Here is a 227,096-nt window from a genome sequence, read left to right as displayed (position 1 = left end):
AGCTCGGGGACCGCAGCTACCTGGTCCACGACGGCTCGGTGGCGCTGGCGATCGACCCGCAGCGCGACACGGACCGCATCGAGGCGGCCGCCCGTGACGCCGGGGTAGCCATCACGCACGTGGCCGAAACGCACATGCACAATGACTACATCACCGGCGGGCTGATCCTGGCCCGCGCCCACGGCGCCAGCTATCTCGTCAACGCCGCGGACGCCGTCGGGTTCGAGCGCACTCCCATCACGGACGGCCAAACGGTCCGCGTGGGCTCGCTTACGGTCAAGGCGGTCGCCACGCCGGGGCACACGCATACCCACCTGTCGTTCATCGTGGACGACGGCGGGAAGCAGGCCGTCTTCTCGGGCGGCAGCCTCCTGTATGGCTCGGTGGGCCGCACGGACCTTGTCGCCGAGGCGGACACCGTTGGCTTGACCCACGACCAGTACGCCTCGGTCCGTCGCCTCGCCGCAGAGGCCGGCCCTGACGCGGCGCTGTTCCCGACCCACGGATTCGGCTCGTTCTGCTCCTCCGGACCCGCCAGCGGTGCCCGGTCCTCCACCATCGGCGAGCAGCTTGCCGCCAACCACGCCCTGACGGACCCCGATGAGGACCACTTCGTCCGCCAGCTCATCGCCAACCTCACGGACCACCCCTCCTACTACGCGCACATGAGCCCGGCCAATGTCCGGGGCCCGGGCCCTGCCGAGCTGGCCGTTCCGGCATCGCTCGATGCCGCCGAACTCACCCGGCGCCTGGACGGCGGCGAGTGGGTGGTGGACCTGCGCCGGCGCGTGGCGTTCGCCAACAGCCACCTCAAGGGCAGCGTCAGTTTTGAGTATGGCTCCGGCTCCAGTTTCACCACCTATCTCGGCTGGGTGCTGCCATGGCGCGAACCGCTGACCCTGGTGGGCTCGCGGGAAGACGTTGAGAACGCCATCCGCGACCTCTCCCGGATCGGCATCGAATCCCCCGACGCCGCGCTCGGTTCCGAGCCGCACGCCCTCGCCCCGCAGGCCGGCCTCGCCTCCTACCCGCGCGTGGGCTGGGACGGCATGCTCGCCGGCCGGGCGCCTGAGGACACCGTCCTGGACGTGCGCCGGGCCGACGAATTCGCCGCCGCCCGCGTGGTGGGCGCGGTCAACGTGCCGCTGCACGAACTGTTGCTGCGCCTCGGCGACATTCCCGCCGGGAAACTCTGGGTGCACTGCGGCTCCGGGTACCGTGCCGGGGTCGCCGCCAGCCTCCTGCAACGGGCAGGCCGGGACGTGGTCCACATCGACGCCAGGTTTGCCCATGCCGCGTCCGCGGGGATCGCGCTGGACACCACCGCGGCTGAGCGCCGGCAGTGACGCCGGCAGTGACGCGGGCAGGGCGGAAGCGGGTGGGGGCGCAACACACGGCACCGGAGCGCATTCTCTGGCAGAGTATGGTCATGCTCACAGTTATTGGCGAGGGGCTGGTTGATGTTGTCCAGCGGTCCTCCGGCGTCCAGGCCCATGTCGGCGGCAGCCCCCTCAACGTGGCGGTGGGGCTGGCGCGGCTGGACCATCCGGTCCAGTTCATCGGCCGCTACGGCCGCGATGCGTATGGCGAGGCCCTGGCCGCGCACCTGAAGTCGAGCTCCGTGCTGCTCCCGCTGGGACCCGACGAGCTGCCCACCAGTGTGGCCGCCGCCCTGATCGACGACGCCGGCGCCGCCACGTACACGTTCGACCTCGCCTGGGAGCTTCCCGGCGTCGCGGCGCGACTGCCGTTCCTGCTCCAGGGAACCACGCTGCTGCACACCGGTTCGATCGCCACCATGCTGGCGCCGGGCGCCGCCGACGTGTTTGCCGCCGTCGAGCGCGCCCACCCGTCCGCCACCATCAGCTTCGACCCCAATTGCCGTCCCAGCATCATCCCGGACGTGGACTACGCCCGCGGGCAGGCCGAAAAGTTTGTGCGCCTCGCCGACGTTGTGAAGGCCTCCGACGAGGACCTCGAATGGCTCTACCCGGGCGTGGACCCGCTGGACTCGGCCCGCCGCTGGCAGGCGTTGGGCGGTTCCGAAGGGCCGGCAATGGTGGTGGTGACCCGCGGCAGCAAGGGCCCCTGGGGCATCAACGCCGCCGGTGAGGCGCAGTTCCCGGCCCCTGAGATCAACGTCGCGGACACAGTCGGCGCCGGGGATTCCTTCATGGCCGCGCTCCTGTCCGGCGTTGTGGATCTGGGCCTGGACGGGGCACAAAACCGCAAGGGCCTGCGCGAACTCTCCGCCGAAAGCCTCCGCGATGTCCTCGCCCATGCCTCCCGGGCAGCGGCGGTCACCGTGTCCCGCGCCGGCGCGAACCCGCCTACGCGCGCGGAACTGGCACGGATGGAAATGGGGGCCCAGCCCCTGCAGTGAGTGAAAGGCAGCCACGACACGGCACGATGTTCCGGTGTTCCCCGTCCGCAGTGAATCCTACGCGGAGGGCCAGACGCTCCCGGCCGCCCAGCGCAGCGGCAAAATGCGCGCCGGCGGCCGGGACGAATCCCCGCAGCTGAGCTGGAGCGGCGCCCCGGCCGGCACCAAGGGCTACGCGGTGACGATGTTCGACCCCGACGCCCCGGGGCGCGGCGGCTTCTGGCACTGGGCCGTGCTGGACGTCCCCGCCGACGTCACCTCGTTGCCGGCAGGAGCGGGCGCCGAGGGCGGCAGGCTCCTTCCCGCGGGCGCCATCCAGTTGAAGAACGACGCCGGATTCCATGGCTACCTGGGCGCCGCACCGCCTCCCGGACACGGGCCGCACCGGTACGTCATCACCGTCCACGCGCTCGACATCGCACCGTCCGGACTCAACGAGCACACCGCTCCGGGCAGCCTGGAGGCGAAGCTGTCGCAGCACACCCTGGGCCGGGGCACGCTGACCGGCATCTTCGAACGTCACTGAGCCCGCCGCCGCCCGCCGAGGCTGTCGCCCCTGTCGCCCCTGTCGCCGAGTTCGCCGGAACCTCCCCAGTTCGCCGTGATTGTCCGGCGAACCCGACGCGGTCCGGCGAACTCGGCGAATGCGGCCGCGAGGGCCTGCCGCCCCGGCGCACGTAGACTGGCACTATGCGGCTGGTAGCAAGTGACATTGACGGAACGATCCTCGGCCACGACGGCAAAATCAGCGACCGGACCGTCCGCGCGTTCCACGCCTGCCGCGACGCCGGGCTGGAACTGGTGTTCGTCACCGGACGGCCGCCGCGCTGGCTCCACCCCCTGCAGGACCAGTTGGGGCATACCGGAACGGTCATCTGCTCCAACGGCGCCGTCGTGTGGGACCTCGAGGCCGACCGCCTGCTCTCGGCGCGGACACTGGACCTCGACGCCATGTTCGAGGCCCGCCGCATCATCAAGCGGCTGCGTCCGTCCGCGCTGTTTGCCGCCGAAACCCTGACCGGCTTCCATCTGGAACCGGGCTTTATCGAAAACGGCTCGAGCGAACTGCTCGCGGAATTCACCCCGGCCCCGCTTCACACCACCCTCACGGAGGCGGACGCCGTGGCGAAGTTCCTGGCCATTGTCCGCGAAGGCACCGCCGACGAGTTCCTCGCCGAGGTGACGCCCGCCGTCGCCCATCTGGCCGCCGCGACGCACTCGGCGCCGAACATGGCCCTCCTCGAGCTGTCCCTGCCAGGCGTGAACAAGGCCGTGGCCCTGGCTGAATATGCGTCGTCCCTCGGCATCGGCGCCGCGGACGTGGTGGCATTCGGGGACATGCCCAACGACATCGAGATGCTTCGCTGGGCCGGGCACGGCTACGCGATGGCCAGCGGCCACCCGGAAGCGATCCGGGCCGCCGGCCGGCAGGCCCCGCACTTCGACGACGACGGCGTCGCCCAGATCCTCGAGTCAAAGCTCGCCGAACTCGGCGTCCGGCTGCCCTAAAACCCCGGTCCCGCACCCGCTCCCCACGCCCGCCCCGGCCCAGGTCCCCACGCCCGCCGCCGGCGCCGGCCTCACGTCCCCGCACCCGCACCCGGTTCCCGGCGGACACCGGATTCCCAGCTCGCGGTCAACTGGCGTTCACCTTGGCCTCCTAGGCTGGAAGCTCGCGACGAAACGTTTGACCGAGAATGGGGACATCATGGCCAGGCACCGCATCAACAACACGGACGAACAACCCCTACACCCGGTGGAACCGGACCGGCACTGGCGGCAGCTGCGCCAGGGCGACCGCGTCAGCGTCCGGCTCGCCCCGGGCCTTGAGACCGGCGGGCTTGTGGACGCCGTGACGGCGGACCACAGCGTCGTCTGGGTCGACCTCGACGGCGGCCGCGGCCGCACGCTGCTGCACTGCAGCGACGGCGTCGAAATCCGCCAGCAGGCTCCTGACAGCCCGTCCCACTGAGGCCCACTGAGGCCCGCTGACCCGGCCCCCGCTGACCCGCCCCCAAGCCCCGGTCGAATCCCGGTCCCGGCAGACCAAGGTACGCTTCAGGAGTGACTGACCTGCACCCCTACTTTGCCCCTCGCGGGGATCGCGACGGCGGCCCGGAGGGCGCCGCCACCCCGGCCCCGGGCGGTTCCCGGGCGCCGCTGGCGCTGGCCCACCGGGGCTTCTCACTGGACGGGCTGGAGAACTCGATGGCCGCGTTCCGCGCCGCCGTCGACCTCGGGTTCCGGCATCTGGAGACGGACGTGCACACCACGGCCGACGGCGTGTTGGTGCTCTTCCACGACAAGACCCTGGACCGGATCACGGAGGGTCGGGGCCAAATCGCTGACCTCCCGGCCTCAACCGTGGCCCGGGCCAGGATCGGCGGGACCGAACCGATCCCGCGGTTCGATGACTTGATCGCTGCCTTCCCGGACGTCCGGCTCAATATCGACGTCAAGGACTGGAACTCCGTGGGCACCCTGGCCTCGGCGATCGAACGCCACGGACTGCACGACCGCGTGCTGGTGGCCAGTTTCTCGGACCGGCGGCGCCGGGCAGTGCTGAAGCAGCTGAGCCGTCCCGCCGCGAGCTCGGCCGGCATCGTGTCCAACGCCGTGTTCGTCCTGCTGGGCCCCGTGCTGCCGACGCCGCTGATGTCCGCCGTGGTGCGCCGGGCACTGCGCGGAGTCCACGCCCTGCAGGTCCCCGTCCGCTACGGCGCCGTGCCGGTGGTGACGCCGGGCTTCATCCGGCGGGCACACCGGCACGGGCTGCAGGTCCACGTCTGGACAATCAACGAGCCCGCGGAAATGCACCGGCTGCTTGACCTTGGCGTCGACGGGATTGTCACGGACCGCGCGGACCTGCTCAAATCGGTCCTCCAGGAGCGCGGGACCTGGTCCTGAAGGGTCGCTCCGCTCAGGCGGAGAGTTCCATCATGAGTGGCGGCAATTCGTCGGTGAGCTCCCGGGCGAGATAGCCCAGGCCGCCCAGCCGGCTGGCAAGGCGGTCTCCGGCCGCAGCATGCAGATGCGTTCCCCAGCAGGCGGCCTGCGCGTTGCCCGTTCCCCTGGCGCGGAGGCCGGTGATGGCGCCGGAGAGGACATCCCCGCTGCCCGAGGTGCCCAGCCCGCTGTGCCCTGTGGTGATCTCCCAGAGGCCGGCCCCGGACGTGGCAGCCCTGCCGGTGCTGCGGGGTTCTGCGATGGCCCCCTGACACGTGACCACGGCCCCGTATTTGTCGGCAACCTCAGGGAGCTGGCGGTGCAGGTCCTCGACCTCCCGCCCGAGCAGGATGCCCGCCTCCGTGACGTTCGGGGTCAGGATCAGCCGGCCGGCCCACGGCGCCAGTTCGGCTTCGAGCTCCGGGACGCTGGCCAGGGCAAAAGCATCCAGGACAATGCACGGCGGGCTGCCCGGGGTGGCCTGAAGGAGTTCGCGCAGCAGCGCCGTGGTCTGGTCCTTGTCGTCCAGGCCCGGCCCCACCAGGACGGCGTCGGCGGTTTCCAGCTCGGCGGCCAGGGACCCGGCGGCGGAACCGACCACAGTCCCGGCCGTCGTTTCCGGCAAGCCAAGGACGCCGGCTTCGGGCAGGGCGATGGCGAGCGGCACCGCCACGGACTCCGCCACGGCCAGGGTCAGCCGGCCAGCGCCCGCGCGGAGGGCGGCGACGCCGGCGAGCAACGCCGCTCCGGGCGTCTTGCGCGCGCCGCCGATCACCAGCACGGAGCCGCGGTCATCCTTTCCGGAGCCGCCGTCGGGGAGCGGCCAGGCCCGCAGCAAAGCAGGGGTGACGGCCTCGGCCTGGGGGCGGCGTTTCGCTTGCCGGGAGTTAGCGGGGGTGGACATCGGCGTCTCCCGAGTGCTGGGTTACCGGGACACCTTCGCTCGTGAGGTGGTCGGCCATATTGAACCCCTCCAGCTGCCATTCCCCCCGGCCGCCGGGCCGGATGAAGCGGCTGACGGAGGCGTTGAGGATCGTGGACGCGGCCGCGATGTCCAGCAGCTGCTCCTCCGAGAGCCCCTCCAGGATGTAGCGGATGAGCAGGATCACGGCATCGTGGCAGACCAGCAGGACGCCCCCGCCCGGATGCCTGGTGTCGAGGTCGGCGAGCAGCGAGCGAAGCCGCAGCACGACGTCCGCCCAGGACTCGCCGCCCGGGGGCCGGTAGTAGAACTTGCCGAGCCACCGCCGCCGGCCGGCCTCCTCCGGGAGGCGGGCTTCCACCCCGGCCGAAGTGAGCATGTCCAGGATGCCGAGCTCACGGTCGCGCAACCGCTCATCGATCAGGATAGATGTTTGCCAGCCGCCGGTCTGGACGGCGAGTTCCGCGGTCTGGCGTGCGCGCAGGTAGGGCGAGGACCAGACTGGCGTGCGCCGGCCGTCCGGGTAGTCCGCGAGGAGTCTGCCCAGGGCCAGCGCCTGCTCCCGTCCCGTGTCCGACAATCCGACGTCCGCGTCCCGGGCCGGGACGTCAATGACATGCGCGCCGGCCTGCTGAGCCAGCGTGGCGGCAACGTTGCCCTGGCTTTCACCGTGCCGCACGAGCAGTAACTCGGTCACGCCCGGAACGCCGTGTCCGTAGTGGCTCACCGTTCCCCCTATCCGTTGCTTTCCAACGTCGTCCTCTGCCGGGCGGGCCCGGGCTGGAATATGTGTGGCAGAAAGGTTACTCCCGGTGGCGCGGATTTGTCCCCTGCACCGGCGATCGAGCAACACCGGGGCCGCCGGGCTGGCAGGATAGAGCCATGCGCATCCTCATCGCCCCGGACAAGTTCAAGGGTTCCCTCACCGCCGTCGAAGCCGCCGCGGCCATTGCCGAAGGCGCCCTCCGCGTCTACCCCGAGGCCGACGCCATCCAGTTTCCGGTGGCCGACGGCGGCGAAGGGACCCTCGAGGCGGCCGTCGCGGCCGGCTATGAGGAACGGCTCAACGCGGTCGTCGGCCCGATCCTGGCCCCGATCGGTGCCGCGTGGGCCATCCGGGCGGATGCTTTCGGCGGGGCCACCGCGGTGATTGAAACGGCGCAGGCCTCAGGGCTGGCGCACATGGAGCCCACACCGGCCAACGCGCTGCGCGCCCACAGCTATGGCTGCGGCCAGCTGATCGCCGCCGCGCTGGACGCCGGTGCCACGGAAATTGTGCTGGGCGTGGGCGGTTCGGCCATGAGCGACGGCGGCAGCGGGGCCCTCCGCGCCCTCGGGCTCAAGCCGTTGGACGCCGCCGGCAACGTGGTGCCCCTCGGCGGCGGGTCGCTTGCCGACGTCGCGTCCGTGGACATCAGCGGCCTGGACCCGCGGCTGGCCGGGGTGAAGTTCAGGATCGCCGTCGACGTCCAAAACCCGCTGTTCGGCAGTGACGGCGCGGCACACGTGTTCGGACCGCAAAAAGGCGCCGACGCCGATGCGGTGGAACTGCTCGACGCCGGCCTGCGCAACTGGGCTTCGGTCCTGCGCCAGAGTACCGGCCGGGACGTCAACGTGCCCGGCGCCGGGGCGGCCGGCGGGTTCCCGGCGTCGTTCCTGGCCTTCAGCACGGCCGCCCTGGAAGGCGGCTTCGAGCTGGTGGCCGGCCTCACCGGGCTGGACGCGAAACTCGCGGTGGCTGATTTGGTCATCACCGGAGAAGGCTCCATGGACAGCCAATCGCTGACAGGCAAGGCGCCGATCGCCCTCGCCGATGCCGCGCAGGCCCTTGGCATTCCGGTGGTAGTGGTGGCCGGACGGATCCTCGTCACCCCGGAGGACCTTGCCCGCCACGGCGTGGTGGCCGCGGCACAGCTGCTGGACGTCGCCGGCAGCCCCCAGGACGCAGTAGCAAACGCCGCAAAGTACCTTACCTGGGTCACCAGCCAGGTCCTCGAAGGCGCCTGACGCGCCTTCCTGACGCCCGTGCCGGCCGGCTTGCCGTCTAGGCGCCGGTCTCGTAGTGCGGTTCGGCCACGGGTTTGGACTCGGGGGAGCCCTTCTCGCGCAGGTATACCGAGGCGCCCACCAGGACCGCCACGGCGAGGAACTCGCTTTGCCAGTTCTGGAAGGACTCGAACCAGAATCGGCTCGTCGCCAGATAGCCCAGCACCGTCACGGTGGGCTGGCCGTGCGCCTGCTGGTCACTGTTGTAGTCCTCCGCGCCGCCAACCGCGTGCAGGGCGATCGACGCCAGGAACAGCAGGAGGAACATGAGCGAAAGCGAGTGTTCATAGAGCTTGAGGACCCAGCCGCCGCGCCGCACCGGCCACGGCGTGGACTCCTTGAGCTTTGCCTGCCGGGGATCCTCATCCTGCGGGGCGGTCCGGCCCACCGGCTTGGACTCGGAGGACCCCTTCTGGAACAGGAAGACGGTGAGGATGACGTACATGCCCATCTGCAGGAATTCCGACTCCCAGTTCTCGAAAGTCGCCTCCAGGAAGTTCCCGGTGCCAAGGTACTGCAGGACGGTCACGGCAGGTTCGCCGTGGGCAAGCTGCTCGTCGCTGTAGGTGCCTGCCCCGCTCAGGACCATGCCGACGAAAAACACGACGAACAGCCCGATGTTGGCCAGAAGCAGTCCATGTTCCTTGACCCACTTGCCCATGGTTCCCGTGCCTGCGGTGTGGCGCTCATGTGAAACGTTTGTCATAGCGACTCCTCTTTGCGGGCCCGTCGACGGATCCAGGCAGGGACAAGTACCAGCAGCAGCACCAGCACGGCGAGCAGCCCGACGCCGGCGATCACGCCCGCCGTCCGGCCTACGGTGACATCGAAGATCAGTGAGGTGGTGCCCACGCTCAGCAGCCCTACCCCGGTCAACGAAAACCTGACGATGATGTCCGCGCTGCTCACGAGGGCCTGCTTCAGCCCTTGCCGGAACAGCCGGCGGTGCACGCTCACGGGCAGCAGGATCGTGGCCGTGGTCAGGGCGGCCAGGACGACGTTGGCGAGATACAGGCGGGTCTGGTAGTCATCGAGCGTCTCGAAGCGCGACTGGAACGGCAGCGTCAGGAGAAAGCCGGCGAGAATCTGGACGCCGGTCTGGAGTACGCGCAGTTCCTGCAGCAGTTCGACCCAGTTGCGGTCCATCCGCTCGGCAAGGGACTCGTCCCTGCCGTCGTTCTTCGGCGCTACTGGGCCAGTCATCGGTACTCCTCCGCAAATCCTGAAACCAAGGGAACCCGACGCAGCACGCGGCCCCACCCTCAACCTAGGCTTGAGAGTTGCCAAAAACAAGTTGGTACTAAGCTTGCTGACGATATTGTGGTTAGGTAGAAACTGATTACTTCGCCGGGATGGATTCAGCGGGTCCCGGCCACACGGGACCGATGAACATCCCTGGAAACCGACACGTTGTTAGGCGGATTATGAGCGACTCAAGCGAACGGCAGGACCAGCCCAAGCAGCCCGACCAGCCGCGCGATCCGCGCGCCGGCTACCATTCCGGCCCGTTCCCGGAACAGGTCCAGAAGCAGCCCGGCCTCACCGCGCCCATGGAGCCCAAGCCGGACCACGGCGAGGAAAGCTACCGCGGCAGCGGTGCCCTGAGCGGCAAGGCTGCCCTGATCACGGGCGGCGACTCCGGAATCGGCAGGGCGGTGGCGATCGCCTTCGCCCGGGAGGGGGCCGACGTCGCCATCTCCTACCTGCCGGAGGAAGAAGACGACGCGCAGGACACCGCCGAGTGGATCCGAAAGGCCGGCCGCAAGGCCCTGCTGCTCCCCGGCGACGGCCGCAGCGAGGACTTCGCGGCGGACATCGTGAAGGCGACGCTGGCCGAATTCGGGCGCCTCGACGTCCTGGTGCTCAATGCGGCCTACCAGAAGAACCGCGAGAGCTTCGAATCACTGCCCACCGAAGAGTTTGATCGCGTTTTCAAAACCAATCTGTACTCCCTGCTCTGGACGGCCCGTGCCGCGGTCCCGCATCTGGAAGCGGGTGCGTCGATCATCACCACGGCGTCAATCCAGGCCTTCAACCCGTCCCCGGAACTCATTGACTACGCCATGACCAAGGCGGCCCAGGTGGCTTTCACCAAAGCCCTGGCTCAGGAGCTCGGACCCAAGGGGATCAGGGTCAACGCCGTGGCCCCGGGTCCCATCTGGACACCGCTGATTCCGGCCACCGAATGGCCCGACAAGCTCCTGTCCTTCGGCCAGGACACGCCCCTGCAGCGGGCGGGGCAGCCGGCGGAGCTCGCGGCCGCCTATGTCCTTCTCGCCTCCGACCACGGTTCCTACATTTCCGGAGCCGTGCTTCCGGTCACCGGAGGCAAGGGTCTCTGAACCCGCTCTGAACCCGCTCCGGACCCGTCCACTGCCAGCTAGTCGCATTTCCAGCACGAGTTTCCAGTACCAGGAGGAATGACATGACTGAAAACCAGCAGGATCCCAAGTCCGTCACCGAGGAAGCGGGCGGCTACGGCACGCCGACCGCCGAGCAGGAGATGGGCGGCGATGGGAAGAAATTTGCCCAGCCCCGCGAGGAGGAGGCCTTCGACGCCGCCGGGCTGAACCAGGACAGCCCCGACGGCGAGACGTATCCGGCCGGCGCGCCGGACCTGAGCCAGTTCGGTGCAGAAGACCAAGACAGTGCAGGAGAACCCGGAGCAGGACGCTTCGGAGGAGCGGAGGAACAAATGAGTTCAGAAAACGCCAGCGCAACCCCCGGCTTCGACCCGGACGCCTCGGAGAATTCCGAGGCGGCAGTGCCGTCGTCGGAAGCGGAGATGGACGGTGCCAACACGGAAGAGCCCGACGCCGGGCGGCCCTTCTCCTCTGAGTCCGGACAGGACGCGGCGGGGCTGCCGGACGGCTCCGGGACGGACCTGCCGGAGAACAAGTCGCCGAAGGACCGCGACGATGACAAGAACGCCTTCGACGCCGGCTAGTCCCAGGCCCGTCGCGCCCCGGCGCTGCCGGCCGTGACAGCGAAAAGGCCGGACTCCTGCCCGTGGGCGGAGTCCGGCCTTTCTCGTCGGCGGGGTTGCCCGCCCGCAGCGCGCTTCCGGGCGGCGTTCTTTAGCGGCGCTTCTTGGGGGAGCGCTTGACGGCTGCCTTGACCGCGGCCGTCGAAGCTGCGGCCGGCGCGGAATCTTCGGTTTCCGGTTCGGCCACCGTGCCGCGCACCTTCGCGATCGCCTTCATGCCGTGGTAGATCACCAGGGCCGCGGCCGAGCCGAGCGCAATCCCGGTGAACTTCAAGTCGCCGATGGTCCAGGTGTAGTCGGCAATCCCGACAATCAGGGCGACGGCGGCCGTGGTCAGGTTGATCGAGTTGGAGAAGTTCACCTTGTTCTGGACCCAGATTTTCACGCCCAGCACGCCGATCATGCCGTACAGCATCGTGGCCGCGCCGCCCAGGACGCCGGCGGGGACGGTGGCGATAAGCTCGCCAAACTTCGGCGAGAAGCTCAGGATCACAGCGAAGGCGCCGGCCACCCAGTACGCCGCCGTCGAATACACCTTGGTGGCGGCCATGACGCCGATGTTCTCGGCGTAGGTGGTCGTCCCGGACCCGCCGCCAAGACCGGCAAGTACGGTGGCGGCGCCGTCGGCCAGCAGCGCGCGGCCGGAGACGCCGTCGAGGTTCTGCCCCGTCATGGCGGACACGGATTTCACGTGGCCGATGTTCTCTGCCACCAGCACCAGTACGACCGGCACGAAGAGGCCCACGACGCCCAGGTGGAATTCGGGGGTCTGGAAATGCGGCAGGCCCACCCACCCAGCACTGTCCACCTTGGAGAAGTCCACCTCGCCCCGGATCATCGCAACAAGGTAGCCCACCAGGACACCCACCAGGATGCTCAGCCGGCCCAGCATGCCGCGGAACAGCACGCTGACCACGATGATGACGGCCAGGGTGATGAAGGCGGTGACGGGGGCCTGGTCGAAGTTGGCCTTCGCCGCGGGTGCCAGGTTCAGGCCGATCAGCGCCACGATCGCGCCGGTCACGATCGGCGGCATGACCCGGTTGATCCAGCCGGCGCCGAACTTCTGCACTACGGCGCCGACGACGGCGAGGGTCGCGCCTGCCAGGACCACGCCGCCGAGTGCCCCGGGGACGCCGAACTGCTGCTGGGAAGCCATGATCGGCGCGATGAACGCGAAGCTGGAACCGAGGTAGCTGGGCACCCGTCCCTGCGTGATGACCAGGAACAGGAGCGTGCCAATGCCGGAGAAGAACAGGGTGGTGGCTGGCGGCATGCCCGTGATGATCGGGACCAGGAAGGTGGCACCGAACATGGCCACAACATGCTGCATCCCGATCCCTACCGTCAGGGGCCAGGTGAGCCGCTCATCCGGCCTGACGACCTCACCGGGGCGGACGGACTTGCCGTTGCCGTGGAGCTTCCATTTGGTGCCGAGCATGCTCATGCCGGGAGCCTTTCAGAGAATGTGGGGCGGGCGGGAAGGAATCTTCCCGAGCAACTTTACCGCGCAGCATTTACCGGCCGTCCCGTCGGGCCGGCGTGCTGCGGGCCGGGCCGGTGTGCCCGAGGTCACAGGGCGCAGCGGGAAGCAGGCGCCGTCCGTTGAAGTTGCAACTATTGACAGCAGGAGACGCCGGCCGCCCAAGAGTGCGCCGGCCCAGCGAAAGGGATGCCCATGACACTCGCCCACGATGAAGCAGTAATCGAGGCAGCCGCCGTCGACGCCATCTTTGCCGAAGCCCGCACGGCGAACGCCTTCACCGGCGACGTTACCGACGAGCAGGCCCGCGCGATTTACGAACTGACGAAGTTCGGCCCCACGGCGTTCAACTCCCAGCCGCTGCGCGTTACGTACGTGCGCTCCGACGAAGCCCGCGCCACGCTTGTTGATGCGCTGGCCGCCGGAAACCGCGCCAAGACGGCATCAGCGCCGCTCGTCGCGGTCCTGAGCTACGACACCGCGTGGCAGGACCAGTGGGACGCGTTCCTTCCCGGCTACAACGCCCCCAAGGCCATGTATGAGGCCGCGCCGGATCTCGCCGCGGCCACGGGCAACAACAACGCCCACCTGCAGGCCGGCTACTTCATCCTCGCGGTCCGCACCCTGGGCCTCGCGGCAGGTCCCATGACCGGTGCCGACTTCGCCAAGATCGACGCTGCGTTCTTCCCCGACGGGAGCCAGAAGAGCTTCCTGGTGGTCAACATCGGCCAGCCCGGGGCAGACGCCTGGGGCGAAGCCAAGCCGAAATTCGCCTACGAGGACGTCGTCCGCACCGTCTAACAGCCTGCGGCGCCGTTCTCCGGCACTGTCCTTGCGCGGAGGTGCCTCCGGCACCATGGGGGACAGGCCGGAGGCACGCGGGATGCGATTCTGCGGTTCAGCGCAAGGCCCACATCCAAGGCCACTTCCCATTTTAGTCCGCGCCGTCGCCGCCGGCACTGTGAGTTTGCGGCGCCTGCCCGGCCCCGGAGGCGCCGCGGCGTGGCACACTTTTCCCATGCGGAACCTGATCGCGGTGGCCTTCGTGGAACCGGTAGCCGAAGGGCTCGAGTTTCCCCGGGATGACTGGCCGCTGCATCTCACCCTGGTCAAGTTCGACGTGGTCAAGGCCGGCGTCGTGAAGTCCGACGTCGTCGAACCCGGCCAGGAAACCGGCGCCGAACCCGCGTCGGGCACGCCGCCGGCCGCGGGAGATCCGCTCGCCGACCACATTGCCGCCCTCATGGCGGACCCGGTGGCCGCTGCCCTGGGTTGCCGGCTCAGCGTGGGCGGCGAAGCCGGGTTCGGGCGCGCAGGGTCAATCCCGGTCAACCTGATTGAACCCAGCGACGAGCTGCAGGTCCTCCACAACGAGCTGGTCCGGATCGTGGATCAGCTGCCCGGCCGGATCTCCACGCCTGCCTACACCCTGGAGGGGTACCGGCCGCACGTCTCGCACCACGGCGACAAACGGCTCCGGCAGGGCGACACGTTCGCGCTTGACCGAATAGCGCTCGTGGACATGGCGCCCGACGGCGGGCACGCCACGCGCCGGATCCTGAAGTTGTGGACCGCCGGCCAGGCGTAGGCGAGGCGCCAGAAACGGCGTCTTGGGAGGGCCCGGCGTCATATCCGCGACGCCGGCGCTGGATTCCTGCGGACCGGGTGCCATACTGGGGTCAACTTCGGCAGCTATTCGAGGGTTATTCGAAGACGAAGTGAGTATTTCGGGCAAATCACAGCGGACCGGGGGGACCACTAAATGATGCTTGACGCCGCGACACTGCGGGTTGCCTTGGCGCTTGTCGACCTCACACTGCTCATGCTTTTCTACTTCATTACGTTCCGGCGCACCCGGTCGCACTACAGCGGCTGGTGGTGCATGGCGCTCCTGCTGTTTCTCGTCGGCAACGCCGCGTACCTGCTGGACGGTACGGCGCAGCAGGGGTGGGCCATCCCTGCCGGCAACGTCCTGCTGGTCGCCGGTGCCGCCAGCATCTGGGCCGGCGGACGATCCCTCCGCGCCCCCTCCCTCCGGCCTTGGCAGCTCGCGGCCGGTCCTGCCGCCACCGCCGTCGCTTCCTTCCTCGACCACCCGGCCACCAACGTCTGGGCGGGAGGCCCGGTGTACCTGGGATTTATGGCCGTGCTGATCGGCCTGGCATCCCGGGAGCTGTTCCTGCTCGAGCGCGACTACTCGCGCGTCCACCGTCCACTCGCCGTGGGCGCCGGCATCCTGGCCGTGTTCTACCTTGGCCGCCTGGTCGCTTTCCTGGTGAACGGACCGGACGGTGCCGTCTTCACGTCGGTGTTCGGCTCCGTCCCCATGACCGTCTTCTCGACGATCACACTCGTGGTTGCTTCCTTCACCATGGCCGAGCTGAGCTACGAACAGCAGACCCAGGATCTCCGGGCACGGGCCACCGTGGACGGCCTCACGGGCCTGCTTAACCGTTCCGCGTTCCTGGACCTCGCCGAAAACGAACTGCGCCGTCTGCGCCGGACCGGCACCACGGCATCGATCATCCTCGCGGACCTGGACCACTTCAAGGCCATCAACGATCAGTTCGGCCACTCGGCCGGGGACTCCGCCCTGCAGGCCTTTGCCAGGGCCTGCTCCGGTACCGTCCGCTCCACCGACCTCGTGGGCCGTTACGGCGGCGAGGAATTCATCCTCCTGCTGCCTGGCGTCACGCCGGACCGGGCACGGGAAATCGCTGCCGACATCAGCGTCCGGCTCCATCAATCCGGCTCCGCAGTCATTCCCCGGCTGCCCACCGTGAGCTACGGCATCGCGTCCACCGGCGCCGGACCGGGCGGCCTCGACGCCGCAGTGATCTCGGCCGACGCGGCCCTCTACCAGGCAAAGACGCTTGGCAGGGACCGCGCCGAATTGGCCACCGGCGGCTGAACTACGAGATAACCCCGTCCACCAGCGCCTTCGCCTCGGCCTGGACCTGCTTGAGGTGCTCGGCACCCTTGAAGGACTCGGCGTAGATCTTGTAGACGTCTTCCGTGCCGGAGGGCCGGGCCGCGAACCAGGCGTTTTCGGTAACGACCTTGAGGCCGCCAATCGCGGCGCCGTTGCCCGGTGCTTCGGTCAGTTTGGCCGTGATCGTTTCGCCGGCCAGTTCGGTCGCGGTGACGTCCGACGGCGAGAGCTTGCCCAGCGCCGCCTTCTGCTCCCGGGTGGCGGCCGCGTCGATCCGGGCGTAGACGGGGTCGCCGAACTGGTCGGTGAGGCCCTTGTACAGCTGCGACGGTGATTTGCCCGTCACCGCCGTGATCTCCGAGGCCAGCAGAGCCAGCAGGATGCCATCCTTGTCGGTGGTCCAGACGCTCCCGTCCATCTTGTTAAAGGAGGCACCGGCGGATTCCTCGCCGCCGAAGGCGCCCTCTCCGGACAGCAGCCCGGGGACGAACCACTTGAAGCCCACGGGCACTTCAACAAGTTTGCGGCCCAGGCTCTCGGCCACGCGGTCGATGATGGATGAGGAAACCAGGGTCTTGCCGATCACGGACTGCGGGTTCCAGCCGGTCCGGTGCCGGTACAGATAATCGATGGCGACGGCGAGGTAGTGGTTCGGGTTCATCAGCCCGCCGTCCGGGGTGACGATCCCGTGGCGGTCGGCATCGGCGTCGTTGCCTGTGGCGACGTCGAACTTGGCGCCGTCGGACATGCGGTTGATCAGGGACGCCATCGCCGACGGCGAGGAGCAATCCATCCGGATCTTCTCGTCCCAGTCCAGCGTCATGAAAGCCCACTGCGGGTCGACGGTCGGGTTGACCACGGTGAGGTTCAGGTGGTGGCGCTCACCGATCTCGCCCCAGTAGTCCACCGACGCTCCGCCCATCGGGTCGGCGCCGATCCGGACGCCCGCCTCGCGGATCGCATTGAGATCCAGTACCGACGGGAGGTCGTCGACGTAGCTGCTCAGGAAATCGAACTTGCCGGTGGTCCCGGCGGCCAGGGCCTCGGCCACCGGAATCCGCTTGACGCCGCGCAGGCCGTTTTCCAGCAGCTCGTTGGCGCGGTTGGCGATCCAGCCGGTGGCGTCGGTGTCCGCGGGGCCGCCGTGCGGAGGGTTGTACTTGAATCCGCCGTCGCCCGGGGGGTTGTGGCTGGGGGTCACCACGATGCCGTCGGCCTGCGGCGCGCCAGGGGCGGCATTGCGGTTGTGCGTCAGGATGGCGTGGCTCAGGGCAGGGGTGGGCGTGTAGCCGTGGCGGGCGTCGATGAGGACGTGCACGCCGTTGGCTGCCAGCACCTCGAGGGCGGAGTTTTGTGCGGGCTCGCTCAGGCCATGGGTGTCCTTGGCCATGTAGAGGGGGCCGGTGATGCCCTGGCCTGCCCGGTATTCCACGATCGCCTGCGTGATGGCGAGGATGTGGGGTTCGTTGAAGGACGCCTTCAGGCTCGATCCCCGATGCCCGGAGGTGCCGAAGGCCACCCGCTGGCCCGGGTCCGAAAGGTCCGGCGAAACGTCGTAGTACGCATCCAAAAGCGCAGTGAGGTCAACAAGGTCTTGGGGTTGGGCAACTGTGCCCGCGCGGCTAGCCATGGCACCAGCATGCCAGACGAGGGCGGGGCGCAACACGGTTTCGCGCCAAACCCGCTCCTGTGACGAAAGAAAACCAGCCAATAGGCCCGGTCCCAAGCCAACCGTGCGGCGGTACGCTGGATCCAAAGACTTCTTGAGGGGACAAGCCATGACTGAACAGCCAAAACAAGGCAAAGACGAGACCCCGGAGGGCTACCAGCCGACCCTGCGCCTCCCGGACCAGCAACCCGACGTTCCGCCGGGGCAGGCACCACCCGCCGGCCCGGATCAGGGACCGTCGGCGACGCAGCAGTTCGCGCAACCCGAATCCCCGCAGCAGCCCTACCCGGGCCAGCAGCCTCACACAGGCCAGCAGCCTCACACAGGCCAGCAGCCTCACACTGGCCAGCAGCCCGACACGGGCGAGCAGCCTCACGTCGGACAGCAGCCCTACACCGGACAACAGCCCTACACCGGCCAGGCGGCACCTGACCGCGGCCAGTACTCAAGCCCGTACCCCCCGATCTACGGCCAGCCGGCCGCCCCGTATGGCCAGCCGTCGCCGTATGCCCAGCCGGGCAGCCCCAACGCCTACGGCCAGCCCGCGTACTACGGCGCGCCGCCGTCGCCCAAGAGTCTGAGCATCGCCAGCATGTGCTGCGGCATCGCGGCACTGGTGGGATTCGGATTCTTCCTGCTCCCACAGCTGGCCGCCGTGATTCTGGGGCACATGGCCCTGCGGCGCGAACCGGCCGGCCGGGGCATGGCGATCGCCGGCCTGGTGATGGGTTACGTGGGCATCGCCGTCACCATCCTGGTCCTGGTCATTTTTGGACTGGTCATCGGCACCGCGCGCAACAGCGGGTACGGAGCCTAGGTCTGCCCTGTGGCGCCGGAGCCGCGCCTGGTCAGGTTGTCAGCGCAGCCACCAGGGGCTTCGCGTTGGCCTCAAGCCAAGCGCGCCGGCGGTTGATCTGGCCGCCCACGCCCTCCTGCCACATCCGCGCCCAGCCGCCGCCCAGGGCGGCGGCGTTGTGCCGCATCCGCTCGTAGCTGAGCGCCGCGGCGTCGATCCCGGCGCCGGGCAGCCGGCGTCGTTCATCCTCGCTCCAGCCGTAGGCATCGGCGAAGATGCGCAGCCGGCGGAACGGATTCTGGTCTTCCCAGCCCGGCCACCTATCTGACGGGTCGCGGAGCGGCACCCAGTGCATGGCGGTGTTGAGCGAATCGTGAAGTGCCGTGGCGGGTCCGGCGAGGTCGAAATCCACCAGTCCCGCGGCCAGGCCGCCCCGGACCACCACATTCTGGGGTGTCACGTCCAGGTGGCAGATGAGTCCGGCGGCGTCGGCGGGGTTCGGCCGGACCGGCCGGGACGGAAACGCGTGGGCCCGCGGCACGAAGCCGGCGGACGCGGTGTGCAGGCGCCGCACCAGGCGGGCCACGGAGGCCAGCAGGTCCTCGGACTGCACCCACGATTCCGGCGGCGACCCGGCGCAGTCTCCCGGCACGAAGGTCAGGACGTCCCGGCCCTGCGGGTCGCGGCCGAGGAAGCGGGGGGAGCCCGCAAAACCGGCGTCGTCCAGCCAGTCGAGGTACTCGGCGACGGCGAGGGATTGCGGCTGGTGCGGGCGGCGGATAGTTCCGCCAACCCGCACCACGCCGTCGGTGACATCGCCTGCCGGCATGAGTTCGACGTCGGACGCCTCGCCGGGGGCGGGGGTGTAGACGCGCGAAGCAACCGGAACGCGATGTGCGGTGCTCATCGGGTCAGCGTACGCCGCCCATGAGCTTCTTGATCGCCGGCGAGGCGACCGCCAGGCCCACAGCCAGCAGCATTGCGGTTCCGCCGATGCCGATGAAGTAGGGCAGCTCGTCCTGCGGGTTGTACAGGCCGGACAGGATGCCGGCCAGGGTGGTGCCCAGGGACACCGAGAGGAAGAACAGTGCCACCATCTGGGTGTGGAAGGCCTTGGGCGCCAGCTTGGTGGTCACAGACAGGCCGATGGGGGAAAGGAACAGCTCTGCAAGCGTGAACAGAAGCAGGATTCCAACCAGAGCCAGCAGAGGGGTCTTGCCACCGCCGGCCAGCGGGATGAACGCCAGGAAAGCAAGGCCCATCACGAACAGGCCGATCGAGAACTTCAGGGCCGAACCGGGCTGCTTGCGGCCGAGCCGGGTCCAGAGGGCGGCCATGATGCCGGCGAAGATGATGATGAACACCGGGTTGATGGACTGGACCCAGGCGGCAGGCATTTCCCAGCCAAACAGGTTCCGGTCCAGCTTCTCCTCCGAGTACACGGCGATGAAGGTGAACTGCTGCTGGAACAGGGCCCAGAACGCCGCGGAGGCGATGTACAGCGGGATGAATGCCGCGACCCGTCCGCGCTCGGTGGGGGTGACCTTCTTGCTGCTGAAGATCAGCGCGAAGTACAGCACCGACGCGCCGATTGCGGCGTAGGCCATGGACATGGCCAGGTTTTCGGCGTTCACGGTGCCGGTCACGAGCAGCGCGGCGATGATCACGGCGATGCCGGCGAAGACGAGGCCGTAGCGGGTGCGCTGGGCGGCCGGGAGCGGGTTCGGTACCCGGTGTGCTTCTTCGGGCAGCTTCTTGCGGCCCAGCGAGTAGATGACAAGGCCAATGGCCATGCCGACGGCGGCGGCGCCGAAGCCCCAGTGGAAGCCCTGGCTTTCCTGCAGCCAGCCGGTGACCAGCGGGCCGATCAGCGCACCGGCGTTGATGCCCATGTAGAAAATGGAGAACCCGGCGTCGCGGCGTTCGTCCTTCTCCCCATACAGGCTGCCGACGAGGGCGGTGGCATTGGCCTTCAGGCCGCCGGAGCCGACGCCCACCAGCACCAGCCCGGCGATCAGGCCGGGTATGCCGGGCACGAGTGCCAGCCCGATGTGGCCGGCCATGATCAGGACGGCCGCGCCGAACAGCACCCGCTCGGACCCGAAGAGCCGGTCCGCGAGCCAGGCGCCGAGGATTGTGGAGAGGTAGACGCCGCCGCCGTAGGCGCCGACGAGGCCGGCCGCCAAAGCTTGTGGAATCTCAAGGCCACCCTGGGCGGCCGTGAAGTACATGTAGTAAAGGAGGATCCCCTGCATTCCGTAGAAGGAGAAGCGCTCCCACATCTCTACGGAGAAAAGGCTGGCCAGCATCTTTGGGTGGCCAAAAAACGAGGTGTCGCCCGGTGTCTTGGTGGGGGGGCGTAACGAGGGATCGCCCGGCGTTATAGCGGGGGGATTGGATAAATGAGTTGTGCTCATTTACTTAATGGTGACATTGTGACGCGCGATTGTCACATTCGAGCAGGCCCGAGGCAAGCAACCGCGGCCGTGTTTTGCCTCTCTTTCCGCCGGTTACGCGGGGCGTTCCGGGCTGGGCGGCTGTGTCCTAGACGGGCTCGCCGGCGGGCTCCTGGGCGGGCTCGCCGGCGTCGAACATAATGATCTGCCGGATGGCGAGGCCGTCCGCCAGCTGGTCCATGGCCCGGTTGATATCGGCCAGGGCGATGCGGTCCGAGATCAGCTCCTCGACGGGCAGTTTCCCGTCCCGCCACAACTGGGCGTATCTCGGGATGTCCCGCGACGGGACGGCGGAGCCCAGGTAGCTGCCCACGATCGTCCGGGCTTCGGCGGTGACGGTCAGCGGCGCCAGCTGGGCGCGGGCCTCGGGGGAGGGCAGTCCCGCCGTGACGGTGGTGCCGCCGGCGGAGGTGGCGGCGAACGCGGTCTCGAACGCGCGGGGATTTCCCGCGCACTCGATCACGAACCTGGCTTTGACCCCGGCGTCGAGGACCTGCTGCGGGGTGTATGTCTCGTGGGCGCCGAGGCGGCGGGCGTGATCGAGTTTCTGCTCCAGCGTGTCCACAGCGACAATCCGCGAGATTCCTTGCGAGACGGCGGTGATGAGCGCCGCCATGCCCACCCCTCCGAGGCCGACGATCATGATGCTGTCCTGCGGGCGGGGCCGGGCCGCGTTGAGCACCGCGCCGCCGCCGGTCAGCACGGCGCAGCCCAGCACTGCCGCAATGTCCGCGGGGATGTCGTCGTCCACCGGCACGGCGGAAGCGCGGTCCACGACGGCGTGGGTGGCGAAGCCTGAGACGCCCAGGTGGTGGTGGACGGGCTCGCCGTCGCGGCTCAGGAGCCGGGATCCGTGCAGCAGGGTCCCGTCGTTGTTGCTCTTGGACCCTGCCGTGCAGGGCAGCCGGCCGTCCTCGGCGCAGTTCGCGCAGTTCTCGCAGCGGGGCAGGAAGGACATGACCACGCGCTGACCGGGCTGCAGGTCCGTTACGCCGGAACCGACCGTCACGATGCGGCCCGCGGCCTCGTGGCCCAGCAGCATGGGAACGGGCCGGACCCGGTTGCCGTCGACGACGCTCAGGTCCGAATGGCAAATCCCGGCGGCCTCCATCCGGACAAGGATCTCGGTGGGCCCGGGAGCCGCCAGTTCCAGCTCGGAGATGCTGATCGGCCTGGACTCCGCGAAGGGGCGGGGGCGGCCGATTTCCTCAAGTACTGCACCGGTGATCTTCATCGATCCTCTTTCGCGGCCTGGTCGGGTTTGAGTGAACGATAGCCGCCTGCCGCCGCCAGCGTCCATTTGGGGGCTGGAGAGGTCCGCCGGCGGCCGCGGGCTTGGGGTGGCTGGGGGCTTGGGTTGGCTGGTTTCCTGGGCCGCACCGGGGGACATGCCCATTCGTGGTGCCCGGGGGTGTGTGTTGGCTGAGTTCCTGGATGCCAGCTGGGGACATGCTCATTTTTGGTGCCCGGGGGTGTGTGGGCTGAGTTCCTGGGCCTCACCGGGGGACATGCCCATTCGTGGTGCCCGGGCGTGTGTGTGGGCTGAGTTTCTGGATGCCAGCTGGGGACATGCTCATTTTTGGTGCCCGGGCGTGGACAAGATGGCATTATGTCCACCCGCCTCGGCCACGGGCGGACATGTCCGTGATGAGTTCCGGACATGTCCATTGCGCGGCGTGAAGGGCGGGCGGTCCATTGCGCGGCGTGCGGAATGGGCATGTCCCGACTGGTGGAGGACGGACATGTCCGGTGCCCGATGTGAGTTCCGGACATGTCCCCTGCGCGGCGTCAGGAGTGGGCATGCCCACGGGTGAGTGCCGGGTCCACGGCTAGAAGCCCAATTCGGCGGCCACCTGCAGCAGGAGCCCCTCGGAGCCCATCGGCCCGATCACCTGGATGCCCATCGGCAGGCCGGAACCAGGGGCGCCGCCGGTCCAGTGCACCGGGATGCTGATGGCCGGCAGCCCGCAAACGTTGACCATGGATGACCATGGAGCGTACTCGCACTGTTTGCGGTAGTCGCCGTCGGCGTCGCCCGCCCATTCCGCGGCCGGCCAGTAGCCTCCGCCGTGGGTCGCGCCCGTGAACCAGCCCACCGGACGGGGTGTCTGCGCCAGGGCCGGCGTCACTATGAGGTCCCATTGGGCGTACTGGACAATCGTGTCCTGCTGGAACTGCCGGAGGAACCCGAGGGATTCGTTAAGTTTGGCTGCACTGCGCTGCTGTGCCCGCCGGCGGAAAGTCCTGGTGAGCGGTGTCAGGAGCGCCTCGCGCTGCGACGAGATGCGCGCGCTGCCAATGCCGGCCGTCCAGGCTGTGGTGAAAGCATCCGGGTAGCGGTTGTCGTAGCGAATCGCGGCTTCCATGGTCTCGTGCCCCGCCGCCTCCAGCCGTGAGATGCCGTCCGCGAGTGCGTCGAGCGCCTCACTGTCCGGGATGAAGGGAAACTTCGCTTGCCACGGGCTGTCGAGGCTTATGCCGATCCTCAGCGGTCGGGGCTCCCTGGCGGTCAGTTCGAGGTAGCCGGCGAGCGTCCGGCTGCCCATGCCCGGACCGCCCGCACCCTGATTGCCCGGGCCCGGCACCAGAGCATCCAGCAGCAGCGCGGCGTCGGCGGCGGAGCGGGCGAGCGGTCCGGCAACCACGAGCTGCGCGGGATCGCCCGAGCTTCCCCCGGCTGGCAGAAGCCCACGTCCGGGCTTCAACCCGACCAGTCCGCATGCCGCGGCCGGGATCCGCACGGAGCCCCCGCCGTCGGACCCTGGGGCGAACGGCAACAGCCCCGCGGCCACCGCGGCAGCGCTGCCGCCCGAGGAGCCGCCCGAACTGCGGCTGAGTGCATACGGATTGCGCGACGGCGGGGCGATCCGGTTCTCGCTGTAGGCGGTCAGGCCGAACTCCGGGACCTGTGTCTTGCCCAGCGAGAGGACCCCGGCGGCCTTGAGCGCGGCGGGAACTGCGCCGTCGGCCAAGGCCGGCTTGCGTTCCAGGGCCGCGCTTCCATGCGTGGTGACGACCCCTGCCACATCCGTCAGGTCCTTGAAGGCGACCGGCATTCCATGCAGCAGGGGCAAGGCGCCGCCGTTCCGGCTCCGGAGGGCGTAGCGCCGGTCAGCTGCCGTGGCGTCTTTCCGCGCCTGTTCCGCGGTGACCGTGATGAAGGCACCGAGGTGCGGATTCTCGGCTTCGATCCGGTCCAGGAAATGATCGGCGGCAACCCTGGCGGACAGCTCCCCGGAACGGAGCGCATCGCGGAGCTCGACGGCGGAGATTTCGTGGATTTCAGCCAAGGAGGCGGGGCTCCGGCCGTACGTGGGGCCGCGCGGGCCGGCTACCCGGGGGGCATGCCCATTCCTGGGACCGGAGGAAGGACACGTTGGCATCATGCCCAGCGCGCGCGGCCAGGGGAGGGCATGTCCCGTGGCAAGGGCCGCGGACCGGCCGCTCCGCGGGGTGTTCGGCAGCCATGAGGTCTCCTTTGCGGTCCCCAGAAGCGTAACGTGCCGCCAGCGGGGGTGCGGTGCCAGCGGCGGGGGATACGCTGGGATCGGAGCTTGAATTCTGCGGAAAGGGTCAACATGAGCGACTTCCAGAGCGTAAGCGTGTCTGGCATCCCCGATGGTGCCAAGATCGTGGACGTCCGCGAGGACTATGAGTGGGCTGCGGGCCACGCCGAGGGTGCCCTGCACATTCCCATGGACCAGTTGCCGGCCCGGATCGAGGAGTTGGACCCGGACGAGGACGTCTACGTCATCTGCCGCACCGGCGGCCGCTCCTTCCGGGCCACCCAGTGGCTGGTCGGAATGGGATATTCCGCCGTGAATGTGGCCGGCGGCATGGACCAGTGGGTTGAGACCGGCATGCCGCTGGTGTCCGACAACGGCCTCAAACCGGTTGTCCTGTAACTGAAGAAGGAAGAACTGATGCCCGCACCGACGCTCACCTACACATTCCTCGGACCCGAGGGCACCTTCACCGAAGCGGCCCTGATGCAGGTCCCGGACGCGGCGGAGGCCATCCGCATTCCGTCCTCGAATGTGAACACGGCGCTGGACAAGGTGCGGGACGGCTCCGCCGATGCGGCCATGGTACCGATCGAAAACTCGGTCGAGGGCGGGGTCACCGCCACCCTCGACGCCATCGCCACCGGCCAGGAACTCCGGATCCTCCGGGAGGCCCTGGTGCCCATCAGTTTCGTCCTGGTGGCCAGGCCCGGCGTGGCGCTCGGGGACATCCGGCGCGTCTCCACCCACGGCCACGCCTGGGCCCAGTGCAGGCTCTGGGTGGACGCCAATATTCCCAATGCGGAATATATTCCCGGTTCTTCCACCGCCGCTGCCGCCATGGGCTTGCTGGATGGCGACGGCGCCCACTACGACGCCGCGATCTGCGCCCCGATCGTGGCCACCGAGCAGCCGGACCTGAAGGTGCTGGCGGAAAACATCGGCGACAACCCCGGCGCCGTCACCCGGTTCGTGCTGGTGGGCCGCCCGGGCGAACTGCCGGCCCCCACCGGAGCCGACAAGACCACTGTCGTGGTGCCGCTGCCCGAGGACCGGCCGGGTGCGCTGATGGAGATCCTGGACCAGTTCGCCACCCGCGGCGTAAACCTGAGCCGGATCGAATCCCGGCCCACCGGGCAGTACCTGGGCCACTATTTCTTCAGCATTGACGCCGACGGCCATGTCGCCGACGCCCGGGTGGCCGACGCGCTCGCAGGTCTTCACCGGATCAGCCCGGCCACCCGCTTCCTCGGGTCCTACCAGCGCGCCGACGGCCACCGGACCAGCGTCGCGCCGCACACCTCCGACCAGGCATTCCGCGCCGCGCATGCGTGGGTGAAAGACATACTGGGCGGCGCATCCGCTGTGCCGGAATATACCCCGGGGGCTTCGCCCAGAGCGTAGGCAAATGCCATATGGCGCACTTCCACGCCCTCCCAACTGTGCGTATGCTTGCCTGATCCATATTGGGGAATTCCCCTACGGGAGGGAGCGGGTCATGTCAGGCACCAGCACAGAAAATGACGGCCAGGGAATGATTGTCAATCCCAAGCCCACAGCTGAAAATCAGGACTGGGACGGCGACGACGCCGACCGCGCGGACCGCCTGCGCTTCGAAGAGGAGCAGGCAATGATCCGTGAGCAGTCCGAAGCCCGGGCCGCCAAGGCTGCGGCCGAGGCGAAGAAGGCCGCAGAGGCCAAGAAGGCCGCCAGCGCCTAGTCCCTCGCTCCTGGCGCACTCCAGCCTGGCGCGCTCCAGCCGCCGTCGGCCTAGCGGCCTTTGGCGCCGTCCTTTACCCTCACCAGCAGGGATCCCGGGTCCACCTCGACGGTGACCATCGTGGCCTCGCCGGAAGGATCGCCGTCGACCTGGGTGGGCATAGGTTCCGGGCACCGGATGGTGATCTTGCCGCACCGGTAATACGTCATGACCGGCAGGTCCTTCTTGTGCTTCAGGACGATCTTTGTGTACATGGCCAGCCAGCCGATCGCACTGCGCGGGCTCATCACCACCACGTCCAGCATCCCGTCATCGATCATGGCCTGCGGGATGAAGTCGATTCCCCCGGGGATCAGGCCGCAGTTCGCGAACAGGACGCTGCGGATCTTCCGGGCCTGCTCAGGCTGGCCATCCAGCGCGATGGAGACCTTCTTGCGGCGCCCCAGAAGGTGCCTAGCCCCGGCTTCCGTGTACGCCAGCCAGCCCACCGCCCTCTTCAGGCCGTCAAGGGTGTCGCTGACTACTTCGGCGTCCATGCCGATGCCCGCAATCACCAGGAACGTGTGTTGCGCTGACTCCCCGGTGAGGGAATTTTCCAGGGTGAGCCGCGCCGTATCGATGAACCGCTGGTGCCCGAACAGGGCGGCCTGCACGTTGCCGGCGAGGTCGTTGACCTCCAGATGCACATTGCGGGCCAAGAGGTTTGCGGTGCCCAGCGGGATCACGCCCATGGCGGTGTGCGTCCCGGCGAGGACCTCCGCCACCACACGCACGGTACCGTCGCCGCCGCCGGCCAGGACGACGTCGGCCCCGTAGGCCACCGCAGCCCGCGCCTGCGAGAAGCCGGGATCCTCTGCGGTGGTTTCAAAGACGCGGGGCGCCGGCCAGCCGGCCGCCGCGCACGCTGCCTCAATCAGGCCCCGGGCCTCGGCAGACTTGGCTTTGATGGGGTTCAGGACCACGGCCACCTTCTGGCGGCCCGGGCCCGGGCTGTGGGTTTCCTCCCACACGGCACGGCGGGTGTGCTTGGCCTTCAGCCGGCGCACCCCCCACCAGCTGGAGACGGCAAAGACCAGGGCCCCAGCGATGACGAGGTAGAGCAGCCAGTCGCGCATTGTGATCCAACAGTATCCCGCCAGCGCATGCAGGCCGGCTTGCCGGGCAACCGTGACCGGATTGGATACTCTTGTCTGGTGATCGACGTAAAAGACCTCAGCGAAAATCCGGACAAGTTCCGTGCCAGCCAGCGCGCCCGAGGCGCCGACGAATCCGCGGTGGACGCGATCATCGCAGGGGACTCGGCCCGGCGGGCAGCCCTGATCCGGTTCGAGAACCTGCGGGCCGAGCAGAATGCGTACGGCAAGAAGGTCGCGCAGGCCAAGGGCGAGGAAAAGCAGACCCTCCTCGCCGAGGTCAAGGCTCTGGCGGCCTCCGTCAAGGCGGCATCGGCCGAGGCCGATCTCGTCCAGGCCGCCCAGGACGAACTCCTCCGGACCATCCCGAACCTGATCGAGGACGGCGTCCCGGCCGGCGGTGAGGACGACTACATTGTGGTCAAGACGGTGGGCACGCCGCGCGAATTCCCCGACTTCGAGCCGAAGGACCACCTCGAGATCGGTGAGCTGATCGGGGCCATCGATATGGAACGCGGGGCGAAGGTTTCCGGTTCACGCTTCTACTTCCTGCGCGGCGTCGGCGCCCGGCTGGAAATGGCGCTGCTCCAGATGGCCATGGAACAGGCGATCGACGCCGGGTTCGTCCCCATGATCACGCCCACCCTGGTCCGCCCGGAAACCATGCAGGGCACCGGCTTTGACGTCAAGCACGACGCCGAGATCTACCGTCTCGCCGAAGACGACCTGTACCTCGTGGGCACCTCGGAGGTGGCCCTGGCCGGCTACCACGCCGACGAGATCCTGGACCTTTCGGCCGGCCCCATCCGCTATGCGGGCCAGAGCTCGTGCTACCGGCGCGAGGCGGGCTCGCACGGCAAGGACACCCGCGGCATCATCCGGGTCCACCAGTTCAACAAGGTGGAGATGTTCATCTACACCACGGTTGAGGACGCTGCCGCCGAGCACGCCCGCCTGCTGGCATGGGAAGAGGAGATGCTGGCCAAGTGCGAGCTCCCGTACCGCGTCATTGACACCGCCGCCGGCGATCTGGGCAATTCCGCGGCTCGGAAGTTTGACTGTGAGGCCTGGGTCCCCACCCAGGGCGCATACCGGGAGCTGACCTCGACGTCGAACTGCACCACGTTCCAGGCGCGCCGGCTGAACATCCGGGAACGGGTTCTGAACGAGGACGGCGCGCCCAAGGGCACGCGGGCAGTCGCCACGCTCAACGGCACCCTGGCCACCACCCGCTGGATCGTCGCCATCCTGGAACACCACCAGAACCCCGACGGCTCCGTCAACGTCCCCGCCGCCCTGCAGAAGTACCTCGGCGGCATGACGGTCTTCCCCGTCCTCTAACCCCGGTCCCGACCCCAGCCAGGCCTCCGATGGCCGCCGGGTAAACGCCCACCACGGGAACATTCCGTGGGTGTTTACCGCAAGTTCACGCCTCGCTGTGGCGTGTGTCCTAGCGGCAGTCGGGGGTCTCTGCTCTACTTGTGAGATGACAACAATGGCTGAATCCTCAGTCGCCGGCAACGATGACCGGCGCACCACACACCAGAACACGACAGACCAGAACACGGCGGCCCCGGCCAGCGCGGCCCGGGTGGGAAACTCTCGGAACCGGGCCGGCGACAAGATGCTGATCGCCCTGGACGTCGATGGCACCCTCGTGGACCACGACGGGCACATGTCGGTTCCCGTCCGCGAGGCCGCCCAGGCCGTTGTGGCCGCAGGCCACCACGTCATGATCGCGACCGGCCGCTCGCTCAACGCCACATTGCCCGTCATCGAACACATCGGGATCGAGAACGGTTACGCCGTATGCTCCAACGGCGGTGTGATCCTGCGCGTCGACTCCGGCCTGCCGGAGGGCTACGAAATCCTCCACAAGGCAACGTTCGACCCCGGGCCGGTCCTTCGCGCGCTGCGCAAGCGGCTGCCCTCGGCCAAGTACGCGCTCGAGGACGGGGACGGCAACTTCCTGTCCACGGAACGCTTCCAGGACGCCAGCTTCGGCGTCGAAGCGGTCGGCGTCGACTTCCAGACCATGCTGGAGGCAACCGCCGTGCGCGTGGTGGTCTTCAGCTCGGAGAACACGCCCGAAGAATTCAACACCGCGATCCGCCACATCGGGCTCGCCGGCGTCACGTATTCGGTGGGCTGGACGGCGTGGCTGGACATCGCCGCTGCCGGTGTCACGAAGGCCAGCGCACTGGAACAGCTCCGCGACCGGCTCAGCATCGAAACGCACCGCACTGTCGCCGTCGGCGACGGCCGCAATGACATCGAGATGCTGACCTGGGCGCGCCGCGGCGTGGCCATGGGCCAGGCCCCCGTTGAGGTGATTGCCGCCGCTGACGAAGTGACGAAATCGGTCTACGACGACGGCGCCGCGCACGTGCTTCGCAGCCTCCTCTAAGGCCTCAAAGGCGCGGCAGGGTCGGGCGGTTCCGAGGAGGGGCCGGGACGGCTAGCGGACGTCGAGGATGAGGCTCAGGAGCCGCGCCGCAGCGGGCCGGGCCGCGTGCTCTTCATTCCACTGGGACCGGGCCACGGCCTTGCTCACGGCCTGGGTGGTGATCCCGAGTTCCTCTGCGACCGCCTTCTGTTGACCCCGCACCCCCGGGGTGAGCAGGTCCAGTACCCGCCATTCCGCGTGGCTGCGGTCGTGCACAATGTGGCCCAGGAGGCGCAGCACGGCTTCCGCCTCTGCGGCAAGATCGGCCAGTGGGCCCTCCACGGCCACCCGGACGCGGTCCTTGTGGTTCCGGAGACGATCCACCGCGCGCCGGGCATAGATCAGCCCGTGCCCGGAGGCGTCCTTGATCTGGTTCGGCAGCGGTTCATTGACCGGGCCCACGCCAATGCCCACGTACCAGCTGCCGCTGCGCAGGGCGATCATGGCCGCTTCCACCGTCTGATGCGGACAGTCCAGGATCCCTTGGACCTCATCCTCGACGGAACGGTCGAAATCAAGGCGCGCCGGAATGTGCCGCAGGTCCTTGAGGAGCTGCGGCACGCGGTCGCCGTCGCGCCGGCTGTCGGTTTGATTGATGGTCAGCGTGAACATTCTGGATGACACACTACCTGCTGGCACTTGCGGGGCAAGTTGTTGGCGGGCGTGGTGTGCCGGGGCCGTAACAGAGGCGGTTACCGGGAAGCGAGGCCGGAAAGCTGGCCGGAGGGCAGGTGGATCCAGCCTTCGGTCAGGGCCGCCGCGGTGTGCCCGGGCCCGGGCCGCAGCGTCGCGCCGACGGCGACGGCCCGCGCGGACAGGGAGGCGATGAGGGCATCGAACATGTCATCGGACGCCGCAAGATCGGCCCGGTACTCCGCCAGGTCCAGCCACGGCGCCTTCACGGCCAGATCCGCCAACGCTGAGGACAGCATTTCCGCCTCCGGCGCCCCGCGCCCCTTGTAGCCGCGGGCATGGATCCCCCAGAGCTTCAGCGACGCCGCCGGGTAGACCTCGGCAAGCCGGCCGCTGCCGTCCCTGGCCTGCGGCCCGTACTCCCTTGCGATCTTCGCCTGGATCACCGCGCAACGCATCGCCGGGTGGGCCAGCCGGTCCGCGGAGACGCTGAGCGGGATCAGGCCGGTGTTGCCGGTGACGAAACGGTCGGTGTCCCGGTAGGCGAGCAGCCGGCGGCCCTCGATCCCGTCATGGTCCAGCACCGGATGGGGTTCGAAGCTCAGGTGCCCGGCGATGAAGGGAAGAAACGCGTCCGGCCAGCCGAGGGGGGAATCGATCCCCGTCATGGCGCTGGTGCCGAAGAGGCGGAGGATCTCCTCGTCGCCCACGTTCAACGACAGATGCGCCAGGCGCGCCGCACCGTCATCCCATTCGATGACGGCCGCCGCCGTCTTCTTCGCGGCGGCAGCGAGGTCGACGCCGAGAGTCCGCATCACCGCGCCCCAGCCACTTGAATGACCGCCAATCGAAAAACGCCCAACAAAAACGCGGGGTCACCTACCGCCCTTTCCGGAACGCCGGATGGGCGGTACGTGACCCCGCGCTGGAGTGCAGGAACGGTCAGTGGCCGGCTGCCGGAACGTAACGCTTGATGGAGGCCGCCAGTTCGGCTTCGGCGGCGGCACGGTCGCCCCAGCCCTCGGCCTTGACCCACTTGCCCGGCTCCAGGTCCTTGTAACGGGTAAAGAAGTGCTCGATTTCCTTGATCAGGAACTCGCTGACGTCGCTGATCTCTTTGATGTGGTCGAACCGGGCATCGGTCGGGACGCACAGGACCTTGGCGTCGCCGCCGCCGTCGTCGGTCATGTTGAACACGCCGATCGGGCGGGACTCGACGATCACGCCGGGGTAGAGGTCGAAGTCCTGCAGGAGCACCAGCGCGTCCAGCGGATCCCCATCCTCACCCAGGGTGTTCTCGAAGAAACCGTAGTGGGTGGGGTACTGCATCGACGTGAACAGGACGCGGTCCAGGCGGACGCGGCCGGTCTCGTGGTCGACTTCGTACTTGACGCGCGATCCCTTGGGGATCTCGATGGTCACGTCATGCTTCATGGAATGCTCCTTGACGAATTCAGGGGGTTCGCGGCACGTGCATAAGGGCTGTCGGTGCCGCCGACTACTATTGAGGATATAGCGAGAGGCGCTGGTTTCAGGAACTAGTGGGGACATTTCAGGACTAAGGACCAGCAGCAGCATGAAACCGAGAACCAGCCGCGAGGGTACCCGGCCGGCGCCCGGCATGTGTCGCAGGATGCCCGCGCTGCTGCTCCAGACCCTCCTCGTGGTGGCCGTGGCAGTGCCCGCCGGCATCGCCATCGCCCCGGCATTCCTCGGCCATGACAGGTCCTCCGACGCCTCGCAGACAGCACCGCCCTGGCAGCAGATCCCCGCAACACTGAGCCCTCCCGGCAACAGTTCGGGGGCAGTCGGGCCCCTCAGCGCTTCCGCGCCGGTTCCGGCCGGGGCACCCCTCGCCGCGCAGCTGAACCAGACCCTTAAGCCCGACGGCGCCGGCACCTTCACCGGCATCGTCCAGGACGCCGCCACGGGGCAGGTCCTCTTCGACCGGGCTGCCGACGAGGCCCGCGTTCCGGCGTCGAACATGAAGCTCCTCACAGCCGGCGCGGCCCTGCGCGTCCTGGGCCCCGACCGCCGCTTCAGCACCCGGGTGCTGGCAGGGCCGACCCCCGGCTCAGTGGTCCTGACCGGCGGGGGCGATGTCCTTCTGGGCGCCGGGGAATCGGCCCCGGGCGCCGTTCTGGGCCGCGCCGGGCTGACCACGCTCGCGAAGGCCACTATAGATGCCCTCAAAGCCGGCGGCGTCACCGGCACGGTGAACGTCCTGCTGGATGACTCCCTCTTCAGCGGCCCCTCGCTCAGCCAGGCGTGGAGCCCAGAGGACGTCGCCGCCGGGGAGATGGCCCCGCTGTACCCGCTGGCGCTGAACTCCGCGAGGTTCGATCCCGCCAAGACCACCGGACCCCGCCCGCAGGACGCCGCCATGACCGCCGCCGAGGTGTTCGCCGCCCGGCTCACGGCGGCCGCGGCGGCCGGGGGGCTGTCCGTTGCCCCCGGCGTCGCCCGGGGCCGGACCGGTGACGCGCCGGAGGGCGGGCACGCCAAAGTCCTGGCCGAGGTCCAGTCCGCCACGGTGGGGCAGCAGGTGGACATGATGCTGCAGACCTCGGACAACTACCTCGCCGAGGTGATGGGACGGATGACCGCCCTCGGCGTCGGCCGGCCCGGCAGCAGCGACGACGCCATTGCCGCCGTGCTGCAGCAGGTCAAGGACATGGGCGTTCCCACTGACTCGCTCCGGGCCGCGGACGTCTCCGGCCTTGCCCTGGCCAACCGGGTCTCGGCCCGGCAGCTCACGGACGTGGTCCGGGCCATGACCTCGGGCACAGACCCCCGGCTGCGCGCCGCCCTGAGCGGGTTCCCGGTCGCCGGGCTCACCGGCACCCTGGGGGACCGCTACACGGATGCGGCCTCGGCCGCGGGCGCCGGGCTGGTCCGCGCCAAGACGGGCACACTGAACACGGTCATTGCGCTTAGCGGTTCCGTGGTCGACGCCGACGGCCGGCTCCTGGTCTTTTCCTTCGTCGGCAACGGGCTGACCCCCGGCGCCGCGAACAAGGCCGCACTGGACCGCTCCGCCGCCGTCCTCGCCGGCTGCGGCTGCCGCTGACGGCGCCGGCCGGCCGGGACCCCGCGCCGGTCTGGCCCTTCGCGCCGGTCTGGCCCTTCGCGCCGGTCTGGCCCTTCGGCCGGGGTTCATGGAGCCCCGGCCGGTTCGCCGGTCAGCGAAAATTAAGGCGCATTGTCGGGGCCCTGTGATCTGATGGACCCCATGGAGTCCTCTGCAAGCGAGACATCAAGCGAGACATCACCCAAGACGCCGAGTGCGGCATCGGTCCAGGTCCCGGATCTCATCAACTGGGAGCTCGCCGCATCCACGGCAGCCCGGCTGACGCCGGCAGGCCCCGTCCTGGGCAGCGCCGAGATCGGCGCCGCCGTCGAAAATCTGCGGCTCATGGCGGACATTTCCGTGCCGCACGTCCACCACATCACCGGACTGGACGCCGCCCGGGACCTGCGCGACTCCGAGGTCCTCGTCGTGGACCGGGCCTCATGGGCCAAAGCCAACACGCAGAGCTTCGCCGTCATGCTCAAGCCCGCCATGGGAAAGCTGCTGGAGGGCCGCGGTTCCCTCAGCCCCGGAGCTGCCGGAGTCAGCGCGGCCATCACCGGCAGCCAGCTCGGCGCCATCCTGGCCTTCCTTTCGAGCAAAGTCCTGGGCCAGTACGATCCCTTCTCCGCGCTGGCCGAAAACTCCACGGCCCCCGCTTCCGGACGGCTGCTGCTCGTAGCGCCGAACATCATCTCCGTGGAACGCGAACTGAAAGTCGAACCCGCGGACTTCCGGCTCTGGGTCTGCCTCCACGAACAGACCCACCGGGTGCAGTTCGCCGCCGCACCGTGGCTGCGGCACCACATGCTCCAGGAGATCGAAAACCTCAGCGGACTGTTGCTGGGCAATGTCGATTCCCTGATGGAACGGGCCTCGGCGGCCGCGAAATCGCTGAAGGACCGCGCCGCACCCGGCGCCGCGCCCGGACGCGGCGCCATCCTGGACCTGCTCCAGAACCCGGAGGAAAAGGCGGCCCTGTCCCGCCTGACTGCGCTCATGAGCCTTCTCGAGGGTCACGCCAATGTGGTCATGGACGCCGTGGACGCCAGCATCGTTCCCTCGGTGAAGACCATCCGGCAACGTTTCAACGACCGCGGCCAGGACCGCGGCATGATCGAGAAATTCATCCGCAACCTGCTCGGCCTCGACGCCAAGATGCGCCAGTACAGTGACGGCGCCAAGTTCGTCCGGGAAGTGGTGGCCGCCGCCGGCATGGCAGGCTTCAACAAAGTCTGGGAGTCCGCGGACCACCTCCCCAGCGAACCCGAGATCCACGACTCCAGGCTCTGGCTCGACCGGATGGGCCTCTAGCCGCCATGACTGCCCCCGACGGCGCCGGTTCGACCTCGATTTCCAGCGGACGACGCCGGCCCGGCCGCCTCGCGCCGGTGGTCGGCACGGCACGAAAAATGCTGCAGGACGCCCTCGCCGCGGCCGGCTACCCGGACCGCGTCCTGGTAGCCTGCAGCGGCGGACCGGACTCGCTGGCTCTCGCCGCCGTCGCCGCCTATTTCGGGCGCCGGGGCCACGTGGACGGCCATCCTGTCTCTGTCGGCGCCGTCGTCGTGGACCACCAGCTGCAGCCGGGCTCGGCCGGGGTCGCGGCCACCACGGCCCGCACCCTCGAGGAGCTCGGGCTCTCTCCCGTGACGATCCGGACTGTCGACGTCGCCTCCAGCGGCGCGGGCCCAGAGGCCGCCGCCCGGGACGCCCGCCATGCTGCCCTTGAGGCCGCCGCGGACGAGGCAGGTGCAACCGCGATCCTGCTCGGCCACACCCTCGATGACCAGGCCGAACAAGTGCTCCTGGGCCTGGCGCGCGGGTCGGGCACCCGGTCCCTCGCCGGGATGCGGCCGGCCCGCGGCCGGCTGCTGCGCCCGTTCCTGGGCCTGCGGCGCGCGGACACCCTGGAGATCTGCCGGGTGGAGGACCTCGAGCCCTGGCACGACCCGTCCAACACCGATCCCGTATACGCGCGTTCCCGGACCCGGGTTGAGGTGCTGCCCCTGCTGGAGGACAAGCTTGGCCCCGGCGTTGCCGAATCGCTCGCCCGCACGGCCGCGATCCTGCAGCTCGACGCCGATTACCTGGAGGACGTGGCGAACGACACTTTCGAGCGGCTGCGCCAGCAGACAGGGGAGGAGATCAGCCTTCCGGAGGCCGGGCTGAGGGACCTGGCCCCGGCCGTGAGGTTCCGGGTGATCGCCAAGGCCGCCGCCGCCGTCGGCGGTCAGCAGCCCAGCTACCAGCGCCTGCTCGCGGCGGAAGCGCTCCTGCGCCGGCAGGGATCGGCCGGCCCGGTGGAGCTTCCCGGCGCGGTCAGCGTCTACCGGCTCTCGCTCGCGCAGCTCCTTGCGGCGGAGCCGTCCGCCGCAAGTGTTCCCCGCGAAGCCGCCCGCTGTGGGAAGCTTGTATTCCGGCCTCAACAGCCGCCCCGAAATTAGTCGCACCCCGCATCTACACAGGAGCCATTGGTGGATTCAAACGACGTCCAGGCAGACCTCAAACACGTTCTCTACACCAAGGAACAGATCCAGCAACGGATCACCGAACTCGCGGCGCAGATCGACAAGGACTACGAGGGCCGCGACCTCCTGATCGTGGGCGTGCTCAAGGGCGCCGTCATGGTCATGGCGGATCTGGCCCGTGCGCTGCACACCCACGTCTCCATGGACTGGATGGCCGTGTCCTCGTACGGCTCGGGCACGCAGTCCTCAGGCGTCGTCCGCATCCTGAAGGACCTCGACACCGACCTCATGGGCAAAGACGTCCTGATCGTCGAGGACATCATCGATTCCGGCCTCACGCTGTCCTGGCTCAAGACGAACCTGGAATCCCGCGGCACGGCGTCGGTGGAAATCTGCACCGCCTTCCGCAAGCCGACGGCCGCCAAGGTTAAGATCGACGTCAAGTACGTCGGCTATGACATCCCCAACGAGTTCGTGGTGGGCTATGGCCTGGACTACGCCGAGAAGTACCGCAACCTGGACTTCGTCGGCACCCTGGCCCCGCACGTCTACGAGTAAATCGTTCACGCGATGGCAACCCCGCCCGGGCCCCGGGCGGCCGGAGGCCCGGCCCCGCTACGCCCACAGGGAACTTTTGCCCTTTGCCGTGCGTGAGGTAGTGCGACGGTGTATAGCTAGAAGCTGACGCAGCACCACACGCGCGCAGACCGGTCGCCGTGCAGCACTACCAGGAGGGACGGGGCCAGCCCCGAACAGATGAAAGCTAAGAGTTTCTTCAAGGGCCCCGGCATCTGGATTGTCGTCGTGGTGGCCATGCTGCTGCTGGCATTTGCCACGCTTGCGCCGGGCGGCGCCAGCCGGATCGACACCGACAAGGGCCTTGAGCTGCTGACAGCCGGCGGCAAGGTTGAACAGGCCAAGATTTTTGACGCCGAGAACCGGGTGGACCTGGTCCTGAAGGACAACCTTCAGGTCGACGGGCAGGACAAGGGCAAGAACGTCCAGTTCTACTTCGTCAACGCCCGCGCCCAGGACGTCGTCAAGGCCGTCACGGACTCCAAACCGTCCGGCGGCTTCACCGACCAGCCGATCGAAAACAACTGGTTCTCCGGGCTCTTCTCCCTGCTGGTGCCCGTGCTGTTGCTCGGCGTCCTGTTCTGGTTCCTGCTCTCCCGGATGCAGGGCGGCGGGTCCAAGGTGATGCAGTTCGGCAAGTCCAAGGCCAAGCTCGTCAACAAGGACATGCCCCAGGTGACCTTCAGCGATGTCGCCGGCGCCGATGAGGCCGTCGAGGAACTCGAGGAGATCAAGGAATTCCTGCAGGAACCGGCCAAGTTCCAGGCCGTTGGCGCCAAAATCCCCAAGGGCGTGCTGCTCTACGGCCCTCCGGGCACCGGCAAAACCCTCCTGGCCCGCGCGGTTGCCGGCGAGGCCGGCGTACCCTTCTTCTCCATCTCAGGCTCCGACTTCGTGGAAATGTTCGTCGGCGTGGGTGCCTCCCGTGTCCGCGACCTCTTCGAGCAGGCCAAGTCCAACGCGCCGGCGATCATCTTCGTCGATGAGATCGACGCCGTCGGCCGGCACCGCGGCGCCGGAATCGGCGGCGGCAACGACGAGCGCGAGCAGACCCTGAACCAGCTGCTGGTGGAAATGGACGGCTTCGACGTCAAGACCAATGTCATCCTGATTGCCGCCACGAACCGCCCCGACGTCCTGGACCCCGCCCTGCTGCGCCCGGGCCGCTTCGACCGGCAGATCGGGGTTGAGGCCCCCGATTTGATCGGCCGCGACCAGATCCTGCAGGTGCACGCCAAGGGCAAGCCGATGGCTGCCGGCGTCGACCTCAAGGCTGTTGCCAAGAAGACCCCCGGCTACACGGGCGCGGACCTGGCCAACGTCCTGAACGAGGCCGCCCTGCTGACGGCCCGGTCCAACGCCAACCTGATCGATGACCGCGCCCTGGACGAGGCGATCGACCGCGTCATGGCCGGCCCGCAGAAGCGCAGCCGGGTCATGAAGGAACACGAACGCAAAGTCACCGCGTACCACGAAGGCGGCCACGCCCTCGTCGCGGCTGCCCTGCGGAACTCCGCCCCGGTCACCAAGATCACCATCCTGCCCCGCGGCCGTGCCCTCGGCTACACCATGGTGGTACCGGAAAACGACAAGTACTCCATCACCCGCAACGAACTGCTCGATCAGATGGCCTACGCCATGGGCGGCCGCGTCGCCGAGGAACTCGTCTTCCATGATCCGTCCACGGGCGCGTCGAATGACATCGAGAAGGCCACCGGGATCGCCCGGAAGATGGTCACCGAGTTCGGCATGAGCGAACGGGTCGGGTCCGTGCGCCTCGGCCAGGGCGGCGGCGAGCCGTTCCTGGGCCGCGACGCCGGCCACGAGCGCAACTACTCGGACCAGATCGCCTACATCGTCGACGAGGAAGTGCGCCGCCTGATCGACGGTGCCCATGATGAGGCCTACGCCATCCTGACCGAAAACCGGGATGTCCTGGACGAGCTGGCGCTGGAACTGCTCGAACGCGAAACACTGAACCAGGCCGAAATCGCGCAAATTTTCACCAACATCCGCAAGCGCGACTTCCGCGACGTCTGGCTCTCCAAGGAGACCCGCACGCTCCAGACCGCCGGCCCCGTGGAGTCACGCCGTGAAAAGGCGGAGCGTGAAGCCCAGGAGGAAGCCACCCACGCCCGGCTCGAAGAGCCCTTGGATGCCCAGCCCCCGCATGCCCAGGGCGTCGGCGGGCAGGAGTCCTTCCAGGGCGGTGCAACAGATATCGGGACTGATGGTCATCCCGGCTAGGCTTCTTCTGTGACTTCTAACTTCGACGACGACGTTCCCGCCCCCGCCGCTGCTTCGGCGGGGGATGGAGGATCCCCGCATTCAAAGTCCAAAGTGGACCGCCCCAGGATCGAAGCGGCAGTACGGGAAATCCTGCTGGCGATCGGTGAGGACCCGGACCGCGGCGGCCTCCTTGACACCCCGAAGCGGGTGGCCAAGGCCTACGTGGAAATGTTCGCCGGCCTGCACCACGACCCCGCCGAGATCCTGGCAACCACCTTCGATCTTGAGCACGAGGAACTCGTGCTGGTCAAGGACATTCCGTTCTATTCCACCTGCGAGCACCACCTGGTGCCGTTCCACGGGGTGGCGCATGTGGGCTACATCCCGTCCCACGACGGCAAGGTCACGGGCCTGAGCAAGCTCGCGCGCGTGGTGGACATGTTCGCCAAGCGCCCGCAGGTCCAGGAACGCCTGACCACCCAGATCGTCGAGGCCCTCGTCACGCACCTCAATCCGCGTGGCGCGATCGTCGTCGTCGAATGTGAACACCTGTGCATGTCCATGCGGGGAATCCGCAAGCCCGGCGCCAAGACCGTCACCAGCGCAGTGCGCGGGCAACTCCATGACCCGGCCACCCGTGCCGAAGCCATGAGCCTCATACTCGGAAGGTAAGAACACAGACCATGGACTCCCTAGCTGCAGCCCCGGGCACCGGCCCCGCCACTTCGCCCCTGCCCATCCTGCGCAAACCGCGCCCGGCGGCGAAGTTCCAGGACCTGCCCACGGACCGGACACTGGTGATGGGAATCCTCAACGTCACCCCTGATTCCTTCAGCGACGGCGGAGCACACGCGACTGCGGACACGGCGATCGCGGCCGGGCTGCGGATGTTCTATGCCGGGGCGGACATCATCGACGTCGGCGGCGAGTCCACCCGCCCGGGTGCCACGGCAGTCGGCGCTGACGAGGAACAGCGCCGGGTCCTGCCGGTCATCGAGGCCCTGGTCAAGGCCGGCGCCCTGGTCAGCATCGACACCACCCACGCCGCGACGGCTGCCGCGGCCCTGAAGGCCGGCGCCGCGATCATCAACGACGTCTCGGGCCTGACCATGGAACCGGAAATGGCCGAACTCGCCGCCCGCACCAAGGTCCCCTACATCCTCACGCACCGCCGCGGCGACGCCAGCACCATGAACTCCCTGACGGACTACCGTGACGTCGCCGGGGAAGTCGTGACCGAGCTCGCCGGCGTCCGCGACAAGCTGTACGCCGCCGGGGTCGCGCCGGAACAGATCATTGTGGACCCGGGACTGGGCTTCGCCAAGAACGAGGGCCAGAACTGGGAGCTCCTGCAGCACCTGGATGTCCTGCAGGCCATGGGCCACAAGGTCCTCGTCGCCGGCTCACGCAAACGCTTCCTCGGCAGCCTCCTGACCGTGGCCGGCAAGGCCGCCCAGCCGGTTGAACGCGACGCCGCCACCGCCGCCATGACCGCCATCAGCGCCTTCCGCGGCGCCTGGGCTGTGCGCGTGCACGACGTCGGCGCGAGCCTGGACGCCGTCAAGGTCGCCGCCCGCATGGTTCCCCCGGCACCGGCCGGTTCCGCCCACGCCGGCACCAACTGATCCGGCCGGCACCATGGATCAGATCACGCTGAGCGGCGTCACCGCCGTCGGCCATCACGGTGTGTTCGATTTTGAGCGCCGCGACGGGCAGCCCTTCGTCGTCGACGCGGTGCTGCACCTGGACTTCAGCAAAGCGGCCGCTTCCGACGACGTCCTGGACACCGCGCATTACGGCGAGGTGGCCAACTGCATCCGGGACTGGATCACGGGTGAGCCGCTGAACCTGATCGAGGCCCTCGCGGTGCGGATTGCCGAGGACATCCTGCAGAAATTCGCCGTCGACGCCGTGGACATCACCGTGCACAAGCCCAAGGCCCCGATCGAAGTCGACTTTGGCGACGTCGCCGTCAGCGTGCACCGGAGACGGACGTGAGCCCGCTCTACACCCGTGCCGTGATCGCGCTCGGCAGCAACCTGGGGGAGCGCAGCGACACCCTGTCCGCCGCCGTCGCGGACCTCGTCGACCCGCCGGAGGTGCGCCTGCTGGCCATCTCGCCGATCGTCCAGACCAAGGCCGTGGGAGGCCCGCCGGACCAGCCTGACTTCCTGAACATGGTGATTGCCGTCGAGACGTCGCTGCCGCCGCGCGGTCTGCTCGAGCACTGCCACGACGTGGAGCAGAAGCATTTGCGCGTGCGCGAGGTCCGGTGGGGGCCGCGGACCCTGGACGTGGACATCATCACGTACGGGGATGTGGTCAGCTCCGATCCCGAGCTCACTCTGCCCCACCCCCGGGCCGCGGAACGGGCGTTCGTGCTCTACCCGTGGTCGCTGATCGATCCCGCGGCGGAGCTCAACGGCGAACGCGTGGGCGACCTCGCGGCGAAAGCCGCCGATTTCGCCGGCCTTGCCACCTTTGACGGCTTCCAGAACCCCGCCGCAGGGGATGTCACTGCCACGGAGATCACCGGCGTGCCCGGTGCGGCGGAGCGGCCGTGAAGCTGACCAGCCCCCTGCTCCTGCTGGCCATTTGTGTGGTCCTGGCCGTGGCCGGCTGGTTCGCCACCATGCTCTCCGGCCGCTACGGCCTGGCCACCCCGGTGCTGCCGCTGACGGGCCTGGTGACCATGGGCGTGATCGTGGCCCTCACGCTGGTGCTGGGCATCCGCGTGCTCCGGTGGCGCAACGGCAAGAAGAAGAAAATCCTCAACCCCATCCTGGCTGCCTGGACCCTGGTCCTCGCGCAGGCCTGCGCCTACACCGGGTCGGTCCTGCTGGGCTGGCACGCGGGAATCGTGGTGGAGCAACTGCGGCTGTGGAACCTGCGCAGCAACCAGGAGATCACCTGGCAGGCCCTGGCCATGGCTGGCGGCGGGCTGATCATGGTGATCGTCGGGCTCGTCGTCGAGCGGTTCTGCCGGATTCCCCCCGAGGACGGCGACGCCGAATCCCGGCCCGGTGTGCAGGGAAAGCGCAGCAAGCCCTCGGCGGAAGGCGAATATGCCTACCGAAGCGATTGATCCTCCGGGCATCGACTGGCTCCGGGTCTCCCCGAAGTACGTCACGGTGCGCCTCGCGGGATGGGCGCTGGGAACCCTGGTCGCGGTGGCTCTGCTGTCGCTTCCCCTAATCCTGGTGCTGACCGGCGGGTGGACCTGGCTGCCGGTCTGGCTGGCCGTCGCCCTGCCCGCGGTAGCGCTGCTGCTGGCCCTGTGGCGGCTCGCGCTGATTCCCCGGCAGGTGCGCTCGATCGGCTACGCCGAGCGTGATGATGACCTCCTGATCCGGCGCGGCATTTTCTTCCAGCGCACGCTCGTGGTTCCATACGGGCGGATGCAGTACGTCGACATCGCGGTGGGCCCGGTCGAACGCCAGCTGGGCCTGTGCACACTGAAACTGCACACCGCGGCCGCCGCGACCAGCGCCGAGATTCCCGGGCTGCCCGCGAGCGAAGGCGCCCGGCTCCGCGAACAACTGTCCGCCCGCGGCGAAGCCCGGCTGGCCGGGCTGTGACGGGAAGGCCGTGACGGGATGGCGCTGACACCGGAGGATGCCGGGCGCGCCGCCGACGGAACCGCCGTCGGCTCCGGTATCGAAGGAACTGCCGACGCCGGCTGGCTGCGCGTGCACCCCGCGTCGCCCTTTGTCCGCGGCTGGGTGGCGCTGGCTGCACTGCTGTTCTTTTTTGGACGCGACAGTTTCGAACGGTTCCTGCAGGGCGGCCCGCTCTTCGACGAGCGGCTGGCCGGACGGGCGCCCTGGCTGCTGCTCGGCGGCGGCGCCCTGATTCTGCTGACCGTTCTCGGCTACGTCCTGAGCTGGTACTTCACCCGCTACCAGGTGGCCGGCGGCTACGTGCGCGTCAACACCGGTTTCCTGTTCAAGCAGCAGCGGCAGGCCAGGCTGGACCGGGTGCAGGCGATCGACGTCGTGCAACCCCTGCTGGCACGGATCTTCGGACTGGCTGAATTGCGGTTCGAAGTCGCCGACGCCGGCCAGTCCGCGGTGCGCCTGGCGTACCTGCGCGCGGACGAGGCCCGGCAGCTCCGCGCGACAATCCTGGCCCGAGCCTCCGGTGCCGCGGGCGGGACGCCGGCGCGGGAGCCGGGAGACCCGGAGTCCGGAGAGCCGGCGGCCGCCGCCGTGGAAGCCCCCGAACAGGCCGTGCTCACCGTGCCGCCGCCGCGCCTGGTGGGCTCGCTGCTCCTGAGCGAACAAAGTGTCGTGATCCTGGCTGGCGGCATTGCCTCGGTGATGCTCTCCGCCGTCACGGAAAACCGGAACTTCACGGTCTTCCTGATCCCAGCCGCAATCGGGCTCATCGCCTCCTACTGGTCCTCGTTCAACAAGGGCTACAACTTCACCGCCGCCATTTCCCCGGACGGCATCCGGCTGCGCTACGGCCTGCTGGACACGCAGGCGCAGACCGTTCCGCCGGGCAGGATCCAGGCGCTGAAGGTCAGCCAGCCGCCGCTGTGGCGGATGTTCGGCTGGTACCGGATCCAGGTCAACGTGGCCGGCTACGGCCTGGCCGGCAGCGCCGGCGAAGGATCGGCCCGGACAACGCTGCTTCCGGTGGGATATCTTGGCGACGTCATGGACATCCTCTCCCTGGTGCTCCCGGATCCCGGGACCCAGGACCCGGTGGGGCTGTTCACCGCGGGGATCACCGGCCTCGCGGACCCTGCCGGGACCCCGGGCAGCGCAGCAGGGAAGGCCGCCGACGGCGGCTTCGTCACCAGCCCGCGCCGGGCCCGGTTCCTGGCGCCGCTGGGCTGGCGCCGCAACGGCTTCGCGGCAACGGAGACCGCCCTGCTCCTGAGGTCGGGCCGCTGGTGGCGGAACTTCGTGGTGGTGCCGCACCAGCGCACCCAGTCCATGGCGCTCCAGCAGGGCCCGCTCGCCCGGCGGTTCCGGGTGGCCGACCTGGTCCTGCACACCACGGCGGGTCCGGTGGCCCCGCGGCTCATCCAGGCCGGCCTCGACGAAGCCCGGGCCCTGTTCGATGCCCAGTCGGCCCGTGCCCGTGCCGCGCGCAAGCACCAGAAGAGCGAACACTGGCTGGAGCCGGCGGCCCAGCCGGCCGCACCACCCGCAGAAGACCACCAGGAAGGCCCGCATCATGGCTAAACCAGGACGCCTCGGCGTCGGAATCATTGGCGCGGGGAAGGTCGGAGCCGTCCTGGGGGCGGCGCTGCGCGGAGCCGAGCACGCCGTCATCGGGGCGTCGGCCGTTTCGGACGCCAGCAAAGAACGCGTCGAAACGCTCCTGCCCGGCGTCCCGATCCTGGACGTGCAGGACATCGTGGAGCGGGCCGAACTGGTCCTGCTCGCCGTCCCGGACGATGCCCTGGGCCCGCTGGTGAACGGATTGGCCAAGCTCGGCGCCTGGCAGCCAGGCCAGCTCGTGGCGCACACCTCCGGGCGTTTCGGCGTCGGGATCCTGCATCCGGTCCGCGCCGCCGGTGCCGTGCCGCTCGCGCTGCACCCGGCCATGACGTTCACGGGCATGAGCCTGGACCTCACCAGGCTCCTGGACTGCACCTTCGGCGTCACGGCCGACGCCGCGATGCTGCCGATCGCCCAGGCACTCGTCGTCGAAATGGGCGCCGAGCCCGTCGCGATCGCCGAGGCCGACCGCGTCCTCTACCACGCTGCCCTCGCGCACGGCTCCAACCACCTGGTCACGCTCGTGGCGCAGGCCTCGCAGCTGCTCCGCGACGTCGGCGTCGAGGCCCCGGACCGGATGCTGGGCCCGCTGCTGCGCGCCACCCTCGAGAACGCCCTCGCCTCCGGCGAAACGGCCCTGACCGGGCCCGTGGCCCGCGGCGACACCGGCACGGTGGCCGCGCACGCCGGCGCCCTCCGCGAGTACGACGGCGGCGCCGCCGGCGATATTCTTGAGGCGTACCTGGCCATGGCCCGGGCGACAGCCCGCCGGGCAGGAAGCCGCGGACTGCTGAAGCCGGAACAACTCGACGGCATCGAACAGGCGCTCGGCGGCCCCGGCCAGAACGGGACGCCCGCCCCGGAAGGACCCTGACATGGCAATCCAACTCGTCACCACTGCTGCCCAGCTCCGCGCCGCAAGCGCCCGGCTGCTGGCACAGAAAGGCGGCACGTCCCAGGGCCTCGTGCCCACCATGGGCGCCCTGCACGAGGGACATGCCCAGCTGGCCCGGACGGCCGTCGCCCAGAACGACGTCGTGGCGGCCACCATCTTCGTCAACCCGCTTCAGTTTGGCGAGGCCGCGGACCTCGAACGCTACCCCCGGACGCTCGACGCCGACCTCGCGCTGCTCGACGCCGAAGGGGTGGACCTGGCGTTCGCGCCGGGTGTTGAGGAGGTCTACCCCGGCGGGGCACCCCTCGTGCGGATCACGGCGGGACCCCTGGGCGAAAAATGGGAAGGCGCGTCCCGGCCAGGGCACTTCGACGGCGCGCTGACCGTCGTCGCGAAACTGCTCCACTACGGCATCCCTGGGGCCAGCGTGCCCGGTGGCGGCCAGCCCGCGTACCGCGCCTATTTCGGCCAGAAGGACGCGCAGCAGCTGGCCCTGGTCCAGCGCATGGTGGCTGACCTGAATTTTCCCGTGGAGATCGTGCCGGTGCCCATTGTGCGCTCGGCCGACGGCTTGGCGCTGTCCAGCCGCAACCGCTTCCTCTCCGAAGACCAGCGCGAGGCGGCCCTGGTGCTCTCCCGCGCACTGCGGCTCATCGAGGAGCGCGCCAACGCCCATGAGCCGCTGGACATCGAATCGGCGCAGGCCCTCGTCCGGTCCCAGCCGCTCGTGGAGCTGGACTATTTCGAGGTAGTGGATCCGCGCACCCTCGAGCCCCTCGCGGAGAACTGCCGGGACACCCCGTTCCGCGGCGAGGGGCTGGCGATTATCGCCGCCACGGTCGGCCCCGTCCGCCTCATCGACAACGTGCCCCTGAATTCCTAGCCCCCAGCCCCACCACAAAGCAACGCGGGGTCAGTTACGGCCCATGCCGCCGCCCGTCATGGGCCGTAACTGACCCCGCGTTGCTTTCGCGGTGACGGGAATGCCCCCGGGCCCTAGACTGTTGGAACCTGCAGCAGCGCCGACGCTCGCCGGACCCACACCAAACTCCCTGAGGGAATTCCCATGTCAACAGACGTCTCTTCCAACGCCTCTGGCGATCCCGCACCGGGCGGTGCCCCCGCCGTCGCCGGATCGGCCACCCCGGCCGCCCCGGCCGCATCCACCGCGCCCACCGCGCCGGCAAAGATGCCCCGGGAGTCCGTGGCCATCATCGCCACGCTGCTGGTGGCCACCTTCGTCGTGATCCTCAACGAGACCATCATGAACGTGGCCCTGCAACGGCTGATGGTGGACCTGAACATCGATGCGCCCACCGTGCAATGGCTGTCCACCGGTTTCATGCTCACCATGGCTGTCGTGATCCCCACCACCGGATTCATCCTGCAGCGGCTGACCACCCGTGCCGTGTTCATGCTGGCCATGGGACTGTTCTCCGGCGGCACCCTGCTGGCCGCCCTCGCGCCGGGCTTCGAAGTCCTGCTGCTGGCCCGCATCGTCCAGGCCGGCGGCACCGCCATCATGCTGCCGCTCCTGATGACCACCATCCTCACGCTCGTGCCGCTGGAGCGCCGCGGCGCCGTCATGGGCAACGTCAGCATCGCCATTTCCGTCGCGCCGGCACTGGGTCCGACAGTTTCCGGCCTGATCCTCCAGCATTATTCCTGGCGGTTCATGTTCGTCTTCGTACTGCCGATCGCCCTCGCCGCACTGGCCATCGGGGCCAGGTACCTGACCAACATCGGTGAGACCGAGAAAACCCGGCTCGATGCCCTCTCCGTGGTGCTCACGGTCCCCGCCTTCGGCGGCCTGGTGTACGGCCTGAGCCAGATCGGCGGCGGCCAGGCAGGCTCCCGCACCCCCGCCGTGGTGGCGCTGGCCGTTGGCGTGCTGGCCCTGGCAGCGTTCGTTCTGCGCCAGCTGAAGCTGCAGAAGACCGGCGGCCCCCTGCTGGACCTGCGCGCCTTCACCTTCCGGATGTTCACCGTATCGGTGCTGCTGCTGGTCGTGGCCATGATCGCGCTCTTCGGCGCGGTGATCCTGCTGCCGTTGTACCTGCAGGAGATCCGCGGCCTGACGTCCCTCGAGACCGGCCTGGTGCTGCTGCCCGGCGGCCTCGCCATGGGCCTGCTGGGGCCCTTCATCGGCCGCGTATTCGACAGGGTCGGGCCCCTGCCGCTGACAGTGACGGGCTCGATCATGATGGTGCTGTCCCTCTGGCAGTTCTCCATGCTGGACGCCACGTCGCCGCTGGGGTGGATCATCGCCCTGCACGTGGCACTGAGCCTGGGCCTGGCGCTGCTGTTCACCCCCGCCTTCACGACCGGGTTGAACCCACTGCCGCCGCACCTGTACTCCCACGGCTCGGCCATCATGAGCACGCTGCAGCAGGTGGCCGGCGCCGCCGGCACGGCGCTGCTGGTCTCGATCTACGCTTTCGTGGCCGTTGCCTCGGGCATGGTCGCCGGCATGCATGCGGCATTCCTGACGGCGGCCGTCATAGCCGTCGCCGCCGTCGTGCTGTCCACCATGATGCGCAAAACCGAAGGCGCGGCACACCCGGCCGCCCACTAGCTGCAATTAACAAACAACGCGGGGTCACTTAGCGCCGGTCTGAGCCTCCGGAATGGGCGCTAAGTGACCCCGCGTTGCTTGTAGGGCGTTGCGTGTTGCGGGTCAGCCTGCGTAAAACGCGCTGAGCTCGGCGATCAGCTTGTCCGGCGCCTTGTTGACACCGTCATGGCCCATGCCCGGCAGGATCGTATAGCTGGAGCCGGAGAGCACATCGTGGATCTGGGCGCAGGCCACGCCGAAATACGCCGGGCTCTTCTCGCCCACGATGATCAGCGTTTCCAGCGGCAGTTCCAGGAAGGGTTCGGCCGGCATGTCCGCGGCGATGATCGCCTTGATCTCGCGGACGCCGGTCTGCATGAGGTCGCGCAGCTGCTTGCCGATCGGGGTGCCCGCCGAAAGCTTGTTCGCCAGCGTCAGCATGGACAGCGGCATCCGGGACAGGGCGCTGCCGGTCTCCAGGCCCTTGAGCAGGACGGCGAGGGCGCGGTCGTCGTCGCCGGCTGCGGTCGCCCGCTCGTATTCGGGCGTCCAGTCCGCCGTGACGCTGTGGTTGACGGACACGGCGGGGTCGTACACGGCCAGCCGTTCCACCGGCAGGGTGCGGGCCGCGTGCAGGGCCACTGCCCCGCCGAAGCTGTGGCCGAAGACGTCCGTGCTGGCGGTGTGCTTCATGACGGCGTCGAGGTCGTGGATGTCCACATCGAGGGTGTAATCCTCAGGCTGCGGGGAGGACGAGCCGCGGCCGCGACGGTTGAAGGTGTGCACCGGCCGCCCCAGTGACGCGCTGAGTTTCTGCGCGAAACGGGTGTAGTCGGCGGCCGTCACCATCGAGGCGGGCACGACGACGATGCCCGAACCCGCCGAGGCGAGCTCGGCGCCCGTGCTCAAAAGCTCGATCGTTCCGCCGTTGGGGGTTCTGATGTTCTCGCGGGTCATGCTCCGAGCCTAGCCGAGGCCACGCCCCAGTGCAGTAAGCCGCGGTGCACTATGGTGCCAGTCAAGTAGGGCGCAGTCCACTATGACCGCAGTCCAGTATGACAGCAGTTCAGTTGTGGTCCCGTCGCAGCGGCGCTGCATGATCGCGCCGGCGCTAGTTGCCCAGCCGGCCGCCGGAGACCTCGAGGTAGCAGGCGCCGCAGAGCGACTCGTACCAGACGTCCTGGCCATCGATCGCAACCTGGTTCCCGTCGAACACCACGTGGTCCCCGATCCGGCGCGTGTTGAAGATGGCCTTCCGTCCGCAGCGGCAGATGGTCTTGAGCTCTTCGAGGGTGTGCGCGATCTCCAGCAGGCGCAGGGAACCGGGGAACGCGCGGGTCCGGAAGTCGGTGCGGATGCCGTAGGCGAGGACGGGGACGTTGTCCAGGACCGCGATGCGGAAGAGGTCGTCCACCTGCTCCGGTTCCAGGAACTGGGCCTCGTCCACCAGCAGGCAGGCCACCGGCGGGGTGTCCACGTGCTGCAGCAGGGCGTCGGGATCGTCGCCGTGGGCCTGGGCGGTGAACAGATCGCGGGCCGACGCGCCGGCGGGGATCAGGAAGTCCACCGAACGGGTCATGCCCAGGCGGGACACGACGTCGGAGTCGCCCTTGGTGTCCACGTCCGGCTTGGCCAGCAGGACCCGCTGGCCGCGTTCCTCATAGTTGAAGGCCGCCTGCAGAAGCCCCGTAGATTTGCCGGAGTTCATGGCGCCGTAGCGGAAGTAGAGCTTGGCCAAGGGGGTCCTTTCGAAAGGGTCGCCCCCGATTCTAGCGGTCGGTCGCGTCGCGGCCCTCAGCGGCCGGGCCCACTGCGCCGCCACCGGGCCGGCACGCCCGCGGCTGCAAGGCTGCCGGCCAGGCTGACGGGCGGCGGGGTCGCTGCCCCGGGCCCGCCGTGGAGGAACCGGGCCGTGCGGAGGGCCAGCCGGCTTCCCGGCCGGATGGGGCCTTCGTGGAGCTGCCCGGGGACCACGGCGAAGCTGACCGCGGGGACGGCGTCGGCAAGCTGGTGGCTCGTGTCGGCGAAGTAGCCGGGGCTCCAGCCGCCGCTGAGCATGAGGGTGGGGGTGGTGATGGCGGCAAAATCCTCGAGTTCGGCGTCGGCATCCAGTACCGCGCGCATCTCGGCGACGGCCGTGGGCAGCAGTTGCCGCATTTCGGCGCCGAGCCTGGTCCGGGCCGAGAGGATGCTGAGCATGCGCAGCGCGCCCAGGGGCAGCATGGACACCGGGCCGGCCGTCTCCAGGCCCTGCACCAAATGCGCCCAGGCGTGGTCGAGTTCGCCGGCAGCCACGGACCTTTCCAGTTCGGGCCGCCAGCGCTGGGTGAGGTTCCCGGAGAGGCTCACGGCGGCGTCGTAAGTCACCATCCTGCGGATCGGCAGGCGCCGGGCGGCCTCGAGGGCCACGAACCCGCCATAGCTGTGGGCCACGACGTCGCTGGCGCCGGTCTCGCGGAGCACGGTTGCCAGGTCGGCCACCTCGGTGGCGGCGGAATAGTCGGCCGGCTGGTGCGAGGAACCTGCGCGTCCGCGGCGGTTGTAGCAGTGCACCGGCTGGTCCAGCAGCCGGCAAAGTTTTCGGGCAAAGGACCGGTAGAGCGCATCGGTGATCAGGGTCCCGTGCACGACGACGACGCCGGATCCTTCGCCGCGGGACGCCACGGCGGCGTCGGACGCGGCTGTTCTGCCCGGTGCGTGCCCCGCCGGGCGGATGGTGTGCAGCTCAAGGTGTCCCTTGCCGTCGTCGGTCCTCACTGTCCATGTCTCCACAACTTCGAGTCTATTCCCGCACCCCGTCCGCCTGGCTGCCGCCCGGGCAGAACCGGGCCGGGACCTTCCCGGACGCAAATCGACGGTAAACTTGGGGATTGTGACTTCCCAAAACACCCCCACCCCGAACAACGCCGCCGAGCCGCATGATGCCAGCGAACAGACCCGCATCCGCATGGAGAAGCGCGCCAAGCTGATCGAACGCGGCGTCGAGGCATATCCGGTGGGTGTCGAACGCACGCACTCGCTCACGGAAATCCGGGAGAAATACGCCTACCTGCAGGCCGATGAAACAACTGGCGACGCCGTTGGCGTGACCGGCCGCATCGTCTTCATCCGCAACACGGGCAAACTCTGCTTCGCCACCCTCCAGGAGGGCGGCCTGGACGGGAAGGCCGTGCGGCTGCAGGTCATGCTGAGCCTGGCCAACATCGGTGAGGAGGCGCTCGCGGAGTGGAAGTCTCTCGTGGACCTCGGCGATCACGTCTTCATCAAGGGCGAGGTCATTTCCTCACGCCGCGGCGAACTCTCCGTCATGGCGGATTCCTGGACCATGGCCTCGAAGGCGCTGCGCCCGCTGCCCGTGCTGCACGCCGGGCTGAACGAAGAAACGCGTGTCCGCCAGCGCTACGTGGACCTCATTGTCCGAGACGAAGCCCGCGAGATGGTGTACACCCGCGCCGCGATCACCCGCTCCATCCGCGAAACCCTGCACCGCCAGGGCTACGTTGAGGTGGAAACCCCCATGCTGCAGCTGGTTCACGGCGGCGCCACGGCCCGTCCCTTCGAGACGCACATGAACGCCTTCGACCAGAAGATGACGCTGCGCATCGCTACCGAGCTCTACCTCAAGCGCACGGTGGTCGGCGGGATCGACCGCGTCTACGACATGGGCCGGGTCTTCCGCAACGAGGGCGTGGACTCCACGCACAGCCCCGAGTTCACCACCCTGGAGTCCTACGAGGCGTGGGCGGACCAGTTCGTCATGGCGGACCGGATCAAGGAGATCATCCTGGACGCCGCCGACGCCGCCGGTGTGGGCCGCGTGCTGCAGACCGAAGCCGGGGAGATCAACCTCGACGGCGAATGGACCTGGCTGGCGGTCTACCCGGGACTGTCCGACTTCGTGGGCCAGGAAGTAACCCCCGACACCCCGGTTGCCGAGCTGCTGGAGCTGGCTGCCAAGCACGAGGTCAAGGTCGACGCCGCCTGGGAAGCCGAGAAGCTCGTCGTCGAACTCTTCGGTGAACTGGTGGAGCCGACGTTGCTCAACCCCACGTTCGTCTACGACTATCCGCCGTCCGCGCAGCCGCTGGCCCGCCAGCACCGCGAAGACGGCCGCCTGATCGAGGCCTGGGACCTCATCATCGGCGGCATGGAGCGGGGCACGGCGTTCTCCGAACTGATCGACCCGGTCATCCAGCGCGAACGCCTCACCGAACAGTCCCGCCGTTCCGCAGCGGGTGACGTGGAGGCAATGCAGCTGGACGAAGACTTCCTCCGTGCGCTCGAGTATGGCGCGCCGCCCATGGGCGGGATCGGCCTCGGCATCGACCGGCTCGTGATGCTCTTCACCGGAGCCGGCATCCGCGAAACGATCCTCTTCCCCCTGTTGAAGCCCGAAGGACACTGAGCATGGACTATATCGCCGTATTGCTGCCCCCCATCGTGGTGGGCCTGCTTTTCTGGTTTGCCATGAAATCCATATTCAATGCCGACAAATCAGAGCGGCAGGCAGAAGCCCGCGCCCATGCCGAGGCCGAAACTAGGGCCAAAGGACCGGAATCCGGGACCCTGGGAAGCTAATTACCCGAAAGAAGTAATAGTTCCCTATTGCCGCCTTAGGTTTTCCTTTGGACAGAGTTTTGCGCTTTGACTCCCTGCTGTAACGCGGAGGATACTTATTCCAGATACATCCTGCTTTTCTAAACGCTCGATCTTTGGAAAGAGAGTCCTTTATGGCACAGAAAGTAAAAATCATCCTCGTTGATGATCTGGATGGGGGATCCGCGGACGAAACTGTCCGGTTTGGCCTTGACGGCGTCAGCTACGAAATTGACCTGTCGTCAAGCAATGCATCAGAACTGCGCTCCGCGGTGGACCGATTTGTGACGCACGCGCGCAAAACGTCAAGCGGACGCGCCACGCGCACGAAAATTTCCAGCGGACGGAATCAGGACTCTGCCCAGATCCGCCAGTGGGCACGGGACAACGGCTATGCGGTAAACAGCCGCGGACGCATCCAGGCTGAAATTCAGGAAGCCTACCAAAAGGCTAATTCCTAGCAGGGCCCGGCGTCAGGCCGCAGTGCCGGGCCCGGCATGTGGGCGCAGTATCAAGCCGCAATACACGTTTCATGCCGTCGTAATCGAGCGTCTGTCAAATGCCAATGCCCCCGTTATCTGACGGGGGCATTGCCATGCCGGCGTCGGTGCGCCCGTCCGGCAGATCGGCCCGCCCGTCCGGCGATGAACAGGCTCCGCCGCCCATGTTCCTCCCCTGCAGCATTTCCAGGCATATGTCCCGCACGAAGTGAACCATTTGCCGACGGTGGCCGCTATGGGGCCAGGCTTAGCGGCCATCTTCGTCAATTCGGGCACCTTTGCGCTGCCGACGGCGCCCGTCCGGCGGTGCGCCCGTCCACCCGGCCGGCCAGCTTAGCGGCCGGTTGCGCCGATCCGGAAGGGCCGAATGCGCCCTTCCGGAAGGGCCGGTTGCGCCCGTCCGGTGGGGTTCCGGGCGGTTCTTGCCCCTTGTCCGGGACCCAGTCCGGGCGCGGTTGCGCAACCCTCCGGTTTCCCCTGTGGCGAACAAGCCCCAAATCTGGAACCCGGCCACGTAGCATCAAAGTACGTCGTAGCTAGGAGTGTGGCGAAATGTTTGAGCGATTTACGGACCGTGCCCGTCGCGTAGTTGTGCTTGCCCAAGAAGAGGCACGCATGCTGAACCACAATTACATTGGTACCGAACACATCCTCTTGGGTCTGATCCATGAGGGTGAAGGTGTTGCCGCCAAAGCCCTTGAATCCTTGAGCATTTCGCTCGACGGTGTCCGCGAGCAGGTCCAGGAGATCATCGGCCAGGGCCAGCAGGCGCCCTCCGGCCACATCCCCTTTACCCCCCGCGCCAAGAAGGTCCTGGAGCTCTCGCTGCGCGAGGCGCTGCAGCTGGGGCATAACTACATTGGTACCGAGCACATCCTCCTCGGCCTTATCCGGGAGGGCGAAGGCGTTGCCGCCCAGGTGCTCGTCAAGCTCGGCGCAGACCTGAACCGGGTCCGCTCGCAGGTCATCCAGCTGCTCTCGGGTTACCAGGGCAAGGAAGCCACGGGCGCCGGTGTCGGCCCCGGGCAGGCTGAGGGGACCCCGGCCGGGTCCGTTGTCCTGGACCAGTTCGGCCGCAACCTGACCCAGGCGGCGCGCGAGAACAAACTGGACCCCGTGATCGGCCGCGAGCAGGAAATGGAACGCGTCATGCAGGTCCTTTCCCGCCGCACCAAGAACAACCCCGTGCTGATTGGTGAGCCCGGCGTCGGCAAGACCGCCGTCGTCGAGGGCCTGGCCCAGGCGATCGTCCGCGGGGACGTCCCGGAGACCATCAAGGACAAGCAGCTTTACACGCTGGACCTCGGGTCCCTCGTGGCCGGCTCCCGCTACCGCGGCGACTTCGAAGAGCGCCTGAAGAAGGTCCTCAAGGAGATCCGCACGCGCGGTGACATCATCCTGTTCATCGATGAGATCCACACCCTGGTGGGTGCCGGTGCCGCCGAAGGCGCCATCGATGCGGCCTCGATCCTGAAGCCCATGCTGGCCCGCGGCGAACTCCAGACCATCGGGGCCACCACGCTGGACGAATACCGCAAGCACATCGAGAAGGATGCCGCGCTGGAGCGCCGCTTCCAGCCGATCCAGGTCAAGGAACCCTCCGTCGCGCACGCGATCGAGATCCTCAAGGGCCTCCGCGACCGGTATGAGGCGCACCACCGGGTCACCATCACCGACGGCGCCCTCGCCTCGGCGGCGGCCCTTTCCGAACGCTACATCTCGGACCGCTTCCTGCCGGACAAGGCGATCGACCTGATCGACGAGGCAGGTGCGCGGTTGCGTATCCGCCGCATGACTGCTCCGCCGGAGCTCAAGATCATGGACGAGAAGATCGCCGCCATGAAGCTGGAGAAGGAATCCGCGATCGACGCGCAGGACTTCGAAGGCGCCGCGTCGCTGCGCGACAAGGAGCAGAAGCTCATTGCCGAGCGCGCCGAAAAGGAACGCCAGTGGAAGACCGGCGGCATGGACGACATCTCCGAAGTTGATGAAGACCTCATCGCTGAAGTGCTGGCGAACTCCACCGGCATCCCGGTCTTCAAGCTGACCGAGGAAGAGTCCTCGCGCCTGCTGAAGATGGAAGACGAGCTCCACAAGCGCGTGGTCGGCCAGAACGAGGCCATCAAGGCCCTGTCCCAGGCGATCCGGCGCACCCGTGCAGGCCTCAAGGACCCCAAGCGTCCGGGCGGCTCGTTCATCTTCGCCGGCCCCACCGGCGTCGGCAAGACCGAACTGGCCAAGGCCCTCGCCGAGTTCCTGTTCGGCGAGGAAGACGCCCTGATCACCCTGGACATGTCCGAGTACTCGGAGAAGCACACGGTGTCGCGGCTCTTCGGTGCCCCTCCGGGCTACGTGGGCTACGAGGAAGGCGGCCAGCTGACCGAGAAGGTCCGCCGTCGTCCGTTCTCCGTGGTCCTGTTCGATGAAGTGGAGAAGGCGCACGCCGATCTCTTCAACTCGCTCCTGCAGATCCTGGAAGACGGCCGCCTGACCGACTCCCAGGGCCGCGTGGTGGACTTCAAGAACACCGTGATCATCATGACCACGAACCTCGGCACCCGGGACATCTCCAAGAGCGTTGCCACCGGCTTCCAGTCCGGCACGGACACGCAGACCGGCTACAACCGGATGCGGGCCCGGGTCACGGAGGAGCTCAAGCAGCACTTCCGCCCCGAGTTCCTGAACCGCGTTGACGATGTTGTGGTCTTCCCGCAGCTGACCCAGGACGAGATCATCGAGATCGTGGACATGTTCGTCGCCCGCCTGGAGAAGCGCCTCAAGGACAAGGACATGGGCATCGAGCTCACGTCCGCGGCCAAGGTGCTCCTGGCGACCCGCGGCTACGACCCCGCCATGGGTGCCCGGCCGCTGCGCCGCACCATCCAGCGCGAGATCGAGGACCAGCTCTCCGAGAAGATCCTCTTCGGCGAACTGCACTCCGGCGACATCGTCGTGGTGGACGTCGAAGGCGAAGGCGACGACGCGAAGTTCACCTTCGCCGGCAATGCCAAGCCGCGCATCCCGGAGATCGCTCCGAGCGTCTAAGCACCATCAACAACGGCCCCGCTGCCCCGAAAGGGACGGCGGGGCCTTTGCGTTGCCCGCCGTCGTGAACCATTTGCCAGAGATGGCCGCTAGGGGACCTGGCTTAGCGGCCATCTTCGGCGGGCGGTGGGCGGTGTCCGTGCTGAAGCGCCAGGGCCCGTCCCGCATGATTCGGGAGCCCTATCTGAAAGCAACGTTTCACTCTTAGTGAACGTTTTGTGATCGATGCCACATTCGGTGTTGAATCGGTGCATGGCTGCTAAGGACTCAGAGACCCTGAGCGAACAACCCGAGACCCCCTTCCACGATCTGGACCACTACCTCGCGATCCCCAGAGTGAGCGGTTTGACGCTGAGCCCGGACGGCACCCGGCTGGTGACCACCGTGGCGACCCTCGGCGCGAAGGGCACCGAATACTGCACCGCGCTGTGGGAGGTGGATCCGGGCGGGGCCAAACAGGCCCGCCGGATCACGCGCAGCGCCAAAGGGGAGGCCGGTGCGGTGTTTGCCGCCAACGGCGACCTGTACTTCACCTCGGCCCGTCCCGATCCGGAGAGCCCCGAGGCCGACCCGGTGAACGCCCTCTGGATCCTGCCGTCCGACGGCGGCGAAGCCCGGGTGGCCTTGTCCCGGGCCGGCGGAATCGGCGGGGTCCACGCCGCCAAGGACGCCGACACCGTGGTGGTCGCGGCCTCGGTCCTGGCAGGCTCCACGGACGAGGACAATGACGAGGAACGCCGGAAAGCGCGCAAAGACAACAAGGTCGCGGCCATCCTGCACAGCGGCTACCCAGTCCGCTACTGGGACGCGGACCTGGGCCCGGCGCAGCCGCGGCTGTTCGCCGTCGAACCCGGAGACCCGTTGGAGGCCGGAAAGCCGGCCACCGTCGACGCCGCGCCGCCGCTGAAGCTGCGCAACCTGACGCCCGACGCCGGAACGCGGCTCAGGGACGCCGAATCGGTGCTCAGTCCGGACGGCACGACGATCTACAGCAGCTTCGCCAAGCCCCTCGCCAACGCCGATTCACGTTCCGTGCTGGTCGCCATCGACGTCGCCACCGGCACCCGCACGGTCCTGCTGGACACGGAAGGCCTGAGCTACTTCCCGGGCCCGGTCAGCCCGGACGGCCGGAGCCTGGTGGTGGTCAGCGAAAGCGACACCACGCCGCTGGCGGCGCCGCAGGTCAAGCTGCACCTCCTCCACGTCACTGGCCCGGCGGCAGGGGGCAGCGCCCTGACGCCGCTCGCCCATGACTGGGACCGCTGGGCCCGCCCCGCAGCATGGCTGCCGGACGGATCGGCCCTGCTGGTCACCGCCGACGAGGACGGCGCATCGCCGGTATTCCGGATCGGTGTGGCCGGAGACCCGGACGGGACGGCCCCGGTGCTACGCCTGACGGCCGACGCCGCGGCGTACACCGACGTCGTCGTCGCACCGGACGGACACAGCGCCTACGCCCTGCGCAGCTCCTACGAATTCCCCGCCGAACCTGTGCGGATCGACCTCGCCTCCGGTGACGTCGTCCGCCTGCCCGCGCCCGCGGAACGCCCGCACTTCAAGGGCACGCTGGAGCGCGTGGAGACGACGGCGGCCGACGGCGCCCGTGTGCCCGCGTACCTGGCCCTGCCCGAGGCCGCGTCCGCCGCGGCCCCGGCCCCGCTGCTGCTCTGGATCCATGGCGGCCCGCTGGGATCCTGGAACGCCTGGACGTGGCGCTGGAACCCGTGGCTGCTGGTGGCGCGCGGCTACGCGGTGCTGCTCCCGGACCCTGCCCTCTCCACCGGCTACGGTCAGGACCACATCCAGCGCGGCTGGGGGGAATGGGGCAAGGCTCCGTTCACCGACCTGATGGCCATCACCGACGCCGTCGTGCAGCGCTCCGACATCGACCAGACGCGCACGGCCGCCATGGGCGGCTCGTTCGGCGGGTACATGGCCAACTGGGTGGCCGGGCAGACGGACCGCTTCAAGGCAATCGTCACGCACGCCAGCCTCTGGGCCCTGGACCAGTTCGGCCCCACCACCGACGCCGCGCAGTACTGGCTCAAGGAGATGACGGCAGAGATGGCGCTGGAGAACTCCCCGCACCTGCACGTGGAGAACATCCGCACTCCCATGCTGGTCATCCATGGCGACAAGGACTACCGCGTGCCGATCGGCGAGGGACTCCGGCTCTGGTACGAGCTGCTCGCCAAGTCGCAGCTGGCGGCGGACGGAAACGGCGAAACGGACCACCGTTTCCTGTATTTCCCGGACGAGAACCACTGGATCCTGCAGCCGCAGCACGCCAAGGTCTGGTACGGCGTCGTGGAGCACTTCCTGGCCAGGAACCTGCTGGACAAGGACGTTCCCGTCCCCGACGAACTAGGTCTCTGACGGCCCGGGGCCCGTGCCGGCAGGGAGCCGGCCGCGCCCGGGGCACCCGTAAGATTGGGCTGTGACTGAGACCGTGACTGAGACCGCCACTGAGACGATCCGCATCCGCCCCGCCCGCACCGACGACGTTGGCGCCATCAAGACCCTCGTGGCGCCGCTGGCTGACCAGCGGATCCTCATGGCCAAGGAAACCGTGGCCTATTACGAAAGCCTGCAGGAGTTCCGGATCGCAGAATCCGAAGACGGCGAGGTGATCGGCTGCGGGGCGCTGCACGTCATGTGGGAGGACCTCGCCGAGGTCCGCACGCTCGCGGCCTCGGACGTCTGGCGCGGCAAGGGCGTGGGCCACGCGCTGGTGGAGCGCCTGCTGGAGGATGCCCGCGCGCTGGGAGTCTCCCGGGTCTTCTGCCTGACGTTCGAAGTGGAGTTCTTCAAGAAGCACGGCTTTGAAGTCATGGCTGACCAGACCGCCGTCGACCCCGTGGTGTATTCCGAGCTCCTGCGCTCGCACGACGAAGGCGTGGCCGAGTTCCTGGACCTGGCGCGGGTTAAACCGAACACGCTGGGCAACACCAGGATGATCAAGGAGCTGTAGCCCCGCCGGGTTGCGGCTGCTCCGCGGCCGGCGAGGGCGGTGCCGGCAGCCGAAGCGGCGCCCCGGTCGGCGAAGGCGGCGTCCCGGCCGGCGAAGACGGCGCCGGCGTCGGCGGCCGCCAGGAACTCGACGTCCACGCAGGGCTTCCCTTCAATAAATTTGATGGATAAACTGATGCCGGCCCAGGGGGTGGGCCGCCATACTTCCGGAGGCAAAAAATTGCACAAAGCCGTGATTTTTCCCGATCTCTCCGCAATCCACAGGTCAATCGCCAGCGCTCCGGCAGGGCCGCCGGACCAGCCGCTGGAAGCGCTGCCGCCCGAGCCCGCCAACCACTCCTCGCCCGGCGCCGGCGCCGGCGTGACGGGGCAGACCGCCGGGGCGGTATCTGCCGCGTCAGGACCGCCGGCCGCGTCCCGCGCCCGCAAGGGCCGGCTCGCCGCGCCGCCGTTCTCATGGCTGGGCGTGGACGCCTGGCCGCATTCTCCGGCGTGGGCCGACCAACAAGCCTGAAGCGCGTGGGTTCGGAACGCACGGCCACAACCCCGCCGCCCCGGGATTCGCAGCCCGCCAGGGAGCCCGGGCCGGGGGAACGGGGAGCCTACCGCCGGCCGTGCCCCGGTAGTAGGGTCTAAGCAAGCAGCCAGGACACCATCCAGGGAGCACCGCCATGAAGAAACTCATCAATGATCCCAAAGCCGTGGTCGACGAGTCAGTGGAAGGGTTCGGGCTTGCTCACGCCGACCTCGTGACCGTCTTCCCGGACCCGAAATACATCGTGCGCAAGGACGCTCCCGTCGCAGGGAAAGTCGGGCTCGTCTCCGGCGGCGGCAGCGGACACGAGCCGCTGCACGGCGGGTACGTGGGCCTGGGCATGCTCGACGCCGCCGTCCCGGGCGCCGTGTTCACCTCTCCCACTCCGGACCAGATCCTGCCGGCCACGCTGGCCGTAAGCTCCGGCGCCGGCGTCGTGCACATCGTGAAGAACTACACCGGAGACGTCCTGAACTTCGAAACCGCCGCCGAACTCGCGCAGGCCGAAGGCGTCGAGATCCGCACCGTGCTCGTCAACGACGACGTCGCCGTGGAGGATTCGCTGTACACGGCCGGGCGCCGGGGCGTTGGCGGCACCGTCCTGGTCGAGAAAATCGCCGGTGCGGCCGCGGAGCGCGGTGACAACCTGGACGCCGTCGCCGCGATCGGTGACCGCGTCAACCAGAACGTGCGCAGCATGGGCGTGGCGCTGTCCGCCTGCACCGTTCCGCATGCCGGGGTGCCCAGTTTTGAGCTCGAGGAAAACGAGATCGAGATCGGCATCGGCATCCACGGCGAACCGGGACGGCACCGCATCCCGATGGAAAACGCCGACGGCATCACCGACCGGCTCCTGGATCCGGTGGTCAGCGACCTCGGCCTTGCTTCCGGGGACCAGGTGCTCCTGTTCGTCAACGGCATGGGCGGCACCCCGCAAAGCGAGCTGTACATCGTCTACCGCAGGGCCGCGCAGAAACTGGCCGAGCAGGGCGTCACCGTGGCCCGCTCCCTGGTGGGCAACTTCATCACCTCCCTCGAAATGCAGGGCTGCTCCATCACTGTCCTGCGCCTCGATGACGAGATGACAACGCTCTGGGACGCTCCAGTGCACACTCCGGCCCTTCGCTGGGGCGTCTGACCGTGGGCTTGGACGTCGGCTGGGCGGTGCGGTGGCTGACGCTTTCGGCGCAGGCCATGGCGGAACACCGGGTGGAACTGATCGAGCTGGACCGGCCCATCGGGGACTCGGACCACGGCGAGAACATGGACCGCGGCTTCAGGGCCGTGATGGACAAACTTGCCGAGGCGCCGCCGGAAACCCCGGCCGCGGCGCTGAAACTGACGGCCATGACGCTGATGTCCAAGGTCGGCGGGGCGGCCGGCCCGCTTTACGGCACGGCGTTCCTGCGGGCCGCCACGGCCCTGGGTGAGAGCTCCGACGTCGACGCCGCCACCCTCGCCGCCGCGCTGCAGGCCGCCCGCGACGGGATCGTCGCCCGCGGCAAGGCCGAATCCGGCGACAAGACCATGGTGGACGCCTGGACTCCCGCGATCGAGGCGGCCGCCGCAGCGGCTGGCGACGGCGACGGGGACGTCAGAAAGGTGCTGCTTGCCGCGGCGGAAGCCGCCGAAGCCGGCGCCGTGTCCACGGATCCGATGCTCGCCCGCAAGGGCCGGGCCAGCTACCTGGGGGAGCGCAGCATCGGCCACCGCGACCCCGGAGCGGTCTCCAGCGCGCTGATTCTGCGCGCCGCGGCCGGAGCGGCCGAATGACAGTCCGGCTGGTGGTCGTCTCGCACAGCTCCAAGATCGCGGACGGCGCCGTCGAACTCGCCGCGCAGATGGCTCCCGACGTCCTGATCCTCCCCGCCGGCGGCACCGACGACGGCCGCATCGGCACGAGCCTGGACAAGGTCATGGCGGCCCTGGAGCAGGCTGCCGGTGACGGTGTGGTGGTGCTCGCCGACCTCGGCTCCGCGGTGATGACGGCCGAGTCCGCTGCGGAGTTTGCAGCCGATCCAGGCTCGGTGCTGATTGCTGACGCGCCCATCGTCGAAGGACTCGTCGCGGCCGCGGTGGCTGCCCAGGCAGGGGCCGAAGCGGCAGCGGTGAAGGACGCGGCCGAGGCCGTCTACCGGCCCCCCGCCCATCCCGCGGAGGCGGGGCATGTGCACCAGCAGCCGCCGGACGCCACCGGGGACTTTGTGCTCGTCAACCAGACCGGCATGCATGCCCGGCCGGCAGCGAAGATCGCCGGAGGCCTGTCCGCCATGGACGCCGAGGTGACCGTGAACGGCGCCGATGGCGCCTCCATGACCGAGCTCATGATGCTTGCCGCCGGCAAGGGAACCGTCCTGCACGTGGAGGCCAGCGGCCCGGACGCCGCCAAGGCGGTCGACTACCTTGAACGCCTGGTCGGCTCGGGGTTCGGAGAACCGTAAGCGCTAGGGTGCCTGGCGGAGGCCGGCCGCGTCGAGCACCACGCTGGCGGTGATGAAGGTTCCGCACTGCTCACCAAACGGGTCTGCCGCCCGGGGCGTGAACGCCGCGGTCCTGGCCGGCAGCGGGTTCCCGGCGGTGTCCGTGCCCGTGGCCGTCACCTCGATCCGGCTGGCGCTCAGCGTCTCCATCATCAGCATTCCGGTCAGGGTGCCGTCGGGCGAAGAAGTGGCCGAGCAGACGCCGTCGCCGCCGTAGGGGCCCGGCTCGCAGCCTTGGTCCACGGCCGTGCTCCCGGGAACCAGCTCGAGGTCCGCCTCCTTGCAGCGGCCGTCCTGGCACGCGGCCAGATGGATGGTCCGCACTGACGGGGCGTACTCCCGGTCCACCGTGAGCGACACAACGGGCGCCTGGGCGATCGCCGGGCAGGCGGCCTCCGGCCGGCACGCGACAGCCACGACTGCGGTGAGGACCAGCACGGCCGCGGCCGCCAGCTTGCGCATGCTCCAGCGTAGATCCTCAGCCCGGGAGCCGGAAGCCGCCCTGGTGCAGTTCGGCGAGGCCGTCGCCCAGCAGCCCTGCCAGCGCCCGTTCCAGCTGCTCGGGGGCCGCGTTGAGCCGGTGCAGGGCCGCGAGCGGAATGCCGATGCCCTGCGGTTCGAAGCCCAGGTCCGCGGGGGCCTGGTGGAACAGGACCGGCGCCACGGGCTCCTCGGCTGCCCGCAGGACGGCCATCACGGCGCCGCGTACCTGCCGGTCCGTGCCGTGCCAGGCCTGTCCCTTGGGCGTGTACGTCGGCGCCGGCTCCCCGGCCGCCAGCCAGGCGCAGGACTCCCGGACAGGGCACTGGCCGCACTTGGGGGTCCGCGCAGTGCAGACCAGGGCGCCGAGTTCCATGACGGCGGCGTTCCAGCGCACCGAGGCGCCGGGGCGGTCCGGAAGCAGCGATGCCGCCAGCCGCATTTCGGCGGCGGTCAGCGCCTGCGCCGGCAGGGCAGAGCCGGTGACCAGCCGCGCGTGGACCCGGCGGATGTTGGTGTCCACCACCGTTTCGCGGCATCCGTAGGCGAACGCGGCGACGGCCGCGGCCGTGTAGCTGCCCACGCCCGGCAGGTCCAGGAGCTCGGTGTAGGTGCCGGGGACGGCCCCGCCGTGGCTGTCCCTGATGGCGACGGCGGCAGCATGAAGGCGCAGGGCGCGCCGGGGATATCCCAGCCGGCCCCAGGACCGGACGGCCTCCCCGGCGGGTTCGCCGGCCAGATCTGCCGGTTCCGGCCAACGGCGCAGCCACTCCTCCCAGACCGGCAGGACCCGGACCACCGGCGTCTGTTGGAGCATCACTTCGCTGACCAGCACACCCCAGGGCGAGCAGTCCGCGGCCCGCCACGGCAGATCCCTGGCGTTGGACGCGAACCAGTCATCCAGGGCCGCATGGAGCGCTGGGAGATTGTCGGCACGGCCGGGCGCCCCGGCGGGCAGGGGGTCCCGCGGTGCCGCGGCGGATACGGGGGGCGTGGGGGCTAGAGTTTCGATCCATTCAGCGTAATAGATCGGGGTAACGGATCGGGACGGCGTCAGGTCCCGCGGCGTGGTCGGGCGCCATAGCCCGCGCGGTTCTCTAGGCTAGAAGAATGGTCAGGCAAGGCACTTCAGGTACGGGCGGTTCGCGGCCGAAAGGTTCGGCCCCGGGGCAATCCGGGCGCAAATCCGGACGGCCCCCGCTGCGCCGGGTCTACCGCCGCCGCCGGCTGTTTGCAGGGGTGGTCCTGCTGCTCGCCATCGCCGTGGCCTTCGGCGGCTTTGTGGCGGTCTCGAATGCCATGGGCGGAGGCCCGTCTGCCGGCGCCCAGCCGTCCGGGGCAGCACCGTCGCCGGCGGCCAGCCCGGCTGGCTCCGCGTCGGGGAGCCCGACGGCGTCCGGGGAGGCTTCGGCCTCACCCACGGCCACATCGGGGGAGGGCTGCGAGCAGAATCTGATCACCGTTACGGCCGCCACCGACAAACAGGCTTACGCCGCCGGTGAGAAGCCGCTGCTGAGCCTCACGGTGACCAACAACAACAAGGTCCCGTGCGAGGTCAACATCGGGACGTCGCAGATGGAGTACATGATCACCAGCGGCTCGGACCGGATCTTCTCCTCCAAGGACTGCCAGGCGGAGAGCGCGGACCTGATGAAGACCATTGCTCCGGGCAAGAGCGAGACGGCGAACTTCCCGTGGCAGCGCAACCGCACGGTGCAGGGCTGCGAGCCCGTCGAGGCCACGCCCGGTGCCGGCGGCGCCTACTACGTCTTCACCGCGCGGCTGGCGAACAAGAACAGCCCCAAGGCCGTGTTCCAGCTCAGCTGACCCGCATAACTCCTGTTACCCCGACGATTACCCCCCGGTGGGCTTGTGGAGGGGGTTAGAGGAAGCGGTCCAGCAGGCTGGCCTCGGCCATGCGGCTCAGGCCCTCCCTGACGGTCCTGGCACGCTGGTCACCGATCCCGTCGACGGTCATGAGGTCATCGATTGTTGCCGCCATCAGGAACTGCAGGCCGCCGAAGTGGTCGACGAGCCGGTCGGCGACGGCCTTCGGCACGGCCTTGAGCCCGGAGAGCAGGCGGTAGCCGCGCGGCTGCACGACGGCGTCGAGGTTGGCCTCGCCGCCGGCGAAGCCGACGATCCCGGCGATCTTGCCCAGGTCGATCAGCTCGGTCGGGCCCAGGCTGACGAGGGCCTTGACCGCTTTGTCGATGTCCTCCGCTGTTGCGGCCGGCCCGGAGTAGTCGCGGATGATGACGTCGCTGCCCGGGCCGCGGCCGACGGTGAGCTCGTCCAGCTGCAGCGAGAGCAGGCGGCCGTCCTCGCCCAGTTCCAGGACGTACTGGGAGATTTCCTCGGAGATCCTGCGCACCATTTCCTGGCGCTGCAGGGTGACCGCGACGTCACGGACCGTCACCATGGCCTCGATTTCCAGGGCCGAGAGCGAGCTGGTGACCTGGTCCAGGCGCGAGCGGTAGCGTTCCAGGGTTGCCAGGGCCTGGTTGGCGCGGGCCAGTACCTTTTCGGAGCCCTCCAGGACGTGGCGCAGCCCGTGCACGTACAGCGCGATGATCTGCATTGACTGGCTGACCGAAATGACCGGGACGCCCGTCTGGATGGCCACGCGTTCCGCGGTCCGGTGCCTGGTGCCCGATTCCTGCGTTTCGATGCTCGAATCCGGGACGAGCTGGACCGCCGCGCGCAGTATATTGCTGGCATCCTTGTCGCAGACGATGGCGCCGTCCATCTTCGCCAGTTCCCGAAGCCGGGTGGGGGAGAAGTCGATGCCGATCTCGAAGCCGCCCGAACAGATGGACTCGATGGTCCTGTCGATGCCCAGCACGATCAGCGCGCCGGTCCGGCCGCGGAGGATGCGTTCCAGGCCGTCGCGGAGGGCTGTGCCCGGTGCCACCCTGGCCAGGGTCGCCTTGAGCGCATCTTCAGGGCTCCGAGCCATAGATTTCCCTTCAAAGGTGCAGGAACGAGCCTGCAAGTGCGCCGGATTCCAGGGTCTCCCGGCAGGATCAAAGTACTCAGTTCCCCGCTCTCCCCATGATAGGGGTAAAGCAAGGCCACTTCCGCACAGGCAAGCCCTAAAGTGGTCCATTGCGGCGTGCCGCCGCGGGCCTCCTGAAGGGCTGCCCCGGGCGCCGTCCGTGACGGCATTTTGGCGCCGCAAGGCCGCAGCTTCGTGCCCGGGCATCGCGCAGCTTCATGCGCGGTCCGGCCGCAGCTTCGACCGTGGTCCGCGGCCTGCGATAAACTTGGATCCTTGGGTGTACCGCGGGCTCTCCGCGCCGTGACCCGTCCACTGCCGCAGCGAAAGTAGCATCGTGTCTCAAGAAGTCCTCAGCCCCGCCCGAGTCCAGGAGATTCACAAGCAGGCGGCCCGGCGCCGGACTTTCGCGGTCATTTCGCACCCCGACGCCGGCAAATCCACCCTGACGGAGGCCCTGGCGCTGCACGCAAAGGTGATCGGCACGGCCGGCGCCTCCAGCGGAAAGGCCAACCGCAAGGAGACGGTCTCGGACTGGATGCAGATGGAAAAGGACCGCGGCATCTCCATCAGCTCTGCCGCTCTGCAGTTCGCCTACCGGGACACCGTCATCAACCTCCTGGACACCCCGGGCCACGCCGACTTCTCCGAGGACACCTACCGCGTGCTCGCGGCCGTGGACTGTGCCGTCATGCTGGTCGACGCAGCGAAGGGCCTGGAAACCCAGACCATGAAGCTCTTCGAGGTCTGCAAGCAGCGCAACCTGCCCATCATCACAGTCATCAACAAGTGGGACCGGCCCGGCCTGGACGCCCTGGCGCTGATGGACGAGATCACCGAGCGCACCGGCCTGCAGCCGATGCCGCTGACCTGGGCCGTTGGCATCTCCGGCGACTTCCGCGGCGTCTGGGACCTGCGCAACGACCGCTTCGCGCAGTTCAAGCGCAACAACGCCGGCGCCAACATCGCCCTCACCGAATACTTCACCCCCGACGAGGCCGCCGCCAGCCAGGGCGACGATTGGTCCAACGCAGTGGACGAGGCCGGGCTGGTCATCGAATCCAACCTGGCGTTCGACGTCGCGGCCTTCCACGCCGGCAAGGCGACGCCGATCCTGTTCAGCTCGGCCGCGCTGAACTTCGGCGTCAAGGAAATCCTCGACGCCCTCGTCGACTTCGCCCCGCCCGCTGCCCCGCGGCCCGACGTCGACGGCGACCCCCGCCCCGTGGATGCCCCGTTCGCCGGGTTCGTCTTCAAGGTCCAGGCCGGCATGAACAAGGCCCACCGCGACCACGTTGCCTTCATCCGTGTCTGCTCCGGCATGTTCGAGCGCGGCATGGTGGTCACCCAGACCCGGACGGGGAAATCCTTCGCCACCAAGTACGCCCAGCAGGTTTTCGGCCGCGAACGCGAGGTGATCGACGAGGCCTTCCCGGGCGATGTGGTGGGCCTCGTGAACGCCTCCTCCCTCCGGGTGGGGGACAGCCTGTTCCTGGACCAGCCCGTGGAGTTCCCGGCGATCCCGCTGTTCGCCCCGGAGCACTTCCAGGTGGCGCGCTCCAAGGACCCGAGCCGGTTCAAGCAGTTCCGCCGCGGCATCGAACAACTCGAGCACGAGGGTGTCATCCAGGTGCTCCGCTCCGACATCCGCGGTGACCAGGCGCCCGTTCTTGCCGCCGTCGGCCCCATGCAGTTCGAAGTGGTCGAGGACCGCATGGCGCACGACTTCAGCGCCCCGATGCGGCTGGAGCGGCTCCCGTATTCCATGGCCCGGATCTCGACCGCCGACGCCATGCCGGCGCTGGCCAACGTCCCCGGCGCCGAAGTCCTGTTGCGCTCCGACGGGGAATACCTGGCCCTGTTCAACGACGTCTGGGCCCTGCGCCGGATCGAAAAGAACCACCCTGACCTCACCCTGGTGCCGATCGGGACCCACAACCCCGCAAAATAGCCCAAGGCGGCGGACCGAAAGGGTCCCGGGAAGTCTTCCGGAATCCGGTTTCCGCGTTATGATAAGTAAGCTTGCTTATGGTGCGGGTGCCGGGATTTGTCCCGGCTTTGGACTGATCCGCCCGCTTCCAGCGGCGGCCCCATTAGAGGGACCACGTAGACCTTTGACAACCATGGACCCCGGTTTCCTGCTCAGCGGGCGCTACCGGATCGAAGAACTCATTGGCAGGGGCAGCCAATCGAGCGTGTACCGTGCCACGGACGAGGTCCTGGGGCGTGAAGTGGCAGTCAAACTCTTCCGCGACGGGACAGTGGACGAAGAGCGGACCCGCAGGCAGGCCGATGAAGTGCGGATCCTGGCGGGGATGGCCCACCACGCCCTCGTGACACTGTTCGACGCCGGCACGGACCTCAGTGACCCGACCCGCCGGCTCAGTTATCTGGTGATGGAACTCGTCCGCGGCCCCGACCTGCGCCGCCGCTCGGCCGAGGGTCCGCTGTCGGCGGCCCACATGGCGCTGATCGGACACGATCTCGCCGACGGTCTTGCGCACATCCACCACCACGGCATCATCCACCGGGACGTCAAGCCGGCCAACATCCTGCTCGTGGACTACAGCGTCGAGGACCGGCGCGCCCGCGCCAAACTCAGCGACTTCGGCGTGGCCATCACCATCCGCGAAGGCCACCACGGCGACCCCGATGACAGCTCCGGCACCCCGGCCTACCTCAGCCCTGAACAGGCTGCCGGCGAACCGGCAGGCCCCGCCAGCGACGTCTATTCGCTGGGGCTGGTCCTGCTGGAAGGCCTGACAGGGAAAATGGCCTATCCGGGCGCGCCGGTGCAGTCCGCCCTGGCCCGGCTGCTCCACGACCCGGACGTCCCCGAAGACATCGCGCCCATGTGGGCGGCCCTGCTGACCTCCATGCTGGACAGGGATCCGGCCGCCCGCCCGCCGGCCCGGGAAGTGTCCCTGGCCCTGCGCCAGGAAGTCATCAGCGGCACAGGACGCCGCCGCCGGGACCCGGCCGCGCTGTTGACCGACGAAGAAGGGCGCATGCGTGCGGTCGAGCGGTACCGGATCCTGGACACTCCCGCGGACGGCGTCTTTGACCGGATCGCGGCGCTGGCCGCACGCATGTTCTCGGTGCCCGTGGCGATTGTCAGTGTTGTGGACCATGACCGCATCTGGTTCAAGTCCCACCACGGCACGGATGTCACGGAAATCGGCCGGGACCCCGGATTGTGCGCCTCCGCCGTCCTGCAGGGCGATGCCTGGATTGTCCGGGACGCCGTCAACGATCCCCGGACGCTGGCCAACCCCCTCGTGGCAGGCGAGTTCGGCCTGCAGTTCTATGCCGGGGTGCCGCTGCGCACTCCGGACGGCTACAACCTGGGCACCTTCTGCATCCTGGACCGTGAGCCCCGCGAGTTCAGCGATGAGGACACTGCCGCGCTGGAGGACCTGGCGGCGCTCGTGATGCACGACCTGGAGCTGCGGCTCCACAGCCGGCGGGCGCTCGCCGGGTAACCTGCGGTCCGCCCGACGGGCTTGGCCTACCGCCGGCCGGCGTGCAGGGCCAGTTCGAGTTCGAAGCGCGCCGTTGGGTCCTCGAGGGCGTCGCCAAAGAGCTCGCGCAGCTGCGCTGCCCGGTAGCCCACGGTCTGCGGGTGGATCCCGAGCTCGGCGGCCACGGGCGCCCGCTGGCCCCAGTGGCGCAACCAGGAGAGCAGGGTTTCGGCGAGCCGGTCGCGCTGTGCGGGCCGGAGCCCTTCCAGCGGCGCGAGCCGGCGGTTGGCGAGTTCGGTGATCGCCGAGGGTTCTGCACCGAGAATCACCTGCGCCAAGTGCTCGTCGGCCCAGATCGGGGGGTCATCCGGTCCCTCCCGCGGAGGCAGTGCTGCGGCGGCCAGCACGGCCAGCCGCAGCGAATCCGGAACCCTCTCCCAGCCCCCGGCCGGTCCCACGGAAGCGCCGCGCCCCTTCAGGGCACGGTCCAGGTCGTCCCGGGCGGAGCGCGACATCCGCGCCGGCACCAGGGCGACAACATCGGTCTCGCGCTCAATCACAAGGGTGCCCGGGCCCAGGCGCAGCCGCAGCCCGGCCGCGCGGTCCAGCGGCAGCGTCACCACCGCCATGCGCTGGGGCAGGGACCAGTCCGCCATCGCCGCCGTCTGGCGCAGCGCCGCCTCGTCGGCCTGGCCGAGCAGGAGCAGGTCCAGCAGTTCGGTGCGCCGCCGGTCCACTGCTCCGGCCCGTTCGGACTGCTCAAAGGCGTAGGCCTCGGCGCTGACCGCTGACAGCTCATCGATGTACGCGAGGATCGATTCGCCCAGATCCACCACGACGCCCTGGCCCAGATGATGTTCCACTGAGACTTTGGACATCTCCCGGAACGTCACGCGGGCGCCCATCCGGTAGGCGCTCAGGAGCGCGTCCATGCTCCGCCCCTGCCGGAACTCGCCGCTGCCCAGCCCGGCCACCAGGTCCCGGCTTTCCTCGGACAGCGCCGGCAGCCGGGTCCCGGGCAGTTGCAGGAAGCGGTCCAGTGCCGCGGCCACGCCCCTGCGCAGCCCCCTGCCAAAGCGCCCCTCGATCGGCCTGGCGTACGCCGGGACGAGCTGCGGGACGGCTTCGATGATGGCCTCCACAATGCCGGGCATCCGCGGCCGCAGCATGTCGCTGACCTCCCGCGGCAGGGCCAGCCAAGGAGGATCGTAGGCGGGGGTGGGGCCGGCAGGCTCCCGGGCAGGGGATGTGTTCATGAACAGTCCGATGAGTTGTTGCGGCGGGATAGTTTTCTTGAGTCGATCGTATGCCTTGGGTGAAGAAGTATGGCGCAATCTGACATAAGCTTGATGAATGATCCGGCTCCGTAAGCTGGCGCGCGCCGCATCTCTACTGACCACCCCACTAGCTCCAGAAGACATTCTGTCGCTGTTCAATCCTGTGTTTTCCGCCCGCCAATTGCGCGGCGTAGTCACCAGGGTGGTTCCAGAAACGGCCGATTCCGCCACCATTTTCTTCCGTCCCGGCCGCGGCTGGCAAGCACATCTTGCCGGCCAGTGGGCCCGTATTGGCGTCGAGCTCGACGGTGTCCGCCACTGGCGGTCCTACTCGCTCAGCGCCCCCGCCGGACAGGACCCGGCAATCACCGTGACCGACATGGGCGCCGTCTCCGGGGCCCTCGTGCGCGGCACCAAGCCCGGCGACGTCCTGTTCCTGGCGCCCCCGCAGGGCGATTTCGTCCTGCCCGAGCATCCGCGGCCGCTGCTCATGCTCACGGCCGGCAGCGGGATCACCCCGGTGATGTCGATGATCCGCACGCTCGTTCCGCACCGCCCGGATTCGGACGTCGTCCTGATCCACACAGCCCGCACCGCCGCGGACACCATCTTCCGTGAAGAACTCGCCGAGCTCGCCGACCAGTTCCCCAACCTGCGCGTCACGCACTGGTTCACCGGTGAGAGCGGACGGCTGGACTTCACCTCGGCCGCCGACCTGGACCGGCTCTGCCCGGACTGGCGCCAGCGCGCCGCCTACGCATGCGGTCCGGAAGGGTTCCTCAACGACGCCGAGGCGCTGTGGGAGGCCGAAGCGGAGGACGCCCAGCAGGCCGCGGCCAGCTCGGGCACCCTGACCATCGAACGCTTCAGCACCAGCCTCGCCGGCGGCGCCGGGCACGACGGCGGCCTGGTCACCTTCGAGGCCTCCGACCGTGAAGTCGAGGCCGATGGCGACACCCCGCTGCTCGATGTCGGCGAGGACGCCGGCATCCTCATGCCCAGCGGCTGCCGGATGGGTATCTGCCACAGCTGCCTCATCCCGCTGCGGGCCGGCCACGTCCGTGACCTGCGCACCAACGAAGTGCACGGCGAGCCCGGCCAACTAATCCAGACGTGCGTGTCGGCAGCCGCCGGCCCCGTTAACCTCGACCTCTGAGGAGTATCACCGCATGACGATTGTTTCCAACAAACCGGACCTTTCCGACGCCGACACCCCCGCCACCAGCGGTTCAGCCGACACAGCGAAGGTCGTCACGGTCGCGAAGACGCGGCCCGGCGCCCTCGCCGAGACCGGCAGCCCGCTGCTGCGTCCGCCCGCGGCCGCCCACCTCTCCGACGAGCAGGTGGCGGAGCTGGGGCGCGAACTCGACGCCATCAAGGATGACATCCTCGCCAAGCGCGGGTCCGCCGATGCCGCCTACATCCGCCGCATGATCAAGATCCAGCGAGGCCTCGAGCTCTCCGGCCGTGCCCTGCTCCTTGTCAGCAAGAAGAAGCCCGCCTGGTTCGCCGGCACCGCGCTGCTGAGCTTCGCCAAGATCCTGGAAAACATGGAACTTGGGCACAACATCCTGCACGGGCAGTGGGACTGGATGCGGGACCCGGACATCCACTCCACCACCTGGGAATGGGACTTCGTCACCCCCGCGCGCTCCTGGCAGCACACCCACAACGATCTCCACCACCGCTGGACAAATGTGGTCGGCAAGGACAACGACATCGGATACAACCTGCTGCGGATGGATCCGGACCAGAAATGGACGCCCTTCAACCTGGGCAACCCGCTGTACAACGCGCTGCTGGCACCGGTCTTCGAGTGGGGCATCGCGATCTACGACCTCGAACTGGTGGACTACAAAGAGGGCCGGAAGTCCAAGGAAGCCCTGACCAAGGACCTGAAGGCCCTCGGCCGCAAGGCACTGACGCAGTTCACCAAGGACTACGCCGCCACTCCCGCCGTCGCCATGCTGACCGGTTCCGGCAAGCAGGCCCTCTACGGCACGCTGACCGCCAACGCCGTCCGCAACGTGTGGGCGCACGCAGTGATCTTCTGCGGCCACTTCCCCGAAGGCACCGACACCTTCACCGAGGAAATGGTAGAGGGCGAGACCCGCGGTGACTGGTATGTGCGGCAGATGATCGGCTCGGCCAACATCTCCGGCTCCAAGTTCATGCACCTCATGACCGGCAACCTCTCGCACCAGATTGAGCACCACCTGTTCCCGGACCTGCCCTCGAACCGCTACGCGGAGGTGCAGCCGAAGGTGCAGGAGATCTGCAAGCGCTACGGACTGCCGTACACCACGGGTCCGCTGCTGAAGCAGGTCGGCTCCACGTGGGCGAAGATCTTCAAGCTGGCCCTGCCGCCCAAGAAGGCCTAGCAAATCCAGGCCGGCTCAGCCGGAGCGAAATCATGAGAGGGGTGTCTGCCATCGGGGCAGGCGCCCCTCTTCGTTGTGCCGGGGCGGGGTCAGGATTTGCCCGCCATGCCGAGGACGTGGGCCAGCCGCGGATTGCCGGGAAGCACCGAAAAGCCGAAGCGCTCGATGCCCTGCACGCTCAGGCCTGCCGCGGCGATCATGGCTGCGGTGTCACGGTTCGGGTGGCATCCGCCTGCCATCCGGCCCCACAGCGGTGTGAGCAGGTCTTCGGCGGCCCCCAACAGGCGGTGCGCTGAGCGGACATGTTCGTAGAACAGCAGCAGGCCGCCGGGGCGCAGGACCCGGACCACCTCCGCCAGGGCGAGGGGCGGGTCCGCCACGCTGCAAAGCACCAAACTGGAGACGACGACGTCGGCCGAGTCATCCGCCGCCGGCAGCGCTTCCGCCACGCCGTCCCTCACCGTGACGGGCACAGGCGCCTTGCCGGCGGCGGCGAGGGCCAGCGCACGGAGCGTGGGGTCCGGTTCGAGGGCCAGCACGCCGGACACCGTGGAAGGGTAGAACGGGAAGGTGGCCCCGTAGCCCGCCCCGATTTCGATGACGAAGCCGTGCGCCGGCGCGACGAGCCGGCGGCGGTGCTCTGCTGCGCCGCGGGCGTCCATCCGCGGACCCACCCGGGCATACGATCTCCCGAATGATGACTCACGGCGGGTGGTTTCCGGCATCGGGGCCTCCGCCAGCTCAGCTGACCGCGGCCGGGTTGAGCTTGAGCCTGCGCAGCAACTGGGCGTTCAGGGCAACCACAATGGTCGACGCCGACATCATCACGGCGCCCGCCGCGGGGGACAGGACAATTCCGGCGAAGGCGAGGACACCGGCAGCCAGCGGCACCGAGATGATGTTGTATCCGGTGGCCCACACGAGGTTTTGCCACATCTTCCGGTAGCTCGCCCTGGAAAGATCGAGCATTGACAGCACAGCCCGCGGATCGTTGCCGGCCAGGACCACGCCGGCAGATTCCACGGCCACGTCCGTGCCGCCGCCAATCGCGATCCCCACCTCCGCCCGTGCCAGCGCGGGGGAGTCGTTGACGCCGTCGCCCACCATGGCCACCTTCAGCCCGCGGCCCTGGAGCTCCGCCACTTTCTTGTCCTTGTCGGCGGGGAGCACCTCGGCGAACACTTCGTCGATGCCGAGCTCGGCGGCGACGGCGTGCGCCACCTGCCGGGCGTCGCCGGTGACCATGGCCACCTTGATGCCGCGTGCCTGCAGGGCCCGGACGGCCTGGCGGGACTCGGGCCGTACAGCGTCCTCGAGGCTGACAGCACCCAGGACCCTGCCGCCGTCCACGACATGGAGCACCGCTGCGCCGCGCTCCAGCCAGGTGCCGGTCGTGGCGGCCAACTCCGGCGGCTCCTGCAGACCCAGCTCCCGGAGCAGGGCCGGACCGCCCACCTGGACCGTGCGGCCATCGACCGTGGCGCGGACCCCGCGGCCGGTCAGCGACGTGAACCCGTCCGCCGTCGGAAGCTTCAGTCCCCGTTCCCGGGCGGCGGCAACGATTGAGCGGGCCAGGGGATGTTCGCTGTCGGCCTCCACGGCGGCCGCGAGTGCCAGCACCGTATCCTGCGCGGCGTCTTGGCCGGTCGTTCCCGCGTCTGCGGCGGCGACTTCCTTGAGTTCCGGTTCGCCCCTGGTCAGGGTTCCGGTCTTGTCGAACAGCACGACATCGACTGTCCGCATGCGCTCCAGCGCCATCCGGTTCTTGATCAGGACGCCCGCCCGGGCGGCGCGCTCGGTGGAAATGGCGATGACGAGCGGGATGGCAAGGCCGAGGGCGTGGGGGCAGGCGATTACCAGGACCGTCACGGTGCGGGTGACCGCGTCTCCTATGCTGCCCATCAGGGTCCAGAAGATGAACGTCAGGACGCCGGTGCCGGCCGCGAAGTAGAAGAGGAATGCCGCAGCCCGGTCGGCCAGGGCCTGGGCCCGGGAGGAGGACGCCTGCGCCTCGGCCACGAGGCGCCGGATCCCGGCGAGGGCCGTGTCCTCGCCGATGGCCGACACCCGGACCCGCACGGAGTTGTCAGTGGCGATGGTTCCGGCCACCACGGGATCCCCAGGGGCCCGCAGGACGGTTTTTGATTCGCCCGTGATCATGGATTCGTCGAATTCGGCCTGCCCGCCGCTGACGGTGCCGTCGGCCGGCATCCGGCCGCCGGGGCGGACCAGGATGGTGTCCCCGGCGCGGAGTTCGGCGAGGCTGACGGTCTCCGTGCCGGCTGCCGTGACGCGTTCCGCTTCGTCGGGCAGCAGCGCCGCCAGGGCATCCAGCGCACCCTGCGCCGAGCCGAGGGCGCGCATCTCGATCCAGTGGCCCAGCAGCATGATGGGGACCAGCAGCGCCAGCTCCCACCAGAAGTCGAGATCGAAACCGCCGATGCCGAGGCTGGTCACCCACGAGGCGATAAAGGCGACGCTGATGGCCATGGCAATCAGCAGCATCATCCCCGGTTTTCGCGTCTTCAGTTCATTGAGTCCGCCCTTGAGGAACGGACGGCCGCCGTAGAGGTAGATCGCCGTGCCGAACACCGGCGGGATCCACGCTGAGCCGGGGAAGGCGGGAGGAGCGTAGCCCAGGAGTTCCGCGAACATGGGGCTGAAGAAGACCACCGGCACGGCCAGGGCCAGTGACAGCCAGAACCTGTCCCTGAACATCGCGACGCTGTGCCCGGCATGCTGGCCGTGGCTGTGTACCGTGTGCTCATCCGCGGCGGAGCCCACGGCATGGTTGCCGTGCGGCGTCCCGCCCGGGCTGTGGTTCCCGAGGCCCTGGTCCGCGCCGGGGCTGCTGTGCCGGTGTTCCATGGTGTGTGCTCCTGACGGATGCTCAGTCATCTGCGGCTACGCCAAACATACCCCCGGGGGGTATCTTTGGCAAGAGGGCATTTCCAGCCTCAGCGGACCTCGATAACGCCCATCATCCCGAGGTCCCAGACCACCAGACCACCCGGCATTTGCGGCGTCAGCTGATCAGCAGTCCCAGGGCCTCGGCCAGGTGGCCGACCTCGCGGACCGAGAAGCCCGCCGGAACCGGTCCGTGCCCGTTGGGGCTGGCCGGTACCACGGCATGGGTGAAGCCGAGCCGGTGCGCCTCCTGGATGCGCTGGTTGATGCCGGGCACCGGGCGGACTTCGCCCGCCAGGCCCACCTCGCCGAAGGCTATGAGCCGCTGGGGGAGCGGCTTCCTGGCCTTGGCCGAGGCCACCGCCAGGGCCACGGCGAGGTCCGTGGCGGGTTCGCTGAGCTTGACCCCGCCGACCGTTGCCACGTATGAGTCGTCCTTGTTCAGCAGGCAGCCGGCGCGCTGCTGCAGGACGGCCAGCAGCATCGCGACGCGCGAGCTGTCGAGCCCGCTGGTGGCGCGGCGGGGCTGGGAGCTGGCGCTCTCGGCGAGCAGCGCCTGCACCTCGGCCAGCAGCGGCCGGCGGCCCTCCAGCGTGACCGTGATGCAGGTTCCCGAAACGGGCTCCTTGGTCCGGGAGACGAACAGCCCACTGGGATCGGCGAGGCCCTCGATGCCGTCCTCGTTTAAATCGAAGCAGCCGACGTCGTCGGTGGGTCCGTAGCGGTTCTTGACCGCGCGCAGCAGCCGCAGCCGCGAGTGCCTTTCGCCTTCGAACTGGCAAACGACGTCCACGAGGTGTTCCAGCAGCCGGGGCCCGGCGATGGAGCCGTCCTTGGTCACGTGCCCGACCAGCAGCGTGGTCATGTTGCGGCGCTTGGCCGCGGCGATCAGGGACGCCGCCACCTCGCGCACCTGGGACACGCCGCCGGCGCTGCCCTCGACGTCGGCGCTGCTGAGGGTCTGCACGGAGTCCACCACCAGCAGGCGCGGCTCCAGCTTCTCCACCTGCCCCAGGGCCTGCCCCAGGTCAGTTTCGGCGGACAGGTACAGGGATTCGGCGACGGCGTCGATCCGGTCCGCGCGGAGCTTGACCTGGGCCGCGGATTCCTCACCGGTGATGTAGAGGACGTCCTGCGCCGTGCGGGCGAATTTGGCCGCAACGTCCAGCAGCAGCGTCGACTTGCCCACCCCGGGCTCGCCCGCCAGCAGGATCACGGCGCCTGGCACCAGCCCGCCGCCGAGCACACGGTCGAGTTCATCCACGCCGGTGGGCAGGAAAGCGGCGGTAGTGGCGTCGACGTCGGCGATCCGGCGGGCCGGTTCCAGGACCGTCGTGGCCGCCGTCGTCCGGGCGACGGCGGTGCCGGTCTCCTCCACGCTGCCCCACGCCTGGCACTCGCCGCAGCGGCCCACCCACTTGGCCGCCGTCCAGCCGCATTCGGCGCATTTATAGCCGGGCACCTTCGGCCCCCGGGAAGTCTTCGTAGCCATTGGTCCACACTATCGGGGGCCAGCGACAACAAGCGCGCCGGCGGCGGGCCAGCGACAACAAGCGCGCCGTGCGCCAGCTGCAGCAGCTACAGCGGTGGCAGGATGTCCCGGGCTTCCTTGGAATCCAGCCCGGCGGCCTCGAGCAGGTCCACCATGAGCGGGCGGAACAACATGACCACCGTTTCGCCCTCCAGCCGCTGGACGTCCAGTATCCGCGGATGCAGCCGGACGGCGATCTCGCGCAGCTCCGAGCGTGCTGTCCGCAGGTGGGCGCGGCGGGCGCCGTCGTGGACTTCCGCCAGGCCGAGCGAGAGTTCGTCGACGGCGGCGGCCGTCTCCTGCAGGACCTCGGCGATGTTCTGGGTGGCCTCGTCCGAGAGCGCCGCATGGTTGATGGCGCTGGTCAGGCGGCGCGCAAAGACCCGGCTGTTGCGCAGCGCAAGATCGATGTAGTCCAGCGACTGCTCCATCTGGTCCAGCTCGTCCCGGTGCCGCCGGTAGGCTGGGGCCAGGGTTGCCACTTCGCCGGAGGCACGCAGCGACTGGCGCATGGCGTCGACGAGCGGCTGGCAGTTCCGGCCCCGGATGAGGGCATGCCAGGCCTGGGTGGAATCGCTGTAGCTCAGCGCCGAGGCGCATTCCCGCAGCACCTCGGCGAGCTCGTGCAGGAGCTTCTTGACGTCGCTGCGGGGTTCACGCCGCGGATCCTTGGGAACGAGCACGGTCATCAGCAGCGCGAACACTCCGCCCACCACGGCGTCGATGCTGCGGGTGAACGGGCCCCCGATCGGTGCGGGCAGGAGCACCACGAGGACCGACTGCAGGCCCAGTTGCGTCGTGAAAATCGTCCCGCTGTCCAGGAACCTGGCCAGCAGGATGGAGAAAAGGAGCACGACGGCGGCCTGCCAGATTCCGGAGCCCAGCCAGTGCAGCAGCAGGTCTCCGACCACGATTCCGAGCGTGCAGCCCAAGCCCACCTCGATGACGCGGCGCAGTCTGGGGTCGCGGGAAAAACCGAGCGCAATAAGGGATGACGTGGCCGCAAACAACGGCCCGCTGTGGCCCAGGACGTATTCTGCGAAAGCGTAAGCGCCCACGGCGCAAGTGGTCATCTGGATGGCCGGGCCCAGGGAGTTCCGGCTCCGGACAAAGCCGGTGCGGACCCGGCCGCGCAGGAATCGTGCGCTTGCGGAGAGTCCAGTCGCGGAGGCCATGCCCTCCAGTCTATTTGCTGCGCCGGGACGGCCGGCACGGCAGGACGCGGCACGGGCCGCGGGCCGCGGGCACTGTGTGGCTGATACGACTGTGACGCACAGAACACAATGGCGGCCCGGCATATGTAAGCCAATAGTCCCGCGTCGTTCACCGGCCGTTCACTTTGGTCCGCAATTCTCTTCACCTGGGCCACTTACGGTCGGTAAAGGTACAAACCCGTACGCATCCCTGCGGGCCTTCTCCAGGCCCGGCACTCACAGCCCTGGAAGGGGTACAACTCAGTGAAGGCTCTCCGCTTCGGCCGCAACGCGGCTATCGCTGTAATCGCCGTCGGCGCACTTGCGCTGACCGCCTGCGGTTCGGACAACGCAACCAACACGGCCCAGACCGCGGCGCCGTCCGCCTCGGGTCCCGCGGTCACCGGCACCCTGACCGGCATCGGTTCTTCCGCCCAGGGCGCAGCCATGGATGTCTGGAAGACCAACTTCGCTACCGCGAACCAGGGCGCAACTGTGCAGTACTCCCCGGACGGTTCCGGCGCCGGACGCAAGGCGATCCTCGACGGCTCGGCCCAGTTCGCCGGCTCCGATGCCTACCTCAAGGATGACGAACTCGCCAGCTCCAAGGAAAAGTGTGGTCCCGACGGAGCCATTGACATTCCGGTCTACATTTCCCCGATCGCCGTCGCCTTCAACGTCCCTGGCATCACGGACCTGAAGCTCGACGCCGCCACCGTCGCAAAGATCTTCCGCGGCGAGGTCGCCAACTGGAATGACCCCGCCATCGCGGCCATGAACCCGGGCGTCCAGCTGCCGGACCTCAAGGTCACACCGGTGAACCGCTCCGATGACTCGGGCACCACCACCAACTTCACCGACTACCTGTCCGCCGTAGCCCCCTCCGTGTGGACCGACAAGGCAGCCGGCGTCTGGCCCGCCAGCCTGAAGGGCGAGAACGCCAAGGGCACCTCCGGCGTCGTCAAGACTGTCACCGACACCCCCGGCGCCGTGACCTACGCCGACGACTCCGCTGTCAGCGGCAAGCTCGGCACCGCGCAGATCAAGGTCGGCGACTCCTTCACGAAGATCTCCGCCGAGGCAGCTTCCAAGGCAGTCGACCAGGGCAAGCCGGTCGAGGGCCGCAACGCCAACGACCTCGCCATCAAGCTGGACCGCACCACCACGGTCGCGGGTGCCTACCCGATCGTCCTGGTGTCCTACCACATCGTCTGCACCAGCTACGACACGCAGGCCACCGCTGACCTGGTCAAGGCCTTCGTCAAGTACGCCGCCTCCGACGCGGGCCAGCAGGCCGCCGCCGACGCCGCCAAGTCGGCGCCGCTGTCCAAGACCCTCCAGGACAAGGCCATGGCTGCCGTCGACTCCGTCAAGGCCAAGGCCTAGGGATACGCTGCGCCGCGAGGCGAAGTGGAAAAAGGCATAGTGGAAACACAGGCCTGATCGAGGTTCCCTGCATCATGGCGGCCGTCACCGGCGGCCGCCATGGAGCAGGGAACTGACGCGTTTGTTCCATACATCAAGATTTGCCGGGCACCGGCCGCGGAGGCCTCCGCACCCGGCGCCCGGATCCCATCCAAACCGAAGGACCGTGAAGTGACCACCACCTCCCTGACCAAGTCCCGGGGCGCAGGCCACGCCGGTGACAAAGTCTTTTCCGCAGCCACCTTGGCAGCAGGGTGTTTGATCCTCGTCGTGCTCTTCGGCGTGGCACTGTTTCTCGTGATCCAGGCGCTCCCCGCCCTCGTGGCTCCGGCGGACAAGATCCAGGGCGGCGAAGGATTCTTCACCTACATCTGGCCGCTCGTCATCGGCACCCTCATCGCCTCGGTGATCGCTCTCGTGATCGCGACGCCGATCGCGATCGGCGTCGCGCTGTTCATTTCGCACTTCGCGCCGCGTAAGCTCGCCTCCGGCCTGGGTTACGTGATTGACCTCCTCGCCGCCATCCCGTCCGTGGTCTACGGCGCCTGGGGCGTCGCGTTCCTGGCCAAGGAAATCTCGCCGTCGTACAACTGGCTGGCCGAGAACATGGGCTGGCTGCCGATCTTCCAGGGCCCCGCTTCCGCCACCGGCAAGACCATCCTGACGGCCGGTATCGTGCTCGCCGTCATGGTCCTGCCGATCATCACCTCCCTGACCCGCGAAATCTTCCTGCAGACCCCCAAGCTGCACGAAGAGGCCGCGCTGGCGCTCGGGGCCACCCGCTGGGAGATGATCCGGATGACCGTGCTGCCGTTCGGCCGGCCGGGAATCATCAGCGCCGTGATGCTGGGACTGGGCCGGGCCCTCGGCGAGACCATGGCCGTCGCGCTGGTGCTGTCCTCCGGAGCCCTGACCGCCAGCCTGATCCAGACCGGCAACCAGACCATCGCCGCCGAAATCGCCCTGAACTTCCCCGAGGCCAGTGGGCTCAAGGTCAGCACGCTGATCGCCGCGGGCCTGGTGCTGTTCGTCATTACCCTCGGAGTGAACATGATTGCCCGGGGAATCATCAGCCGGCACAAAGAATTCTCGGGAGCCAACTAAATGACCTCCACCCTGACTCCGGTACGCAAGCGCTCGGCGCTGACCAGGGGCCAACTGCCCAAGGCCGCGCCGTACATCGTCCTGGCCGTTGCCTTGATCCTCGGCGCCGCGATCCTCGCGCTGATCGGCTTCAATGCCTTCGGCTGGGGAATCGTCTCCGCCATCCTCTTCGCCGCCGGCCTGGTGGGCTGGAGCCTTATTGTGGAAGGCGCCCGCAAAGCCAAGGACAAGCTGGCCACCTGCCTGGTTGTGGGGGCCTTCCTGGTTGCCCTGCTGCCCCTGTTCTCGGTGATCTGGACCGTGCTGATCAATGGGCTCCCCGGGCTCCTGGATCCCGGTTTCCTCACCACCTCCATGAACGGTGTCACCGGCGCCTTTGACAACAAGACGGTCGAGGAAGGTGCCCCCCTGCTGGGCGGCATCTACCACGCGCTCATGGGCACCTTGCTGATCACGGTGCTCGCCACCCTCATCTCGGTCCCCGTGGGCCTGCTGACCGCGATCTACCTCGTGGAATACGGCGAGGACCGCGCACTGGCCCGGGCCATCACCTTCTTCGTGGACGTCATGACCGGCATCCCCTCGATTGTCGCCGGCCTGTTCGCCGCCGCCGCGTTCTTCGCGGTGGTCGGCCCGGGCACCAAGACCGGCGCCGTCGCCGCCGTCGCACTGTCGGTACTGATGATCCCGGTGGTGGTCCGCTCCAGCGAGGAAATGCTCAAGATCGTGCCCAACGAACTCCGCGAGGCCGCCTACGCCCTCGGCGTCCGCAAGTGGCGGACCATCCTCAAGGTGGTCCTCCCGACGGCGATCTCCGGCATCGCGTCCGGCATCACCCTGGCGATCGCCCGCGTGATCGGCGAAACCGCGCCGATTCTGGTCACCGCCGGATTCGCGACCACCATCAACACCAACGTGTTCAGCGGCTGGATGGCCTCGCTGCCGACCTTCATCTACACCCAGATCCTGAACCCCACCTCGCCGTCCAACCCGGATCCGTCCTCCCAACGGGCTTGGGGGGCGGCCCTGGTGCTCATCATCCTGGTGATGCTGCTCAACCTCGGCGCCCGCCTGATTGCCCGCATCTTCGCCCCCAAGACAGGCCGCTAGGCCATCCGCGCCCGCCGCCCCTACCTCCAGCAAGTGAAGGAACACCATGTCTAAGCGCATCGACGTCAAGGACCTGAACGTCTACTACAGCAAATTCCTGGCCGTCGAAGGCGTCAACATCAACATCGACGCCAAGTCCGTCACGGCCTTCATCGGCCCCTCGGGCTGCGGCAAGTCCACCTTCCTGCGCACCCTGAACCGCATGCACGAGGTCATTCCCGGTGCGAGGGTTGAGGGCGAAGTGCTGCTGGACGGGGACAACCTGTACGGCCCCGGCGTCGATCCGGTCACCGTCCGGTCCCAGATCGGCATGGTGTTCCAGCGCCCCAACCCGTTCCCCACCATGTCCATCCGGGACAACGTGCTGGCCGGCGTGAAGCTGAACAACACGAAGATCTCCAAGGGCGAGGCCGATGTCCTGGTGGAGCGGTCCCTGCAGGGGGCCAACCTCTGGAACGAGGTCAAGGACCGTCTGGCCAAGCCCGGCTCCGGGCTCTCCGGCGGCCAGCAGCAGCGCCTGTGCATTGCGCGCGCGATTGCCGTTGAACCCCAGGTGATCCTCATGGACGAGCCCTGCTCCGCCCTGGACCCGATCTCGACGCTGGCCATTGAGGACCTCATCAACGAGCTCAAGGACCAGTACACGGTGGTGATCGTGACGCACAACATGCAGCAGGCGGCCCGCGTGTCGGACAAGACGGCCTTCTTCAACATTGCCGGCACCGGCAAGCCGGGCAAGCTGATCGAGTTCGGCGACACCCCCACGATCTTCAGCAACCCGACCGAGAAGGCCACCGAGGACTACGTCTCCGGCCGCTTCGGATAACCAACCGAGTCCTACAGGCCGGCCACCGTCGATAGCGCCAACTGCAGGACGAACGCGGCGGCGGCGGTGACAACCGGGGTCGCTACCCAGAACACCAGGATGCGGATCACCAGCCGCCGGTCGGTGCCCGGGAAACTCTGGTTGGCGCCGGCGCCAAGGGTTGCCGCCGTCACCGTGTGCGTGGTGGAGACGGGCCAGTGCAGCCCGATCGCGCCCACCAGCAGCATCACCGCGCTGTACATCTGCGCGACGAATCCGCGCAGGGGATCGACCCGGGTCAGCCGGTAGCCGATGGTGTAGGAAATCCGCCACCCGCCCGCGAGGGTTCCCGCCGACAGCAAGACGGCCGTCAGCAGGGCCACCCACGCCGGCACTGAACCGCCGTCGGAGAGCCCGGCCGCCAGCAGCGCCAGGATCACCACCGCGCTGGTGCGTTGGCCGTCCTGCAGCCCGTGCCCGAAGGCGACGGCGCCCGCGGCAATGGCCTGGGCCCGCCGGGAGCGGGTGTTGACGACATTGGGCGGCGTGTACCTGGCCGCCCAGCCCGCGGGCCAGACCAGCAGGAACGACCCCGCATAGGCGATCACCGGTGAGATCAGCAGCGGGAGCACCACCTGGGACAGGAGCGAGGCGTCAACGCCCATGACGGGGTTTCCGCCGACGGCGACGCTGGCGACCCCCGCCCCGGCGAGCCCGCCGACCAAGGCATGGGTGGAGGACGAGGGGATGCCGCGCCACCACAAGTAGACGCCCCAGAGGATGGCGCTCAGCAGCGCGGCCAGCAGAATCGTCAGGCCGTTTGTGCCCGGCGGCAGCGACAGCCACGCCTGGCTGACGGCCAGCGCCAGGGCGGCGCTCAGCCCGGCGCCGATGAAGTTGAACAGGCTGGCCAGAATCACCGCCACTGTTGGGGTCAGCGCGCGCGTCCGCACGGCCAGCGCCACCGACGAGGACGCGTCCCTGAACCCGTTGAGGAATGCAAAGGCCCCGGCGCAGAGCAGCACCAGGGCAAGGAAGAAGAGCACCACGTCAGGATTCCTTGACGATGATGCTGCCCACCTGGGTGGCGATCCGGCGCATGTCCTTCGTGACTTCCACGAGCTGGTTCGCGACGTCGCGGTTGCGCGCGTACTGCATGGCCTTCATCTCGTGGAGCATGTCCGCGACCCAGACCCGGTGCGTGCGCTCGGCACGCTTGGCCAGGCGCAGGATCTCGATCCAGTAGTCCTCGAGGTCGTCCAGATTGTTCAGCCGCCGCATCGCATCGACCGTTAGTTCGGCCTGGCGGCTGATGATTTCCAGCTGGTCGGCGGCCCGCCTGGGCAGCCGTTCGAGCTTGTAAAGGGAGACGAGCTCGGCGGCGGCGTCGAGCTTCTCCATGGCCTCGTTGAGGAACCGGGACAGCGTGTACATGTCCTCGCGCGGCAGCGGGTTCACGAAGCTGGTGCGCATATGGGTCAGGAGGGCAAAGTGCAGCTCCGCGGATTTGGCCTCGTGGTTGTGCATGTCCTCCACCAGCCGGGCATGCTCGCTGGCCGGGGCGCCGAGGATCTCCGAGAGTGTTCCGGTCCCCAGCACGATCTGGCGCGCCATTTGGGAGAGCAGGTTCAGTCCGGCGGACTCCTGGGGGAACAGGCGCAGCTTCACGTGGTGTCACCGGTCTTCCGGGAGGAGGTTCGCGGGTGGAGCCGGCCGGCCGTGTGACTTGACGGTGACCAGTGCATACGCATCACTTTACCGTCCGCGGCGGGTCCGGCCCGGCCCGACGCGGCGTGTGACGGCGCAGGTGAAAACCGGGCGAACATCAGGGTCAGAAGGCATGAAAATGGTGCCGAACCGGATACGCCTCTCGGCGGTAGGCCGCTCTAGGCGGCTAAATGTTGAAGCCCGGGGGTTTCGCGGTTCGGCACCGCTTTTAGTTTTCTACGTAGGTTCATGCAAGTCAACATTGACAGCCTGCCCGAGCCGTGCGTGTCCTGGGTGCTGCGGGCCCGTCATCCGGGCGCCTGCCGCCCGGCCCGGCTGGCCCCTCAGTCCAGTTCGCCCAGCCGCCACGCGTTGGCGGCGTGCTCGAGGTCCTCGGCCGTCTTGACGAGCAGATGCGAGTTGCGGGTGAGTTTGCTGGCGTGGTTTTCGTTGCTGTGCTCGGCGTTGTCCGCAAGCGTTGCCTGGCCCAGGGCCACCACGCGGCAGAACGCTGCGGAGCGTTCCAGGGCGACGTCGAATTCGCCGTCGAACGCCCCGGAGAGGATGGCGTCCGCCATGGATTTCATCTCATCGGCGCCGGGCGGTTCGGCCGCGCCGGCGACCACATGCGAAACCTGGGCCGTGTCCTTGCCCGCCTTGAAGTAGACGGAGATCCGCTCGGGATCCTGGATGGTGGCGGCCCGCAGGGCGTACAGGCGCCACAGCGCGCCGGGGAGGGACCGGGCGGGGCTTTCGGCCCACATTTCGGCGATTGCTTCCAGGCCCTGCTCATCGGCGAGTTTGACGAGCCGTTTGGTGACTTTAGGATCGTCGCTGTCCCGGCCGCGGCGCACGAGAGCCTGCGCGGCCAGATGGGCCGCCTCCGAGACGCGGGCAGGATCGGCCCCTCCGGCGAAAGGCTCAAAGTCGATCGGTGCGAAGGGTTTCGGCTTGTGGTGCCGCGGGCCGGGGGCGCTTGATCCTGCTTGCTCGCTCATGCCCCCACGCTACTCCAGTGCCGCAAGGGAATCGAGGATCGGTGCGCGCTGCTGCCGTAGACGTCGGGGGCCGACGCCGCCGGTGCGGCCAACGTGAAAAAAGCCGGCCCGGGTCTGGGGTACAGTGTTAACGTCCAGAAATGGACTGGGCCGAAACGCGCTGCATCAGCGGATTTATCCGCTGGTTCGGGGCTGTCGGCTGGGGCCTTTAGCTCAGTTGGTAGAGCATCGGACTTTTAATCCGTGGGTCGTGGGTTCGATCCCCACAGGGCCCACTCTTTTAGCGAAGAGTGGAAAAACCCCGGTTTCCTGCAATTGCAGGGGATCGGGGTTTTTTTGTGTGCGTTTTCTGATTGTTTTGGAAGATGGGCTAGGCCCTTCGTGGGGACATTTTGGAGACATTGCCCTGGGTGGCCTCCAGACCGGCAGCCCTGGCGGACTCAAATGCGCGCGATACTTTCGTCCAGCCGTTCCGGCCATGAATGCCCGTAAGTGTTCAGTGTCGCCGTGGCATCTTTGTGTCCAAGCAGGGGCTAAACGACGTTGACGTCGGCGCCAGCAACTACGGCGGCGCTTGCCGCGGTGTGCCTGAGCTTGTGGGAAGTTAGCCCGGTTCCGCCCAGACCGACGTCGTGCGTGGCGAGGTTGAACACGCGGTTACGCCAGTTGTGCGCATTCAGAGCCTCCGGTAGCCGCGGCTGGAAAACGGACGCCTCGTGGAAATCCAGAACCGGCCGCGGGGTTGCGGTCAGCAGGGTGTGAATGTGGCCGAGGCTTAGGGTTTCAGCGGGCCGCGCATTGGGGCTGCCTCGACCCTGGCGGACGGCTGCCCCGGGCTCACTCCTGCCAAGGGCTGCTGACCCAGCGGTGCGGATAGTGGGCCCGGCCATCTGCCCCGGCACCTCGACCGATCAGCGCTGTCGATCGTGGCTTTTCGCGCTCAGTCTCTCGGGCCGATCTCGTCCTTCCGGTACCCCAGCGTCTTCAGGGTTTCTATCATCTTGTTGGCCATTTGCACGTCACCGTCTGCCACGCCCTCCCGGGCGTGGATCAGGGACATCCTGTATCCGTCGGGGAGGACGGCCGTGACGATCCACTCGTGCCTGGTCCAACGAAACGTGGAGAAGATCCCAGTTGCGTTATGAACGAGCAATTCCATCCGCTCGGCTAGTTCCATCCCCTGCCTGTCTATTGCAATCCGGGCCATCAGTTTCCCTTCGCGTCCCAGTGCCGTTTATCAGCCGTGAGCAGTCTTTATTGGGTTGTGCGCCTTAGCGTATATAGATTGTGGACGCCGGTATAGGCTCATTTGCACGGCTGGCTAGTTACCAGTTCCGCTAGGCTTGGCGAATGGACTCCCACGGCGCCTCCGGATACTGGTATGGCCCCGATGACAGCCTGGATCCTCCGGCGGCGATCCTGCAGGCCCTCCGCGACTATCGGATCTCGGAGGTGGCGACCAGGCGGTCCACCCGCGATTCGATGGGCATGGGTGAGACGGACCTGCTGGCTTTGCGCTACCTGCTGCGGGCTAAGGCGACAGGCGAACGGGTTGGCCCGAAGGATCTCAGCCGCGTCCTGGGCATCACCACCGCTTCCACAACGTCCCTGATCGACCGGCTGGTAGCAAGCGGGCATGTCCGGCGGGAGCCGCACCCGACGGACCGGCGCTCCCTTGTGATCGTGCCGACGGTGGCGACGGACTCCGAAGTCCGCGCCACGCTTGGACACATGCACCGGCGCATGATGGAGGTGGCAGAGTCCATGAGCGCGGAGGACGCCCGCGTGGTCATTACTTTCCTCCGCCGGATGAGCGCGGCCATCGGCGCCGAGCGGCATAACTAGCTCGTTTAACTAGTTATATGTATGCTTACTACTTGTTTTTTAGATCTCAACGAGAGTAGGCGCCGTGGCTGAATCCGCAACCCTGACCGGGGACCCTGCGACAGTGCTCCCGCCCGGCGCCCCGCTGCACTGCGGCGCACCCATGCAGTGGACCTCGCCTGAGCCGGCGATGCCCTCCTACTCGTTCGGGCCCGCGGACCCGTCCCTCGATCTTCCGGCCCTGTGGCGCTGTCCCTGTGGCTTCCAGCTCGACGGCGGTATCCAGCCGGGGGACGGACTCCACTTCGCCGACGGTTTCCAGGCGGAGAGCGTGTTCCAGCTGGAGGGCGGGTTTCAGTTGGGCGGGATCCAGCTGGATGGTGGCGAACAGGGAGTCGATCAGGGTGCTGCGGGCCTTGCCGCGGCCTGCTGACCCAGCGGCCTGCTTTTCACCAGCCTGTTCTTCACCGCAGCACCGCGTCAGCCGGGCGCCGGCTCCTCACCCCCGGTGCGCCAGCCGGGGCCGGGCCGGCACCAGCGCCGTGGGGGAGGCCACCTGCAGCCGGTCCGCAGGGATACCCGGCAACCCTGATGCCGCGTCCAGAGGAAACGTCACGATGTCGCCGGAGCGTTCGTGGGCGACGTGCAGCAAGCCGTCGCGGACCAGGTGGTGCCGGGGCCAGTCGCCGCCGCTGGGGACGTCGGCCACCGGACGCAGCGCCGCGCCCCCGGCCTCCACCGCCAGCACGCAGACCCGGTTCGAACCGCGGACGCCCACATAGGCGTACCTGCCGTCGGCCGCCAACGCGATCTCTGCCGCCGAATCATCCGGCTGCGCCCCGGCGGCGGCGGCGGGCCCGACGAATCCGAGCCGGAAGTCCCCGGAGTCCGGCGACAACCCGGCCACAGCCACCTCGATTGAATACTCGGTCACTACAAAGACATGGCCGCCCGGATGCTGGACCAGATGCCGGGGGCCGCTGCCCCGCGGCAGGACCACCTCGTGGTCCAGGGCCGGCCCCAGAGCCAGCCCCGGTCCGGACCCGACATTCCAGATCCGCAGCAGGTCGTGGCCGAGGTCGGTAGTCATCACCCTGCCGTCGGCCAGCATAAGTGCCGCATGAGCGCGGCTCGGCCGTTTTTCCCGTTCGCCGGGGCCGCCGCCGGGAGTCTCACCGTACGGGTCGCGCGATTCGACGCCGGCCGTCCGGTCAACGATGCCGCCGTCGGCGTCGAGCTCATAGAACAGCACCTGGCCGTCGCCCCAGCAGCAGACAACGAGGAAACGGCCGGAAGGCTCGACGGCGACATGGCAGGCCGCGTCACCGGCCGGCCACGCCGGGCCCGCGGGCTCCAGTCCAAACGCGCCGGCCCTGCGGTAGGCCCGGACGGTCCTGGCCTGCTCGGCCACGGCATAGACCACAGGGAGAGACGGGTGGACCGCCAGGAAGGACGGCGAGTCGGCCGCCGCCGCAACACCCAACCAGCGCAATGTGCCGTCGGCCGCCGCGGCAACCGCGCCGATCCCCGTGCCGCGGCCGCCGGAATCTGCCGTGTAGGAGCCGGTCCAGATGAGATCGTGGGCAGGGAGGGAGTCCATGCTGCCATCCTGCCAGCCGCCGCCGCCAAGGCATCCCAAGCAGGCGTCACAATCCGCCGCCGCAGTCCGCCGCCGCAAAACCCGGACGAGTCACAGCAGGCCCAATCACAGCTGGCCGCGGGCGGCTTCGGTAGCATGGGGCAATCGAGCAACTGCAGCAAAAGGAGGTGGGTCCCGTTCACGCAAGTCCAGAAGGGATGCCCGCCCAGCAGTGCCAGCCTCGGCCAGCTCACGGTGAGGGCGTCTGACACCCGACCGAAGGGCGCTCCCATGCCAGTAATCCGCCATCTTTCCCCGCACGAGATACTCACGGCCAGGCTCCGGGCAGCCGGCTGCGTGTTTGCCGAAGACGAGGCCCGTCTGCTGATCGACGCGGCCCCGACCCCGGAGGCGCTCGAACGGATGGCCGGCCGGAGGGTCGCCGGCCTTCCCCTTGAACACATTCTCGGTTGGGCGGAATTCTGCGGGCTCCGCATCGCGGTCGACACCGGAGTCTTCGTGCCCCGCCGCCGGACGGAATTCCTCGTCCGGCAGGCCGCTGCGCTGCTGGACGCAAGCCGCATGGCGCGGGGCGACGCCCCGGCACCGGTCGTGGTCGATCTGTGCTGCGGGTCCGGCGCTGTCGGTGCGGCGCTCGCGGCCCTCGCCGGCCCCGCCGAACTCCACTGCGCCGATATCGACCCCGCGGCTGTGTCCTGTGCACGCACCAACGTCCTGCCCCTGGGCGGGGAGGTCCACGAGGGTGATCTCTATGCTCCCCTCCCGGCGGGCCTCCGGGGCCGGGTCCGGCTGCTGGCCGTCAACGCCCCCTACGTTCCCTCGGCAGACATCGAAACCATGCCGCAGGAAGCGCGCGTCCACGAGCCGCGGGCCTGCCTCGACGGCGGCGCCGACGGGCTTCAGGTGCAGCGGCGGGTCGCCGCCGGCGCACGGCAGTGGCTGGCGCCCGGCGGCCACGTACTGATAGAGACCAGCCGCCGGCAGTCCGCGCAGACGGCCGGAATCCTCCGCGGGCACGGACTGGCGGCCCGGGTGCTGCGCTCGGAGGAACTGGGGGCCACCGTGGTGGCCGGCGAGCTGCCGCCCTCCGGCGGGCGGTAGCCGGCAGGGGCGGCGACGGTGGCCCCTCAAAGAACCCCTAGGGCAGTTTGTCCCCGTCCACGTTGGTGGCGGGGCCCGCCGGGGTGGCACCGCCCTCGTCCGACCAGTCCTGGCCCGTCTGGTCGGTGAGCGCAGGGTCGGAATGGACGTCGCGGGCCGCGGGTGCCGGCGTTCCGGGCGTGGCTGCTCCCGGTTTTCCTGGCGTGGCCGCAGACGTGCTTCCGTGGCCGGCATCGCGGTGGACAGCGGAGCTTATGACGGTACCAGCGCGGCGCGCGGCTTCGCCGAGATGCTCGGAGACCTCGGGGGCTTTGTCTTTGACCGTTTCTGCTGCCGCGGCCACCTTGTCCTGGACCGGCTTGCTGTTCCAGAGCTCTGCCGACCTGGCCTTGAGCTTGTCATAGGCTGCGCGGCCTGACCGCGATCCCAGGACGTACCCTGCTGCCAGTCCGGTGGCGAAAAGAAATTTGCCCTTCATGCTGTGCTCCTGCTCCCTGACGTAGGTGAAAAGTAGACGTTGTTGAACAGTTCGTGGACAGTGGGTGGCAGTGCCGGACCATGCGGCCGGCAGGCCGCCTTGCTGTCAAAATAGTGCAAAAAACCGGCCCCGGGAATAACCCAGGGCCGGTTTCCGGTCAGCTTCCGTGTTAGCGGGCTGAGCGCTTGCTGATCATGCCGTAAACGAGCAGGACGATGATCGCACCGCCGATGGCCAGCAGCCAAGTCGACAGCGAGAAGAACTCGTTGATGCCAACGCCGAACAGTGCGCTGCCAATGAATCCGCCGAGCAGGGCGCCGACGACGCCCAGGATCAGAGTGATGATGATGCCACCGCCCTGACGTCCCGGGAGGATAGCCTTAGCGATGGCGCCGGCGATGAGGCCCAGAATCAGAAATGCGAGAAAACCCATTTTTCGTTCCTTCTTCTTTCATAGAGGAGGCACCCGGATCGCCGGGTGCGCTACATCCTTCTGCCCTAATACTAATCATGCTTAGTATCAAAGAGCCACCCGACACCCGTGGGTTCGCCGGGCGGGGTGCCAAAACAGCCGACTGCGCCCTACCATGCGTAGTCTTCCGGAGCCGTCCTGTGGCCCGGGAAGATCTCGTCGAGGCGCTTGAGCGCATCGGTGTCGAGCTTCAATTTGTGCGCCCTGACGGAGGCTTCGAGCTGCTCGAGGGTACGCGGGCCGATGATCGGAGCGGTGACTGCCGGCTGGTGGAGCAGCCACGCGAGTGCCAGGTCCGCGGGTTCCTGACCCAGTTCGGCGGCGAATTCCTCGTATCGCCGGATCTGTTTCTGGTGCGACTTGAGCGCCTCGAGGGCCCGGCCCGCGATGCGACGGACGCCGTCGTTCTCCTTCTTCAGCACTCCGCCGAGCAGGCCGCCGTGCAACGGCGACCATGGCAGGATCCCCAGGCCATACTGCTGGGCGGCCGGGATGACCTCCAATTCCACGTCCCGGGTCAGCAGGTTGTAAATCGACTGCTCGCTGACCAGCCCGTTGTAGTTGCGGCGGCCGGCTGTTTCCTGGGCCCGGGCGATGTGCCAGCCGGCGAAGTTGCTGCTGCCGGAGTACAGGATCTTGCCTTGCTGGACGGCGACCTCGATAGCCTGCCAGATCTCATCCCAGGGCGTGTTCCGGTCCACGTGATGGAACTGGTACAGATCGATATAGTCCGTCTGCAGCCGCTTCAGGCTGGCATCGAGCGCCCGGCGGATGTGCAGTGCCGAGAGTTTGGACTCGTTGGGCCGGTCGGTCATGGTGCCGAACAACTTGGTGGCAAGCACCGTGCGCTCGCGGCGCTCGCCCCCCTGGGCGAACCAGCGGCCGAGTATTTCCTCCGTCCAGCCGCGGTGGCTGGACCCGCCATACACATTGGCCGTGTCGACGAAGTTGATGCCGGCGGCCTGCGCGGAGTCCAGGATGGCGAAGGCCTGCGTCTCCTCGGTCTGCGGGCCAAAGTTCATGGTGCCCAGGCAAAGGCGCGAGACTGTCAGGCCGGAGCGGCCCAGATGCGTATAGCGCATGAAGTTTTCCTCTCCGCCCTGGCCTCCTCTGCCCTGACGGGTTGCGGGTTTCTCCGGAGCGGGACGGTGCGTGCCGGCCCGCTCCGGAGTCTGGCGTCAACGCTCCAGGCGGAACCCCAGCTTGATGGTGACCTGCCAGTCGGCGACCTGCCCGTTTTCAAGGTGGCCGCGGATCTCCTTGACTTCGAACCAGTCAAGGTTCCGGAGGGTCTTGGCGGCCTCGGCGATGCCGTTCCGGACGGCCGCATCGACGCCCTCGTTCGAGGTTCCGACAATTTCAGAAATGCTGTAAGTGTGATTAGGCAACTTCGCTCCTCGTGATCGCCATCGATGCCCGGCTGTGGGCCGTTCCTGCAGACTAGCCGACCGAACCCGGCCGGACTAGGGGTTTGTGCCCGGAGTCCGGGACCCCGGGAGGCGGTCCGGGCAGCGGGCGTTTGGCCTGCCGGGGCGGGGTGTCTGCGCGCGGCCTGATCCGGCTCACCATCCAGGGCAGCATGTAGTGCGCCATCCATGCCAGGTCACCGGCCCGGGTCTCCCGCCAGTTGCCCGGCGGCATCGGCTTCGGTTCCAGCGGCCGCAGACGGTGTGGCACGCTGAGCGTGTCCAGGACCATGGCCGCAATGGTGTGGTGTCCCAGCGGCGAGAAGTGCAGGCGGTCCGGATCCCACATCCGCGGATCGCTCAGTTGCCGCAGGGCCCACAAATCGGCGATGACGACATCACGCCGGGCGGCGATGACACGGATGTTCTCGTTGAATACCGCGACCTTCCCCCGGATGTGTCCGAACACAGCGGTTTCGCCCCAGTCCGGCCCGGTGAACAGGACCACCGTGGCCCCGGTGGCAGAGAGGGCTGCCACGGCGTCGTCCAGGGCCGCGGCCATCCGGTCCGGATCGCCGCGATGAAACACGAGATCGTTCCCGCCGGCGGAGAGCGAGACGAGGTCAGGCTTCAGGTTCAGGGCCGGTCCGAGTTGCTGGTCGAGTATTTCGCGCAGGACCAGGCCGCTGATGGCAAGGTTTGCGTACCCGAACTCGCGGCGGCCCTCGCCGAGTTCCTCGGCGATGCGGTCCGCCCACCCCCGAATGCCCCCGGGGCTCAGCGGTTCTGGGTCGCCGACGCCTGCCGTGAACGAGTCGCCCAAAGCGACATACCGGCTCCAGGGCCGGGAACGCAGGTCACCGGCACGGCCGCGTGCGGAGCTCTGATCCCCTGGATGCCACGGCCCCGCGGCGGGGAGGTTGACGCCGGTACCGCCGGCGTCCGGCTCTAGGAACCTGGCGGCGTTCACATCACCAGCAATACGCCGATATTCCATGCCTCGCTAGGTACTTATGCCCCTAGCGGGGCGGCATGCGGCCGCGCGGCCACCCCCGGCCGTCCGCCACCCGGGAGGCGAAATACTCAGGGGGGTATAATGTGGAGCCTGACGCATCGAACCGGAGGAACCAATGGAACTCGATCCCACCGACATGAAGCCTGTTATTAACCGGCTTCGCCGCGCCCAGGGCCAGCTCGCGGCCGTCACCAGGATGATCGAGGAGGGCCGTGACTGCAAGAGCGTCGTGACCCAGCTGGCGGCCGTGTCGAGTGCCCTGGACAAGGCTGGATTCTCCATCATTGCGACGGGCCTGCAGCAGTGCATGCAGCAGGAAGACCCCAGCCTGGACCGCGCCGAACTCGAGAAGCTCTTCCTCTCGCTCGCCTGAGTTCATTATCCGGGCAAAGCGCGGGTCCGCGTCAGGCGGGGCCTCCGGCCAGCACGAAGGTCTTCAGATCGTCAAGGGTCTGCTGCATGTGGGCGTCCATGGCGTCGCGGGCGCGGTGCGGGTCGCGGGAGGCCAGGGCGTCAGCGATGTTCTGATGGTGCCCGATGGCGTGCTCCTGGATCTCCGGCACCTTGGAAGTTTCCGTCCGCCGTTTTTCCAGCACGCGGTGCAAGGGTTCGAATAACACGGCGACGAAGACGTTTTCCGAGGCCTGCAGGATGAGGTCGTGGAAAGCGAGGTCTTCCTCCACGAATGCCGCGAGATCATTCCTCTCGTGGGCCAGCCGCATCCTGTCGACGTGCGCGCGGAGGGCCTGGATGTCCGTGTCCGACATCCGCCCGGCAGCCAGTTCGCAGGCGCCCGTCTCCAGCATCCGCCGGAGCTCGATGAGCTGGATGGCGGCCGAGGCGTCGTTCGTGCCCTCCGAGGCTGCCCGCAGCACGGCGTCCAGGGAGCCCCAGCGGTTCACCGGGTTCACGAACGTGCCCCGGCCCCGTTCCACGCTGAGGATCCGCTGGGCTTCAAGGGTTTTCATGGCTTCGCGCACGGTCATGCGGCTGACTTCGTGCCGGGAGCTGAGCTCCAGTTCGCCGGGGACGCTCGCGCCGGGCGGGAACTCGCCGCCAATAATCCGGTCCAGCAGTTCGTCGGCCACAACGCCGACCAGCGATTTCCTAGCCAATTCTCCCCGTCCAGCGACTTGTTGCCTGATGGCGTGCTCCGTGATGGCCAAGTCTACTTGCGCGTCGTTGTGCCATATGCCACACTAGCATTCATATGCAAGATGTCTGACATCTTACATTTTGTTCCTGCTGCGGCTCGCGGAGAACCGCAGTTTTCCACTGAAAGATCCACACACAATGGAGTGCATAGTGCCCCTCGAAGCAGACGTGCTGGCCGCTTTCCCCGCGGAAGTACAGATCCCCGCCCGGCTGGTGGCAGACAGCGTGGCCGCCTCCTCCGAGGCATCCCCCCGTGTCCTGGTCGTACTCGACGACGACCCCACCGGCACCCAGTCCGTGGCGAACCTGCCGGTCCTCACCCGCTGGGAAGTGGCGGACTTTGCCTGGGCGTTCGCCTACGAAGTCGACGGCCAGCGCCAGCGCGCGGTCTACGTGCTCACCAACACCCGCAGCCTTGACCCTGCCGAGGCGGCTGCCCGCAACGAGGAGATCGTCCGCAACGCACTCGCGGCCGCAGCGTCCGCTGAACCCGCGCTTCGGCTCAGCTTTGTCAGCCGCAGCGACTCCACCCTCCGCGGACACTACCCGCTCGAACCGGACGTCATCGCAGCCACCGTCACCGCCGTCAACGGCGAGAAGACGGACGGCGTCGTGATTGTTCCCGCGTTCCCCGACGCCGGCCGCGTCACGGTCGGCGGCGTGCACTTCACCCGCGGCACAGGCCCGGACGCCGGGCAGCTCACCCCCGTGGCCGAGACCGAATTCGCCCGGGACGCCAGCTTCGGCTTCGCCAACTCGGAGATGGCCAAGTATGTCGAGGAGAAGTCGAACGGCCGGTTCCCCGCGGATTCGGTGATCGTGCTGGATCTGGACATCATCCGGGCGTCCGCCGATCCGATGATCTCCGCCAAGGCCATTGCCGATGCCATCGACGCCGCCACGGATTCGACTCCGATCGTGGCGGACATCGTCACCGAAAACGACCTGCGGGCGCTGGCCCTGGGCCTGGAAGAAGCGGAAAGCCGCGGCAAGAAGCTGCTCTACCGCGTGGGCCCGCCGTTTGTTCGGGCACGGATCGGCCAGGAAATCCGCACCGAACTCAGCGGCGAGGAAGCCTATGCGGGCAACATCCCCTCGGAAGCCGGTGGCCTGATCGTGGTCGGTTCGCACGTCGGTGTCACCACCCGCCAGCTCAACGCCCTCACCGAGCAGCACAGCGCGGCCCGGATCGTGGAGATCGACGTCGAGAAGCTCCTCGGCGACAACGCGGGGGAGTACCTGGACGAAACCGTGGACACGGTCGTCGCTGCCCTCCGCGGCGGCGACGTGATCGTGCACACGAGCCGGCTCCTGATCAAGACCTCCGACGCCGCCGAAAGCCTGCGGATCGCCCGCACCGTCTCTGCCGCCGTCGTTGCCGTGGTGAACCGCACGCTAAAGACCTTCCCGCCCCGCTTCGTGATCGCCAAGGGCGGCATCACGTCCTCGGACGTGGCCGCACACGGCCTGGAAATCCGGCACGCGATAGTCCGCGGGCCCATGCTGCCGGGCATCGTCAGCCTGTGGGAACCGGTGGACGGTCCCGCCAAGGGCATCCCGTACATCGTCTTCGCCGGCAACGTGGGCGACGACCAGTCCCTCGCCGATGTCACGCGCAAGCTCAGCAACACCTTCTAATCCCCGCCGGCTCCCAGCCTTCACAACCTCAGGCAGGGCCCCTCGCCGGTATGGGCCCAGCACCACACGTCATTCGATGGAGAACACCATGACCAGCAACTACACCATCACCGTCCTTGGCCTTGGCGCCATGGGCCTGCCCATGGCCACGCGCCTGGCAAGCGAGCTCACCGTCCACGGCTTCGACATCGCCGAACCGCGCCTGAAGCTGGCTGAAGAGGCCGGCATCCGCACCTTCGCCTCCGCACGGGAAGCCTCGAAAGGCGCCGACGCGCTGCTGCTGGCAGTGCGCAACGGTGAACAGCTAAACGATGTCCTGTTCGGCGAGAACGGCGTGGCCTCCGTGCTCAAGCCGGGCGCCGTCGTGATCCTGGGCAGCACCGTGGGCACCGAGGCCATCCCGGCCGCCGTCGACCGCCTGGCCGAATACGGCGTCGAACTGGTTGATGCCCCGCTGTCCGGCGGCCCCAAGCGTGCCGGCGAGGGCGACCTCCTGATCGTGGTGGGCGCCTCGCCCGAGGCCCAGGAAAAGGCCCGCCCGGCCCTTGAGCTGCTGGCCTCCACCCTGACCGTGGTCGGCGACAAGCCCGGCGACGGCCAGGCTCTCAAGACCGTCAACCAGCTGCTCTGCGGCATCCACATCGCCGCCGCCGCCGAGGCGATGGCCCTGGCCGACGCCCTCGGCCTGGACCAGGCCAAGACCCTCGCCGCCCTTGAAGCCGGCGCGGCGGGTTCCTTCATGCTTTCCAACCGCGGACCGCGCATCCTGGAGGCCTACACCGAGGACGGCGCCGAAGTCCTCAGCCGGCTGGACATCTTCGTCAAGGACATGGGGATCGTCGGCAAGGCCACCCGCGCCGCCGGCCTCGCCGCCCCGGTGGCCGCCGCCGCCGAGCAGCTCTACCTCCTTGGCCAGGCCCAGGGCCTCGCCGCCGCCGATGACTCCGCCGTCATCAAGGTCGTCGCGCCCACCAGGCGCACCGCCTAACCAGCCACCCCCATCCCCGACGACGGCGGTCCCCCCTCCGCCGTCGCCGGGTCCCCACCCCACTGTTCCCGGCGACTGACTCGCTGGGCGACCTTCCTGTCAAAGGAGACACCTCTTCATGACCCCCCTGCTCAATTCCCTGATGGTGCGCGCAGCCGACGCGCCCGTCATCAAGCCGGCCGTGGAGCTGGGAACTCCGCTGCTGCTGACAATCGCGGCGGCCGGCGTCGCCCTGCTGCTGGTGATGATCATCCGCTTCAAGATCCAGGCCTTCGTGGCCCTGCTGACCGTCAGCATCCTGGTGGCCGTGGCCGCGCAGATCCCGCTAAAGGACGTGTTCACTGTGGTGGCCGCCGGGGTGGGAGGCACCATGGGCAAGGTCGCCCTCCTGATTGCGCTCGGCGCGATCCTGGGGCGGATGATCGAGGTCTCCGGCGGCGTCCAGTCCCTCGCCGACCACTTCACCGCCAAGCTCGGGGCCACCCGGGTGGCCGTCGCCCTCACCGCAGTCGGCTTCCTGGTCGCGATTCCGGTGTTCTTCGAGGTCGGCATCATTGTCCTGGTGCCGGTCGTCTACGCCTTCGCTAAAATTGCCAACGTCCACCCGGTGAAGTTCGGCCTGCCCATGGCCGGCATCATGCTGGCCATCCACGTGGCCGTGCCCCCACACCCGGGGATTGTTGCCGGTGCCGGCGTGCTCGGCGCCGACATCGGACTGATCGCCCTGATCTCGCTGACGATCTGCGTGCCACTGGGCTTCCTGTCCTACTGGGTCGCGTCCATCATGAACCGCAAGACCTACGAACTGCTGCCGGCCGTCAAAACCCAGGTGGACGAGTTCGGCTCCGCCACCATGGTCCGCGTCGGCCACGAGGGCCCGGGCAGCAAAGCCATCGCCCCGCCCCGCCCGGGACTGATCATCTTCCTCATCGCCACCCCGATCGTGCTGATCCTCCTCGGCACCGTCGGCACCCTGGTGATCGACAAGAACGACTTCTGGTACGGCGTCGCGGCGTTCGTGGGCAACCCCGTCTTCGCCCTGCTCGTGGCCGTTGCGCTCTGCTTCTTCCTCCTGGCCGTCCGCCGGCAGTGGTCGCTGACAGAAACCGGCGAAATCTTCGAAGGCGCCCTGCCTCCGATCGCGTCCATCCTGATGGTTGTTGCGGCAGGCGGCGTGTTCGGCAGCGTCCTGCAGGTGAGCGGAATCGGCAAGGCTCTCTCCGAATCCCTCGACACGCTCGGCGTTCCGCTGCTGCTGCTTGGTTTCATCATCTCCCTCGCCCTCCGCGCAGCCCAGGGCTCGGCCACCGTCGCGATCGTCACCACGGCCGGCCTGCTCTCCTCCGCCGTCGCCGGCGGCGGCTACACGCCGGCGCAGACCGCCGTGATCGTGATCGCCATCGGATTCGGCGCCCTCGGCCTCTCCCACGTGACCGACGCCGGTTTCTGGGTGGTTGTGCGCTACTACGGACTGACCGTCGCCGACGGCCTCAGGACCTGGACCGTGCTCACCACCGTGCTGGGACTGGCAGGCTTCGCCCTGACATTCGTCGCCTGGATGCTGGTGGGGGGACTGAGCGCCTGATGCGTACCCAACTGGACACCCTGGTGACCGGCGCCCTGCAGCAAGGCTCTGCCGTTCCGGCGTTCACCTGTTACGACTTCACCACCGCGCTCGCCGTTGTGGGGGCGGCCGAGGAATCCGGCCGGGGCGCCATCCTGCTGGTCGCACCGAAGACCGCGGCAACGCCCAACGGGCTGCGGCTGATCGCCGCCCTTCGCGGACTTGCCGACGCAGCCTCCGTGCCGATTGCGGTGCAGCTGGATCATGCCACCGACCCGCAGGTGATCGCCGACGCCGTCAGTGCCGGGGCCGACTCGGTGCTGGTCGACGGGTCCTCGCTGCCGTACGAGGACAACATCGCCCTGGTCCGGAACGTCCGCGCGGCCTTGGCAGCGCAGGGCCGGGCCGACGTCGTCATTGAAGCAGAACTCGGCGGACTCGCCGGCGACGAGGACCGGGCCTTCGGGACCGACGCCGCGGATAACGCAGGCAGCACAGTGGCGGACGCCCCCGCCGGGCTCACCGACTCCGCCCAGGTGGAGGACTTCGTGGCCCGCACCGGGGCGCAGCTGCTCGCCGTGGCTGTGGGCAATGTCCATGGCAAGTACAAAGGGGAGCCCCGGCTGCGCTGGGACGTGCTGCAGGACATCGCCGTGCGGACCCGGATCCCGCTGGTCCTGCACGGCGCCTCCGGCATTCCGGCTGAGGAACTGGTCAAGGCCGCCGCGATGAACGTGGGCAAGGTCAACTTCAACACGGAGCTGCGCACCGGCGTCCTGGCGGTCCTTGAGGAACAGACCACAGCGCACCGGGCCGACGGCGAGAACCTCCAGGCACTGCTGGGCCTGTGGAATGCCTCGGCCAGGACCTTCGCAACCACCGCCCTGGCCACACTCTCGCGCTGACACTGTGACTGCCAGGGCAGTATGGCCCGCAGCCGGCGCGCATCCGGGCCATACTGCTCTGGCAGCCAGGGCGCCGCGGCCCGACAATGATGGCAACACAGCCTGTCTTCCCGAGGGGTGCCATGCTTGCGCAGCAGCGGCCAACCGGCGACCCGGCGCCGATGCCGGACCGAGACCCGGTGATCGACCTTGTCCGGTTCTTTTGCCTGGCATTGGTGGTGGTCGCGCACACCATGATGGTGAGTCCCGTCCTGCACCCGGACGGCACCGTGACCTCCGAGAACACCTTGGGCGATCAGCACTGGTTTGAACCAGTGGTGTGGGTCTTCCAGATCATGCCGCTGTTCTTTGTGGCCGGAGGCATCACCGGGCTGCAGTCCTGGCGCCGGCTCCGCGCCAGGGGCGGCAACGCCTTCGATTTCATGCAGGCCCGGCTGCTGCGCCTGATCCGGCCGGCCGCCGTCCTGCTGGCGGTCATGTTCGTTGGCCTGTCGGCGGCCCGCCTCGCAGGGGTTGACCCTCAGGTCATCGAGCTGCTCACCAGCGGAGCCGGCATGCCGCTGTGGTTCCTGGCCGCGTACCTCGCCGCGCAACTCAACCTTCCCTGGCTGGCGGCCCTCCACACCCGCGCGCCATGGCTGACCTTCGCCGGCCTCACCGCCCTGGTGGTGACGGTCGATTGCCTGCGGGGAGTGCTGCCGCTGCTGGCATACCTGAACATGCTGTTCCTGTGGTGCGCCGTGCAGCAGCTCGGATTCATCGTGGCGGATGGCCCGCGGCTGCTGCCGGGCCGGCCGGCGCACCTGGGCATCATGGTTGCCAGCAACATGCTGCTGGGGTTGATAGTCCTGCTGGGGCTGTATTCCGGGAACATGCTGGTGAACCTCAATCCGCCCAATGTGACGCTGCTGCTCCTGGGCATCTCGCAGGCCGCCGCCCTCCAGCTCTTCCGGCCGGTGCTGTCCCGGATCGCGTCCGTGGCCGGGGTGCGCCGGATGATGGGCGTGGCCGGCCGGCGGTCCATGACTGTTTATCTGTGGCATCTGCCCCTGCTGGCGGCGATGTCCGGTTTGCTGCTGCTGACGGATTTCCCGCAGCCCGCCGGAGGGAGTGCGGCCTGGTGGTGGGGGCGGCCCGTGGTGCTGTTGGGGGTCATCGCCCTGCTGCTGCCGGTGGTGGCATTGTTTGGCAGGCTGGAGGAGCGGCCGACGGCGTCCGGCCCGTCGCCGAGCCGGCCGGCGGCCGCCGTTCTGCTGGCCGCAGTCGCCGTTTTTGTTCCGGCAGTCAACGCCGCGCTCACCGGGCTCACGCCCGGGCTCCTCGGCGGGGGTGCCGCCTGCTTCGCGCTCGCCGTCGTGCTCCTGGGCCGGATTCCGGTTCGGCTCACGACGCCACCTGACGGGCAGGGCGGATCGGAACCGCCATTGCCACGCCCGCCATTAAGTGCCAATGTCGAACCATGACGGAGAACTCGGCAACCACGGAAGACACCTTCACCCCGGACGTCTCCACCACCCGGAACGACGAGCTGCACCGTTACGAACTCCGTGTCGGCGAGAAGCTGGCCGTCCAGGTGCGCTTCATCGACAGGCCGGGCCATATCGACTTTATCCACACGGATACCGCAGAGCAGTTCCAGGGCCAAGGGCTCGCCAAAGTGCTGGCGCACTTCGCCCTCGATGACGTGGTTGCCTCCGGCAAGCGGATCATCCCGAATTGCCCGTTCATGTACCGCTACCTGCGCAAACATGAGTCGTACCACCAGTATGTGGACTGGCCGGAGCGGGTCCCAGAGGGAGCCTGAGCGCCTGGCGCGGGAGCCGGAACGGAGTCATCGGCCTGCCCGCTTGTGGGCAGCGGACCAACCTCGTAAAGTTTGACCAGAGTTATGCAGTTGGCTCTTGGACAGGTGACTTTGGAGTACCCCATGAACCATAAACTGCGTGTGCTTGTCCGGGTGGACGTCGATCCCGCACAGGTCACCCTCGAAATTACCGGCTGCGTTACCCAGTCTGACTCAGCAACCCTCCTGCACATCGTGCGCCGCGCCTGCCGCCTCGAACCGGGCGCCGCCGTGGTCATCGATCTCCACGGCGCCTCCCACCTGGACCCTGAGGTGCTGCTGGATCTCCGGCGTCTCGCTGATGCCGGACACCTGCCCTCTCCCGATGCCGGGGGCTCCGCAGAGTCCGGACCGCTTCGTTTCACCCTCGACGAGCCGGCGGTGCTGCCAATCTGCCTCGTGCACGTCGGCGCCGACGCCGAAGTCCTCGCCGGACTCGACACCGACGACCGCCCGGCCCCCGTTGCCGTCGCCGGGAACGGAGACAGCGAAGCTGCCGGACTGCTCGACGTCGGGCCCGGCTCCGGATCCGACTCCGGGCTGGGGGAGGCCAACAGCCCGCTGGCCGCGGAAACCGGCGGCGCCAGCGACCTTGGCTCCATCGACGGGCTGGCGCTTTCGGAGTACTTCGAGGGAACGCTGGATCCTGTGGCCACGGTCCGGGCACTGTCCGACACGGCGTTGTGCCGGCTCGCGGACGCTCTCTACCGCCACCTCGACACCAGCAGCCCCTCTTTCGGGGCGCACACCTGGTACGAGCTTGCGGCCGAAGAGCTTCAAAACCGCCACCTGCTCGATGACGGTGACCCGGCAGGGGACGAACTGGCGCAGGACACGGCCCTGGCCTGAGCCGGGACGAGACTAGGCTGTCGCTATGAACCCTCAAACAGCCTCTACATCCGGCAGCACAGCCATGGTCACGGGCGCGACGGCGGGCCTTGGCGCCGAGTTCGCCCGCCAGCTCGCCGAGCAGGGCCACCGCGTGGTGCTCGTGGCCCGCGACGCCGGCCGCCTCGCGGCCACCGCTGCGGAGCTGGAGAACAGCTACGGGACCGCGACGGAGACGATCGCCGCGGACCTGACCGACGACGCAGGGATTGCCGCCGTCGTCGCGCGCCTGACCGACCCCGCGCGGCCGGTGGAGATCCTGGTCAACAACGCGGGAATCGGCCTGCTGCGGCCCTTCGAGGACAACGACATTGCCGAGGAGAAGAAACACCTGAAGCTCCATGTCGAAACCGCCATGGAGCTCAGCCACGCCGCCCTGCAAGGCATGCTCGGGCGCCAGTCCGGCAGGATCATCAACGTCGCCAGCGTGGCGGCCTTCCTGCCCCGCGGCACCTATTCCGCAGCGAAGGCCTGGCTGCTGAGTTTCTCGCGCTCGGCCAACATGGCCTATGCGGCGCGCGGGGTGAAGGTCACCGCCGTGTGCCCCGGCTTCACCCACACCGAGTTCCACGACCGGATGGGGATGGACAAGACGGCGACGCCGCGCTGGATGTGGCTCGAGGCCCGGCAAGTGGTCAGCGAGGGACTGGCGGACAACGCCAAGGGCAAGGCCGTCTCGATCCCCAGCAAGCGCTACAAAGTCCTGACCTCGGTTTCGCGGGTGCTGCCCTCAAAGCTCATCGCCGGGCCGGCGCGGCGCGCCAAGTAGCCACCGGGTACATCAGCGGGCGGCCAGGCGCCGTCGGCGGATCAGTACGACGACGGCGATCCCGACGGCGGCGCCCACGAGTGTTTCGACGGCCCGTTCGGTCACCAGCACGGCGGGATCGGCCGGCGCGGCAAGCTGTCCGACCAGCAGGATCACCGGGGTGAAGGAGACCATGGCAAGGCCGTAGTGCCGGGTCATGAACAGCTCGGTGCTGAACTGCAACACGATCACGAGGCAGACCAGGACGGCGGCCTCCTGCCCGGGGAAGGCCAGCAGCGGTGACCCCGGCCACGGGAACAGGACCGCCGCGACCACCACGAGACCGCCCAGTGTCCCGACGATCCGGTGGACGCCGCGGTACACGCTGCTGGGCAGGTCCGCACCGGCAAGCGGCACCGCCGCCGCGGCCATGGCCCAGTGCGGGTGGCCGCTGCCACTGAGGACCCCCAGGGTCCCGGCGCCGCCGACAGCGGTGACGTAGCGGGCGGCATGCAGCCACGCCGCCCGGCGCCCGGCCCCGCGCAGCACTGTGACGTCCCGCCGCCTCCCGCGCTGCCAGGTGCGGCCGACAAACCAGCCGCCAAAGCCGACCATGATGGAGAACGCGGCCGATCCCGCGGCGATGAGAACGCCCGTGTGCCAGGGGACGGCGGCGGGAACGGAGGCGCACGCGCCCAGGGCCAGGATCCCGAAGAAGGGACCGGCGGGTTTCAGGGCCGTCTTGTCCGTGAACAGCGAGCCCACGCCGGCGAACGCGGCCTCAATGATCACCAGGGCCCACGAATGAATGTGGTGGGCCGAGAGGAAGACGCCGACTCCTACGCCGGCAACTAAAAGGACAGCCGCCTGGCCTTGATGCCGGAGCCGGAGCTGGTGAGGCTCGGTGCGGCCGTACATGCCGGTCAGCGCGCCGAAAACGGCGTAGCCCGCCAGCCCGGGGCGACCGGCCGCCAGGAGCGCCAGGGACGGAACGGCCACGCTGATCGCCACCCGCCAAGCCGACACGTGGTCCTTGTTGGCCGGGGCCAGGCTGTGCAGCGAACGGATGTGGTGCAGCAGGGACATCACGATTGCCTCTCCGGTTCCTGTGGTTTCAGTGGTTTTCCCGGTTCCCGGTTCCCGGGGGCCCGGGGGTTCGCGGGGCCCGGGTGCTGATAGTGGTTCGGACACGCCTAAGGCCTGCCCGGATGCGTCCCCCAACGGGTAAGCATCCGGGCAGGCCTCAAAGGGCGGGGCTGTCAGCTACGTAGCCTGGACTGCTGCTGCCGGTCCGGGCGGACCGGCAGGCTTAGGCTGTGGCCGGGACTTTCTCGGCTTCCCCGCGCCCTGCGGTGGAATCGACGGCCGGTGCGACCATGGGCATGTCCATGTGCTCGAGGTCGATCAGCGGGTTCTCGTCCTGCGTCGCGACCAGTTCGCGGGCCTCAGCCTGGGTGTCCACGCTCGGCATGGAGCCGGGCAGCGGCATCTGGGCGGATTCCTTGAGGAAGTAGATCGCTACTGCGCCGATCGCCGAGGTGGCCATCAGGTAGTAGGCCGGCATCATGTCGTTGCCGGTTGCGCTGATCAGGGCGGCAACGATGAACGGCGTGGTGCCGCCGAAGATGGCCACAGAGAAGTTGTACGCGATGCCCATGGCGCCGTAGCGGCTGGCCGTCGGGAACTGGGCCGGCAGGGCCGACGCCAGGTTGGCCACGTAGAACGTCACGGGGAAGGCAATCAGGGAAAGGCCGGCCAGCGTGGACCAGATTTCACCGATGCCGATCAGCAGGAAGGCGGGGGTGGCGAGGACGACGGTGCTGATGGCGCCGATCCACAGCACGGGGCGGCGGCCGATCCGGTCAGAAAGCCTGCCGGTCAGCGGGATGCAGAGGCTCATGATGACCAGCACGGGGATGGTCAGCAGCGTGCCGTGCAGCTCGTCGTAGCCCTTGGACTCCGTCAGGTACGTCGGCATGTAGGAGGTCAGTGCGTAGCCGGCGGTGTTTGCTGCCGCGACCAGGATCATCGCGACGATGAGGGAGCGCCAGTACGCCTTCACGATGCCCACCGGGCCCTTGGAGGCTGTGGTGTCCGAGGCGGTTGCGTCCTTTGCGAGGTTCTCCTGGGCATCCAGGGTTGCCTGGAACTGCGGGGATTCCTCGATCTTGCTCCGGAAGTACACGGCGATCAGGCCGAGCGGGCCGGCAAGGAGGAACGGGATGCGCCAGCCCCACTGCTCCATGGTGTCCTGGCCGAGGGTCAGCTGCAGCACCGAAACGAGGGCCGCGCCAAGGGCGAAACCGAGGTAGCTGCCCATGTCCAGGAAGCTGGCGAAGAATCCGCGGCGCTTGTCAGGGGCGTACTCGCTCACAAAGGTCGTGGCGCCGGCGTATTCACCGCCGGTAGAGAAGCCCTGGATAACTTTGAACAGGACCAGCAGAACCGCAGCCCAGATGCCGATCTGTGCGTAGCCGGGCAGGAGCCCGACGGCGAAGGTGCTGGCGGCCATGATCATCAGGGTCGCGGCGAGGACCTTCTGGCGGCCGATCTTGTCGCCAAGCCAGCCGAACACGACTCCGCCGAGGGGGCGGGCGATGAAGGTGGCGGCGAAGGTTCCGAGCAGGAACAGGGTCTGGACGGACTTGTCCGCCTCCGGCAGGAATACCGGTCCCATGGTGGTGATCAGGTAGCCGAACACGCCGACGTCGTACCACTCCATGGTGTTACCCACGATGGTGCCGCCGAGTGCCTTCTTGAGCATCGGCTGGTCGACAACGTTGACGTCGGACTCGCGGAGTCGACGGCGACGTAGCTTCGGTTTCTTCACACCCTTGGGTGCGCCTTGGTTGGTTCTGCTGGCGTCGATGACGCCTGCTGAAGAGTCGGTCGTGCTTCGGTCTGTGGGCATTTGGGAAGCTCCTAGGGAGATCATTTGCTTGCGACTTGTAGCTGCCCCGCTCTGGGCAGGCCTTCAATTTTACGGGAATTCTCTGGAGTTTCCGAGTTGCGTGCCGTATGATCGCCCATTTCGGGTGCAAATTGGGGGCAATTCACTAATTTCTTTTGCCCGCTTTCGCCGCGCGGATACTGGGAACCGGCCATCCCCGCGGCGCCGCGCCCAAAATTTTCCGCGCCAGCCCTCGATTGCGGGGGTTTCCGACGGGATTCGGGCCGACGGAAAGTCCGACGGGGGGCGCTACAGACATCTCCCCGGGGCAGTCCTACGATTGATGGACACTTCATTTCACAGCGGTTAATTACAGCGGAAAGGAAGATCAATGGCGGATCATCAGTTCGGAGAAGAAATCGAGCCCGAGGTCGCGAGCCATCTGGCGCAGTCCATGGCTGAAGCCCCGGGACCCGAGGCCCTGCACCACGCTCCCCCCGGGCCCGGCCAGGGACAGCAATGGCCGGACGGCAGCGGCAAGCAGCGGCACCCCAAGGACCGCGACACGGCCCGCGGGCGGCAGGGCCAGCAGATGGCCGCCGGCGCCATGCACCGGCAAAGCCGTCCGCAGCTGCCCCACCACGACTAGCCCCATCACCGCTGGCCCCACACGACTAGGGGCCGGCGGCAGGGTCAGCCACGACGTCGGCTGGCGCCTTATCCAGGCGCCAGCCGCGCCACACCGGGTGCCGGAGCTTCCCGCTGCCGGTCCATTCCCCGAAGGTGACCTCGCCGACGAGTTTTGCGCTCACCCAGTTGGCGTCTGCCGCGTCAGCGTCCGGCACGTCCCGGAACGGGGAGGTCTTCCGTGGCAGGGCGTCGAGTTGTTGCCTGAGTTCCTTGAGTTCACGGGTGCTGAAGCCGCTGCCCACCCGGCCCACATAACGTAGTTTCGAGCCGTCCGGAATCCCCAGCAGCAGCGAGCCCACGGATTCCCGGCGCCCCCCTTTCCCGGGCCGCCAGCCGCCCACCACCACCTCCTGGGTCCGTTCAACCTTGAGCTTGAGCCAGGACCGGCTGCGCTGGCCGACGTAGCGCCCGTCCGTGCGCTTGGCCATGACCCCCTCGAGTCCGAGCTCGGCGGCGCTTTCCAGGATGTGCGCGACGTCGCCATCGATCACGCCGGAAAGCTCCACCGGGGCGGCGGAAGGGCGGAAAAACTGCTCCAGCCGGCGGCGCCGCTCACTCAGCGGCCGGCGCCGCAGGTCCTCGCCGGCGTCGAAGAGCAGATCGAACAGCATCAGCCGCACGGGCGTCGACTGCTGCGCCCGGGCGACGTCGGCGGCCCTGCTCAGTTTCATCCGGCCCTGCAGCAGCCCGAAGTCGGGCCGGCCGGAGCGGCCGACGGCGATGATCTCGGCGTCGGCGACGAAGCCCTGCTCCGGCCAGGAGGACCGGTCCGTCAGCTCGGGGTAACTCACTGACATGTCGATGCCATTGCGGCTGATGAGCCGGACTGTCGTTGCGTCGCCGATCACCAGGGCCCGCACCCCGTCCCACTTGAGCTCGATCTGCCAGTCCAGGTCCGGAAGGTCCGCCAGGGTCCCGGATGTGGCCAGCATCGGGCTGAATCCGGAGGCGTCGGGGGCACGTTCGGTGCCGGCGGCGGTTTCCGCTCCGCCCTCGCGGTGGCCGCGGCCGTCCGCTGAGCCGTCCTCCCCGCCGTCGTCCGCGGCCTCGTCAGTGTCTTTCTCGGTATGCTCCGCCGTGCCGGCCGGGTTGTCCGCTGTGCCGGCCGGGGGCCGCGGGCCGGGACGGCCTTGCGGGCCCGCAGGGTCCATCAGGTGGATCAGCCACTGGTCATCGGCCCGGCCGGTGTGGATCAGGGCGAACCTGCGCGGTCCGCCGAGGCCGCCGCCCTCCGCGCCGGTCAGGGTGGCGATGACCTCCTTGCCCGCGATCCATTTTTCGCATTCGTAGTGTCCGTGGTCCCAGATGCTGACCGTCCCGGCGCCGTACTGGCCCTTGGGAATGTCACCCTCGAAGTCGGCGTAGTCCAGCGGGTGGTCCTCGGTCTGGACCGCGAGGTGGTTCTTGGTTTTGCTGGTCGGGACGCCCTTGGGCAGCGCCCAGGACACCAGCACGCCGTCGCGTTCCAGCCGGAAGTCGTAGTGGAGCCGGCTGGCGTGGTGCTCCTGGATGACGAACTTCTCCCGCCGTGTCCCGCCGTCGTCCCCGGCGTGGTGACGGTCCGCGGTGAAGGGCTCGGGAGTGGCCGACCTGTCCCGTTTGGTGCGGTACTTTTCCAGCCGCGGATCGGTGTCGCCGCCGTCGCCGGCCGGCTCGGGAGAGATTTCGGCCCGCCCTCCGGGCAGGTGGACGTCCCGGTGGTCCACCCGGCGGTCCGGCGCGTGCGCCGCCGGGGCTCCGGCGCCGTGCCGGCCGCCGGAAACCGGGGCGAACGGATCCTTGCCGGCTGCGACGCGCTTCATCACCTCCTGGAAATCCAGCTGGTGCAGCGACGCGGAGCTGAGTTCCCGCCATGTCCGCGGGGCGGCCACCGTCGGCCGGAGCCGGCCGCGCAGCGAGTACGGCACGATCGTGGTCTTGGCGGCGTTGTTCTGGCTCCAGTCCACCAGCACCTTGCCCGTGCGCAGGGTCTTTTTCATGTCGCTGACGGCGAGATCCGGGTGGTCTGCCTCGAGCGAGCGGGCCAGTTCGCGGGCGAAGTCGGAAATCCGGTCCGAGCTCTGGGACCCGTCCAGGGCCGCGTAGAGGTGGATGCCCTTGCTGCCGCTCGTCACCGGTACGGGGTCCAGGCCGACGTCCTGCAGGATGGTGCGGGCCAGCCTGGCCACCTCCACGCACTCCGCCAGTCCCGCGCCCTCGCCCGGGTCCAGGTCCAGCACCAGCCGGTCGGGCGGCATGGCGTTGCCGTGGGAGTCAACCCGCCACTGCGGCACGTGGATCTCCAGGGCCGCGATCTGGGCCAGCCAGGTGAGGGTGGCGGGATCATTGACCAGGGGATATTGGATGGTCCGGTCCTTGTGCGTGATGGCGGCACGGGGCACCCAGCCGGGCGTTGAATGGTCCAGGTTCTTCTGGAAGAACATCTCTCCCGGGGCATCTGCGGTCCCGACGCCGTGGACCCAGCGCTTCCGCGTGGCCGGCCGGTTGCGGGCGGCGGGGATCAGCACCGGCGCGACGGTGGCGTAGTAGGCCAGGACGTCGGCCTTGGTGGTGCCCGTCTCCGGGTACATGATTTTTTCCAGGTTGGTGAGCACCAGTTCGCGCCCGTCCACGCGGACGCGTTCCTTACCGTTGGGCAAAACCCTTCACCTCCGCGCAACTGTGATGTTCACTTGATCCATGAGAGCCATCTGGAAAGGCGCAATAGCGTTCGGGCTGGTCAACGTGCCGGTCAAGGTCTACAGCGCCACCGAGGACCACGACATCAGCCTCCACCAGGTCCACAACGCCGACGGCGGCCGGATCCGCTACCAGCGCCGTTGCGAGGTCTGCAGCAAGATCGTCGACTACGAGGACATCGACAAGGCCTACGAGGACGACGGCCGCACGGTGGTCCTGACGCGCGACGAGCTCAAGTCCATTCCGGCGGAAAACAGCCACGAAATCGAAGTGGTCCAGTTCGTTCCGGTCGACCAGCTCGATCCGATGATGTTTGAAAAGAGCTACTACCTTGAACCCGACTCCAAGTCGCCCAAGGCCTATGTGCTGCTGCGGCGCGCCCTCGAGGACACGGACCGGGTGGCAATTGTGCAGTTCGCGCTCCGGGACAAGACCCGGCTTGGCGCGCTGAGGATTCGCGACGAGGTCCTGGTGCTGCAGTCGCTGCTGTGGGCCGACGAGGTCCGCGAGGCCAGCTTTCCCGCACTGGAGACCTCCATCCGGATCTCGGCGCAGGAACGCGAGATGTCCGCGGCCCTGGTTGACTCGATGGCCTCCGACTTTGAGCCGGACCAGTTCACGGACGATTACCAGGAGCAGTTGCGTCAGCTGATTGAGGCCAAGCTGGACAAGGGGGAGTCGCTGGACACGGAGGAGACCTTCGGCGCCCCCGCCGAGGCCGGCGAGGGCGAAGTTATCGACCTGATGGAAGCCCTCAAGCGCAGCATCGAGAAAAAGCGCGGCGGCGGGCCGGCGGAGACTCCTGCCGGGGGCTCCGGTTCTGCTGCGAAGGCCGCCCCGAGGACCTCCGCCAAGACGGCGGCAGCCAATGCCACAGGCACTAAATCCACGGCCACCAAGACGGCGGCAGCCAGGAACGGTTCCAAGGCTGCCGCGGCTTCCAAGACTGAAGCGGCGCCTAAAGTGACGGCGTCGAAGACGGCGCGAAAGCGTGCCTGAGCCCGGATGCCGGCTGGCGCCGTCGTGCACGTTAATCAGGAGTTCCGCAGGGCGGAGATGAGCTCGATCTTCTTCTTGGCCGAGTAGCCTTTGAGGCCGATCTCCTTGGCGCGTGCCTTCAGCTGCGGCACTGTCCAGTCCTCGTAGTCTCCGGCCTTGCCGCCCTTGCGGCCGACCGACGAACGGCCCCGCTTGGCGGCGGCGTTGGAGATCCTGGCGGCTTTTTGCTTGGAGGCGCCGTCCTCGAGCAACTTCTCATAGAGCTCGGGGTCCTTGATGCTGGGGCTCTCTGAGCCTTGTGGCTTGCCTTTCGTCGTTGGCATGGCTGCGCGATCATCTCCTTCGGCCGGGAACCACCTGAGCGGCGTCCCGCGGTCGGTGCCGCGGGGGATTCCAAACTATCCGCGCCGCGGGGCCGTGACAAGCATTTGCTAAGGCCCCTTATGAAACGCTTATAAAAGTTGCCCCGACGGTCCGCCGCCAGAGCAACGCGGGGTCACTTAGCGCCCAAGTACCCCACCGGAATGGGCCGTAAATGACCCCGCGTTGCTTCTGAACTAAGCGGCAGGGTAACGCGAAGGCCCGGCCGGCCCCTGATCGGGGGCGGCCGGGCCAACTGAAGCTGCCGGTGTTCCGGCGCGGGGCCGGAAGGTGAGGCTATTCGGCGTCGTGATCCGTCTCAAGGATCTGCACGAGGCGGTCAAGTGCGGCGTCGGCGCCCTCACCTTCGGCACGCAACACCACAACTTCGCCGTGCGATGCGCCGAGGCTCATCAGCGACAGGATGCTGGCGGCGTCCATCGCCTCGTCCTCGGGCTCGCCCAGCCGGGCAATCGTGATCTCGAGGTTGTCGAACTCGCCTGCAGCCTCGGCGAAGATGGCGGCCGGACGGGCGTGCAGCCCGACCCGGCTGGCAATGGTGGCGTTACGTTCGGTCATTTCTGCTCCTTGAAGTCAGCTTGGGTGTTTGTCAGCTGTGAGTATCTGCTTGGAAAATCGTCCCGGTTCAGGCGGCTACGGGAACCGTTTCCACCGTATCAACCGGCTTCTTGACTGCCCAGCGCTTGAGCCCGATCACGGCGAAGGCGCCGACAACGGTACCGGCCGCAATGGCGATGCAGAACCACAGGAACGAATCGATCGCGAAGAAGACGAAGATTCCGCCGTGCGGGGCCTTCGAGCCCACGCCGGCCGCCATCGAGATGGCACCGGTCACGGCGCCGCCGAGCATGCTGGCGGGGATGACGCGGAGCGGGTCCGCGGCGGCGAACGGGATGGCGCCTTCGGTGATGAAGGAGGCCCCCAGCAGCCAGGCAGCCTTGCCGTTTTCCTGTTCCGCAAGGCTGAAGAGCCTCTTGTTCAGCACGGTCGCGGCCAACGCCATGGCCAGCGGCGGGACCATGCCGGCGGCCATGACGGCCGCCATGATCTGCCACGGGGCCTGGTTGGTGATGGAGGCTGCGCCCAGGCCGGCGACTGCGAAGGAATAGGCAACCTTGTTGACGGGACCGCCGAGGTCGAAGCACATCATCAGGCCCAGGATGACGCCCAGGGCGATGGCGCTGGCACCGGTGAGGCCGGACAGGAACTCGTTGAGCCCGACAGTGACCCGGGCGATGTAAGCGCCCAGGAACACGAACAACAGGCCCGACGCCGCGAGCGACGCCACGAGCGGGATAACGACCACCGGCATCAGGCCGCGCAGCCAGCGGGCCACTTTAAGCTTGCCGATCGAATGGGCCACGTAGCCGGCGATCAGGCCGCCCACGATGCCGCCGAGGAACCCGGCACCCATGAAGACGGCAACGGCGCCGGAAACGAAGCCCGGGGCGATGCCGGGCCGGTCAGCAATGGCGTAGGCGATGTAGCCGGCCAGCGCGGGCACGAGGAAGCCCAGGGACAGGGCGCCGATCTTGAAGAGCACGGCCCCCAGGTAGGCGCCCAGCGGGCCCCAGGCCAGCTCCGGGTACACGGTAGGCAAGTTCGTGAGGCTGTTCTCCGCCAGGATCTTGTCCGCGAAGGCGGTGATGTTGTAGCCACCCAGCAGGAAGCCGAGGGCGATCAGCAGACCGCCGCCAGCCACGAACGGGATCATGTAGCTGACACCGGTCAGGAGGGCCTTCTTCAGCTTCGTGCCAATGTGCTCACTCTTTTCCTCGGCGGCCATCTCAGCCTGCTCCTCGGCGCCGAAGTGGGGCACGCGGTGGGCGTGCGGGTTGTCCGCTGCGGCGAGTGCCTCGGCGACCATCTTGTCCGGTTCGTCGATGCCGCGCTTGACCGGCGCGTTGATCACCGGCATGCCGGCGAAGCGCTCCTTGCCGCGCACGTCCACGTCCACTGCGAAGATCACGGCATCGGCGGCGGCGATCACGGCGGGGTCAAGTGCCTTGGCGCCGGAGGATCCCTGGGTTTCGACCTGCAGGTCCACGCCGACCTCTTTGGCCGCGGCGACGAGCGAGTCGGCGGCCATGTAGGTGTGGGCGATGCCGGTGGGGCACGCGGTGACGGCGACGAGGCGCTTAGGCCCCTTGGCCTTCGCCGCGCCGGCACCTTCACCGGTTGCGGCCGCCGCGGTTGAGGCGCCGGCCGCGGATGCGGCGCCGGTCGCTTCTGCAGCGGTGTGGGCGGCCGGCTTGTCCGCCAGGGCGGCGTCGACGAGGTCGACAATTTCCGCCTCGGAGGTCGCGGCGCGCAGGCTGGCCGTGAAGTCCTTCTTGATCAGCGACCGCGCCAGCTTCGAAAGCAGCTTCAAGTGGTCCTGGTCCGCGCCCTCGGGAGCGGCGATGAAGAAGATGATGTCCGCGGGCCCGTCCTTGGCGCCGAAGTCGACCGGCTGGGACAGCCGCGCCATCGCCAGCGTGGGTTCGGTGACCGCCGTCGAGCGGCAGTGCGGGATCGCGATGCCGCCCGGGACGCCCGTGGCGGTCTTGGATTCCCGGGCGAAGGCGTCGGCGAAAAGCCCTTCGGCCTCGGTGGCGCGTCCGGTGGCTGCAACCCTGCCTGCCAGATGCCGGATCACGTCCTCGGGCGAGCTGCCCAGATTCTGGTCGAGCTCGACCAGTTCGGTGGTAATGAGCTGTGTCACTGTCAATCCTTCCGGAGGGCCGTGATGGTTACGGCATCAGGGGTGGTTTGGTTGACTGCCGGGACAGTGGAGCCAGGCAGGGAAGCGGCGGCGGCACCATGGGCCACCGCCTGACGGAGGCAATCGACCGGGGCGGCGCCCTGGCTGGATGCGAGCAGGTATCCGGCCAGCGAGGAATCGCCGGCGCCGACAGTGCTGACCGCGGTGACCGGCGGGTGCGTGGCCAGCCACGCGCCGTCGGCCGTCACAAGAACGGCACCCTTGGAGCCGAGGGTGGCCAGTACGGCACCCACTCCGGAGCGCACGACGGCGGAGGCGGCGGCTGCTGCAGCCTCCGGGTCCGCTTCGAGCTCCTCGGCGGACTTGTTCGTGGCGAAACCGGCTGCGGCAGCCAGTTCCACCAGTTCCTCGGCGTTGGGTTTTAAGAGGTCCGGTTTTCCCGAGGTGTCGCCGGAGACCGCTGCGGCGAGGGGTTCGCCGGATGAATCGACGGCGACCCGTGGTGCGGCCTCGCCGTCGAACAGGGACCGCAGCCGCCGGGTGACGGTTGCGTAGAAGTCGGCCGGGACCCCGGGTGGGAGCGAGCCGGCCAGGACTACCCAGGCGGCACCGCGGGCGTGGTCCAGCAGCAGGCTGATCAGGGCCTCCTGCTGCTCCTCGCTGAGGGCCGGTCCGGGTTCATTGATCTTGGTGGTGACGCCGCCGGGCTCGGTGAGGGCCACGTTGCTGCGCAGCGGCTCGCCAATCGGCAGGGCCGCGAACGGAACGTCGGTCTCCCGCAGGCCGGTGAGGACGGGGTCGGCCTCGGCGCCGGGGAGAACGGCGACTGTCTTCAGCCCCGACGCGACGAGGGCGCGGGAGACGTTGACTCCCTTGCCGCCGGATTCCTGGCGGACGGAGATGGCCCGCTGAACTTCCCCGCGGAGGAGGGGGCCGGGCAGCGCCACGGTGCGGTCCAGGCTGGGGTTGGCGGTGAGGGTGACAATCACGCGACCACCACCTCCACTCCGGCTTCCGCAAGGGCGTCGGCGAGTTCCCGGCTGGGTTGCGAGTCTGTGATCACGGTGTCCAGATCTTTCAACGAGGCGAACTGGACCAGCGTTTCCGCGTCCAGCTTGGAGGAGTCAGCCAGCACCACAATGCGGCGCGCTGATTGGACGAAGGCAGCCTTGACGGCGGCTTCTTCAGGATCGGGTGTGCTCAGCCCGAAGGCTGCATGGATGCCGTTGGTGCCGATGAAGGCGATGTCCGGGCGGATCCGGCGGGCGGCTTCCACCGTGGACTGGCCGACGGCGGCCTGGGTCAGGCCGCGGACCTTGCCGCCGAGCAGGTGCAGGGCGATCCCGGGTCCGCCGGACAGCCGGGATGCGATGGGCAGGGAGTGGGTGATGACGACGAGTTCGGCGTCGGACCCGGACGCCGCAACGGTGCCCTGCGCGGCGGCTCCGGCGGCCCGGGCGGACAGGAGTTCGGCGAGGGCCTCCGTGGTGGAGCCGGCGTCGATCAGGATGCTGCCGGTGAGGCCCTGGGGAATGAGGGCCAGGGCGGCCTCGGCGATCCGGGTCTTTTCGGGCTGCCGCTGGACGGTCCGTTCCAGGATGCTTTCTTCCGTGGTGCTGAAGCGGTCCGGGGAGACCGCGCCGCCGTGCACCCGGCGGACGCTGCCGGAGGCTTCCAGGGCGGCGAGGTCCCGGCGGATGGTTTCGGTGGTGATGCTGAAGCGCTCGGCCAGGTCCGTGACGCTGGCCCGGCCGCTGGCGTAGATGAGCCCCACGATCAGCTGCTGGCGTTCTTCGGCGAACACTTACCCTCCATTGCGTACTGCGTCTGACTTGGTTCTTGTTCTTGCCGTGCGTTGAGCTGGAATTGCGCCCTGGCCGCTTCGGTGACTCCCGTCACATGAAGTGGAATTATTTGACTTTATCTTTGTTCTTGTTGGTTTGTCAATGAAAAACCACATGAACGCAGAAGGGTGGGCTTCGCCGCGGGACATGTCCAGTGGTCGGGCCGCGTTCCGCCGGGGGACATGTCCAGTGGTCGGACCAGGGAGTGGGCATTTGGGCAATGTGTCCATGGGCCGCCGCGGGGGCTGGGCATGTGCTGTGAATGGGGTGGTTGCGGGCCGGGCGCCTGGGGACATGTCCAGTGGTCGGGCCGGGGAGTGGGCATTTGGGGGATATGTCCATGGGCTGCCGCGGGGACTGGGCATGTGCTGCGGTTGGGGTGGTAGTGGGCCCGGATGGCGGAAGCCGGGCCCGACCTCGAGGTCCGGCCCGGCTTCCGGGTCGTTGGATTCCGCGCCGCTCAGTGGGTGCGGGGAAATCTCAGATGCCTGCGTCGCGGCTCTCATTGCGGGTGATGGTCTCGCCGGTGTTGGGGTCCACTACCGTGCGGCTTTCGCTGACCCGGCGCGTGCGGCCGCGTCCTGGGCCGGCGAGGACGAGAGAAGCGATGAGTCCAATCACGCCGACCGCCATCAGGATGTAGCCGATCATGGCCTGGTTCACATTGGGGATCAGCCCCGGGGTGACGGCCCAGGCGAGGATGGCGCCGATGGCGATGAGGAAGATTGCGGAACCGATTCTCATAACGTGCTCCTTGATGCCCGGGGGGCGGACTGATGATGGTAAGCATGCTGTCCAGCGTCACGCTACAACCCCGCTCCTACTGTTTCAATGAAGCGCCCTCCGCCCCGCGGGGAAAATTTCGGCGCCGGTTTCGGCCAGCCGCGCCTTTTCCGGACGGATGCGCCACTGATCCGGGGGGCGGAGGTCCGCTTCCGCCGCGGAAACCGCGGAGCGCGGCCTCGTGTGGGGCGGGACGCGTGGCGGTGCTGGATAGGCTGAGCCGATGGAGACGGTGATCTGGTCAAAACCCGAACACGAACGCGGCGGCACCCCGCTGCTGGTGATGCTGCACGGCTACGGTACGGACGAATTCCGCATGTCCAAGCTGTTCGCTTCCCTGCCGCCCGAGTTCAGCTGCGCCGCCCTGCGTGGACCCAAGGACATTGGAGACCACTACGGCTGGTTCCTGCTGGACTATTTCCTCACCCATGACTTTGCCGACGTCATCGCCTCCACGAACGCGGTCTTCGCCTGGATCGAGTCGGTCAAAGCCCGGCACAGCAGCGTCAGCCTGTTCGGATTTTCGCAGGGGATGGCGATGGCCAGCACGCTCCTGCGGCTCCGGCCGGAACAATTCCGCGCAGCTGTGGGGCTCTCGGGTTTTGTCCTGGACAACGAACTGCTGGCGATGAGTGAATCGTTCACCGCCCGGCCGCCGTTCTTTTGGGGCCGGGACAAGGGCGACGTCGTCATCAACGACGCCGCTACCGAGCACACCGAGGCTTGGCTGAACCGGAATACCCAGCTCACAGCCAGGACCTATCCGGGCATGGGCCACACGATCTCGAAGGCCGAACTCGTGGACGTCAGCGCGTTCCTGCGGCACTACGTCCTGCGCTGACCGGGCGCTGACCAAGGCGCTACGTCCTGTGCTGACCGTGCGCTGACGGGGCGCTGACCAAGACACCCGCCGGTCCCGCCAACCCACGGCCAAGCAGGCCTGCCAACCCGTTCCCGCTCCGCTGCCAAACTCAGAATCATCCACTTGCATGCCAAATATGTAAGCGCTTACAATCGACCTCGGCCATGAACACCGGGCCCACTACTTCGGGGGGAAGAAAGGGCTGAGCCCGTGCCGCAGGCCAATACCCCGCGCGTGAGAATCCAGCACGTCCCCGCGCTCCCCGGACTCTCCAGCTGCACCGTCTCCTCCGGACCTCGTGCTCGACGCCGGCTCCAGCATCGAAGGCGGCCGGCTGGCCATGGTGGAGCCTGTGGAAAACCCCGGGATGCCGTCCGCGGTCTTCGCCGGTTGCGACGAGACGGCCTGCGGTGCGCTCATGGCCATGCGGGAGCTCGGTTTGTCAGCGCCGGAAAACGTGTCCATCATAGGAATAGACGATCATCAGATGAGTTGGTTCCTGGGCCTGACCATAATTGCCCAGCCGCTGGCCGGCCAGGGCGCGTTCGCGGCCAACCTGCTGATTGAAAGACTTCATCGCTCAGGACTTGCCACGCCGCCTGCCAGTCCGCCTTCGAACCATCTGCTGGACACCAAATTGGTAGAGCGCACCAGCACGCGCCGACGCTGATCCGGACGGCGTCCGACGCCGGAACGGCCCCCAACAGAGCAGCCCTGAACTGCCTGCCTTAGACCATCGCTTTGACCAAACCGTCTTGCCTGCCCGTCGTCTGAAAGGACCTCGACTCATGACTGTAGTTCCCGACACCTCCGGCCTCGCCGGTGCGCTCTCCGGTGCAACCGCCATCCTTTTTGACCTCGACGGCGTCCTGACCCCCACCGCCGTGGTGCACGAGCACGCCTGGAAGCAGCTCTTTGACGGCTTCCTGGCCTCGGTCCCCGGTGCTGAGCCCTACCGTGAGAGCGACTATTTCGACCACATCGACGGCAAGCCGCGGTTTGACGGCGTCCGGGACTTCCTGGCCTCCCGCGGGATTGTGCTGCCCGAGGGCCCGCTGAACGACGAGCCCGCGCATGACACCGTCCACGGACTCGGCAACCGCAAGAACAAGGTCTTCAACGACATCGTCGAGGCCGGCGGAGTCCAGCCGTACGAGGGCTCCGTCCGGCTGGTTGAGGCCGCGCTGGCCCGCGGACTCAAGCTCGCCGTCGTCTCCTCTTCCCGCAACGCCCCTGCCGTGCTGAAGGCTGCCGGCCTGTCCGACTACTTCCCGGTGGTGGTCGACGGCGTCGTCGCCGTCGCCGAGGGGCTGCCCGGCAAGCCCAGCCCGGCCACCTACGAATACGCCGCGAGGCTTCTGGGCCTGCCAAGCCAGGAGTGCGTCGTGGTGGAGGACGCCGTCTCCGGCGTCCAGGCCGGCAGCGCGGGAGACTTCCGCTCGGTGATCGGCGTCGACCGCGGCGCCGGCCGGCAGACCCTGCTCGACGCCGGCGCCACGGTCGTGGTCAACGACCTCGCCGAACTGCTCTAGCCCGGCCCGCTCACCCCACCGCCCAGCCCACTGCCCACTCCCGCCGAAGGAACCCCCTAAACCATGGCTCTCATCACCTCGGACCGCGCCCGGTTCCCCAACGATCCCTGGCAGCTGGTCGAGACCGTTCACCTCCCCGGCAATGCCGGCACCCTGGAGACCCTGTTCAGCCTCGGCAACGGGCACCTGGGCATCCGCGGCGCGCACTGGGGTGCCGCGGACGCCGAACTTCCGGGCAGCTTCATCAACGGCTTCCACGAGACCTGGGACATCAAGCACGCGGAAAACGCGTACGGCTTCGCCCGCACCGGCCAGCGGATCCTCTACGTCCCGGACGCCAACAACTTCACCGTCATCATCGACGGCGAGCCGCTGAGCCTGGAGGAGTCCACCGTGCTGGACTACCGCCGCTCGGTGGATTTCGCCACGGGTATCTACGAGTGCCGGATCACCTGGCAGTGCCGTTCCGGTGCGACGGTGACCACCACCGAACGGCGCGCCGTCGGTTACGCAACCCGCGGGGCGCTGGGCATCAGCCTCGAAGTGGCGGCCGACCGGGATATCTCCGCGGACGTCACGTCCTCGGTCATCAACCGCCAGGACCAGCCGGTGGAGGACCACTCCGCCCATGATCCGCGCCGCGCCGGCCGCCACGCCGGCCGTGTGCTGCTGCCCCTGCGGCTCGACGGCGGGGACGGCTCCCTGCGCCTGTCCTGGGAAGCCTCGGAATCCAAGCAGCGGCTCGGGATGGCCGTGGATCACTGGACCTCGGCCGGCGTGCAGCCGTTCGACACCCAGGTGGACCAGGACGACAGCAGCGTGCGCTACGTGCTCGCCGTCAGCGCGGACGCACCGTTCGTGCTGGAGAAGAGCGTCAGCTACGCCGTGGGCCAGGCCGCCGAGGACCTCGCCGACAACGCCGAAGCCAGCCTAAAGCCGGTCAGCGAGATCTTCGCCGAGAGCGAGGACCACTACCGCGCCTACTGGAGCACAAGCGACATCGTCCTTGCGGGCCAGACCGAGCTCCAGCAGGGCGTGCGCTGGAACCTCTTCCAGCTCGCGCAGGCCACGGCCTGCGCCGATGTGGCCGGCATCCCGGCCAAGGGCGTGTCCGGCTCCGGCTACGACGGCCACTACTTCTGGGACCAGGAGGTGTACCTGCTGCCCTACCTGACCTACACGAACCCGGGCAACGCCCGCCAGGTCCTGGAATTCCGCCACGACCTCCTGCCCGAGGCGAAGATCCGCGCCAAGGAACTCAGCGTCGACGGCGCCCTCTTCCCCTGGCGCACCATCAACGGACTCGAGGCCAGCGCCTACTACGCGGCCGGCACCGCACAGTTCCACATCGCCGCCGCGATCGCCTTCGCGACCAACCGGTACATCTGGGCCAGCGGGGACACCGAGTTCCAGGCCACCCTGGGCTCCGATCTGCTGATCGAGACTGCACGGATGTGGGTCTCACTCGGCTTCTTCGGCAAGGACGGACTGTTCCACATCCACGGCGTCACGGGTCCCGACGAGTACACCGCCGTCGTCAACGACAACCTGTACACGAACGTCATGGCGCGCTTCAACCTGCGCGCCGCGGCGGCGCTGGACCACCCGGAGATCGACGACGCCGAACGCCAGCTCTGGGAGCAGGCAGCCAACCGCATGCAGCTGCCCTACGACGAGGACCTCCAGGTCCATTCCCAGGACAACGACTTCATGACCCTGGAACCGTGGGACTGGACCACGCCCCGGTCCAAGTACCCGCTCCTGCTGCACTTCCACCCGCTGGTGATCTACCGGCACCAGGTCCTTAAGCAGGCCGACACCGTGCTGGCCATGTTCCTTCAGTGGCAGGACTTCACCGCCGAGGAAAAGCGCCGCGCCTTCGATTTCTACGACCCGATCACCACGGGCGACTCCACGCTGTCCGCCTGCGTCCAGGGCATCATGGCGGCCGAGGTCGGCTATGGCAAGGCCGCGCTAGACCACTTCACCCACGCCCTGTTCATCGACCTCGACGACACCCACGGCAACACGATCGACGGCGTCCACATCGCCTCCACCGGCGGGGTGTGGAGCTCGCTGGTCAGCGGCTTCGCCGGGCTGCGGGACCAGGGCGCTGTGCCGTACTTCGATCCCCGGCTGCCTGCCGAATGGGACGGCCTCGAGTTCCACCTGAAGATCCAGGGCAGGCTACTGCACGTCGGGCTCGAGCAGGATTCGATCAGCCTGACCGTCCGCGACGGCGCGCCGCTGGAGGTCGACGTGCGCGGGGAACTGCTCACGGTCGACGGCGGCCCGGTCCGGGTCCCGCTGGCGCCCGTCACCGCCCCGGAACCGACCATCTTCCCCAGCGGCCTTCCGACGTCGTCGATCCCGGTGGTGCGCGCCGCAGTCTAAACCGCCGCCGAAACAACGCGGGGTCACTTAGCGCCCATGATTCCCCCGGACATGGGCGCTAGGTGACCCCGCGTTGGTCTGGGCCGGGCTGCCCTGGTCCGGAGGATTCGGCAGAGGCCGGGGCGTCGGCGGGTTCCTCACCGTCGGCGGGTTCCTCACCGCCGGCGAGGGGGTGGGCCAGTTCATCGGCCGGCATCCGCGCCACGACCATCGCGACGACGGCCATCGCCGGGCACACGGTCCCGGCGACGAGGAAGATCAGCCACACCGGCAGCACCTCGGCGGCCGGCCCGGCGAGTGCCATGGAGACCGGCATGAGGGCCAGGGATACAAAGAAGTCCAGGCTCGAGACGCGGCCCAGCAGATGCGGCGGCACCCGGCGCTGGAGCAAGGTTCCCCAGATCACCATGCCCACGCCGCCGGTGGCGCCGAAGATGAAGAGGGCGGCGGCCACGGCCCAGAAACTGTCCATGATTCCGACGGCGGCGATCGGCAGGCTTCCCGCTCCCCAGGACACCATCATCACGGTGAGGTAGCGGCGCGGGAGGGGAAAAGAAGCCGTGGCCAGCGAGGCTGCGGCACCGCCCAAGCCCATGATGGCGAGCAGGAAGCCGAACATGCGCGCGTCCCCGCCGAGCTGGTCCCGGACCACGAAGGGGATCAGGACCTCGATGGGGCCGATCAGGAACAGCACCGAAATGCAGGCCCAGAGCAGGGTCCACAGCAGCCAGGGCGTCCGGACGGTGTAGCTGACGCCCTCGCGGAGGTCGTGGCGCAGGGACGTCTTGGCCCGCGGCTGGCCAGATTCGGTAGCCCCACCGCTGACCGGGACTCCCGCCGCGGGCTGGCGGTGGAGGAGGTTCAGGATGCAGAAGGCCACCAGATGGCAGGCCGCCACTCCGGTGACGGCGTAGGCGGGGGACAAGGCCGCCACCAGGATGCCCGCGACGGCCGGTCCGGCGGCCTGCTGCAACAGCGGCCGCATCGTGCCTTCCAGGCCGTTGGCCGCCAGCAGGTCCTCAGGCGGCAGGATCCGCGGCAGGATGGCGGAGTAGGCGGGGAAGAAGAACGCAGCCCCGACGCCGAGCACGAAGGCCCCCAGCGCGAGATGCCACAGCTCGAGCAAGCCGGCCAGGGCCAGCCCGCTGACAGTGGCAACGACGGCGAGGTTGGCGCCCTCGACCGCGATGATCAGGAGCCGCTGGGGCACGCGGTCCGCGGCGATGCCGCCGGCCAGCAGAAACGTCACCAGCCCGACGCTGCCCGCCGCGGCCACGACCGAAAGCTCCAGCGGTCCGCCGCCCAGATGGATCACCTCGTAGACCATCGCGACGGCCCACATCCCGGAACCGAAGATGGAGACGGCCAGCGCCGTGATCAGCACGCGGTACTCCCGGTGCGCGAAGGGGCGGAGGGCTCGCAGGGCGGGCATGGGCCCAGTCTAGTAGCCAGCCGCGCGGCCGGGCTGGACCCCTCCGGGGCGCAGCGGCGACCCCGCCTGCCTACCCGTGTGTAGTGTTAAGTGCACTTAGTTTTATGGTTCCGACGAGAGGCGATCATGGCCAAGCGCAGCAACCCGGCAATGAAGATTGCCCAGGAAACAGCCCACAGCGCGATGTTCGACGCGGCAGGCCAGCCCCGGCCCGGCCTGCACAAGGTGCTCCTGCGGGCGGTTGAAGTCCAGCGGCCGCTGGTGCTGGCCAATATCCGCAGGCTTCAGCGCAGGCACCCGCAGGCCACCGCGGCGCAGCTCGCCGCCATCCTGGAGCGCGACTACCTGCTGGCCGTCACCGGCGGCGGTGCGCTGGTCGGCGGGGCTGCCGTGATTCCGGGCGTCGGAACTGCGGCCGCACTGGGTCTCTCGGCCGCCGCAGCAGTCGGGTTCCTCGAAGCCACCGCACTGTATTCCACGGCCCTTGCTGAACTGCACGGCATCCGGATGGTGGACCCGGACAGAGCCAGCACCCTGGTCATGGCGGTCATGCTGGGCGAGGAAGGCACCCAGCTACTGAGCTCGCTGAGCGGACAAGCGGCGGGCCGGGGCAAGGGGCCCACCCAGGCCTGGACCGCGGCCTTCACCCGCCGCGTCCCCCTCGCCGGCTTCGGTACAGTGCGGGCCAAGATCCAGACGATGTTCCTGCGCTCCCTACTCAAGACCCAGGGCACAGCCTGGCTGGGCCGTGCCCTGCCCTTCGGTATCGGCGCCGTCGTAGGCGGCGTGGGCAACCGGGTGATGGGCCATGCGGTCGTCGCGAACGCCAAGGAAGCATTCGGGCCCATCCCGGACACGATTCCGGGAGAACTGCAGGCCCTTGCGGAAACCACCGGGCCGGCCGCGCTCTACGAAACTTCCCTGGACGCGCAGCCGGGCGGCGGCACCCAGGGCGGCGGCACTCAGGGCAGCGGCGCCCCGAAGGCTTCAACGAAGGACGGCGGCACGTTTTGGATCTGAACACTGACCTGGGGGAGTCCTTCGGGACCTGGACCAAGGGCGCCGACGCCGCGATGTTTCCGCTGGTCACGAGCGCCAGCGTGGCCTGCGGGATGCACGCCGGGGACCCCGTGACCATGCTGGACACCTGCCGGGCGGCGTACGAGCTCGACGTCAACGTCGGTGCCCACATCGGCTACCCGGACCTGGCCGGCTTTGGCCTGCGCTCGCTGGACATGACCTTTGACGATCTCTTCGGCGCGGTCCTTTACCAGCTCGGGGCGCTCGACGGCGTCGCCCATGCCGTGGGCGCCTCGGTGGACTACGTCAAGCTGCACGGGGCGCTCTACGACCGCACCGTGCACGACGGCGAGCAGGCCTCCGCCGTGATCGCCGCCATCCAGGCCTACGATCCCGGACTGCCCGTCCTCGGCTTCCCCGGCTCAGCCCTGCTGGAAATCGCCAAGGAAGCCGGGCACCCCGTCTTCTCCGAGGCCTTCGCCGACCGCGCCTACTTCCCCGACGGCACCCTCGTGCCGCGCACCGAGGTGGGAGCAATGATGCTCGACGCCGGACAGGTTGCCGAGCGGGCGGTCAGGCTCGCCACGAAGGGCGAAATCGAGGCCGTCGACGGCACCGTGCTCCGGATCGAGCCGCAATCGCTGTGCCTCCACGGCGACACCGCCGGCTCCGTTGCCGCGGCGACAGCGATCCGTGCGGCGCTGGAGGCTGCCGGCGTCGAGCTGGAGAGCTTCGCCTGAACCGCGAGCCCCGACCCGCGGGGCCGGCCGGCTGGCCCTGAACTGCGGGGCCGGCCGGGCAGCTCCCGGGCCGCCCGGACCCGGGCCTGCCACAGTGTCCTAAGGCCCTGTTCCGGCCAGAGGGGGCACCCTAGCTTGAAGGAATGACTGCCGGAGACGCGGCGGGGCTGGACGGGCCCGCCTCGGATGCAATGTTGAAGCTGGGCCGATTCTTTACGAAATGGGACCAGACCGACGACGGCAGGGCGGTGTTCCGCGAGGGTGGCCGCAAGGGCGACATCTTTTACCGGGACCGCTGGAGCCACGACAAGGTGGTCCGGTCCACGCACGGGGTGAACTGCACCGGCTCCTGCTCCTGGAAGGTGTACGTCAAGGACGGCATCATCACCTGGGAATCCCAGCAGACCGACTACCCCTCCGTGGGCCCGGACAGCCCGGAATACGAGCCGCGGGGCTGCCCGCGCGGCGCGGCCTTCTCCTGGTACACCTATTCACCCACCCGGGTGCGTTTTCCGTATGCGCGGGGCGTCCTCGTCGAGATGTACCGCGAGGCCAAGGCCCGGCTGGGTGACCCGGTGCTGGCCTTTGCCGACGTCGTGGGCGACCCCGAGCGGCGCCGCCGCTACCAGCGCGCCCGCGGCAAGGGAGGCCTGGTGCGGGTCTCCTGGCAGGAGGCGATCGAAATCGCCGCCGCCGCGCACGTGAACACCATCAAGGCCTACGGCCCGGACCGCTGCGCCGGCTTCTCGCCCATCCCGGCGATGTCCATGGTCTCGCACGCCGTGGGGACCCGCTTCATCCAGCTGATCGGCGGGGTGATGACGTCCTTCTACGACTGGTACGCCGACCTCCCCGTGGCCAGCCCGCAGGTGTTCGGGGACCAGACCGACGTCCCGGAATCGGGGGACTGGTGGGACGCCCGGTATTTGATGATGTGGGGATCCAACGTCCCCGTCACCCGCACCCCGGACGCGCACTGGATGGCCGAGGTGCGGTACCGCGGCACCAAGGTGGTCACGGTCAGCCCGGACTATGCGGACAACACGAAGTTCGCCGACGAATGGCTCCCCGCACAGGCCGGAACCGACGCCGCGCTGGCCATGGCGATGGGGCACGTCATGCTCAAGGAATTCTTCGTCGACCGTGAGGTGCCGTTCTTCGCCGACTACGTCCGCCAGTACACCGACCTGCCGTTCCTGGTCCGTCTCGAACGGCGCGACGACGGCTCCCTCACCCCGGCCAAGTTCCTCACCGCCAAGGACCTTCCCGCCGAGTCGCTGACCGAGGACGCGGCGTTCCGCACCGTCCTGTTCGACAAGAAGACCGGGCTGCCGGCGGTCCCCAATGGCTCGATGGGCTTCCGCTACTCAGAGAGCGGCGAGGGCAAGTGGAACCTGGACCTCGAAGCGATCGAACCGGCGCTGTCCCTCCGGGAAGTCTCAACGGAAAGCGCCGAGATCCTGCTGCCGTGCTTCGAGGACGCCGGCGGGGACGGTAGTGTGCTCCGGCGCGGTGTTCCCGTCCTGGAGCTGGAAGGCCAGCTGGTCACCACCGTCTTCGACCTCATGCTGGCCCAGTACGGGGTCGGCCGCGACGGGCTCCCGGGGGAGTGGGCCGCCGGCTATGAGGACGCCGCGACGCCCTACACGCCGGCCTGGCAGGAGGAGATCACCTCCGTCCCGGCGCAGGCCTGCATCCGGGTGGCCCGCGAATTCGCACGCAACGCCGAACAGTCCAAGGGCCGGTCCATGATCATCATGGGCGCCGGGATCTGCCAGTGGTTCCACGGCGACACCACCTACCGGGCGGTGCTGGCCTTGGTGATGCTGACCGGCTGCATGGGCCGCAACGGCGGCGGCTGGGCGCACTACGTCGGCCAGGAAAAGACCCGGCCGGTCACCGGCTGGCTGTCGCTGGCCAACGCCCTTGACTGGTCCCGGCCGCCGCGGACCATGATCGGCACCGGCTACTGGTACATGCACACGGACCAGTGGCGGCAGGACGGCTACTCCGCGGATGCGCTGAAGTCCCCGCTCTCCACCGGGGCCCTGGACGGCATGCACACCGCGGATGCCCTCGCCCAGTCCGCCCGGCTCGGCTGGATGCCGTTTTACCCGCAGTTCGACCGGAACCCGCTGGACCTCGCGGACGAAGCCGGGGCGGCCGTCGCCGCCGGCACCGCTACGGACGCCGCCGGCTACATCGCCGATGCCCTGAAGAGCCGCACCCTGAACCCGGCGATCGAGGACGTGGACGCCCCGGAAAACTGGCCTCGGACCCTCGTGCTGTGGCGCTCCAACCTGTTCGGCTCCTCGGCCAAGGGCAACGAGTACTTCCTGCGGAACCTGCTGGGAACCCACAACAATGTCCTGGGCCAGGACCATGCCGAGGGGCTCAAGCCCAAGGATGTGAAATGGCATGAGCAGGCGCCCGAAGGAAAGCTCGACCTGCTGGTTTCCGCGGACTTCCGGATGACCTCCACCACCCTGCTGTCCGACGTCGTGTTCCCGGCCGCCACCTGGTACGAAAAACACGACCTGTCCTCCACCGACATGCATCCGTTCGTGCATGCCTTCACCCCCGCGATTGACCCGCCGTGGGAGACCAAGACGGACTTCGACACCTTCCACCTGCTGGCCCAGGAGTTCTCCCGGCAGGCCAAAACCCACCTCGGCGTCCGCCGGGACCTGGTGAGCGTGCCGCTGCAGCACGACACGCCCGGCCAGTTGGCCCAGCCCGGCGGGATTGTGCGGGACTGGCGGGACATGTCCGTCCCGGCGGTCCCGGGTCAGAACATGCCCATTTTTTCCGTCGTCGAGCGGGACTACACCGCCATCGCGGACAAGCTCGCCGCCGTCGGGCCGCTGGCGGACAAACTGGGCTTCACGGTCAAGAACGTCACGTACAAACTTGCCGGCCCGTTGGACCGGCTCAGCCGTTCCAACGGGGTGATGCTTGGCGGCGCCGCGGACGGCCGTCCCGCGATCGATACGGACGCGAAGATGGCCGAGGCCATCCTGGCGTTCTCCGGCACCACCAACGGGGCGCTGGCCGTGCAGGGCTTCAAGGACCTGGAAATCCGCACCGGGAGGAAACTGGCGGACCTGGCCGAGGGCTCCGAGGAAAAATACATCACTTTCGCCCAGACCCAGGCCGGCCCGGTTCCGGTGATCACCTCGCCGGAATGGTCCGGCTCCGAGACTGGCGGCCGGCGCTATGCACCCTTCACCATCAACGTCGAGCGGCTCAAGCCCTTCCACACCCTGACCGGCCGGATGCACTTCTTCCTGGACCACGACTGGATCCGGGACATCGGCGAGGCGCTGCCGATCTACCGGCCGCCGCTGGACATGCACCGGCTCTTCGGCGAACCCAGGCTCGGCCAGGACGGGTCCATGGAGGTGGTGGTCCGCTACCTGACGCCACATTCCAAATGGTCCATCCACTCCGAATACCAGGACAACCTGCTGATGCTCTCGCTCTCCCGCGGCGGGCCCACGGTCTGGATGAGCCCCGCCGACGCGGCGGCCATCGAGGTCAAGGACAACGACTGGGTGGAGTGCCTGAACATCAACGGCGTCCTGGTGGCCCGGGCGATCGTCAGCCACCGGATGCCGGCCGGTGTGGTCTACGTCCACCACGCGCAGGAACGCACCATCGACGTGCCGAAGTCCGAGGCCACCGGGAGGCGCGGAGGCATCCACAACTCCGTGACCCGGCTGCTGGTCAAGCCCTCGCACCTGATCGGCGGCTACGCCCAGCTCGCCTACGCGTTCAACTACCTTGGCCCCACCGGAAACCAGCGCGACATGGTGGCCACCGTCCGGCGTCGTTCCCAGGAGGTGCAGTACTGATGCGTGTCATGGCCCAAATGGGCATGGTCATGAACCTGGACAAATGCATCGGCTGCCACACCTGTTCCGTAACCTGCAAGCAGGCCTGGACCAACCGTGCCGGCACCGAATACGTCTGGTTCAACAACGTCGAAACCCGGCCCGGGCAGGGCTATCCGCGCCGCTACGAGGACCAGGAGAAGTGGCACGGAGGCTGGGCGCTGAACAAGCGCGGGAAGCTGGTGCTCAAGGCCGGCGGCCGGGTCAAGAAGCTCTTCGGGATCTTCGCCAGCCCGGTCCAGCCCGAGCTCAAGGACTACTACGAGCCCTGGACCTACGACTACAAGACCCTCGTTGACGCGCCGCTGGGCGACGACTTCCCGGTGGCCCGGCCCAAGTCCCTGATCACCGGGGAGGACACCAAGATCACCTGGTCCGCGAACTGGGACGATGACCTCGGCGGCTCCGCCGAGAACGGCCACCTGGACCCGATCGTGGAGAAGGTCCGGCGGGAATCCGAGGACAAGATCAAGTTCGCGTACGAACAAACCTTCATGTTCTACCTGCCGCGGATCTGCGAGCACTGCCTGAACCCGTCCTGCATGGCCTCCTGCCCCTCCGGCGCGATCTACAAGCGGGTGGAAGACGGGATTGTGCTGGTGGACCAGGACAAATGCCGCGGCTGGCGCCAGTGCGTCACCGGCTGCCCCTACAAGAAGATCTACTTCAACCACAAGACCGGCAAGGCCGAGAAGTGCACCTTCTGCTACCCGCGGGTGGAGGTGGGGCTCCCGACAGTCTGCTCCGAGACCTGCGTGGGCCGGTTGCGGTACCTGGGGCTGTTCCTGTACGACGCCGACGCCGTCACCGCGGCGGCCTCCGTCACGGACCCCCGGGAACTCTACGACGCCCAGATGGACGTGCTGCTGGACCCGAACGACCCCGCCGTCCAGGCCGAGGCCCGGGCCCAGGGCATCCCCGAAGACTGGATCGACGCCGCCGGGCGCTCGCCGGTCTACGCCCTCGCCAAGGTCTACAAGGTGGCGCTGCCGCTGCACCCGGAATACCGGACCATGCCGATGGTCTGGTACGTGCCGCCGCTCTCACCCGTGGTGGACCTGCTGCGCGACCAGGGCCACGACGGCGAGGACACCGGCAACCTTTTCGGCGCCATCGACGCGCTGCGCATCCCGGTGGAATACCTCGCTGAACTCTTCACCGCCGGCGACGCGGACCGGGTGACCGCGGTGCTGAAGAAGCTCGCCGCCATGCGCTCCTTCATGCGCGGCATCAGCCTCGGCGACGACCCGGACGACGCCATCCCGGAGGCCGTGGGGATGGACAGCCAGAGCATGTACGAGATGTACCGGCTGATGGCGATCGCGAAATACGAGGAGCGCTACGTTATCCCGAAGGCCCACGTGGAGCAGGCCCACGACCTCGAGGAAATGGGCTGCTCGCTCGACTTCGAGGGCGGCCCGGGCATGCAGGATACCGCCCACTTCGGCGAAGCCAGCGGCCGGCCCGTCCCCGTGGCGGTGGAAACCTTCAACGCCCTCCGGGACCGGCAGACCTCCGGCTCCGCGCCCGGGGAAACCACCCTGCGCGGCAGGGTGAACCTGCTGAACTGGGACGGCACCGGAGCGCCCTCCGGGCTTTTTCCGGAAAAGGCGTTACTTCCGGAAAAACCGCCTCCGGAGAAACCGCCGCCGCCGAAACCGGCGGGCCCCGCGGAATCCCCTCCGGCGGGGGAGCAGCCATGACCCGCCGCCAGCAGGTCCTCTACCTCGCCGCGGCCTGGTGCCTGTCCTACCCTGACGAGGAACTGACCGGCCGGGTCCCGCTGATGCGGGCCGCGCTGGCCGAGTTCCCCGGCGCCACGGCGGACTTCGTTGCGGTCCTGGACCACCTGGAGTCCACGCCGCCGATCCAGCTCCAGTCCCAATACGTGCGCGAGTTCGACCTCGGAAAGCGCCACGCCCTGCACCTGTCCTACTGGACTGACGGGGACACCCGGCGCCGCGGCGAAGTTCTGGGCAACTTCAAGAAGACCTACCGGCAAAGCGACACCCTGGTGGACACCCACGGCGAACTGCCCGACTACCTCCCGATGGTCCTCGAATACGCCGCGCTGGTGGACCTCGAGGCCGGCCGCGAGCTGCTGACGCGCTTCCGGGCGAGCCTGGAGATGCTCCGCTTCGGGCTGCTCAGGGACCAGCTGCCGCACGCCCGGATCCTGCAGGCCGTCTGCGCCACGCTGCCCGGGAAATCCCCGGCGGACGAGCAGGCCGTCATGCGGATGGCCGGCTACGGCCCGCCCACGGAGGCCGTGGGCCTGGACCCGTACGATCCGCGCCTGCTGCCCGTGAAGGGGGCCTGAGCATGCTGGCATTCGAAGCGGAACCCGGATCCGCCGTCGGACTCACCGCACTGGACATCGTGCTGTGGGGCGTGCTGCCGTACGTCATGGTGGTGGTTTTGGTCGGCGGACTTCTCTGGCGCTACAAGTACGACCAGTTCGGCTGGACCACGAGGTCTTCCCAGCTCTATGAGTCCAGGCTGTTGAGGATTGCGTCCCCGTTGTTTCACTTTGGCCTGCTCGCCGTGATCGCCGGTCACTTCTTCGGCCTGGTCATTCCGATGGCGTGGACCCAGGCGGCCGGGATGAGCCAGGAGTTCTACCATTTCAACGCCCTGCTGGTCGGCGGGATCGCCGGGGTCGGAACCCTGGGCGGGATCCTCCTGCTGATCTACCGCCGCCGGACCACCGGGCCGGTCTTCATGGCCACCACCGGCAATGACAAGACCATGTACGTGGTGCTCACCGCGGCCATCGTGTTCGGGCTGTGGACCACCTTGGCGAGTGTTTTCGAGGGCGAGCACGGGCACAATTACCGCGAGACCGTGGCCCCGTGGTTCCGCTCGCTGTTCATCTTCCAGCCCGACATCGCGGCGATGGCCGCGGCGCCGTTCTCCTTCCACCTGCACACCCTGGTAGGCATGGCGCTGTTCGTGATCTGGCCGTTCACGCGCCTGGTCCACGCCTTCACGGCCCCGTTCCACTACCTCTTCCGCCCCTACATCGTCTACCGCTCCCGGGACCGGGACGCCGCCGGCGCCCGGAGCTCCACGGCCGGCGCCCGGCGGGGCTGGTCCGCCGTCGGAACCCGGGACCGGGACACCAGGAACCGGTGACCCGGTGCCATCGCTGAAGCTGCTTTGCTGAACCGCTTTGCTGAACCGCTTTGCTGAACCGGGAAGGAGACCGCCGTGGCCGGAGCAGTGTCCCCGCCCGTCGCCGCCCCTGCGGGCCGGGCGCTCAATCTGACGCTCGCCACCTCGACCTCCGTGGTGTGCTTCTGGGCCTGGAACTCCATCGCCACGCTGAGCGCGTTCTACACCCAGCATCTGCACCTCAATCCGGCCACCACCGGTGTGCTCGTGGCCATGCCCGTCTTCGTCGGCTCGCTGGGGCGGATCGTCGTCGGCGCCTTGACGGACAAGTACGGCGGCCGCGCCATGTTCACTTTTGTCCTGCTGGCCTCCATCGTCCCGATCCTGCTGGTGGCCGTCGGCGGCAGCCTCGACTCCTTCGCCCTGGTGCTGGCTGCCGGCGTGCTGCTGGGGGTCGCCGGAACCGTCTTCGCCGTCGGGATCCCCTTTGTCAGCGCTTGGTACGAGCCCGCCCGGCGGGGTTTCGCCACCGGCGTCTTCGGCGCGGGCATGGGCGGAACGGCCCTGGCCGCTTTCCTGAACCCCCGGCTTGTCGCCGCCATCGGCTACGTTCCCACCCACCTGCTGATCGCCGCGATTCTGGCGGTCATGGCCGCCATCATCTGGTTCCGATTGAAGGAGGCGCCGGGCTGGACCCGCAGCAACGCGCCCGTGATGCCCAAGCTGATCGACGCCGCGAAGACCCCGGTCACGTGGAAGCTGTGCTTCCTCTACGCAGTCCTCTTCGGTGGCTTCGTTTCCTTCGCCACGTATCTGCCCACGTACCTCCGGGATGTGTACAGCTTCGATCCCAGCGCGGCCGGCGCCCGTACCGCGGGGTTTGCGCTCGCCGCCGTGCTGGCGCGGCCGGTGGGCGGCGTACTCGCCGACAAGATCGGTCCCAAGCCAGTGGTGATCGCTGCCCTCGCCGGCGTCGCCGTCCTTGCCTGGGTGGTGAACCTGCAACCCGACGGCGACGTCCCCGCCGGCCTGACGTTCGTCGCCATGGCGGCGGCGCTGGGCCTGGGCACGGGCGGGGTATTCGCCTGGGTGGGGGTCCTCGCGCCGGAGGGCAAGGTCGGCAGCATCAGCGGGGTGGTCAGCGCGGCCGGCGGCCTGGGCGGCTACTTCCCGCCGCTGATCATGGGCGCCACCTATGACGCCGCGGCGCACAGCTACGCGATCGGGCTGCTGCTGCTCGTCGTGACCGCGCTCGCGGCGCTGGCCTTCACCATCTTCGCCATGCACGGCCGGACCAAGGCCAAGGTCGCGGCCGCCTAGCCCGTACCGCGGAGCGGGGCCCAGCTAGCCGAACAGCAGGGTGGCCAGCGTAAAGATGGCCAGCCCGGCCAGTGCGCCCACCACCGTGCCGTTGATCCGGATGAACTGCAGGTCCCTGCCGACCTGCAGTTCGATCTTCTGCGACGTCTCTTCGGCATCCCAGCGGGCCACGGTGTCCGTGATGACCCCCGCGATGTCCGAGCGGTAGGTCTTCACGAGGTAGCCGGCCGCGTCGCCGATCCAGGCGTTCACCTTGCCGGCGAGCTCGGGATCGACCAGCAGCCGGGTGCCGAAGTCATGCACGGCCGCCTTGAACTTGACGGTCAGTTCGCTGTGCGGGTCATCGACGGCGGTGAGCAGGGCCGTCTTGATGGTCTCCCAGGTGCGGGAGGCGAGCTCGCGGACCTCCGGGTCGCCGAGCACTTGGGCCTTGATGCCCTCGGCGCGGGCGATCATGACAGGATCATGCTGCAGGTCCTGCGCGAGTTCCTTGAGGTACTTGTCGATCGAGAGGCGGACCTGGTGGTGCGGGTCGGACTGCACGGCGCGGGTGAACTTGAGGATCTCCACGTACACCTTGTCGCCCACCAGCCCGTCCACGAACGAGGGCACCCACGTCGGGGACCGGTCGGTGACCAGCCTGTTGACCGTCTCCTGGTTGTCCCGCACCCAGTCCACGGTGCGGTCCACCAGCAGGTCCACCAGCGCATGGTGGTGCCCGTCGTCGAAGATCCGCTCGGCGAGGCGGCCCACCGGCGGCCCCCACGGCGGGGTGAGCAGGTGCTTGCGGACCATGGACTCGATCACGGCCTGGACGTCGTCGTCGTTGAGGACCTTGAACGCGCCGCGGATGACGGCGGCACCCTCCTTGGCGACCCGGTCCGGGCCGCCGGGGCTGGACAGCCAGGCGCCGGCCTTGCGCGCAATGTCTGCGGACGCCAGCTTCTCCTGGACCACCTGTTCGGAGAGGAAATTGGTTTCCACGAATTCGCCCAGCGAGGCGCCGATCTGGTCCTTGCGGCGGGGGATGATCGCGGTGTGCGGGATCTTGATGCCCATGGGGTACTTGAACAGGGCCGTGACGGCGAACCAGTCCGCGAGGGCCCCGACCATGCCGCCCTCGGCCGCGGCGCGGACGTATTCGAGCCCCGGATACTGCTTCTGCAGGGCGAACGCGGCGATGAAGATCACCGCCATGACGGCCAGCAGCGAGAGGGCGAGGAGCTTCATCCGGCGCAGCGCCGCGGCCTTCTCGACGTCGCTGGAGGCAGCGGAACGCTGCCCGGGGGGACCGCCCGGCCGGGCGCCGCCCGGACGTCCCGCGGCGCCGGTCAGGGAAGTCGACTCAGTATTCACCTGCATGAGCCCAGCCTAGCCCGCCACGGAAACGGACGGTCCGCTAACGTGGCACCATGACCACTGATGAGCCTGCCGCCGCCCGGCCTTTGGTCTATGCCCACCGCGGCGCCAGCGGAACCTTCGCCGAGCACACCCGGGCCGCGTACCTGCAGGCCATCGCCGACGGCGCCGACGGCGTGGAATGCGATGTCCACCTGACCCGGGACCAGCACGTGGTGCTCCTGCACGACGCCACCCTGGACCGCACCTCGGACGGCACCGGCCAGGTGGCCGACCGGACGCTGCAAGAACTCCAGGAACTGGACTTCTCCTCCTGGAAGGGAGCCCGGATCCCGGAGGCCTACGGTGCCAAGTCCGGGCAGTTCCTGACCCTGCCGGACCTGCTCGACATCCTGCGCGCGGCCGGCCGCGGGATCGGGCTGGCGATCGAGTTCAAACACCCGAGCCCGTACCAGCTCAGACTCGAGGACCGGGCCCTGGAGGTCCTGAGGTCCCAGGGCTGGGATCCGCGGACGTCGATGCTGGAGAACATCACGGTTTCCTTTATGAGCTTTAGCCCCGACTCCGTAAAACACCTCCTGGAGTCCGTACCGGCCGCGGCTGTCTGCCAGCTCGTGGATGACGTCAATGTGGCGGACATCCGGGAGGAACTGGGCCTCGGTGCCCTGACCGGCGGGGCGCTGGCCAACGTGATGAAGGCCGCCCAGGCTGAGGGGGAACGGATCCTGGCGGCGGCCGGGGCGGGCATTGCCGGCCCCGGCATCGGGTACGTCCGCACGCACGCCCCGGCCGTTCAGCGCTGGCTCGCCTCGGGGCTGCGGTGCCGGGTGTGGACGGTCGACACCGAGGACGACGTCGAACGGTGCCGGAAACTCGGGATCCAGGAGATCACCACCAACTGGCCCGCCCAGGTCCTCTCCCAGCTCATGGCGGACAGCCGGCCCCCACGGTAGCCGTCTGGCTGCTCCACGGATCCTGGGCTGACATCTTCACATCCCCCGAGTCCCGGGCGGATTACGGCCCGCGTGGCCGCTGTGGTTGAGTTGTTGCATGCCATTTCGCCGGCCCGTCCCGGACCTCCAGACGCTGTCCGCGGCAGCGATGAGCGCGCTGCTGCTCACCAGTGCCGCCAAGCACTTCCGCGAGCCTGAATTTTTCCACCCGGTGGTACCTGACTTCCTGTGCCGGGACGACTCCGGCGAGCAGCCGAACGGGCCCCTGGCCGTCCTGTCCCGTGAGGAATGGGTGGCAGTGAGCGGGCTGCTGGAAGCCGCCGCCGCCGTCGGGCTCCTGGTCCCGGCCACCCGGAGGGCCGCCGCGGGCTGCGTCACGGCGATGTTCGCCGCCTTCCTCGCCGGCCACGTGGATGCCCTGCGCAAAGCCTACGGGCCGGAGGGCTCGCCGCGCCGGCGACGCGTGCACACCCTGCGGCTCCCGCTCCAGGCGCCCCTCATCGCATGGGCCTGGACTTTGACGCGGCGGAACCGGCGCCCGTGAAAATCCTGCAGTCACCGGCGGTGCGGATCGGTTTGTCGATCAGCATCGCCACCGGTCTCTACGGCGTCTCCTTCGGCGCGCTGTCCGTAACCTCGGGCCTGGATTTCTGGCAGACCATGGCACTGAGCCTGCTGCTGTTCAGCGGCGGCTCGCAGTTCGCCTTCATCGGTGTGGTGGCCGGAGGCGGGTCCGGCGTCGCAGCGATGGGCGCCGCGACGCTGCTGGGCATGCGCAACGGCATCTACGGCATGCAGATCAATGCCCTCCTGCAGCCGCGCGGGTGGCGGAAGTTTGCCGCGGCCCAGCTGACCATCGACGAGTCCACCGCCACCAGCACAGGGCAGACGGACCCCGACGAGCAGAAACGCGGCTTCTGGACCGCCGGAATCGGCGTCTTTGTCCTCTGGAACCTGTTCACCGCCCTCGGCGCACTGGCCGGCGGGGCGCTCGGGGATCCCAAACAGTGGGGACTGGACGGCGCCGCCGTGGCGGCCTTCCTGGGCCTGCTCTGGCCGCGGCTGAAAGGCAGGGAACCTGTGGCCATCGCGGTGGTCTGCGCGCTGGCCACCGTGCTGGCCGTGCCGTTCGTGCCCCCGGGAGTGCCGATCCTCGTCGCCGCCGTGGTCGCGGCAGGGATCGGCTGGTTCAGCCACGGCCGCAGCGATGAGGGCCTGGAACCGGACGTCGATCCGTACGCGGAGGACCACGTGCACCACCGCCACGACCCGGCCCGCGAATCCCGCGGTGACCGCCTCGGAGACGACGCATGACTCTTTGGATGTGGCTGCTGCTCTCCTGCCTGCTCGCCTACGCCTGGAAGCTGCTCGGTTACCTGGTGCCGGCCAGCCTGCTCCGCAACCCGCGGATGTCCAGGATTGCCGGGACCATGACAATCGGGCTGCTGGCGTCCCTGACGGTGGTCAATGCTGTCGCCTCCGGCCAGTCGCTCGTCCTGGACGCCCGGCTGGGCGCATTGGCGGCGGCGGGCATCGCCTTGTGGTTGCGTGCGCCGTTCCTGGTGGTGGTGATCGCCGGCGCGGCCGCGGCCGCCGGGCTCCGGCTGCTCGGCTGGGACTGACCCGCCAGTGGAACGCCTGACCGCGCTGGAGCGCGGATGGGCTGTGGGTGCCGCCGGAACGGTCTTTAGTCCCTACTTGGTGCCGGGATCCCATGGGAGCATTCGAACATGACTGAACACGACGGCGAGCTGCCGGCTGCCGGCCGGGAGGCTGCCGACGAGCAAGCCGCGGAGCAGCAGGCCGCGGAGCCGCGCAAGGATCAGCGCACCAAGCAGCACGAGCCGTATGTTTCCGGCGGGGCTGAGTCCACCCGGGAAATGCGCGAAATGTCCCGCCGCCGTCGGGAAGCCGAAGAGAAGCTTCAGCAACACCTTCTCGAAGCCAAGGAAAAGCCGGCCGAAGACTAGCGCCGGGCACCGGACTGTCGGGGCACCTGCAGGATCCGGCGCTTATGGGTGCTAGCCGAGAACGGCGTCGAACGCGGTGCCCGTCAGCGGGGCCTGCGGCGGCAACGCCCGGTCCGGCCGCTCCGTCCGGATGGCGTCCTCAACCAGCGCCACGGGCCGGCGCCACGCGTCGGAGCCCGGCTCCATGGTGTCCACGACGCCGATCAGCATGGCCAGCAGGCGGATCATGTCCGTCATGGAAATATCGCTGCGCAGGGTGCCCTGCCCCTGGCCCCGGCCCAGCAGCACGGCGATGGATTCAATCAGGCCACCCGTAATCCCGGTCAGCAGCCCGCGCCGGCCCGCGACAGCTCCCAGCAGGTTGGCCTCTTCGCTGGCGACATGCATCGTGGCATCGATGACCCGAAAGAGCCCTGCGGCGGCGTCAGGATCGGCCAGGGCCTCATCGATGGCCGGGTCCACCTGCAGCCGGAGCTGCTGGTTCAGGGCAGCGAGCACCAGCTCTTCCTTGTCGGCGAAATTCCGGAAAAGGGTGGCGGGACCCACTCCGGCGGTGACGGCAATGGTCTGCAGCGGCACCTCGGGGCCGTGCTCGCGGAAGCACTGGCGGGCCGCGGCGATGATTTTGTCCACGTTGCGCGCGGCATCTGCGCGGAGCGGCCTGCGGTCTACTGCCCGGTTCATTTGCCTAGGGTAGCAACGCGAAGGGTGCGCGAACCTGTTACCGGCGGGTAGTGACTTATATGACGGTGGCGGAGGTGCGCCCGGCCGCTGCCGGGCTGGAATCGCGTGAAAGACTGGTGCCGGACAGCCCGGAAGTTTTCGCCCCCGGTGTCCTGACTGAGTGAAGGGAACCACCACATGCTGGTCGCATTCTCCGTAGCACCCTCCGGTGACCCCGCCAACGGGCAAGCGCCCGGCGACGCGTCGGTCCACGACGCCGTCGCGGCCGCGGTGCGGATCGTCCGGGAGTCGGGCCTGCCCAACCGGACGAGTTCCATGTTCACCGAGATCGAGGGCGAGTGGGACCAGGTCATGGACGTCGTCAAGCGGGCCACGGACGCGGTGGGCGCCTACGGTTCGCGCGTCTCGCTGGTCCTCAAGGCGGACATCCGGCCGGGCTACAGCGGCGAGCTGACCGGCAAGGTGGAACGGCTGGAAAACGCCATCGACGGGCAGGGCGCCGGCGGGACCGGCCCGCAGATTCCAACCCGGCCGGGAAACTAGGTGGACTGAGTCGGGCCGCACGCCGAAATCCGGGCGGGAAAAGCGCGCCCGCGGGGGTACCGCCGGGCGCGGACGGCTGGAACACTGGGGGCATGATCGAGCATCAGTCCGCCCCCGGCTGGGTCGCCGTCGAGAACTTCCTCTCCGACGCGGTGGTCCGCCCGGACCGTTCACTGAAGCGCGCCGTGACCAGCGCACTTGAGGCAGGCATGCCGGCCATCGAAGTGGCCCCCAACGCCGGCAAACTCCTGAAACTGCTGGTCCAGCTCTCCGGTGCCCGCCGCGTCCTGGAGATCGGCACGCTGGCCGGCTTCAGCACCATCTGGATGGCCCAGGGACTGCCCGACGACGGCCGGCTGGTCACCTGCGAATACCTCCCCCTGCACGCCCGCGTCGCGCGGACCAACGTTGACGACGCCGGCCTGGGCCACAAGGTGGACATCCGGGTCGGCGCGGCGCTGGACACCCTGCCCGAGCTGGAAAGCGAGGCCGGGCCGCCCTTCGATTTCGTGTTCATCGATGCCGACAAGGAAAACAACCCGCACTACCTGGACTGGGCCATCCGGCTTAGCCGGCCCGGCACCACCATCGTGGTGGACAACGTCGTGTGGGAGGGTGCGGTGCTGGACGCGTCGATGGACCCGGTCAACGCCCCCGGAATCATCAGCACCCTCCAGATGATGGGCGATGACCCGCGGCTGGACGGCACCGTGATCCAGACCGTGGGTTCGAAAGGCTGGGACGGCTTCGCCCTCGCGATCGTCCGCTAGGCGCAAGAGACTGTCCGCCGGGGCGAACGCGCCGGTGGCAGCCGACCCCGTGAAGCCCCGGCCACCCCCAAGTGCTAAGTATGCTTAGATTACTTGTCGACGGCGCCAGTGATGGCGGCGCGGCCGCGGACGCGCAGGACTTCAGCCACGTGGCCGGGCCCAGCCCGCATCCGCCCAGCCCGAATCCGCCCAGCCCGAAGGAACACAGGCAGCCGAAATGAACGGGATCCCCATCTCCGACCACCCCCTACCCGTCCGGATCAGCTCCGCGGCCGCAGACCTGGAGACGATCAGCCCCCTGCTGTCCGAGGCGCAGGACGCCGTCCGCGATGTCCCGGGGCTGCTGGAGCTGGCCAAGGCGGCCGCGGCGGCGGCGCCCAAACCCGGGGACGGCCGGACCGCGTTCCTGTGGGAGATTCTGGCCTCCGTAACCGCCGTCGATGTCGCCGCCGGACGGGTGCTGGAACCCCACCTGGACGCCGTGGCGATCCTGGCCCAGGCCGGCGACGAGGCGGCACGGCACGGCCGGGACTGCCCGGACCCCGACGATGCCAACTTCGAGGGGGCCTGGGGTGTGTTCGCCGCCGAGGCGCCCGGCCTGCGGCTTGAAGCCAAGGAATCCGCAGACGGCTGGATCCTGCAGGGATCCAAGCCCTGGTGCTCGCTCGCCGCCCAACTGGACCATGCCGTGCTGACGGCCCATCTGGAGGCCGGAGGCCGGGCCGCCTTCGCCGTCGACCTCCACGCGAACGGCGTGGGCTTCGCGAATCCGGAGTGGACCAGCCTGGGACTGCGCGAGATTCCCAGCGGCACAGTCCACTTCGAGGCCGTTCCCGCCGTGCCCCTCGGCGGCGCCGGCTGGTATTACCAGCGCCCTGGTTTCGCGTGGGGCGGCATGGGCGTGGCCGCCTGCTGGCTCGGCGGCGCCGTCGCCGTGGCGCGCAGCTTCGCCGACTCCCTGCGGCACGCCGCCGACGGCGGACGGGAACCGGACCAGATTGCGCTGGCCCACCTCGGCGAGATTGACCGAACGCTTGCCGCCCTCACCGCCTACCTGGCCGGCACGGCCGCAAGGATCGACGCAGGCGAACTCTCGGACCGCGGTGCGTGGCAGGAAGCCCTGCGTGTGCGCGGCAGCGTGGCCGCCGCCGTCGAACGCGTCCAGACGCTCGTGAGCCAAAATCTCGGTCCGGCCCCCCTCGCCTTTGACGAGCGCTACGGAAAACGGATGGCCGATCTCGCCATGTACATCCGCCAGCACCACGCGATGCGCGACGACGCGCAGCTGGGCGCCCTGGCACTGGCCGAAAGCAACCCATGGTGACTTTCACACACAACGACGCCGGGACGTCCGAGGCCGCCTGGGCCGGCAGCCCCGCCGCCAGGCTGCCGGACCTGCCGCTGGATGACGCGGCGCTCGCCGGCCGGGCCTTCATTGTCCTGGCCGCGCACCCGGACGACGAATCGCTCGGGGCTGGCGGGCTGCTGGCCCGGCTGCACGCCGTCGGCGCCACGGTCCGCGTGCTGCTGTGCACGGCGGGGGAAGGATCCCACCCCGGCTCGCCAACGACGACGCCGGAACAGCTCGCCGCGGTCCGGCTGCAGGAGTTCGGCGACGCCCTGAAACGCCTTTCCGGAGCCGGGAACGGGGCCGGGAACGTGGCGTGGCAGTGCCTGGGCCTGCCCGACGGTCACCTCGCCGGGCACCGGGAAGAGATCCGGGCCGCCGTCCGGGACGCGGTCCGGGAGGCAACGGCCGTGTGCGGTCGCGCCGCCGACGAGGTGGTTCTCGTGGCGCCCTACCGCTCCGATGGACACACCGACCACGACGTCCTCGGATCCGTTGCCGCCGGGCTCAGCGCCGCGGCGGGCCACGCCCTCCTCGAATACCCCATCTGGTACTGGTTATGGGCGGCACCAGGCGCGCCGGACGCCGGCGGCGGCCCGGCCGGGGCGGCCGGCCTGACCGGACCCGGCGACCCGGACGGCGGGGCATGGCGCGGCTGGTTCCGGCTGCCGCTGCGCCCGGCAGAGCTTGAGGCCAAGGCCGCCGCGATGGCGGCACATGTGTCCCAGGTGCGCCCGCTCTCCGGGCTGCCGGGCGACGAGGTGCTCCTGCCTCCGGCCTTCCTGACACACTTTGAGCGGACCTGGGAGACGTTTGCCTGGCACCCCGCGGTCGTCCCGGCGGATGGCCCGGGCGATGGCGGGGCGGATGGCGGGTCCCGGCGGCCCTTCGCCGCGGGCGACGCGGAGCGCATGTTCGATGCCGTCCACGCCCGGGAGGAGGACCCCTGGCAGTACACCTCGAGCTGGTACGAGCAGCGCAAACGCACCCTCACGCTCGCCGCGCTGCCCGGCAGCAGCTACACGTCCGGGTTGGAGATCGGCTGCTCCATCGGGACCCTGAGCGTGGAACTCGCGCCGCGGTGCGGAAGCTTCCTCGCCGTCGATGCCAGCGGCACCGCCCTGGACCGTGCCGCCAGGCGGCTCTCGCACCTGCCCGCGGCGACGACGCGACACCTGACCGTCCCGAACGAGTGGCCGGACGGATCGTTCGACCTGATCGTGGTTTCAGAGGTGGGCTACTACCTCTCGCCGGGAGAGCTCGCCGGACTGTTCGACCGGATTCAAGGCTCGCTCATGCCTGGCGGGACCCTCGCGCTGTGCCACTGGCGGCACCCCATTTCCGGCTGGGAACTCGACGGCGACGCGGTCCATGCCGCGGCCCGGCGGCACCTGGGCTGGGCCGGCGGCGGGACCTACCAGGAGCGCGACTTTGTGCTCGAGGTGTTCCTTGCCCCGGACGCTGTACCGGGTGCCGCGCCGGGCCTGGGCGGCCCGGAACGGATGCGGTGACCCCGATGACGGCGCTGCCGTTGCCGCGCGGGCACCGCATCGACCGGGTCGCCGTCGTCATGCCCGCAAACAACGAAGAAGACCACCTGGAACTGGCGTTGGAGGCCGTTCAGCGGTCCGCGGACGCACTGCGCAGGGTCCGGTCCGACGTCGAGACCCGGGTGACGGTGGTGCTGGACAGCTGCACGGACGGTTCCGCCGCCGTCATGGCCGGCTTCGCAGCCTCGGACCCGCGTTTCAGCGCATTGGAGGTCAGCTACCGCAGCGCCGGCGCCAGCCGGGCCGCTGGCGTCCGGGCCTCCGGCATCGGCGTGACCCGGCGGCGGCCGCCCGGCCAGCGCTGGACGCCGCCGCCCTGGGCCGGCCGGACCTGGCTGGCCAACACCGACGCCGATTCCCGGGTGCCGGAGAACTGGCTGGTGCGCCAACTGGAGTTCGCCGAGGCCGGGGCCGACGCCGTGCTGGGTTCCGTGGAACCCGACCCCGCCGGGATGGACCCTGAGCTGCTCCGGCGCTGGCACGAACGCCACCCCTTCCGCGAGGACCACCCCCATATCTATGGCGCGAATTTCGGGGTCCGGGCTTCCGCCTATCTTGCCGCCGGAGGGTTCGCCCGGGTCACGTCCGAAGAAGACCGGACCCTGGTGCACAGCCTCCGCAGCCGCGCCTTTACGGTCACCGCGACGGACAGCATCAGGGTCATGACCTCCGGCCGGACCCATGCCCGGGCGCCCCACGGCTTTGGCACCTACCTGCGGAGCCTGGGCCACCTGCTGCCGCCTGCCAGCTGAAGATTCATTGACGCCGGGACCAGGCCGCTCCACACTGAAGAAGTGACGGACGATGCGAAAGAACCCAGCATTGATCAGGTTGTCGAGCGTCTGGCTGCCAGGTTTCCGCACGTACCGCGGAGGCACATCGCCGGGATCGTCGGCGAGGAATTCGATGCCCTGAACGCAGGCCGGATCCGGACCTACATACCCACACTGGTTGAGCGCGGCGCCCGCGTGCGGCTCAAGAGCGAGTTCGGGATCAGCGCCGCCGAAGACTAACGCACGTGACGCCGCCCCCTACCCCCGAGTTCGCCGGATCCGCGCCACACCGCCGGAAAGTTCCGGCGATCCCGCAGCTGTCCGGCGATTTCGACGGCGGCGGCCGGCGGTCTGCAGTGCCCGTGAGGGGCGGAGCGCGGGGGTGAATCCCGGGCCGGGGCAGGACTCGCTGTCAGCCGTCGCCGGACTCAGCGCCGACGAAGCTGCCCGGCGGTTGAAGCAATTCGGTGTCAACAAACTGCCCGAGCCCCGTCCGGTCCCCGGCTGGCGGAGGCTCTTGGCTGAGCTGACCCATTTCTTCGCGATCATGCTCTGGGTGGCGGCCCTCTTCGCGATCATTGCCGGCATGCCGGAACTGGGCATCGCCATCGTGGCGGTGATCCTGGTCAACGGGGTGTTCGCCTACATCCAGCAGGAGCGGGCCCAGCATGCCGCCGCCAAGCTCCGCGAACTGCTCCCGGCCATGGTGTCAGTCCGCCGGGACGGCCGCGTCATCAAGGTCCACTCCACCGAACTGGTGCCGGACGACGTCGTGGTGCTGGTGGCCGGCGACCGCGTTCCGGCGGACCTCCGGCTGGCCCTGGCCACCGGCTGCGAGGTGGACGAGTCCATGCTCACGGGCGAAAGCGAGGCAGTCGCCAAAACCCCCGGCGACACCGCCTTCGGCGGGACCTTCCTGGTCAACGGGCACGCCGAAGGCGTGGTCTCGGTGACGGGCGGCCAGACCCGGCTCGCGGAGATCGCATCCCTGACAGGTAAAGTCGAAGCCCCCACCAGCCCGCTGTCGCTGGAACTGCAAAGAATCGTCCGCATCACCGCCACCATGGCCCTGGGCATCGGCGCCCTGTTCTTCGTCCTCTCGCTCGTGATTGGCATTTCCTGGCGCGACGCCTTCCTGTTCGCCATCGGGGTGGCCGTCGCGCTGGTCCCCGAGGGCCTGCTGCCGACCGTCACGCTCTCCCTGGCCGTCGGCGCGCAGCGCATGTCCAGGCGCAACGCCCTCGTGCGCAACCTCCAAGCCGTGGAGACCCTCGGCTCCACGACCTTCATCTGCACCGACAAGACCGGAACCCTGACGCAGAACCGGATGAACGTCGTCGAGGTCTGGACCCCGGCCGGGCTGCTGACCATCAATGGCCAGGGCTACGGCCCCGAAGCCGAGATGACGGGCGGCGGCCTTCAAGAAGCCCGGCGGCTCAGTGTCGCTGCCCGCGCCGCCTCGGTGGGGCGCGCCGTCCTCCACGAAGACCGCTGGATAGCCGAGGGGGACCCGATGGAGGCGGCCATCGACGCGCTCGCCGTCCGCCTCGCCCTTCCGGGTGAGCAGCCGGAATGGCCGACGCCGTCGCACCGGTTCGCGTTCGACTCCCGCCGGCTGCGGGAGTCGGCAATCGTCGGCACCGCCCTCTTCGTGAAGGGGGCCCCGGAGTCCGTGATTCCGCTGTGTCTGGCCACCGGAGGCGGGGCTTCTGATCCCGGCCCGAACCGCGCAATGGACATGGTTGACGAGATGGCCGCCCGTGGCCTGCGGGTACTCGCCGTCGCCCAGCGCAGCCTGCCCGGGCCGCCCGGCGCCGCGTTCAAGCTGGAGGATGTCGAGGCCGGGCTGACGCTGCTGGGCCTGATGGGCCTGCACGATCCGCCCCGGACCGAGGTGAAAGTGGCACTCCAAGCGGCCCGCGACGCAGGAATCAAAGTGGCGATGGTGACAGGCGACCACGCCTTCACCGCCGCCGCCATCGCCCGGGAGACGGGGCTGCTCGGCCCCACGGAAACCGTGCTGCAGGGAGGGGACCTGCCCGGCGATGACGCCGTCCTGGCCGCACTGCTGGACTGCGACGGAGTGGTGGTCAGCCGGGTGACGCCGGAACAGAAGCTCCGCGTGGCCCGGCTCCTGCAGGGCCGCGGGCATGTCCTGGCCATGACCGGCGACGGCGTCAACGACGGCCCGGCGCTGCAGCAGGCCGACATCGGGGTCGCGATGGGACGCAGCGGCACCGACGTCGCCCGTGAGGCCGCCGACCTCGTGCTGCTGGACGACGACTTCGCCACGATCATGGCCGCGGTGGAGCAGGGCCGTGCCACCTACGCGAACATCCGGCGCTTCCTGACGTACCACCTGACGGACAACGTCGCCGAGCTCACGCCCTTCGTTATCTGGGCCTTGTCCGGCGGCCACTTTCCACTGGCGCTGGGCGTGCTGCAGATCCTCGCCCTGGACATCGGCACCGACCTGCTGCCCGCCCTGGCCCTGGGCAGCGAGGCGCCAAGCAAGGGGACGCTGAAGCGGCCGCCCGAGCGCCGGCACCTGATGGACCGCGCCCTCATGTTTCGGGTGTTTGGGCTGCTGGGACCGGTCGAGGCGCTGATGGAGATGACGGCGTATACGGTGGTTCTGCTCGGTGCGGGGTGGCGGCCCGGCGCCGAGCTGCCGGCTAGCGACGTGCTCCTGGCGGCGTCGGGCGCGGCCTTCACCACGGTTGTCCTGGCCCAGCTGGCGAACGCCTTCGCCTGCCGCAGTGCCACCGTCCCGCCCTGGCGGCTGGGCTGGTTTACCAACAGGCTGCTGCTGTGGGCCGTGCTGGCCGAGCTGGGGCTGCTGTGCGTGTTCCTGTTCCTCGGGCCGTTGGCGGCGCTGCTGGGCCACGCTCCGCCGACGCCGGGAGGCCTGGCGGTGGCGCTGGCCGCCGTCCCTGCCGTCCTGCTCGCCGACTGGCTGTACAAGACCTTCCGCCGCCGCCGGGCTGGTTCCGCCGGCGGCGCCGGGCCCGGCGCGGGAACAGGAGGCTTTCCCCCAGGCGGCACAGTAGCCGGCGGCGGCGCGCGGGTCCAAAGCCCCTGACCCCGGGACACCGGTCCCGCGCAGTATGGGTCCACCGACAATCCGCAGGAGTGCTGACATGGCTGAATCGCCCGTGATGTGGTTTGACGAGATCGGCATGGCCGACGTCCCGCGGGTCGGCGGGAAGAACGCCTCGCTCGGCGAGCTCATCCGGACCCTCCAACGCGAGGGGATACGGGTTCCTGACGGGTTCGCCACCACAGCCGCCGCGTACCGCTCGTTCGTCGCGGCCAACGGGATCGACGCCGCCATGCGATCGCGCATTGCCGCCTTCCGGGCCGGGGACGCCACGCTGCGCGCCACCGGCGAGGCCATCCGGGACCTGTTCCTGGCCAGCGAGTTCCCCGGCGACATCGCCGAAGCCATCCGCGCCCACTACCGGACGCTGGGGGACCGGGCCGGCATGGACCGGCTCGCCGTGGCGGTGCGCAGCAGCGCGACGGCGGAGGATCTCCCGGACGCGAGCTTCGCCGGGCAGCAGGAGACCTTCCTGAACATTGCGGGTGAGCGGGAACTGCTGGACGCCTGCCGCCGCTGTTACGCCTCACTCTTCACGGACCGGGCCATCAGCTACCGCGAGGTCAAGGGCTTCGACCACATGGACGTCGCCCTCTCGATCGGCGTCCAGCGGATGGTGCGCTCCGACGTCGGGGCATCCGGGGTGATGTTCTCCATCGATACCGACTCGGGCTTTCCCCGGGCCGCCGTCATCAGCGCGGCCTGGGGCCTCGGCGAAACAGTTGTCCAGGGCACCATCAATCCGGACAAGTACCTGGTCTTCAAGCCGCTCCTGACAGAGTCCTCGGCCGCGGAGGGCATCACCCCGATCATCGAGAAATCCCTCGGCTCCAAGGCCCGGAAGATGGTCTACAGCCGCGGCGGGAGCGCCCGCACCCGGATGGTGGACACCTCGGAGGCCGAGCGCCGGGCCTTCGTGCTGGGCGACGCCGAGATCCTCGCCCTCGCCCGCTGGGCCGTCACGGTCGAAAACCACTACGGCCGGCCCATGGACATGGAATGGGCCCGGGACGGCGAGACCGGGGAACTCTTCATGGTCCAGGCCCGGCCCGAGACGGTCCAGTCACGCCGGACCGGGCCGCAGTTCACCATCCACCACCTGCTGGAACAGGGGCCCGTGCTCGCCACCGGATCGGCCATCGGCGACTCGATTGCGCACGGCACGGCCTGCGTCATCCGGACCGCGGCGGACATCGCGGCGTTCCGCGACGGCGCCATCCTCGTGACCGAAATGACCGACCCGGACTGGGTGCCCATCATGAAACGGGCAGCCGGGATCGTCACGGACCACGGCGGCCCAACGAGCCACGCGGCGATCGTCAGCCGCGAGCTGGGTGTCCCCGCCGTCGTCGGAACCGGCAACGCCACGGCAGTCCTGGCCGAGGGCCGGTCCGTGACGATCTCCTGCGCCGAAGGTGATCTGGGCCGGGTCTACGACGGCACCCTGGCGTTCGAAACCGAAGATGTGGACCTCGGCGCGCTGCCTGCGACGCGCACGGCCGTCATGGTCAACATCGCCAGCCCGGCCGCGGCCTTCCAGTGGTGGCGGCTGCCGGCGGACGGCGTCGGGCTTGCCCGGATGGAATTCATCATCAGCAGCCTGATCCGCGTCCATCCCATGGCGCTTGTCCACCCGGAACGGGTCACGGATCCCGCCGAGGCGCACCAGATCCGGGAGCTGGCGCAGGGGTATGCGGACCCGGCCGAGTACTTCGTGGACGCCTTGTCGCTGGGGATCGCCAAGATCGCCGCGCCGTATTATCCGCGCCCCGTGATTGTCCGGCTCAGCGACTTCAAGACCAACGAATACGCCCACCTGCTCGGCGGTGGCGCCTTCGAGGAACCGGAAGAGAATCCCATGCTCGGGTTCCGCGGCGCCTCGCGCTACTACGACCCCCGTTACCGTGAGGGGTTCGCGCTCGAATGCGCCGCGCTCAAACGGGTCCGCGAGAAGCTCGGTTTCACCAACGTGATTGTCATGGTGCCGTTTTGCCGCACGCCGCAGGAGGCGGACAAAGTCCTGGCCGTGATGGCCGAGCACGGTTTGGTCCGCGGCAGCAACGGGCTGCAGGTCTACATGATGTGCGAAATCCCATCCAACGTGGTCCTGGCCGAGAAGTTCGCGACGCGGTTCGACGGGTTCTCGATCGGCTCCAACGACCTCACCCAGCTGGTCCTGGGCGTGGACCGTGACTCCGGCCAGCTCGCGGCGCTCTTCGATGAGCGGGACGAGGCCGTGATGGCGATGATCAGCGAGGCCATCCGCAAGGCCCACGCCGCCGGGATCAAGATCGGCATTTGCGGGCAGGGACCGAGCAACCACCCGGAGTTCGCCGCGTTCCTGGTGCGCGAAGGGATCGACTCGATCTCCCTGAACCCGGACAGCTACCTCAAGACCGTGCCGCGGATCGCGGAAGCGGAGACTGAGTCAGCCGTCGCGGCAGCGGAGACAGAGTCAGCCAGGAAATAGTCATCCCGGCAGCGGGGCCTGCCGCGCGCTTTCCCGGGACCGCACCGGGCTGGCGGCGCCGTGGCGGCCGGGGCCGAGTGAACGCAGGGCATTGAGGATCGTGGCGAGGTCCACCAGTTCCTGGGACAGGGCGCCGGCGATGGCCGGCACGTAGCCCGCGGCCGCGGCCAGCATGAGGGCCACGCTCAGGCCGATGCCGATCCAGATGCTCTGCAAGGCCACCTGCACGGTGCGTTGCCCGATCCGGACAGCGGTCCCCACCTTGGAGAGATCATCGAGGATGATCACGACGTCGGCCGACTCTCCGGCCGCCGTCGAGCCGCGGGCGCCCATGGCGATTCCGACGTCGGCGACCGCCAGGACGGGGGCATCGTTGACGCCGTCGCCGACCATCATGACCGGACGGTCCGGCAGCGACCTGATGGCCTCGACCTTGTCCCGCGGCAGGCATTCGGCGCGGACGTCGGTGAGCCCTGCCTCGTCCGCGATGTGCCGGGCCGTGGCGAGCGCGTCACCGGTCAGCATGACCGTTCGGCGTACGCCCAGGGCCTTGAGGTCGGCGAGGGTGCGGCGGGTCTCCTTGCGGATGGGATCGCTCATCACCAGGGCGCCCACGAATTTTCCGCCGGCACCGACGTAGATGGCGAGCTCGCCGCTGGCCAGCCCCGCCTCCACCACGCCGGACGCCCACTCTGCGACGAACGCGGGCTTGCCCACCACCACGTCCTGGCCGTCGAACCTGGCGCGGACCCCGTGGGTGGCGAATTCGGTGGCTTCGGTGGCGGCCGCGAAGGGCAGGGCCCGGTTCCGGGCGGCCTCCATCACCGAGGCGGCCAGGACATGTGAGGAATACTGTTCCGCGGACGCCGCCAACTGCAGGACCTCGTCCTCTGCGAGGGGCCCGGCGGTCCGGATACGCAGCAGGGACGGGCGGCCGTACGTGAGGGTTCCTGTCTTGTCGAAGGCGGCCGTCTTGATCCGGCTCAGCTGTTCCAGCACCCCGGCGTACTTGACGATGACACCGGAGTGCGCGGCGCGGCTCATGCCGCCGAGGAACGCCACCGGCGCGGCGATCAGCAGGGGGCACGGCGTGGCCACCACCAGGACCTCCGCGAAGCGTTCCGGGCTGCCGCTGATGATCCAGCCCACGGCGCCGAGCACGTACGCGAGGGCCGTGAACGGCACGGCATAGCGGTCAGCGAGCCGGACCATGGGCGCCTTGCTGTCCGCCGCCTCCTGCACGAGGGCGACGATCCGGCTGTACTGCGAATCCTCCATGCGCGCCGTGACCCGCATCCGGACCGCGGCCTCACCGTTCAGCGAACCGCTCATGAGCCCGTCCCCGGCGGACCGCTCCACCGGCAGGCTCTCCCCGGTGAGCGAGGACTCATCGAAAGAGCCGGACTCGGAGAGCAGGACGCCGTCCAGCGGGACCACCTCGCCGGGCCGGACCAGCAGGATATCCCCGATCTCGACGTCGGCGGCCGCCACGTCCTCGTGTTGGCTCTCCGTTGGGGTTCCGGCTGTGTGGGTACCGGCTGTGTGCGTTCCGGCTGTGTGGGTTCCGGCGGCGGCAGAGCCGTTGCGCTCCCGGTGGGCCGTCTGCGGGACGCGTTCGAGCAATGCGGTGAGTTCGCCCTTGGCCCTGCCGGCGGCGTAGTCCTCAAGGGCAGTGCCGCCCGCGAGCATGAGTACGACGATCATCGAGGCGACGTACTCGCCCACCAGCACGGTGCTGACGATTGCGGTGACGGCCAGGATGTCGATGCCGAACTGGCCGCCTGCGAGCCGGCGCGCCATCCCGACGGCGAGGTAGGCCGCCACAGCCAGGGCATAGACGCTCGCAGCAGCCCGGGCTATGCCTTCCTGCCCGGAGAACAGCAAGACCAGCACCGCCAGCAGGACGACGAGGGTCCCGGCCACGAGCGGATACCGGAGTACGAATTTCACGGATGTTCCGCCTTAGCTTCGTATCAGTTTTGGCGTCTCCCTGAATCCTACTGCGCGGCCGCGCCCGGCTTGCCGGGGACGGCCTCCCGGACCGTCCCCGGACCCCGGCATGAGAGGCTGGAAGAGCATCCGTCCCGATCAAGCGGGCCGGCGCGCAGGGACCCGATACATGCAATGGGCGCGGCGCAGCACAAGCGATGCCAGGAGGAATGACGTGCGAAGCAGTTCAGAGACCGTCGACACCCGGACCGCCCTGGTGGTGGGGGCAAGCGGAATTGCCGGATCCGCCCTGGTGGACAGGCTCGCCGAGGAGGGCTGGGACGTGGTGGGGCTCTCCCGCAGTCCCCTTCGCCGCCGTGACGTGCGCCATGTGAGCGCGGACCTGACATCCGTGGAGAACCTGCGCGAGGCCCTGGCAGGTGTTTCGCCCACCCATGTGTTCTACACCGCCTGGTCCAGGCGGAAGACCGAACAAGAGAACATCGACACAAACGCGGGCATGCTGCGGAACGTCCTCGCCAGCCTCAACGGCAAGCCTGTGAAGCACGTGGCCCTCATGACCGGGCTGAAGCACTATCTGGGCCCGTTTGAGGCGTATGCGGCCGGGGAAATGCCGGACACCCCCTTTCGGGAGAGCGAGCCGAGGCTGCCGACGCCGAACTTCTACTACGCCCAGGAAGACGAGTTGTGGGCTGCGGCCGCGAAGCAGGGCTTTGGCTGGTCCGTGCACCGGGCGCATACGGTGATCGGACATGCGGTCGGGAACGCCATGAACATGGGCCTCACCCTCGCCGTTCAGGCATCCATCTGTAAGGAACTGGGCCAACCGTTCATCTTCCCGGGCTCCGAGACGCAGTGGAACAGCCTCACGGACATGACCGACAGCGGACTGCTGGCGGACCACATGATCTGGGCGGCCACAGCGGACAACGTTGGCGACCAGGCCTACAACATCGTCAACGGCGATGTCTTCCGCTGGCGGCGCATGTGGCCTGCGCTGGCCGACTACTTCGGGGTCGAGCCGGTGGGTTACAGCAACGAACCGCGGCCGTTGGAGCAGCAAATGCGCGGCATGGAAGGCATGTGGTCGGCCATCGCCGCCCGCCATGGGCTGGCCGAACCCGACCTCGCGCAGGTCGCCTCCTGGTGGCACACGGACGGCGACCTGGGCCGGAACCTCGAGGTGGTCACGGACATGAGCAAGAGCCGGCTCGCCGGCTTCACCGGGTACCGCCGCACGGAAACCGCCTTCCTGCAGCTGTTCGACCGGTACCGTGCGGACGGCCTGATTCCGGCGGCCTCCTAGGCTGCGGCACGGGCGGGGCCTTTGAGCCCTAGCCTGCCGTAGTGCGTGGTGACAAGGTGAAACATGGGGTCCATGACCGCGGGCCGCCGCCGGCTGTTGGTGATCGCGGCCGTGGTGGTTGCGCTGCTTCTGGCCGCCGGTGCCGCGGTCGTGCTGATTCAGGGGGCGCCGACGGCGTCACCGCCCCCATCTGCGCCCTTCACCGCACCGGAATCCGGACCCGTCAGCGCAAGTGCCTCCGGGACCGCGCCCCCTGCCTCCCCGTCCCCTGAACCGACCTCGGCATCGCCGGCCCCGGACACCAGCGGGCCAGTTCCGGCCGAGCCGGTTCCCGTCCCCCCGCCGACCCGGGCACCGACGGCTCCCGCTCCCGTGCCCCCCGCGGCGCGGTTCCCCGCCGCGCTCGCCGGCCACGACGTCGAGACCATCCCGGGCGCCGGAACCGTAGTGGCCCTGACCTTCGACGCCGGCGCCAACGCTGCCGGACTGCCGAGCATCCTGCAGAGTCTCGCAGCCGCGGACGTGCGGGCCACGTTCTTCCTTACCGGCAGCTGGGCCGCCGCGAACCCCGGAAGCGTGGCGGCGATCGTCGCCGGCGGGCACCGGGTGGGCAACCATTCCATGACCCATCCGGCATTCACCGGGCTGCCCGACGCCGGCCTCAAGGACCAGGTCCGATCGGCCGAACAGGCCATCCGGGCGGCCGGGGCTGACCCGCGGCCGCTCTTCCGCTTTCCCTTCGGCGACCGCGACGCCAGGACCATCGCCACCGTCAACAACCTCGGCTACCTTCCGGTGCGCTGGAGCGTGGACACCCTGGGCTGGAAAGGCACCAGCGGCGGAGCGACGGCGCAGCTCGTCGCGGACCGCGTCCTGGCGGGCCTGCAGCCGGGGGAAATTGTCCTGATGCACATCGGCTCCAACCCCGACGACGGCACTACGCTTGACGCCGCTGCCCTGCCCCAGCTGATCAGCCGCATCCGCCAGGCCGGCTATGGCTTCACCACCCTCGACGCACTCCTGGGCTAAGGGCGGGCCCAACGCCACTGTCGCGGCGCACCGATCGCTGATAGGACAGGGCCATGACGGAGTCGCCCACAGTTGCCGCCGCGCTGGCTCCCGTCGATGCCGTGATCTTTGACCTCGACGGCGTCGTGACCGATACCGGCGAGCTCCGCGCGGCAGCCTGGAAACAACTCTTTGACGACGTCATGACGGACCCCCGGCTTCCCGCGGACGCGCGGCGCGCGCCCTTCACGGACGATGACTTCTCACGCTGGATCGAGGGCCGGACCTGGGAGGACGGCGTGGTCGCATTCCTGGCCTCGCGCGGGGTCCCCATTCCCCGCGGCTCGCCCGCGGACGGCCCGGACGAGTGGACGGCGTTCGGACTCGCGCAGCGCCAGAACGGAATTTTCGAAGCCATGCTCGCGGGCCGGCCCGTGCCCGTTTTCCCCGGCACCGTGGCGCTGCTCGAGCGGCTCCGGGCCGGGCGGATCCCCGTGGTCCTCGCCACCTCCAGCCGGAACGCCGCCGCGATCGTGGCCGCCGCGGGCCTTGGCGAGGTCTTTGACCACATCGTGGATGGCCAGACGGCCCTGGACCACGATGTCGCCGGAATGCCGGCGCCGGCTTTGGTCCTCGAAGCCGTGCGCCGGCTGGAGATCACCCCCGCCCGGGCCATGGTGATCGCCGACGCCGCAGCCGGCGTGGAAGCCGGGCGACGTGGGGGATTCGGGCTCGTGGTCGGCCTCGACCGGGCCGGGCGGCGGGCTGCGCTGGAAGCCGCGGGCGCCGACGTCGTGGTTGAAGACGTCAGCGAACTGGACATCGGGCTGGTCATTACGCACCCGTGGCTGCTGGTGTACGAGGGTTTCGATCCCGCCCACGAAGGGCACCGGGAGGCGCTGACCACGCTCGGCAACGGCTACCTCGCCACCCGCGGCGCCGCCCCGGAACACCGCGCGGGGGACGCCCACTATCCCGGCAGCTACCTTGCGGGCGTCTACAACAGCCTCGCGAGCGTCGTCCAGGGCGTAGAAACCGTGGATGAGCACATGGTTAACATCCCGGACTGGCTGCCGCTGGATGTCCGGGTGGGCGACGGTGCGTGGTGGTCCGGCGGCGGCCTGACGCTCCGCAGCGAGCGGCGCACCCTGGACCTCAAGCGGGCCCTGCTGAGCCGGGAAGCACTCGTGGCGGACGACGCCGGACGGCAGCTTCAGGTACTCCAGCGCCGGCTCGTGTCCATGGCCGAGCCCCACCTGGCCGCACTGGAAACCACGCTGACCGCCGTCGGGTGGAGCGGGTCCATCAGCATCCGCAGCGGTTGCGACACCGGCGTCACCAACTCCAACGTGCCCGAGGATGCCCAACTGGCCAACCGGCACCTGACAGCGGTGGCGGTGTCCTCGTCGGAGTCTTCGTCGGAGGACGGTTCGGACGCTGCTGAGCTGACGGTTCAGATGCAGACGTCCGGGAGCAGGATCGGGATCGCCCTGGCACTGCGGACCCGGATTTCCGGCGGCGGGGTTCCCGTCGGGGCCGGCGCAATTCCCGAGGTGGCAGGAGGGATGTACAGCCACCGCTTCGAGCTGCAGGTCACTGACGGCATCCCCGTCACGGTCACCAAGGCAGCGGCCGTCGCCACCTCCCGGGACCACGCCGTCGCCTCGCCACTCTCGGGGGCGCTCGCGGTGCTGTCGCGCGCACCCCAGGAGTTCGACGCGCTGCTGGCGGACCACGACGCGGCATGGCGCCTGCTGCTGGCACCGTTCATCATCGAATCCGATGCCACGTCCCAGGCCCAGCTGATCCTGAACCTTCACGTTTTCCATCTGCTGCAGACACTCACCACCCACACAGCCGAGCTCGATGCCGGGGTCCCGGCCCGGGGGCTCCACGGCGAAGGCTACCGGGGGCACATCTTCTGGGATGAACTCTTCGTCTTGCCGGTCCTGAACTCCCGGCTGCCCGCGGTGGCCCGCGAGCTGATTGACTACCGCTGGCGGCGGCTGGGAACCGCGCGGGACGCGGCCCGGAAGGCCGGGCTGCGCGGCGCGCTTTTTCCGTGGCAGAGCGGCAGCGACGGCACCGAGCAGACACCCAAGTTCCTGTTCAACAAGCTCTCCGGGCACTGGATGCCGGACTACTCACGCCTGCAGCGGCATGTCGGACTGGCGGTCGCCTACAACGCCTGGCAGTACTTCGAAGCAACTCAGGACCGGGGCTGGCTGACCCGGCACGGCGCCGAGATTGTGGTGGACGTCGCCAGGCTGTTCGTCTCCCTGGCGGAGCACGACGCCGCCCAGGACCGGTTCCACATTAAGGGCGTCATGGGCCCGGATGAGTACCACACCGGCCACCCGGGCAACCCCGGCGGCGGCCTGGACGATAACGCCTACACCAACATCATGGCGGCCTGGGTGTTTGACCAGGCGGTCTGGATCATGCATTCAGTGCAGGGTTTCGACATGGAGGAACTCCGGGCACGGCTGGGGATCACGGGCACGGAAATCGACGCCTGGGCGCACCTGAGCCGGCGCATGTTCGTTCCCTTCCACGACGGCGGCATCATCAGCCAGTTCGACGGTTACGGCGCCCTGCGGGAACTCGACTGGAATCACTACCGCCGCGCCTACCGCAACATCGAACGGCTGGACCTGATTCTCGAAGCCGAAGGGGACAGCACCAACCACTATCGGCTGGCCAAACAGGCGGACGTCCTGATGCTCCTGTATGTCCTGGGCGAAGACCAGCTCCTGGGGTTCCTGCGCCGGATGGGCTACGACGTCGAGCCGGCGCAGATCGCGGCCACCGTGGACTTTTACCTGGCCCGGACCGCGCACGGCTCCACCCTTAGCCGGGTCACCCATGCCTCGGTGCTGGCGCAGCACGATCCGGAGCGGGCGTGGGCGACATTCCGGGAAGCCTTGGACACGGATCTGGACGATACCCAGGGCGGCACCACGCGCGCGGGCATCCATTTGGGCGCCATGGCAGGCTCGATCGACGTGGTCCAGCGCAGCTTCGCCGGGCTACGGATCACCCGGGACGCCTTGGACTTCACCCCGCGGCTGCCGGCCGAGCTGTCCCGGGTGGAGTTCCAGGTCCGCTACCGTGACCAGTTGCTGTCCGTGCACCTCGGGCCGGACCGGCTGCGGGTGTCCGCCGCCCCGGGGGACGCGGCTCCGGTGCTGGTGCGGGTGGGCGTCGAGAAGGTGCTGCTCCGGGCGGGCCAGGAGCACGAGTTCCGCCGGGACGCCGGGACGCCCGGCTGACGCGCCGAAGCGTGTCCCCGGCGTTGTCGTGGTGACTTGCTTGCGATGGTTCCGGGCTATGTCGTGTCCATGTGCAGCACGGCCGCTCCGGTGATCCGGTCCTCCGCCAGGTCCCGCAGGGCCCGGTCCGCGGCCTCGAACGGGTAGGCCACAGTGGTCGGGCGGAGCGGGATCTCGGCGGCGATCCGGAAGAACTCCTCGCCGTCGGCCCTGGTGTTGGCTGTGACACTGCGCAGCTGGCGCTCTTCGAAGAGCTCGTCGGCGTAGTGCAGCGGCGGAATATCGCTCAGGTGGATGCCCGCGACGGCGAGCGTCCCGCCGCGGTCCAGGGCCCGGAGCGCAACCGGCACCAGCCCGCCCGCGGGGGCGAAGAGGATCGCGGCATCCAGGGGATCGGGCGGTTGTTCCTCGGCCCCGCCCGCGAACGTCGCGCCGAGGTCCAGGGCCAGCGCGCGAGCCTGCGCGGACCGGGTCATGACGTACACGCGGGCACCCCGGTAGAGGGCGATTTGGGCCGCCAGATGCGCGGAGCCGCCGAACCCATAGATGCCCAGCCGTCCGCCGATCGGCAATTCGGCCCGGGTCAGGGCCCGGTAGCCGATGATGCCTGCACACAGGAGCGGCGCAGCCTCCTCATCGCTGAACGTCTCCGGGATCCGGTAGGCGAAGTTCTCCGCCACGGTGATGAGCTCGGCGTACCCGCCGTCGCGGTCCCAGCCGGTAAACGTGGGGGACAGACAGAGGTTTTCCTGGCCGCGCAGGCAGAACCGGCAGGCGCCGCAGGTGCCGCCCAGCCAGGCCACGCCCACCCGTTCGCCGATGCCGAACCTGGCGGCCCCCGGTCCCTGCCCGATCACCTCACCCACTACCTCGTGGCCCGGGATGACCCCGGCGTGCCGCGGCGTGAGGTCGCCCTCGGCCAGGTGCAAGTCCGTGCGGCACACACCGCAGACCCGCACTTTCAGCAGGACTTCACCGCGTCCCGGCACAGGATCCGGGCGGTCGGTGGCCACGAGGGGGCCGCTGGACATGGGCCCCGGAAGTCCAACTTGCCATGCTCGCACCGCGGCCTCCTTCTTTGCAGCGTCTGCAGGTCCGAATCGGTTGCGCTCGCGGCGGCTAGCGGGTGACCAGCACGTTGCAGCGCGCCTTGTGCAGCACGGCGGAGACCGTGTTGCCGGCTCCGGCCGCAGGGTTGTGGGTCCCGAGCACCAGGACGTCGGCGTCGTCCGCGGCGTCGAGGAGCTCCCGGGCCCCATGGCCCTCACGCAGGGCGCCGGTAACCTCCAGCCCGGGCGCCATCCCGCGGGCCTCGTCGATGGCGCGGTCGAGCAGCCCCTGGCCGTGGAGCAGGGCATGGCGGCCGTGCTCTTCCCGTGCCCCGCCGCGCAATGGATCGACGTGGACGAGGTGCAGCGGGGCGCCGAGGACTTTGGCCAACCGGATGGCCTCGGCCACCGTGGCGGGGCTGCGGGGTGAGGCATCGACTCCCACCACGACGGGGTGGGCCCGCCGGCGCGGGCGCCGGATTATCATCACCGGGCAGGGTGCCGAGCCGGCCAGATCGATGCAGACCGAGCCGGCCACCTGGCCAAGGACGGCGCCGAGGCCCCGGCTGCCCACTACCAGCAGCCGTGCGTCCCGGGAGGCGTCGCGCAGCACGGGTGCCGGGAGCCCGGCCTCCATGACGCCGTCGACGGCGGGGCCCGGACGTTCCGGCTCCTGCCCGGTAATGGCGCGCTCGGCCCCCAGCGGTGCGCCGCCGGCCGCTTCGCGGGCGGCGCCGCGTGCCAGCTCGATGCCCTCGGCGAGGACGGCTTCCGCGGAATGCCGCAGCCCGCTGCCGGCCACGCCCTTGACAGGGCCCAGGTTCTTGGTGAAAACCGGCCACACCCAGGCATGGATCACCAGGAGGTCCAGCCCGGCCGCGGCCGCGTATTCGGCCGCCCAGCGAACGGCGAGTTGGGCGGCCCCGGACCCGCCGTAACCGACCGCCACGGTGCCGCCCTGCTGCCCTGTGGGTGCCGACATTATTCCTCCCGGCTCGTCGGACGCACCCCTTCGCCCGGCACTATGTGCAGCCCCAGTAGAACCCTGCGGCCCGGGAATGTGTAGGGGCTTTGGTCCCGCGGTCTGGCCGCGCCCGGGGCCGCCTCCGGGGCCGCCGGTGAACTAGGGTTGAAACATGCACAATGCGGGGGATAGCTGATGGCCAAGCGGGGCAAAGGGCGGGGCGCCCAAACCGCCGGCCCGGGAGTGGTGGAAGTGCCCAAGGGTTCCCGCCCGGCCGGTCCTTTGGCCGGGGTGTACTACATCGATACCGGGGACTGCGAGCTGATCCCGGACCAGGACAATTCCACCGGCTGGCTCCTGCGCATCAACGGCGTCATGAGCTCGCACATTGACCTCGCGGACCCGTTGTTCCTCGACTTCGAGTACATGCGCTGGATGGCAGCCCTGGTGGAGTCGCGCTGGCCGCGGGAGCCTGGGCCCAAGCTGCGCGCCCTGCACCTTGGCGGGGGAGCGTGCTCACTGGCGCGCTATTTCCACGCCGCCTACCCGGACGCCCGCCAGGTGGTGGTGGAGCTGGACGGCAAGCTGGCCGACTACGTCCGGGGCTGGTTCGACCTGCCCAAGGCGCCGTTGCTGCGCCTGCGCGTGGGAGAGGCCCGCGAGGTCACCGAGAGCCTGACCCCGCAGACCCGGGACCTGATCATCCGCGACGTCTTCGCCGGCTCGCTGACCCCGCGGCCGCTGACCACCCGGGAATTCATCGAGCACGCCAAGCGCGTCCTGGCCCCCGGCGGGATATATGTGGTCAACTCCGGCGACGCCCCGGACCTCAAGAATGCCCGCGAGGACGCCGCCACCATCGCCGACGCCTTTGCCTACACCGTGATCATCGCGGATCCGGCCATGCTGAAAGGCCGGCGCTACGGCAACATGGTCATGGCCGGCAGCGATGTCCCGTTCGACGACGACCCCGGCCTCGCGCGCCGCCTGCTCGGCGGTGCGGTGCCGGCCCACATCTGGAACGACGAAAAGGTGCGGGCGTTCGCGGCCGGCTCCGCCGTCCGGCATGACCCGAAGTCGCCCGTTCTCGCTGAGCCGGCCGCGGAACCGACCGTTCTCGCTCAGCCGCCCGCCGAGCCCCTGGCTGGGCCCCGCGCAGGGACGCCGACTGCTCCGTAGCAGCCCCTTTGCGGCACTATATTTGCGGCACTATAGAGGCGGCTACGGAGCAATCGATGGGGCTGCTCCCCGGCCCAGCAGGGCATCGCGGTGCGCCGCGGTCTGCTCCCGCAGCGCCTGCACGAGCGCGGCCACCGCCGGCCGGCGCATCGAATCGGGCCGGAGCACCATCCAGTAGGGCAGCAGCTCCGCGAATTCCTCCGGCAGAAGCCGGACCAGGTCCGGATGCAGGTCGGCCGCGAAACAAGGCAGGAACCCAATCCCGGCGCCGGCCCGGGTGGCCTCCACGTGGACGAAGACGTTGGTGGAGCTCAGCCCGTCCCGCATGGTGGGCACCAGCCGCCGCGGGGCGTCCAGATCGTCCACCTGCAGCATCGAATCGACGAAGTAGACCAGCGAGTGGGCCGTCAGTTCCTCCACGGTGGCCGGGGTGCCGTACTCGGCGAGGTAGCCGCGGGAGGCATACATTCCCAGCATGTACTGGCCGAGCCGCGCGGCCTCTGCCCGGTGCACCTGCGGCTCGCCGACCACCACCTCGATGTCCAGGCCGGACCGCTGCTGGAGCGCCCGGCGCGTCACGGTGATGATCTCGACGCTGAGGCCGGGATGGTCGCGGCGGAGCCGGGCCACGGCCGGGGCGGCGATGTAGGCGCTGAATCCATCCGTCGCGGTCATCCGTACGACGCCGGTGATGGGGTCCGGGGTGTGCCCGGGCTGCTCCAGGGTGCGCACGGCGCTCTCGACCTGCTCGGCCACCCGAACGGCCTCGGCACCGAGCTCGGTGAGCTCCCAGCCTCCCGAGGCGCGGGAGAGCACGCGGCCACCCAGCGCCTTCTCCAGCGCCGCGATCCGGCGGGAAACGGTGGTGTGGTTCAGTCCGAGCGTCTGTGCCGCCGTCGTGAATTTCGCCGAACGGGAGACCGCGAGCAGGACCAGCAGGTCATCAGGATTGGCGTTCATATCTGCAATTCTGCACATAGCGGGTGCTGGTTTGGCCATTGAATCGCCGTGGATGTGCGGCAATACTCAATGAAGCCATTTCAGTGCTGTGCGTCACAGCGCGTGTCACCGTGGACACTAAGGAGAATCAGATGAGCGTAAACGAACGCTCTGCAACAACCGCCGCAGCACCCGCATCCAAGGGTTCCGGGCTCAAGAAAATCGTCGCCGCATCGATGGTGGGAACCGTCGTCGAGTGGTACGAATTCTTCCTCTACGCCACCGCCGCCACCCTGGTGTTCGGCAAGTACTTCTTCCCCGCCACGGGCAACGAACTGGACGGCATCATCCAGGCGTTCCTGACCTACGCCGTCGGTTTCGTGGCCCGCCCCCTGGGCGGCATTGTCTTCGGCCAGATCGGCGACAAGCTCGGCCGCAAGCCCACCCTGCAGCTCACCATCATCATCATCGGTGTCTCCACCTTCCTGATGGGCTGCCTCCCGGGCTTCGCCACCCTCGGCTACCTGGCGCCGGCGCTGCTGGTCCTCCTGCGCTTCATCCAGGGCTTCGCCCTCGGCGGCGAATGGGGCGGCGCAGTCCTGCTCGTCGCCGAGCACAGCCCCAACAAGTCCCGTGGCTTCTGGTCAAGCTGGCCCCAGGCCGCCGTTCCCGTCGGCAACCTGCTGGCCACCCTGGTCCTGTTCATCATGTCCAACGTGCTCAGCTCCGCCGACTTCCTCAGCTGGGGCTGGCGGGTGGCGTTCTGGCTTTCCGCCGTGATCGTGTTCGTCGGTTACTACATCCGCACCCACGTCTCCGAATCGCCCATCTTCCTCGAGGCCAAAGCCCAGCTGGAAGAGGATCAGTCCGCCAGCTACGGCGTCCGCGAAGTCATCCGCAAATACCCCAAGGGCATCCTGCAGGCCATGGGGCTCCGGTTCGCGGAAAACATCATGTACTACCTCGTGGTCAGCTTCGCGATCGTCTACCTGAAGTCCGTGCACAAGTACGACACCTCCTCGCTGCTGCTGGCCCTGCTGATCGCCCACGTCGTCCACTTCCTGGTCATCCCGCAGGTCGGGCGCCTCGTGGACAGCTGGGGCCGGAAGCCGGTCTACCTCATCGGTGCCGTCACCGGTGCCACCTGGCCGTTCTTCGCCTTCCCGATGTTCGATACCCGCAACCCGGTGATCATCGTCCTGGCCGTCACGATCGGCCTGTGCCTGCACGCCTTCATGTATGCCGGCCAGCCGGCCCTCATGTCGGAGCTGTTCCCGACCCGGATGCGCTACGCCGGGGTCTCCCTTGGCTCGCAGGTCACCTCGATCTTCGCCGGTTCGCTGGCGCCGCTCCTGGCCACCCAGTGGCTCAAGGACACCGGCTCCTGGCTGCCCACCGCGATCTACCTGCTGGTCGCCTGCGCCATCACCACCGTCGCAGTGCTGAGCCTGAAGGAAACCAAGGGCATCGCGTTGGAGGACGTGGACCGGGCCGACGCCGAACGCGAAGGCCTGCCCGTAGCAGCCACCCGCTGAGCTGCTTGAGTTTTGGGCCGGCTCCAGCCACGCTGGAGCCGGCCGCCTCATCGAATTTTTGACACGGAAGGCTGAGTTATGGAAAACACGCTGAACGGACGCAAGGCCCTGGTCACCGGCGGCGCCGGCGGGATCGGCGCGGCGAGCGTCCGGGCCCTGGCGGCACGCGGGGCCAAAGTGGTGATCGCGGATAGGGACGAGGCCGCCGCCGCCGCGCTCGCCGACGAAATCGGCGGCACCGCGTGGGCCGTCAACCTGCTCGACGTCGAATCCCTCCAGACGCTCAGCCTGGACTGCGACATCCTGGTGAACAACGCCGGAATCCAGCGCATCAGCCCCATCGAGGAGTTCGATCCGGCCGACTTCCGCCGCATCATCACCCTCATGCTGGAGGCCCCGTTCCTGCTGATCCGGGCCGCGTTGCCGCACATGTACGCCAACAACTTCGGCCGCATCATCAACCTGTCCTCCGTGCACGGGCTCCGGGCCTCGCCGTTCAAGAGCGCCTACGTCTCGGCCAAGCACGGGCTCGAGGGCCTGAGCAAGGTGACGGCCCTCGAAGGTGGGGCGCACGGCGTCACCTCCAACTGCATCAACCCCGGCTACGTCCGCACGCCCCTGGTTGAATCGCAGATCGCGGACCAGGCCAAGGTGCACGGCATCCCGGAGTCCGAGGTGCTCGCCAAGATCATGCTGACCGAATCAGCGGTCAAGCGGCTCGTGGAGCCCGAGGAAGTGGCGTCCCTGGTGGCGTGGCTGGCATCCGACGACGCCGGCATGGTCACCGGCGCCAGCTACACGATGGACGGCGGCTGGTCCGCGCGGTAGCCCGTCGCCGCTCAAACCAACGCGGGGTCAGCTACGGCCCATTCAGAGGGCATTAATGGGCGTTAATTGACCCCGCGTTGTGCTGCTGGAGTTGAGCGGCTGGAGCAGCGTGCTAGTCCTTGGTGCCTGTCAGGGCCAGCGTGCCGCCCAGCCCGATCATCATCACGCCGCCGGTGGTGCTGAGAGCGGCGATCCGCCGGGGGGAGCGGGCAAACCAGTGCCGGGCCGTCCCGGCCGCGAGGGACCACGTGCTGTCCGAGACCAGGGCAATGAGCAGGAAGACCGCACCCAAGGTGGCGAGCTGCACGGGAATCGCTCCGGCCGAGTAGTCCACGAACTGGGGAAGCACGGCCACGAAGAACACAATCGACTTGGGGTTGGTCGCGCCGACGATGAAGCCCTCCCGGAGCACGCGGGCGGTCGAGGCCGGGTTCGAGGTCGACGCCGTCGCCGCTCCGCTGCCGCGGTGCCGGATCGCCTGGATCCCGAGGTAGACCAGATAGGCGGCGCCGGCGAATTTCACCACGCTGAACAGCAGCAGGGACTGCGCCAGCACCACGCCGACGCCCAGGGCCACGGCGGCGATCTGCACCACCTCTCCGGCCGCGTTTCCCAAAACGCTCAACAGGCCGCCCCTGCGTCCCAGGGCCAACGTCCGTCCGATCACGAACAGCACGCTGGGCCCCGGGATGGCGATGAGCACGAGGGCGGCAAGGGCAAAGGCCAAGAGGTTGGTGGCGGGGACCATGCCTGATCCTAACCCCGTGAGGGCCCGCCCGGGAGCGTCTTAATCCCTTGGGGGCGAGGCACCATCACCGCCCGGCGGGAACCTGCGGGAGCTGGGCGGTTTCGTCGACCAGTTCCGCCCGCGCCCGGCCGTGGCCGCGGACCCAGAGGCGGTAAGCGAGCACCAGGACGCCCAGCCAGGCGGCGCCCACGTACAGCGCCACCCGGGTGTCCTCGAAGGCACCCAGAATCACGATCACCAGGGCCATGAACGCGATCGTCAGTATGGAGGCGGCGGGCCACCACGGCGACGGGAACTCCGACGCCGGCAGGGACTTGCGGGCGATCTCGCGTTTCATGGCGACATGGGAGGCCAGGATCATGGCCCAGACCCAGACGGTCGCGAAGGTGGCGATCGAGGCGATCAGCAGGAAGACGTCTTCCGGGATCACGGCGTTCAGCACCACCCCCACCAGCAGGATGCCGGTCATCATTACCACGGTCATCCACGGCACCCCGTGACGGGAAACCTTGCCGAAGCTCGCCGGTGCGTGGCCCTGCCGGGCCAGGCCGAAGAGGATCCGGCCGGCGCCGAAGATGTCGCTGTTGACTGCCGAGAGCGCCGCCGTGATCACCACGGCGTTGAGGATGTGGGGTGCGGCGGGGATGCCCAGGCCGCTGAAGATCTGCACGAAGGGGCTGCCGTTGCTGCCAATTTCGTCCCACGGGAACAGGCTCATCAGCACGCCGAGGGTCAGCACATAGAACAACAGGACCCGCACGGGCACGGTGTTGACGGCCTTGGGGATGACCTTTTTCGGATCGGCGGCCTCACCGGCGGTGATGCCGAGGGTCTCCACGCCGCCAAACGCGAACATCACCACGGCGAAGGAGGCAAGGAGTCCTTCGAATCCGTTCGGGAACAGGCCTCCGTGGTCCACGAGGTTGCCGAGCCCTGGTGCCACGGTGGCGCCGCCGGCCTGGAAACCGAAGACGATGATCGCCGCCCCGCCCGCGATCATGGCGATGATGGCCGCCACCTTGATCAGGGAGAACCAGAATTCCAGCTCGCCGAACACCTTGACGCTGAGCAGGTTCAGGGCAGCCAGGAAGAAGATGATGGCCAGGATCCAGACCCAGCGCTCCACGCCGGGGAACCAGAATCCCATGTAGATGCTGAACGCCGTGACATCCGCGATGGCCACGATCGCCATCTCAAAGACGTAGGTCCAGCCCGTCACGAACCCGGCCAGCGGTCCCAGGTAGCGGCTCGCGTACTGGCCGAAGGACCCGGACACCGGATGCCGCACCGCCATCTCGCCGAGGGCGCGCATCACCATGAAGACCGCGGCGCCGCCGATCATGTAGGCCAACAAGACGGCGGGCCCGGCCTTCTGGATGGCGGAGGCGGAGCCGTAGAACAGCCCCGTGCCGATCGCCGAGCCCAGCGCCATGAAGCGGATGTGGCGGACGTTGAGTCCCCGGCTGAGTACGGAGTCGACGGCTGCGCCGACGGCGGTGGCAGCGCTGCCGGTGCCGGCCTCGGCAGGAGCCGCCTTCGTAGCGGTTTGGGCTTGTTGCATGCGAATACCTTCTCGTCATTGGGAGGGGGATCGCCATCCAGCAGACCATGTCCGGCCTTGCTGTGAGGAGTCTCACGGGAACTTCGTGTCTTTGATTTCAGACTGTGCGGCGCCCCCGCGCGCGGAGCCGGCCGCCGCCGCCGTCGAACCCCAACCGGCGGGGGAGCGGCGAAAGAGCTTGACAACATGTCAGGATTTCTTCACATTCAAGGTGTCGCCCGGCGCCTGCGGTTACGGAATGGCGAGCTGACCCAGAGGAGAAGCACCATGAAAGCGATCGTCCAGGATGTTTACGGTTCCGTTGAGGTGCTGGAACTGCGCGACGTCGACGCCCCCGTGCCCGGCGACGACGACGTGCTGATCCGGGTCCGGGCCGCCGGCGTCGACCAGGGCGTCTGGCACCTCATGACGGGCCTTCCGTACCTGACCCGCGTGGTCGGCTACGGGCTCAGGAAACCGAAGACCCGGATCCGGGGCCGGGCCGTGGCCGGCCGGGTGGAGGCTGTCGGCCGGAATATCGTCGGCTTCCGGACCGGGGATGAGGTGTACGGCACCTGCGAGGGATCCTTCGCCGAATACGCGTGTGCAAAAGAAGGCCGGCTCGCGCTGAAGCCGAAAAACCTCAGCTTCGAACAGGCCGCCGCCGTCCCGATCTCGGCCGTCACGGCCCTGCAGGCGCTCCGGAACGCCGGCAGGATCCAGGCCGGGCAGGAGGTCCTCGTCATCGGCGCGGCCGGCGGTGTCGGCGCGTACGCCGTACAGCTCGCCAAGGCGTTCGGGGCGCAGGTGACGGGGGTGTGCAGCACCGCGAAAACCGATCTGGTCCGCTCCATCGGCGCGGACCACGTCATCGACTACACACATGACGATTTCGCGGACGGATCCCGGCAATTCGACCTCATTGTGGACACCGCCGGCAACCGCCCGCTCACCGTCCTGCGGCGGGCGCTCAAGCCTAAGGGCACGCTCGCGATCGTCGGTGGGGAAGGCGGAGGGCGGCTGACGGGCGGATTTCAACGCTCACTCGGCGCCGGGCTGCTCTCCGTGTTTGTCGGCCAGCGGCTCAGAGGCGTCATGGCTGCAGAGCGGGCGGAGGACCTCCGGTTCCTGACCGGGCTCATCGAGGCGGGCGCGGTGACCCCGGTCATCGGCAAGAGCTACGCCCTGGCGGACGCGCCGGCGGCAATCCGGGACCTGCGTGATGGGCACCTCCGCGGGCAGGCCGTCGTCATCATTTGAGCCCGCTTGCCGGTTGGCCGGCGTCACGGTTTTGGGCGGAGCCGCCTAGGGCGTTCCGGTCCGGAAGCGGGTCACGTACTGCCGCTGCCAGGGAGTTTCCACTGTCCGGCGCCGGTACTGGCGGCGGACGTAGGACACTGCCTGGCCGGGCGGGACTCCGTCCAGGATCGCGATGCAGGCCAGTGCGGTGCCGGTCCTGCCGATCCCGCGCCAGCAGGCCACTTCAACCCGTTCGGTCTCGGCCCGGCGCCAGGCCTCCCGGAACGCCTCGAGGGCATCCGGCTGGTCGACCGGCAGCCGAAGGTCGGGCCAGGGCACCCATCGGGACTCCCACCCCACGGGCGGCGGCTGCTTGCCCAGCAGGTACACGCCGAACTCGGGAAACGGCCCGGCCGGAAGCGGATAGTGCAGGCCGCGCCCACGAATGAGCCGGCCGGACGGAAGAGCCATGATGCCGTCCGCGGAAGTTTCCCACGTGTGCTTCATGAACCCGATCGTAGTCTTTCCCGCCGCCGGTTGTCCGTGACACGGAACGGCTGGATGTCAGCGGTATCCGGAGGCGTCGGCGTCGAGTCCTGCTTCCTGGACCTCCACGAGGTACCTCCAGCAGTCCGGCTGCGAGCCGTCGGTGTCGGTGAAGCCGTACTCGCGGGCCAGCGCGCCGGACGAATACGAGCCGCCCGTGCGGCTGAGCACGTGGGGGTCCGCCGCCAGGGCCGCGACCGCACGCCCGACGAACAGCGGGCTTTCCGAGATCGCGGCAAAGTGCGGCTGCGTCCCGGCGGCCTCCCGCCAGTTTGCCTCGGTGACGCCAAAGTGTTCGAGCATCATCTCCGAACGCATCCAGCCGGGCGTCAGCGCCACCGCCGCGCAGCCGGAGGATCTCAGCTCCTCCGCCTGGCTGAACGCCAGGCGGAGCACCGCGGTCTTGACGAGGTCGTAAAAGACGGAGACCCGGTAGTGCTGTGCGTTGTACTCGCGGGTGCCGTCGGTCATCTCCACCACCAGGCCGCCGGGGCGGCGGGTGAGCAGCGGCAGCGCGAAGTGGCTTGTGATGAGGTGGGTGTCCAGACCGAGGTGGAGCATCTGCAGTCCGGCATTCAGATCGTGGGCCCAGAGCGGGGTGTTCCATTCGATGAAGTCCTCGCCGCCCCAGATGTCGTTGACAAGGATGTCCAGGCGGCCCTGCTCGGCGTCGATCCGCTGCACGAGGGCTTCCACCTCCGCAGCCTGGCGGTGATCGACCTCGATGGCGATTCCAGTGCCGCCAGCGGTGCTGACAAGCCCGGACGTCTCCTCGATCGTCTCGGGCCGGTTGTAGTCCGAACGGTGGCGGGAGGTCGTGCGGCCGGTGCAGTACACCACCGCTCCTGCCTCGCCGAGGGCGACGGCGGTGCCGCGGCCGGCGCCGCGCGTGGCCCCGGCAACCAGGGCGACCCTGCCCGACAGTGCTGCATCCACGTCTGTGCCTTCCCTCCGGAACCATCCCGCATGGGGCTCAGCCGGCGACGGGCTGATTCCAATGACCGGGCATACCACGGGGAAGCCGGCGCCCACATTCATCGGAACACCGGGGGTCTGGCCGGGCTAGGGGCGGAAGGCCCGCCGCAGGTATGTCGCCTTTGTCCGGCATTCCAGACAGCCGTTCCTGTGCGAGGCTGTCGGTTGACCGTCGCCGGGCGCATGCTTAAGTACGGGATACCGGACACCACCGACCCTGAAGAGGATCCATGCCACCCACCAGTACTGCCGTGAGCCCCGCCGCCGAGACTTTGTCGGCTGCGACCGACGCGACTCCGGCGCAGTCCGCCGCGACTTTGTCCGCAGCGCCTGACACACCCGCGCCCAAGGCCGTCCACCGGGCCGCCGGAACCAAGGCGGCGTCGAAGGTGCCGGCCGCCGAGAACACGCTGCGCATCCTCAAGCTGCTGGCCTCCCGGCGCGGGCCGATGGCGGCGTCGAACATTGCCACCGCGCTGGGACTGCCGCGCTCCAGCGTCTACCACCTGCTCGGGGTGATGGAGGCGAACGGCTTCGTGCTGCACCTGCACGAGGAGCAGCGCTACGGCCTGGGCATCAGCGCATTCGAACTTAGCTCGGCCTACTCCCGGCAGGAGCCGCTGTCCCGGTTGGGCCGGCCGATGCTCGCCTCGCTCGTGGACGTGATCGGCGAAAGCGCGCACCTGGCGGTGCTGCACGGCCGCGACGTGCTCTACATCGTGGAGGAGCGGGCCAAGAACCGGCCGTCCCTGGTGACCGACGTCGGCGTCCGACTGCCCAGCCATCTCACGGCCACCGGGCGGGCCATCCTCGCCGCGCTGCCGAAGTCGCAGGTGCGGGCGCTGTACCCGAACGCTGCCGCCTTCACGGCCCGGCACGAAACCGAATCGCCCATCATGAAGTACTCCGCGCTGTCTTCACATCTGGACCAGGTCCGCCAGCGCGGCTACGCCACCGAACACGGCGAGGTCACGCCCGGATTCGGTTCGATCGCCGCCGCCGTGACCGACCACGTGGGGTGGCCCACCGCCGCCGTCGCCGTGACGTTCCTGGAGGACAAGCTGCCCGCGGATCAGTGGCCGGTCCTGGCCGCCCGGGTCCAGAAGGTCGCCAACGAGCTCTCGGTCCGGATCCACGGCCGTCCCGCCTGACCGGTTGCCCCATCCCACCCCACCCCACCCCCGGTTGCGCTGTCACTTAGGGCTCCCATTCGCCCATTTTGGCAACCGGAAGTGATAGCGCAACGGGGGATGGGAAGGGTCTGGAATCCCGGACAGCACCCCTCCGGCAGGCCTGTTTCCGCGGCCGCGAAGGGGCTTTAGTTGATACAGAACCTCATTCCTCCGGATACACCAGGACACCAGTCCGAACAGACATCATCCGGCCACATATCCAGCGACAAAGGAGACCCTCATGGCACCCGCCGATTTCACCACCGGTGCCCGCCCGGTCAAAGCAGCCCGCGGCACCGAGCTCACCGCCAAGAGCTGGCAGACGGAAGCCCCGCTGCGCATGCTCATGAACAACCTCGATCCCGAGGTCGCCGAGCGCCCCGATGACCTGGTGGTCTACGGCGGCACCGGCCGCGCCGTCCGGTCCTGGGCCGCGTTCGACGCCATCACCCGCACCCTGGAAACCATGGAAAAGGACGAGACCCTGCTGGTCCAGTCCGGCAAGCCGGTTGGCGTCTTCCGCACCAACGAATGGGCACCGCGCGTGCTGCTGGCAAACTCCAACCTCGTCGGCGACTGGGCGAACTGGCCCGAGTTCCGCCGGCTCGAGGCCGAGGGCCTGATGATGTACGGCCAGATGACCGCCGGGTCCTGGATCTATATCGGCACCCAGGGCATCCTGCAGGGCACCTTCGAGACCTTCGCCGCGATCGCCCGTAAGCTAACCGGGGACGAGAACGGCACGCTCGCCGGCACCCTGACCCTCACCGGCGGCTGCGGCGGCATGGGCGGAGCCCAGCCGCTCGCCGTCACCCTGAACGACGGCGCCTGCCTGATTGTCGACGTCGACGAGACCCGCCTGCGCCGCCGGGCCGGGAAGCGCTACCTCGACGAGGTCGAAACTGATCTCGACGCCGCGATCGCCAAGGTCCTGAAAGCCAAGGAAGAACGCCGCGGCTGGTCCGTGGGCTACGTCGGCAACGCCGCGGAGGTCTTCCCCGAGATCCTGCGCCGCCACAACGCCGGCGAGCTCACCGTCGACATCGTCACGGACCAGACCTCCGCGCACGACCCCCTGAGCTACCTGCCCGAGGGCATCACGGTGGAGGAATGGCACAGCGAGGCTGCGGCAGATCCCGAGGGCTTCACCAAGAAGGCCCAGGCCTCGATGGCCAAGCACGTCCAGGCGATGGTCGAGTTCCAGGACGCCGGCGCCGAGGTCTTCGACTACGGCAACTCCATCCGCGACGAGGCCCGCAAGGGCGGCTACAACCGCGCCTTCGAATTCCCCGGCTTCGTCCCGGCCTACATCCGGCCGCTGTTCTGCGAGGGCCTCGGCCCGTTCCGCTGGGTGGCCCTCTCCGGCGACCCCGAGGACATCGCAGTCACGGACAAGGCCATCAAAGAGCTCTTCCCCGAGAACAAGCACCTGCACCGCTGGCTCGATGCCGCCGCCGAACGGGTCGAGTTCGAAGGCCTGCCGGCCCGCATCTGCTGGCTCGGCTATGGCGAACGCGCCAAGGCCGGCCTGCTGTTCAACCAGCTCGTCAAGGAGGGCAAGGTCAAGGCGCCCATCGTGATCGGCCGCGACCACCTCGACTCCGGCTCCGTCGCCTCCCCGTACCGCGAGACCGAGGCCATGGCCGACGGCTCCGACGCGATCGCCGACTGGCCGCTGCTCAACGCCCTTCTCAACACGGCCTCCGGCGCCACCTGGGTTTCCATCCACCACGGCGGCGGGGTCGGCATCGGCCGCTCCATCCACGCCGGCCAGGTCTCCGTCGCCGACGGCACCGACCTCGCCGCGGAAAAGCTCGCGCGCCTCCTGACCAACGATCCCGGCATGGGCGTCATCCGCCACGCCGACGCCGGCTACGACCGCGCCGTCGAAGTCGCCAAGGAACGCGGCGTCCGCATCCCGATGAACGAAACGAAGTAGGACTTCACCATGACTATCACCACGCATTCACCGCTCACCGTCACCCTCGGCTCCAGCGGTGTCACCCCCGAAGACGTCGTCGCCGTCGCCCGCCACGACGCCCACGTCACCATCGCCCAGGACGCCCTGGACGCCGTCGCCAAGGTCCGTGCCCACATCGACGACCTCGCCCACAGCGAGGTCCCGGCCTACGGGATCTCCACCGGCTTCGGGGCGCTGGCCAACCGGCACATCCCCAACGAGCTGCGCACCCAGCTGCAGAAATCCCTGATCCGCAGCCACGCCGCCGGCATGGGCCCGGCCGTGGAACGCGAAGTGGTCCGCGGCATCATGTTCCTGCGCGCCAAAACCCTGGCCTCCGGCCGCACCGGCGTCCGCCCGGTGGTGCTGCAGACCATGGTGGACGTGCTCAACGCCGGCATCACCCCGGTGGTCCGCGAATTCGGCTCCCTTGGCTGCTCGGGCGACCTCGCGCCGCTGTCCCACTGCGCCCTGGTCCTGATGGGCGAAGGCGAGGCGACTGGCCCCGACGGCACACTGTACGGGAGCAAGGATGCCCGCCCGGTCGCTGAGCTCCTCGCCGCGCACGGCATCGAACCCGTCACGCTGGCCGAAAAGGAGGGCCTGGCCCTCGTCAACGGCACCGAGGGCATGCTCGGCATGCTGCTGATGGCCATCGCGGACATCCGCCAGCTGCTTACGACGGCGGACATCACCGCCGCGCTCAGCGTCGAGGCGCTGCTCGGCACCGACCAGGTGTTCCTGCCGGAGCTGCACGCGGCGCTGCGCCCGCACCCGGGCCAGGCCGCCGCCGCGGACAACATGCTCCGTGTGCTGTCCAACTCCCCGATCGTGGCCTCGCACCGGATCAACGACACCAAGGTCCAGGACGCCTACTCGCTGCGCTGCGCACCCCAGGTGGCCGGCGCCGTCCGCGACACCGTGGACCATGCCGCCCTGGTCGCCTCCCGCGAACTGGCCGCCGCGATCGACAACCCGGTGGTCCTGCCCGACGGCCGGGTCAGCTCCAACGGCAACTTCCACGGCGCCCCGGTGGCCTACGTGCTGGACTTCCTGGCGATCGCCGTCGCGGACCTGAGCTCCATCGCCGAGCGCCGGACCGACCGGATGCTGGACCCGGCCCGCTCGCACGGGCTGCCCGCCTTCCTGGCCTCGGACCCCGGCGTCGACTCGGGCCTCATGATCGCCCAGTACACGCAGGCCGGCCTGGTCTCGGACAACAAGCGGCTGGCCGTCCCGGCGTCGGTGGACTCGATCCCGAGCTCGGCGATGCAGGAGGACCACGTCTCCATGGGCTGGCACGCGGCCCGCAAGCTCCGCCGCTCGGTGGAGAACCTGCGCCGGGTCCTGGCGATCGAACTGGTGACCTCGGCCCGGGCGCTGGACATCCGCACCCAGCTCTCCGGCGGCGAACTCACGCCGGGACCTGCGGGCGCGGCCGTGATCGCCGCGCTGCGCGACGTCGTCGACGGTCCGGGCACCGACAGGTTCCTGTCACCGGAGCTCGAAGCGGCGGATGTCCTCGTGGCCTCGGGCAAGGTCCGGGCGGCGGCCGAATCCGCCGTCGGAAATCTCGCCTGAGAAGAAACAAAATGCAGGGCAGCTGAACAATTCCCGGCGCCCCCGAAATCTTTGGCGACACGGACGGCGGGGGCCCGGGAACTGTAGTACAAATGGAGAGTCCACACCAACGAAGTTGTGGCAAAGAACACATACAAAGGGGTAGAAGTTCTATGAAAGCACGCGGCACGGTACTGTCCAGGCGCCTTGCATCCGCAGCTACGGTTTCCGACTGGAGCGGCCTTCGGGTCGGCGAACGCGTCGAAATTGTCAAGCACGCACAGGTCATTGCGGCCGGTGAGGTCGAAGAGGTCTCGGTAAGCGGGAATGTGCTCTGGCTGGTCCCCGCGGGGCCGTCCGAAACGCAGCTTTTCCTGCAGTCCGACGGCGTGCAGGTCCGCCGCAGCTAGGCTGAGCGTTTTCACCAGAAAGTCCCCGCCACGGCGGGGACTTTCTGCGTTTCGGGGCCCAGGGCCCAGATGTGGGCGCGGTGCTGTCAGTGCCCAGTGAACGGCGGCGGACCCAGCAGCACGATCCCGCCGTTTTTACGTGCCGACTCCTGGACTCTGCCAAAGTCAACCAGGCCCGGCGCGACGGATTCGCCGGCAGGGTCCCCGGCATCGTTGCCGGGGGAGAGGGGTATGCTCGCGTCCCAGTAAAAGGCCTCGCAGCATCCGGGGGTGTGCAGGCAAAGCATCCGGGCGGAGTCGGAGACCACCATGAAGGCGTGTGGAACGCCCCGCGGGGCCACGGCCAGTCCGCCGGGGCCGATCCGGTGCTCTCTCCCGTCCATATGCACGAGGATCTCGCCGTCCAGGATGTACATGGTTTCATCCGAATCGGGGTGGCTGTGCAGCGGTGTCATTTTCCCGCCGGACATCTGGTCCTCGAACAGCAGGAAGGCCCCGGCGGTCTCTTCCGCCCTGGCCTTCCAGGTGTGGACTCCGCCGCCGAAAAACCATCGGCGCTCGCCCTGGTCTTCCGCGCGGATGATGGCTGCCGGGTTGCTGGCCGTTTCCATGAGATCGCCCCTTCGCCGAGGACTACATGGGACGCGTGTCCCATGACAAGACTCGGGTACCATGAGATCCATGTCAACCCCCTATCAGGACGCCGGCCGGACGGGGCAGAAGCGCCGCACTTTTGAGGCCCTGTTGGCTGCAGCCCGCGAGGCCGTCGCGGACGGGGTCGCCCCCACCGTTGACGGCACCGCGGCAGCGGCCGGGATTGCCCGGAGCACGGCCTACCGCTACTTCCCGAGCCAGCGGGAATTGCTCGCCGCAGCCCACCCGGAAACGGCCCGGCAGTCCCTGCTGCCGGCGGATGCCCCCGAGGATCCAGCGGAGCGGCTCGACGCCGTCGTGCTGGAGTTCACACGGCTGATCCTCTCCACCGAGGCGCAGCAGCGGACCATGCTCAGGCTGTCCCTGGAACGTGACCGCGGAAAGTCGGACTTGCCGCTGCGGCAGGGGCGCGCGATCGCTTGGCTTGAGGAAGCACTCGCGCCGCTCCAGCGGAAGCTGTCCGGACCTGAAATCCGGGCGCTAGCGCTGGCCATCCGCAGTGCCATCGGGATTGAGGCCCTCGTCTGGCTGACGGACATCGGCGGTCTTACGCAGGAACAGGCTGTGGCGTCGATGCGTTGGTCCGCCCAGGCCCTGCTCGCACAGACCCTGACGTCCGGGCCGCCGCCTATCCCAGCAGCGTATTGACCAGCCGGGCCGCCACTTTGGCGGTGCGGCCGTCGATGTCGAACTCCGGGTTCAGCTCGGCGATATCCAGATGCAGGAGCTTCCCGCTCGCGGCCACCTGGCGGCACACGGCGCTGATCACCGGCAGCGGCACACCAAAGGCCGCGGGAGCGCTCACCCCGGGGGCCACGGAGGCCGGCAGCACGTCCAGGTCGATGGTCAGGTACACAGCGTCCACCTGTGCCAGGAAGGCTGCCACAAACGCGTACGCGGCGTCCGCCGAGCAGTCCTCGTCCAGCAGATAGTCCACGCCGAGCTCGTCTGCCGTCCGGAACAGCGTCCGGGTGTTGTTCGGCTCGGAAATCCCGACGACGGCGTAGCGCAGCTCCCGGCCGGCGGCTGCTTCGGCGCGGGCCATCTGGAGGAAGGGCGTGCCGGAGCTGGGCACCGGCTCATCGCGGAGGTCGAAGTGCGCATCGAGATTCAGCACGCCGACGCTCAGGCCCTCGCGCACGGCCGCCGACCCGGCCACGCCGAGATAGCTGGCAAAGGCGGTCTCGTGCCCGCCGCCGAGCACCACGGGAAGCCCGCCGGCGTCGAGCAGACTGGTGATCGCGAGCCCGGCGCGTGCCTGTCCTGCCTCTAGCGCGTCCCCGGCCACGGTGACGTCGCCGGCGTCGTGCACGGCCCGCGTCAGGTGGAACGCGAGCGGGCCGAGCGCGGCCCGGATGGCGGCGGGGGCGGCCGCGGCGCCGGTCCGGCCCTTGTTGCGCCGCACCCCGGCGTCGCTGCCGAAGCCGAGGATGACGGCGGGGCGCGCAGCAGGGACACCCGCAGGAACCGTGCCGGGAGCGTAGGGGGTCACCCCCTGCCACCAGCGCCGGTGCTCGTCGCCGTCGCCGTCGAACCTGCCGGTCCAGGGCTGGGGCGGGACATCAACGGGGAGCGCGGGAGAAACCATGCCCCTAGCTCACCGCAGCCCGGGCCGGAAAACCAGCCGGGCCGCCGTCGGACTGTCCGGAATCCCGGAAACTGAGCTTAACAACGGTTAAGCAGCGCCGGGTGGGCCACGCCCGGGTGGGCGTGGCCCACCCGGCGGCGTGACCGCGGGCGGGGCTGCGTTAGTGGATCCCCAGGACGGCCTCGATCGGGCCGATCGCGAAGAAGAGCAGGAACGCGGACGCCACGGCCCACATGAGCGGGTGCACCTCGCGGGCCCGGCCCTCGAACAGGCGGATCAGCACGAAGCTGATGAAGCCCGCGCCCAGGCCGTTGGCGATCGAGTACGTGAACGGCATGAGGGTGAAGGTCAGGAAGGCCGGGATCGCGATGCCCCAGTCCTGCCAGTCGATCTTGCCCACCTGGGAGACCATCATGAAGCCGACCACCACGAGGGCGGGGGCCACGGCCTCGAACGGCACGAGGTTGATCAGCGGGGTGAAGAACATCGCCACAAGGAACAGCAGGCCGGTCACGACCGAGGCCAGGCCGGTGCGTGCGCCTTCGCCGATGCCGGCACCGGACTCGACGTAGATCTGGTTCGAGGAGACGGAGGCGCCGCCGCCGATGATCGCGCCCAGGGCGTCCACCTGCAGCACGCGGTCGACGTCGGGGATGTTGCCGTCCTTGTCGATGGTGCCGGCCTCGGTGGCCAGGCCAACCATCGTGCCCATGGCATCGAAGAAGATGCTGAGCAGGATCACGAACGCCAGCAGGGTCGCCGCGACGAAGCCGAGGTGTTCAAAGGCGCCGAAGGGGTTGGCCTTGCCGATCAGGGACAGGTCCGGGGCCGCCCACTCGGAGAACTGCGGTGCCACGAGGGACCAGCCCTGCGGGTTGTGGTTCTTGCCGTCAAAGCTGGGCCCGATGTGCAGGATGGATTCCAGGATCACGGACAGGATGGTCGAGGCCACGATGCCGATCAGGATGGCGCCCTTGACCTTGCGGACCACCAGCGCGATGGTCAGGATCAGGCCGAAGACGAACACGAACGTCGGCCAGCCCAGGAGCTTGCCGTCGAAGCCCAGGCCGACCGGGACGGTGGTGCCGGCGACATCGGGGACGCGGCGCACGAAGCCCGCGTTGACGAGACCGATCAGGGCGATGAACAGGCCGATGCCCACCACGATCGCGGTCTTCAGCCCCTCGGGTACGGCCTTGAACACGGCCGTCCGGAAGCCGGTGAGGACCAGGATCAGCATGGTGATGCCCGAGAGCATCACCAGGCCCATCATGTCCGGCCAGGTCAGGCCGGGGTTCGTGGCCACTGTGACGGCGACGAACGCGTTGACGCCGAGCCCGGTGGCCAGGGCGAAGGGATGCTTGGCCCACGCGCCCATGAGGATGGTCAGGATGCCGGCCACGAACGCGGTGACGGCGGCGACGGCGGGGAAGCCCAGCGTGGCGCCCGAGGAGTCCGGCCCGGAGAGGATCAGCGGATTCAGCACCACGATGTAGCTCATGGCGAAGAACGTGGCGAACCCCCCGCGGATCTCGCGCGAGACGTTCGACCCCCGCTCGGATATCTTGAAATACCGGTCGAGTGCCGAGCCCTGCTTGAGCATTAGGTCTTGCATTAGTCCTCCGGGAGTGATGGGTGTTGCATATATCTTATTTGGCGCCCGAGGGCCAACCCTGCGTTTTCGCCTAGTCTGTAAGGAAGCCAACACTTAGGAGTAGCCTGCCCATGCGCCGGATCCGCCAGCTTCGCAGTGCCCTGCTGGGCGCCGTCGTCCTTGTTGCCGTCCTGCTGGGAGCAGTGAGCCCGGCGTCGGCGCACGATACCGCGGAGTCCACCAGCCCGGCTGCCGGAGCAACCGTCGCGGCACCGCCGGAGCAGGTCTCGGTCACGTTCAACCACAATCCGCTCGCCCTGGGGTCGCAGATTGTGGTCAATGATGCCACCGGCGCCAACTGGTCGGACGGTCCCGTGGAAATCGTGGACAACGTGGCTGCGCAGAAGCTGAAGTCCGGCGCCCCTAGGGGGCAGTACACCGTGCACTGGCGGGTGGCCAGTTCCGACGGCCACCCGATCGAGGGCAGCTTCACCTTCACAGCGACGGCGGCTGCGGCAGGCACGACGGCGGCTGCCGCGGTCCCCACGATGGGCACCGCCCAGCCGGGGACCACGCCCGCGCCCGCCCCTGCGCCGGCCGGGTCGCAGCAGTTTCCCTGGAGCGTCATGGTCTTCGTCGCCGTCGGGGTCGGCATCCTGGTGGCCCTGGGCCTGATGGCGAAACGCCGCCTCACACCGGACGAGAGCGGCGACACCGAAGGCTGAAACAAGCCAATGCAACTCCGGCAACGCGGCCAAAGCGCTGCTAGGCGGGGGCGGCCAGGGCAAAGCTGCCGGGCAGCAGCGCGGGGATCCCGTTCGGGTGGACCTTGGCCGAGATTGCCTGTCCCACCACTTTGGCCTGGCGCAGGACTTCCTTGGGCGTCGGGGTAATGAGCTCGCCCACCCCCACGAGGTACATACCCAGGGCATGCATCGCCGCCATGAGATTCTGCCCGGCTGCCATGCCAAGTTCCGAGAGCATCCGGCGCAGCTGGCTGTGGGCGCAGCGGGTCAGGACAAGGTGGTCGGCCAGCAGGACGCCGCCCGGGGTCTGGACGGCCCACTTCTCCGTGGGTGAGCCGTCCGTGCCGGCCTCCAGGAGGTCCAGCTGCAGGGCCCGGATGTTGTTCCGCACGTCGAGCTTGTGGCTTGCGGCGTAGTTGCGCAGGTGCCGCAGGATTTCGTTGCGCTCCCTCAGGCTGGCGGCGTCCGCCGCGTCGCAGCGTTGGAGCGAGGAGGTGTTGGCCGGATGGCCGGCACCCAGGAGGTCGAGCCCGTCCACAATGATGGACGCAACGCCCCGGCGCTGGAGCTCGCTGGCCACAGCCAGGCCGGAGAGCCCCGTCCCGATGACTACGGCGGTGGTCCGCTCAATCCCGCCGTACAAAGGCATGCTCGACACTGCAGGGTACCTCCTTGAAATGGTGCGAGTCGCGGGGGAAACCCCGGACGCCAACCCGTGCCTGGTTCCACAGCCCCAGCGGCTGCTTTCTGGAACACCAGTCTCGGTTCAGCAATGCCTCGAAGGATACCTAAGATTCCCGCCCGTGGATAGGGGAGGTAGGACATTGGCTGTGGTGCCGGATTCCGGCGGTTTCCGTGCTCCCGCTCCAGCGGAAACCGGCTCAAAAGCCTGAATTTCCGGGTCAGGAAACGGCGTGTTAATTCTGCGTAAATCCTTCCGCCGCGGGCGGGCGGGGGCGCCTTGCCGCCGTCTTGAATGTTCGCAATTAACCGAGAATAGTGAGGAAAATCAGGGGTTCCTGCACGCAGATTCCGGGTCGCCTCGCCGGTGGACGCCGGGCGGCAGTACTTCTGGCAGAATAGCCGCAACATCAGGCAAGAATCGCGAGGAGGCGGACCCTATGGGCCGTGAACAGGTGCATCCGGACCCGGCATGGGAGACCGGTGGCGAGCCGGCGCCGCCCCGCGGAATCGTCGTGGGAGTGGACGGCTCGGACCACAGCCACTGCGCCTTGGTGTGGGCGGCCCGTGAGGCGGAGCGCCGCCGCCGCCCGCTGCACATCGTGACCGCCTATTCCGTTCCGATCTTCGCCGCTTCCGGGCTCGACGGCGGCTACGCCACGGTGGACGACTCCGTGATCCGCGAGGGCGCCGAAGCCATCCTCAAGCACGCCATGGACAAGATCGCCTTCTACAACATCGACGTCGACGCGTCCGTCGAAAACGGGGACGCGTCCGGCGTGCTGCTGGAAATCAGCGAAACCGCGGAGCTTCTGGTCTTCGGCACCCGCGGCCGCGGTGGCTTCGTGGGCCGGCTGCTCGGCTCCGTCAGCAGCGCGCTGCCCGCCCACTCGAAGTGCCCCACCGTGACTGTGCCGCTGATCTGCGCGGACCGCCTGGGCGAAACCACAGACGACAAGCACGTCCTCGCCGAACGGGCCAAGTCGGGCAGCCAGCCGGTGGAGAACGTCGTGGTCGTCGGCGTCGACGGTTCCGAGCAGGCCCGCGTCGCCGTGCTGGAGGCCGCAGCGCAGGCCGAGCGGCTCTCCGCCCGGCTCCGCGTGGTGTGCGCGGTGCCGCAGTACACCGGCTCGTTGGCATGGGTGCCCACCCCGATGGACCGCGACGCACTGTTCGCCGACATCAAGGTCCAGCTCGACGCCGGCGTGGCGTGGCTGCGGAGCCACTTCCCCGCCCTGCAGGTGGAGACGCAGCTCGTGGACGGCTCGCCCGTCGACATCCTCGTCGACGCCAGCCGGCACGTGGAGCTCGTGGTGGTCGGCACCCGAGGGCGCGGCGGATTCACCGGAATGCTGCTGGGCTCCACGTCCGACGGCGTCCTCCACCACGCCAAGGGGCCGGTCATGGTGGTGCCGGACCGCGACGACCCGCGGCTGGCGGACAGAGCCAGCTTCGGCCCGATGCTCGGCGACTCCTAGAAGGCGACGGCCCGGCGTCGGAAGGACGGTTAACGGATGGAGCACCCCGGGACGCCGGACCCTGCCGAGGGCGGGCCGGTCCTGGCCCTAGAACGCCTTGGCCCGGACATGCTCGCCACCGTCGGCGGGAAGGCGGCGAACCTGGGCGAACTGGCACGCGCCGGCCTACCGGTGCCCGCCGGCTTCTGCCTGACCACCAGTGCGTATCTGGACGCCACGGCATCCCCGGCGCTGGCGGACGTGCACCGCGCCCTCGCCGCAACAGCCCCCGACGACCTGGCGGGGCTGGCTGCGCTTGCGGCGAAGGCCCGCGCGCTGGTGCTCGACGCCGATGTCCCCGCCGGCATCGACGCCGCCGTGCGCGCCGCCTACGCGGCGCTGGGCACCGACACGGCGGTCGCCGTGCGGTCCTCCGCGACCGCCGAAGACCTGCCGTTTGCCAGCTTCGCCGGCCAGCAGGACACTTTCCTGAACGTGGTGGGCGCGGATGCCGTGCTGGCTGCCGTCCGCCGGTGCTGGGCCTCGCTGTGGACAGACCGCGCGGTGACCTACCGCGCGGTGCAGGGGATTGAGCCCTCGGCGGTGTCCCTCGCCGTGGTGGTCCAGCGCATGGTGGACGCGGCCGTGGCCGGGGTGCTGTTCACAGCCAATCCCGTGACCGGCCGGCGGCACGAGGCCGTCATCGACGCCAGCCCGGGGCTGGGGGAGGCCGTGGTGTCCGGGGCGGTCAACCCTGACCACTTCGTGCTCGACGGCACCACGGGACGGATCCTCGAGCGACGAATTGGGGACAAGGGCATCATCATTCGTCCACTGCCCGGCGGCGGCACCGAGCGGGTGGCGCAACCTGACGCCGGGCTGGCGCCCAGCCTGGACGACGCCCAACTGGCGGCACTGGAGCTCCTGGGCCGCCGCGCGGAGGTGCACTTCGGCTCGCCGCAGGACCTCGAATGGGCCATCGGCCGGGACGGTGCCGTGTGGCTGACGCAGTCCAGGCCCATCACCACGCTCTATCCGATGCCGGACCGGCCTCCCTCCGGGCCGACGCCGCGCGTGTATTTGTGCTTCAGCCTGGCCCAGGGGCTGACCCGGCCCCTCACCCCGATGGGACTCGCCGGCATCCGGCTGATTGCGTCCTCGGTTGCGGGGGCCGCGCATTTCCCGGTGCCGGTGCCCCGTGACGGGCCCGCGCCGTACGCCGAGGCAGGCCAGCGCATTTTCTTCGATCTCACGCCGGTTCTCCGGAGCCAGACCGGGCGCGCCATTGTCCCCCGCGTGTTTGACGTCATGGAGGCGCGTTCGGCCACCGTGCTGCGCAACCTCTTCGCAGATCCCCGGTTCTCCGTGACCACAACAAGGCCGTGGCCGCTCCTGCGCCACGTCGCTCCGGTGGCGGCGCGGGCGAAGGTCCCGGAGACCTTAATCCGCGGCCTCATCCGGCCCGAGGCGGCACTGCGCCGGGCAGACCGTGTGGGCGAACAGCTCCGCGCGGCACTCGCGGTGCCCGCCGGCGCCACCGCCACGGAGCGTCTGGACCACGTCGAGCGGATCCTTGGCCAGCATGTCTTTGCCGTGGTTCCCGCGATCCTGCCGCTGCCCGCCCTGGGGTTCGCCTTGCTGGCCGTGGCCGGAAAACTCGCCGGGAAACCCGGGAACGGGGCGCTGCAGGAAGTCCTGCGGGGGCTGCCCAACAACGTGACCACCGAAATGGACCTGGACCTGTGGTCGCTGGCTACTGCCATCCGCAACGACCCGGCGTCGGCGGCGGTGTTCGGGGAAGCCGCATTGCCCGAGATAGCCCGGCGTTACCGGGCGGCGGACCTGCCCGGCGTCGTGCAATCCGGGCTGCGGGACTTCCTGGGCCGGTACGGCCACCGCGCCGTGGCGGAGATCGACGTCGGCATGCCCCGCTGGTCTGATGACCCGACCCACATCCTCGGGGTTCTGGCCAACTATCTGCGCATGGATGATCCTGCGCTCGCCCCGGACCGGCAGTTCGGCAAGGCGGCCCGCGAGGCGGAGGCGCAGGTGGCCCGGCTGGTGGCAGCGGCGGGGCAGCGCAGCCGCCTTCGCGGTGCACTCGCGCGGGCCGCGCTGCGGCGGACCCGGATGTTCGCCGGGCTGCGTGAGCTGCCCAAGTACCACCTCGTGGAAGCGCTCGGCGCCATCCGGCAGCAGCTCGCAGCCGTCGGGGCGGAACTCGCCGCGGCCGGGGCCATCGATGCGGCGGACGATATCTTCTTCCTCGACCTGGCTGACGCGCACCGGGGGCTCGGCGGCGTCGCGCTGCAGGGGCTCGTGGCCCGGCGCCGCGAGGCTTACGCGGCCGAACTGGGCCGCCGGCACATTCCCCGCGTGCTGCTCTCGGACGGCACCGAGCCCGAGGCGGTACAGACCACAGCCGGCGGAAGGGGGCCGGCGGGTTCTGACGGCGGCGCGGGGCGGCTCTCCGGCACGCCGGCTTCGGCCGGCACCATCACGGCCCGGGCCCGGGTGATCCTGGACCCCCAGGGCGCGCACCTGGAACCGGGCGAGATCCTCGTGGCGCCGTCCACCGATCCGGGCTGGACGCCGTTGTTCCTGACGGCAGGGGGCCTCGTGATGGAAATGGGCGGGCCCAACTCCCACGGCGCCGTCGTCGCCCGGGAATACGGGATCCCCGCAGTGGTGGGGGTCCCCGACGCGACGTCGAGGATCGCCACGGGCCACAGCATTACGGTCGACGGCGCCGCCGGCACCGTGACGCCGTCAACGTCGCCGGCACCCTGACGCCGTCACTCTGACGCCGGCCAATTCGTGCCGGGCCGCCCGCGGCGGCGGGCTCCGCACCATGGTGTCGGCCGGCTCGCTACAGTGGGGCCATGAGCGAAGTGCGCGGCTCCGAGGGCCGGGAGCCCGGGAGCGCCGGAGTTCCTGCGGCGGGCATACCGGCGCCTGACACCCGGCCGCCCGGCAGCCCCGCGCCCGGAGCCCCCGCGCCCGCGACTGATGCGCCCCCCGCGCCCGCGGACCCGGACGCGTGGCTGCCGGAGTGGTTCGTGGGGCGTCCGCTCACGGCCGGCTGGGCGTGGGCCGGGTTCTGGGCGGTGCTGATCGTGGCCGACGAGTTCCTGGATCTGGCCGGCTGGTCCTGGTACGTGCTCGTTGGCCTCGCCGCCCTGCCGACGCTGCTGGCAAGCATCGCCCTTCTGCACGCCACCCCGCGCCGCTACCTGAAGCCGCCCCGGGACTCCGTCCTGGGCCACTTCTTCGTCCGCTTCCTGGCCCTGATCGCCGCCTTCCTCGTGTGGGGCGTGTCCGTGGTCATGAGCGCCTCGATCTCAACCACCCTCCAGTCACTCGTCGGGGCGTCCGAACGCGAGGTGACCGCGGTGGGCTTCAACCTCCTGCTGGCCGCGACCCCGCTGGTGGTCTCAGTACTGTGGCTGGCCTTCATCATTCGCTGCGCCTGGTTCCTGCGGCGGCTCCGGGGCTGGAAACAAACGCCGGAACCGGGCGCCGTGCCCAAGAAGTTCCTGCGGGACAGGCCGCGGCTGAGGCGGGTGGTGGTGGGTCTGGCCCATCCCGGCCTGCTGCTCGTGGCGGGCCTGGGCACCTCCGTGCTCGCGTTCCTGCTGGGCGCCGTGGAACTGACCATTAATGTGCTGAAGTAGGATAACCGGGCCGCCGGGGCCAGGCGTACTGTTGACCTATGAGCTGCACTGAAGCGCGCATTCCCCAGGCGCGGATAGTTGGAACATCTCTTTCCGGAGCGCGGTCACGATGACGCGCACGTGGCTGCGCTGGCTGCCCGCTGCCGCCGTTCCTGCCGTTATTGCCGCCGGCGCGCTGGCCGGATCCCTGCCCGCCAGCGCCGGGGATCCCCTGCCGCCCAAGACGCCGGAGCAGGTGCTGCAGTTGATTGCCCAGCACCGCCAGCCCGCTCTCTCCGGAACCCTGGAACAGTCCTCTGCGCTCGGGCTTCCTGAGCTGCCCAAGACCGGTGCCGGCCCGGACGCGTCAGGGACGGCATGGCTCGAACTGCTGACGGGGCCGCACACCGCGCGGGTTTATCGCGACGGCCCGGACAACGCCCGCGTCCAGGTGATGGACCGGCTGGCCGAACGCAACGCCATCCGCCACGGCAACGACGTGTGGTTCTACAACTCCAAGGACAACACGGCCGCCCATGCCCAGCTCCCGGCCGACGACGCCGGTGACACAGGCCGTCACAGCGCCGGCACCGACGTCACCGCCACCCCCGACCAGCTCGCCGCGATGCTTCTGGCCAAGATCGAACCGGGCACCGACGTGGCGGTGGGCGCCGATGTCCAGGTAGCCGGCCGGCCCGCCTACAACCTGGTGCTGACACCAAAGTCCGATGCGACGCTGGTCGGGTCCATCGCAGTAGCCGTTGACGGCCAGACCGGGCTGCCGCTGGGCGTCGAGGTGAAGGCGCGCGGACAGTCGGATCCCGCCTTCCGCGTCGCCTACACCAGCCTGACCCTCGGGGCCCCCGACGCGTCGGTCTTCACGTTCACCCCGCCGCCGGGCGCCACGGTCGAGGAGATTCCGGTAAAGGAGCACAAACACGGAAACGACGCCGGGAACGCCACAGCGCCGGCGGCCAAGGACCGCGCCGGCAAGCCGGCCGTCACCGGCTCTGGCTGGGACTCGGTTGTTGAGTTCCCGGCGGGAACGGCCGGCCCCGCGTCGGACGCCACGGCCCTGCTCGAACAGGCCACCGTCCCGGTCCAGGGCGGCCGGCTCTTGTCCACCGCGCTGGTGAACGTGTTGGTGCTCGACGACGGCCGGGTCGTCGCCGGCTCCGTGCCACTGGAGCGGCTCCAGGCCGCTGCCGCACAGAAGTGATGTCCGGTGCGGTATCCGGTGGCCGACGGTTGCTCCCTGACCATCCGGTGACGGCCGCGTGAGCGCCGCCGGGCCGGCGGCCGAGCTGAGCATTGAGACCATGGGCCTGACCAAACGGTTCGGCCAGCAGATGGCTGTCGACGGCGTCGACCTGGCCGTGCCGAAAGGCGCGGTCTTTGGTTTCCTGGGCCCGAACGGTTCGGGGAAGACCACCACCATCAGGCTCCTGCTCGGCCTGGCCACGGCCACCGGAGGTTCCATGCGCGTGCTGGGCGAGGAGATGCCCGGCAAACTCAATGACGTGCTGCCCCGGGTCGGGGCGCTGGTGGAAGGACCGGCGTTCTACCCTTTCCTGTCCGGCGCCGCGAATCTGCGCCGCATGGACGCCGCGGACCCCTATGGTTCGGGCGCCACTCGGCGTGCCCGCGTCCAGTCAGCCCTGGAACGGGTGGGCTTGACGCACGCCGCGGACAAGCTGGTCCGGGCCTATTCGCTGGGGATGAAGCAGCGGCTGGGGATCGCCAACGCCCTGCTCGCCCCGCGGGAACTGCTGGTGCTGGACGAGCCCACCAACGGGCTGGATCCGCAGGGCACCCGTGAGGTGCGGAGCCTGGTGCGATCGCTCGCGGCCGACGGCGCCACGGTGTTCGTCTCCAGCCACCTGCTGGCCGAGGTCGAGCAGATCTGCACCCATGCGGCCATCATGAGCGCTGGCCGGCTTGTGGCGCAGGGAACCCTGACGGAACTGCGCGGGGCCGGCCAGGCAAGGATCCGCGTGTTGACCCCGGATCCGGGTACTGCGGCGCAGGTGCTGGCCGGCCTCGGCCTGACCGCGACCCTGGGCACCGACGGACGTACTCCCGGTGGCGCTGGTTCCGGTGCCGCCGGCTCCGGGACCGACGCGGCCCTGTTCGCGTCACTGCCTGGGGCTCCGGCTGCCAGGGAAGACGGAGGATCGTCCCGGTCCGTGGAGCGGGCGGCCGTGCAGCCGGAGGCCGTGGTGGCGGCCCTCGTGGCGGCGGGGGTCCGGGTCCGCGGCTTCGCGACCGAACAGGCCAGCCTTGAGGACCGGTTTGTGGCATTGACGGGGGAGGGGTTCGACGTTGTCCAGTAACAGCTCATCCGCGGGCGATCCGGCAGCCGGCCCGTCAGTTGCCCCGGCGCCGGGCCCCAGCGAAGCGGCCGCAGGCGCTGGCGGGGACGGCGGGGCGGGCGCTGCGCCGGTCCGGCACGGGTCCCTGACCGGTGACCTGCTGGCGTCCGAGCTCGGGGTGCTGTTCCGCCGCCGCAGGACGTGGGCCATGTTGTGCGCGCTGGCGGCCATCCCGATCCTGATCGCGGTGGCGGTGCGGGTCTCCTCGGCCGTGCCGGCAGGCCGCGGGCCGGCCTTCCTGGACCGGATCGCCCAGAACGGCCTGTTCGTGGGCGTCACGGCAATGGTGGTCTCCGTTCCGCTGTTCCTGCCCCTTACCGTCGGCGTCGTGGCCGGAGACACGATCGCCGGAGAGGCCGGACAGGGGACCCTGAGGTACCTGCTGGTGGCTCCCGCCGGGCGGATCCGCCTGCTGATCGTCAAATATGCCGGGGCGGCCGTGTTCGTGATCGTTGCCCCGCTCGTGGTGGCCCTGACCGGGGCCGGAATCGGCGCGGCGCTCTTCCCCGTGGGGCCGGTGACCCTGCTCTCCGGCGACACGATCGGCACCGGCGAGGCCCTGGTCCGGCTCCTGCTGATCGCCGCCTATCTGGCGGTTTCGCTGCTGGGGTTGTCGGCGATCGGGCTGTTCATCTCCACCCTGACCGATGTTCCGGTGGGGGCCATGGCGGCCACCGTGGTGCTCTCTGTCGTCGCGCAGGTCCTGGACGCGCTGCCGCAACTCGAGTGGCTGCATCCCTGGCTTTTCAGCCACTACTGGCTGGACTTTGGCGATCTGCTCCGGCAGCCGGTTTCCTGGGATTCCTTTGCCACCAATGCCCTGCTCCAGGGCGGTTACGTCGCCGTCTTCGGCGCGCTGGCCTACGGCAGGTTCATCACCAAGGACGTGCTCTCCTAGCCGCCAGTCTCAGTAACGGGCCGCGTAGCCGTACAGCTGCATCCCGGACATGGCGGCAACATCGGTCACGGTAATGCCGGCGTCGGGGTTCAGCGCCTGGACCACGCGGCCGCCGCCGAGGTAGATGGCCACGTGGTAGAAGCCCGGGGCCGAACCCCAGACGAACAGATCGCCCGGACGCGCCTGGGAGAGCGGGACATGGACGGGGGCCTGGGCGAACTGCTGGGAGGCCGTGCGGGGCAGGTACTTCCCTGCCGCGGCGAACGCATTCTGCACCAGGCCCGAGCAGTCAAACCCATAGCTCCCGGTTCCGCCGTACTGGTAGAAGAACGGCGATCCGGTCTTGCCGAGCGCCACCGAAATCGCGGTCTGGTTTGACCCGCCGGAAATCGGCGCCGGAACCGGAACGGGTACTGGCGCCGGGACCGGGGCAGGAATCGGTGCGGGGACCGGAGCAGGTACCGGCGCGGGATCCGGCGCGGACGCCGGAGCCGGAGCGGAGGCCGGTGCGGGTGCGGGCGCCGGTGCGGGTGCGGGCGCCGGAGCGGGCGCTGCAGCGGGGGCCGGCACGTCGGCGGGAGCGGGAGCGGCTGGCTGTCCTGCGGCTGAATCGTCCCGTCCAGGTGCTGCCGGTGCCGGCTGTGAACCCGTGCCAGGCTGCGGCGCGGGACCTGCCGCCGCGGTCAGTGCTGCGAGCCGAGCCTGCTGGCGCTGGCGGTCGAGGGCGTCCACCCGGGCCGATTCCAGCGCCGCGGTGGTGTTTCTCAGGCTTGCCAACTGGTCCACGAGCGCGCTGCGCTGCGCTTTGGCATCGGCCACGACCTGGCGCTGGGCGGCGTCGGCGCGGCCGGCGTCGGCCTTGCGGTCCGCAGCAGTCGCGGCGGCCTCGTCGGCGGCGCGGTTGGCGTCCGCTGCGGCTTCGGTCAGGGACTGCGCGGCCGTGGCCGCGTTTTCCGCGGACTCGAAGGCCCGCGCGCGTCCGGCCGTTACAGCCTCCAGCGTGGCGGCATCCTCCAGGGCCCGCCCGGAGCCGCTGACAAAGCTGCTGAGGGCCGGGTTCAGCCCGCCGTTGCGGTACAGGTCACCGGCCAGCTGGCCCAGCTGTTTGCGGGTTTTGGCCTGTTCTGCCCCGGCGGCGGCAGCCCTGGCGGCCGCCACAGCCGCCGCGTCACGGCGTGTGGCCAGCTCCACGAGGGCCTCGCCGTACGCGTTGTTTGCTTGCAGGGATGCGGCGAGGCTGGTTTCCTGGCCGGCCGACGCGTCGGCCAGAAGCCCGTCGATCCTGGTGACCTCTGCCGCCGTCGAGCTCGCACTGGACTTGGCGGCAGCGATCTCTTCCGGTGAGGGGATCTCCGGCGACGCCGGAACCCGGCCGGCAGTCTCCTGCGGCGGGCGCCCCTGCGCAGAAATCTGCGAAGAAATCAGCGGCGCGGCCTGGGCCGGGAGCGCGAGCGTTCCGAGGAGGACGACGGCGGTGCAGAGCACAGCCGTCTTGCGGCCGGATCGGATCCAACTCATGGGCAACCTCGCTGAAGTCTCAGGCTGGAGTGAGCGAGGTCGGATTTGGCGCGTGAAAGCCCTCTGCGGATCACCCAGCAGGCATGAGGCTACGTGCCGAAGGCTACTTTGGCAACACGAGTCACATGAATAACATAAACAACACGAGTGTCATTTGGCCACGTCCGTGACGGGTGTGTCCTGCCGACGGTCAGGCGTGCTGGTGGGCCTCGTGCTCTGAATGCGTGGTGGGCTCGAGCTGGAACGTGCAGTGTTCGGTGTCGAAATGGGAGCCAAGGCAGCTGGTGAGTTTGTCCAGAACCCGGTCGGCGCCTTTGGCGCCGAGCGCTGCGTCTTCCACCACCACGTGGGCGGAGAAGACGGGGACACCGGAGGTAATGGTCCAGATGTGGATGTCGTGGACGGATACCACGCCGTCCACCGCAAGGATGTGGTCGCGGATCATCTGAACGTCCACGCCCTTGGGCGTGGCCTCGAGGAGCACGTCGACGACGTCGCGCAGCAGGTGCCAGGCCCGGGGCAGGATCATGAGGGCGATAAGGATCGAGGCAATGTTGTCGGCCGCCTGGAACCCGGTGACCATGATGACCACCGCCGCCGCGATGACGGCAAAGGACCCCAGCAGATCCCCCAGGACTTCGAGGTAGGCGCCGCGGACGTTCAGGCTTTCCTTCTGGGCGCCGCGCAGGATCAGCAGGGAGACCAGGTTGGCGACGGCGCCGAGGACCGCCGCGGCGAGCATGACGTCGGTGTGGACCTCGGGGGTGGTGCCGAGCCTGCGGATGGCCTCGGTGAAGATGACCACCGAGATGACGATCAGGACCAGTGCGTTCGCCAGCGCCGCCAGAACTTCGGCGCGCTGGTAACCGTAAGTGCGCAGGTCGCTGGCGGGCCGGGTGGCGATCCATGCGGCCAGCAGGGCGATGAAGACGCCGGCGGCGTCCGAGAGCATGTGTCCGGCATCGGCGAGCAGGGCCAGGGATCCGGAGACCACCGCACCGATCGTCTGCACGAGCACCACGGCGAGCGTGATGGCCAGGACGGCGACCAGGCGCTTGCGGTGCTTGCCGGTGGCAGTGATGCCATGCGAGTGGCTGTGGTCGTGTCCCATGCCTACAAGGCTATCCCCAGCCGAGCTCGTGCAGGCGCTCGTCGCTGATGCCGAAGTGGTGGGCGATCTCGTGCACCACGGTGACGGTGACTTCCTCGATCACGTCCTCCCGGGAGGTGCAGATGTCCAGGATGGGTTGGCGGAAGATGGTGATCCGGTCCGGCAGCGAGCCGGCGTCCCACCAGGAGTCCCGCTCGGTCAGGGGCACCCCCTCGTAGAGCCCGAGCAGCACGGTGTCCGGATCCTCGCCGGGCTGCGGGGTGTAGTCGTCCTCGATGAAGATCGCGACATTGCTCATGGTCTTTGCCAGATCCGGCGGGATCCGGTCGAGGGCATCACTCACGGCGGCCTCGAAATCGGCCTCGGACATCGGGAAGGGGCTGTCACCACCTGCCCCGCCGTTCGGAACGATCGGCAGGCCGGGCGGGAGGGAGGAGGGCATAGGCAAACTCTAGCGGGACCGGCGCCGGGTCAGCCCCACGCCCACAAGGCAGATCGCGCCGCCCACCAGGCCCCAGATGGTCGGAATCTCGCCCAGGACCAGCCAGGAGATCAGGATTGTGGTGCCCGGGACCAGGTAGGTGGTGGCCGCGAGGCGTCCCGCATCAATCATCGAGAGCGCATAGGCCCAGGTGGTGAATGCGATCGCAGTGGGGAAGATGCCCAGGTAAACCAGGCCGAGGGTGGCCGGCAGGGGAGCGGACTGCAACTCGGTGACCAACTGGCCGCTGAAGGGCAGGCAGCACAGGGCGCCCACCATGATGCCGAACCAGGTGGCCTGGGCGGCCGGGAACTTGCGGAGCACCGGTTTTTGGACGATTACGCTCACGGCGGCCAGCGCGGCCGCAAGCAGGCAGAGCAGGACGCCGGCCACGTCCGCCGTCGACCGCTGGCCGGAACCAAGCGCAATCACGGCCACGCCGCCGAACGCGATGAGGCTGCCGATGATGAGCCAGCGCGGGAACCCTTCCTTCAGGATCACACCGGCCATGACGGCCACCAGGATGGGGTTGACGTTGATCAGCAGGGCGGCCGTGCCGGCGTCGAGCATGTGTTCGGCGGCGTTCAGGGCCAAGTTGTAGCCTCCGAACCACATGACGCCATAGGCGAGGATGGGCCACCACTCGCGGCCCCGGGGCAGGCCCCTGAGCTTGGGCACCACCAGCAGGCCCAGCACGACGGCGGCAACGGCCAGCCGGCCGAGCGTCAGGGAGCCAGGGGAGAAGCTCGGGCCCACGGCGCGGATGCCCACGAAGGCGGAGGCCCACAGGACCACGGTGACAACGACGGCGGCGATGCCGAGCCTGCTGATCGTGGCCGGCTGCCCGGGAGGGGGCGGCGCGGGTTGCGGGGCGGGTGCGGGGGCAGCGTGCGGAGACCCTTCGTGGGGGCCTGCGGACGGAGTGGGGCCGGATGCGGCGGTTGTTGCCATGCTGCCAATGTAGCCGTTCCTGCATCCTCCCGGCTGGCGGGAATCGGTCACGTCTAGTCGAGATCCTGCCAACATCCCGAATGGCCTCAGCGCAGGACGCGCGCTGCCGTCCGGACAGCGGCCGCGACGTCGTTCAGCGCTGCCGAGCCGCGCCGCCACTGCTGCCAGTAGAGGGCAACGTCCACGTGCGCTCGCGGGGCGAGGGCCTCGAGCCTGCCGGCCAGCAGGTCCTCGCCGATTTCGATTTCGGGCATCATGCCCCAGCCCATGCCCCAGCGGATGGCATCGCCAAACTCCTGGGCGGCCGGGACATAGTGGCGCGGCGGCTGCAGGGAGGCCCGGCTGACCCGGCGCAGCCAGCGGTCCTGCAGGTCGTCCTTGCGGTCGAAGACCACAACGGGAGCCGCGGCGAGGGTCGCGCCGGTCGCACCCGCCCCAAACCAGCGGCGGGCGAAGTCCGGAGCGCACACCGGCAAATAGCGCATGGTGCCCAGCTTGCTCGATGAGCAGCCGGGCACGGGCTGGGCTGTTTCCGTGATGGCGGCCGCGGCGGCTCCGGCGCGCAGCAGGTCCAACGAGTGCTCCTGGTCTTCTCGCAGGATCTCGAGCTGGACGTTGTCACTGGCCGCCGCGAGGCCGGCCAACGCCCAGGTGTGCAAGGAATCGCTGTTGATCACCAGCGTCAGGCGCGTCCCTCCGCGGGGGTGCTCCGGCTGCAGTTCCTCGGCCAGGTCCGCGGAGAGCATTTCCAGCTGCCGGGCGAAGCGCACCACGGCCTCGCCGGACTCTGTGAGTCCGGGCGGGCGCGCCCGGGTCAGGACGGGCCGGCCGACGGCGGTCTCGAGGGCCCGGACCCGCTGGCTGATCGCCGAGGGCGTCACGGACAGGTGCGCGGCCGCGGCGTCGAAGCTCCCGTGCGTCAGAATCGCGGCCAGCGTCCGGGCCTGTTCGGGGGTGATCTCCATCATTAGCCCATCTTACGTATCAGCAGAATCTTTAACTGGTTTCATCTTCGGCGGCCGCCTACCGTGGAGTGGTGATCCTTCCCCTGTTTTCCGGTCTCTCCGCCGGGCTGTCCCTCATCGTTGCCATCGGCGCGCAGAACGCTTTTGTCCTCCGGCAGGGCATCCAGCGCTCGCACGTCGTCATGGTGGTGGCAGTCTGCGCGGTCTCGGACCTCGTGCTGATCCTGCTGGGCGTTGCGGGCATCGGCATCCTCCTGGACCGGGCGCCCGCTGCCCTGGTCGTGATCCGGTGGGCCGGGGCGGCGTTCCTCCTTGCCTACGGGGCGCTCGCGGCCCGGCGTGCGGTCCGCGGGGAGCAGATGGAGAATCCCGGCAACAAGCCCGCCGCCGGCCGCGCCGCCGTCCTTGGCACCTGCCTGGCCTTCACCTGGCTGAACCCGCACGTCTACCTGGACACGGTGCTGCTGCTCGGGTCCCTCGCTGCCGCCCAGGGCGAAGCCGGGCGCTGGTGGTTCGCCGCCGGGGCCGGCCTGGGAAGCATTGCCTGGTTCACCGCCCTCGGCGCGGGGGCGCGGTTCCTGACATCCCTGTTCCGGCGCCGGACGGCCTGGCGCGTGCTCGACGCCGGCATCGCCGTCGTGATGGTCACCCTTGCCGTGCTGCTGCTGGCCTGACACGCGCCCGCCCGCCGCTCCGCTCCGCCGCGCGCCGCCCATCGCGCGCCCACGCAAAGTGTCGGGAAAGCTCAGGCTGATCCCCCGTCCCAGGGGCCGGTGGGCCCTTGTCCGTTCAACATGGCGGGGTCACGATTGCTGGTATGACAGCATCCCCAGCTTCGGCCAGCGAACGACGGTGTGCAGCCATCGGTACAGCCGTCTTCGCGGTCGCCCCCGCAACCGCCGCCGCCGTGGTGCCGTGGCTGCTGACCCGCTGGAAAGTGGAGTCCCCGGTCCCCGGCGGGGTGCCCGCGCAGATCGCGGGCGCCATGATGATCGGTGCGGGCGCTGCCGTCATCGCGAACTCCTTTGTGCATTTCGCCGTCGAGGGCATCGGGACCCCCGCGCCATTTGCCCCGCCCAGGCAACTGGTGGTTGGCGGCCTTTACCGGTACGTGCGGAATCCGATGTACGTGTCCATTGCCGCGGCCGTCGCGGGGCAGGGGCTCCTGCTGGGCCAGCCGAAGCTCTTCCTGGCTCTGGGCATCGGCGCCATCCCGGTGGTGGCTTTCGTCCGGCAGTACGAGGAGCCCACACTGGCCCGGAAGTTCGGTGCGGCGTACGAGGAGTACCGCAGCAATGTCCCGCGCTGGCTGCCCAGGCCCACGCCGTGGAGGCCCGAAGCGCCGGAGCCGTCCCGGCCCTAAGCATCGGCGGGCAGCAGGGCATTGGGCGGCTGGGATAGCCCTGGGCCTGGTAGCCCTGGGGCCTGGCCCAAGGCAGCTGTCCGGCCGCTATTTGCCGTTTCCGGCCCACTCCAGCAGCCGGTCCAGCGGCCAGGTGGTGACGATCCGCTCGGCGGGTACCCCGTTCGAGGCCGCGCGCTCGGCACCGTACTGCAGGAAATCCAGCTGGCCCGGCGCATGGGCGTCGCTGTCGATGCTGAACAGACAGCCGGAATCGAGGGCCAGCCGGATCAGCTCGTCCGGCGGATCCTGCCGTTCGGGGCGGGAATTGATCTCGACGGCCACATTATTGCCGGCGCACGCCGCGAACACGCGCGCGGAGTCGAACTCGGACTCCGGGCGGGTTCCCCTCGACCCCTGCAGCAGCCGGCCGGTGCAGTGGCCGAGGACGTTCGTGTGCGGATCATTGATGGCGCCCAGCATCCGCTCGGTCATGGTGCGCCGGTCGGAGCGGAGCTTCGAGTGGACGCTCGCCACCACGATGTCCAGCCGGTCCAGCATCTCCGGGGACTGGTCCAGGGTGCCGTCCTCCAGGATGTCCACCTCGATCCCGGCCAGGAGGCGGAAGTCCCCGCCGTCCGCGTTGATGTCCGCAACAATGTCCAGCTGTTCCCGAAGGCGTTCGGCGCTCAGGCCGTTGGCAATCTTGAGGTTGGGGGAGTGGTCCGTCAGGGCGAGGTAATCCCGGCCCAGCGTCCGGGCGGCGTCAGCCATCAGTCCGATCGGGGACCCGCCGTCGGACCAGTCGCTGTGGCTGTGCAGGTCCCCGCGGAGGGCCGAGCGCAGTTCGGCGCCGCCGGTCGCGAGGGGTTGCTGCCCGCGTTGGCGCAGATCCTCAAGATAGTCGGGCACGCCGCCGTCGACCGCCTGCCGGATGACCTCGAACGTTCTGTCGCCGATCCCCTTCATGCTCTTGAGCCTGCCGTTGCGTGCCCGCGCTGCGACCTCCTCCGGGTCCAGGGCGCCGATAATCCCGGCTGCCTTGCGGAACGCCTGGATCTTGAAGGTGGGGGCGAGCCCGCGTTCGAGCCAGAACGCAATCTCATTGAGGGCATCAACGGCATCCATCAGTCCATCTTGCACCCACTCTGCCCGGTCCCGCCCCCATCTTGGCCCGGCTTTGTATCGGCGGGAAGGGCCGATTTTGGATAATCCGGGGGTCTGCCCTTATAGTTTTATAGTCCAGTTCGGAGGAACCCGAAAGGACAAAAACGACAGGCTTCGGCCCTTAATTTTTGCCCTGATATGTTCCGACGGATGGCATCCTGGCCCCCATCGTCTAGCGGCCTAGGACACCGCCCTTTCACGGCGGCGGCACGGGTTCGAATCCCGTTGGGGGTACGCAAGGAACTGGTCAAACCGGGTGAAAAAGTCTGGTAGGCTAAAGGCCTTGAAAATCTGCGGTAGCGATATCGCAGGCAGCAAGAACAAGCAGTAAACAAGCAAGGCCCTGTAGCGCAGTTGGTTAGCGCGCCGCCCTGTCACGGCGGAGGTCGCGGGTTCAAGTCCCGTCAGGGTCGCTCTGATTGCCGGAAGAAATTCCGGCCTTCAAGGTGACATGTCACCTAGGCTCTGTAGCTCAGTTGGTAGAGCGTTCGACTGAAAATCGAAAGGTCACCGGATCGACGCCGGTCGGAGCCACCACTGGGAAGCATCAGTTCTTTGAGAACTGGTGCTTTTCTTCTTTAACACCCATCTGGTGCTCCGCTTTATCGACGGGGGAGGCGGGCGGCGGCCGACGGCGGCGACCGTTTGGGGGCCGTCCAGCCGGCCGGGCTAGACTCGCACGCTGGGGAAAGAACACCAAGGCCGCCGGCAGCCCGGTCCGGGCAGGCGGCGCAATCTCAACCGAAAAGTGATTCTGCAACGTGACTTCGAAGAATATTGCCCGTCCTCTCGCCGCAACCGCCCTCCTCGCAGCCCTGGCGCTTACCGGGTGTTCGGCCCCGCAAGCCGGCAGCGCGCCTTCGTCCGCCGCGGGCACGTCCGCCGGTGGCGAGTCCACCGCTTCCGCGTCCGCCACGCCGAGCCCCAGCGGGACCTCGGGACCGTTCGGCGGCTTCACCAGCGCCGCCGAGGCGTGCTCCAAGATCTCGGAGCAGGCAACCGGCGCCACGCTCCTTCCGCTGTCGGCAGCCCAAGGCAAGACGGCGGAACTGGAACAGTTCAAAACGGAGCTGGCCGCGACGGCCGAACGCGTCCCGGACAGCCTCAAGTCCGACTTCGCCAACCTCAAGGAGGTGGCCGTTGCCGGCGTCACCGACCAGACAGTCTTCTCCAGCGGAAAGCTCCAGGCCGCCATGGCGCCGGTCACGACCTGGATCGCCACCAACTGCAAGTAGGGGGTTCGGCCAGGCCAACGCCCGCGTCGGCCCCCGGCTGACATCCCGCGGCGGACAGACGGCTGGCCTTGTCCCCGATGCAGGCCGCCCGTTCCCGCCCCCACCTGCATGGACTGTGGGAACGGGCGCCGCAAGATTCCCCCACGCGCCCCAAGGCAGGGACTAGGGTTGTGTCAAAGAGAAGGGGGAGTGCGTTATGGAATACCAGAATTCTCAACCCGTCGCCGGTCCCGCGGCCGGTCAACACGTTGCCGGGCTCGCAGCCGGTCAGCCCGGTCCCGATGCCCTGGTCAGTCCTACAGACGGTCTGTCCGCGCCGGCCGGCACCGGCCGCACGGTCATAGCGGAAACTGCCGTCGCCAAGGTAGCGGGCATCGCCGCCCGATCGGTGCCCGGCGTCTATTCGTTGGGATCAGGACCCTCACGCGCCCTCGGGGCCATCCGCGACGCCGTCGGCAACGCTGATCACGCAGCAGGCGTCCGCGTGGAAGTCGGCGAAACGCAGGTCGCCGTGGACATCGATCTTGTTGCGGTGTACGGCACCCCCCTGCAGACCCTCGCGGACCAGGTCCGCGCCGTCGTCTACGCCGCCGTCGGGGAACTGGTGGGTCTCGAAGTGATCGAGGTCAATATCGAGATCAACGACGTTTATGTGCCCGGCCCGGCCAAACCGGCCGCGTCCGCCGAGGCCCGGCCAGTCAGGGAGGCAATCCAATGAGTCTGACGGTAGTGGGAATCGCCATGGGCGCCTTCGTGGCCTTCATGTCCTTCCAGTTCGGTGTCTGGGGCTTCCTCGGCTCCCTGTTCTTCATGGCCATTGGCGCCCTCCTGGGCCGGGCCGCAGAGGGGAAGCTGGACCTGCGCAGCGTGTTTGACGCCCTCACGGGCCGGCGTTCCTCCTCATGAGCATCACGGCAGAAGCGCCGATCCCCGGCGCCGCGGTGGCCGGGCACAACCGCATCAGCACCCAGGCCCTGACGAGCGTGGCCCGGGCGGCCGCGGGGGAGGCCCTCGGTGTCCCGGCGCACGACGTCCGCGCCGACTGGTCGGACGATGACGGGCTGCTCGCCCTGTCGCTTGTCATGCCCGTCGCGGTCCCGAATCTCACCGCTGTGGTCCGGGACCCCGGCCGCGTCGCCGGATTCGGCGGTTCCATCTGGGAGCGTGCCGTCGCCGCCAAGGCCGAGATTCTGCGCCGCGTGACGGAACTGACCGGAGCGCAGCTGAGCCGGGTGGACATCCGCATCAGCGGGGCCGCCGTGCGCGGGGGAGGCCGGGTACATTGAGCCAGGACACCCAGAACGCCGGGATCGACTCCGCCGGGCACGACGCCGATGCGGTGCAGGGGAGCGCGCCGTTGGGTTCCGGCGCCGCGGGCATGGGCCGGATAGTGAAACGGGAGACGCACACATCGCGCGCTGTTGTGTCCGTGATCGCGGCCGGCCTGGTCATGGTCGTGTTCGGCTATGCGCTGCTTGAGACCGGGGTCCGTGCGATCGGGCAGCCGCCGTGGCTCGTGGATCCGCAGACCGCGGCCGAGCGGGTAGTCGCGCTCCCGGCGGGAATCCCGCCGCTTCTGCTCGGTGTCACGGGCGCTGTGATCGCGATGGCCGGATTGTTCTTCTTCCTCAATGCCGTGCTGCCCGGCCGGCGGGCACGCCACCTGCTCCCGGACCGCCGGGCCGCCGTCGTGGTGGACGATGAGGTGATCGCCGCTGCCCTGGCGCGCCGGGCCCGGCTGGCCGCCAACGTGGCCCAGGAACAGGTGATGGTGGTCGTGTCGCGGAATCGGATCACGGTCAACGTCCGGCCGACCTCCGGTGTGCCGCTGCGCCCGGACGCCGTCCTGGATGCTGTGCGCCGGGAAGTGGAGGAAATGGGCCCCTGGCCGATGCCGGAAGTGCGGATCCAGGTATCCACAGCCGGGGTGGTGGGGGCATGAACAACACCCCCCGGGCGCTGAACCGCGTACTGATTGGCATCCTTGGCATCCTGCTCCTCGCCGTCGGCGTCCTCCTGATACTGCTTGCAAGCGTCCCGGCCGTGGGCGTGTGGTGGCATGAGTGGGCCGGCGGCGTCCTGAGCTTCTGGCTCGATTTGTTCGAACGGACGCAATTCCCCCGCCGCCAGGGGAGCTGGCTGTGGCTTGCCATCTGCGTGGCGCTGCTGGTGGTGATTGGCCTGATGATCGCCTGGATTGCCCAACAGGGTACGGGCCGGACCAGCCTGCTCGTGGCAGAGGAGGACCCGGGTGAGGTGCCCGGCAACGTCGGAATCAGCGGCGGCGTGGCGGAGCAGACTCTCCGCGCGGCGCTGGCGGACCGGCCCGACCTGGCCGGCGTCACGGTCGCCGCCTACAAGATCAGCGGTGAGCCGGCCCTCAAGATCCGGGTGGAACCGCGCCAGGGCGTCGCCCCGCACCGGCTCGCCGCCGAAGTTTCCGCCCTGGTAGAGGCGCTCGACGCGGTGATCGGCAAACGCACCCCGGTGCTGATCCACATCGGATCCGGCGCGCGGTCGCGGTTCGGCCGTTCCGAGCGGGTCCGCTGAGGTGGCCGGCCGGCGGGCCACGGAATCTCCTTTGCATAAAGGTTTCATGTAAACGCTTGCATTCCGGACTGCCTGTTGATTACTGTGATGGTCGGCACACCATCAGTACGGCCGTTTTTCACCGGTACTCAGCGAGGAGCACTCCAGTATGAAAACCCGCAATTTCCTACTTCCCGTCGCCACGGCAGGCATTTTGGCTATCACCCTTTCGGCGTGTGGCGGCGGAGGTGGCGGCACTACCAGCGGCAGCGACGCCGCCTCGCAGGGCCTGGACGGGCGCGGCCCCATTACTTACGTTCAGGGCAAGGACAACAGCAACGTGGTCCGCCCGCTGATCGACAAGTGGAACGCCGCCCACCCGAACGAAAAGGTCACCTTCAAGGAGCAGACCGACCAGGCCGACCAGCAGCACGACGACCTCGTCCAGCACTTCCAGGCCAAGGACCCCGGCTACGACGTCGCGAGCGTCGACGTCGTCTGGACCGCCGAATTCGCCGCCAAGGGCTGGCTGCAGCCGCTCAAGGACAAGATGGCGCTGGACACCTCGGCCATGCTGAAGCCGACCGTTGATGCCGCTTCCTACAAGGGCACGCTGTATGCGGCACCGGAATCATCCGACGGCGGCATCCTGTACTACCGCAAGGACCTGGTCCCCACGCCCCCGAAGACCTGGGACGAGATGATGAGCATGTGCTCCATCGCCAAGACCAACAACATCGGCTGCTACTCCGGCCAGTTCAAGAAGTATGAGGGGCTGACCGTCAACGCCTCCGAGGCAATCAACTCCGCCGGCGGAGCCGTGCTGGACGAGAACGGCAAGCCCAACCTGCTCACCGCGGAGGCAAAGGCCGGCATGGCCAACCTGACCAAGGCCTACGCAGACGGCTCGATCCCGAAGGAAGCCATCACGTTCCAGGAAGAGGAAAGCCGCCAGGCATTCCAGGACGGCAAGCTGCTGTTCCTGCGCAACTGGCCCTACGTCTACAACCTGGCCACCACCGAAGGCTCCTCCAAGGTCAAGGACGTCCTGGGCATGACCGCACTCCCCGGCAAGACCGGTCCGGGCGCCTCGTCCCTCGGCGGCCACAGCGCCGCGATCAGCGTCTACTCCAAGAACAAGGCCACCGCGGTGGACTTCCTGAAGTTCCTCACCACCGAAGAGACCCAGAAGTTCTTCGCCACGCAGGGTTCGCTCGCACCGGTGCTCGGCAAGCTCTACGACGACAAGGAGCTCGTCGCCAAGCTGCCGTACCTGCCGGTCCTGAAGACCTCGATCGAGAACGCCGTGCCGCGCCCGGTCACCCCGTTCTACCCGGCCGTCACCAAGGCCATCCAGGAAAACGCGTACTCGGCCATCAAGGGCGAGAAGACTGTAGACGCGGCCCTGTCCGACATGCAGAAGTCCATCGAGTCCGCTAGCGCGGGACAGTAGGTCCATCATGGCAACTGAAGTAGGCCCGACGTCGGTCAAGGCACCGGCGTCGGGCGGGGCACCGATCCACCACGCACCCAAGGGTGTTGGGGAGGACAACCGCATCGCGACGCAGGGGCGCTGGGCAGCTTGGCTGCTGGCGCCGACCATCCTCGCATTGTCGGTAGTGATCGTGTATCCGATCATCACCGCCATTGTGATGTCATTCCAGAAGGATGCCGGTCTGGACCCCGCTACGGGTCTCTTCGTTGAGGGTGGCCCGGCCGGCTTCTCGAACTACTACAACTGGATTTTCCAGCAATGCCCGGCACCGTCCGGCGGAACCGTTGACTGCCCGCCGGGAACCCTCGGCGCGCAGTTCTGGTCCGCCACCGGCACCACGTTCTTCTTCACCATCGTGACGGTGGCACTGGAGACCGTGCTCGGCTTCTGGATGGCCGTCATCATGGCACGGGCCTTCAAGGGCCGCAGCCTGGTCCGTGCAGCCGTCCTGGTGCCGTGGGCCATCCCCACCGCCGTGACGGCCAAGCTGTGGCTGTTCATCTTCGCCTTCGAAGGCATCGGCAACAAGCTCTTCAACACCACCGTCCTATGGACCGGCAGCGAATGGCCGGCCAGGTGGGCCGTGATCATCGCGGACGTCTGGAAGACCACGCCGTTCATGGCGCTGTTGATTCTTGCCGGCCTGCAGATGATTCCCGCGGAAGTGTACGAGGCGGCCAAGGTCGACGGCGCCTCAGCCTGGCAGCGGTTCCGGATGATCACCCTGCCGCTGGTGAAACCGGCGCTCATGGTGGCCATCCTGTTCCGCACCCTGGACGCGCTGCGCATGTTCGACCTCCCGTACATCCTGACCGGCGGAGCGAACAACACCACCACGCTCTCCATCCTGGTGATCAACCAGATCAGGCAGGGCTTCAACGCGGCGGCGGCTTTGTCCACCATCACGTTCATCATCATCTTTCTGGTGGCTTTCATCTTCGTGCGCTTCCTCGGAGCGAACGTGGTGGAGCAGCAGACCGGCGCAGGTAAGGGGAAGAAATGACCGCCGCGACGAGCGCCGCAACCGAGCTGCGCGCAGAGCAGGACCGGGGGCGGAAGGCCGCGCAGAACCGCGAGAAGTGGGCCCAGAGCCGGACCTACATCAGTGCGGTCGTGATCCTCTTCTGGTGCCTGGCTCCGGCCTACTGGATGGTGGTGACGGCGTTCCGCGACGTCGGCTACACCTACGACACCTCGATCCTGCCGACTCACATCACGCTGGACAACTTCAAGACGGCGTTCGACACGTCCTTCGGCAACCACTTTGGCCAGGCACTGCTGAACAGCTTGTTCATCGGCACCGTCGTCACCCTGGTGTCGCTGGTGATCGGCGTGTTTGCCGCCTACGCACTGGCCCGCTTGAACTTCAAGTTCAAGTACCTTGTGCTGGGCTTCATCCTGGGCGCTTCCATGTTCCCCGGCGTCGCCCTCATCACCCCGCTGTTCCAGCTCTTCACGAACATCGGCTGGATGGGCACCTACCAGGCCCTGATCATCCCGAACATCTCGTTCGTGCTGCCGCTGACGGTCTACACCATGACCTCCTTCTTCCGGGAGATGCCGTGGGAGCTCGAGGAATCGGCCCGGGTGGACGGCTGCACGCAGGGACAGGCCTTCCGGAAGGTCATCATGCCGCTGGCCGCACCGGCCATCTTCACAACCGCCATCCTGGCCTTCATCTCATCGTGGAATGAATTCCTGATCGCCAGCCAGCTTTCGTCCGACGCAACGCAGCCGGTCACCGTGGCCATTGCGAGCTTCGCCGGTGCGCAGCCGAACCAGATTCCGTACACCGCCATCATGGCTGCGGGCACTATTGTGACCATTCCCTTGGTCATCCTGGTGCTGGTGTTCCAGCGTAAGATTGTCGCGGGCCTCACGGCCGGCGCGGTTAAGTGACTGAGGCGTGATGACTGACGAGCAGAACCAGGGTCACGTGCCGGCGACGCGTCGAAAGGTGCGCTCCGGCGAGGACTTCGACATCATCATCGGGTTCCTCGGCTTTTGGGCCGTGGTGCTGCTGGTGGTCACTGTCTGGATGGAAGTGACCGCCCAGCCAGCCCTCTTCTGGGCCCTGGGTCTGCTCGCCATGTTGCTGGCCCTCTACGGGATGATCCGGCTGCGCCGGCGTTTGCCGCGCCGGACGGCCAGCCGGCACTCCTAGCAGGGGGACAGCAGCCGGGCAGGAGCCGGGCAGCAGCCGGGCAGGATTATTCAGCCGCCGGGGGGAGGCGGACGCAACACGTCTGCGGGCAGCCGCCAGGCTTCCACGGACCGTTAATTAGGGGGCACAGGTGGCACGGACGGAACGGGCGCAGCGCGGAGGCCACTCGGGCGTCAGCATTGAGGATGTCGCCGCCGCTGCGGGCGTGTCAACGGCCACCGTATCCCGTGCCGTCCGGGGACTGCCCCGTGTTTCCCCGGCAACCCGCGAGAAGATCCTCGGCATCGCCGAATCCTTGGGCTACGTCGCGTCGTCCTCGGCGTCCGGCCTGGCGACGGGCCGGACCAAAACCATCGGCGTCCTGGCCCCGTTCGTCAGCCGCTGGTTCTTCTCCAAGGCCATCGAGGGAGCCGACCGGGAACTCCACTCCCGGCAGTACAACCTTTCCCTCTTCAACCTCGGCGGCCACGGCAGCCACCGTGAGCGGCTCTTCAGCAAGACCATGGTCTACAAGCAGATCGACGCCCTGCTGGTCCTCTGCATGGCGCTCACCCACGAGGAAATCGAGCATCTCCAGAAAATCGACATCCCGCTGGTGGTGGTGGGAGGCCACGTCGAGGAGTGCCCCTACATCGGCATCGACGACTACGCCGCGGCCGCCACCGCAGTGCGCCACCTGATCGGGCTGGGCCACACGGACATCGCGCTCCTGCACGGCGACGACGAAACCGACCTCAACTTCGACGTCCCCAGGGTCCGGATCCAGGCTTTCCACGACATCATGGGCGAGTCGCGGCTGCCCGTCCGGGCCGAATGGGACCTCTGGGGGGACTTCACCGTCCGCAGCGGTCAGGAGGCATTCCGCCGCCTCTGGGCCACCGGCGGTGCCAAGCCCACAGCAATCTTCTGCGCCTCCGATGAGATGGCCATGGGCGTCATCTTCGAGGCCAACAAAGCCGGTGTGCGCGTCCCGGAGGACCTCTCGGTCATCGGCATCGACGACCACGACTTCGCCGAGGCCATGGGCCTGACCACAGTCGGGCAGCGCCCGGACCAGCAGGCCGAACTCGGCACCAAAATGCTGCTGGACGAGCTCGACGGCATTTCCGGCTCCGTGCAGTCCGCTGTGGCGCCGCACCGGCTGATTATCCGGACGACGACGGCGCCGCCGCTGCGCCAGTCCGCGCGGCTCAGCTAGCGGAGTTCGGGCCGCGCTAGGACGCGCGGGCCAGCTGGCGGATCGGCACCCAACGCGAGGCCAGCCGGCGGTAGGCCGCGGCGGCGCCGGTCATGTCCCCCTCCGCCAGGCACTCGATGCCGAGGCGTACGTCCAGCGGCGAATCATCCGGATAGACCTTGTCTGCCACCCCGCCGTAGTCGAGTTCCACCGCCGAGTCCGGGTGGAAGAGCTCAAGCCATTCCGTTAACTGGGTCAGGTCCTCAAGCATGTCGAGATCGGGCGCGGCGAGGGCCAGGTGCGCCACCGCATAGCTCACCCGCTCCAGCGCGTTGCTGATGCCGGCGCGGATGCGGACCGTCACAATGTGGCCGTCGGCTTCGACGACGTCGGTGGGATCCGATTCCTGGAAAAGGCAGAACCAGCTGAACGGAATGCCCCACGTGGACGCCCTGGTGTGGACCCGGCTCAGGCCATCGTGGGCGCGCACCTCATCAATGCGTTCCTGGTGTTTGTCCCGCTGTTCTTCCGGGATCAGCAGCTGGGCCAGGGGCCCGTGGATGCCTTCCATCAGGGCATTGGCGGCCAGTCCGGCGCGGAGGACCAGCTGGCTGGGGCAGTACAGCAACCGGTCGGGCTGCGGGGCGGCCGCAGTCCCGGACCCGGCGGCGTCGTGCGCTGCGCCGGACGGGGCCCGCCTGGCCGGAGCCGCGACAACGCGCACCAGATCGGTCCGGCCGGTGGGAAACGGATCCCCGTCGGGCCGGGTGATGCGGCCCAGGGACGCCAGGAGCTCGGCGTTCTCCACAGCCGCGCGGGACGCCTGGCCGGCGCCGGCGGCCTCCAGGGTCTTCCGTTGCTGTTCGGGGAACGCCTCGAGGGGCTCGTAGATCCGGAGCGCGGAAGAGAACGGCAGCCCGGACTGTCCGTGGTAGATGCTCCCCGTCATTGGATCACGACGCTTCCCTGGCCGGCAGCCATTAGTCCGCCAGTTCCGCAATCACCGGGGCGTGGTCCGAGGCGCCCTTGCCCTTGCGCTCCTCGCGGTCGATCATCGCACCGGTGACCCGTGCCGCCAGGGCCGGGGAGGCGAGGATGAAGTCGATCCGCATGCCCTCCTTTTTCGGGAAGCGGAGCTGCGTGTAATCCCAGTAGGTGTAGACGCCGGGCCCCGGGGTGTGCGGGCGGACGACATCCTGGAAGCCGGCCTCCTCGAAGGCATGGAAGGCGGCCCGCTCAGGTTCACTGACGTGGGTGAGGCCCCCGGAGCGGAAGTAGTCGATGTCCCAGACGTCATCATCCAGGGGGGCGATATTGAAGTCGCCCATCAGCGCAATCTGCGCCTCGGGGTCCTCCTTGACCCAGGTGCCGGCGTGGTTTTTCAGGATGTCCAGCCAGTTGAGCTTGTAGGGCATGTGCTCATCGTCGAGGGCGCGGCCGTTCGGGACATAGAGGCTCCAGACCCGGACGCCGCCGCACGTGGCGCCGATGGCGCGGGCCTCCTGCACGGCGTCCTTGCCGCTCTTGCCGAACACGGGCTGGTCCAGGAAGGTGCGTTCGACGTCGTCGAGTCCCACCCGGGAGGCGATCGCGACGCCGTTCCACTGGCTCAGGCCGAAGTGCGCCACCTCGTAGCCCATGTTCTCGAAGAGCTCCCAGGGGAAGTTCTCGTCCTTGCATTTGGTTTCCTGGATGGCCAGGACGTCGCAGTCCGTGCGCTGAAGCCAGGACTCCACACGGTCGGCGCGGGCACGGAGCGAGTTCACATTCCAGGTAGCAATCTTCACAGTCCCTAACTTACCGAACTTGGCCCCCGGACGAAGCCGCCGGCCGGCTCCGTCCTCTGGAAATTAGTAGGAAGTCCGAGTATATTCGGCTGCAGAGATGATCTAGGTCACATGCAAAGGAGCATTCGGTCATGGTTCGAGAACTATCCCATTACATTGACGGGCAGCGGGTTGAGGGAACCTCCGGCCGGTTCAGCGACGTCTATGATCCCTGCACCGGCGAGGTCCAGGCCCGGCTTCCTCTGGCCAGCACCGAGGAGGTGCGCAACGTCATCGCCAGCGCCGAAAAGGGGCAGGTGGAATGGGCCGCGATGAATCCGCAGCGCCGCGGCCGGATCCTGCTCAAGTTCGTGGACCTGGTCAACGAGCATATGGACGAACTCGCCACCCTGCTGTCCTCCGAGCACGGCAAGACCTTCCCGGACGCCAAGGGCGACATCCAGCGCGGCATCGAAGTGGTCGAGTTCGCCGCCGGCGCCCCGCACCTGCTCAAGGGCGAGTTCTCGGACAACGCCGGAACCGGCGTCGACGTGCACTCGATGCGCCAGCCCCTCGGCGTCGTAGCCGGCATCACGCCGTTCAACTTCCCGGCCATGATCCCGCTGTGGAAGTCCGGGCCGGCGCTCGCCGCCGGCAACGCCTTTATCCTCAAGCCCTCCGAACGGGATCCCTCCGTGCCGCTGCGGCTGGCCGAGCTCTTCACCGAAGCGGGCCTCCCCGACGGCGTCTTCAACGTCGTCAACGGGGACAAGGAAGCGGTGGACGCGCTGCTGGAGGATCCCCGGGTCCAGGCCATCGGGTTCGTCGGCTCCACGCCCATTGCCCAGTACATCTACGCCACCGCCGCGGCGAACGGCAAGCGCGCGCAGTGCTTCGGCGGCGCCAAGAACCACATGGTGATCATGCCCGACGCGGACCTGGACATGGCCGCGGACGCCCTGATCGGGGCAGGCTTCGGCTCCGCGGGCGAGCGCTGCATGGCGATTTCGGTGGCCGTTCCGGTGGGCCAGAAGACCGCGGACGTCCTCGTGGAGAAGCTGCAGGAGCGGATCGCCGGCCTCAAGGTCGGCCACAGCCTCGCCAAGGACTCCGATTTCGGCCCGGTGGTGGCGGCCTCCGCGAAGGACCGGATCGAAGGCTACATCGCCTCCGGCGTCGAAGAAGGCGCGAGCCTGGTGACCGATGGCCGCGGCCTGAAGGTGGAAGGCTACGACGGCGGCTTCTGGATCGGACCCACGCTGTTCGACAACGTCACGAAGGACATGAAGATCTACAAGGAGGAAATCTTCGGCCCGGTCCTCAGCGTGCTCCGCGCCGAAGACTACGACGAGGCCCTCCGGCTCTGCAGCGAACACGAGTTCGGCAACGGCGTGGCCATCTTCACCCGCGACGGCGACGCCGCCCGGGACTTCGCCAGCCGGGTCCAGGTGGGCATGGTGGGCATCAACGTCCCCATCCCCGTGCCGATTGCTTACTACACCTTTGGCGGCTGGAAGGCGTCCGGATTCGGCGACCTCAACCAGCACGGGGCCGACGCCTTCCGCTTCTACACGAAGACCAAGACGGTCACCAGCCGCTGGCCGTCCGGTATCCGCCAGGGCGCCAGCTTCATCATGCCGGAAGGCAGCTGATGGGGGCGGACGTTGCGCGGGTAGCGGACAGTGGAGCAGCGGCAGGCGAACCCTTGGCCGGGGAAGCAGGGGAAGTGACGTTTGAACGGCGCGGCCACCTCGGCGTCGTGACCCTCAACCGGCCCGCGGCCGTCAACGCCCTGACGGCCGGCATGGCCGCCGCGATGCTCGAACAGCTCACGCTCTGGGCCGACGACGACGCCGTGGCTGCGGTGCTGGTCCGCGGCGCCGGGGACCGGGGCCTCTGCGCCGGCGGTGACATCGTGGCCATCTACCGGGACATGCTCGACGGCGGGGACGCCACCGCAGACTTCTGGGCCGTCGAGTACCGGCTGAACCTGCTCATCTCCGAATACCCCAAGCCGTACGTCGCGTTCATGGACGGGCTGGTGTTGGGCGGCGGCGTGGGGATCTCGGCCCACGGCTCCGTACGGATCGTCACCGAACGCACCCGCACGGGCATGCCCGAAACGACGATCGGGTTTGTTCCCGACGTCGGCGGCACCCTGCTGCTCTCCGGCTCGCCGGGGGAGACCGGCACCCATGCGGCCCTGACCGGAGCCCACCTGAGCGGCGCGGACGCACTGTTCCTGGGCCTCGCCGACTGCTTCGTGCCCTCCGGCCGTTTGCCGGGCCTGGCGGCAGCGCTCGAAACCGAGGCGGCCGAGGCCGCTGTGGCCCGATTCGCCGAACCGGCACCGGCTTCAGTCCTGGCCGCACAGCAGGAATGGATCGACGCCTGCTACTCCAGCGACGACGCCGAGGAAATCCTGCGCCGGCTGCGGGCCTTCGGTGGAGAGGCGGGCGGGGAGGCCGCCGCAGCCGCTGACACCATCGAGGCCAAGTCGCCGACGGCGGTCAAGGTGGCGCTGGAATCCCTGCGCCGGGTCCGCGGCCTGAGCCTGGAGCAGGCGCTGGAGCAGGAGTACCGCGTCGGCCTGCGCTTCCTTGACGGCCCGGACTTCCGCGAAGGCATCCGCGCCCAGGTGGTGGACAAGGACCGCAATCCCCGCTGGAAGCCCGCCACCCTTGCCGAGGTCACCGGGACGGACGTCGCGGCCTACTTCGCCCCGCTGGGCGGGCGCGAACTGAAACTCTCTCCGAAAGAGAACAACGCGGAGAACAACAAGGAGAAGAACCATGTCTGACGCAGGAGCCCCGGATACCGGCACCATCGCCTTCCTCGGCCTGGGCCACATGGGCGGCCCCATGGCCGTCAACCTGGTCAAGGCCGGCTACCGGGTGACCGGCTTCGACGTCGTGCCGGCGGCCCTGGACGCCGCCCGGGAGCACGGCATTCCCACTGCCGGGACGGCTGTCGAGGCGGCGGCGGGCGCCGCCGTCGTGCTGACCATGCTGCCCAGCGGCAAGCACCTCCTTGACGCCTACCGCGGCACGGGCGGTACGCCCGGCCTGCTCGAAGCCGCCGCCCCGGGCACCATGTTCCTGGATTGCTCCACCATCAACGTGGACGAGGCCCGCGAGGCCGCAGAACTCGCGGTCGCGGCCGGCCACCGCGCCGTCGACGCCCCCGTGTCCGGAGGCGTGGTGGGCGCCGAGGCCGGCACGCTCACATTCATGGTCGGTGCCCTCCCGGAGGACTTCGTGGCCGTCAATCCGCTGCTGGAAGTCATGGGCAAGCGGGTGGTCCACTGCGGCGCGCACGGTGCCGGCCAGGCGGCCAAGATCTGCAACAACATGATCCTGGGCGTCTCGATGATCGCCGTCAGTGAGGCCTTTGTGCTGGGCGAGAAGCTCGGCCTGACCCACCAGGCGCTGTTCGACGTCGCTTCCGCCGCCTCGGGACAGTGCTGGGCGCTGACCACCAATTGCCCCGTGCCCGGTCCGGTCCCGACGAGCCCCGCCAACCGGGACTACCAGCCTGGCTTCGCCGGGGCGCTCATGGCCAAGGACCTCAACCTGGCCCTCAACGCGTTGCAGAGCACCGGCGTCGCGGCCCGGCTCGGGCCGCTCGCGGCCGAAATTTACGATACGTTTGCCGCGGAAGGCGGTGCCGGCCGGGACTTCTCGGGCATCATCACCGACATCCGGGAAAAGTCGGAAGCAGGCAAATCCGAGGCAGGCACGGCCGGGCACTAGTCCCGGACCGAGGCCAACGCGCAACATCAGAACCAGAACCAGACCAGCACCACCTAAGGGGACCACCCATGACGGAACAGTACGCAAACATCCTGGTGGAGCGCCGCGGCCGCGTGGGCCTCGTGACGCTCAACCGGCCCGAGGCCCTCAACGCCCTGAACAAGGCCACGATGGACGAGCTGGTGAAGGCAGTCGCCGCGATGGACGCGGACCCGGGGGTCGGTGCCGTGGTGGTGACCGGTTCGGCGAAGGCCTTTGCTGCCGGCGCGGACATCAAGGAAATGCAGTCCAAGGGCTACATGGACATGTACGCGGCGGACTGGTTCCGCGGCTGGGAGGACTTCACCCGGCTCCGCATCCCCGTCGTGGCAGCCGTGTCCGGCTTCGCGCTCGGCGGCGGCTGCGAGCTGGCGATGATGTGCGACTTCATCATCGCCGGGGACAACGCCAAGTTCGGCCAGCCGGAAATCAACCTTGGCGTGCTCCCCGGCATGGGCGGCTCGCAGCGCCTGACCCGCGCAGTGGGCAAGTCCAAGGCGATGGACATGATCCTGACCGGCCGCTTCATGGACGCCGAGGAGGCCGAACGCGCGGGCCTGGTGTCCCGGGTGGTCCCCGCCGCGGACGTCGTCGAGGAGGCACTGAAGGCCGCCGAGGTGATTGCGTCCAAATCCAAGCCGGTGGCGATGGTGGCCAAGGAAGCGGTGAACGCCGCGTTTGAGACCGGGCTTGCCCAGGGCGTGCTGTTTGAACGGCGCGTGTTCCACTCGCTGTTCGCCACCGAGGACCAGAAGGAAGGCATGGCCGCCTTCACCGAGAAGCGGCAGCCGGAGTTCAACCACCGCTAGGCGGCACCGGCCGGCCGTGGGAGCGGCGGGGCGGCCTCAGGTGAAGATGTCGGCCACGTACCTGCCGTGGGTGCGCTCCACCTCATCCATCCAGGCCTCGGCCTCCGCCTTGGAGGCGCCGGTCGCTTCCTGGTAAATGAGGGCGCACGTGTCCCGGACCGGCGGCGCCATGTGCTTGCCGTCGCCGCAGACATAGACCGTGGCGCCCTGCCGGACCAGTTCGACGACGTCGGCCCGGTCTGCCCAGAGCCTGTCCTGGACGTATTTCAGGCCGTCCTCGGGTGCGGTGGAAAAGACCGGCCGCAGATCGAGGTTGGCTTGGTCCGCCCATGACGCGAGTTCCGAGCGGTAGAGGAAGTCGGTGTCCGGGGCGCGGCAGCCGAAGAACAGCAGGGCAGGTGCCGGCGTCGTCTCCTCGGCCTCGGCCCGCAGCGCCCGGTCCTGGACGAACCCGCGGAAGGGGGCCAGTCCCGTCCCCGCGCAGACCATGATGAGCGGGACCGCCAGGGACGGCGGCGGGTGGAAGGCCGCGTTCGAGGGGCGGACAGTAACCGCGACCCTTGACCCGGGCCTGGCCTGGGCGAGGTAGGTGGACGAGGCCCCTTCGAAGACCCCGCGGCCGGACCACGCCGGAGCCTGGATGACGGCGAAGGTCAGGGTCACGTGGTCGGGGCTCCAGAGCGGGGACGAGGAGATGGAGTACCGCCGGGGGGTCAGCTGGGTCAGCAGTTGCAGGAACGAGGTGAACGACAGCTGGCATGACGGATACGCCTCCAGCAGGTCAAGGATGGAAACGCGCTTGTCGAGGATCTCGGCCGCGTACCGCCCGCGGTCCTGGGCCAGGGCCTCAAGTTCGGCGCGGTGGGCAGGATCGGCCGCGACATCCGCCAGGTCCTCGAGCTGGGTACGGGTGGCGGGGACTGCGAGTTCCACGTAGCTGCTCAGCAGTTCGCCCACGGCCACCGGCGCGCCCGTGGGCAGGAAGGTGTCCCCGCGCTCCATGGTCAGCTGGACGTGCGAATCGTAGTCGAGGTTGAAACGGGCCAGGGCCCGCTGCACGAGTTCGCTGGGATTCAGGGGCAGCACGGCCAGATAATCCCCGGTCCGGTAGCTCATCCCCTCGGGCAGGGCGATCTCGACATGCCGCTTGGACCGGGCGCCGGGATTAGCCAGATCGACCAGTTCCCGGTTCGCGACGACGGTGCCCAGCGCCAGCCCGTTCTGGCGCAGCATCGGGTCCCGGACGTTCCCGACGAACTGCAGTTCCAGCTCGGGCTGCGCTGTCGGCGGGCTGGTCCGCTGCCCCAGGGCGGCGTCCGCCGCGGGCCAGAATCCCGCGTACCACTCTTCGAAATCGCCGAAGAAGTCACCGCGGGCGTTGGCCTCGCCCCGGGCATAGATCCGCGTGGCACCGGCAGCCTCGAGCCGGGCGTCGATGGCCTTGGGCACCTCCTGGTACGTCCTCGCCCAGTCCTTGTTGCCGTTGCCGAAGACCGTGTACCGGACCCCGGCGAGGGCACCCGGCCGCAGGCCCTCGGTCCAGGCCACGAATTTTCGGGCGTTGTCCGGCGGCTGCCCCTCGTAGGAGGACGTCACGATCGCGACGAGCCCCTCCGTGGGCAGCCCGCCGGCCGCCTCGTCGAGCGGACCGATGGTGGGGCTGTAGCCGCGCCGTCCGGCGTCGTTGGCGAGGCGCTGGGCGAAGTCCTTGGACGTGCCTGCATTGGAACCGTAGAGCACCCGGATCGGGACGCCGTTGGGCGCGGCGGCCGCCGCTGCGGCTTCGGCCTGCCGTGCCTGTTCGACGTCGGCCCGGGGGCTAGCCGCGATGGTGACGTCCCGCCTGCGCACGTGGATGAACAGCCCTTCAGGCTTCATGGTCAGCGTGTGTTTGATCTGCAGCTCATAGCCCGGGTCCGCCGCCGTGACCTCGAAGCGCTGCAGGAGCTTGGCCAGAAAGAGCATGGCCTCCTGCAGGGCAAATCCCCGGCCGATGCAGGAGCGCTGTCCGTTGCCGAAGGGCTTCCAGGCATTGGCGGGGATTTCGGCGGCCCGTTCCGGGGAGAACCGCTCCGGGTCAAAGATGCCGGCGTCCTCGCCCCAGGCCGCCTTGTCCCGATGCAGTTGCGGGATCAGGACCATGATGGGCTGGCCCGCGGGGACTTCGTAGCGGCCGCCGAGCGTCGTGTCCTCGTAAGGAGTCACGTTGAACGCCGGAGCGGTGGGCCACAGCCGAAGCGTTTCCTTAAGGATCTGGTCCAGGTATCCCAGCCGGGGCAGGTGCTCGAACCTGGCGCTTTCGGTACCAAGGACCTCGTCCACTTGTGCGCGCGCCTTGGCCAGGACGCCCGGATGGCGCAGCAGTTCGTAGAGTGTAAAGGACAGCAAGCCGCTGGTAGTCTCGTGCCCGGCGATCAGGAAGGTGACCATCTGATAGCGGATGTTTTCATCGGATAGACGCTCACCGGTCACCGGGTCCGCCGCGCTGAGCATGGTGTCCAGGATGTCTTCGCTGCCGGGCGGGCTGGGGTTGCGCCGCCGGTCACTGATGATCTGTTCGGCGACCTCGAACATCAGGGCATGGTCTTCTTCGAGCTGGTGCCGCCTGCGCAGCATGATCTTGTTCTGCACCGGGAGCCTGCGCGCCCGGTCCCCGGATTCAACCAGGGCGCGGACCATGGCGCCGACGAACGGGTGCATCTCCTCCCGGTAGAGGCTGTTGAACCGGTAGCTGAACGAGCACAGGGCGATGGTGTCCAGCGTCAGGCGGGTGGTGCTGTCCGGAATGTCGATCCGCGCCGTGGGGCCCAGCCTCTCCCACTTGAGCAGCAGCTGCTCAACGATGTCGTCCATGCCGGCGAACATCCGCTTCAGCGCTGCAGGCCCGAACGCCGGCATCAGGATCCGGTGTGCCTTTTGCCAGTTGGGTTCCTGTGTATCTGCGGTGAACAGGCCGTCGCCGGCGAACTGCCTCACCTGCCGAAGGGCAACGCCCAGCACTTTGCCGAACCGGGACTCGTCGCACACCTCGTTGACGAGCTGCTGGGAAGAGATGGCGACGATACTGCGGTTGAAGAACTGGATGCGGACTATGGGGCCGTACCGCTCGGCCAGCTCGACTATTCCCAGGATTCCCTTGCTGGAGTCGATGTCCGGCAAATTGCCGACCACCGGCCTCGTGGGAGGCTGCGGTATGGGGACGCTGGGCGAAGTCATGGCCACTCCTAGGCGATCGCCAATGGACGCGCTGTGAGCACTGCTTACTGCCTGGCCGGACGGAACCGTCCTGCCGGAACCACGATACTCCGGTCCGATCCCGCACAAAATAGCTCCTGCCCGGCTTCGCGGGCCATCGTCCCTGACGGCCGAACGCCAAGAAGCGAAGGGTCGGAGACTGTTTTCTTCGTGCTGTCTGCCGGGACGCCCTTCTTGTCAGCGGGCGGGGTCAGCGGGCGGGGCGTTCCTTAGCCGGCGGCCGTCGCTGAGGTTCGCAGCCCGTGGACGAACTCAAGCTTGTCGATAACTGCGGCGGAAAGGACGAAGGGGTACAGATCATCTTTCCCCATGCTGCGGTTGACCTGGTTCAGGGCAAGGGAGAGCGGCAGCCATTCGGTTTCCACAACTTCCTGGAAAGAGGTCCCCCGGGGAGTGCCTGGGATGAGTCCGAATTCCCGGGCGGTGTCGAGGGTGTCGCAGATGTGGAGGTAATGGGCGAACGACTCCGCAAAGTCCTCGTAGGGGTGCATGGTTGCGTACTTTGAGATGAACCGTTCATTCCAGTCCGCCGGGGCGCCTTCGCTGTAGTGGCGGTCTATCTCTGCCTGGTAGTCCTTGGTGTCGTCGCCAAAGAGATTACGCGCCTCGCGCGTTCGTCCGTCATCGCTGAATACCAGCACCGTCTCAAAATAATGCCCCACTTCATGCCGGAAATGCCCGAGCATCGTCCGGTATGGTTCATCGAGTTGGGTACGCATTCGTTCCCGATAGGCATCGTCGCTTTCGGCCAGATTGATGGTGATCACACCGTCAGCATGACCGATCACCACATTTTCCTTGACACTGGACAACAGGTCGAAAGCAAGTCCCCCATCGGGGTCTTCTGTGCGCGTGATGATCGGCAGGCCCAGCCCATCGAGCTCAGCAATGAGATGACGCTTGGCCCGCTCAGCCGCAATGAACTGCGATAGGCCTTTGGCGTCGCTGTCGTTCGGGCGAGTCCGCGTGAGCTCACAGCTGAAGCACTGACTGCCGCCCTCCAGGGCAAGCCAAGTGCAACCGGAAAGCAAAAAATTAGCGCACCGGTGCCAAGTGGCTCCCGACTCATCGGTGTACTGTCCCTGACTGCCTGTTGCGACTATGGCGCGGGCGTTCCGCAGGTATGCCAAGTTAGTTCCGCAGTGCAGGCAGACCGAATTTTCAAAGTACACGCTCGAACCGCAGACACCGCAGGATTGTTTTTTCACTTCATGATCTTAGCCGCGGCCACCGGGCTTCACCCGGTGCCCGGCGCCCGGGTCTCAGACGCTGAAATCACCGGCGTTCCGGCGGAATGTGCCCAGGATCCGGATCAGCTGGTCCACGTCCTGGTCCGCGAAGCCGGACTGGCCAAAGACCTCGGAGTTCAGCACCGCCGTCGCCCGTTTGGCCAGGGTGCGGCCTTCCGGGGTGAGTTCGATCAGGGTGGTGCGGCCGTCCGTGGGGTGCGGCGAGCGGATCACCAGCCCGGCCTCCTGGAGCCGGTCCACGGCATTGGTGACTGAGGTGGGGTGGACCTGCAGCAGCGCGCTCGCCTTGTTCATGGGCAGCGCCCCGCTGCGGGCGAAGCTGAGCAACGCGAGCAGCTCGTACCGGGCAAAGGTGAGCCCGAACGGCTTGAGCACCGTCTCGATCCGGCCGAGCAGGATCTGCTGGGTCCGCATGATGGCGGTGATGGCGGCCATCGGGGCGGCGACGTCGGACCAGCCGTGGCGCTCCCAGTTCAGCCGGGCGTCGGCAATCGGATCTCGCGGCAGCGGTGTTCCCATGTTCAGCCCTGACCCTTGAGCCCGGGGAAATCGGAGTCGGAGTACTCGACGCCGAGGCCTTCCGGGACGGGCCCGCCGCCGTGGCGCACTTCCTCGCTGTGCCGCAGCTCCACGCGCCGGATCTTGCCGGAGATCGTCTTGGGGAGCTCGGCAAACTCCAGCCGGCGGATCCTTTTGAACGGTGCCAGGTGCTCCCGGCAGTACCGCAGGATGTCCTCGGCCAGCTCCGGGCCCGGCTGGTGTCCGGCCGCAAGAACCACAAAGGCCTTCGGCACCGACAGCTTGAGCGGGTCGGGAGAGGGGACGACGGCGGCCTCCGCCACCGCGGGGTGCTCAATCAGCACGCTCTCCAGTTCGAACGGGGACAGCCGGTAGTCGGAGGACTTGAAGACGTCGTCGCCGCGGCCCACATACGTGATGATGCCGCGCTCGTCCCGGCTCGCCATGTCCCCCGTGTGATAGTAACCGTCGCGGAAAGCCTCCGCCGTCTTGTCCGGGTCGCCGTAGTACGCCTTCATGAGCCCCACGGGGCGGGGGTCGAGGCGCAGGCAGAGCTCGCCGTCGTCAGCCTCCTCACCAGTAGCGGGGTCCACAAGCACGACGTCGTAGCCAGGCAGCGGCTTGCCCATGGCGCCGATCTTGATCGGCTGTCCCGGCGTGTTCGCGATCTGCACGGTGGATTCGGTCTGGCCGAAGCCGTCCCGGATGGTTTGCCCCCATGCGCGGTGGACCTGGTCGATCACCTCGGCGTTGAGCGGTTCGCCGGCGGATACCACCTTGGTGGGCGGGTTCTTGAGCAGGGTGAGATCGGCCTGGATCAGCATCCGCCAGACCGTGGGCGGGGCGCAGAAGCTGGTCACGGATTCGCGGTCCATCTGCTCCATGAGCGCCCTGGCGTCGAAGCGTTCGTAGTTGTAGATGAACACACACGCCTCGGCGATCCAGGGGGTGAATACATTGGACCAGGCGTGCTTGGCCCAGCCCGGCGAGGCCACGTTGAGGTGCACGTCGCCCGGTTCCATGCCGATCCAGAACATCGTGGACAGGTGTCCCACCGGGTAGGACGTGTGCGTGTGTTCGACGAGTTTGGCCTTGGACGTGGTGCCCGAGGTGAAGTACAGCAGGAGCGTCTCGTCGGCCAGGGTGGGGGCGTCGGGGGTGAAATCCGTACCGGCCGCGGCAGCATCCGCGCCGTAGTACTGCAGGGCATTGGCCTGGGCGGCGGCGGGGTCCCCGGCGCTGGCGCCGACTTCAATCAGCGTGTACTGGCCGGCGACGTCGGCGAACTTCGCGATGTTGGCACTGCCGACGGCGGCCCAGGCCGCACCGCCGCGTTCCACCCGGTCCTGGAGATCGGCCGGTCCCATCAGCGTGGTGGTGGGAATCATGACGGTCCCCAGCTTGATGCCGGCCAGCATGAGTTCCCAGAGCTCAACCTGGTTGCCGAGCATGATGATCATCCGGTCCCCGCGCCGCACACCTGCCCCGCGCAGCCAGTTGGCCACCTGGGACGAGCGCCGGGAGAGGTCAGCGAAGCTGCGCCGGGTCGCGGACCCGTCCTGTTCAACGATCACCAGCGCAGGCTTATCCGCCTTGGCCGGGTCCGCGGCGAGCTGGTCGAACCAGTCCAGTGCGAAGTTGAACTCCTCGAAGCGGGGCCACTGGAAATCGTTGCGGGCGCCGTCGTAGTCCCCGCGCAGGGCCAGCAGCCGGTCCCTTGCGGCCCGGAATTCCTCAGTCACGGTCATGGTGCACCTTTCGAAGTCCTCGGGCGCTGCCGTTCCGGGCGGTCGGTGGCACGGCGCCGTTGCCTGGGATCCACCGGCCCGGCACGGCGCCTGCCTAGTGATCCCCGTCACTGTGCAATATACTAGGACATCCAAGGGTTTGGAAGGGCGGCGCTGCTCTGCAGGCGTTGCATGACGAAGGGATACGTGCCCGTGCAGCCACAAGGACGTGCCAGCGGACCTGCCGCGAGAGCGGAAAACGGAGCCGAAAACAGAGCGGAAAGCGGAGCCGAATCAAATACAGCGGAAAACACAGCGGGATCAGACACGGCGGAATCCGCTACAGCCGTCGCCGCATCCGAAGCCGCGGCGGAGCCGCCGTTTCCCGACGCCGACCTCATGTACATCGTGGACCTGCTGCCGCCGGACGAACAGCTCCGCTACCAGGAGGTCCGGGAATTCCTGCAGTCCCGGATCCGGGCCGCATCAATCGATTACTGGAACCGCGAGGAGTTTCCCTTCGGGCTGCTCGCCGAACTCGGCAAATACGGTTTGGGCGGGCTGCAGACGGACGGCACGTCCAAGCTCTTCAAGGGGCTCATGTATGTCGAGGTGGCGCGCGCCGACGTGTCCCTCTCGGCGCTCGTCGGGATCCACAACGAGCTGATCGTCGGCATGATCGACGAGCTCGGCTCGGAGGAACAGAAGGCGCGCTGGCTCCCTGGCCTCACCGCGTTCACCCAGCTCGGGGCGTTCGCCCTGACGGAGCCGGACCACGGCTCGGACATCGCCGGCGGCCTGGAAACGACTGCGCGGCTGGACGGCGACGAGTGGGTCCTCAACGGCGCCAAGCGTTGGATCGGCGCGGGCACCATCGCGGACTTCGCCCTCGTGTGGGCCCGGGACGTCGCTGACCAGCACATCAAGGGCTTCATCGTGGAGACGGACCGTCCGGGCTACACCGCAACCAAGATCGCCAACAAGATCGGCCTGCGCATCATGCAGAACGCGGACATCGTCCTCGACGAGGTCCGGATCCCGGCGGCCAACCTGCTGCCCGGCGCCACCAGCTTCTCCAAGGCCAACGAGCTCCTGCGCGATTCGCGGGCCTGGGTGGGCTGGCAGGGTGCCGGCATCCAGCTGGCCGCGTTCGACGTCGCGCGCGCCTATTCGCTGAAGCGCCGCCAGTTCGGCAAGGAACTGGCCCGCTTTCAGCTCATCCAGCAACAGCTCGCCGAGATCCTGGGCAACGCGACCGCCTCCCTGGCCCTGATGGCCCAGCTGGCGCGCATCCAGGAAGAGGGCAAGCTCGAGATGGTCCAGGCCGCCATGGCCAAAGCGACCACCACGCGGCTGGCGCGTGCCTCGGTGGCGATGGGGCGGTCCCTCATGGGCGGCAACGGCATCAGCAGCGACTATGAGATGGGCAAGCTCTTCGGCGACGCCGAGATTCTCTATACCTATGAGGGCAGCTACGAAATCAATTCACTGATCGTGGCGCGGGCCGTGACGGGAAAGTCCGCTTTCGTCTAGGCTCCGAGTGTGTCAGCGCCGTCCCGCGCCTGGCGGCTCCGTGCCTGCCCGTTCTGTGCCGGGCTGTTCCGTGCCGGCCCGGCCGGGGCAGGCTGAACCGCCGGGCTGGCGTGGCCGTAGCGGGACGTGCGGTTGCGGCCGCCGTTCTTGGCCTCGTACAGGGCCCGGTCCGCGCAGTCCAGGAGCGAGCCGGCCGCGGCGTCGCTTTGCTCGCAGACTCCGGCGGAGATCGTCAGGAAACCAACCTCCCCGAACGGTTCGGACGCGATGGCCTTGCGGGCGCGTTCGGCGGCGCGCAGGGCCTCGGCACCGTCCGTCTCCGGGAGCAGCCACACGAACTCCTCGCCGCCGAATCGGGCCACGATCTCCTCGGCGCGGGCGACCGCCCGGAGCCTGGCCGCGACCTCCGCCAGGACCACGTCGCCCGTCAGGTGGCCGTGAGTGTCGTTGACCCTCTTGAAGTGGTCGATATCCAGGACGACGGCACTCAGGCTTGTCCCGCGGGTCCGGGACTGCGCAACATGCTCGGCGAGGTGCCGTTCCAAGGCCCGCCGGTTGGGCAAGCCACTGAGGGCATCGGTAGTGGCCTGCTGTTCGAGGTCGGTCCGGGCCTCCGTGTTGCCGATGGCGATCTCGACGAGCTCCGCGAACTGGGCCAGCCGCTCCATCATCGCCTCCGTGACCCCGGTGCGCGACTTCGACGTCAGGCTCACGGCGCCCCACAGGCTGCCGCGGACCCGGATCGGCGCCGCCGCCGCAGACTGGAAGCCGCCGGCGCGCATCTGCTCCGCTGCCTGTCCACCTTCCGCCCGGTAGCGAACCAGGGCCGGCTTGCCGGTCACGGCCACCCGGACAGTGGCCGACTCGTCCGTCGGGGCGAAGATCTGCCGCCGGCTCAGCGTCGGCGGCAGCGTCGGCGCCATGGCGACGATTTCCGCCGAGGATGCGCCCGTGAAACGGACGACGGCGGCGGAATCGACGTTGAACAGGTCGCGGACAATCGCGGCGACCCGCTCAGAGATGGCTGCGGGGGCCGCATTACGGGCAACTTCGGTGGCTATCTCGTGCAAAGCCTCCCAAACTTTTTGCTGCTGCAGGCGCTCGGTGATATCAACCGCCACCACCATGCCGGCCGCGGCCTCGTCGTCGGAGTAGACCGGCCCGGCGTTCAGCCGGTAGGTGCGGTGGCCGATCTGCCGGCTCCAGGACACATCGCGGCCGGCGAGGGCAGCGAGGTAGCGCGGCTCGAGCTCGCTGGCGAGATTGCCCTTGAGCACGTCCTGGATGCGCTGGCCTTCGAGCTCTTCCCTGCGGTAGCCGAAGGTCTCCAGCTCCTGGCCTTCGGCGATCAGGTAGCGCAGCTCGGCGTCGAAGAGGAGGACAAAGACGCCGGGGACGCTCCGCGCCAGGGCGCGGTACCGGTCCATGTCCCGTTGCCGGCGCCGGTCGGCCAGGACACGCTCGGTGATGTCCGTGACCAGGACGAAGAAGCCCTGCACCGCGCCGTCCTGGGTATCGGGGGTGTAGGTCACCTCGGTGAAGCGGGACTGGCCCGCGGCATCCACCAGGGTCCGGTCGAACTGCTGCCGCTTCCCGGCGAGCGCTCCCTCGATGTGCGGCAGGTTGGCCTCCAGGACGGTCTCGCCGAGCACGTCCCGGACATGCATGCCGTGAAGCTGCTGGGGTGCGAAACCAAACCACTCGCAGTAGGCGTCGTTGGCCAGGCGGTTGCGGAGTCCCGTGTCCCAATAGCCCACGAGTGCCGGGATTCCGTTCAGGACGGCCCGCAGCTGCGCCGGGATCTCAGGCAGTGGCGACGGACCGGCATCGTCCCTGTTGAGCGGGCTGCGATTAGTCATTGCCCCAGTATCCATTGCCGGGTTGCCTGGCGGGAAACGTCAGTGTCATCGACCGCCAGCGTGTCTGCGCGTCAGCGGGACTCAGGGCATGAACCTGTAGCCGATGCCGGCCTCGGTGAGCAGGTGGCGCGGGCTGGCGGTATCCGGCTCCAGCTTGCGCCGCAGCTGCGCCATGTAAACCCGGAGGTAGTTGGTCTCCTTGGCGTAGGCCGGACCCCAGACCCTGGAGAGCAGCTGCTGCTGGGTGATGAGCTTTTCCGGATTGCGGACCAAAACCTCCAGAATCTTCCATTCCGTGGGGGTCAGCCGGACGTCCTCGTGGTCCCTGGTCACCCGGTGCTTGGCAAGGTCCACGGTGAAGGCATCGGTCCTGACCACTGATTCGTGCTCCGGTTCGACGCTGCGGCGCAGCAGGGCGCGCAGCCGGGCCAGGAGCTCGTCCAGGCCGAACGGTTTGGTGATGTAGTCATCCGCGCCGGCGTCGAGCGCCTCAACTTTGTCCTCGGAGCCGTGCCGGGCGGACAGCACCAGAACCGGCACGCTGCTGAAGCCGCGCAGCTCCTTGAGGACGCTGGTCCCGTCAATGTCAGGCAGGCCGAGGTCCAGAATGATGAGTGAGAGCGGGTTCTGAGTGGCCGCCAGCAGTGCTGAGGTCCCGTCGACGGCGGTGGTGACGGCGTAGCCGTTGGCCTGGAGCGTGATCCGGAGGGCCCTGAGCAGATGCGGGTCGTCGTCGACGACGAGGACCGCCGTCATGCTGCGTCCGGTCCGGACGTGACGGGCAGCGCATGACCACGGCGCGCCACCAGCGAGCGGGGCTCGAACGGGGCCTGGGCCCGGTGCCCGTCATACGGGGTCCCCGTCGACAACGGCAGCCGGATAATCATCGTCAGCCCTCCTCCCGGTGTAGCTTCCGCGGTCAGGCTCCCACCCATGGCGTCCGTGAACCCTTTCGCTACCGCAAGCCCGAGCCCGATCCCAGTGGCCTGCGGGGCGTCGTCGAGCCGCTGGAATGGCCGGAACATTTCCAGGACACTCTCCGCAGGGATTCCCCGGCCGTGATCGATGATACGCAGCTCGCCGGCAGGACGCCCCCCGAGAGTCGCCGGGCTCAGCCCGCCGGCCGCCCCGACCAGGACGATGTCCGAGTCGGGGGCATATTTCACGGCGTTCTCGACGATGTTCGCAATCACCCGCTCCAGCATTCCAGGGTCGGCTTCAATCTCCGGCATGTTTGGAGGCAGGTCCACCCGCACCCTCCCCGCGGGGACGGCGCTCAGGGAACCCGGGATGACCTCATACCAGCGCACGGGTTTGAGCAGGGGATTGACGGCATCCGACGTGATCCGGGACATGTCCAGCAGATTGCCGACCAGCGCGTCCAACCTGTCCGAACACTCCTCTATCGTAGCCAGCAGCTCCTTCTCCTCTTCCTTGGTGAAATGGACGTCGTCGTGCCGAAGTCCGCCGACAGCCAGCTTGATCCCGGCCAGGGGCGTGCGCAGGTCGTGGGAAACGGCCCGGAGGATGGACGTGCGCATCGTGTTGCTCTCGGCCAGGCGCAGCATCTCCCGCCGGCTCGCCACCAGCTGCTGTCGTTCCAGCTGCGCTGCCAGATGAACCCCGAACGCCCCCAGAAGGCGCCGGTCGCTTGCGGGCAGAATCCGTCCGAACAGCACCAGGCGCGTGGAGGCGTCGATTTCTTCGACGTTGTCGCCGGCGGCATCGCTTCCGGTCCCGTCAGCGGACAGGGCAGGAATTTCACCTACGGCGGCCTGGAGACGCCACTGCCGGTCCGGGCTGGCTCCGCTGTCGCCGTCCGCGAGGCCGTAGCCCAGGCTGAAAACAGCAGCACCACGGACCTGGAAAACGCTCAGGGCTTGTTCCAGCAATGCCTGGACCGTGTCCTCCGAGCCGGCGGCACTGCGCGTCAGGTCACCGAGCGTCGTGGCTTCGGCGCGGGCCCGCGCGGCCTCCTTGGAGCGGCGGGCCGATAGGTCGACCACAAGGGCGACGGCGGCCGAGACGCCTACAAACACCAGCAGCGCCAGGAAATTCTGGGGATCGCTGATGGTGAGGTTGCCCAGCGGCGGGGTCGAAAAGTAGTTCACCAGGAGGCTGCTCCACAGTGCGGCCAGGATGGCCGGCCACAACCCGCCGATCAACGCCACCGCCACCGAGCCGGTGAGCTGGACCAGCATGGCCGCAGCCACATTCTGTTCCGGATTCAAGAGCGACAGCAGGAGTTGCAGGACCACCGGGAGCAGCACAGCAAGTCCGAACCCGGCGGCCACCCGGATGCGGCCAAGGTCCCGCTGCCGTGGCGGGCGGGTTCCCCGGCCGCCGAGCGGATGGGAGACCATGTGGACGTCGATGTCGCCGGAATCGCGGACCACCCGGGTGCCGACCCCGCCGCCGAGCAGATTTCCGACCAGGCCGGCGAGCTTTTTGTGCCGCGAGATGCCGACGACGATCTGGGTGGCGTTGACGCTGCGGGCGAAGTCCAAGAGCGCGGCAGCCGGATCCTCGCCGGTCACGATGTGGTAGCTGCCGCCCAGGTCCAGGATCAGGCGGCGCTGGGCTTCCAGCGCCTGGGGCGACTCCTCGGCGAGGCCATCGGCGGACCGGACGTGGACCGCCAGCAGGTCCCCACCGCTGACGCGGTTGAGGATCCTGGCCCCGCGGCGGATCAGGACTTCTCCTTCGGGGCTGCCGGTCAGCCCGACCACGATGCGTTCCCGGGCCGGCCAGCTTTCGTCGATGCCCTGTTCGGCCCGGTACTTGGCCAGGCCCTCGTCCACCCGGTCGGCGAGCCACAGCAAAGCCAGTTCACGCAATGCCGTGAGGTTGCCCAGGCGGAAATAGTTCGAGAGGGCGGCGTCGATCTTGTCGGCAGCGTAGATCTTGCCGTCGCCCAGGCGCTGGCGGAGCACCTCGGGGGAGATGTCCACGAGGTGGATCTGGTCCGCCTTCCGGACGACGGCGTCCGGCACCGTCTCCGCCTGGTGGACATCGGTGATGGCGCTGACAACGTCGCCCAGGGACGCCAGATGCTGGACGTTGACGGTGGAGAGCACGTTGATGCCGGCATCCAGAAGCGCATCGACGTCCTGCCAGCGCTTGGGATTGCGGCTGCCGGGGATGTTGGAGTGGGCGTATTCGTCCACGATCGCGGTCCCTGGCGCCCGGGCCAGGACAGCGTCGAGGTCCATCTCCTCGAACTCCGTGTCCCGGTAGGGCAGCTTCCGGGGTGGAATGACTTCGAGTCCCTCCAGCAGCGCCCCTGTCTCGCTGCGGCCGTGGTCCATGGCGAACGCGACGACGACGTCCTCGCCGCGCTTGCCGAGCCGGTGGGCCTCCTCGAGCATCTCGTAGGTCTTGCCCACACCCGGCGCGGCGCCCAGGAAGATCCGCAGCGTTCCACGTGCCATGCCGTCATTCTCTCACTTGGATTGTGCCGGCTGCGACGGCAGCGCGGCCGCCGCCACGGCGAGGTTGAGGGCAGTCACGTTGACCGACGGCTGGCCGAGAAACGCGACTAACCCACTGCTGGTGTGCTGCTCCATCAGGGAGGCAACGGCGTCGGTGCTGAGGCCGTTCGCTGCTGCCACCCGCGCAAGCTGCAGTTTGGCGTACTCGGGTGAAATGTCCGGGTCCAGTCCGGAACCGCTGGCCGTCACCGCGTCGGCCGGCACCGCTGCCGCATCCACGCCTTCAGCGGCGGCGACGGCGGCCCGGTTCGCGGCGACGGCCTCGAGCAGTTTCGGATCGTTGGGCCCGAAGTTGGTGGCCGAGGACGACGCCGGGTCCCACTTCACGGCCGAGGGCCGGGGGTGAAACCAGCGCGGGTCCTGGGCGCCGGCGTCGTTAGCGGATGACTGGGCGATCAAGGCAGACGCGACCGGGTCGCCGGCGGCGTCCTTGATGATGGAGCCGTTCGCCTGATATGGCGCGATGAGCTGTGCGATGCCGAAAACGGCCAGCGGGTAGGCGACGCCGAGGGCCAGTGTGGCAAAGAGCAGGAACCGCAGTGCGGTGCCGGCCTGGCGGAGGTAGCCGGTGAGTGCGTTCATGGGGGTGTTCCTAGCCGATTCCGGGGATGAGGGAAATCATGAGGTCGATGATTTTGATGCCGATGAAGGGTGCGATCAGGCCGCCGAGCCCGTAGATCAGCAGGTTCCGCGCCAGCGCCTGGTTGGCGGAGACGGCACGGTATTTGACCCCGCGCAGAGCCAGCGGCACCAGGGCGATGATGATTAGGGCGTTGAAGATCACTGCGGACAGGATGGCTGAGGCCGGGGTGGACAGGCCCATGATGTTCAGCAGTCCGAGCCCGGGGAAGGCTGCGGTGAAGAGGGCCGGGACGATCGCGAAGTACTTGGCGACGTCGTTGGCGACAGAGAAGGTGGTCAGGGCGCCGCGGGTGATGAGCAGCTGCTTGCCGATGCCGACGATGTTGATGAGTTTGGTGGGGTCGGAGTCGAGGTCGACCATGTTCGCGGCGTCCTTCGCGGCCGGGGTTCCGGAGTTCATGGCGACGCCGACGTCCGCCGCGGCCAGGGCCGGGGCGTCGTTGGTGCCGTCACCGGTCATGGCCACGAGCCGGCCTGCGGCCTGTTCCTTTTTGATGACCGCGAGCTTGTCCTCCGGGGTTGCTTCGGCCAGGAAATCGTCGACTCCGGCTTCGGCGGCGATGGCCTTGGCGGTGATGGGGTTGTCGCCGGTGATCATGACGGTCCGGATGCCCATTTGCCGCAGTTCGGCGAAGCGGGCGTGCATGCCGGGTTTGACGACGTCGGCCAGGTGGATGGTTCCCAGGATGTCCGCCCGGCCCTCCTTGTCCACCTGGGCGACCAGCAGGGGGGTGCCGCCCTGGGCCGAGATTTCCTGTACCCGGTGGTCGACCTCCGCCGGAGTGTGCCCGCCGAAGTCGGCAACGAACGCCGCCACCGTGGAGGCCGCGCCCTTTCGGATCTGCAGCCCGTCAAGGTCCAGCCCGCTCATTCGGGTGCTGGCGCTGAAGGGAACCACGGCAAAATTGCCGGAGGAGCGTTCAAGTGTGGCCAGATCGGACCCGGTCACGCCCTTGTCCGCGGCGAGGTCCACGATAGAGCGTCCCTCGGGGGTTTCATCGGCCAGACTGCAGACCCGTGCGGCCTCGATGAGTTGGGTCCTGTCCACTTGGTTGGCGGGGAAGAAATTGACGGCGCGGCGGTTGCCGTAGGTAATGGTTCCGGTCTTGTCCAACAACAGTGTGGTGATGTCCCCGGCGGTCTCCACGGCACGGCCGGAGGTCGCCAGCACATTGTGCTGGACCAGGCGGTCCATGCCGGCGATGCCGATCGCAGGGACCAGGGCCCCGATGGTGGTTGGGATCAGGCAGACCAGCAGGGCGACAAGCACGATCGGAGACGGCGTGGCGCCGGCCAGGGCGGCGAACGGTGCCAGAGACATCGTCACGGCCAGGAACACGATGGTCAGGGACACCAGCAGGACGTGCAGCGCGATTTCGTTGGGAGTCTTCTGCCGCACGGCGCCCTCCACCAGCTTGATCATCCGGTCGATGAACGTCTGTCCAGGCTCGGCCGTGATGCGGATGACAATCCGGTCCGAGAGGACCCTCGTGCCGCCGGTGACGGAGGACCGGTCACCGCCGGATTCGCGGATCACCGGGGCTGATTCGCCGGTGATGGTCGATTCGTCGACGCTCGCCAGGCCTTCGATGATTTCGCCGTCCGAGGGGATGACGTCCCCGGCCTCGCAGATCACCACATCATTGAGACGCAGCTCCGTGCCGGGCACGTCCCGGGTGGTGCCGTTGGGCTGGCGGAGCCGGGCCTGGACGCCTTTGCGGCTGGCGCGGAGGCTGTCGGCCTGGGCTTTGCCCCGGCCCTCGGCGATGGATTCGGACAGCGTGCCAAAGAGGACGGTGAGCCACAGCCAGGCTGTGACCGCGATGCCGAACACCGACGGCCGGTACAGGGAGATCGCCGTGCACAGGCCAGCCCCCACCAGCACGGTGAACATGACCGGGGAATGGATCATCTGCCGCGGGGAGAGTTTGCGGACCGCGAGCGGCAGGGCCGCGAGGACGGACGCGAACGTGAGTTTTGCCGGGGCCTTGGTGTGGTGCTTGTGTTCGCCGGGGGTGCCGAGGGGGTTGCCGTCGGCGTAGGTCTGGGCGTCGGTGTCCGTGGCTAATGCCGTGTGAGACCGGGTCATTTGAGGAGTCCTTCTGCGAGGGGTCCGAGGGCAAGGGCCGGGAAGTAGCTCAGGGCGGTCATGATCACTGTCACGCCGAGCAGCAGCGAGCCGAACAGTGGGCCGTGGGTGGGGACGGTGCCGGCGGAGGCGGGAACCTTGCCCTGACGGGCGAGGGAGCCGGCCAGAGCCAGCACCAAGACAATCGGGAGGAGCCGGCCCAGCAGCATGCCCAGGCCCATCATGACCGACATGAAGGGGCCGGAGGTGGTGATGCCACCAAACGCGGAGCCGTTGTTGTTGGCCCCGGACGTGAAGGCGTAGAGCACTTCGCTGAACTGGTGGGGACCGGTTGCTGGCGCGTTGGCCATGCTGTCCGGCAGCAGGACGGTGATTCCGGACAGGGCCAGCACCAGGGTCGGGGTGACCAGGATGTACATGGCGGCGAGCTTCATTTCCGTCGGGCCGATCTTCTTGCCTAGATACTCCGGGGTGCGCCCGACCATCAGCCCGGCGATGAAGACGGAAATGATCGACAGGATCAGCAGGCCGTAGAGCCCGGAACCGGTTCCGCCGGGAGCGACCTCGCCGAGCATCATGTTCACCATGGCTATTCCGCCGGCCAGCGGCGGCAGCGAATCGTGGGCGACGTTGACGGCGCCGGTGGAGGTCAGAGTGGTGGAGGTAGCGAAGATCGCGCTTGGCACGGGGCCGAAGCGCTGTTCAAACCCCTCGCCCAATCCGCCGGCGGCCGCTGTCGCCGTTCCCTGCCCGGCAGCCACGGCCCAACCCATCAGCGAAATCGAAGCCAGCCACAGGGTGCCCATCACGGCGACCACCGTATAGCCCTGCTTCTGGTCGCCCACCATCCGGCCGTAGGCGTAAGGCAACGCCGAGGGGATGAGCAGGATCAGGAACACCTCAAAAAGACTGATGAAGGCGTTGGGGTTTTCGAACGGGTGGGCCGAGTTGGCATTGAAGTAGCCGCCGCCGTTGGTTCCCAGGATCTTGATGGCTTCCTGGGAGGCGACGGGACCGCCGGGAATGGTCTGGCTGACCCCGGACGCCTGGTTGACGACGTCCGTAGGCCAGAAGTTCTGCACCACACCGCCGAGGACCATCACCACAGCCGCGACGAACGCGATCGGCAACAGGACCCGGAACGAGGTCCGGGCCAGGTCCACCCAGAAGTTGCCCAGCCGGTCGGTGCGGGTCCGGGCGATGCCTCGGATCAGGGCGATAACGACGACGATCCCGACGGCGGCAGAAAGGAAGTTCTGCACCGCAAGCAGGGCCATCTGCACAAAGATGCCTACCGTGGTCTCCGGTACATAGGTCTGCCAGTTCGTGTTGGTCACGAACGAAATGGCCGTGTTCATGGCCACCCAAGGATCCACGCCGGGCAGGGATCCGCTGCCCGGCAGGACGCCCTGCAGCCGCTGGAGGCCGAACACGGCCAGAATGGACACGGCCGAGAACGCCAGGACGCTGCGCAGGTAGACGGACCAAGTCTGCTCGGTGTCGGCGTCGACCCCGGCCAGCCGGTAGAAGAGGCGCTCGGGCCGGGATGACGTTTTGCCCTCGAAAACCCGGGCCAGGTAGATGCCCAGGGGCTTGTGCACGGCCGCCAGAACGATGAGGAGGGCCGCCACCTGGGCAGCAAAGGATGCAGCGTTGAACGTCATGATCCGCTCACCACTTTTCCGGGTGGATCAGGACGGCCAGCAGGTAGCCGAAGAGGCACAACCCGGCCAGCAACAGAACGAGCCACATGATCGCGTCGGCGCTCACTTGCCGCTCTCCGGCCGGTCATCGGCACTGCCGACCATTCCGGCCAGGACGTGGCCGATCCACATGACGAACCCCATGGACACCATGAGGATTCCGATAACAGCCAGGTCGGCCATTGCAGGTTCCTTTCATCCGCGCCCCGTTTGCGGGGCTACTGAAAGTCAATCCCTGCCAAGAGCGAAATAACCGGTTCCTGATGGTTTCTTAACGCCCGGACGGCCGATCTTGACGCAGTCTTAACGGGCGCGGAAAGCGCGCCGTCCCGCGGCCATTAGCCGACGTGGACCCAGGGCCGTTTGGTGACGTCCGGTTCGGCTTCGCGGAGCACTTCGCGCGTGACCGGGGCGATTTCACCTTCGCCGAAGGCCAGGAAGCGCAGCAGGTTGGTGACCGGGTTGCCTTCGGTCCAGCGGAAGTAGATGTGCGGCATCAGCCCGGTGACGTCGCGGATGTGCAGCAGCACGGAGGCGATCGTGTTCGGCACAACTGGCCCGTGGACCTCCAGGATCTGGTAACCGTGCCGGGTGACCCCGTTGACCTCGAGCGCGGTCTCGAAGTCCGAGGAGTCGTCCACGACGACTTCGAGGAACAGCGCCTGGTAGTCCACGGGGAGGTGGCTGACCTCGATCGCGGACGTGAGCTTGTCCAGGTACGCTTCAGGGCTCAGCCGCAACGGCTCGTGGGCGATGATGGCGATCGGACCTTCCAGGTTGGCGGACATGAACTCCAATGCCTTCCGGTCCATGTGGACATGGGTCGCGTGGAGTTCGAAGGAGCGCCGGATGCGGGAAAGCAGGGAGATCACAATGATGCCCCCGATGAAGAACGCGGCGATCCGGATGCCTTCGGGCCGTTCGATGATGTTGGCCACCGTGGTGTAGATGAACACGACGGCGATGACGCCAAACCCGATAGTGCGTTTGCGCTGTTTCCCGCGCCGGGCGGACAGTGCCACCGCCACCGCGGCGGAGGTCATCAGGACCAGGACGCCTGTGGCGTAAGCGCCGCCCTGGGCGTCGACGTCGGCGTCGAACAGCCAGGTGATCAGGAACCCCACCAGGGTGAACACCAGGACCAGCGGGCGCACGGCCCTTGCCCACCCGGGGGCCATGCCGTACCGGGGCAGGTAGCGCGGCACGAGGTTCAGCAGCCCGGCCATGGCGGAGGCGCCGGCGAACCACAGGATGGCGATGGTGCTCAGATCGTAGACGGTGCCGAATCCGTTTCCCAGGTATTCGTGCGCGAGGTAGGCCAGGGCGCGGCCGTTCGCCGGGCCGCCGGGTTCGAAGTCCTGCGCTGGGATCAGGACCACCGTGGTGAAGCTGGTCGTGATCAGGAAGGCACTCATGATGACGGCGGCAGTTGTCAGCAGCCGGCGGGCACCGTCGATTCGGCCTGCCGGTTTCTCTTCCGTGTCACCGGGGCGTCCCTGGATCTGCGGCATCACGGCCACGCCGGTCTCGAAGCCGGACAGGCCCAGGGCCAGCTTGGGGAAGACGAGCAGCGCGATGCCCACCACCATCAGCGGGCTCCCGTGCTGGGTGGTCAGGGCCAGCCACCAGTCGTCCACGGCAACTGGGTGGGTCAATGTTTCGAATATTGTCGTGACTACCACGACGACGTTCAGGC

General features: G+C 68.6%; 207 protein-coding genes and 4 tRNA genes (1 of these 211 running past the window's edge). 131 read left to right on the top strand and 80 right to left on the bottom strand.

Annotated elements, in window-relative coordinates; all coding sequences use genetic code 11:
• From AC1DKN_RS01055 to AC1DKN_RS01030, 6 genes are all read left to right on the top strand, one after another.
• Positions 1-1,346 carry the 3' portion of an MBL fold metallo-hydrolase gene (locus tag AC1DKN_RS01055; protein WP_476870225.1) on the top strand. It extends 28 nt beyond the left edge of the window, so only the last 1,346 of its 1,374 coding nucleotides appear in the window; its start codon lies off the left edge, out of view; its stop codon occupies positions 1,344-1,346.
• An 83-nt stretch (positions 1,347-1,429) separates the two neighbouring features.
• Positions 1,430-2,383 carry a carbohydrate kinase family protein gene (locus tag AC1DKN_RS01050; protein ID WP_476870224.1) on the top strand — a complete coding sequence of 318 codons (954 nt, stop codon included), beginning with the start codon at positions 1,430-1,432 and terminating at the stop codon, positions 2,381-2,383.
• 34 nt (positions 2,384-2,417) lie between these two features.
• On the top strand, positions 2,418-2,909 hold the full coding sequence (locus AC1DKN_RS01045) for a YbhB/YbcL family Raf kinase inhibitor-like protein (protein WP_476870223.1): 492 nt from the start codon (positions 2,418-2,420) through the stop codon (positions 2,907-2,909).
• Positions 2,910-3,073: 164 nt separating this feature from the next.
• Positions 3,074-3,892 carry an HAD family hydrolase gene (locus AC1DKN_RS01040; RefSeq protein ID WP_476849937.1) on the top strand — a complete coding sequence of 273 codons (819 nt, stop codon included), beginning with the start codon at positions 3,074-3,076 and terminating at the stop codon, positions 3,890-3,892.
• Between the two features lie 199 nt (positions 3,893-4,091).
• Positions 4,092-4,355, top strand: a complete 264-nt coding sequence (locus AC1DKN_RS01035; protein WP_476870222.1) for a hypothetical protein — start codon at positions 4,092-4,094, stop codon at positions 4,353-4,355.
• Between the two features lie 92 nt (positions 4,356-4,447).
• Positions 4,448-5,290, top strand: a complete 843-nt coding sequence (locus AC1DKN_RS01030) for a glycerophosphodiester phosphodiesterase family protein (RefSeq protein WP_476870221.1) — start codon at positions 4,448-4,450, stop codon at positions 5,288-5,290.
• Positions 5,291-5,303: 13 nt separating this feature from the next.
• Here the strand turns inward: AC1DKN_RS01030 and AC1DKN_RS01025 are convergent, their stop codons facing one another.
• Together AC1DKN_RS01025 and AC1DKN_RS01020 are read right to left on the bottom strand one after the other, a co-directional pair.
• Positions 5,304-6,233 carry an NAD(P)H-hydrate dehydratase gene (locus AC1DKN_RS01025; RefSeq protein WP_476849934.1) on the bottom strand — a complete coding sequence of 310 codons (930 nt, stop codon included), beginning with the start codon at positions 6,231-6,233 and terminating at the stop codon, positions 5,304-5,306.
• Positions 6,217-6,978, bottom strand: coding sequence for a histidine phosphatase family protein (locus AC1DKN_RS01020; RefSeq protein ID WP_476870220.1), 762 nt, complete (start codon positions 6,976-6,978; stop codon positions 6,217-6,219). Before AC1DKN_RS01020 ends, AC1DKN_RS01025 begins: the two co-directional genes overlap by 17 nt.
• 155 nt (positions 6,979-7,133) lie before the next feature.
• Between AC1DKN_RS01020 and AC1DKN_RS01015 the strand changes: the two genes are divergently transcribed.
• The gene (locus AC1DKN_RS01015; protein ID WP_476870219.1) at positions 7,134-8,258 is read left to right on the top strand and encodes a glycerate kinase; all 1,125 of its coding nucleotides are present in this window, start codon (positions 7,134-7,136) and stop codon (positions 8,256-8,258) included.
• A 37-nt stretch (positions 8,259-8,295) separates the two neighbouring features.
• Here the strand turns inward: AC1DKN_RS01015 and AC1DKN_RS01010 are convergent, their stop codons facing one another.
• Complete coding sequence (locus tag AC1DKN_RS01010; RefSeq protein WP_476870218.1) at positions 8,296-9,003, bottom strand: DUF6766 family protein; 708 nt, start codon at positions 9,001-9,003, stop codon at positions 8,296-8,298.
• Positions 9,000-9,500 carry a DUF6328 family protein gene (locus tag AC1DKN_RS01005; protein ID WP_223914724.1) on the bottom strand — a complete coding sequence of 167 codons (501 nt, stop codon included), beginning with the start codon at positions 9,498-9,500 and terminating at the stop codon, positions 9,000-9,002. Before AC1DKN_RS01005 ends, AC1DKN_RS01010 begins: the two co-directional genes overlap by 4 nt.
• A 221-nt stretch (positions 9,501-9,721) precedes the next feature.
• Between AC1DKN_RS01005 and AC1DKN_RS01000 the strand changes: the two genes are divergently transcribed.
• Both AC1DKN_RS01000 and AC1DKN_RS00995 read left to right on the top strand, forming a co-directional pair.
• Positions 9,722-10,639 (top strand): SDR family oxidoreductase, encoded by a 918-nt coding sequence (locus AC1DKN_RS01000; RefSeq protein ID WP_476870217.1) that lies wholly within the window; start codon positions 9,722-9,724, stop codon positions 10,637-10,639.
• A gap of 83 nt (positions 10,640-10,722) precedes the next feature.
• Positions 10,723-11,244, top strand: coding sequence for a hypothetical protein (locus tag AC1DKN_RS00995; protein WP_476870216.1), 522 nt, complete (start codon positions 10,723-10,725; stop codon positions 11,242-11,244).
• Between the two features lie 130 nt (positions 11,245-11,374).
• Here the strand turns inward: AC1DKN_RS00995 and AC1DKN_RS00990 are convergent, their stop codons facing one another.
• Positions 11,375-12,730, bottom strand: a complete 1,356-nt coding sequence (locus tag AC1DKN_RS00990; RefSeq protein WP_223914722.1) for a uracil-xanthine permease family protein — start codon at positions 12,728-12,730, stop codon at positions 11,375-11,377.
• A 231-nt stretch (positions 12,731-12,961) separates the two neighbouring features.
• Between AC1DKN_RS00990 and AC1DKN_RS00985 the strand changes: the two genes are divergently transcribed.
• The 3 genes from AC1DKN_RS00985 (at position 12,962) to AC1DKN_RS00975 (ending at position 15,677) form a co-directional block, all read left to right on the top strand.
• On the top strand, positions 12,962-13,567 hold the full coding sequence (locus AC1DKN_RS00985) for a malonic semialdehyde reductase (RefSeq protein WP_476870215.1): 606 nt from the start codon (positions 12,962-12,964) through the stop codon (positions 13,565-13,567).
• A gap of 217 nt (positions 13,568-13,784) precedes the next feature.
• Positions 13,785-14,354, top strand: a complete 570-nt coding sequence (locus AC1DKN_RS00980; protein WP_476870214.1) for a hypothetical protein — start codon at positions 13,785-13,787, stop codon at positions 14,352-14,354.
• Between the two features lie 174 nt (positions 14,355-14,528).
• Entirely contained in the window at positions 14,529-15,677 is a 1,149-nt protein-coding gene (locus AC1DKN_RS00975) for a GGDEF domain-containing protein (protein ID WP_476870213.1), read from the top strand.
• Position 15,678: 1 nt separating this feature from the next.
• On the opposite strand, the gene pgm is transcribed toward AC1DKN_RS00975, so the two are convergent.
• Positions 15,679-17,328 (bottom strand): phosphoglucomutase (alpha-D-glucose-1,6-bisphosphate-dependent), encoded by a 1,650-nt coding sequence (gene pgm / locus AC1DKN_RS00970; protein WP_243178293.1) that lies wholly within the window; start codon positions 17,326-17,328, stop codon positions 15,679-15,681.
• Between the two features lie 148 nt (positions 17,329-17,476).
• Between pgm and AC1DKN_RS00965 the strand changes: the two genes are divergently transcribed.
• Positions 17,477-18,184, top strand: coding sequence for a DUF4190 domain-containing protein (locus AC1DKN_RS00965; RefSeq protein WP_476870212.1), 708 nt, complete (start codon positions 17,477-17,479; stop codon positions 18,182-18,184).
• A 31-nt stretch (positions 18,185-18,215) separates the two neighbouring features.
• On the opposite strand, the gene AC1DKN_RS00960 is transcribed toward AC1DKN_RS00965, so the two are convergent.
• From AC1DKN_RS00960 to AC1DKN_RS00945, 4 genes are all read right to left on the bottom strand, one after another.
• Complete coding sequence (locus AC1DKN_RS00960; RefSeq protein ID WP_476870211.1) at positions 18,216-19,070, bottom strand: phosphotransferase; 855 nt, start codon at positions 19,068-19,070, stop codon at positions 18,216-18,218.
• A 4-nt stretch (positions 19,071-19,074) separates the two neighbouring features.
• Positions 19,075-20,580, bottom strand: coding sequence for a peptide MFS transporter (locus AC1DKN_RS00955; RefSeq protein ID WP_223914716.1), 1,506 nt, complete (start codon positions 20,578-20,580; stop codon positions 19,075-19,077).
• 127 nt (positions 20,581-20,707) lie between these two features.
• Positions 20,708-21,853: an alcohol dehydrogenase catalytic domain-containing protein gene (locus AC1DKN_RS00950; RefSeq protein ID WP_476870210.1), complete on the bottom strand. Its 1,146-nt coding sequence runs from the start codon at positions 21,851-21,853 to the stop codon at positions 20,708-20,710.
• A gap of 595 nt (positions 21,854-22,448) precedes the next feature.
• Positions 22,449-23,909, bottom strand: coding sequence for an amidase (locus AC1DKN_RS00945; RefSeq protein WP_476870209.1), 1,461 nt, complete (start codon positions 23,907-23,909; stop codon positions 22,449-22,451).
• A gap of 288 nt (positions 23,910-24,197) precedes the next feature.
• Here AC1DKN_RS00945 and AC1DKN_RS00940 point away from each other — a divergent pair, with 288 nt between their 5' ends.
• The 3 genes from AC1DKN_RS00940 (at position 24,198) to AC1DKN_RS00930 (ending at position 25,842) form a co-directional block, all read left to right on the top strand.
• On the top strand, positions 24,198-24,524 hold the full coding sequence (locus AC1DKN_RS00940) for a rhodanese-like domain-containing protein (RefSeq protein WP_223914713.1): 327 nt from the start codon (positions 24,198-24,200) through the stop codon (positions 24,522-24,524).
• Positions 24,525-24,542: 18 nt separating this feature from the next.
• Positions 24,543-25,526 carry a prephenate dehydratase gene (gene pheA / locus AC1DKN_RS00935; RefSeq protein ID WP_476870208.1) on the top strand — a complete coding sequence of 328 codons (984 nt, stop codon included), beginning with the start codon at positions 24,543-24,545 and terminating at the stop codon, positions 25,524-25,526.
• A 94-nt stretch (positions 25,527-25,620) separates the two neighbouring features.
• Positions 25,621-25,842 carry a hypothetical protein gene (locus AC1DKN_RS00930; RefSeq protein ID WP_018774949.1) on the top strand — a complete coding sequence of 74 codons (222 nt, stop codon included), beginning with the start codon at positions 25,621-25,623 and terminating at the stop codon, positions 25,840-25,842.
• A 50-nt stretch (positions 25,843-25,892) separates the two neighbouring features.
• Here the strand turns inward: AC1DKN_RS00930 and AC1DKN_RS00925 are convergent, their stop codons facing one another.
• Positions 25,893-26,957 (bottom strand): diacylglycerol/lipid kinase family protein, encoded by a 1,065-nt coding sequence (locus AC1DKN_RS00925; RefSeq protein ID WP_230008895.1) that lies wholly within the window; start codon positions 26,955-26,957, stop codon positions 25,893-25,895.
• Positions 26,958-27,035: 78 nt separating this feature from the next.
• On the opposite strand from AC1DKN_RS00925, the gene serS reads away from it, so the two are divergent.
• Positions 27,036-28,316, top strand: a complete 1,281-nt coding sequence (gene serS / locus AC1DKN_RS00920) for a serine--tRNA ligase (protein ID WP_230008894.1) — start codon at positions 27,036-27,038, stop codon at positions 28,314-28,316.
• 145 nt (positions 28,317-28,461) lie between these two features.
• Positions 28,462-29,382 carry an HAD family hydrolase gene (locus tag AC1DKN_RS00915; RefSeq protein WP_476870207.1) on the top strand — a complete coding sequence of 307 codons (921 nt, stop codon included), beginning with the start codon at positions 28,462-28,464 and terminating at the stop codon, positions 29,380-29,382.
• A gap of 51 nt (positions 29,383-29,433) precedes the next feature.
• Here the strand turns inward: AC1DKN_RS00915 and AC1DKN_RS00910 are convergent, their stop codons facing one another.
• The 3 genes from AC1DKN_RS00910 to AC1DKN_RS00900 all read right to left on the bottom strand — a co-directional run bounded on the left by AC1DKN_RS00910 (position 29,434) and on the right by AC1DKN_RS00900 (position 31,488).
• A complete protein-coding gene (locus tag AC1DKN_RS00910; protein ID WP_476870341.1) occupies positions 29,434-30,033 on the bottom strand; it encodes a hypothetical protein in 600 nt (199 codons plus the stop codon).
• A gap of 80 nt (positions 30,034-30,113) precedes the next feature.
• Positions 30,114-30,869 (bottom strand): DUF429 domain-containing protein, encoded by a 756-nt coding sequence (locus tag AC1DKN_RS00905; RefSeq protein WP_476870206.1) that lies wholly within the window; start codon positions 30,867-30,869, stop codon positions 30,114-30,116.
• 127 nt (positions 30,870-30,996) lie between these two features.
• Positions 30,997-31,488 (bottom strand): inorganic diphosphatase, encoded by a 492-nt coding sequence (locus AC1DKN_RS00900; RefSeq protein WP_018774943.1) that lies wholly within the window; start codon positions 31,486-31,488, stop codon positions 30,997-30,999.
• Between the two features lie 142 nt (positions 31,489-31,630).
• On the opposite strand from AC1DKN_RS00900, the gene dacB reads away from it, so the two are divergent.
• The 15 genes from dacB to AC1DKN_RS00825 all read left to right on the top strand — a co-directional run bounded on the left by dacB (position 31,631) and on the right by AC1DKN_RS00825 (position 47,104).
• Entirely contained in the window at positions 31,631-33,124 is a 1,494-nt protein-coding gene (dacB, locus tag AC1DKN_RS00895; protein ID WP_476870205.1) for a D-alanyl-D-alanine carboxypeptidase/D-alanyl-D-alanine endopeptidase, read from the top strand.
• Positions 33,125-33,277: 153 nt separating this feature from the next.
• Positions 33,278-34,438 carry a zinc-dependent metalloprotease gene (locus AC1DKN_RS00890; protein WP_476856110.1) on the top strand — a complete coding sequence of 387 codons (1,161 nt, stop codon included), beginning with the start codon at positions 33,278-33,280 and terminating at the stop codon, positions 34,436-34,438.
• Between the two features lie 98 nt (positions 34,439-34,536).
• The gene (gene tilS / locus AC1DKN_RS00885) at positions 34,537-35,571 is read left to right on the top strand and encodes a tRNA lysidine(34) synthetase TilS (RefSeq protein ID WP_476870340.1); all 1,035 of its coding nucleotides are present in this window, start codon (positions 34,537-34,539) and stop codon (positions 35,569-35,571) included.
• Between the two features lie 30 nt (positions 35,572-35,601).
• The gene (gene hpt / locus AC1DKN_RS00880) at positions 35,602-36,153 is read left to right on the top strand and encodes a hypoxanthine phosphoribosyltransferase (RefSeq protein WP_018774939.1); all 552 of its coding nucleotides are present in this window, start codon (positions 35,602-35,604) and stop codon (positions 36,151-36,153) included.
• 198 nt (positions 36,154-36,351) lie between these two features.
• Entirely contained in the window at positions 36,352-38,418 is a 2,067-nt protein-coding gene (gene ftsH / locus AC1DKN_RS00875; protein ID WP_223914706.1) for an ATP-dependent zinc metalloprotease FtsH, read from the top strand.
• A gap of 9 nt (positions 38,419-38,427) precedes the next feature.
• Positions 38,428-39,072, top strand: a complete 645-nt coding sequence (gene folE, locus AC1DKN_RS00870; RefSeq protein WP_223914705.1) for a GTP cyclohydrolase I FolE — start codon at positions 38,428-38,430, stop codon at positions 39,070-39,072.
• An 11-nt stretch (positions 39,073-39,083) separates the two neighbouring features.
• A complete protein-coding gene (gene folP, locus AC1DKN_RS00865; RefSeq protein WP_230007205.1) occupies positions 39,084-40,025 on the top strand; it encodes a dihydropteroate synthase in 942 nt (313 codons plus the stop codon).
• Between the two features lie 13 nt (positions 40,026-40,038).
• Positions 40,039-40,398: a dihydroneopterin aldolase gene (folB, locus tag AC1DKN_RS00860; RefSeq protein WP_476849912.1), complete on the top strand. Its 360-nt coding sequence runs from the start codon at positions 40,039-40,041 to the stop codon at positions 40,396-40,398.
• Complete coding sequence (gene folK / locus AC1DKN_RS00855) at positions 40,395-40,964, top strand: 2-amino-4-hydroxy-6-hydroxymethyldihydropteridine diphosphokinase (protein WP_476870204.1); 570 nt, start codon at positions 40,395-40,397, stop codon at positions 40,962-40,964. The genes folB and folK overlap by 4 nt, the downstream gene beginning before the upstream one ends.
• Positions 40,961-41,485: a DUF3180 domain-containing protein gene (locus AC1DKN_RS00850; RefSeq protein ID WP_223914701.1), complete on the top strand. Its 525-nt coding sequence runs from the start codon at positions 40,961-40,963 to the stop codon at positions 41,483-41,485. The genes folK and AC1DKN_RS00850 overlap by 4 nt, the downstream gene beginning before the upstream one ends.
• Entirely contained in the window at positions 41,466-41,978 is a 513-nt protein-coding gene (locus AC1DKN_RS00845; RefSeq protein ID WP_476870203.1) for a PH domain-containing protein, read from the top strand. The genes AC1DKN_RS00850 and AC1DKN_RS00845 overlap by 20 nt, the downstream gene beginning before the upstream one ends.
• Positions 41,979-41,996: 18 nt before the next feature.
• Positions 41,997-43,595 (top strand): PH domain-containing protein, encoded by a 1,599-nt coding sequence (locus tag AC1DKN_RS00840; protein WP_476870202.1) that lies wholly within the window; start codon positions 41,997-41,999, stop codon positions 43,593-43,595.
• The gene (locus tag AC1DKN_RS00835; protein ID WP_476856117.1) at positions 43,588-44,508 is read left to right on the top strand and encodes a Rossmann-like and DUF2520 domain-containing protein; all 921 of its coding nucleotides are present in this window, start codon (positions 43,588-43,590) and stop codon (positions 44,506-44,508) included. The genes AC1DKN_RS00840 and AC1DKN_RS00835 overlap by 8 nt, the downstream gene beginning before the upstream one ends.
• A 1-nt stretch (position 44,509) precedes the next feature.
• On the top strand, positions 44,510-45,412 hold the full coding sequence (gene panC, locus AC1DKN_RS00830) for a pantoate--beta-alanine ligase (protein WP_476870201.1): 903 nt from the start codon (positions 44,510-44,512) through the stop codon (positions 45,410-45,412).
• Positions 45,413-45,595: 183 nt separating this feature from the next.
• Entirely contained in the window at positions 45,596-47,104 is a 1,509-nt protein-coding gene (locus AC1DKN_RS00825) for an MDR family MFS transporter (protein ID WP_476870200.1), read from the top strand.
• Positions 47,105-47,206: 102 nt separating this feature from the next.
• On the opposite strand, the gene AC1DKN_RS00820 is transcribed toward AC1DKN_RS00825, so the two are convergent.
• The 3 genes from AC1DKN_RS00820 to AC1DKN_RS00810 form a co-directional block, all read right to left on the bottom strand.
• The gene (locus AC1DKN_RS00820; protein ID WP_028276921.1) at positions 47,207-48,040 is read right to left on the bottom strand and encodes an alpha/beta fold hydrolase; all 834 of its coding nucleotides are present in this window, start codon (positions 48,038-48,040) and stop codon (positions 47,207-47,209) included.
• A 154-nt stretch (positions 48,041-48,194) separates the two neighbouring features.
• Positions 48,195-48,821: a thymidine kinase gene (locus tag AC1DKN_RS00815; protein WP_028276920.1), complete on the bottom strand. Its 627-nt coding sequence runs from the start codon at positions 48,819-48,821 to the stop codon at positions 48,195-48,197.
• A 56-nt stretch (positions 48,822-48,877) separates the two neighbouring features.
• Positions 48,878-49,855, bottom strand: a complete 978-nt coding sequence (locus tag AC1DKN_RS00810; RefSeq protein ID WP_459383604.1) for an alpha/beta fold hydrolase — start codon at positions 49,853-49,855, stop codon at positions 48,878-48,880.
• A 100-nt stretch (positions 49,856-49,955) separates the two neighbouring features.
• Here AC1DKN_RS00810 and lysS point away from each other — a divergent pair, with 100 nt between their 5' ends.
• The 10 genes from lysS to dhaM all read left to right on the top strand — a co-directional run bounded on the left by lysS (position 49,956) and on the right by dhaM (position 61,170).
• Positions 49,956-51,488, top strand: a complete 1,533-nt coding sequence (lysS, locus tag AC1DKN_RS00805) for a lysine--tRNA ligase (RefSeq protein ID WP_223914694.1) — start codon at positions 49,956-49,958, stop codon at positions 51,486-51,488.
• A gap of 2 nt (positions 51,489-51,490) precedes the next feature.
• Positions 51,491-51,661 carry a hypothetical protein gene (locus AC1DKN_RS00800; RefSeq protein ID WP_223914693.1) on the top strand — a complete coding sequence of 57 codons (171 nt, stop codon included), beginning with the start codon at positions 51,491-51,493 and terminating at the stop codon, positions 51,659-51,661.
• 152 nt (positions 51,662-51,813) lie between these two features.
• Entirely contained in the window at positions 51,814-52,140 is a 327-nt protein-coding gene (locus AC1DKN_RS00795) for a histone-like nucleoid-structuring protein Lsr2 (protein ID WP_028276918.1), read from the top strand.
• A 591-nt stretch (positions 52,141-52,731) separates the two neighbouring features.
• The gene (locus AC1DKN_RS00790) at positions 52,732-55,224 is read left to right on the top strand and encodes an ATP-dependent Clp protease ATP-binding subunit (RefSeq protein ID WP_028276917.1); all 2,493 of its coding nucleotides are present in this window, start codon (positions 52,732-52,734) and stop codon (positions 55,222-55,224) included.
• A gap of 252 nt (positions 55,225-55,476) precedes the next feature.
• Positions 55,477-57,600 (top strand): S9 family peptidase, encoded by a 2,124-nt coding sequence (locus AC1DKN_RS00785; protein ID WP_476870199.1) that lies wholly within the window; start codon positions 55,477-55,479, stop codon positions 57,598-57,600.
• Between the two features lie 61 nt (positions 57,601-57,661).
• The gene (locus AC1DKN_RS00780) at positions 57,662-58,195 is read left to right on the top strand and encodes an amino-acid N-acetyltransferase (protein WP_230009315.1); all 534 of its coding nucleotides are present in this window, start codon (positions 57,662-57,664) and stop codon (positions 58,193-58,195) included.
• Positions 58,196-58,426: 231 nt separating this feature from the next.
• Positions 58,427-58,708, top strand: a complete 282-nt coding sequence (locus AC1DKN_RS00775; RefSeq protein WP_476849902.1) for a hypothetical protein — start codon at positions 58,427-58,429, stop codon at positions 58,706-58,708.
• Positions 58,709-58,865: 157 nt separating this feature from the next.
• Positions 58,866-59,867, top strand: coding sequence for a dihydroxyacetone kinase subunit DhaK (gene dhaK / locus AC1DKN_RS00770; RefSeq protein WP_476849901.1), 1,002 nt, complete (start codon positions 58,866-58,868; stop codon positions 59,865-59,867).
• 2 nt (positions 59,868-59,869) lie between these two features.
• Positions 59,870-60,502 carry a dihydroxyacetone kinase subunit DhaL gene (gene dhaL / locus AC1DKN_RS00765; protein ID WP_223914688.1) on the top strand — a complete coding sequence of 211 codons (633 nt, stop codon included), beginning with the start codon at positions 59,870-59,872 and terminating at the stop codon, positions 60,500-60,502.
• Complete coding sequence (gene dhaM, locus AC1DKN_RS00760) at positions 60,499-61,170, top strand: dihydroxyacetone kinase phosphoryl donor subunit DhaM (RefSeq protein WP_476849900.1); 672 nt, start codon at positions 60,499-60,501, stop codon at positions 61,168-61,170. Before dhaL ends, dhaM begins: the two co-directional genes overlap by 4 nt.
• A gap of 3 nt (positions 61,171-61,173) precedes the next feature.
• Here the strand turns inward: dhaM and AC1DKN_RS00755 are convergent, their stop codons facing one another.
• A complete protein-coding gene (locus AC1DKN_RS00755) occupies positions 61,174-61,671 on the bottom strand; it encodes a hypothetical protein (protein ID WP_476870198.1) in 498 nt (165 codons plus the stop codon).
• Positions 61,672-61,687: 16 nt separating this feature from the next.
• Positions 61,688-62,506: an HhH-GPD family protein gene (locus tag AC1DKN_RS00750; protein ID WP_476870339.1), complete on the bottom strand. Its 819-nt coding sequence runs from the start codon at positions 62,504-62,506 to the stop codon at positions 61,688-61,690.
• Positions 62,507-62,799: 293 nt separating this feature from the next.
• On the opposite strand from AC1DKN_RS00750, the gene AC1DKN_RS00745 reads away from it, so the two are divergent.
• A complete protein-coding gene (locus AC1DKN_RS00745; RefSeq protein WP_476870197.1) occupies positions 62,800-63,516 on the top strand; it encodes a hypothetical protein in 717 nt (238 codons plus the stop codon).
• Between the two features lie 55 nt (positions 63,517-63,571).
• On the opposite strand, the gene disA is transcribed toward AC1DKN_RS00745, so the two are convergent.
• Positions 63,572-64,648, bottom strand: coding sequence for a DNA integrity scanning diadenylate cyclase DisA (gene disA / locus AC1DKN_RS00740; RefSeq protein WP_018774911.1), 1,077 nt, complete (start codon positions 64,646-64,648; stop codon positions 63,572-63,574).
• A gap of 376 nt (positions 64,649-65,024) precedes the next feature.
• On the opposite strand from disA, the gene AC1DKN_RS00735 reads away from it, so the two are divergent.
• Both AC1DKN_RS00735 and AC1DKN_RS00730 read left to right on the top strand, forming a co-directional pair.
• Positions 65,025-66,638 carry a peptide chain release factor 3 gene (locus tag AC1DKN_RS00735; protein WP_028276909.1) on the top strand — a complete coding sequence of 538 codons (1,614 nt, stop codon included), beginning with the start codon at positions 65,025-65,027 and terminating at the stop codon, positions 66,636-66,638.
• 172 nt (positions 66,639-66,810) lie between these two features.
• Positions 66,811-68,169 (top strand): protein kinase domain-containing protein, encoded by a 1,359-nt coding sequence (locus AC1DKN_RS00730; protein WP_476859583.1) that lies wholly within the window; start codon positions 66,811-66,813, stop codon positions 68,167-68,169.
• 26 nt (positions 68,170-68,195) lie between these two features.
• Here the strand turns inward: AC1DKN_RS00730 and AC1DKN_RS00725 are convergent, their stop codons facing one another.
• Positions 68,196-69,404 (bottom strand): PucR family transcriptional regulator, encoded by a 1,209-nt coding sequence (locus AC1DKN_RS00725; RefSeq protein ID WP_476859499.1) that lies wholly within the window; start codon positions 69,402-69,404, stop codon positions 68,196-68,198.
• 97 nt (positions 69,405-69,501) lie between these two features.
• Here AC1DKN_RS00725 and AC1DKN_RS00720 point away from each other — a divergent pair, with 97 nt between their 5' ends.
• Together AC1DKN_RS00720 and AC1DKN_RS00715 are read left to right on the top strand one after the other, a co-directional pair.
• Positions 69,502-70,581: a ferredoxin reductase gene (locus tag AC1DKN_RS00720; protein ID WP_028276907.1), complete on the top strand. Its 1,080-nt coding sequence runs from the start codon at positions 69,502-69,504 to the stop codon at positions 70,579-70,581.
• Between the two features lie 13 nt (positions 70,582-70,594).
• The gene (locus AC1DKN_RS00715; RefSeq protein ID WP_243178328.1) at positions 70,595-71,806 is read left to right on the top strand and encodes a fatty acid desaturase family protein; all 1,212 of its coding nucleotides are present in this window, start codon (positions 70,595-70,597) and stop codon (positions 71,804-71,806) included.
• A gap of 89 nt (positions 71,807-71,895) precedes the next feature.
• On the opposite strand, the gene AC1DKN_RS00710 is transcribed toward AC1DKN_RS00715, so the two are convergent.
• The 4 genes from AC1DKN_RS00710 to AC1DKN_RS00695 all read right to left on the bottom strand — a co-directional run bounded on the left by AC1DKN_RS00710 (position 71,896) and on the right by AC1DKN_RS00695 (position 77,419).
• Positions 71,896-72,468 carry a class I SAM-dependent methyltransferase gene (locus AC1DKN_RS00710; protein WP_476870196.1) on the bottom strand — a complete coding sequence of 191 codons (573 nt, stop codon included), beginning with the start codon at positions 72,466-72,468 and terminating at the stop codon, positions 71,896-71,898.
• Positions 72,469-72,547: 79 nt separating this feature from the next.
• Positions 72,548-74,674, bottom strand: coding sequence for a copper-translocating P-type ATPase (locus tag AC1DKN_RS00705; RefSeq protein ID WP_476870195.1), 2,127 nt, complete (start codon positions 74,672-74,674; stop codon positions 72,548-72,550).
• Positions 74,675-74,831: 157 nt separating this feature from the next.
• Entirely contained in the window at positions 74,832-76,205 is a 1,374-nt protein-coding gene (radA, locus tag AC1DKN_RS00700) for a DNA repair protein RadA (RefSeq protein ID WP_476870194.1), read from the bottom strand.
• Positions 76,206-76,291: 86 nt separating this feature from the next.
• Complete coding sequence (locus AC1DKN_RS00695; protein WP_230007454.1) at positions 76,292-77,419, bottom strand: FUSC family protein; 1,128 nt, start codon at positions 77,417-77,419, stop codon at positions 76,292-76,294.
• A gap of 282 nt (positions 77,420-77,701) precedes the next feature.
• Here AC1DKN_RS00695 and pstS point away from each other — a divergent pair, with 282 nt between their 5' ends.
• The 4 genes from pstS (at position 77,702) to pstB (ending at position 81,902) form a co-directional block, all read left to right on the top strand.
• Positions 77,702-78,823, top strand: a complete 1,122-nt coding sequence (gene pstS / locus AC1DKN_RS00690; protein WP_476849890.1) for a phosphate ABC transporter substrate-binding protein PstS — start codon at positions 77,702-77,704, stop codon at positions 78,821-78,823.
• 210 nt (positions 78,824-79,033) lie between these two features.
• Positions 79,034-79,966 carry a phosphate ABC transporter permease subunit PstC gene (gene pstC / locus AC1DKN_RS00685; protein WP_223914675.1) on the top strand — a complete coding sequence of 311 codons (933 nt, stop codon included), beginning with the start codon at positions 79,034-79,036 and terminating at the stop codon, positions 79,964-79,966.
• Positions 79,967-81,076, top strand: a complete 1,110-nt coding sequence (gene pstA / locus AC1DKN_RS00680; protein WP_476849889.1) for a phosphate ABC transporter permease PstA — start codon at positions 79,967-79,969, stop codon at positions 81,074-81,076.
• 46 nt (positions 81,077-81,122) lie between these two features.
• Positions 81,123-81,902, top strand: coding sequence for a phosphate ABC transporter ATP-binding protein PstB (gene pstB / locus AC1DKN_RS00675; RefSeq protein WP_018774898.1), 780 nt, complete (start codon positions 81,123-81,125; stop codon positions 81,900-81,902).
• An 11-nt stretch (positions 81,903-81,913) separates the two neighbouring features.
• Here pstB and AC1DKN_RS00670 read toward each other — a convergent pair whose 3' ends face one another.
• From AC1DKN_RS00670 to AC1DKN_RS00660, 3 genes are all read right to left on the bottom strand, one after another.
• Positions 81,914-82,930, bottom strand: a complete 1,017-nt coding sequence (locus AC1DKN_RS00670; RefSeq protein WP_476859496.1) for an inorganic phosphate transporter — start codon at positions 82,928-82,930, stop codon at positions 81,914-81,916.
• A gap of 1 nt (position 82,931) precedes the next feature.
• Positions 82,932-83,549 carry a DUF47 domain-containing protein gene (locus AC1DKN_RS00665; RefSeq protein ID WP_028276610.1) on the bottom strand — a complete coding sequence of 206 codons (618 nt, stop codon included), beginning with the start codon at positions 83,547-83,549 and terminating at the stop codon, positions 82,932-82,934.
• A gap of 383 nt (positions 83,550-83,932) precedes the next feature.
• A complete protein-coding gene (locus tag AC1DKN_RS00660; protein ID WP_018774895.1) occupies positions 83,933-84,586 on the bottom strand; it encodes a hypothetical protein in 654 nt (217 codons plus the stop codon).
• 202 nt (positions 84,587-84,788) lie between these two features.
• On the opposite strand from AC1DKN_RS00660, the gene AC1DKN_RS00655 reads away from it, so the two are divergent.
• Positions 84,789-84,861: transfer RNA gene (locus AC1DKN_RS00655), tRNA-Lys, on the top strand.
• Positions 84,862-85,526: 665 nt separating this feature from the next.
• Here the strand turns inward: AC1DKN_RS00655 and AC1DKN_RS00650 are convergent.
• Positions 85,527-85,793, bottom strand: a complete 267-nt coding sequence (locus AC1DKN_RS00650) for a hypothetical protein (protein WP_476870193.1) — start codon at positions 85,791-85,793, stop codon at positions 85,527-85,529.
• Between the two features lie 143 nt (positions 85,794-85,936).
• Between AC1DKN_RS00650 and AC1DKN_RS00645 the strand changes: the two genes are divergently transcribed.
• Complete coding sequence (locus AC1DKN_RS00645) at positions 85,937-86,431, top strand: MarR family winged helix-turn-helix transcriptional regulator (RefSeq protein ID WP_028276609.1); 495 nt, start codon at positions 85,937-85,939, stop codon at positions 86,429-86,431.
• Positions 86,432-86,495: 64 nt separating this feature from the next.
• The gene (locus AC1DKN_RS00640; RefSeq protein ID WP_476870192.1) at positions 86,496-86,843 is read left to right on the top strand and encodes a hypothetical protein; all 348 of its coding nucleotides are present in this window, start codon (positions 86,496-86,498) and stop codon (positions 86,841-86,843) included.
• A gap of 66 nt (positions 86,844-86,909) precedes the next feature.
• Here the strand turns inward: AC1DKN_RS00640 and AC1DKN_RS00635 are convergent, their stop codons facing one another.
• A complete protein-coding gene (locus tag AC1DKN_RS00635) occupies positions 86,910-88,010 on the bottom strand; it encodes a lactonase family protein (RefSeq protein ID WP_476870191.1) in 1,101 nt (366 codons plus the stop codon).
• Between the two features lie 270 nt (positions 88,011-88,280).
• On the opposite strand from AC1DKN_RS00635, the gene AC1DKN_RS00630 reads away from it, so the two are divergent.
• Entirely contained in the window at positions 88,281-89,111 is an 831-nt protein-coding gene (locus tag AC1DKN_RS00630) for a putative protein N(5)-glutamine methyltransferase (protein ID WP_476870190.1), read from the top strand.
• A 37-nt stretch (positions 89,112-89,148) separates the two neighbouring features.
• Here AC1DKN_RS00630 and AC1DKN_RS00625 read toward each other — a convergent pair whose 3' ends face one another.
• The 5 genes from AC1DKN_RS00625 to AC1DKN_RS00605 all read right to left on the bottom strand — a co-directional run bounded on the left by AC1DKN_RS00625 (position 89,149) and on the right by AC1DKN_RS00605 (position 92,464).
• The gene (locus tag AC1DKN_RS00625; protein WP_476870189.1) at positions 89,149-89,589 is read right to left on the bottom strand and encodes a hypothetical protein; all 441 of its coding nucleotides are present in this window, start codon (positions 89,587-89,589) and stop codon (positions 89,149-89,151) included.
• 169 nt (positions 89,590-89,758) lie between these two features.
• Positions 89,759-90,022 (bottom strand): GlsB/YeaQ/YmgE family stress response membrane protein, encoded by a 264-nt coding sequence (locus AC1DKN_RS00620; RefSeq protein WP_018774889.1) that lies wholly within the window; start codon positions 90,020-90,022, stop codon positions 89,759-89,761.
• 149 nt (positions 90,023-90,171) lie between these two features.
• Positions 90,172-91,143, bottom strand: coding sequence for an aldo/keto reductase (locus AC1DKN_RS00615; protein WP_476849882.1), 972 nt, complete (start codon positions 91,141-91,143; stop codon positions 90,172-90,174).
• 96 nt (positions 91,144-91,239) lie between these two features.
• A complete protein-coding gene (locus AC1DKN_RS00610; RefSeq protein WP_223914666.1) occupies positions 91,240-91,449 on the bottom strand; it encodes a dodecin in 210 nt (69 codons plus the stop codon).
• Between the two features lie 52 nt (positions 91,450-91,501).
• Complete coding sequence (locus AC1DKN_RS00605; protein WP_476849881.1) at positions 91,502-92,464, bottom strand: SGNH/GDSL hydrolase family protein; 963 nt, start codon at positions 92,462-92,464, stop codon at positions 91,502-91,504.
• A gap of 133 nt (positions 92,465-92,597) precedes the next feature.
• Between AC1DKN_RS00605 and AC1DKN_RS00600 the strand changes: the two genes are divergently transcribed.
• Positions 92,598-92,855 (top strand): metal-sensitive transcriptional regulator, encoded by a 258-nt coding sequence (locus AC1DKN_RS00600; protein ID WP_018774886.1) that lies wholly within the window; start codon positions 92,598-92,600, stop codon positions 92,853-92,855.
• A gap of 31 nt (positions 92,856-92,886) precedes the next feature.
• Here the strand turns inward: AC1DKN_RS00600 and AC1DKN_RS00595 are convergent, their stop codons facing one another.
• A complete protein-coding gene (locus tag AC1DKN_RS00595) occupies positions 92,887-93,597 on the bottom strand; it encodes a FadR/GntR family transcriptional regulator (protein WP_223914664.1) in 711 nt (236 codons plus the stop codon).
• A gap of 190 nt (positions 93,598-93,787) precedes the next feature.
• Between AC1DKN_RS00595 and AC1DKN_RS00590 the strand changes: the two genes are divergently transcribed.
• From AC1DKN_RS00590 to AC1DKN_RS00555, 8 genes are all read left to right on the top strand, one after another.
• Positions 93,788-95,275, top strand: a complete 1,488-nt coding sequence (locus tag AC1DKN_RS00590) for a four-carbon acid sugar kinase family protein (RefSeq protein WP_476849880.1) — start codon at positions 93,788-93,790, stop codon at positions 95,273-95,275.
• A gap of 88 nt (positions 95,276-95,363) precedes the next feature.
• Positions 95,364-96,263, top strand: a complete 900-nt coding sequence (locus AC1DKN_RS00585; protein WP_476849879.1) for an NAD(P)-dependent oxidoreductase — start codon at positions 95,364-95,366, stop codon at positions 96,261-96,263.
• A 118-nt stretch (positions 96,264-96,381) separates the two neighbouring features.
• Positions 96,382-97,848: a GntP family transporter gene (locus AC1DKN_RS00580; RefSeq protein WP_223914661.1), complete on the top strand. Its 1,467-nt coding sequence runs from the start codon at positions 96,382-96,384 to the stop codon at positions 97,846-97,848.
• Positions 97,848-98,732 (top strand): class II fructose-bisphosphate aldolase, encoded by an 885-nt coding sequence (locus AC1DKN_RS00575; protein ID WP_476870188.1) that lies wholly within the window; start codon positions 97,848-97,850, stop codon positions 98,730-98,732. Before AC1DKN_RS00580 ends, AC1DKN_RS00575 begins: the two co-directional genes overlap by 1 nt.
• 122 nt (positions 98,733-98,854) lie before the next feature.
• Positions 98,855-100,195 carry an acyltransferase family protein gene (locus tag AC1DKN_RS00570; RefSeq protein WP_476870187.1) on the top strand — a complete coding sequence of 447 codons (1,341 nt, stop codon included), beginning with the start codon at positions 98,855-98,857 and terminating at the stop codon, positions 100,193-100,195.
• The gene (locus tag AC1DKN_RS00565; RefSeq protein ID WP_230008347.1) at positions 100,192-100,536 is read left to right on the top strand and encodes a GNAT family N-acetyltransferase; all 345 of its coding nucleotides are present in this window, start codon (positions 100,192-100,194) and stop codon (positions 100,534-100,536) included. The genes AC1DKN_RS00570 and AC1DKN_RS00565 overlap by 4 nt, the downstream gene beginning before the upstream one ends.
• Before the next feature lie 123 nt (positions 100,537-100,659).
• Entirely contained in the window at positions 100,660-101,424 is a 765-nt protein-coding gene (locus tag AC1DKN_RS00560) for a hypothetical protein (RefSeq protein WP_230008346.1), read from the top strand.
• Positions 101,425-101,449: 25 nt separating this feature from the next.
• Entirely contained in the window at positions 101,450-102,232 is a 783-nt protein-coding gene (locus AC1DKN_RS00555) for an SDR family NAD(P)-dependent oxidoreductase (RefSeq protein ID WP_230008345.1), read from the top strand.
• A gap of 12 nt (positions 102,233-102,244) precedes the next feature.
• Here AC1DKN_RS00555 and AC1DKN_RS00550 read toward each other — a convergent pair whose 3' ends face one another.
• A complete protein-coding gene (locus AC1DKN_RS00550; RefSeq protein ID WP_476870186.1) occupies positions 102,245-103,297 on the bottom strand; it encodes an FUSC family protein in 1,053 nt (350 codons plus the stop codon).
• Between the two features lie 223 nt (positions 103,298-103,520).
• On the bottom strand, positions 103,521-105,122 hold the full coding sequence (locus AC1DKN_RS00545; protein WP_476856141.1) for an MFS transporter: 1,602 nt from the start codon (positions 105,120-105,122) through the stop codon (positions 103,521-103,523).
• Between the two features lie 370 nt (positions 105,123-105,492).
• Here AC1DKN_RS00545 and AC1DKN_RS00540 point away from each other — a divergent pair, with 370 nt between their 5' ends.
• Positions 105,493-105,750 (top strand): hypothetical protein, encoded by a 258-nt coding sequence (locus tag AC1DKN_RS00540; RefSeq protein ID WP_476870185.1) that lies wholly within the window; start codon positions 105,493-105,495, stop codon positions 105,748-105,750.
• A 25-nt stretch (positions 105,751-105,775) separates the two neighbouring features.
• Here AC1DKN_RS00540 and AC1DKN_RS00535 read toward each other — a convergent pair whose 3' ends face one another.
• Positions 105,776-108,361, bottom strand: a complete 2,586-nt coding sequence (locus AC1DKN_RS00535; RefSeq protein WP_476870338.1) for an ATP-dependent DNA ligase — start codon at positions 108,359-108,361, stop codon at positions 105,776-105,778.
• 109 nt (positions 108,362-108,470) lie between these two features.
• Here AC1DKN_RS00535 and ku point away from each other — a divergent pair, with 109 nt between their 5' ends.
• Positions 108,471-109,469 (top strand): non-homologous end joining protein Ku, encoded by a 999-nt coding sequence (gene ku / locus AC1DKN_RS00530; RefSeq protein ID WP_476870184.1) that lies wholly within the window; start codon positions 108,471-108,473, stop codon positions 109,467-109,469.
• Between the two features lie 35 nt (positions 109,470-109,504).
• On the opposite strand, the gene AC1DKN_RS00525 is transcribed toward ku, so the two are convergent.
• From AC1DKN_RS00525 to AC1DKN_RS00500, 6 genes are all read right to left on the bottom strand, one after another.
• Positions 109,505-109,792: a DUF7218 family protein gene (locus AC1DKN_RS00525; protein WP_476870183.1), complete on the bottom strand. Its 288-nt coding sequence runs from the start codon at positions 109,790-109,792 to the stop codon at positions 109,505-109,507.
• Between the two features lie 334 nt (positions 109,793-110,126).
• Positions 110,127-110,408 (bottom strand): HPr family phosphocarrier protein, encoded by a 282-nt coding sequence (locus AC1DKN_RS00520; RefSeq protein ID WP_018774864.1) that lies wholly within the window; start codon positions 110,406-110,408, stop codon positions 110,127-110,129.
• Between the two features lie 67 nt (positions 110,409-110,475).
• Positions 110,476-112,554, bottom strand: coding sequence for a PTS fructose transporter subunit IIABC (locus AC1DKN_RS00515; RefSeq protein ID WP_476856144.1), 2,079 nt, complete (start codon positions 112,552-112,554; stop codon positions 110,476-110,478).
• Positions 112,555-112,556: 2 nt separating this feature from the next.
• The gene (locus AC1DKN_RS00510) at positions 112,557-113,543 is read right to left on the bottom strand and encodes a 1-phosphofructokinase family hexose kinase (RefSeq protein WP_028276591.1); all 987 of its coding nucleotides are present in this window, start codon (positions 113,541-113,543) and stop codon (positions 112,557-112,559) included.
• A complete protein-coding gene (locus AC1DKN_RS00505) occupies positions 113,540-114,358 on the bottom strand; it encodes a DeoR/GlpR family DNA-binding transcription regulator (protein WP_223914650.1) in 819 nt (272 codons plus the stop codon). The genes AC1DKN_RS00510 and AC1DKN_RS00505 overlap by 4 nt, the downstream gene beginning before the upstream one ends.
• Positions 114,359-114,878: 520 nt before the next feature.
• Positions 114,879-115,142, bottom strand: a complete 264-nt coding sequence (locus AC1DKN_RS00500; RefSeq protein ID WP_476870182.1) for a DUF6458 family protein — start codon at positions 115,140-115,142, stop codon at positions 114,879-114,881.
• Positions 115,143-115,404: 262 nt separating this feature from the next.
• On the opposite strand from AC1DKN_RS00500, the gene AC1DKN_RS00495 reads away from it, so the two are divergent.
• From AC1DKN_RS00495 to AC1DKN_RS00480, 4 genes are all read left to right on the top strand, one after another.
• Positions 115,405-116,022 carry an alpha/beta hydrolase gene (locus AC1DKN_RS00495; RefSeq protein ID WP_079552210.1) on the top strand — a complete coding sequence of 206 codons (618 nt, stop codon included), beginning with the start codon at positions 115,405-115,407 and terminating at the stop codon, positions 116,020-116,022.
• 319 nt (positions 116,023-116,341) lie between these two features.
• Positions 116,342-116,713 (top strand): substrate-binding domain-containing protein, encoded by a 372-nt coding sequence (locus AC1DKN_RS00490; RefSeq protein ID WP_476870181.1) that lies wholly within the window; start codon positions 116,342-116,344, stop codon positions 116,711-116,713.
• A gap of 118 nt (positions 116,714-116,831) precedes the next feature.
• The gene (locus tag AC1DKN_RS00485; RefSeq protein WP_476870180.1) at positions 116,832-117,575 is read left to right on the top strand and encodes an HAD family hydrolase; all 744 of its coding nucleotides are present in this window, start codon (positions 116,832-116,834) and stop codon (positions 117,573-117,575) included.
• Positions 117,576-117,638: 63 nt separating this feature from the next.
• Entirely contained in the window at positions 117,639-119,969 is a 2,331-nt protein-coding gene (locus tag AC1DKN_RS00480) for a glycoside hydrolase family 65 protein (RefSeq protein ID WP_476870179.1), read from the top strand.
• Positions 119,970-120,027: 58 nt separating this feature from the next.
• On the opposite strand, the gene AC1DKN_RS00475 is transcribed toward AC1DKN_RS00480, so the two are convergent.
• Positions 120,028-121,401: an MFS transporter gene (locus tag AC1DKN_RS00475; protein ID WP_476870178.1), complete on the bottom strand. Its 1,374-nt coding sequence runs from the start codon at positions 121,399-121,401 to the stop codon at positions 120,028-120,030.
• Positions 121,402-121,527: 126 nt separating this feature from the next.
• On the opposite strand from AC1DKN_RS00475, the gene AC1DKN_RS00470 reads away from it, so the two are divergent.
• The 7 genes from AC1DKN_RS00470 to AC1DKN_RS00440 all read left to right on the top strand — a co-directional run bounded on the left by AC1DKN_RS00470 (position 121,528) and on the right by AC1DKN_RS00440 (position 131,488).
• Positions 121,528-122,421: a hypothetical protein gene (locus AC1DKN_RS00470; protein ID WP_476870177.1), complete on the top strand. Its 894-nt coding sequence runs from the start codon at positions 121,528-121,530 to the stop codon at positions 122,419-122,421.
• Positions 122,412-123,161, top strand: a complete 750-nt coding sequence (locus tag AC1DKN_RS00465; protein WP_476859477.1) for a LamB/YcsF family protein — start codon at positions 122,412-122,414, stop codon at positions 123,159-123,161. The genes AC1DKN_RS00470 and AC1DKN_RS00465 overlap by 10 nt, the downstream gene beginning before the upstream one ends.
• A 143-nt stretch (positions 123,162-123,304) precedes the next feature.
• Entirely contained in the window at positions 123,305-127,015 is a 3,711-nt protein-coding gene (locus AC1DKN_RS00460; protein ID WP_476870176.1) for a nitrate reductase subunit alpha, read from the top strand.
• Positions 127,015-128,757, top strand: a complete 1,743-nt coding sequence (gene narH / locus AC1DKN_RS00455; RefSeq protein WP_476870175.1) for a nitrate reductase subunit beta — start codon at positions 127,015-127,017, stop codon at positions 128,755-128,757. Before AC1DKN_RS00460 ends, narH begins: the two co-directional genes overlap by 1 nt.
• The gene (gene narJ, locus AC1DKN_RS00450; protein ID WP_476870174.1) at positions 128,754-129,374 is read left to right on the top strand and encodes a nitrate reductase molybdenum cofactor assembly chaperone; all 621 of its coding nucleotides are present in this window, start codon (positions 128,754-128,756) and stop codon (positions 129,372-129,374) included. Before narH ends, narJ begins: the two co-directional genes overlap by 4 nt.
• A gap of 2 nt (positions 129,375-129,376) precedes the next feature.
• Complete coding sequence (gene narI, locus AC1DKN_RS00445; protein WP_476849858.1) at positions 129,377-130,189, top strand: respiratory nitrate reductase subunit gamma; 813 nt, start codon at positions 129,377-129,379, stop codon at positions 130,187-130,189.
• 75 nt (positions 130,190-130,264) lie between these two features.
• Positions 130,265-131,488 (top strand): MFS transporter, encoded by a 1,224-nt coding sequence (locus AC1DKN_RS00440; RefSeq protein WP_476849857.1) that lies wholly within the window; start codon positions 130,265-130,267, stop codon positions 131,486-131,488.
• A gap of 24 nt (positions 131,489-131,512) precedes the next feature.
• Here AC1DKN_RS00440 and AC1DKN_RS00435 read toward each other — a convergent pair whose 3' ends face one another.
• Entirely contained in the window at positions 131,513-132,850 is a 1,338-nt protein-coding gene (locus tag AC1DKN_RS00435) for a DUF445 domain-containing protein (protein WP_476870173.1), read from the bottom strand.
• 50 nt (positions 132,851-132,900) lie between these two features.
• Here AC1DKN_RS00435 and AC1DKN_RS00430 point away from each other — a divergent pair, with 50 nt between their 5' ends.
• From AC1DKN_RS00430 to AC1DKN_RS00410, 5 genes are all read left to right on the top strand, one after another.
• Positions 132,901-133,800: a glycerophosphodiester phosphodiesterase gene (locus tag AC1DKN_RS00430; protein WP_476870172.1), complete on the top strand. Its 900-nt coding sequence runs from the start codon at positions 132,901-132,903 to the stop codon at positions 133,798-133,800.
• A gap of 97 nt (positions 133,801-133,897) precedes the next feature.
• Positions 133,898-134,344 carry a DoxX family protein gene (locus tag AC1DKN_RS00425; RefSeq protein ID WP_230008480.1) on the top strand — a complete coding sequence of 149 codons (447 nt, stop codon included), beginning with the start codon at positions 133,898-133,900 and terminating at the stop codon, positions 134,342-134,344.
• Entirely contained in the window at positions 134,305-135,114 is an 810-nt protein-coding gene (locus tag AC1DKN_RS00420) for an AzlC family ABC transporter permease (RefSeq protein WP_476870171.1), read from the top strand. The genes AC1DKN_RS00425 and AC1DKN_RS00420 overlap by 40 nt, the downstream gene beginning before the upstream one ends.
• Entirely contained in the window at positions 135,111-135,422 is a 312-nt protein-coding gene (locus AC1DKN_RS00415) for an AzlD domain-containing protein (protein ID WP_476849852.1), read from the top strand. Before AC1DKN_RS00420 ends, AC1DKN_RS00415 begins: the two co-directional genes overlap by 4 nt.
• A gap of 108 nt (positions 135,423-135,530) precedes the next feature.
• Positions 135,531-135,770 carry a hypothetical protein gene (locus AC1DKN_RS00410; protein WP_223914633.1) on the top strand — a complete coding sequence of 80 codons (240 nt, stop codon included), beginning with the start codon at positions 135,531-135,533 and terminating at the stop codon, positions 135,768-135,770.
• A 51-nt stretch (positions 135,771-135,821) separates the two neighbouring features.
• Here AC1DKN_RS00410 and AC1DKN_RS00405 read toward each other — a convergent pair whose 3' ends face one another.
• Positions 135,822-136,454, bottom strand: a complete 633-nt coding sequence (locus tag AC1DKN_RS00405; protein ID WP_028275272.1) for a TetR/AcrR family transcriptional regulator — start codon at positions 136,452-136,454, stop codon at positions 135,822-135,824.
• A 177-nt stretch (positions 136,455-136,631) separates the two neighbouring features.
• Here AC1DKN_RS00405 and AC1DKN_RS00400 point away from each other — a divergent pair, with 177 nt between their 5' ends.
• The 8 genes from AC1DKN_RS00400 (at position 136,632) to ppsA (ending at position 147,008) form a co-directional block, all read left to right on the top strand.
• Entirely contained in the window at positions 136,632-136,997 is a 366-nt protein-coding gene (locus AC1DKN_RS00400) for a thiamine-binding protein (RefSeq protein WP_476870170.1), read from the top strand.
• A 92-nt stretch (positions 136,998-137,089) separates the two neighbouring features.
• Positions 137,090-137,767 carry an O-methyltransferase gene (locus AC1DKN_RS00395; RefSeq protein WP_476870169.1) on the top strand — a complete coding sequence of 226 codons (678 nt, stop codon included), beginning with the start codon at positions 137,090-137,092 and terminating at the stop codon, positions 137,765-137,767.
• A 217-nt stretch (positions 137,768-137,984) separates the two neighbouring features.
• On the top strand, positions 137,985-139,091 hold the full coding sequence (locus AC1DKN_RS00390; RefSeq protein ID WP_476870168.1) for an acyl-CoA dehydrogenase family protein: 1,107 nt from the start codon (positions 137,985-137,987) through the stop codon (positions 139,089-139,091).
• The gene (locus tag AC1DKN_RS00385) at positions 139,085-140,626 is read left to right on the top strand and encodes a PIG-L family deacetylase (protein WP_476870167.1); all 1,542 of its coding nucleotides are present in this window, start codon (positions 139,085-139,087) and stop codon (positions 140,624-140,626) included. Before AC1DKN_RS00390 ends, AC1DKN_RS00385 begins: the two co-directional genes overlap by 7 nt.
• Before the next feature lie 5 nt (positions 140,627-140,631).
• Positions 140,632-141,417 (top strand): glycosyltransferase family 2 protein, encoded by a 786-nt coding sequence (locus tag AC1DKN_RS00380; RefSeq protein ID WP_476870337.1) that lies wholly within the window; start codon positions 140,632-140,634, stop codon positions 141,415-141,417.
• A gap of 42 nt (positions 141,418-141,459) precedes the next feature.
• Complete coding sequence (locus AC1DKN_RS00375) at positions 141,460-141,678, top strand: three-helix bundle dimerization domain-containing protein (protein WP_079552243.1); 219 nt, start codon at positions 141,460-141,462, stop codon at positions 141,676-141,678.
• 142 nt (positions 141,679-141,820) lie between these two features.
• A complete protein-coding gene (locus AC1DKN_RS00370; protein ID WP_476870166.1) occupies positions 141,821-144,520 on the top strand; it encodes a cation-translocating P-type ATPase in 2,700 nt (899 codons plus the stop codon).
• A 58-nt stretch (positions 144,521-144,578) separates the two neighbouring features.
• Positions 144,579-147,008 carry a phosphoenolpyruvate synthase gene (gene ppsA / locus AC1DKN_RS00365; RefSeq protein WP_476870165.1) on the top strand — a complete coding sequence of 810 codons (2,430 nt, stop codon included), beginning with the start codon at positions 144,579-144,581 and terminating at the stop codon, positions 147,006-147,008.
• Here ppsA and AC1DKN_RS00360 read toward each other — a convergent pair whose 3' ends face one another.
• The gene (locus tag AC1DKN_RS00360) at positions 147,009-148,958 is read right to left on the bottom strand and encodes a heavy metal translocating P-type ATPase (protein WP_476870164.1); all 1,950 of its coding nucleotides are present in this window, start codon (positions 148,956-148,958) and stop codon (positions 147,009-147,011) included.
• 214 nt (positions 148,959-149,172) lie between these two features.
• On the opposite strand from AC1DKN_RS00360, the gene AC1DKN_RS00355 reads away from it, so the two are divergent.
• From AC1DKN_RS00355 to AC1DKN_RS00345, 3 genes are all read left to right on the top strand, one after another.
• Entirely contained in the window at positions 149,173-150,264 is a 1,092-nt protein-coding gene (locus AC1DKN_RS00355; protein ID WP_476870163.1) for an SDR family oxidoreductase, read from the top strand.
• 72 nt (positions 150,265-150,336) lie between these two features.
• Complete coding sequence (locus tag AC1DKN_RS00350; RefSeq protein ID WP_476870162.1) at positions 150,337-151,293, top strand: polysaccharide deacetylase family protein; 957 nt, start codon at positions 150,337-150,339, stop codon at positions 151,291-151,293.
• A gap of 53 nt (positions 151,294-151,346) precedes the next feature.
• Entirely contained in the window at positions 151,347-154,544 is a 3,198-nt protein-coding gene (locus tag AC1DKN_RS00345; protein ID WP_476870161.1) for an HAD family hydrolase, read from the top strand.
• Between the two features lie 56 nt (positions 154,545-154,600).
• On the opposite strand, the gene AC1DKN_RS00340 is transcribed toward AC1DKN_RS00345, so the two are convergent.
• Both AC1DKN_RS00340 and AC1DKN_RS00335 read right to left on the bottom strand, forming a co-directional pair.
• Entirely contained in the window at positions 154,601-155,608 is a 1,008-nt protein-coding gene (locus AC1DKN_RS00340) for a zinc-dependent alcohol dehydrogenase family protein (protein WP_476849842.1), read from the bottom strand.
• A 55-nt stretch (positions 155,609-155,663) separates the two neighbouring features.
• Positions 155,664-156,575, bottom strand: a complete 912-nt coding sequence (locus AC1DKN_RS00335) for a universal stress protein (RefSeq protein ID WP_476870160.1) — start codon at positions 156,573-156,575, stop codon at positions 155,664-155,666.
• A gap of 177 nt (positions 156,576-156,752) precedes the next feature.
• Between AC1DKN_RS00335 and AC1DKN_RS00330 the strand changes: the two genes are divergently transcribed.
• The gene (locus AC1DKN_RS00330) at positions 156,753-157,736 is read left to right on the top strand and encodes a spermidine synthase (protein ID WP_476870159.1); all 984 of its coding nucleotides are present in this window, start codon (positions 156,753-156,755) and stop codon (positions 157,734-157,736) included.
• A 42-nt stretch (positions 157,737-157,778) separates the two neighbouring features.
• Here AC1DKN_RS00330 and AC1DKN_RS00325 read toward each other — a convergent pair whose 3' ends face one another.
• A complete protein-coding gene (locus AC1DKN_RS00325) occupies positions 157,779-158,696 on the bottom strand; it encodes a LysR family transcriptional regulator (protein ID WP_476870158.1) in 918 nt (305 codons plus the stop codon).
• A 131-nt stretch (positions 158,697-158,827) separates the two neighbouring features.
• On the opposite strand from AC1DKN_RS00325, the gene AC1DKN_RS00320 reads away from it, so the two are divergent.
• Both AC1DKN_RS00320 and AC1DKN_RS00315 read left to right on the top strand, forming a co-directional pair.
• On the top strand, positions 158,828-160,210 hold the full coding sequence (locus AC1DKN_RS00320) for an MFS transporter (protein WP_223914618.1): 1,383 nt from the start codon (positions 158,828-158,830) through the stop codon (positions 160,208-160,210).
• A gap of 78 nt (positions 160,211-160,288) precedes the next feature.
• A complete protein-coding gene (locus AC1DKN_RS00315; RefSeq protein ID WP_223914617.1) occupies positions 160,289-161,038 on the top strand; it encodes a 3-hydroxybutyrate dehydrogenase in 750 nt (249 codons plus the stop codon).
• A 112-nt stretch (positions 161,039-161,150) separates the two neighbouring features.
• On the opposite strand, the gene AC1DKN_RS00310 is transcribed toward AC1DKN_RS00315, so the two are convergent.
• Together AC1DKN_RS00310 and AC1DKN_RS00305 are read right to left on the bottom strand one after the other, a co-directional pair.
• Positions 161,151-161,786 carry a LysE family translocator gene (locus AC1DKN_RS00310; protein WP_476870157.1) on the bottom strand — a complete coding sequence of 212 codons (636 nt, stop codon included), beginning with the start codon at positions 161,784-161,786 and terminating at the stop codon, positions 161,151-161,153.
• Between the two features lie 64 nt (positions 161,787-161,850).
• Positions 161,851-163,347, bottom strand: coding sequence for an amino acid permease (locus AC1DKN_RS00305; RefSeq protein ID WP_243181342.1), 1,497 nt, complete (start codon positions 163,345-163,347; stop codon positions 161,851-161,853).
• A 267-nt stretch (positions 163,348-163,614) separates the two neighbouring features.
• Here AC1DKN_RS00305 and AC1DKN_RS00300 point away from each other — a divergent pair, with 267 nt between their 5' ends.
• Positions 163,615-164,586, top strand: coding sequence for an NAD(P)-dependent alcohol dehydrogenase (locus AC1DKN_RS00300; protein WP_230007226.1), 972 nt, complete (start codon positions 163,615-163,617; stop codon positions 164,584-164,586).
• 45 nt (positions 164,587-164,631) lie between these two features.
• Here AC1DKN_RS00300 and AC1DKN_RS00295 read toward each other — a convergent pair whose 3' ends face one another.
• Together AC1DKN_RS00295 and AC1DKN_RS00290 are read right to left on the bottom strand one after the other, a co-directional pair.
• Positions 164,632-165,072, bottom strand: coding sequence for a protein-tyrosine phosphatase family protein (locus tag AC1DKN_RS00295; protein ID WP_230007227.1), 441 nt, complete (start codon positions 165,070-165,072; stop codon positions 164,632-164,634).
• Positions 165,073-165,129: 57 nt separating this feature from the next.
• Positions 165,130-166,047, bottom strand: coding sequence for an SDR family oxidoreductase (locus AC1DKN_RS00290; protein WP_230007228.1), 918 nt, complete (start codon positions 166,045-166,047; stop codon positions 165,130-165,132).
• Between the two features lie 269 nt (positions 166,048-166,316).
• Between AC1DKN_RS00290 and AC1DKN_RS00285 the strand changes: the two genes are divergently transcribed.
• The 4 genes from AC1DKN_RS00285 to AC1DKN_RS00270 all read left to right on the top strand — a co-directional run bounded on the left by AC1DKN_RS00285 (position 166,317) and on the right by AC1DKN_RS00270 (position 171,188).
• A complete protein-coding gene (locus AC1DKN_RS00285) occupies positions 166,317-167,237 on the top strand; it encodes an IclR family transcriptional regulator (RefSeq protein ID WP_476870156.1) in 921 nt (306 codons plus the stop codon).
• A gap of 262 nt (positions 167,238-167,499) precedes the next feature.
• On the top strand, positions 167,500-169,197 hold the full coding sequence (gene hutU / locus AC1DKN_RS00280) for a urocanate hydratase (RefSeq protein WP_223914611.1): 1,698 nt from the start codon (positions 167,500-167,502) through the stop codon (positions 169,195-169,197).
• 9 nt (positions 169,198-169,206) lie between these two features.
• Complete coding sequence (gene hutH / locus AC1DKN_RS00275; protein ID WP_476859458.1) at positions 169,207-170,799, top strand: histidine ammonia-lyase; 1,593 nt, start codon at positions 169,207-169,209, stop codon at positions 170,797-170,799.
• Positions 170,800-170,951: 152 nt separating this feature from the next.
• Entirely contained in the window at positions 170,952-171,188 is a 237-nt protein-coding gene (locus AC1DKN_RS00270) for a hypothetical protein (RefSeq protein ID WP_018774814.1), read from the top strand.
• Positions 171,189-171,274: 86 nt separating this feature from the next.
• Here the strand turns inward: AC1DKN_RS00270 and AC1DKN_RS00265 are convergent, their stop codons facing one another.
• Positions 171,275-171,799, bottom strand: a complete 525-nt coding sequence (locus AC1DKN_RS00265; protein ID WP_476856175.1) for a cupin domain-containing protein — start codon at positions 171,797-171,799, stop codon at positions 171,275-171,277.
• A gap of 70 nt (positions 171,800-171,869) precedes the next feature.
• Here AC1DKN_RS00265 and AC1DKN_RS00260 point away from each other — a divergent pair, with 70 nt between their 5' ends.
• Positions 171,870-172,490 (top strand): TetR/AcrR family transcriptional regulator, encoded by a 621-nt coding sequence (locus tag AC1DKN_RS00260; protein ID WP_476856176.1) that lies wholly within the window; start codon positions 171,870-171,872, stop codon positions 172,488-172,490.
• On the opposite strand, the gene hutG is transcribed toward AC1DKN_RS00260, so the two are convergent.
• Positions 172,471-173,430 (bottom strand): formimidoylglutamase, encoded by a 960-nt coding sequence (hutG, locus tag AC1DKN_RS00255; RefSeq protein WP_476849831.1) that lies wholly within the window; start codon positions 173,428-173,430, stop codon positions 172,471-172,473. The two genes, AC1DKN_RS00260 and hutG, sit on opposite strands and share 20 nt — an antisense overlap.
• 160 nt (positions 173,431-173,590) lie before the next feature.
• Positions 173,591-175,033 carry an NCS2 family permease gene (locus tag AC1DKN_RS00250; RefSeq protein WP_223915341.1) on the bottom strand — a complete coding sequence of 481 codons (1,443 nt, stop codon included), beginning with the start codon at positions 175,031-175,033 and terminating at the stop codon, positions 173,591-173,593.
• 122 nt (positions 175,034-175,155) lie between these two features.
• Between AC1DKN_RS00250 and AC1DKN_RS00245 the strand changes: the two genes are divergently transcribed.
• Positions 175,156-175,749 (top strand): copper resistance CopC family protein, encoded by a 594-nt coding sequence (locus AC1DKN_RS00245; protein WP_476870155.1) that lies wholly within the window; start codon positions 175,156-175,158, stop codon positions 175,747-175,749.
• Positions 175,750-175,789: 40 nt separating this feature from the next.
• On the opposite strand, the gene AC1DKN_RS00240 is transcribed toward AC1DKN_RS00245, so the two are convergent.
• The gene (locus AC1DKN_RS00240) at positions 175,790-176,419 is read right to left on the bottom strand and encodes an FAD-binding protein (protein WP_476859581.1); all 630 of its coding nucleotides are present in this window, start codon (positions 176,417-176,419) and stop codon (positions 175,790-175,792) included.
• A 472-nt stretch (positions 176,420-176,891) separates the two neighbouring features.
• On the opposite strand from AC1DKN_RS00240, the gene AC1DKN_RS00235 reads away from it, so the two are divergent.
• From AC1DKN_RS00235 to AC1DKN_RS00210, 6 genes are all read left to right on the top strand, one after another.
• Positions 176,892-177,929 carry a universal stress protein gene (locus tag AC1DKN_RS00235; protein ID WP_230009431.1) on the top strand — a complete coding sequence of 346 codons (1,038 nt, stop codon included), beginning with the start codon at positions 176,892-176,894 and terminating at the stop codon, positions 177,927-177,929.
• A gap of 36 nt (positions 177,930-177,965) precedes the next feature.
• Positions 177,966-180,698, top strand: a complete 2,733-nt coding sequence (locus tag AC1DKN_RS00230; protein ID WP_476870154.1) for a PEP/pyruvate-binding domain-containing protein — start codon at positions 177,966-177,968, stop codon at positions 180,696-180,698.
• A 92-nt stretch (positions 180,699-180,790) separates the two neighbouring features.
• Complete coding sequence (locus AC1DKN_RS00225) at positions 180,791-181,582, top strand: hypothetical protein (protein WP_476870153.1); 792 nt, start codon at positions 180,791-180,793, stop codon at positions 181,580-181,582.
• Between the two features lie 109 nt (positions 181,583-181,691).
• Positions 181,692-182,780, top strand: a complete 1,089-nt coding sequence (locus tag AC1DKN_RS00220; protein WP_476870152.1) for a LolA family protein — start codon at positions 181,692-181,694, stop codon at positions 182,778-182,780.
• Between the two features lie 100 nt (positions 182,781-182,880).
• Positions 182,881-183,894, top strand: coding sequence for an ABC transporter ATP-binding protein (locus tag AC1DKN_RS00215; RefSeq protein ID WP_476870336.1), 1,014 nt, complete (start codon positions 182,881-182,883; stop codon positions 183,892-183,894).
• 124 nt (positions 183,895-184,018) lie between these two features.
• Positions 184,019-184,831, top strand: coding sequence for an ABC transporter permease (locus AC1DKN_RS00210; RefSeq protein WP_476870335.1), 813 nt, complete (start codon positions 184,019-184,021; stop codon positions 184,829-184,831).
• A 9-nt stretch (positions 184,832-184,840) separates the two neighbouring features.
• On the opposite strand, the gene AC1DKN_RS00205 is transcribed toward AC1DKN_RS00210, so the two are convergent.
• From AC1DKN_RS00205 to AC1DKN_RS00185, 5 genes are all read right to left on the bottom strand, one after another.
• Entirely contained in the window at positions 184,841-186,349 is a 1,509-nt protein-coding gene (locus AC1DKN_RS00205; RefSeq protein WP_476870151.1) for a C40 family peptidase, read from the bottom strand.
• A 190-nt stretch (positions 186,350-186,539) separates the two neighbouring features.
• Positions 186,540-187,460 (bottom strand): cation diffusion facilitator family transporter, encoded by a 921-nt coding sequence (locus tag AC1DKN_RS00200; protein WP_476870150.1) that lies wholly within the window; start codon positions 187,458-187,460, stop codon positions 186,540-186,542.
• A gap of 10 nt (positions 187,461-187,470) precedes the next feature.
• Entirely contained in the window at positions 187,471-187,902 is a 432-nt protein-coding gene (locus AC1DKN_RS00195; protein WP_476870149.1) for a metallopeptidase family protein, read from the bottom strand.
• 9 nt (positions 187,903-187,911) lie between these two features.
• Positions 187,912-188,892: a DMT family transporter gene (locus tag AC1DKN_RS00190; RefSeq protein ID WP_476870148.1), complete on the bottom strand. Its 981-nt coding sequence runs from the start codon at positions 188,890-188,892 to the stop codon at positions 187,912-187,914.
• Positions 188,893-188,978: 86 nt separating this feature from the next.
• On the bottom strand, positions 188,979-189,860 hold the full coding sequence (locus AC1DKN_RS00185) for an ArgP/LysG family DNA-binding transcriptional regulator (protein WP_223914597.1): 882 nt from the start codon (positions 189,858-189,860) through the stop codon (positions 188,979-188,981).
• Positions 189,861-189,928: 68 nt separating this feature from the next.
• On the opposite strand from AC1DKN_RS00185, the gene AC1DKN_RS00180 reads away from it, so the two are divergent.
• Positions 189,929-190,531, top strand: coding sequence for a LysE/ArgO family amino acid transporter (locus AC1DKN_RS00180; protein WP_476870147.1), 603 nt, complete (start codon positions 189,929-189,931; stop codon positions 190,529-190,531).
• Between the two features lie 143 nt (positions 190,532-190,674).
• Positions 190,675-191,220 (top strand): methyltransferase family protein, encoded by a 546-nt coding sequence (locus AC1DKN_RS00175; RefSeq protein WP_476870146.1) that lies wholly within the window; start codon positions 190,675-190,677, stop codon positions 191,218-191,220.
• Between the two features lie 87 nt (positions 191,221-191,307).
• On the opposite strand, the gene AC1DKN_RS00170 is transcribed toward AC1DKN_RS00175, so the two are convergent.
• Positions 191,308-192,327, bottom strand: coding sequence for a PHP domain-containing protein (locus AC1DKN_RS00170; RefSeq protein WP_476870145.1), 1,020 nt, complete (start codon positions 192,325-192,327; stop codon positions 191,308-191,310).
• Between the two features lie 200 nt (positions 192,328-192,527).
• Here AC1DKN_RS00170 and AC1DKN_RS00165 point away from each other — a divergent pair.
• From AC1DKN_RS00165 to AC1DKN_RS00100, 14 genes are all read left to right on the top strand, one after another.
• Positions 192,528-192,600: transfer RNA gene (locus tag AC1DKN_RS00165), tRNA-Glu, on the top strand.
• 105 nt (positions 192,601-192,705) lie between these two features.
• Positions 192,706-192,779 (top strand) — tRNA-Asp (locus tag AC1DKN_RS00160).
• 48 nt (positions 192,780-192,827) lie between these two features.
• A tRNA-Phe gene (locus AC1DKN_RS00155) sits at positions 192,828-192,903 on the top strand.
• Positions 192,904-193,127: 224 nt separating this feature from the next.
• Entirely contained in the window at positions 193,128-193,601 is a 474-nt protein-coding gene (locus AC1DKN_RS00150) for a hypothetical protein (protein ID WP_476870144.1), read from the top strand.
• Positions 193,602-193,797: 196 nt separating this feature from the next.
• Complete coding sequence (locus tag AC1DKN_RS00145) at positions 193,798-194,319, top strand: Asp23/Gls24 family envelope stress response protein (RefSeq protein ID WP_230012588.1); 522 nt, start codon at positions 193,798-193,800, stop codon at positions 194,317-194,319.
• On the top strand, positions 194,316-194,507 hold the full coding sequence (locus tag AC1DKN_RS00140; RefSeq protein ID WP_223914590.1) for a hypothetical protein: 192 nt from the start codon (positions 194,316-194,318) through the stop codon (positions 194,505-194,507). The genes AC1DKN_RS00145 and AC1DKN_RS00140 overlap by 4 nt, the downstream gene beginning before the upstream one ends.
• Positions 194,504-194,887: a hypothetical protein gene (locus AC1DKN_RS00135; RefSeq protein WP_476851809.1), complete on the top strand. Its 384-nt coding sequence runs from the start codon at positions 194,504-194,506 to the stop codon at positions 194,885-194,887. Before AC1DKN_RS00140 ends, AC1DKN_RS00135 begins: the two co-directional genes overlap by 4 nt.
• Entirely contained in the window at positions 194,884-195,543 is a 660-nt protein-coding gene (locus AC1DKN_RS00130) for a hypothetical protein (RefSeq protein ID WP_476870143.1), read from the top strand. The genes AC1DKN_RS00135 and AC1DKN_RS00130 overlap by 4 nt, the downstream gene beginning before the upstream one ends.
• Positions 195,540-196,151 (top strand): hypothetical protein, encoded by a 612-nt coding sequence (locus AC1DKN_RS00125; RefSeq protein WP_230007798.1) that lies wholly within the window; start codon positions 195,540-195,542, stop codon positions 196,149-196,151. Before AC1DKN_RS00130 ends, AC1DKN_RS00125 begins: the two co-directional genes overlap by 4 nt.
• Before the next feature lie 148 nt (positions 196,152-196,299).
• On the top strand, positions 196,300-197,583 hold the full coding sequence (locus AC1DKN_RS00120) for an ABC transporter substrate-binding protein (protein ID WP_028277787.1): 1,284 nt from the start codon (positions 196,300-196,302) through the stop codon (positions 197,581-197,583).
• 7 nt (positions 197,584-197,590) lie between these two features.
• Positions 197,591-198,628, top strand: a complete 1,038-nt coding sequence (locus tag AC1DKN_RS00115; RefSeq protein WP_026266860.1) for a carbohydrate ABC transporter permease — start codon at positions 197,591-197,593, stop codon at positions 198,626-198,628.
• A complete protein-coding gene (locus tag AC1DKN_RS00110; protein WP_223914586.1) occupies positions 198,625-199,524 on the top strand; it encodes a carbohydrate ABC transporter permease in 900 nt (299 codons plus the stop codon). The genes AC1DKN_RS00115 and AC1DKN_RS00110 overlap by 4 nt, the downstream gene beginning before the upstream one ends.
• A gap of 10 nt (positions 199,525-199,534) precedes the next feature.
• On the top strand, positions 199,535-199,789 hold the full coding sequence (locus tag AC1DKN_RS00105) for a hypothetical protein (RefSeq protein ID WP_079552393.1): 255 nt from the start codon (positions 199,535-199,537) through the stop codon (positions 199,787-199,789).
• Positions 199,790-199,919: 130 nt separating this feature from the next.
• Entirely contained in the window at positions 199,920-200,987 is a 1,068-nt protein-coding gene (locus AC1DKN_RS00100; protein WP_476851805.1) for a LacI family DNA-binding transcriptional regulator, read from the top strand.
• 16 nt (positions 200,988-201,003) lie between these two features.
• Here the strand turns inward: AC1DKN_RS00100 and AC1DKN_RS00095 are convergent, their stop codons facing one another.
• Together AC1DKN_RS00095 and AC1DKN_RS00090 are read right to left on the bottom strand one after the other, a co-directional pair.
• The gene (locus AC1DKN_RS00095; RefSeq protein ID WP_476870142.1) at positions 201,004-201,915 is read right to left on the bottom strand and encodes a DUF8083 family protein; all 912 of its coding nucleotides are present in this window, start codon (positions 201,913-201,915) and stop codon (positions 201,004-201,006) included.
• Between the two features lie 31 nt (positions 201,916-201,946).
• A complete protein-coding gene (locus AC1DKN_RS00090; RefSeq protein WP_476859440.1) occupies positions 201,947-202,753 on the bottom strand; it encodes an exodeoxyribonuclease III in 807 nt (268 codons plus the stop codon).
• A gap of 131 nt (positions 202,754-202,884) precedes the next feature.
• Here AC1DKN_RS00090 and AC1DKN_RS00085 point away from each other — a divergent pair, with 131 nt between their 5' ends.
• From AC1DKN_RS00085 to AC1DKN_RS00070, 4 genes are all read left to right on the top strand, one after another.
• Positions 202,885-204,384: a CoA-acylating methylmalonate-semialdehyde dehydrogenase gene (locus AC1DKN_RS00085; protein WP_476856194.1), complete on the top strand. Its 1,500-nt coding sequence runs from the start codon at positions 202,885-202,887 to the stop codon at positions 204,382-204,384.
• A complete protein-coding gene (locus AC1DKN_RS00080; protein WP_476870141.1) occupies positions 204,384-205,532 on the top strand; it encodes an enoyl-CoA hydratase/isomerase family protein in 1,149 nt (382 codons plus the stop codon). Before AC1DKN_RS00085 ends, AC1DKN_RS00080 begins: the two co-directional genes overlap by 1 nt.
• On the top strand, positions 205,525-206,484 hold the full coding sequence (gene mmsB / locus AC1DKN_RS00075) for a 3-hydroxyisobutyrate dehydrogenase (RefSeq protein ID WP_476851800.1): 960 nt from the start codon (positions 205,525-205,527) through the stop codon (positions 206,482-206,484). Before AC1DKN_RS00080 ends, mmsB begins: the two co-directional genes overlap by 8 nt.
• Before the next feature lie 68 nt (positions 206,485-206,552).
• Entirely contained in the window at positions 206,553-207,332 is a 780-nt protein-coding gene (locus tag AC1DKN_RS00070; protein ID WP_476859436.1) for an enoyl-CoA hydratase, read from the top strand.
• A gap of 36 nt (positions 207,333-207,368) precedes the next feature.
• Here the strand turns inward: AC1DKN_RS00070 and AC1DKN_RS00065 are convergent, their stop codons facing one another.
• The 4 genes from AC1DKN_RS00065 to AC1DKN_RS00050 all read right to left on the bottom strand — a co-directional run bounded on the left by AC1DKN_RS00065 (position 207,369) and on the right by AC1DKN_RS00050 (position 214,104).
• Entirely contained in the window at positions 207,369-210,548 is a 3,180-nt protein-coding gene (locus tag AC1DKN_RS00065) for a bifunctional cytochrome P450/NADPH--P450 reductase (RefSeq protein ID WP_476870140.1), read from the bottom strand.
• Positions 210,549-210,796: 248 nt separating this feature from the next.
• On the bottom strand, positions 210,797-211,795 hold the full coding sequence (locus AC1DKN_RS00060) for a zinc-binding metallopeptidase family protein (protein WP_476870139.1): 999 nt from the start codon (positions 211,793-211,795) through the stop codon (positions 210,797-210,799).
• Between the two features lie 54 nt (positions 211,796-211,849).
• Positions 211,850-212,356, bottom strand: coding sequence for a MarR family winged helix-turn-helix transcriptional regulator (locus tag AC1DKN_RS00055; RefSeq protein ID WP_476870138.1), 507 nt, complete (start codon positions 212,354-212,356; stop codon positions 211,850-211,852).
• A 2-nt stretch (positions 212,357-212,358) separates the two neighbouring features.
• Positions 212,359-214,104 carry an AMP-binding protein gene (locus tag AC1DKN_RS00050; RefSeq protein WP_476856200.1) on the bottom strand — a complete coding sequence of 582 codons (1,746 nt, stop codon included), beginning with the start codon at positions 214,102-214,104 and terminating at the stop codon, positions 212,359-212,361.
• Between the two features lie 378 nt (positions 214,105-214,482).
• On the opposite strand from AC1DKN_RS00050, the gene AC1DKN_RS00045 reads away from it, so the two are divergent.
• Positions 214,483-215,616: an acyl-CoA dehydrogenase family protein gene (locus tag AC1DKN_RS00045; protein ID WP_243181414.1), complete on the top strand. Its 1,134-nt coding sequence runs from the start codon at positions 214,483-214,485 to the stop codon at positions 215,614-215,616.
• Here AC1DKN_RS00045 and AC1DKN_RS00040 read toward each other — a convergent pair.
• From AC1DKN_RS00040 to AC1DKN_RS00005, 8 genes are all read right to left on the bottom strand, one after another.
• Positions 215,613-217,475 (bottom strand): sensor domain-containing diguanylate cyclase, encoded by a 1,863-nt coding sequence (locus AC1DKN_RS00040; protein WP_476870137.1) that lies wholly within the window; start codon positions 217,473-217,475, stop codon positions 215,613-215,615. The genes AC1DKN_RS00045 and AC1DKN_RS00040 overlap by 4 nt on opposite strands.
• 81 nt (positions 217,476-217,556) lie before the next feature.
• Positions 217,557-218,231 carry a response regulator gene (locus AC1DKN_RS00035; RefSeq protein WP_230008106.1) on the bottom strand — a complete coding sequence of 225 codons (675 nt, stop codon included), beginning with the start codon at positions 218,229-218,231 and terminating at the stop codon, positions 217,557-217,559.
• Complete coding sequence (locus AC1DKN_RS00030; RefSeq protein WP_476870136.1) at positions 218,228-220,906, bottom strand: DUF4118 domain-containing protein; 2,679 nt, start codon at positions 220,904-220,906, stop codon at positions 218,228-218,230. Before AC1DKN_RS00030 ends, AC1DKN_RS00035 begins: the two co-directional genes overlap by 4 nt.
• A 12-nt stretch (positions 220,907-220,918) precedes the next feature.
• A complete protein-coding gene (gene kdpC / locus AC1DKN_RS00025) occupies positions 220,919-221,548 on the bottom strand; it encodes a K(+)-transporting ATPase subunit C (protein WP_476870135.1) in 630 nt (209 codons plus the stop codon).
• Between the two features lie 10 nt (positions 221,549-221,558).
• Entirely contained in the window at positions 221,559-223,697 is a 2,139-nt protein-coding gene (gene kdpB / locus AC1DKN_RS00020) for a potassium-transporting ATPase subunit KdpB (RefSeq protein WP_476870134.1), read from the bottom strand.
• Entirely contained in the window at positions 223,694-225,361 is a 1,668-nt protein-coding gene (gene kdpA, locus AC1DKN_RS00015) for a potassium-transporting ATPase subunit KdpA (protein WP_476870133.1), read from the bottom strand. Before kdpA ends, kdpB begins: the two co-directional genes overlap by 4 nt.
• A gap of 7 nt (positions 225,362-225,368) precedes the next feature.
• Positions 225,369-225,467 carry a potassium-transporting ATPase subunit F gene (locus tag AC1DKN_RS00010; protein ID WP_344361134.1) on the bottom strand — a complete coding sequence of 33 codons (99 nt, stop codon included), beginning with the start codon at positions 225,465-225,467 and terminating at the stop codon, positions 225,369-225,371.
• A 271-nt stretch (positions 225,468-225,738) separates the two neighbouring features.
• A partial coding sequence (locus AC1DKN_RS00005) for an APC family permease (protein ID WP_476870132.1) occupies positions 225,739-227,096 on the bottom strand: 1,358 nt, incomplete at its 5' end.

The organism is Arthrobacter sp. 01N444 (genome assembly GCF_056399305.1).
The sequence above is the reverse complement of the archived record's forward strand: the minus strand, read 5'-3'. Positions and strand labels throughout refer to the sequence as shown.

Coding starts and splice junctions, on each gene's coding strand:
- AC1DKN_RS01050 (WP_476870224.1), top strand. CDS start 1,430: ATGCTCACAGTTATTGGCGAGGGGCTGGTTGATGTTGTCCAGCGGTCC.
- AC1DKN_RS01040 (WP_476849937.1), top strand. CDS start 3,074: ATGCGGCTGGTAGCAAGTGACATTGACGGAACGATCCTCGGCCACGAC.
- AC1DKN_RS01035 (WP_476870222.1), top strand. CDS start 4,092: ATGGCCAGGCACCGCATCAACAACACGGACGAACAACCCCTACACCCG.
- AC1DKN_RS01025 (WP_476849934.1), bottom strand. CDS start 6,233: ATGTCCACCCCCGCTAACTCCCGGCAAGCGAAACGCCGCCCCCAGGCC.
- AC1DKN_RS01015 (WP_476870219.1), top strand. CDS start 7,134: ATGCGCATCCTCATCGCCCCGGACAAGTTCAAGGGTTCCCTCACCGCC.
- AC1DKN_RS01010 (WP_476870218.1), bottom strand. CDS start 9,003: ATGACAAACGTTTCACATGAGCGCCACACCGCAGGCACGGGAACCATG.
- AC1DKN_RS01005 (WP_223914724.1), bottom strand. CDS start 9,500: ATGACTGGCCCAGTAGCGCCGAAGAACGACGGCAGGGACGAGTCCCTT.
- AC1DKN_RS01000 (WP_476870217.1), top strand. CDS start 9,722: ATGAGCGACTCAAGCGAACGGCAGGACCAGCCCAAGCAGCCCGACCAG.
- AC1DKN_RS00995 (WP_476870216.1), top strand. CDS start 10,723: ATGACTGAAAACCAGCAGGATCCCAAGTCCGTCACCGAGGAAGCGGGC.
- AC1DKN_RS00990 (WP_223914722.1), bottom strand. CDS start 12,730: ATGAGCATGCTCGGCACCAAATGGAAGCTCCACGGCAACGGCAAGTCC.
- AC1DKN_RS00985 (WP_476870215.1), top strand. CDS start 12,962: ATGACACTCGCCCACGATGAAGCAGTAATCGAGGCAGCCGCCGTCGAC.
- AC1DKN_RS00980 (WP_476870214.1), top strand. CDS start 13,785: ATGCGGAACCTGATCGCGGTGGCCTTCGTGGAACCGGTAGCCGAAGGG.
- AC1DKN_RS00975 (WP_476870213.1), top strand. CDS start 14,529: ATGATGCTTGACGCCGCGACACTGCGGGTTGCCTTGGCGCTTGTCGAC.
- pgm (WP_243178293.1), bottom strand. CDS start 17,328: ATGGCTAGCCGCGCGGGCACAGTTGCCCAACCCCAAGACCTTGTTGAC.
- AC1DKN_RS00965 (WP_476870212.1), top strand. CDS start 17,477: ATGACTGAACAGCCAAAACAAGGCAAAGACGAGACCCCGGAGGGCTAC.
- AC1DKN_RS00960 (WP_476870211.1), bottom strand. CDS start 19,070: ATGAGCACCGCACATCGCGTTCCGGTTGCTTCGCGCGTCTACACCCCC.
- AC1DKN_RS00955 (WP_223914716.1), bottom strand. CDS start 20,580: ATGAGCACAACTCATTTATCCAATCCCCCCGCTATAACGCCGGGCGAT.
- AC1DKN_RS00950 (WP_476870210.1), bottom strand. CDS start 21,853: ATGAAGATCACCGGTGCAGTACTTGAGGAAATCGGCCGCCCCCGCCCC.
- AC1DKN_RS00940 (WP_223914713.1), top strand. CDS start 24,198: ATGAGCGACTTCCAGAGCGTAAGCGTGTCTGGCATCCCCGATGGTGCC.
- pheA (WP_476870208.1), top strand. CDS start 24,543: ATGCCCGCACCGACGCTCACCTACACATTCCTCGGACCCGAGGGCACC.
- AC1DKN_RS00930 (WP_018774949.1), top strand. CDS start 25,621: ATGTCAGGCACCAGCACAGAAAATGACGGCCAGGGAATGATTGTCAAT.
- AC1DKN_RS00925 (WP_230008895.1), bottom strand. CDS start 26,957: ATGCGCGACTGGCTGCTCTACCTCGTCATCGCTGGGGCCCTGGTCTTT.
- AC1DKN_RS00915 (WP_476870207.1), top strand. CDS start 28,462: ATGACAACAATGGCTGAATCCTCAGTCGCCGGCAACGATGACCGGCGC.
- AC1DKN_RS00910 (WP_476870341.1), bottom strand. CDS start 30,033: ATGTTCACGCTGACCATCAATCAAACCGACAGCCGGCGCGACGGCGAC.
- AC1DKN_RS00905 (WP_476870206.1), bottom strand. CDS start 30,869: ATGCGGACTCTCGGCGTCGACCTCGCTGCCGCCGCGAAGAAGACGGCG.
- AC1DKN_RS00900 (WP_018774943.1), bottom strand. CDS start 31,488: ATGAAGCATGACGTGACCATCGAGATCCCCAAGGGATCGCGCGTCAAG.
- dacB (WP_476870205.1), top strand. CDS start 31,631: ATGAAACCGAGAACCAGCCGCGAGGGTACCCGGCCGGCGCCCGGCATG.
- AC1DKN_RS00890 (WP_476856110.1), top strand. CDS start 33,278: ATGGACCCCATGGAGTCCTCTGCAAGCGAGACATCAAGCGAGACATCA.
- tilS (WP_476870340.1), top strand. CDS start 34,537: ATGCTGCAGGACGCCCTCGCCGCGGCCGGCTACCCGGACCGCGTCCTG.
- ftsH (WP_223914706.1), top strand. CDS start 36,352: ATGAAAGCTAAGAGTTTCTTCAAGGGCCCCGGCATCTGGATTGTCGTC.
- folP (WP_230007205.1), top strand. CDS start 39,084: ATGGACTCCCTAGCTGCAGCCCCGGGCACCGGCCCCGCCACTTCGCCC.
- folB (WP_476849912.1), top strand. CDS start 40,039: ATGGATCAGATCACGCTGAGCGGCGTCACCGCCGTCGGCCATCACGGT.
- AC1DKN_RS00845 (WP_476870203.1), top strand. CDS start 41,466: ATGCCTACCGAAGCGATTGATCCTCCGGGCATCGACTGGCTCCGGGTC.
- AC1DKN_RS00840 (WP_476870202.1), top strand. CDS start 41,997: ATGGCGCTGACACCGGAGGATGCCGGGCGCGCCGCCGACGGAACCGCC.
- AC1DKN_RS00835 (WP_476856117.1), top strand. CDS start 43,588: ATGGCTAAACCAGGACGCCTCGGCGTCGGAATCATTGGCGCGGGGAAG.
- panC (WP_476870201.1), top strand. CDS start 44,510: ATGGCAATCCAACTCGTCACCACTGCTGCCCAGCTCCGCGCCGCAAGC.
- AC1DKN_RS00825 (WP_476870200.1), top strand. CDS start 45,596: ATGTCAACAGACGTCTCTTCCAACGCCTCTGGCGATCCCGCACCGGGC.
- AC1DKN_RS00820 (WP_028276921.1), bottom strand. CDS start 48,040: ATGACCCGCGAGAACATCAGAACCCCCAACGGCGGAACGATCGAGCTT.
- AC1DKN_RS00800 (WP_223914693.1), top strand. CDS start 51,491: ATGGACTATATCGCCGTATTGCTGCCCCCCATCGTGGTGGGCCTGCTT.
- AC1DKN_RS00795 (WP_028276918.1), top strand. CDS start 51,814: ATGGCACAGAAAGTAAAAATCATCCTCGTTGATGATCTGGATGGGGGA.
- AC1DKN_RS00790 (WP_028276917.1), top strand. CDS start 52,732: ATGTTTGAGCGATTTACGGACCGTGCCCGTCGCGTAGTTGTGCTTGCC.
- AC1DKN_RS00785 (WP_476870199.1), top strand. CDS start 55,477: ATGGCTGCTAAGGACTCAGAGACCCTGAGCGAACAACCCGAGACCCCC.
- dhaK (WP_476849901.1), top strand. CDS start 58,866: ATGAAGAAACTCATCAATGATCCCAAAGCCGTGGTCGACGAGTCAGTG.
- dhaM (WP_476849900.1), top strand. CDS start 60,499: ATGACAGTCCGGCTGGTGGTCGTCTCGCACAGCTCCAAGATCGCGGAC.
- AC1DKN_RS00755 (WP_476870198.1), bottom strand. CDS start 61,671: ATGCGCAAGCTGGCGGCCGCGGCCGTGCTGGTCCTCACCGCAGTCGTG.
- AC1DKN_RS00750 (WP_476870339.1), bottom strand. CDS start 62,506: ATGCTCCAACAGACGCCGGTGGTCCGGGTCCTGCCGGTCTGGGAGGAG.
- AC1DKN_RS00745 (WP_476870197.1), top strand. CDS start 62,800: ATGGTCAGGCAAGGCACTTCAGGTACGGGCGGTTCGCGGCCGAAAGGT.
- disA (WP_018774911.1), bottom strand. CDS start 64,648: ATGGCTCGGAGCCCTGAAGATGCGCTCAAGGCGACCCTGGCCAGGGTG.
- AC1DKN_RS00730 (WP_476859583.1), top strand. CDS start 66,811: ATGGACCCCGGTTTCCTGCTCAGCGGGCGCTACCGGATCGAAGAACTC.
- AC1DKN_RS00725 (WP_476859499.1), bottom strand. CDS start 69,404: ATGAACACATCCCCTGCCCGGGAGCCTGCCGGCCCCACCCCCGCCTAC.
- AC1DKN_RS00720 (WP_028276907.1), top strand. CDS start 69,502: ATGATCCGGCTCCGTAAGCTGGCGCGCGCCGCATCTCTACTGACCACC.
- AC1DKN_RS00715 (WP_243178328.1), top strand. CDS start 70,595: ATGACGATTGTTTCCAACAAACCGGACCTTTCCGACGCCGACACCCCC.
- AC1DKN_RS00710 (WP_476870196.1), bottom strand. CDS start 72,468: ATGGACGCCCGCGGCGCAGCAGAGCACCGCCGCCGGCTCGTCGCGCCG.
- AC1DKN_RS00705 (WP_476870195.1), bottom strand. CDS start 74,674: ATGGAACACCGGCACAGCAGCCCCGGCGCGGACCAGGGCCTCGGGAAC.
- radA (WP_476870194.1), bottom strand. CDS start 76,205: ATGGCTACGAAGACTTCCCGGGGGCCGAAGGTGCCCGGCTATAAATGC.
- AC1DKN_RS00695 (WP_230007454.1), bottom strand. CDS start 77,419: ATGGCCTCCGCGACTGGACTCTCCGCAAGCGCACGATTCCTGCGCGGC.
- pstA (WP_476849889.1), top strand. CDS start 79,967: ATGACCTCCACCCTGACTCCGGTACGCAAGCGCTCGGCGCTGACCAGG.
- pstB (WP_018774898.1), top strand. CDS start 81,123: ATGTCTAAGCGCATCGACGTCAAGGACCTGAACGTCTACTACAGCAAA.
- AC1DKN_RS00660 (WP_018774895.1), bottom strand. CDS start 84,586: ATGAGCGAGCAAGCAGGATCAAGCGCCCCCGGCCCGCGGCACCACAAG.
- AC1DKN_RS00650 (WP_476870193.1), bottom strand. CDS start 85,793: ATGGCCCGGATTGCAATAGACAGGCAGGGGATGGAACTAGCCGAGCGG.
- AC1DKN_RS00645 (WP_028276609.1), top strand. CDS start 85,937: ATGGACTCCCACGGCGCCTCCGGATACTGGTATGGCCCCGATGACAGC.
- AC1DKN_RS00635 (WP_476870191.1), bottom strand. CDS start 88,010: ATGGACTCCCTCCCTGCCCACGATCTCATCTGGACCGGCTCCTACACG.
- AC1DKN_RS00630 (WP_476870190.1), top strand. CDS start 88,281: ATGCCAGTAATCCGCCATCTTTCCCCGCACGAGATACTCACGGCCAGG.
- AC1DKN_RS00625 (WP_476870189.1), bottom strand. CDS start 89,589: ATGAAGGGCAAATTTCTTTTCGCCACCGGACTGGCAGCAGGGTACGTC.
- AC1DKN_RS00620 (WP_018774889.1), bottom strand. CDS start 90,022: ATGGGTTTTCTCGCATTTCTGATTCTGGGCCTCATCGCCGGCGCCATC.
- AC1DKN_RS00615 (WP_476849882.1), bottom strand. CDS start 91,143: ATGCGCTATACGCATCTGGGCCGCTCCGGCCTGACAGTCTCGCGCCTT.
- AC1DKN_RS00605 (WP_476849881.1), bottom strand. CDS start 92,464: ATGGAATATCGGCGTATTGCTGGTGATGTGAACGCCGCCAGGTTCCTA.
- AC1DKN_RS00600 (WP_018774886.1), top strand. CDS start 92,598: ATGGAACTCGATCCCACCGACATGAAGCCTGTTATTAACCGGCTTCGC.
- AC1DKN_RS00585 (WP_476849879.1), top strand. CDS start 95,364: ATGACCAGCAACTACACCATCACCGTCCTTGGCCTTGGCGCCATGGGC.
- AC1DKN_RS00580 (WP_223914661.1), top strand. CDS start 96,382: ATGACCCCCCTGCTCAATTCCCTGATGGTGCGCGCAGCCGACGCGCCC.
- AC1DKN_RS00575 (WP_476870188.1), top strand. CDS start 97,848: ATGCGTACCCAACTGGACACCCTGGTGACCGGCGCCCTGCAGCAAGGC.
- AC1DKN_RS00570 (WP_476870187.1), top strand. CDS start 98,855: ATGCTTGCGCAGCAGCGGCCAACCGGCGACCCGGCGCCGATGCCGGAC.
- AC1DKN_RS00565 (WP_230008347.1), top strand. CDS start 100,192: ATGACGGAGAACTCGGCAACCACGGAAGACACCTTCACCCCGGACGTC.
- AC1DKN_RS00560 (WP_230008346.1), top strand. CDS start 100,660: ATGAACCATAAACTGCGTGTGCTTGTCCGGGTGGACGTCGATCCCGCA.
- AC1DKN_RS00555 (WP_230008345.1), top strand. CDS start 101,450: ATGAACCCTCAAACAGCCTCTACATCCGGCAGCACAGCCATGGTCACG.
- AC1DKN_RS00550 (WP_476870186.1), bottom strand. CDS start 103,297: ATGTCCCTGCTGCACCACATCCGTTCGCTGCACAGCCTGGCCCCGGCC.
- AC1DKN_RS00545 (WP_476856141.1), bottom strand. CDS start 105,122: ATGCCCACAGACCGAAGCACGACCGACTCTTCAGCAGGCGTCATCGAC.
- AC1DKN_RS00540 (WP_476870185.1), top strand. CDS start 105,493: ATGGCGGATCATCAGTTCGGAGAAGAAATCGAGCCCGAGGTCGCGAGC.
- AC1DKN_RS00535 (WP_476870338.1), bottom strand. CDS start 108,361: ATGTACCCGGAGACGGGCACCACCAAGGCCGACGTCCTGGCCTACTAC.
- ku (WP_476870184.1), top strand. CDS start 108,471: ATGAGAGCCATCTGGAAAGGCGCAATAGCGTTCGGGCTGGTCAACGTG.
- AC1DKN_RS00525 (WP_476870183.1), bottom strand. CDS start 109,792: ATGCCAACGACGAAAGGCAAGCCACAAGGCTCAGAGAGCCCCAGCATC.
- AC1DKN_RS00520 (WP_018774864.1), bottom strand. CDS start 110,408: ATGACCGAACGTAACGCCACCATTGCCAGCCGGGTCGGGCTGCACGCC.
- AC1DKN_RS00500 (WP_476870182.1), bottom strand. CDS start 115,142: ATGAGAATCGGTTCCGCAATCTTCCTCATCGCCATCGGCGCCATCCTC.
- AC1DKN_RS00495 (WP_079552210.1), top strand. CDS start 115,405: ATGGAGACGGTGATCTGGTCAAAACCCGAACACGAACGCGGCGGCACC.
- AC1DKN_RS00485 (WP_476870180.1), top strand. CDS start 116,832: ATGACTGTAGTTCCCGACACCTCCGGCCTCGCCGGTGCGCTCTCCGGT.
- AC1DKN_RS00480 (WP_476870179.1), top strand. CDS start 117,639: ATGGCTCTCATCACCTCGGACCGCGCCCGGTTCCCCAACGATCCCTGG.
- AC1DKN_RS00475 (WP_476870178.1), bottom strand. CDS start 121,401: ATGCCCGCCCTGCGAGCCCTCCGCCCCTTCGCGCACCGGGAGTACCGC.
- AC1DKN_RS00470 (WP_476870177.1), top strand. CDS start 121,528: ATGGCCAAGCGCAGCAACCCGGCAATGAAGATTGCCCAGGAAACAGCC.
- AC1DKN_RS00460 (WP_476870176.1), top strand. CDS start 123,305: ATGACTGCCGGAGACGCGGCGGGGCTGGACGGGCCCGCCTCGGATGCA.
- narH (WP_476870175.1), top strand. CDS start 127,015: ATGCGTGTCATGGCCCAAATGGGCATGGTCATGAACCTGGACAAATGC.
- narJ (WP_476870174.1), top strand. CDS start 128,754: ATGACCCGCCGCCAGCAGGTCCTCTACCTCGCCGCGGCCTGGTGCCTG.
- narI (WP_476849858.1), top strand. CDS start 129,377: ATGCTGGCATTCGAAGCGGAACCCGGATCCGCCGTCGGACTCACCGCA.
- AC1DKN_RS00435 (WP_476870173.1), bottom strand. CDS start 132,850: ATGCAGGTGAATACTGAGTCGACTTCCCTGACCGGCGCCGCGGGACGT.
- AC1DKN_RS00430 (WP_476870172.1), top strand. CDS start 132,901: ATGACCACTGATGAGCCTGCCGCCGCCCGGCCTTTGGTCTATGCCCAC.
- AC1DKN_RS00425 (WP_230008480.1), top strand. CDS start 133,898: ATGCCATTTCGCCGGCCCGTCCCGGACCTCCAGACGCTGTCCGCGGCA.
- AC1DKN_RS00420 (WP_476870171.1), top strand. CDS start 134,305: ATGGGCCTGGACTTTGACGCGGCGGAACCGGCGCCCGTGAAAATCCTG.
- AC1DKN_RS00415 (WP_476849852.1), top strand. CDS start 135,111: ATGACTCTTTGGATGTGGCTGCTGCTCTCCTGCCTGCTCGCCTACGCC.
- AC1DKN_RS00410 (WP_223914633.1), top strand. CDS start 135,531: ATGACTGAACACGACGGCGAGCTGCCGGCTGCCGGCCGGGAGGCTGCC.
- AC1DKN_RS00405 (WP_028275272.1), bottom strand. CDS start 136,454: ATGAACCGGGCAGTAGACCGCAGGCCGCTCCGCGCAGATGCCGCGCGC.
- AC1DKN_RS00400 (WP_476870170.1), top strand. CDS start 136,632: ATGCTGGTCGCATTCTCCGTAGCACCCTCCGGTGACCCCGCCAACGGG.
- AC1DKN_RS00395 (WP_476870169.1), top strand. CDS start 137,090: ATGATCGAGCATCAGTCCGCCCCCGGCTGGGTCGCCGTCGAGAACTTC.
- AC1DKN_RS00390 (WP_476870168.1), top strand. CDS start 137,985: ATGAACGGGATCCCCATCTCCGACCACCCCCTACCCGTCCGGATCAGC.
- AC1DKN_RS00385 (WP_476870167.1), top strand. CDS start 139,085: ATGGTGACTTTCACACACAACGACGCCGGGACGTCCGAGGCCGCCTGG.
- AC1DKN_RS00380 (WP_476870337.1), top strand. CDS start 140,632: ATGACGGCGCTGCCGTTGCCGCGCGGGCACCGCATCGACCGGGTCGCC.
- ppsA (WP_476870165.1), top strand. CDS start 144,579: ATGGCTGAATCGCCCGTGATGTGGTTTGACGAGATCGGCATGGCCGAC.
- AC1DKN_RS00350 (WP_476870162.1), top strand. CDS start 150,337: ATGACCGCGGGCCGCCGCCGGCTGTTGGTGATCGCGGCCGTGGTGGTT.
- AC1DKN_RS00345 (WP_476870161.1), top strand. CDS start 151,347: ATGACGGAGTCGCCCACAGTTGCCGCCGCGCTGGCTCCCGTCGATGCC.
- AC1DKN_RS00335 (WP_476870160.1), bottom strand. CDS start 156,575: ATGTCGGCACCCACAGGGCAGCAGGGCGGCACCGTGGCGGTCGGTTAC.
- AC1DKN_RS00330 (WP_476870159.1), top strand. CDS start 156,753: ATGGCCAAGCGGGGCAAAGGGCGGGGCGCCCAAACCGCCGGCCCGGGA.
- AC1DKN_RS00325 (WP_476870158.1), bottom strand. CDS start 158,696: ATGAACGCCAATCCTGATGACCTGCTGGTCCTGCTCGCGGTCTCCCGT.
- AC1DKN_RS00320 (WP_223914618.1), top strand. CDS start 158,828: ATGAGCGTAAACGAACGCTCTGCAACAACCGCCGCAGCACCCGCATCC.
- AC1DKN_RS00315 (WP_223914617.1), top strand. CDS start 160,289: ATGGAAAACACGCTGAACGGACGCAAGGCCCTGGTCACCGGCGGCGCC.
- AC1DKN_RS00310 (WP_476870157.1), bottom strand. CDS start 161,786: ATGGTCCCCGCCACCAACCTCTTGGCCTTTGCCCTTGCCGCCCTCGTG.
- AC1DKN_RS00305 (WP_243181342.1), bottom strand. CDS start 163,347: ATGCAACAAGCCCAAACCGCTACGAAGGCGGCTCCTGCCGAGGCCGGC.
- AC1DKN_RS00300 (WP_230007226.1), top strand. CDS start 163,615: ATGAAAGCGATCGTCCAGGATGTTTACGGTTCCGTTGAGGTGCTGGAA.
- AC1DKN_RS00295 (WP_230007227.1), bottom strand. CDS start 165,072: ATGAAGCACACGTGGGAAACTTCCGCGGACGGCATCATGGCTCTTCCG.
- AC1DKN_RS00285 (WP_476870156.1), top strand. CDS start 166,317: ATGCCACCCACCAGTACTGCCGTGAGCCCCGCCGCCGAGACTTTGTCG.
- hutU (WP_223914611.1), top strand. CDS start 167,500: ATGGCACCCGCCGATTTCACCACCGGTGCCCGCCCGGTCAAAGCAGCC.
- hutH (WP_476859458.1), top strand. CDS start 169,207: ATGACTATCACCACGCATTCACCGCTCACCGTCACCCTCGGCTCCAGC.
- AC1DKN_RS00270 (WP_018774814.1), top strand. CDS start 170,952: ATGAAAGCACGCGGCACGGTACTGTCCAGGCGCCTTGCATCCGCAGCT.
- AC1DKN_RS00265 (WP_476856175.1), bottom strand. CDS start 171,799: ATGGAAACGGCCAGCAACCCGGCAGCCATCATCCGCGCGGAAGACCAG.
- AC1DKN_RS00260 (WP_476856176.1), top strand. CDS start 171,870: ATGTCAACCCCCTATCAGGACGCCGGCCGGACGGGGCAGAAGCGCCGC.
- hutG (WP_476849831.1), bottom strand. CDS start 173,430: ATGGTTTCTCCCGCGCTCCCCGTTGATGTCCCGCCCCAGCCCTGGACC.
- AC1DKN_RS00250 (WP_223915341.1), bottom strand. CDS start 175,033: ATGCTCAAGCAGGGCTCGGCACTCGACCGGTATTTCAAGATATCCGAG.
- AC1DKN_RS00245 (WP_476870155.1), top strand. CDS start 175,156: ATGCGCCGGATCCGCCAGCTTCGCAGTGCCCTGCTGGGCGCCGTCGTC.
- AC1DKN_RS00240 (WP_476859581.1), bottom strand. CDS start 176,419: ATGCCTTTGTACGGCGGGATTGAGCGGACCACCGCCGTAGTCATCGGG.
- AC1DKN_RS00235 (WP_230009431.1), top strand. CDS start 176,892: ATGGGCCGTGAACAGGTGCATCCGGACCCGGCATGGGAGACCGGTGGC.
- AC1DKN_RS00230 (WP_476870154.1), top strand. CDS start 177,966: ATGGAGCACCCCGGGACGCCGGACCCTGCCGAGGGCGGGCCGGTCCTG.
- AC1DKN_RS00225 (WP_476870153.1), top strand. CDS start 180,791: ATGAGCGAAGTGCGCGGCTCCGAGGGCCGGGAGCCCGGGAGCGCCGGA.
- AC1DKN_RS00220 (WP_476870152.1), top strand. CDS start 181,692: ATGACGCGCACGTGGCTGCGCTGGCTGCCCGCTGCCGCCGTTCCTGCC.
- AC1DKN_RS00215 (WP_476870336.1), top strand. CDS start 182,881: ATGGGCCTGACCAAACGGTTCGGCCAGCAGATGGCTGTCGACGGCGTC.
- AC1DKN_RS00205 (WP_476870151.1), bottom strand. CDS start 186,349: ATGAGTTGGATCCGATCCGGCCGCAAGACGGCTGTGCTCTGCACCGCC.
- AC1DKN_RS00200 (WP_476870150.1), bottom strand. CDS start 187,460: ATGGGACACGACCACAGCCACTCGCATGGCATCACTGCCACCGGCAAG.
- AC1DKN_RS00195 (WP_476870149.1), bottom strand. CDS start 187,902: ATGCCCTCCTCCCTCCCGCCCGGCCTGCCGATCGTTCCGAACGGCGGG.
- AC1DKN_RS00190 (WP_476870148.1), bottom strand. CDS start 188,892: ATGGCAACAACCGCCGCATCCGGCCCCACTCCGTCCGCAGGCCCCCAC.
- AC1DKN_RS00185 (WP_223914597.1), bottom strand. CDS start 189,860: ATGATGGAGATCACCCCCGAACAGGCCCGGACGCTGGCCGCGATTCTG.
- AC1DKN_RS00175 (WP_476870146.1), top strand. CDS start 190,675: ATGACAGCATCCCCAGCTTCGGCCAGCGAACGACGGTGTGCAGCCATC.
- AC1DKN_RS00170 (WP_476870145.1), bottom strand. CDS start 192,327: ATGGATGCCGTTGATGCCCTCAATGAGATTGCGTTCTGGCTCGAACGC.
- AC1DKN_RS00145 (WP_230012588.1), top strand. CDS start 193,798: ATGGAATACCAGAATTCTCAACCCGTCGCCGGTCCCGCGGCCGGTCAA.
- AC1DKN_RS00140 (WP_223914590.1), top strand. CDS start 194,316: ATGAGTCTGACGGTAGTGGGAATCGCCATGGGCGCCTTCGTGGCCTTC.
- AC1DKN_RS00135 (WP_476851809.1), top strand. CDS start 194,504: ATGAGCATCACGGCAGAAGCGCCGATCCCCGGCGCCGCGGTGGCCGGG.
- AC1DKN_RS00125 (WP_230007798.1), top strand. CDS start 195,540: ATGAACAACACCCCCCGGGCGCTGAACCGCGTACTGATTGGCATCCTT.
- AC1DKN_RS00120 (WP_028277787.1), top strand. CDS start 196,300: ATGAAAACCCGCAATTTCCTACTTCCCGTCGCCACGGCAGGCATTTTG.
- AC1DKN_RS00115 (WP_026266860.1), top strand. CDS start 197,591: ATGGCAACTGAAGTAGGCCCGACGTCGGTCAAGGCACCGGCGTCGGGC.
- AC1DKN_RS00110 (WP_223914586.1), top strand. CDS start 198,625: ATGACCGCCGCGACGAGCGCCGCAACCGAGCTGCGCGCAGAGCAGGAC.
- AC1DKN_RS00105 (WP_079552393.1), top strand. CDS start 199,535: ATGACTGACGAGCAGAACCAGGGTCACGTGCCGGCGACGCGTCGAAAG.
- AC1DKN_RS00095 (WP_476870142.1), bottom strand. CDS start 201,915: ATGACGGGGAGCATCTACCACGGACAGTCCGGGCTGCCGTTCTCTTCC.
- AC1DKN_RS00085 (WP_476856194.1), top strand. CDS start 202,885: ATGGTTCGAGAACTATCCCATTACATTGACGGGCAGCGGGTTGAGGGA.
- AC1DKN_RS00080 (WP_476870141.1), top strand. CDS start 204,384: ATGGGGGCGGACGTTGCGCGGGTAGCGGACAGTGGAGCAGCGGCAGGC.
- mmsB (WP_476851800.1), top strand. CDS start 205,525: ATGTCTGACGCAGGAGCCCCGGATACCGGCACCATCGCCTTCCTCGGC.
- AC1DKN_RS00070 (WP_476859436.1), top strand. CDS start 206,553: ATGACGGAACAGTACGCAAACATCCTGGTGGAGCGCCGCGGCCGCGTG.
- AC1DKN_RS00065 (WP_476870140.1), bottom strand. CDS start 210,548: ATGACTTCGCCCAGCGTCCCCATACCGCAGCCTCCCACGAGGCCGGTG.
- AC1DKN_RS00055 (WP_476870138.1), bottom strand. CDS start 212,356: ATGGGAACACCGCTGCCGCGAGATCCGATTGCCGACGCCCGGCTGAAC.
- AC1DKN_RS00050 (WP_476856200.1), bottom strand. CDS start 214,104: ATGACCGTGACTGAGGAATTCCGGGCCGCAAGGGACCGGCTGCTGGCC.
- AC1DKN_RS00045 (WP_243181414.1), top strand. CDS start 214,483: ATGTACATCGTGGACCTGCTGCCGCCGGACGAACAGCTCCGCTACCAG.
- AC1DKN_RS00040 (WP_476870137.1), bottom strand. CDS start 217,475: ATGACTAATCGCAGCCCGCTCAACAGGGACGATGCCGGTCCGTCGCCA.
- AC1DKN_RS00035 (WP_230008106.1), bottom strand. CDS start 218,231: ATGACGGCGGTCCTCGTCGTCGACGACGACCCGCATCTGCTCAGGGCC.
- AC1DKN_RS00030 (WP_476870136.1), bottom strand. CDS start 220,906: ATGGCACGTGGAACGCTGCGGATCTTCCTGGGCGCCGCGCCGGGTGTG.
- kdpC (WP_476870135.1), bottom strand. CDS start 221,548: ATGAACGCACTCACCGGCTACCTCCGCCAGGCCGGCACCGCACTGCGG.
- kdpB (WP_476870134.1), bottom strand. CDS start 223,697: ATGACCCGGTCTCACACGGCATTAGCCACGGACACCGACGCCCAGACC.
- kdpA (WP_476870133.1), bottom strand. CDS start 225,361: ATGACGTTCAACGCTGCATCCTTTGCTGCCCAGGTGGCGGCCCTCCTC.